The organism is Pseudoalteromonas sp. McH1-42, assembly GCF_022347845.1.
Lineage (GTDB): Bacteria > Pseudomonadota > Gammaproteobacteria > Enterobacterales > Alteromonadaceae > Pseudoalteromonas > Pseudoalteromonas rubra_D.
Map to the genome: position 1 here is coordinate 1 of NZ_JAKRFU010000008.1, position 230,686 is coordinate 230,686.

The window sequence follows — 230,686 nt, forward strand, 5'->3', positions numbered from 1 at the left end:
TTTCTTATTTAGAACAACTAAATAGCAAAATTTTTGCCTTGTTATCGACCCTATTTTCTCGCCTCAAAATAGACCACTTAATTAAGCAAATTGGTATTAAACAGAAATTCCCAATTATTTGGGGTCTCATAATCCATCATCACCTGTAACTCACTCCCTGAGAAATTATATTTCACCCGCGTTATTACCCAGTCACCGTTAACGACTGTCCTGGCTCCTGTAATGTTATTAACTATCCATCGTACAGGGCATTGTCAAACTGTCCATGGACGTGTCTCGCTGCAATCAGTGTATGAGCTGCGAGCTGGTTTTTCAGCACTGCCGAACCTTGTTACTCACCGGGCAGCATAAAGTAGCTGGGTTCAGCGTTTAAGATCCGGCCTATTAGACTAAGGTCGCAGAATATGTTGTTTGTATGATTTTTGTTCGCTCTGTTACTCTGGGAGGGCAGGTCATCAACTCTTTAAACGTCGGTGCGGCCTGCGTTTACCGACAAATACAACATGGAAAAGGTAATGAAATATAAAAACTTATTAATGGCGCTGCCATTGCTTGGTGCAATGGAAGTCGCGCTTGCGGTGGACTGTAGTAACTTAACTGACTGGCAGGCTCAGAGTGTCTATACCAAAGGGGATTCAGTCACTTATCAGTCTGTGAGTTACACCGCAAAGTGGTGGACTCAGAATCAAAACCCCGCAAATAACTCTACGACTTATGCTGTATGGAATAAGGATGGTAATTGCGATGCAACTGAGCCGGTACCGTCAGTAACGGTCACCTCACCAAGCAATAACGCGAGCATTATTATAGGGACGCCTATCGATTTGACTGCATCTGTTTCTCATCCACAGAATGTTGCGATTGAGCGGGCTGAATTCTTTATCGATGGTACGCTGATTGCGACAGATAATACCGCGCCGTATTCTGTGCCCTGGCAAGCACAAGGGCTAGGCAGTCATCAGTTACAGGTATTTGCAGTCGATGCCGCAGGCGGTAGAGGGGAATCCAGCGCTGTAAACTTTACAGTCGCTGCCGATGATTTCCCGCCGGGTGATCCTAATTTTAAAATTGTCGGCTACTTCCCAAGCTGGCAGGGGGCTGTCAGTGATATCCAGTTTGATAAACTGACGCATATCAATTACTCATTCTTGTTACCTAACGCAGATGGCACACTTCAGCCACTTGAAAATTTGAGTAAAATGACAGCGCTGGTAAATTCTGCGCATGCAAACAATGTAAAAGTTGGTATTGCTATAGGTGGCTGGAATGGTGGCGATGACAGCGCATTTGAAACATTTGCTGCGTCGGCACAAGGTCGCACGACGTTTGTACGTGAAGTAATGGCCTTCGTAGAGCTACACAACCTGGATGGTGTAGATATGGATTGGGAATATCCAGATCCTGGTACCTCGGCGAATAACTACGCATTGTTGATGAAGGAACTGAGCGTAGAGTTGCGTGCTCGTGGTAAGTTCCTGACCGCTGCGGTTGTTGCGTTAGGCTATACAGGCGGTGGTGTTTTGGAGTCTGTATTCCAGGATATCGATTTTCTGAACCTGATGGCTTACGATGCGAACAATGGCAATCATGCGTCTATGCAGTATGCCAAAGACTCTATAGCATACTGGCAGAGTCGCGGTCTGAGTAAGGAAAAAACTGTATTAGGTGTGCCTTTTTATGCGCGTCCAACCTGGAAGGCATATCGGACTTTGGTCCAGGAAAACCCTGCTAATGCCTGCCGGGATACGGATGGCAGCAGTTATTATAATGGTATTCCAACTATCCGTGCCAAAACAGAATACGCAAAGCTTAATGCCGGCGGTATCATGAACTGGGAATTGTCACATGACAGCAAGGGACCGGCTTCATTGTTAACCGCAAAGTGGGAAGTCGCAAAGGGTCTGGCACCCAGCTACACCTGTCCGTAATACATCGATAAGTACGGAGTTCAGCAGCTAACCTAGTTGCTGAACTCACCTTCGATTAATAAAACCGTTTCAAAGTGTCCATATCTGGCAGCAAAGGCAGGCTTATCAGTTTGCTTTGCCAGAGCTGAATGACCTCGGATATGTCCTCGTAATGAGGGAGCAATAAATAGCTACCCAGCAGCACTACACCTATCTGAAGTACAGAGGCCAGCGGCGCACTGGTCGCAACGGGTTTGAGTGCACTGCCAAATGAGGCTTTCAATTCATTATTGTTGATGTCTACTGCGTAGCATTCATCGAGGATTAAATGGGTTAGCATGCCTAATACAACCATCACACCACACAACAGCGCAAAAGGCAGCCCTTTACCCAAATACAAAGGAATATTAACTGTGATGATGGCAAACATCAGCACAGACAACAGCGAATGGCTTGCGCCGCGGTGAATGGTATAGCTCTCAAATATAGGCTTCAGACCATACATGATGAGTAGATAGACGCCCAGCCCGGACAACCAGATGCTGAGCAGAGAATGAAACTCGATGGCCAGTGGCAGTCCAATGGCTGCACACAGTGCAAATATCGAAAACAAACTATTTAACGAGCGTGATTTGTCGGCGTCAAGATCTGGCAGAAGCCCAGCTAGCGCACCTAATATAAATAACAGCAGTATATCACTCATATCGGCAAGGCTGGTTGCCAGTATAACGGATGATGCGGCGGCACTAACTACCACCGCTGCTTTGAAGTGAGTTGCAAAATTGGCCACTAAGTAAACTTCCGGTTGTATGGAGAGTACACCAGCCACAAAATCGACTCTGTGGCTGCTCTATCGAGAGTGATCATAATGGCATTGTTATTGTTTTACTAGCCATAAAACAGGGGCTTACTTATAGTGATTGCCACAGCAGTGTGAACCACGCGATAAACAGAGTGATACTGCCAAGGGCAAAGGCGAGCGTACGCATTTTGAGGTTCTGGCCAAGTATATGCTCATAGCAATGCCAGTAACGTGCAGTAACGAATACTGTGCTGAATACATACCATAGTTGCCCTTGGATCCCCTGAATATGCAGCATCAGTAACAAGCAGATAAACAAAAGGGGTAACTGGAACTGGTTGTCATAACTGTTGGTCAATAATCGGATGCGCTCGGGAAAGCCTTCTTTACTGACAAAGCGGATGTCTGACAGTGTTATTTTGCGCTGATAGACAGCGCGGATCCGCAGACTGGCAGTTATAAACCACAATAGAGTATAAAGAGACACTAAAAAGAATATTGGGATGTGGATCCACATTGGGTTGTTCCTTCTGTAAATGAGATTGGCTTTACTTTATCTAATCAGGTGGCTAAGTTACTGTGTCAATATTGACGAAATTTGGGTTGAAAGTGACATGCGGATCGTACTTGTGTGCCCGCCGAAAGTGTTTGCCAGTGCACTGACTGGGGTGATCGACATATTAAACGTAGCTAATCAAGTTCTGGGGCGGTCTTTTTTTAGCTGGAAGATCGCTGCGCTAACCAGTGAACTTGAGGTTGTCAGTAGTCAGGGGCTGAAGATTCAATGCGACAGTACTTTGGCGGATTTACAAGATTATGATGCCATGATCTGGGTAGGCGCACAGTACAGTGGTCACAGTGCTTTATGGCAACAGTGTATGCAGGTTAAGGAGGCATTAAGAGGGCTTAATGATGTACACCGTCATTGTCGTTTTCACCTTGCTGGATGCTGCGGTGTTGCTTATCTGGCAAGTACGGGTTTACTCGATAAGCATCAGATCACGGCCAGTTGGTGGTTGGCTCCATTTTTTGCTAAGTATTTTCCTCATATTGACTTTAAATCCGATGAAATTGTTTTTCGCAGTAATGACGTTTATACCGCCGGCGCAGCACACAGCTATTTACATCTGATCCTCACGTTTATCAGCGATAGAGTAGGCAAAGAAGTGGCTGAGCAAATTGCTTCATGGCTGGCAATTCCACAAAAGTTTTCCAATCAAAATCAGTTTATTCGACTTAGTGTGTTACAGGACCATTCAGATAAGCAGGTCAAAGCGGTACAAAGGCTCATTGATGAAAATCTGCAGGATTCACTGACATTAAAACGATTGGCAGAGTCGGTATATATGTCTGAGCGAACTTTGATCCGGCGTTTTAAGCAGCATGTAGGGCTAACGCCTATAGATTATGTTCGATTAGTGCGGTTGGAGAAATCCAGATATTTACTTGCGAGTTCTGAACTGTCACAAGAGCAAATAGCCTATCAGGTTGGTTATCAGGATCCGCAAGCATTGGCGAGACAATTTAAAAAGCACTTTCAAATGAGTATGAAGGCCTTTAGAGAATGATAGTAATTTAGTATATGTTTTTTCTAAATGCTCTGTTATAAAAGTATTAAGTGCTATTGTGGACACTGCAATTATGAATGCTCACCTCTATCTTGCGGCGTTTTGCCTGACAACCCTTGTTGCCTGTGGTGGCGGCTCGTCAGACAGCAGCCCAACTTCAAATAATACCTCATCAAACACAACAACAGATACTCAAACTCCCCAGCAGGCTGGCGGAGATACTGAACAACCTACTCAGGAGCAGGGAGATAGCTCGCAAGGCGAGGGGAGCAATAATGCTTCTGAAGGAACTGATGAAACGCCGGAGCAGCAAAACACCCCGCCCGAGGTGATTGTCGATATCGCTCAGCCTGAGGTGATTAAAGGTGAGCCATTAACTCTGTCTGCCAACGTCGCAGACCCTGAAGATACTTCATTTAGTTATCTCTGGAAACAGTTGAGTGGGCCAGAAATTGAATTGGGTGATGTGACTGGTCCAACGCTGGTTATCACTTTACCAGAGACCTACCAGGCCGTTGGTGATACTTATCAATTTTCAGTCACGGTGACGGATCCACAGGGCGCAGAAACAACCTCTGAGATCGATGTTTATGCCAGTAATGCGATGTCAGATATTCAGGCTGCAGTGCTCTTACATCAGGGGACAATGGGGCCAACGCTGGAAGAGGTGAATGCAGCTACTGGCATGAGTGAAGAGCAATGGCTGGATGCGCAAATGGCATTACCGGCTACGTATCACTCTGCACTACTTGAAAACTATCCTGACAGAGATACGCCTTATCAGATAAATCGTATTGATGCCTGGTGGAAAGCCACATTGAATGCAGATGATCAACTGAGACAACGTGTGGCTTTTGCATTGAGCGAAATTCTGGTGGTCTCGGATGCAAACAATGCATTAAAAGGTGAACCGGAAGGCATGCTTGCCTACTACGATCTGTTGATTGAGCATGCGTTTGGCAACTACCGGGCACTGCTTGAAGCTGTGACTTTATCGCCTGTGATGGGGACCTACCTCAGCCATCTTGGTAATGAGAAGGCAGATCCTGAACGTAATATCCGACCTGATGAAAATTACGCACGAGAGGTCATGCAATTGTTTACCATCGGGCTGGATTTGCTCAATCTGGATGGTAGCATCATGCGTGATGACAACGGCCAAAGTATCCCGACCTATTCTCAGCAGGAAATCACCGGGTTTGCACGTGTTTTCACGGGCTGGACGTTTGCATTCTCGGCTCGCTGGAATCGCCCAAGTCGTAATTTTAGTCTGCCTATGCAAGCATTTCCTGACTATCACTCAGAGCTAGAAAAGACACTACTGAATGGAGAAGTGATCCCGGTCGGTGTTGGGCCAGAAGACTCTATGCAGCTCGCTTTGGATAATTTATTTAATCATAGCAATGTTGCTCCCTTTATCTCCAAGCAGCTTATTCAGCGATTGATCACCTCAAACCCTACTGCTCAATATGTAGAACGCGTTGCTATGGTATTTAATGACAATGGGAGCGGTGTGCGGGGAGACCTCAGTGCTGTGATCCGTGCCATTTACCTTGATGATGAGGCGCGACGGTATGGATCTGTTCTGGCGCATCAGGGAAAAATAAAAGAGCCACTGCTTAAAGGGGTTCAGATGTGGCGTACACTGGATGCACACAGTGAGGAAGGTAACTACTTCACCTGGAACCTGGATGACAGGTTTGGTCAGGGCCCTATGCTATCACCTTCGGTATTTAACTTTTTCAGGCCAGATCACCAACCAGCGGAATTGAGTGAGCAAGGGTTATTTGCGCCTGAACTACAGATAGCGAATGATGCAGCAATGATTGGCACGTTAAACCAACACTACAGCGACTTGGTCTGGCGCATGGCTGAGCGCCACGATACGCTCAATCCATCGGCAATTTATTTGTATGGCCATAGTGATATCGCATTGCTAGAAGCCAGCGGCCTCAACGCGTTGCTCGACAGATATAATGTGCTGTACTTTGCAGGCAATATGTCACAAGCAAGCCGGGAAGCGTTTGTAGAGCTCGACGCGTACTTTGAGAATAAAAGTGCAGCGGACAGAGTTGGGCAGCTTTTGTTTATGGTGTCATTATCACCCGAATTTAACGTGCAGTATTAGGAGGCCGGCAAGATGAACAAGAGCAGAAGAGACTTTCTATCCCTGTGCCTGAAAGGAGGCATGTCGGCTGCAGCATTAACCAGTTTGCAGCTTCAGGCGCTGTCGGGCAGCATAGAGCAACGTAACTTTTCAGACTATAAAGCTCTGGTATGCGTGTACCTGTATGGCGGCAACGACTCCATGAATATGCTTGTTCCGCTGACGGGCGATCATCGTAGCTGGTACGAAGCAAGCCGGCAGAACCTCGCTGTGCAGGATGCGCTGTCACTGACAACTGCCAGCGAGTTTGAAGGTGGCGTTGGCCTGCATCCTGCGATGTCTTCATTACAGCCATATTTTGACCAGCAGACTTTGGCCTTTGTGGGCGGGGTAGGGACTTTAATCGCACCGACGTCCCTAGCTCAGTATCAGGCCAGGAGCGTACCATTACCGCAGCATCTGTTTTCGCATAATGATCAACAGGCAACCTGGATGCACGGCCAGGAAAAGCAAACGCTGAATACCGGCTGGGGTGCCAGGTTACTAGAGCGGTTAGATCAGGGCACGGTATTTGGCAGTAATATTACCGTAGATGGGGCAAACCCATGGCAAACTGGCATGAATACCAGTGCATTTGCATTGAGTAAAAGTGGTATAAGTAAAATTAACGCCCTGAGCGGTTATGAGCCGCGAGTAGAGCATGTAAGGCGCGTCATGCAAACCTTGTTTAACCAGACGTCTCATCCGCTGGCATCGGCGTATGGCAGCCGGTTAAATGGTTCTATCGAACATACTCTATACATGAACACTTTGCTGGAAGAAGCGCCTGTACTGGCTACTGAATTTGGCGAATCGAGTCTATCCGCGCAATTGGCAGCGGTCGCGAAAACCATCAGTATCCAGTCTCAGCTGGGTGCTAAACGACAAATCTTCTTTGTCTCTATGGGCGGATTCGATACGCATGATGAGCAGGAGTCTGCCCACCCGGCATTGCTGGGCGTGCTTGCACAAAGTTTAGTGGAATTCCAAAGTGCGATGGCTGAGCTTGAGCTGACAGAGCAGGTCAGTACATTTACCATGTCTGATTTTGGTCGTACATTAACCTCTAACGGAGATGGCACCGACCATGGCTGGGCAGGTAATCAGTTGATACTTGGTGGTGCGGTCAATGGCGGTGATGTGCATGGCGCTATGATGCCGCAGCAGCTCGATGGATCAAATGATGTTGGAGGCGGACGCCTGATCCCGGCATTCGGCAACGAACAGTATTTCGCACCGTTGGCACGTTGGTTTGGTCTTGCAGACAGCGAAATGACAGAGTTATTTCCGAATCTTAGTAATTTTGATGCGCAGGCACTTTCCTTGTTCAAAGTATAGTTGTGTAGTTTTGCTTCTGCGTCAGTCATGTTAGATTACTTCGTGAAATATCACGAGGTAATCTATGTCTTCTGTAATCGCACAATTCTTAAACGATCCCCGTCTGCTGCTTAATGCAGTCGGCGAGGGGATATACGGGTTTGATCTATCAGGTAATGCCGTGTTTATTAACCCGGCTGCAGAAAGAATGACTGGCTGGTCTGCCGACGATTTACTGGGCAAGAAAATTCATCAATACCACCATCATAGTTACGCAGATGGCACCCCTTATCCAGCGGATCACTGCCAAATTTATCGAACTATGTTTGACGGCAAAACCCGGCATGTCACAGATGAAGTGTTTTGGCGCAAAGATGGCAGCTGTTTTGCTGTGGAGTACACGTCGACACCCGTATATAAGGATGGCCAGGTTATCGGTGCTGTCGCGATATTTCGCGATATATCAAAACAAGTTGAGGCAGAGCGGGCGTTGAGAGACGCGCTCGAGCAAGTTCAGACGCTTTCTGAGCAACTCAAAGAGGAAAACAGCTATCTGCTGGCAGAGATTAATGAAGACTGGCAGGATTCCGGGTTGGTGGGCCAGAGTCATATTTTTCAGACTATGCTTGAGCAAATAAAGCTGGTTAGCCAGACCGATAGCACCGTACTGATCCTGGGTGAGAATGGCACCGGAAAAGAACTGGTTGCGAGGAATCTACATCGTCTGAGCTTAAGAAGTGCTCAGCCTTTTGTACGTGTTAACTGTGCTGCTTTTTCCCCCAGCTTGCTGGAGTCTGAACTGTTTGGCCATGAAAAAGGGGCGTTTACAGGAGCGAATGAAAGACGCAAGGGGCGTTTTGAACTGGCGCATCAGGGCACATTATTCCTCGATGAAATTGGCGAGTTGCCACTCGAAGCACAGAGTAAGCTACTGAGGGTGCTGCAGGAACAGGAGTTTGAACGTGTCGGGGGGAGCAAAACCATTTCAGTAGATATTCGTGTGATTGCCGCGACCAACCGAGATCTGTGGCAAATGGTAGAAAAAGGGGAGTTTAGAATGGACTTATACTACCGCCTCAATGTCTTTCCTATTAAAGTACCGGCGCTTAAAGAGCGGCTTGAAGACATTCCTTTATTATGTGCCAATATGTTATCGCGACTTAATGCTCGTTTGGGTAAGCAATTACGTGGTATCGCTAAATCTTCACTGGTAAAGCTTCAGGCTTACGACTGGCCCGGTAATATTCGTGAACTGCAAAATATTCTTGAACGTGAAGCCATATTAGCCACAGGCAGAACACTGCGGCTGACCCAGGCATTGGCTGCGACTATAGGAGAAGCGGCCGTATCTCAGGATCTATCTCTTGAACATGCCCAGCGGGAACACATACTCTCAGTCTTAGAACTTTGTCAATGGCGGGTGGCTGGCGAGCAGGGCGCAGCAGCATTACTGGGTATGCCAGAAAGCACTCTGCGATCAAAAATGAAGAAGCTAAATATTCAAAGAGAACGCGATATATAACGGGTGTTCGCGATATTTCACGAGTCTATGTTTTTCGCGAATATTAAAGTTTTTATAAAACAGCAAGTTAAAAACTTTCAGTTTGGTCTGAAACTTGCAAATTGTATTGGTGTGTTTCACTGATAATAAGCAAGTATTATGAAGTTCGATATTAAAGAAGAAGATATGATCATCAAGCCCTATAAGCAGGATGGGCCGATTTATATCCGCGAACAAAAGGGGCCTTTCCAGCAGATCCGTCGCTATCTGGGTTGGTTCCTGATGTTGGTTTTCATTGCCATTCCCTGGATCCCATACAAAGGCCAGCAGGCTGTATTACTGGATGTGGCTTCTCAGCAGTTTCGTATTTTTGGCGTTACTTTACTACCGCATGATTTCATGATCCTGGCCTGGGTATTTATGGCTGGTGCATTTGGCTTATTTTTTGTAACTAACTGGCTGGGCCGGGTATGGTGTGGTTACACTTGCCCACAAACGATTTGGATGCTGATGTTCACCTGGGTTGAACATCGGATCGAAGGGACTCGAAACCAAAGAATTAAGTTGGATAAAAGCAGCTGGGACGGCAAAAAAGTATCTAAAAAACTGGCAAAACACGCAGTATGGCTGCTGATCTCTGTCTTTACGGCCACTTCTTTTATGGCCTATTTTGTGCCAGCCAAAGCACTGTATACCGATATGTTTACACTGCAATGGTCTGGTCTTGTGAGCTTCTGGGTGTTTTTATTCGCATTTTGTACCTACGGGAATGCAGGCTTTTTGCGCGAGAAAATGTGCAACGTGGCTTGTCCATATTCACGCTTTCAATCAGTCATGTTCGATAAAGATACCTTAGTTGTATCATACGATAGTGCGCGCGGCGAAAATCGAGGCCCCAGAAAACGCAAAGCAGATCACAAAGCGATGGGATTAGGCGATTGTGTAGACTGTAATCTATGTGTTGAAGTGTGTCCGGCGGGCATTGATATCAGAAATGGTCTGCAATACGAGTGTATTAACTGTGGACTGTGTATTGATGCTTGTGATGAGACTATGAATAAGTTTGGCTATGAAACCGGGCTTATCAAGTACACCAGTGAAAATACACTATCGGGTAAAAAGACGAATCCGTTCAGGCTAAAGCTGGTGGGATATGCGGCCCTGTTCGCTATGATTGTGGTCACTATGGTGGTCTGGGCAATGAATCGTACGCCTATAGAAGCTTCAGTGATCCGCGACAGAAACGCGTTGTACCGTGTGAATTATGAGGGGCTGGTGGAAAATCCATATACCTTGAGTATCATCAATAAAACCCAGCAGACCTTGCATTATCAGGTTGGGATCAGTGGGATAGAACATGCCAGCTTATCAGCGCCTGATTCGATCAAGATAGAGGCGGGACAAATGCTTCTGGTTCCAGTGACGGTAACGGCGGATGGCTATGATTTAAGCCGCACAGCAACACCATTGAAGTTTGTGGTGACGGCCCAGGAGGATGCAAACATCACGATAGAAAAAGAAAGCTACTTCTATAAAAACCGCTAAAGACAGGTTAGTTTCGGTCTTCTCCGATGTGCACCTCATTATTGAGTTGAGCTGTTTCATTAATGAGGTGCCTATTGAGCTTACTTTTCAAGTGAGCTGGTAGCCACTTTAACATTATGCGTTTGTATTCCTCTGTTTTGACCAGGTTAACTAATGTCTGATCGAACAGGGCAACTGCTTTTTTGCCCAGGTCGTTATTAGTACAACCGATATAGCCTTTAGCAATGAGTGGCACGCCGATTAAGGCGATTTGTGTCAGGTTATCAGCGCCGAGGCGTTTACTCAGGTAGTAATGTTCACTCGGATAGCCCAGGACTAAGTCCACTCGCTTTTTCACCAGCATGTTTGTCAGGCTTTGCAGCGTATCCCAACCCGGCCGAATAACAACCTGGTCGCGTGGCAACCGCTCAATAAGTTTATCGAGCTTTTCCCCATATGAGCGACTTTGCGCAATACCCAGAGTGAGGTCATGTTTGAGCATCAGGTTTACCAAAGAAACAGGTTGTCTCACATCTAGCTCAAGTTTCTGTATGGTCTCTTTTCGCAGCGCAAGCCCGGGCGAAAGACCCACGGTTGAGTGGTGCTTTGTATAAGTGATGTATTTTTGTCTGCTGGCGGTTTTATAAAGCGACACCATACAGTAACCGCTGCGGCTGTGGCTCAATTCATGAATGGCGCGACTGGCTGGAAAGCTATGATGATAATAGTCAAGTTTATTTAACTGAGTATGTAATAACGAAATGACCTGTTCATCTCGACCTTCGCCTTCATCCCTGTCTGCATAGATGTAGTAAGGTGGAAAGTCTAAGGTGATCCAGGATATTGCATGATTCTCGATACGAGCGTAACAAACTGAGGTAATACACGTTAACAACAGCAAAAAGAACTTCACGCATTTCTCCGAATATGTCATCCGAATAGTGAGTTTAGCAGAGGTCATAAAAAAGCGGAGTAAAAGGCGGTTCGGGCCGGATATTTCATGGAATTGGCTGAGTGAGATATTTGCGTTTTAATTATTTTTACAAATGGTAATGGTTTGCTACATTTTAGAGGGTTCCAACTCAGTTTGCACCGCTTGATGAACATGGATAGACAAACTTAGTTACGCTGCAATTGGTGCACTTTTCAGTTAAGATGGGGGGTTAGCGTAACGATTAATATAATAACTAAATTGGAAATAAGAGAAGACAATCATGGTTACGCTTATCGTCAGTGATATATTCGGTCATAGCGACTATCTCGAGGACTTTGCACAAAACCTGGACGGTGATTGCAAAGTGAGTTCTCCCTACGGGGATCGGCAGGGAAAAGGACACCTGCCAGAAAACCAGGTTTATCAGAGTTTTATCAATGAAGTTGGGCACGATGCGTATATGCGCAAAGTATTGGACGACATCCTGGCCTTTCAACCGGATCTGATCATTGCTTTCAGTGCTGGGGCTGTTGCTGCATGGCGGGCTTTGTCTGCAATTGCATTAAAGAGCTCTGTTAAGCTGATTGCATTTTACCCGGGGCAGATAAGAAATTATTTGCATCTCAACCCAGGCTGTCGGGTTGACGTCTTTTTTCCCTATCAGGAAAACCATTTTGACATAGTACCAGTCATGGAAATTCTGCAGCAACAGCCTAATGTTGAGTGCTTCCGTACCCGTTATGAGCATGGTTTCATGAACAGACTGTCTGCGCACTATGACAGTGATGCTTACGGCCACTATCTGGCCAGATGCCAGGGAGAAGTGGCGCAGCTGGCAAAGATTAAATTTAACTATCGACGCATTAAAGATGAACTAGACTTAGTGTCATCTTAATCATTGTGGGCACTTAACACCCCCGGTTATCGGTCATGGAAGTACAGCTTTAGGTTGTGATGTGGTGGTTGCTGATAGCGCATGGGAGCAGTGGTAGCAAGCTTGTTTGTTATCGCTGTGTTTCTGTCGCCGCATACTACTACCGCAATAGAAGGAGTTTTCTATGTCTGAAAAACTGACTATCCCTTATCGCCATTTTTTGGGTAATCCCATTGCTAAACCACCTTGCAGAATGCTTAATGCAATGATGTACGGATTTTTTTTAAAAGGGAAAATTGAGAAAATACAGGCGTTTTTCGATGCTACGTTGAACTCCGTACCTAATGAGATTAATACCTACAAGGCCATATCTTCGCATTGTCTGCTGACATTTACTGATATCGAAAATATTGCCTCTAAGGTTCCGCCATTTAGTAATTATGGCTACATGCAGGAAACCGATATCATTATCTGGGTGCCAGTTGCTGAAGTGTGCAAAAACACCAACCGTATGACTCACCTTTATTGGTATCCCGCGTTTATCACTGTGAATAACATCAATGCACTGATCAATGGCCGTGAAACCTGGGGATACAACAAGTACTTATGTCGTTATGAAATGCCCAGTGACCGGCGGCATGCGGATCATTTTTCTCTGAGTCTTGAGACCTTTCAGCCTTACGACCCGAATAAAAAAATGGCCTGGTACGAGTTATTGTCCATAGACCGGGTGGCGGATGATGATACCTGGTTTGAGGAAGCCGTAGAAATCAGCAAGGAAGTCGCCGAGCTACTCCATGAAACTGCCAGCGAAATTGATATTAGTAGCGAATTTATCAAACAACTACTGACAGGGTTTACAAACCCTATGTTAGATCAAATCTTCTTCAAACAATTTCCGGATGGCTATGCCACTAACAGCGTTTACAGCGCCGTAGTGCATTCCCCTTCAGAAGTGAAAAAGCTCCATAAACTGGGTTTTTTAAAAGACGAATATAAAGTCACCATTAATCAGGTTGATGCTTTTCCCCTGGAAGATATGTTTGGGATAGCCGTGGGCGAACAGTTCGCAAAGCTACCTTATTATCTTTGTATGGACTTTGATCAAGACGGGGCACATGAAATTGTCAGAGCAGAGTTGGGGTAGGGTGTCATTATGAGTAAAGAAAAAATCGTAATTTTGGGTGGTGGTGTATCGGCTATGACTGCCGCTGTTTATCTGACAGAAAAAGAAAATTGGCAGGAAAACTATGAGATCACAGTCTATCAGTTAGGTTGGCGCCTTGGTGGGAAAGGCGCCAGTGGGCGCAACCCAGATGCACATGAACGTATTGAGGAACACGGCCTTCATGTATGGTTTGGATCATATGTTAACTCATTCCGGGCGATCGAAACCGTTTACAATAATTTGGATCGACCCAGCTCTGTGCCTATTGCAACATGGCAGCAGGCGTTAAAACCTCATAGCTTTGTGGTTTTACAGGAGTTCATTGACAATGAATGGGAAACCTGGCCGGTTGATTTTCCTTTGGTGCCTGGTAATCCGGCGGACGGTACTCTGGATCTGCATTTTTGGCAACTGATCCAGATGACCATTGCCTGGTTACACAAATGGATAGATGGCTTAGAAGATGAAGTGGAAGCTGCTCATCGGGAGATTCGTCTGCAAACGCGTAAACGCCGGGACCGGGGGTTGTTGCAGCACCTTGCCAGCGAAATTACGTCGGCATTTGATAGTCTGGAAGATAAAGTTTCTGACTTTTTTGATAGTGCACACGATGAGGCCAAAGAGATCTGGTCGACTCCCCGGTTACTGATCACGCAACTGCACGAATTATTGAATTTGCGTGCAGCGGATAAAAACCTCTCAAACAGTCGTGACCGCCTGGTTACCTGGTATATAGTTCGCAAGCTTAAACGCTGGCTTAGAGCTGAAGCGCGAGATTTGTTGGATGATCATCCGGGTATCAGGCGCTTATACATCTGTGCTGATCTTGCTATTGCGATGTTGATTGGCCTGCTCCGTGACCATGTCCATTCAGATGGTTTTGAAGCAATCAATAAATATGACTTTAAGGCATGGTTGAAACGCAATGGTGCTGATGAAGAGTATGTTGTTGAATCAGCGCCGGTGAGAGGGTTTTATGATCTCGTGTTTGGGTATGTTGATGGTGATTTTGATAATGGTAATGTAGAAGCGGGCGTTGCGTCACTGGCTATGCTTAGATTGATGCTGTGCTATCGCGGTGGCGTAATGTGGAAAATGCAGGCTGGCATGGGCGATATTATTTTTTCACCCATTTATGAATTGCTGGCTAAACGCGGCGTTCAGTTCGAGTATTTCCATCAGGTTGACGAGCTGATCCCGGCATTGCACGGTAGTGAGCATGTGGTTGATGAGATCACAATGACACAGCAAGTAAAGCTCAAAAATGGGCAGTATGATCCGTTTGTCGACGTTAAAGGATTACCATGCTGGCCAGATAGACCGAATTATGACCAGATAGATGATGCTCAGGCTGCGTTATTACAGCAGCATAATGTCAATTTAGAATCTTTCTGGAGTAACTGGCCGGCAATTTATGAAGCTGAGTTTGGTACGCCATTGCCGACATTGTCGCTTAAGCGTGGCAGGGACTTTGATAAAGTGATCTTTGGTATTTCTGTCGGTGGTCTGGAGCATGTATGCCCACAACTGCTGGCTCTGGATCAAAAGCTGAGTTTACAAAGTAGTGAAGTCAAAACAGTGGCAACTCAAGCATTTCAGGTTTGGCTCAATCAAACAGATGAACAACTCGGGTTCAATTATACGCCACCCAGTGAAGAGCGTCCTATCCTCAGCGGGTTTTCGCAACCTTTTGATACCTGGGCTGCTATGTCGAATTTATTACCGCATGAAGATTGGCCTGCTAACGGACCAAAGAACATCGCCTATTTTTGCAGTGCGTTTGGTTGTGCTGAGTATCCACCCAGTAACCACCATAGTTTTCCTTCAGACCAAAAAGCCAAAGTAAAAGTAAATGCCATTAACAAGTTAGCGACAGAAATGAAACCGCTTTGGCCCAATGCCTATAATGCAGCGGGTCAGTACAATTGGAATACACTCTATGACGACAGCATCGCGCAAGGCGAAGAGCGATTTGACAGCCAATACTGGCGGGTCAACGTTGATCCTAGCGAGCGATATGTCTTATCTGTAGTAGATAGTAGCCAATACAGGCTCCCAACAGATGGCACTATTTTTAATAATCTTTACCTGACAGGAGATTGGATCAGCACGGGTGTGAACGCCGGGTGTGTTGAAGCTGCGGTGATGGCAGGTATGCAAACCTCTCGTGCAATTTGTGGGTTGCCTGAAAGTATCAGTGGTGAGGATGGCTTTAAACCGGACTGAGCCCTGAATAGCTGACTGTTCAGGGAGCCAAGTTAGCTAACTATAGAGATAATATACAAAAGACCTCCGATTTTGTTGGAGGTCTTTGCATTTCGACTATACTCAAACAAGCACAAGCGTGAAGCAGAAAAAGAGCACGGATATGTTTAAACTCTCAGCGATATCAATTTCAATAATTACAGTTTTTTTCTCTCCCGTTAGTGTTTTTGCAAACAATGATAGTATCGAAGTCATCGAAGTTTATGCGCAAAAACGTAAGCAAACTCTAGAGGAAGTGAGCATTTCAATAGCAACCCTGAAAGGCGATAATATCACCAGTCAGGGGATTAAAGACATCAGTGAAGTGGGCGGCTATGTTGCCAACTTTAAAATCAGTCAAAATGCTGCCGAGGGCACACCACCGGCACTAAACATTCGCGGCGTAGGGTTAATAGACTATAACACCGCAAATACGTCGCCGATCGCAATGTATATTGATGGCAGACCGGTTGGCTCTGCCAACAATCAGATCGCCAACTTGTTCGATGTTGAGCAAATTGAAGTACTGAAAGGTCCACAAGGCACTTTGTTTGGACGTAACAGTACTGGCGGTGCATTGCTTGTCAGAACTAAGCGCCCGGATGATGGTAACTATGGCTTTATTAAGGCGGGTGCTGGCACCGATGAATGGCGTCGGGTGCAAGGGGCATACAATGCAAAAGTTAACGAGTTAAGCGCGTTACGATTCTCTTTTAATCACACTGATTACGAATACACAAGCTATAACTTGTTTGACGCATCTCCAGAAGCTGGTCTCAAGCAGCAAGATGCCAGGCTCAGCTACTTAGCTGAATGGGACGAATTTACACTTTATGCGAAGCTTGAATATGGCCACTGGGATGGGATTGTGCAGCCAGTGGGCAATATTGGTATCTTTAAAGACCCAGCTAATGGGGTGCGATGTTCACCGGCAGAAGCTGGTGGTCCTGGGTGCTTTGACATGTTTGGCTTCAATGATGGCAGCGATGATTATTGGGCTGTCAGCGTAAATAATGACTCTCCACATTTGTCTATTTATAGAGGCTGGACGGTACAAGGTGATTGGCAAATCTCGGACAGTCAGCAGCTGACCTACATAAATGGTTTTAATCGCCTGGACAGGCGCCACGCATTTAACTGCGATGGCAGCCCCGCGAGGCTATGTGAAGGAGAACTAGGCCTGAAAAATGAGATGCTTTCAAACGAATTGCGATACAGTCAAACCAATGACAGAGATCATCTTACACTTGGCTTATTTCACATAGAAGAACGTATCTATCAGGACAATTTCAATGATATTCTGCGAGATTATCGTGGCTTGTTAAGCACCGATCTAACTAATACATTCTTTTATGACAATGAAATTATCGTAAAGTCTGTAGCCGCGTTTGCGCAGTATGAGTGGCAGCTTAACGACGCACATCGTATTACTGTCGGACTTCGTTACAGCGATGAAACCGTTGAGTATGATTCAGTTTCCCGGCTAAACACTGTTGCAGATATTACGCAGCTAGATGGAGTGACCATTCCTTACTATCGTGTGAATGGTGAAGTGAAAGATGATGGCTTGTCTGGGCGCTTAGCCTGGAATTATCAATACTCTGATCCTCTCATGTTCTACTATAGTTTTGCCAACGGTACCAAAAGCGGTGGATATAATGGCGGGTTGCTTGCAACTGAAGAGCAGGCAAAGTTAGCCGATTATGGCCCTGAGGAACTCTATGCACACGAAATCGGGGCGAAATATAACAATGCGGATAATTTATCGGTCAATGGTGCTGTGTTCTTTTACGATTACAGCGATCAACAAGTGTTTATGAACCAAGCTTCTACTGTCCCTGGCGCACCCCCGCTTCAGTTGCTTGAAAACGTCGGTAGCTCGACAATATACGGTGCTGAGTTGGCTATTCAATATAAGCTGAACGATGCCCTTAAGTTTAGAAGTGCAGCTGGCTATGTGCCAGAGGCAAACTTCGACGAGTTCATTGATCCGGTGGGCAATGTATTGACAGACAATCGGTTACCGTTTACCCCAGAGTGGAACATCAATGGCGATGTTACTCATACCATGTCATTTTTGCAAGGAGAGCTGGTTTCAACAATTGGGTTTGATTATCAATCCGAGTACTACTTCGATCAAAACCAAAATGCTTACGCAATGCAGTCAGGGTATACTCTATGGCGTGGGAGCGTGCACTATGAACGAGGTGACTGGCGCTTTGGTGTATGGGGAAAGAACTTGTTTGATAAAGAATACAGTCACTTAAAGTTTGATTTAAGTGCTTTTCTTGGCATGTTGGAAGACTTTAAAGGAGAGGGGAGACGCCTTGGGGTGGATATTTCGTATCGGTTTTAGCCAGGCATTGACCCTGAGCTGCTATAGTTTAGGTCTCAAATGGGTAGTGTAAGACTATTATGCGCGGCATTGCTGTGCCTGTTTACTTTTTTTGCAAACGCGAGCGTGTATGTCTTTGACGGCACGCAGCGAGGGCAAAATTTACATGACAAAGGAATGGTGCTGTCGGCTCAAAATGGTGCGCGGTTTCCGGATAACTTTGCTCAAGTAGAACAGTGGGCAAGCATACAACCGGAGCAGACTAAACGTGCGCTGTTCTCTGGTCGATACTGGCTGGTTACAGAAATAGAAAATCACTCTAAGTACCAGGACCTGGTGCTTTATCCGTATAATACTGTGCTGTCTAATGTCGAGACGCGTATTTACTCACAGTCTGGTGTGGAACGGTTTTTTACTGGTGGTATGCATGCCAATGAGTATCCCTTTCACTACGGTAATAAAATCCACCTTTTACCTAACCAACGGTATTTTGTTGTTACCTTATTTGAGAGTGACTACTTTTACACACCAATCAAACTAGAGCTTATTCCGGTCAAAGAGTTTGAACGACAGGTGACAATTGATAATTTACTCATGTCACTTTGCTTTAGTGTGGGTATTGTACTTGGCTTGTATAACCTGCTGATTTATATCGGCTCTAAAGATATGACTCACTTATACTATGCCATGTTTGCTGCAACCTGGGTGTTTGCCTGGAGTCACTTCTTTCATATTTCCGATCAGCTTTTTGGTTTTTATTCTGCCCATTTACACTGGCTGGGTTTTGCGCTGACGCCGATTACCAATGTGCTTTTTTACAATCAACTCCTCAAGCTGAAAGAGACGCATCCATCTTTGTCTACAGCCTCGCTCTGGGTAGGTGCAATCGGTGCGATCGGTACACCCTTTTGTATCTTGTTCCCGGGTTTTGGTTTTCTCTGGGCAACCCTGGCCACGGGATCGGCATTGTGTATGGGGCTATACGTGGGCGTGTTGCGCTTGATGGAAGGCTTCAAGCCTGCGCGTTATTTTGTTCTGGCCTATGTGTGCATGGCCATTCCTAACATGGTCGGCAATGTGACTAACCTTGGATTATTGCCTCCCATTGCGGTTAATTTATATTTAATCGGCCTGATTGGCACTGCACTAGATGCCTTACTGCTAGCTTTTGCCGTTGCCGACAAATATCGTCTGACCAACGAGCAAAACATTGAGCTGAATAAAAACCTTGAAGCTAAGGTGCTCAAGCGGACTTATGAATTAGAGCAACTGGCTTCTGAATTACGGGATGCCAGCGAAGCTAAAAGTCGATTCCTGGCAAACATGAGTCATGAAATTCGCACTCCTATGACGTCGATAATTGGCTATGCCGATGGCATTATGCTCGGTGATATCAAGCCGCATGAGCGTAATCATGCTATTTCGGTGATTTTGCAAAATTCCCGTCATGTTCTTGGCCTGATTAACGATATTCTTGATATGTCTAAAATCGAAGCAAATCGGCTGGAAGTAGAGCTCATAGAAGCGAATCTGTTTCAGTCGATTGCTCATGTTGAGTCTTTGCTGGGTAAGCAGATCAGAGATAAAGGGTTGGAGTTCGAACTGAATTACCATTTCCCTTTGCCTGATTACATTGTGATTGACCCGACACGCTTGCGACAAATACTGCTCAATCTGACCTCTAATGCGCTTAAGTTTACTTCGGTTGGTAAAATTTCCATTGATGTTAATTGCACGCAGGATACCTTATCAATCAAAGTGCAGGATACCGGGATCGGGATGACGACGGCAGAACAGAAGGAGCTATTTAACGCGTTTCATCAAGCTGACTCGTCTACGACCAGAAAATACGGTGGTACCGGCCTTGGGCTAAATATCTCAAAAAGTCTGGCTCAGAAACTCGACGGAGACATTGAAGTTGAAAGTGAAGTTGGTTCGGGCACCGCTTTCACTTTGTCTGTGGGCTTATACACTACGCAACGCACTAAATGGCTCAACACCTTTTCGGAAATTCATCAAACTCAGGAACCTGGTGCAGAGCCGGAGGGTTATGAATCTGAATCATTAAAAGGTGAAGTACTGTTGGCTGAAGATCACGTTGATAATTGTCGTTTAATAACGCGTATTCTGGAGCGAATGGGGCTTAATGTGACAGCGGTAGAGAATGGGCAGCTAGCTGTGCAAGCAGTATTGGACGGAGAGTTTGACTTGATCCTGATGGATATTCAAATGCCCGTGATGGATGGTGAGCAGGCATTTAACTTCATTCAGGCTACGGGCAGCACGGCTCCAGTCATTGCTTTAACGGCAAACACTATGAGTCATGAGGTAGAGCGATATCTGAAACTTGGCTTTACAGATCATCTTGCTAAGCCAATAGACAGAGCAGAGTTCGCCAGAAAAGTAAGCCACTACCTGAATATTACCGTTGAAGAAGACCTGGCTTTACCCGATGAAGAGTTTTCAATATTAAAAGCACAGTATATAGCTGGTCTGCATGAGCAGCTGGTGCAGTTACAAAACCAGCTCAAATACCATGACTTTGAAGGGTTGTCACGCTCCATACATGCGCTGAAAGGCACGTCAGCAATGTTCGACTGCCATGACATTTATCAAACCGCATCTAAGATAGACGTGTTACTTAAAGAAAAAGAATATGACAAGGTCAACGTACCAATGGCGGAGCTTCTGGAGTTGATGCATATCGCAATTCAGCAGTCTGAATGTCATCAGGCTATCTGAGGGGGCTCTGGTTGTTGTGCTTTTATTTCGGGTTTTGAGCTATTTTAAATGTAATAAGTTGTTCGGCTTTTGTTATTTAGCGATCACCATTTTTTGTTTTGGAAAAAGCAATAAAGTGTAATGTAATCACTACACTAGTCTTATTTATGTAATCTAAATGAGAATACATGCCTTTACCAGTTTTGTGTAAAAGTAGAAACATCAAAGCTTTAGCGATAAAGTGCTCAACATATTTTCACACTTCAGGGTGGTGTATTTTTGAGCTGCTGGTCTTTTTGGCTTACCTTTAAAGCGGGTTAGACAACAAGGTATGCAACTATGAAAACACCTATTCCATATATTTTACTGGCTTTATTAGCGGGCTGTTCTTCATCAGATAACGATGAGCAGAGCAACACAAATGCTCAGGAGCAGCAACAGCAGGCTCCTGCTAATGACGACACGGACAACAACACTGATAACTCTGATAATGATGACTCTGGCAGTGAAGATTCAGATCCGGGTGATAACGGCACGGATGATAGTGATGACTCGAGTGAACCCGATGAATCGCGCGGCATCTATTTTCCCACTGACGTCATGGCCTCTTCTCCTTTTAGTGATAGCAGTGAAGAAGTTGAGCGTGGCTTTGGCAATCGGCCAGCGGTAGAGTACGGCCCGTCCGTACCTACATATTTGTGGTCTACGCAGCGGATCGGGCGGATACTCAATGGCACAGTTCCTTTGTTGGACGTATTTAGAGTTCAGTCATTTTATCGCAACAGTACGAATGCGGACTGTTTTGGGCCTCAGGTGGCCTACACAGGTCATCCAGATGCGACTGATCCGGCCTCTGCCTCTGGCACCTTACCTGGTGGTGATTTAGGGTTGTGGTCAGAGAGCGACAGCAATGGTAATGCCTGTGCTGTTGCGCAAACTAATGCGTTGTTAAGTGGGATCAGAGATCAGTCAAGAATGAGTCTGATGACCTTGGCCAGCATGGTTTCAGCAGCACTGGATTCAGGTATGAGTTTGCCCACAGATGGCAGTAGTATTGATGTGACCGGCGAAATGAATGCTAAAGGTGTTGCAGGTGTGACTTTCTCCGCTGCTGCCATAACCCGCTCGGGGAGTGAGTGGCTATATACAATTTCTCTGACATATACAGTCAGTGGGTCAGATTATGACATTTCGTTATCTATGGCACATACGCCCGGAGTAGATCTGTTGAATTATTCTGGTCATCTTACTTACCAGGTGGAAGGTGAGCAGGGCGTCAGCGGCATAGAATTTCCTGGCGGTAATTGTAGTCAAAATGAACGCACCAGAACGGGGTCACTGGCTTATGAGCGTTCTGGAGATAATATGTCCCTGCAAGCCAGGGTTGCCACCTTGTGTGGTCACAGTAATAGCGGCATGTTCAATAGTGACAGCCAGGTTGATGTGAATAACAAGTACCACAGTGTCGATAATCCTGATGGATGGAGTGAGAACTTTTCAATATTTGGCGCTAATTTTGACCTTACAACATTGGCAGGACAATATGCCTATGTCTGGCAGGCTGGTGTGAACGACAGCCACAGCCGAATTTTCAATATCGGGTTTAATTCCCCGAGTCTCGACAATGGCGAAGCGCATTTTGGTTATGGGTCGAAAATTGAAGACACTGATGGGCTTATCCAAGGTTTCATCTGTAACTGGGCGGGTCCTGGTAATGATCACAGTATGCAGGCATTCTCGCAGCGACAGTTCTTTGAGTACGATAGTGCAACAGCGACCTATGACGGGACTGGTAGTAAAGCAAATATTGAATACGCGCCTACAGCGTCGTGTAGCTATGACGGCACTGGTAGCTTCGTATTCGATATAGATGCCAGTGGCGTATTGGGTGATATCGCTCTGGAAGATGGCTCACTGGTGTTCAGCCAGGATTTATGGGCACCCACTGATCCGAGTAAAACAGTAGCGGAGTCCATCATCGACCGGGGGTTATCTGTACCAACAGTGCCTTACACCTGGCCCATTGATGAATAAATACAGTGCTATCGGGCCCTCATCAGAGGGTCCGTAATCCTCTTATTCATCGTAGGCTTGCGATGGATCAAACTCTCTCCCGTCATCGACCAATGTCTAGTGTTGTCTTTATTTCAGTAATTCTATGTTTAATAGCGTACTCGTCGTTAACCGGGTGTTAGCGAATTGGCGAAATATCAAGCTACCTTTACCCGGCCCAACAGGAAATCATTATGACAACAACAGCATATCAGGCCTATCAACAGGCGTATGAGCAATTTGAGCAAGATCCTGAAGCATTCTGGTTACATAAGGCTGGCCGCCTCAACTGGCATACCACACCCAAAAAAGGCGTAAGTTATGACCATGAGTCATTGAGTCACTGGTTTGAGGATGGTCAACTCAACACCTGCTATTTGGCCCTGGATCAACAGATAAATGAGGGAAGAGCTGAACAAGTTGCACTCATTTATGATTCTCCGGTGACAGAGCAAAAAGAGTGTTACACCTATGCGGAATTGCTGGAGAGCGTTAGTTATTTTGCAGGCGCGCTGAGTGAACTTGGTGTTGTTGCCGGGGATCGAGTGGTCATCTATATGCCGATGATCCCGCAAGCGGTAATAGCCATGCTGGCATGTGCGCGACTCGGGGCTATTCATTCAGTCGTATTTGGTGGCTTTGCGCCTAAAGAGCTGGCTGTGCGTATTGACGATGCAAAGCCCAAGCTGGTGCTGAGTGCGTCTTGTGGTGTTGAGGTAGGCCGAGTTATTGAATACAAGCCAATGCTGGATGAAGCTTTAGCGTTGGCAACGCATGAAGTTGAGCATACGGTTGTATGGCAGCGTCCTCAATATCGCGCATCGATGCTGACTCCCCGGGATATTGACTGGTGTGAACTGGTCGCTGCCGCAACTCAGGTTGATGCTGTGCCATTACCTGCTACTCATCCGCTCTATATTTTATACACCTCTGGTACAACGGGTGTGCCAAAAGGGGTCGTGCGTGAGCAAGGGGGGCATGCTGTAGCATTACACTATAGTATGGAAACTGTGTATGATATGAAACCCGGCCAGGTATTCTGGGCCGCGTCTGATATTGGCTGGGTTGTTGGCCATTCTTACATCGTTTACGCGCCACTGCTGTTTGGCTGTACTACTTTATTGTATGAAGGAAAGCCAGTCAGAACCCCGGACGCAGGCGCATTTTGGCGGGTTGTCGAGGAGTATCAGGTAAATGCGTTGTTCAGTGCTCCGACTGCTTTTCGTGCCATTAAAAAAGAAGACCCGGAAGGTAAGTTGTTTGCTCAGTACAATACCCGTTCACTGCAAACCTTATTTCTCGCTGGTGAGCGTTTGGACCCCGCTACCTATGACTGGTTGCAGTCGGTGACAAGGCTTCCTGTTATTGACCATTGGTGGCAAACTGAAACTGGCTGGCCAATTGCCGCCAACCCCATGGGTTTATCACCTTTGCCGACCAAAGCGGGTAGTGCATCCGTGCCTACGCCGGGTTATCAATTGACTGTCCTGGATGCGAATGGTGAACCTTGTGCGGCCAATGAGCAGGGGCTCATTGCACTCAAAACACCGCTGCCACCAGGTTGCCTGAGCAGTATCTGGCAAAATAGCACTCGCTTTAAGCAGGGGTATCTGTCGGAATTTCCCGGTTATTATCTCTCAGGAGATGGTGGGTATCTGGATGAAGAAGGGTACGTATTTATTATGGGGCGCACGGATGATGTGATTAATGTTGCAGGCCATCGTTTATCAACCGGGGAGATGGAGGAAGTGGTTGCAGCACATGACGCTGTTGCTGAGTGCGCTGTATTTGCGGCCAAAGATGAGCTAAAGGGACAGGTGCCGGTGGCCATGGTGGTACTCAAAGATGGTAGTCAGCTTACTCTGGCGCAATTGCGTGAAGAACTGGTGCAGTCTATACGCGGCAGAATTGGTGCAATAGCGTGCCTGAAACAAATCCTGGTTGTAGAACGTTTACCTAAAACACGTTCTGGTAAGATACTGCGCAAGAATTTACGTCAGCTGGTGGATGGCGAAGCGATGACAGTACCGTCAACTATTGACGATCCTGCCACGCTTGATGAAATCAGTACCCTGTGGAAGGCTTCGCAGCAATAACCTGCTGTATGTTCTACTAGATACACTTAGCCGGTTTTGGTAAACCGGCTATTTTAGTTGCTTGCTTTGCCGGGCCTTTAGGGAAAAGTTTGTATAAATAAATACTCTTGCCTTTGTCTTCCCCTAACTTCTGACCAATGGCCTTAACCAACATGCGAATAGCCGGGCTGGTGTTATATTCTTCATAAAAGTCGCGAACAAAGTTGACAACTTCCCAGTGGGCATCCGTCAGTGTTATATTCTCTTGCTCCGCCAGCAGCGGTGCCAGTTCTTTCTGCCAGTCCTGATGATTCAGCAGATAGCCTTCTTTGTCTGTTTCGATCTGTTTATCTTGAAAAACGAGCATAGTTACCACGTAATTGTTTTATGACATTGCTCAACCAGCGTGATCCACTGCTGGTCGTCGAGCGGTTCGATGTTATCCAGTGCGCTGATACCTCGGGCCTGTGCACAGACACTGAGCATACAGGTATGATTTGCACTTAATGCTCGCCATGCAAGTTGATCATAACAGGCATCTCGAGTGAGCAGTAATACGTCTTGCTCACCGAGCAAGGAGGCATTGAATGTTGCTTTGTAGTAGCTCACTGGCTTGGAAAAAATATGTAATGTGGGGAGGCTCATAAACTTACTACCTTGTCTTGCTGCTGAAGGAGTGCTTGCTGTGCATCCAGGGTCAGGAGTTGCGCATCAATGTTTAAGTCGTCAGTAGTCAAGTCAAACTGGCTCATAGCCTCGGCACACACGTAGATTTGTTCAACGTCATAAATTTCTAGTGTTTTTAGCTGCTTAAAGTAATTTTTCATACCCAGATGAGACGCATTATTGCCTGCCTTTAGCGCAAGTACCGCTGGGCCTTTGAATAGCCAGGACACATTTTGATCCAGTGCGGCAAAAATCAATGCCATATCTAACCCTTCCCGGATATTAGCGCCATCAAAGGGAGCAGTGTGATTGATCACAAGAATGTTTTCGCTCATTTGAACTGCACCCATTTATCTGCTTTGGTTGCCAGCATGGCAAACTCTGCCAATCCGGCAACTTCAAATGGGCCACAGTGCGAGGTGTCTAGGCCATATTTTTCTGCAGCTGTGACACACAGTTTGAGTGCAATGCCTGCATCATTCAGCGATTGCCATAGGTGAGTTGGCTGAAGTTCATCACTGGCAAGGCGAAAATGTTGGCTGGCAAACAAAACGGCCTGTTGGTAAAGGAAGATACAGTCGATCTGGTGATCTTGTGCCTGTAAAGCATTAGCAAACCGCACCAGTTGTTGTAACGCATCATGATCGCTGACGTTGCTGTGAAGGGAAAGTACGTATTGACTCAAAAGTTACTCATAAAAAAAGCCCCGAATGGGGCTTATTTTAGCAAACTGAGCGTATTAGTCATCACTTGAACCAAGTAGGGCCAGGATAGACGTGAACAGGTTGTAGATGCTTAGGTACAGACTTACTGTTGCCAGGATGTAGTTTGTTTCACCACCGTTTACGATGCGGCTTGTGTCATACAAGATGAAACCAGACATCAGTAATACAACAGCGGCGTTAATCGCGATAAAGGCGATTGAGCTGCCGATGAACAGGTTAACCAGGCTAGAAACAATTACTACCAGCATACCTACAACAAGGAAACCGCCCATAAAGGAGAAGTCTTTCTTTGTTGTTAGTGCGTATGCAGACAGGCCAAAAAATACTAAAGCAGTTGAACCCAGGGCCTGAGCAATCAGTAAACTGCCATTTGGCATTGCTGCATAGTGGTTAAGCAGAGGGCCCAGACCAAAGCCCATGAGGCCAGTGAATAGGAAAACCAGACCAATCGCTGAGCTCGAGTTCGCTTTTTTCTGGATCACGAACAGTAGACCGAATGCAATTAAAGAACAGACAAGACCGGTGAAGCGCGGTAGTGCCATAGTCATAGAGATGGCAGCAGTAATCGCACTAAATGCCAGTGTCATTGCCAGTAGGAAGTAGGTGTTTTTAAGCACCTTGTTAGTTTCGACCGTCGACATAGCCACTTTTTGGCCAGTGTACGAATGATTGAACGCCATTTTCAGCTCCTTATTAGAAACATTATGTTCCGAAAATTATTCTAGGCCAAGATTACCAAGAGTTAAATCGCTCGGCAAACCTTTCTGGTTTAGTAGACCCTAAAACTATGTTAAAAGTTCTCTAACTCCCGATTTTTGACCATAAAACCTCCCAATGAGTCCGATGTTTGTACAAATGAAGTGAATTTTAACCAATTAAACAAAAAAGCGAAAAAAAAGCTTCACAAGGGGGCCGGGATTCTCTAATATTCGCCCCGCTGCGGAGAGATGGCTGAGTGGTTGAAAGCACCGGTCTTGAAAACCGGCATACGTTAATAGCGTATCTAGGGTTCAAATCCCTATCTCTCCGCCACCTAATTTTACGCAAGTTTGCCTCTGATAATTCACAGGTGAATCGCGACAATCTGATTTGGAGAGATGGCTGAGTGGTTGAAAGCACCGGTCTTGAAAACCGGCATACGTTAATAGCGTATCTAGGGTTCAAATCCCTATCTCTCCGCCATATTAAGGCCGCAAGTTTATCACTTGTGGCCTTTTTTCTTAGCATCACCCAAAGCATGTCTTAACCAGAGAGCCGCAATGCCCTTTTTACATAGCGTTTTGCCCGGTGTGTGCAGGCATTGATTGCATCAGACGCTTTGCTTGCCACTTCGTTTGCCTCCACAGCCTGATAGCCCTTCAAGCCAACGCGTATAGTACATTGAAATTGTTGCTGGGTTTGCGTCTGGTTTTCATCCGCTAAAAGGAACACTTCAACTTTGTCTATTTGACCTGCATAGCGGCCAAGCATCAGCCTTACCTGCGCATCTACGTAATTATCTTCGGCCTCTGTCGTGTCACTATGGGATGAAAACACATCTACCCACATATTTTGCTCTCGTTGGTTAGTATTGTTGTAAATAAATTCGGTACATGTCCGAATGTCGCCTTCACATGATCGTTTTACCTCTGCTACCGTATCAATCGAAAAGAATTAAATGAAATCGTTTGTTCTATATACTACAGTTCGGATTATTCGAAGTGTTATCGAGTTGGAGAAAGCACTATGCAGGATGTTATTAACTACAAACACTTAAAATACTTCTGGGCGGTGGCGCATGAAGGCAGCATCGCTAAGGCCAGCGCAAAGCTGAACATAACCCCACAAACCATCAGTGGTCAGTTGTCCTTGCTGGAAGAGCGGGTTGGCAACGAGCTTTTGCAAAAAGAGGGGCGAGGCCTGCGGTTAACCGACACGGGCAGAGTCGTACTACGATACGCAGATGAAATATTTGAACTTGGCAACGAGTTGAGTGACGTTCTGAAGGGCAACAATGCGGTGGGGCCCGCCGAGTTCATTGTTGGGGCGTCGAGTGTATTACCCAAAACCATAGTACACAAAATTATCAAACCAGCTATGCATATAGAGCAGGAAATTAGACTGACCAGCCTGGAAGGGCCGGTAGACAGCATGCTTGCCGATCTAGCCGTTCATAAAGTGGATTTGGTGCTAAGTGATGTGCCCGTGACAGGGGCGTTTAGTGTCAAAGCCTATAACCATTTATTGGGGGAAAGCGGTATTATGTTTTTGGCGGCACCGGCATTGGCCCGGCAATATGAGAAGAACTTTCCAGCATCGCTTAACAGCGCGCCTTTATTGTTGCCAACACAACAACATGAAATTCGCAAAGAGTTTGATTTTTGGCTGAGTGACCAGAATATTCACCCTAAGATCGTAGCGCAGTTTGATGACAGTGCACTGATGAAGTCGTTTGGTCAGTCAGGTCTGGGGCTGTTTTTTATGCCCAGCACGATTGCTGACGATGTGTGTGAGGCATTTCACGTGCGCCCGGTGGGTGAACTAACGCAGGTTAAGCAAAAATTCTATGCAATATCAGCGGAACGTAAGATCCGACATCCAGCAATTGCAGCCATTTTTAACTCGGCAAAATCGGCGCTATTCCGATAAATTACGCTTGCACAGTGCAAGAAGATCACTTTTTTGGCCGACTTAAAGTTCGCTTTTTTCGATATTTTAAAGTCAATAATTCGAGTTTTACATATCATTGCGGCACCCTAGTATGGTTTTAGTACAACTAGTTCCCGAGGTGTTTTATGCAAGATCTGAAAGACTGGCACAGTCAACACTCAGAAGAAGTACTCAAGCAGTTCGAGGCCGACCCGGAGCAAGGCCTATCTTTGCAAAAGGTTGACAGGCAACAGGCCGAGTTTGGGCTTAATGCCATTACTAAACATGATGGAGACGGACCAATCAAACGGTTTGTCTTGCAGTTTCATCAGCCTTTGGTCTATATCCTGCTCTCGGCAGTGGTGGTTACGCTGGCGCTTCAGGAGTGGGTTGATGCCATCGTTATTTTTGCAGTAGTACTGCTCAACGCCATTATCGGCTTCGTGCAGGAATCCAAAGCAATCAATGCTATCAATGCTTTGTCTGGCAGTATCAAATCTACCGCTACCGTGATCCGGGATGGGGTGAAAATGACCATTCCTGCCCAACAACTCGTGCCCGGCGACATCGTCCTGCTGCAAGCTGGCGATAAAGTGACTGCGGACATGCGTCTTATCAAGGTCAGAGACTTACAGGTCGATGAGTCGGCGCTGACTGGGGAGTCAGTCCCTGTTGAAAAGAACCTTGAGGTGCTTGCCAAAGAAGCCTTGCTGGGAGACAGGCAAAATATGGCGTTTTCTTCGACTTTGGTTGTATACGGCACGGGAGTTGGTGTCGTGACGGAAACAGGCGATAACACTGAAATTGGTAAAATCTCCGAGCTGATTGCTACCACGCCAACACTGGATACGCCACTAACCAAGCGCATCAAACAATTCAGTCATGTATTGCTGTACGCAATCGTTGGTCTCGCGGCCATTACTTTACTGATAGGCTACTTGCATGGTCAGCCATTGCTAGAATCATTTATGGCGGCAGTTGCTCTGGCTGTAGGCGCAATTCCTGAAGGGCTACCTGCGGCTGTGACTATTATGCTGGCCATTGGCGTCTCTCGCATGGCTAAACGTAAAGCCGTTATCCGTAATTTGCCAGCGGTTGAAACGCTGGGGAGCACCACGATCATCTGCTCCGATAAGACTGGAACCTTGACTAAAAATGAAATGATGGTGGAGCGCATTTACAGTGGTGGAAAGCTGTATAGCGTATCTGGGAATGGCTATGATCCGGAGGGCGTTATTGGGAGTAGTGATGCGCAACCGCTTGTCACCGAGCCGAAAAATGAGCCTGCCTTATCTGCCACACTCAGAGCCGGCGCGTTGTGTAATGATGCGCAGTTAATGGCGCCGGACCAGGACAATTCACAGTGGCGGATCAGTGGCGACCCAACAGAGGCGGCATTATTGGTGTCAGCTCATAAGGCGAGTATGTCACTAGGCAGTCTCAACGCAAAACGCATCGATTGCATTCCATTTCAATCTGAATATCAGTATATGGCGACACTGGACGAAGTTGACAGTGTCCAAATGATCCACATGAAAGGCTCCATTGAGAGTATCTTGCCCAAATGCCAGTTTATGTTAAATGACCTGGGCGAGGAAATTGGGCTTGATTTGGACGCCATTGAGCAAGAAGCTGAACGACTGGCTGCAAAAGGTTTACGTGTTCTGGCATTTGCCAGTAAAACATCACTTGATGCACAAACCTCTCTGAGCCACGAAGATGTTGCGCAGGGTCTGGTTTTTCTCGGGTTACAGGCAATGATTGACCCGCCTCGCCCAGAGGCCATAGAGGCCGTTGCCGCCTGTCACCGAGCCGGGATCCGGGTCAAGATGATCACTGGCGATCATGCGTTAACTGCCACCAGTATCGCCAAGCAACTAGGCATTATACAGCCACAAGGTGCGGGTAAAACCGTCACTGGCTATCAGTTAGGTGATTTGTCTGAGCATGAGTTTAGTGACATTGCCAGTAATAATGATGTGTTTGCCCGGGTTAGCCCGGAAAACAAGCTACAGCTGGTGAAATCGCTACAAGCGGAAGGTCATGTCGTGGCGATGACGGGCGATGGAGTTAATGATGCCCCGGCGCTCAGACGAGCTGATATCGGCGTTGCTATGGCATTAAACGGCACGGAAGTGGCAAGGGACGCATCCGATATGATGCTGACTGATGACAACTTTGCTACCGTGCGGGCGGCGGTTGAGGAAGGTCGCGGTGTATTCGACAACCTCAAGAAATTTATTGTCTGGACGCTTCCCACCAATGGTGGTGAAGGATTAGTGATCCTGCTGGCAGTGCTGTTGGGCGTTTCATTACCCTTATTACCGGTACATATCTTATGGGTTAATATGACGACAGCCATCTTACTTGGTCTGATGCTGGCTTTTGAGCCTCGCGAAAAAGGCATTATGGAGCGCCCGCCTTATGATCCGAATGCCCCCATTATAGATAGAATATTAATGTGGCGAATTTTGTTGGTGTCTTCTTTGCTATGTATCACTGCATTCGGTTTATATGAACTCGAGTTGATGTGGGGTGCAACAGAAGCGCAAGCGAGAACAGTTGCAGTCGCTATGTTTGTGGTGGGCGAAGCATTCTATCTGTTTAACTGTCGCTCTCTGGACCGCTCGGTGTTTTCTGTCGGTTTGTTCTCAAACCGTTGGATCTGGATAGGTATCGCGCTCATGATGGCGCTACAGTTATTGTTTACCTATCAACCTCTGATGAATGACTGGTTCCAGAGTGCGCCTATCTCACTGGAAGCCTGGCTACGAGTTATCGCCTGTGGCTGGTTCATCTCTCTGATTGTTGGGGTTGAGAAGCATTTGCGTAGCAAAAGCACAGATGCACAGGCGACCTCGGATCCAAACACTAACAGAGTGAGTGAATCGGTATGAACTCAAAGACGCATTCTTACAATTCAGACAAACGGACCTTGCTTATCCGGGCATTGATCTTCAGCGCACTGTGGTTATTACTCACTAAAGGGGCATGGTCCTCTTGGGTAATAGGTATTGTCGTTGTCCCTGTGTCTGTCTGGATGAGCATGCGTCTTTTTAATGATACGTCACGCAATACTGCAAGGAGCAATGGAAAAGTTGTAACAGGGCAGTTCCATTATGTTCGCCTGCTGCGTTTATTGCCGTATTTTCTACTTAACTCCTTGAAAGGAGGAATACAAACCGCGCGCCTGGCATTTGCACGTCGCGTATCCATGCAACCGGGTACTGTACTGTATCCACTGCGTTTGCCACCGGGTCATGCACAGCTGTGGTTTATTCACCTTATCAGCTTACTGCCAGGCACATTGAGTGCACAGCTCAGAGGAGACTCTTTGTTAGTGCACATGTTAGAGGTCACCGAGGGCAATTATAAGGATGTGATTGACTGTGAGCAAAAAATCGCCTACTTGTTTGATTTAGAAATAGATAAACAAGCTGTGCCAGTTATGAAGGAGCAAAAATGAGTGAGTATTTAAACTGGATGGTGACCGTTCTAACCCTGGTTCTATTAGGTGGGCTTTGGCGGCTCTGGCTGGGGCCTTCTAAACTGACTCGGATACTTTCTTTGCAGCTGTTTGGCACGGTGGGAGTGGCCATTTTGGCTCTGCTGGCCGTTGTCTACCAGCAAAGTGCTTTGTTTAATGTTGCGTTGGTTTTGGCTTTGCTGGCGCCGACTGCGACTGTCATTCTGGTAAAAATGGGGGATACCAAATCATGACCTTGATTGACTGGTATAGCGCGTTGATGGTGGCACTGGGTGTATTTTTCTTTATTGCCGGGTGTGTTGGTCTGTGGCGCTTCCCTGACGAGTTATCAAAGCTGCATGCGCTGACCAAGGCCGATAATTTAGGGTTGGGGTTTGTTGTACTGGGCGTGATCCCTCAGGTTGCAGAGATTGCCGATGCCATTCAGTTGCTGGTGATCTGGGTTGCCGTGATGTTGGCCGGCGCGGTGTCTTGCTATCTGCTAGCCAGCCAAACGCAGTCTCAGCAACTGGAGCAGTCAGGCGTGGATGAGCACCAAACAGGAGGAAACAAATGACAAGTGGTGAGCTGATTATTGATCTTCTATTGGGCTGTGGCGCCGTGGTGACAGCAGTACTGTGTCTCACTGCGAAAGACTTATTCCAGGCCATTTTGCTGTTTATCAGTATGGGCTTGTTGGTTACTTTAGCCTGGGTACGATTGGGCGCGTGGGATGTCGCAATCGCAGAGGCGGCGATCGGCGCTGGGTTGACTGGAGCTTTACTCATAGCAACACGCAGACAGCTCAATCAATAGCATGGATTTGAATAATCACAGGGGGAGCTATGTTTAATGACATTACGCTGGCACGTAACGCGGAGCAGCAAGCAGGACTATCTGGTGGCGTTTTGTTTGTTGTTGGGTTAGTGGTTGGTTTAGTTTGCCTGTTTCTTGTCTTTGCGCTGATTGACGCTCCGGTGGCAGAGCAGCCGCTTGTTGCTTTGGTCGCCTCTAACCTGGAGCAAAGCGGCGTTCAGAACCCGGTTACGGCGGTGTTACTTAACTTTCGCAGTTATGACACCTTACTTGAAGTCGCTGTGTTGTTGATTGTCGCTCTGGCGGTGATGCCAGCAAGTGAAAAACAAAGTAACCAAGCCTTTGTTACGGTATCAAAACCTGCACAGCGCAGCTTGGTGTTAGAAGCATTTTTGCGCTGGTTGTTGCCTGCAATCGTAGTTACTTCCGGATATTTACTCTGGACTGGGGCTGCTTTGCCTGGCGGAGCGTTTCAGGCCGGCGCGCTGCTGGCTGGGGCTGGCATTTTATTATTACTGGCCGGGCATCACAGCTTTAACTTTAATGCACAGATAGCGCGTGCGTTGTTAGTGGTCGGCTTGGCGGTATTTTTATTGGTTGGTGCTGCTGTAATGGTATCGACTGGCACGGCACTGGCCTATCCGATTGCCTGGGCTGGCACTTTGATTCTGATAATTGAAGTGGCGGCGACGTTAACCATAGCCGCTATTTTGGTTTCGCTGTTCTGCGCACTTCATGTTGCGCCTCAGCAAAAGACGGCTCGGTAAAGGGGGATCGTCCATGACACAAGCGCTGGCCTATAGTGTATTTGGTATTATTTTGTTCGGCATTGGTTTGTTTGGCGTGTTAGCGATTGCGCATGTCGTTAAAAAAATCCTGGCGATCAACATTTGTGGTGTGGGGGTTTTTATGGTGTTTATCGCTAATGCCTCATCCGGCGCATCGCCTGACTTTGTGCCTCATGCAATGGTTTTGACTGGGATAGTAGTGGCCGTTGCAGGCACGGCGTTAGCTTTGTCTTTGGTATGCCGGATCAATGCTCTTGAAAAGCACGAGGATGATGCCTGATGCCCTTATTTGATATGTCCACGTTACTCCCTTTGCTGGTGGCTATTCCCCTGGCCGGTGCGATTGTCTCTGTGTTACTGAGCACGAAATATGTTCAAGTGCTAACCGGACTACTGACAGCAACAAGCTTGTTGCTGGTAATGGGGCTTATCTTAGGTGGGCTATCGTTCAATGGTACAGGGGAGACAATTGCTGTCAGATATTCGCTTGCTGGCTGGGCAGCACCTTTGGGTATTGCGTTGAGCCTCGATGGGTTTTCAGCACTGCTCATCACGTTGACGGTCTTCTTGGTCGCGGTACTGACCTTGTATTCAGCTTTTTACTTTGCAGCCTCGCCTGCTCGCGAGCGTTTTTGGCCTTTGTGGTGGCTGCTGGTGGCCGGGATCATCGCATTATTTTTATCTGCCGATATTTTTAATATTTATGTCACGCTTGAGATCATCGGGCTGGCGGCTGTTGCGCTGGTCGCGCTAAGTGGTAATAAGGCTGGCCTGACCGCGGCATTGCGATACCTGTTAGTGGGGTTGTTGGGATCACTTTGTTACTTGCTGGCTGTTGCTTTGTTATATCATGCTTATGGCACGCTGGACTTTTCGCAGCTTGCAGAGCGGGTTGAGTCTAATCCTTTAAGCTGGGCTGCACTTACATTGATTACAGTCGGGTTGGTGCTAAAAACAGCCCTGGTTCCATTACACTTTTGGTTGCCCCATGCTCATGGCAGCGCGCCGGCACCAATCAGTGCGATATTATCAGCGCTGGTTGTTAAAGCGTCGTTTTACTTGCTGGTACGATTCTGGATGGAGATCCTTACGCCTGCCGTGACCAATGATGCGTTGATGTTGTTGGGTGTGTTAGGGGGAATGGCTATTGTCTGGGGGTGTGTACAAGCGCTCAGAGCAAAACGTCTTAAACTGATGGTGGCGTATTCGACCGTTGCACAAATTGGTTATCTATTTTTGTTGTTCCCGCTTTTGATGAGTACGGATGGGGTTTCGGCATCGCAATTGGCTATACAGCATCAAAGTGCACTCGCTGCAGTATCATATTTTATTGTCGCGCATGCCTGCGCGAAAGCTGCAATGTTTATCGCCGCCGGCAATATCATCCATTCACTGGGTCATGACGACATTGCCAGGTTACAGGGCATGGCGAAATATATGCCTTTGAGCTTGTTTACTTTTGCAATAGCAGGGGGCAGTTTGATTGGCTTGCCTCCCAGTGCCGGGTTTATCGCCAAATGGTTGTTATTGAATGTCGCCATAGATACTCAGCAATGGTGGTGGGTTTTGATTATTCTGGCCGGGGGCCTGATGGCGGCACTGGCTATTTTCAGAGTGCTGGACCTGGCATTTATTAAACCTGAACAGGCGTGCGAGCAAAGTACCCCGGACAATTGGCAGAAAGTGCCCGTTGCTATGCCGATTAGTGGTCTGGCTTTGGCACTTTGTACCATGGCACTAGGATTCAATGCAGACCTAATAATTGATTTGGTTGCGATAGGAGGCGGCGAATGATGTGGCAAAGCACACTGCCTTTACTGATATTGTTGAGCGCACTGGTATCTGGTGTTGCGATATTTTTTGTCAGTGACACCAAGCCAAAGCTGAGGAAAACGTTAAACTTTCTAGGGGCTTTTAGTTGTGTCGCGTTGATACTTGTGATGATCTCTGGCGTTTATCAGGGGCAGGTGTTTGAAACGCGTTTGCCATTATTGCCTAACATGGACTTGGTACTTCATGCGGATGCTTTATCTTTATTATTTGTCGCTTTATCTGGGTTTTTATGGCTGCTGACCACGATTTACGCAATTGGATATCTCGAGCAATCACCTAACCGCAGTCGCTTTTTTGGATTTTTTAGCTTGTGTGTGTTTGCGACCATTGGCGTTGCGCTTGCGGGTAACCTAATAACGTTTCTGATTTTCTATGAATTACTCACGCTAACAACCTATCCGTTGGTGGTACACAAAGGGAACAAAGCATCGCTTGCAGCAGGGCGTAAATATCTCATTTACACTATGCTTGGCGGCGCTAGCTTATTGGCCGGGGTAGTGTGGTTAAAAGCCCTGGCTGGATCACTGGATTTTACCGCGACCGGTCTACTGGCTTCTATGCCACATCTCGATCCACTCCATCTCAAAGTCATATTCGCCCTGATCATCTTAGGGTTAGGTGTAAAAGCGGCATTGGTGCCCTTACATGGCTGGCTGCCTGCTGCAATGGCTGCGCCTGCGCCAGTCAGCGCGTTGTTGCATGCGGTCGCGGTTGTTAAAGCGGGCGCATTCGGTATAGTACGGGTCGTATATGATGTTTACGGTGTTGAGTTTGCTCAGGAGCTGGGGTTAACTATCATACTCGCTGTGATGGCTTCGATCACCATAGTGTATGGCTCTGCCCGAGCTGTATTTCAGGATGACCTGAAACGCAGACTCGCTTATTCGACCGTTAGTCAGGTTTCCTATATTGCCCTGGGCACCGCGATTGCCGGGCCGATTGCGACGATCGGCGGTATTGCACATCTGGTTCACCAGGGATTAATGAAAATCACCATGTTTTTCTGTGCCGGTAGTATCGCCGAAACGCTGGGCGTGACTAAAGTCAGTCAGATGAACGGTGCGGGTAAGCGTATGCCACTGACTATGCTCGCTTTTAGTCTTGCGGTGCTGGGGATGATAGGGATCCCACCTGCAGCGGGCTTTATCTCAAAATGGTACCTCGGGACTGGTGCACTGGAAGCTGGCTTTTATTGGGTGCTTGGGGTGCTTATTATCAGTAGCCTGCTTAACGCCATTTATTTTCTGCCTATTCTGTATGCCGCCTGGTTTAAACCGCAACAGGGAGCATGGCCAAAAGAGCAACCGCGTGGGCGATTTGAAACACACTGGATGCTCATGTTGCCACCCATAGTCACGTCGATACTGGCACTGAGCGCAGGCCTTTTCGCGGATGCCCAGTTCAGCCCGCTTAATTGGGTTAAACTGATAGCTGCACGGGAATACGGTAGTGAATTTGTGTCGATCCTGACAGTAAGTTCGCAACAAATCCCCTGGATGTGGTTGGCCATTGGGGCACCTGCACTTTGCGCATTATTATTGGTGCGCAAGCGGATGCACAGGGCGGCACATTGGTTCTTGCCTTTGTCAGCTGGTGTTGCGCTGGTTGCCTACATGATGTCGGCACAAGGCACAAATGCCACTCCCTGGCTGTTTTTTGGCAGCATCATGACATTGAATGAGACTACCTCAACCTTTTTCTTACTGGCTGGTTGTTTATGGCTGCTGGCGGCGGTCTTCGCGGTTAATTTTGCAAAAACTGACAAGCGCAAGGTGCGCTTTTGTTTGTTTTTTCTGTTAGCTATGTGCGGTAACTTCGGGCTTATTTTGGCTGAGGATATCTCTGGCTTTATTAGCTTTTTCACCCTTATGAGCCTGGCCTCTTATGGTCTGGTTGTGCACTTTGATACTGAGGAGGCCCATCAGGCTGGTAAGTCATACATGCAATGGGCGGTGCTTGGAGAGTTATTGCTGTTTACTGCACTGGCGGGCTTAGCGTTTGGTTCAATTGACCCTTCTTCTGCGAGCAATCCCGAGCAGGCTTACCCCGCCTGGGCAATTGGGTTTTTACTGGCGGGATTTGGCGTAAAGGCAGGCTTGTTTGGTCTGCACGTTTGGCTGCCTATGGCACACCCCGTTGCCCCGGTTGCTGCCAGCGCACTATTAAGTGGGGTTATGGTCAAGGCAGGTTTGCTAGGATGGTTGAAGTTTATTCCATTTGGTGAGGTTGCGTTCGCTACTTTTGGCTCGTTGCTTGTTGTACTGGGTTTATTTGCTGCATTTTTTGGTGTGCTGGTTGGGGTGACTCAGGACAACCCCAAAGCTTTACTGGCGTATTCGACAATGAGTCAGATGGGGATACTGATTGCGGCAGTTGGTGTGGGATTGAAGTATCCCGACGTATGGACACTCCTGTTGCCAGCCATAGTGCTATACGCAGTGCATCATGGCCTTGCAAAAGCGGCGCTGTTCCTGTTTGCCGGCATGAATAATAGCCTGGCATGGCAGAAGTATAGTTGGCTATGTTGGTTAGCAGTAATCATTCCGGCGGCTGCGCTGGCTGGGCTTCCACTAACCAGTGGCGCGGTCGCTAAGGTCGCTTTGAAGGATATCGTAGAGCAAGATCTCCTGATGGGAACCGTTTTACCGCTTACTGCAATCGGCACGACCTGGCTGATGATGCGCTTTTTAGCCTTGGTTGGACAGAAGGCTTCAAAAACAGCAGCTGGACAAGCCGATAGACTCCAGTTGGGGGCATTTGGTGCCTTGCTGATACTGGTCCTCGTGCTCAGTTACTTGTTACCCCAATCGGAAGGCGCATGGTCTGGTCAGCTAACTGTGACGGTTTTTTGGGGTGGCATCTGGCCAGTGTTACTTGGTTTTGGTTTGTATATGGCGACGCGTGCGTTCATAAACAATATGGGGGCGTTACCTGCTGGCGATATTAATGTGGCCTACCAGGAAGCGGGTAGCCTGGTACGTCTCGGTGCTGACACCACGGCACAAGGCTTATCGCTGCTTAAAGATGAGCTAAAGCAGACATCCTGGCAGCTTCCCCAGCATGTTGTGCAGCGTAAAATCCGCTTGGTCAGCCTGGCGTTGGCGATATTGCGGTCTATGATGACACCTGGTGTGCTGTTTGCGTTGCTACTGTGTTCGGTGCTGTGGGCTTTGGCAGCCGGTGGATAGCTCTATACGACCAAAGTTGACTTGTGATACAGGTGATTCACGATAACACTGAACATCTCTGTGCAGACTGATAAAGGTGAAAGAGATGATAAAAAGGCAGGTAGCTAAGGCCGTGGGGTACTCGTTGTTGTCACCACTTATCGTTGGCATTGTGCTGGGTGGCTACTATGCGTTGCTAAGTGGTCAAAGTAAAATTTTGTTTCAAGTACTGATGACAGCTGTTGCTAATGCGCACATCGTCGGTCTGTCTATGGCGATTTTTGTGTTGCCGGCTTATATGGCTTTGCTACGCTATAACAAGGTAAGTTATTCAGCAGTATTAACAGCAGGTATGTTGGGTGGTGCCGTATTCAGCTTCTTATTTGTTGCAAGTTCAGGCATGGTTTTTATCATCAATGCGGTGATGGCTGGACTGGGCGGCGGGTTGTTTTTGTTCAGTTTACGCCGCAACGCGCAAAGGGCTTGATGGCTTTTTGTACAGCTCGGTGGTGTTTTACACTAATTTAATAGTTTTTCTGTCTAAAAGGTTTCATTTAGCTGCCCGAAAGAGTACCTTTACTTCTTATGTAAATTTGTTGAATGACCGCAATGCAGAAGAAAAAGTTCTACGATACCCTCAGCCTACAAGCTCAGGCCCTGATTGGTGATGAGCACAACTACATCGCCAATATGGCAAACCTCAGCGCCTTATTATTTACCTCAATGGAAGACATTAATTGGGCGGGCTTCTACCTCTTAGATGGTACCGATGAACTCGTACTGGGTCCTTTTCAGGGGAACCCTGCCTGTATTCGTATCCCATTAGGAAAAGGCGTGTGTGGTACAGCAGCGGCTGAGTTAACGACTCAGCTTGTTGAGGACGTACATAGCTTTGATGGTCATATTGCTTGTGACGCTGCTTCAAATTCTGAAATTGTAATCCCTGTGATGAGAAACGGTGAACTGTTTGCTGTTTTGGATATTGATAGCCCGAGTTTGGCAAGATTTGACGATGAAGATAAAATGGGCCTGGAAGCACTGGTAAAATGCTTTGAAGGTACCCTGTAAATGAAAGAACTACTTAACGTTCAGGATTACCTGTTTTCCACCTTCGATGTCGGAGATTGGGAAGGAGAAGAAGAACGTGTTGCAGAGACGTTAAATGAGCTTATCCACGTAGCCTGGGAGCAACTGCCTGACGATCTGCCCTGCGAGAAAATTGATTTAATTATAAATGGAATATGGGAGCATCTGCGCGGCGACTTGGCACTTGTCGAAGCCGAGTATGATGAACTCATTGACTGGGTTACACATTACATTCAGTCATCTCTTGATGATAATATTGAACTATAGGTTTAGACATGGAAACCACAAACAAGCTAAAAGATATCAAAGAGGTTCTCGACTTTTTATATGCCGAGTTTCCTCAGTGTTTTAAACAAAAAGACGGTATTAAACCGCTTAAAGTCGGTATCTTTAAAGATATCGCTGCCAGAATTGAAGGATCTGAAAAAGTCAGTAAGACTCAGGTCCGTCAGGCGCTGCGCAAATACACTTCTTCGTGGCGCTATCTAGAAGCCGTGATTAACAACGAATTTCGTGTTGATCTGGACGGCAACGACGCCGAGAAAGTTGAGCAGGAACATGTAGAGCATGCTCAAAAAGCACTTGAAGAGTCACGTGCTAAAATGGCTAAACGTAAGAAGCCTCAACGTCCAAGACAAGATGGCCGTGGTGAGCGCCGTCGCGATGGTGACACAAAATCTTACAAATCTCGCGGTGAGAACAAGCACCGTCACGGCAATAAAAACGCTAAAGTTAATGCTAAACCAGAGCAACAGCAACGTCGTAGCTCAGGTAAAGTTGAACCTCTTCCGGCAAATGAGGTCAAGGTAAATAATAAGGTTAAAGTAAAGTTGGGACAGGCCTTAGTTAATGCAACCATCACTGAAGTAAACAAAGACGAAGTTCATGTTGAATTAGTGACAGGGATGCAAGTTAAAACAAAAGCAGAAAGCCTGTTTATTCTTTAAGGAGTTGTGTATGAGTAATAAGTTACCTTTAATTGGTGCAATCGCACTGTTTGTATCTGGCGTGTGTTCAGCTGCAACACAGACCGTAACGGAAAAAGACATTCCCGTACTGGAGCCTGAAATCCAGCATGCGACGGCAACCAAAAGGGTAACCAGTAAATTTACTCGTGAACACTATAAGCGCTTTAAACTGGACGATGCGCTGTCTGAGCAGATCTTTGATCGCTATATTGAAAACTTAGATTACAACAAATCTTTGTTTCTTCAGTCAGACATCGACAAGTTTGCAGGCTACAGAAAGCAATTTGATGATGCACTTAAAAAAGGCAAGCTCGATTTTGCCTTCGAGATGTTCAATGCCAGTATGCAGCGTCGCTACGAGCGCTTTACCTATGCTATTTCTCTGTTAGATACAGAAATGAAGTTTGATAAGCCAGACGAGTTTGTATTTGACAGAGAAGAGATGCAATTTGCCAACACCCAGGCCGAGTTAGATGAATATTGGCGTCAACGTGTTAAGTCTGATGCTTTGAGACTAAAATTAACGGGTAAAGACTGGGCTGGTATTAAAGAGATCCTAACCAAGCGTTATAAAAATACCATTAAACGTTTGGTACAAACTAATAATGAAGATGCCTTTCAGATTGTGATGAATGCGTTCGCACGCAGCATAGAGGCACACACTTCTTACTTGTCTCCGCGTCGTGCAGAGCAGTTCAAAATGGATATGGAGCTTGAACTGGAAGGTATTGGTGCCGTGCTGGGGTATGATGAAGACTACACGATTATACGTAGTTTAGTGCCGGGTGGCCCTGCAGACAAAACTGAAAAAATTAAGCCGGACGATCGCATCGTTGGTGTGGCTCAGGATGGCGAAGAGTTTGTTGACGTGATTGGCTGGCGCCTGGACGATGTGGTTGATCTGATCAAAGGCCCCAAAGGTACTAAAGTAAGATTGCAGTACCTTAAAGGCAGTGACACGCATGGTACGCCTAAGGTTGTGGAAATCGTACGGGATAAAATCCGCTTGGAAGACAGAGCTGCTAAGTCTGAAGTTTTCGAAGCGAATTATTCAGACCTCACCAGTAAAGTGGGCGTGATTGAAATACCAAGCTTCTACAATAACTTATCAAAAGATGTTAAAAGAGAGCTCGATAAGCTCAAAGCGCAAAATGTGGATGGTATTATCGTTGACCTAAGACAAAATGGCGGTGGTTCACTGTATGAAGCCACACAGCTTTCGGGTTTATTCATCGATAAAGGTCCGATTGTTCAAATTCACACAGCATATAACCGTGTTGAAGCTCAAAAAGACAGTGATGGTGTTACTTATTATGATGGCCCTCTAACCGTATTGGTAGACCGTTATAGTGCGTCGGCATCCGAAATATTTGCAGCAGCGATGCAGGATTATGGTCGCGCAGTAGTCATTGGTGAGCAGACTTTTGGTAAAGGCACCGTACAGCAGCACCGTGGGTTAAGAAAGACTTATGACCTGTTCGACAATGCGCTTGGCAGCATTACTTACACCATAGCTAAGTTTTATCGTATTGATGGTGGCAGTACACAAAATAAAGGGGTGATCCCGGATATTTTGCTGCCTTCAGCGGTTGAACCTGCCGAGTGGGGCGAAAGCCAGGAAGATAATGCATTACCGTGGGATAGCATTGTCAGAGCCAAGTATCGACAATTGGATGATTTGAGTCCAACCATCAAGTATTTAAATGAGCGCCACGGGATCCGTATTGCAAAAGAGCCTGAGTTTGCTTATGTATACGACGATATAGCGCGATATAAAGCACAGAAGGACGACATTGCTATTTCTCTTGTTGAAGCTGAGCGCACAAAAGAACGTGAAGAGCGTGATGAGCGTGCACTTAAGCGTACCAATGAACGTCTGAAGCGTCTGGGACAAGAGCCTGTGAAAGACTTGGATGATGTACCAGAGATCATTGCTGAGCTGGACCCGTACCTGGAGGAGGCTGCTCTGATCACGCAAGACCTGATCAATTACGGTCGCCTGGCAAAAAACAATACGGCTGACTAAACACGGTTTAACAAAAAAGACGTACAGAAGGCTAAGCTATGAAAAGGCGCATTGAGCGCCTTTTTTCGTTACCAGTGCGTGGGAAATTTGTTATTATTGCCAGCTGCAATATTAAAAATAGTCGGGCAGGAACTTGCCTGGCGCTGTCTTGGGCGCAGATTCAGGAGTTGTGCTTAACGTTGAACTGACCCGGCAGAGATAATAATAAAGCACTCCATTAAGTGCGAAGGAGTATTCTGGTTTGAGACAACAAAAACAAGCATCCTATCTGGATGCCTTTATTCCTATTGTGGTATTGGTAAGCCTGTTAGGTGCAGCTGTATACCTCTACGGTGATAATTCTTCTTCAGGGCCAAACCAGATAGCCCTGCTATTTGCTACCTTTACAGCTGCGTTGATCGGGCTTAAAAATGGCTTTACCTGGAAGACGCTTGAAGAAGCGATGATCAAAGGGATCACCATCTCTTTGGGGGCAATCCTCATTCTGCTGATGGTAGGTGCTTTGATCGGAACCTGGTTGCTTTCCGGCACAGTGCCCACCTTAATCTACTATGGTTTACAGATTATCCACCCTTCGTGGTTTTACGCGGCTGGGTGTTTAATTTGTGGCATCGTGGCTATGAGTATTGGCAGTTCCTGGACAACAGCTGCAACAATAGGTGTTGCCCTGCTGGGGGTTGCTAATGGCTTGGGACTGGATCCTGTTGTGACTGCCGGGGCTGTTATATCAGGCGCATACTTCGGAGACAAGTTGTCTCCGCTGTCAGAAACGACGAATTTGGCGCCAGCGGTTGCGGGGAGTGATTTATTCGAGCACATTCAGCACATGCTATGGACAACAGTCCCAAGCTTTGTCATCGCCTTAATCATATTTATCTTTATGGGATTCAATGCTGATGTGTCCAGCGAATCGAGCAAGATTGATGAAATTGCCTCGATCCTGCAAAGTAATTTTAATATCAGCATAGTTAACCTCGTGCCTCTGATTATTCTTTTGGGCCTCGCCATCAAAAAGATGCCAGCTTTTCCTGCTATTTCTATTGGTGCCGTTGTTGGTGCGATATGGGCATTGTTGTTCCAGGGAGATTTGATAGCGAGCCAGGTAAATCCGGATGAAGGCGTGTTGGTCAGTCATTTCAAACTGGTTTGGGCCACATTCTTTGATGGTTTTAGTCTCGAAACGGGTAATGCCAAGATGGATGACCTGCTCAGTGGCGGCGGGATGTCGAGTATGTTGACGACGACCTGGTTGGTTATGACGGCGCTAATGTTTGGTGCAATCATGGAAAAAACCGGATTGCTTGAGCTGTTTGTCAAGAGCATTCTGAAAGTGGCTAAGAGTACAGGTTCACTCATTGCCTCTACGGTTGCTACTTGTTTTGGTACTAACCTGGTTGCGGCTGATCAATACATTGCCATTGTGGTGCCTGGTCGTATGTTCAAAGAAGAGTATACGAAACGGGGCCTGAGAAGTGTTAACTTATCCAGAACACTGGAAGACGGGGGGACGATAACAAGCCCCTTGATCCCATGGAATACGTGTGGTGCGTATATGCAAAGTGTGCTGTTGATAAATCCACTTGATTATGCGGTTTACGCTTTCTTTAACCTAATCAATCCATTCCTGGCAATTGTGTACGCATACCTGGGCATTAAGATTTTAAAAATTAAGCCTAAAGCGATGCAGCAAGGTGCAACAGCACCAGACGCCTAGCTTATTAAAGCCTAAAAAAAGAAAGAAAAGCGCCTCATTGAATTTGAGGCGTTTTTGCTCGTCTCACAGTCATAAATCCCTTTGCCCTTAGCGCGGGCCGTTCTACAATAAAGATATTGATTTGTACTCATTTTTTCACTGTGCTCAGTTGTCTCCGTGACGCAAGCACATGTAATTTGATAATAGGAATTGTCATGACCTCAAAACCTCAGGCCAAATACCTGCATGATTATCAGCCTCCCACACATGACGTTGAGAATCTCGCCTTATGCTTCGAATTAGATGCCCAGAATACCAAAGTGACGGCTCGCTTTACGTTGTCGTCACTGGATGGCGCAACGTCCGTGATGCTGGATGGTATCGAGCTGACACTTCAGTCTGTGAAAGTGGATGGACAAAGCCACTCAGATTACAAGCTACATGAGACTGGCCTGGAACTATTTGGGCTGGGCGAGCGCGCTGAAATCGAAATCGTAAATACGATTTCGCCAGCTACGAACACCTCTCTAGAAGGATTGTATTTGTCAGATGGCGCTTATTGCACGCAGTGTGAGGCTGAAGGATTTCGAAAAATTACGTATTTCCTGGACAGACCCGATGTGCTAACGACTTATCAGGTCAAGATCATCGGACCCAGGGAAATGCCACATTTACTGTCTAATGGTAATAAGGTCGACAGTGGGGAGCTGGCGGATGGTCGTCACTACGTGAGTTGGGAAGACCCCTTTAAGAAGCCGTCCTATTTATTTGCACTTGTTGCCGGCGACTTTGATGTTCTGACAGATACATTCGAAACACGCTCGGGTCGCCAGGTAGACCTGCAGTTATTTGTAGATAAGGGCAATCTGAGTAAAGCGCCGCATGCCATGGCGTCATTGAAAAAGGCCATGGCATGGGATGAAGAAAGGTTTGATCTCGAATACGACCTGGATATCTATATGATTGTAGCGGTGGATTTTTTCAATATGGGAGCAATGGAGAACAAGGGACTTAATGTGTTCAACAGTGCCTGCGTGTTAGCCAATCAGGAAACGGCCACTGATAGAGATTTTCATGTCATTGAGTCCATCGTCGGCCATGAATACTTCCACAACTGGACAGGCAACAGGGTAACTTGCCGCGACTGGTTCCAGTTGAGCCTTAAAGAAGGACTGACTGTATTTCGTGATCAGGAGTTCAGCAGTGATCTGGGTTCGCGTGCATTAAACCGGATAGATGCAGTGAATACAGTTCGCACCCATCAGTTTGCTGAAGATGCTGGGCCTATGGCGCATCCAATTCGCCCACAACAAGTTATCGAAATGAATAATTTCTATACGGTGACTGTATACAACAAAGGCGCAGAAGTGATCCGCATGATGCACACCATCCTGGGGGAAGCTGGTTTTCAGAAGGGGATGAAGCTCTATTTTGAGCGTCATGACGGCCAGGCGGTAACCTGTGATGACTTTGTTGCAGCGATGAGTGATGCCAATAGCAAAGATCTAAACCAGTTTAAACTTTGGTATAACCAGGTTGGTACGCCCAAAATTAGCGCGCGTACGAGCTTTGATTCGCAACAGGGCGAGTTTACGCTACATCTGGCCCAAAGCCATGCAGAGCATGATCCGGTAGAGGCTCCTTTGCATATTCCGGTTGCAGTTGAGCTATTGGACGAGCAGGGAGAAGTGATAGCCATCCCTGAGTCGATTGCAAAACAAGGTAAAGTAATAGAGCTTACCGAAAAGCAGCAGAGCTATGTCTTTTCGGGATTAGAGGGTGAGCCGGTTGTTGTATTACTTGAAGGGTTCTCAGCGCCTTGTTTATTGAATTATGATTATCAGCAACATCAGCTGCTTCACATTGCCAAGTATGCCAGCAGTGATTACGCACGCTGGGAAGCCATTCAGCAGCTTTATAAAGCCGAGATTAAGTCACTGGTAAATACTCAGATGTTTGATGAATATCAGCTACCAGAAAGCTTAATTCAGGCATTACGTATGTTGCTTGATGATCTTAGTGGAGACTTGTCAATCCTCGCTGAGCTATTCACTGTGCCTGGCTTTGACGCCCTGAATGCTGACTATACACCAGTTCCGGTTGAGCAGCTGACGCAAGCTATTTCGACTATTGAGTGCCAGATAGCGACTCAGTTGAAATCAGTTTGGCGTGATGTGTATGCACAACTACAGGATGACGGAAGCCTTGAGGCAAAGGCAGTTGCTATTCGCACCATGAAGAATAAATGCTTGTTTTACCTCGCACAGGTGTCAGACCCTCAAATCCAGGGCTGGATCCAGGCACAAAGTGAGAGTCATAACATGACGTTGAAACTGGGGGCGCTTAGAGCGGCTGTCAACGCTGACCATGTACTGACTCAGTTATTACTGGATGACTTTGACAAACAATGGCAGTCAGATTTGCTGGTAATGGACAAATGGTTTGCATTGCAAGCGAGCCGGAGTGACGACAATTGCATCGACAACATTTTGTCCCTGTACAACCATCCGTGTTTCGATAAAGCCAATCCAAATCGCGTTCGTGCTTTGATTGGCGCTTTCACGCGGGGTAACCCCAGGCACTTCCATCGCAAAGATGGTCGTGGATATGCGTTACTTGGTGACTTAATCGCTGAGCTAAACCAGGTCAATCCGCAAAATGCGTCCAGAATAATTACGCCTTTGCTGTCCTTCAAGCGTTTTGATGACACCAGACAAGGGCTAATGAAAGCTCAGTTGGAAAAACTGGCTCGACTACCTGAACTGAGCGATGATCTGTATGAAAAAATTGACAAAGCACTGAACTAAAAGTGCTTTTAGTCGAAATATGTAAAGGTTTGTATCCACATTATGCATGAGTATTACTTTTACATGGATTTAAGCCATGAACAATGTATGGCGTATTACCACGGACACGTTGAGTATATACAAGTCGTAGAGGATGGGGGAAAGCGGATCCGCTTTCCTGCCCATCATATCAGGCGACACGTATCAACATTAGGCGTTCGAGGTCGCTTTCGTTTGTTGCTTGATGAAAATAACCGCTTTGTAGCGCTGGAAAAAGTAGCTTGATGACAATTATGCGACGAGACATAAAGTATTTTTGTTAAATCGGTTTGTTTTAAACTTAAATTACGTGTTATAACTACTCTGGTAGGACGTCTTACCATGAGTGAAATACGCTCCAATGAGATAAAAATGCACCGATCAGACGCGTATTATTTGTAATTTAAAGCTATCGCTTCTATCGTTACGACAACAAAAAACAATAACTTGATAAGAATTACCCGCCAAAGGGGGGAGAAATAATGATAAAAACATCGCGCTTTGTGAAGAACAAGATCATGCTGGGCCTAAGCGCTGCATGTCTTGGTGTCGCTGGCACTGCTGCGCAAGCCGCCACGTTCCAAGTTGGTGATTTTGATGTGACCTTTGATTCTACGTTTTCTTACGGTCAGAGTATTCGTGTAGAAGACCGTGACTTTGATCACATTGGTAAGAGTAATCACCCGCGTTATAACTGGACCGGTTATAATGCCTCATTAGGCAACACCATCTATTCGTCTTCTCAGATCTGGTCACAACAGGGTGCATACTCTAACAACGGTGACGCTGGTAACTTGAACTTCGATTCGGGCGACACGTTCTCTCAGTTGCTCAAGGGCACCCATGAACTTGGCATCAGTAAAGATAACTACGGTTTCTTCTCTCGTTTCATGTATTTCTACGATTTTGCGATGGAAGATGGTGATTTTGCATACAGCAACCCGGTATCTGGACAGAAAGTCGATCCTTGCGCAGACGACGACACTAAAGAGCAGGTTTGCTCCGATGTTCGTTTACTTGATGCCTTCGTTTGGGCAGATTTTGATATCAATAACGGTAAAAACCCGTTATCAGTCAGATTGGGTCGCCAGGTAGTCAACTGGGGTGAAAGTACCCTGATCAGCCACGGTATTAATGTAAACCCGGTTGATATCGACCGTCTTAAAGCACCTGGTGCAGAGCTAAAAGAAGCGTTCATTCCGGTCGGCATGTTCTGGGCCTCTCTAGGCCTGACGGATAACGTAACGCTGGAAGCTTTTTATCAGTATGAATGGCATGAAACACGCCTTCCTGCGACAGGAAGTTATTTCTCTACTAATGATTTTGCGTCAGAAAATGGTTACAACCAGAATATTCAGCTCGGCTTCACAGCCAACCCGGATATTGATCTGGCACATCTGACTGAAGCACTGAATAACCTCCATACAAACTGGATGGGCGCGTTAGCTGCTCAAGGCCTGGACGTTACAGATCCAAATGTACTGCAAAGCGAAGCAGCTATTTCGCAGCTTACTTCTATGTATCTGGCATATCCAACCAAAGTTGCACTGAAAGGCAAAGGTCTGAATGGCAAGAGAGAGCCACAGGATGGTGGTCAGTTTGGTATTCGTCTGGGTATGTTTGCCCCAGAACTTAACGATACTGAGTTTGCGTTATACTACATTAATTACCATGCTCGTCGCCCACTGATCTCAGGTAAGGCGTCGAACTTTACCAGCGATGCCATTGCTGCCGACTTGAATTACATTCAGAACAACACGCTGAATGATGAGAATTTCACTAACCTTAATGCATTTACGCAAGGTTTGATTGAATACCCAGAAGACATTAAGTTGTACGGTTTGAGTTTCAACACCGCAATTGGTGAAACCGCATTCTCGGGTGAGTTTGCTTATCGCCAAGACGAGCCTCTACAGATTGACGATGTAGAGTTGCTTTATGCGGGTATGTTGGAACAGCTCGCTCTTGCAGGCATTCGCACAGACGTCGCTGGTTTGTCTCAGTTGAGTAAAGGTGACGATGTCGCTTATGTAGAGCCAGGCGCAATTGCACAGGGTTATGTGTTGAAAGACACGATGCAGCTGCAATTCACTGCAACGCACTTATTCGGCCCATCGCTGGGTGCAGATAGCTGGGCGTTGGTTGGTGAAGTAGGTGGCGTCACGATTAAAGACATGCCGAGTTATGACGAGCTACGTTTAAACGTTGCGGGTACTGGCCGAAGCGGAACGATTGAAGGTATTAACGGTCAAAGCTACGATCTGTTGCATATGGCTATCTCAAATGGTCCTGAAGTAAACCCATTCCCAACCGCCTCTGCATGGGGTTATCGCTTAATTGCTAAAGGTGAATACAATAACTTGTTTGCTGGCGTTAACATGTCACCTCGCATCGTGTTTTCTCATGACGTCAATGGTATAACACCGGATCCAATGTTCCTGTTCGTAGAAGATCGTAAGTCGGTTGGTTTGACTCTGAACTTTAACTATCAAAATGCCTGGTCATTTGACTTTGGTTATAACGCATTCTGGGGTGGTGGCAAGACCAACACATTCTCAGATCGTGATTTCGTTTCATTTAATATCAAGTATTCAATCTAAGGGCTTTCAATATGTTTAGAAAACCTACTATGCTTGCTGCAACAATTATAACAATGATGGCAGCACCGGGTGCATTTGCAAAAATGACCCCTGAAGAAATTGCGCGTTTAGGCGCGGATCTGACTCCAATTGGTGCAGAAAAAGCAGGCAATGCCGATGGTAGTATTCCAGCCTGGACCGGTGGGATCACTAAGCCGCCTGCGGGTTATAAAGTGGGCATGCACCATCCTGATCCTTTTGCAGATGATAAAATCTTGTTCACTATTGATAAAACCAATCTGGATAAGCATAAAGATAAGCTGAGCCCGGGACAGGTTGCTTTGTTCAATACCTACCCAGACACGTTCAAAATGCATGTTTACCCAACTCGTCGTAGTGCTGCATATCCACAGTTTGTTTATGATGCAACTAAAAAGTACGCTGCAACAGCGCAGTTGATTGAAGATGGTAATGGGATTAAAGACACAGCAATTGGTATTCCTTTTCCTATCCCTAAAGACGGTTTAGAAGCTATCTGGAATCACCTGCTACGCTATCGTGGTTTGTCAATCGCGCGTTATGGTGGCCAGGCGATGCCAACTGCATCAGGCTCTTACAACATCATCGGTTTTGATGAGCAGCTGTTAGTAAAATATTCAGATCCTGATGCGACACCTGCTGAGTTAAAAGAGTCTAATGTTCTGTTTAAGTTCAAGCAGAAGGTAACTGAGCCTGCGCGTTTGGCAGGAACCGCACTACTGGTACATGAAACAATGGACCAAATCCTGACTCCTCGTCAGGCGTGGACTTATAACACTGGTCAGCGTCGTGTACGCCGTGCGCCAAACGTTGCTTATGACGCACCAGGAACTGCATCGGACAGCCTGCGTACTACTGATGACTTTGATATGTTCAACGGGTCGCCGAACCGTTATAACTGGACTTTGAAAGGTAAGCAGGAGCTTTACATCCCGTACAATAGCTACAAATTGCACAGTGATAAACTGAAGTACGACGATATTCTGATGGCCGGTCACGTTAATCCTGAACATGTACGCTACGAGAAACATCGTGTTTGGGTAGTTGAAGCAAATCTGAAAGAAGGCACGCGCCACATTTATAAGAAACGTGTTTTCTACATTGATGAGGATAGCTGGCAGATCCACGTTGCAGATTTGTATGATAACCGCGATCAAATGTATCGCGTAGCTATGGCCCATGGCCTGAACTACTATGATGTGCCTACTCATTGGAGTACGCTGGATGTTTACCATGATCTGAACTCTCGCCGTTACTTGGCTATTGGTCTCGACAACGAAGAGAAAATGTACGACTTCAGCCAGTCATTCCAGGACAATGAGTTCACACAAAGCGCTTTACGTCGCGAGGGCAGACGATAAGCACAGCTGCCGGTTAATTCCGGCACAGTACTACTTCTCAGGGACTGTGTTGGCAGTCCCTGAATTTGCACTTCCTATTCTCTCTCACACTAATTATCGAGTACTCATCATGATTAAGAAGTTAGTCGCAACCACGATTGCAGTGATGGCAATGCAAAGTGATGCAGTAGCCGCAGCTTCTGATGCATTAATGGTGGCACATCCTCAGCGTACACTATTAACAGATATCAGTTATACCGGTGCGCAGCTGGTAGCAGTTGGCAAGCATGGCACCATAGTGACCAGCAAAGATGGTAAAACCTGGCAGCAGGCTCAAGTGCCGGTGCAAAGTTTACTGACATCAGTGACGTTTGCCAGCGAAAAAAAAGGTTGGGCGTGTGGTCATGACGCAACCATTTTACACACAGAAGATGGCGGGCAGAGTTGGCTAATTCAGCAACATTTGCCAGATATCGAAAAACCGTGTCTGGATATTACTTTTGCCAATGAGCAAATTGGCTATGCTGTTGGTGCTTACGGCATGATGTATGAAACGACAGATGGCGGAAAAAACTGGACTAAGCGTTTTATCGATGCTTTTGTCCACCCCGATGATGTGACCTATCTGGCGGAGCTAAAAGCAGATGATCCGGCGGCTTATGAAGATGAAACCGCATTTATCCTGCCGCATTTCAACACTTTGCTGATTGATGGCTCACAGTATTTATTAGCCGGCGAGATGGGCTTATTCGCTGTCAGTGATGATGCCGGGAAAAACTGGCGTAAGTTACCTGAGTTCTATGCAGGTTCTCTTTTCACTATTAGCAAAACAGCAGATGGCCGGGTAGTCACAGCCGGGTTACGTGGAAACGCATTTGTCTCTGACGCCGCGTTATCTCAGTTTCAGCGTCTGGCATTCAACAAAACTGCTACCATTAATCAGGTATTGACGGTTGATGATCAACAATACTTGTTTGCGAACAGTGGCGTTATTCACACACGTACCGAAACAGGTCTGTCTAGTGAGCAGTTGAAAAATGGTAAATCTATTATGGCCGGCGTTATGTTCGATGGACAATTGGTGCTGGCAACGGAAAACGGGATCCAGATAGTAGAGGTTAAACACTAATGCAGTCATTGTTAAACCAACTTGTTTACGTTGTTTTCAGACATCGTGTTGCGATGATTATACTCTTCATCATAGCAACTCTGTTCTTAGGCTATCGCGCAACACAGATCCAGCTTGATGCATCTTTCAATAAAAATATTCCGCTAAATCATGAGTATATGAAGGTATACCTGAAACATGAAAAACAGTTTGGCGGTGCGAACAGCATTTTGATATCCGTCTGTGATGCAGATGGAGATATTTTTAATCCAGAATTCTTTACTCAGTTAAAAGCAGTACATGATCAGCTTTATTTTATTCCTGGCGTGAATCGCCCGCTGGTTAACTCTATTTTTGCGCCCAGCGCCCGCTTTGTTGAGGTTGTAGAGGACGGTTTTGCGGGTGGTCCTATTATTCCTGCTAACTTTTCTGCCGACGAGGCAGGTCTGGCTGTGGTTAAGCAAAACATCGAAAAAGCCAAAGTTGTGGGCCGCATGGTCGCCAGCGATTATTCTTGTGCGATGGTCACAGCGCAACTAATGGAAATTGATCCTCAAACGCAGGAAAAGCTCGATACGTTGGCATTTGCGAAGAAACTGGAAAGTGAAATTCGCGAGCCACTTAGCACGGATAAAGTATCTATCCATATCATTGGCTTTGCGAAAATGGCGGGTGATATTGCAGATGGAGCAAAAGGGGTAGTTCTGTTCTTCGCAGTTGCGATTCTGTTCACGTTTGTGATGGTTTGGTTATTCTGTAAGAGTTTCAAACTGACTTTATTGCCTATTATGTGCTCCTTGATTGCCGTGGTGTGGCAAATGGGCCTACTTACTGTTCTGGGTTTTGGGTTAGATCCTATGTCTATTCTGGTGCCATTCCTGGTCTTTGCAATTGGCGTGAGTCATGGTGTGCAGATGATCAATGCGATCGGCAAAAAGGTGGCTGAAGGCGTTAGTAGCAAAGTGGCGGCTGAGGCGAGTTTCAAGGCGCTGTTAATCCCCGGTGGTATTGCCTTGCTGTCAGACACCGTAGGCTTCTTAACGTTACTAGCTATCGACATTGGCATTATTCGTGAGCTGGCAATCACCGCAAGTTTGGGTGTGGCCGTGATTATTTTCACTAACCTGATCCTGCTGCCAGTGTTGGCGTCTTACTATAACTCGAGCAAAATACATCGTGTTGATGACGGTAACTCGTTCAGTAATAAGCTATTCACCACGATGCGTGAAGCGCTAGTGAAAACTACAGATAAGCGCGTTGCACGGATCATCTTGCTGGTCAGTGCGATTCTATTTGGTCTTGGCTACTGGCAATCTCAGCATATGCAAATAGGTGATTTGCATGCAGGTGCACCCGCGCTTCATGAAGACGCTCGCTACAATCAGGATACTTTCCTGATCTCAGACCGGTATGCCATTTCATCTGATATTCTCAAAGTGTTGGTTGAAGCCTATCCTGCGGCCTGCACAGAGCACGATACAATGGACAGGATTAGTCGTTTTCAGTGGCGCGTTGAGAACTTGCCAGGCGTCCAGTCTGCAGTGTCTCTGAGCTCAGTCGCGCAATCTGTGAATGCCGGTTATAACGAGGGCAATCTCAAGTGGCAAACATTACCGCGTAATGGCGCATCACTGGTTCAGGCTACGTCGCGAGTTGAAACAAGCACAGGTTTGTTAAATGGTGATTGTTCTGTGATGCCTATTATCATCTTCATTGCTGATCACAAAGCCCAAACCATAGATAATGTAGTCACGCAGATAAAAGCGTTTGCACAGGAAGAGGGCACCGATACGGTAAAATTTAAACTAGCTTCTGGCCCCATTGGTGTTATGGCCGCGACCAATGAATCTGTATCTGAAGCACAGTTACCCATGATGATCTACGTATATGGGGCTGTTATCGTTCTGTGCTTGATTAGCTTCAGAAGTGTACGTGCAACCATCGCTGTGGTTTTACCTTTGTATATCGTATCTACTCTGGCACAAGCCTTGATGGTTAAACTCGAAATTGGCTTAACTGTATCAACTTTACCTGTTATCGCCTTAGGTGTGGGTATAGGTGTCGATTACGGTATTTATATTCTCTCTTCTATGATGACGCAGCTTAAGCAAGGCGTGCCACTTGCTTATGCATATCGTAACGCCTTGGCCGAAAGGGGGAGTGCAGTACTCTTTACAGGGATTACTTTGGCAATTGGTGTCAGTACCTGGATTTTCTCAGCACTCAAATTCCAGGTGGATATGGGGATATTATTAACCTTTATGTTCCTCGTTAATATGCTGGGCGCCGTTTTATTATTACCTGCAATAGGAACCTTAATCTGGACAGACCAGAAAAAAAAGTGTGAATAAAAGTGCTTATAAATGGCCGGTTTCGGCCATTTATATCTATATTTAGTGAATATCTGACCAACCAGCTGAAAAGGCTATAATGTTTTCGTCGAAAAGGCTTTTTATTAGCGCCAGAAAGGTTAAAATTCACATGACTCCACGCTAATAAATGGCTGTACAAATAATCTACCGTTCAAAGGTGGTATAGATTAAGGAACACATAATGACACAAAATGAAGGTCCAGCGTCAGTTATCCTGGATAACGTCACCAAGCTGATCCACAAAAAAGTTCATGCCGAAAACGTGTCGCTCGTTGAAACTTTTGCCAAAGCCTTGTACAGCAATATGTCTAAAGAGGACTTGGCACATCGTAACGACAGCGACTTATACGGAGCCGCATTGAGTCTTTGGAATTCTCTGGAAAAGAATGCCAATGACGATGCGGTTATTCGCGTTTTTAACCCTGAAGTAGCCAAAGATGGTTGGCAATCCTCTCACACGATCGTTGAGATCATCGCGAAAGACATGCCGTTCCTGGTTGACTCGGTACGCATGGCACTTAGCCGCAAAAATATCGTGTCTCACTTACTGTTACACAGCCCGCTTAAAGTAAAGCGCGATGGTGACAATAAGATTACGGCGCTTTCAAACTTAAAAACCGAGCAGGAATCCTCATCGACAAAAACTGTTTTCTTCATTGAGATTGATCGTCAGACTGACGCAAAAGCAATGAAAGAGTTCACCGAAGAACTGGAATCAGTGTTGAAAGATGTGTCTGTAGCTGTAGAAGACTGGAAGCCTATCCGAGATAAATTGGTTGCGGTCAGTAAAGAGATACCGACGCGTCACCATGACTGCTCACAGGCAGAAGTCAATGAAGCAGTTGAGTTCCTTGAATGGTTATCTTCAGATAACTTCACCTTTATGGGCTACCGTCAGTACGACCTAGTGCCTGTTCAGGGTGATCATGAACTGCGCGCAGTGCCAGACACCAGCCTGGGTTTGATGAAAAACTCGAGCCATGACGGCGGCCGCTTACTGTCTGAGCTACCAGAAGTCGCACGTAAAGAAGCTCGCAGCAAAAATCTACTGATTTTAACTAAGACCAATTCACTGTCTCGTGTTCATCGTCCAGCCTATATTGATTATGTGGGTATCAAGCGCTTTGATGAGCAGGGCAACGTTATTGGTGAAGACCGTTTCATCGGTTTATTCTCATCGAGCTTCTACAATAACAGCGCTGCAGATGTGCCAGTTCTTAAGAGTAAGATCCAGCGCATTATGGAGCAGTGTGACTTTGCACAAGGGACACACGCGTATAAAGCTGTGCTTAACTTGCTGGAAACTTATCCGCGTGATGAGTTGGTGCAGGCGCGCGAAGTCGAGCTATTGGAAGTAGCAACTGGCGTATTGCAAATTCAGGAACGCGACATGTGTCGTTTGTTCGTTCGCCGTGATGTATACGGGCGTTTCTTTTCATGCATGGTCTATGTACCGCGTGAGCGCTATAACACGGCACTACGTCGTGAAACTCAAAAACTGTTGGCAGATGCATTTAAGTCCAATGAAAAAGTTGAGTTTACGACCTTTTTCTCAGAGTCCACACTGGCGAGAACGCATTACATCGTACGTGTGGCAGATAACAGTATTAAGTACAACGTGAAAGACATTGAAAACAACCTGGCAGAAGCCGCTCGCACTTGGGAAGACAAACTACAATCAGCACTGCTTGGTAGCAATGGCGAAACCCGCGGTAATGAGCTAAACCGTAAATATGCCAACGCGTTTCCACACTCATACAAAGATCAAGTGTTACCAAGTGCCGCTGTGGTCGATATTGAGAAGCTGGAGCAGCTAAGCGATGAGAAAAAGCTGGAAATGCTTTTCTATCGTCCGCAGGAAGAATCGAACAGCGAAATCGTTCGTTTGAGCTTGTTCCACAAAGACGTACCAATTCACCTGTCTGACGTTATGCCAATGTTGGAAAACTTTGGTCTTCGCGTGATTGGTGAAACGCCCTATGCGATCAAGAGTAGCGACGGTCAGGTAAACTGGATCATGGATTTCTCCATGATGATCGACTCAAAAGGGATTGCAGACTTTGATAAAGTGTCAGCCCGTTTCCGTGCTGCACTGACTAACGTTTGGAATAACCGTCTTGAGAGCGATGGTTTCAATCGCATGGTTCTGCTGGGTGGCATGACCGGACGTGAAGCGTCAATTCTGCGTGCGTATGCTAAGTATATGCGTCAGATTGGTGTGACATTCTCGCAGTCATACATCGAAAATACCTTTGAGCATTACCCGCACATTGCAGCACAAATTGTTGAGCTGTTTGTGAAGAAGTTCTCACCAGCGAAAAAAGCGGCTGAGAAGACGCTTGAGAAACTGATCGAGAAAATTTACCTGGAGCTCGAAAACGTTGCTAACCTGGATGATGACCGCATCATTCGCATGTATGTTGACATGATCAACGCCACGTTGCGTACCAACTTCTATCAAAAAGAAGCGGACGATAGCAACAAATCTTATATTTCATTCAAGATCAACCCGCATGCGATCCCTGAGATGCCTCTGCCGCTGCCTGCGTATGAAATCTTCGTTTATTCACCTCGTGTAGAAGGTGTACATTTACGCGGTGGTAAAGTAGCACGTGGTGGTTTGCGTTGGTCAGATCGTCGTGAAGACTTCCGTACTGAGGTACTGGGTCTGGTTAAAGCGCAACAGGTTAAAAATACGGTAATCGTTCCTGTCGGCTCAAAAGGTGGTTTTGTTTGTAAGCAACTGCCAAACGATCGTGAAGGCTTCTTTAAAGAAGGTCAGGAATGCTACAAGATGTTCATCCGTGGCCTGTTAGACATCACAGATAACATCATTCATGGCGACATCATTCCACCGGTTGACGTAGTTCGTCATGACGAAGATGACCCATATCTGGTTGTTGCAGCCGATAAAGGAACAGCCACATTCTCTGATATTGCCAACGGTATTGCTGAAGAGTATAACTTCTGGCTAGGCGACGCATTCGCTTCTGGTGGTTCAATTGGTTATGACCACAAGAAAATGGGTATCACTGCGAAAGGTGCGTGGGAGTCGGTTAAGCGTCATTTCCGAGAAATGGACATTGACTGTCAGACAACTGATTTTACAGCGGTTGGTATCGGCGACATGGGTGGTGACGTATTTGGTAATGGTATGTTGCTGTCTAAGCACATTCGCCTGCAGGCAGCCTTTAACCACATGCACATCTTTATCGACCCGAACCCGGATGCGGCATCGTCTTATGTAGAACGTGATCGTTTATTCAACTTACCTCGTTCAAGCTGGGAAGACTACAACAAAGAGCTTATCTCTGAAGGTGGTGGTGTATTCTCTCGTGCAGCTAAGTCAATAACATTGACCGCTGAGATGAAGAAAATGATTGGCACTAAAAAAGCCAGCATGACACCAAATGAGCTGATTAAAGCGCTACTTAAAATGCCAGCTGACCTTTTATGGAACGGTGGTATCGGTACTTACATTAAAGCTAAGTCTGAATCCAATGCAGATGTAGGTGACCGTGCTAATGACGGTTTGCGTATCGATGGTTCTGAACTGGGTGCGAAAATCTTCGGTGAAGGTGGTAACCTGGGGGCAACTCAGCTGGGTCGTATCGAGTTTGCTGAGAAGGGCGGACGCATTAACACCGACTTTATCGATAACGTTGGTGGTGTGGCGTGTTCGGATAACGAAGTAAACATTAAGATCTTGTTGAATGGCCTTGTTGCTGAAGGTGACTTGACTAAGAAACAGCGTGATGAACTTCTGTATGCCATGACTGATGAAGTATCTGAGCTGGTACTGGCAGATTGTTACCGTCAAACACATACGCTGTCTATCACTAAGTCGAAAGGCCCAGCAACACTGAAAGAGAAAATTCGCTTTATCCATGCATTGGAAAAAGACGGTAAGCTTGACCGTACGATAGAGTTTTTGCCTACTGATGAAGAACTCGCAGAGCGTGCTGCGGCAGGGTCAGATCTGACTCGTCCAGAGCTGTCTGTGTTAGTCTCTTACTCTAAAATGGTGTTGAAGGAGTCTCTGGTTGTTGATGAGATCTCAGAGAATCCATACTATCGTCAGCTGTTAGTAAATTCATTCCCAATCCCACTGCGTGAGCGTTTTAACGCGGCAATGGATAACCACCCACTGCGTAAAGAGATTATTGCAACTAAACTTGCGAATAATATCGTTAACGACATGGGTCTGAACTTCATGATCCGTATGCACGAAGAAACTGGTGCAACGGAAGCCGAAATTGCGCTGTGTTACTCAATTGCCAGTGAAATTTTCGAAATGAAAGAGACCTGGCAGTCAATTGCAGCATTGGATAACCATATTCCATCAGCAGTACAGACTGAAATGTTGTATCAGTTGCGTCGTACAGTACGTCGCACGACACGTTGGTTCCTGCGTCACCGTAACAAAGGTATGACGATTGAAGAAACCATCGCATTCTTTGCGCCGACCTTTGCTGATCTGAGCAATAACCTGAACAACTACATGGTTGAAGATGAAAGTGCACGTTTGACAGAAAAAGCCGAAGCGCTTGTCGCACAAGGTGTACCAGAGCAAATTGCTATGCGTATCGTTTCTCTGTCTAGTCTGTTCTCTGTAATGGATCTGGCTGAAGTAGCAGCAAACGCCGGTCGCGCGATTGACGTGGTGTCAAACACCTACTTCAAACTGGGTGCGAATATGGGTCTGCACTGGTTCCTGGATCAGATCACTGCACAACCTGTCGCTAACCACTGGCAGGCTCTGGCGCGTGCATCTTACCGTGAAGAGCTGGACTGGCAGCAACGTGCTTTGTCTGAAGTTGTATTGAACAGCTTTGAGGGAGACGACCATGATGTTGATTCACTGATCAATCAGTGGATGGAAAATCAGTCTACCTTGTTGCTACGCTGGCAACAGATGCTGGCTGAGTTCAAGACCTCACAAAGCCATGACTTTGCGAAGTTCTCAGTGGCATTGCGTGAGCTGATGTTGTTGAGTCACAACTGTGACACTTCCAAATAGAAAATAACCCGTTAAAATACCCCGGCATTGCTGGGGTATTTTTTTATCTCAGATTTGAAATTGATACTGAATTGGTTCATTAGATGAGCCACTTTGAGGCAAGAAAACCCTGTCGATAATCTGGCAATAATTTAGCTGTTTAGTGTACAAAACAAGAGGTTTTTAACACAGTTAGCGGCAGGTTTTATTCTTTAAATTGGTTATGCATTAATGCTGATTGGTGTCATACGTTACTAGGAACTTAAGGAGTCTCCATGTTTTATGATTTAGCGCGTCGCTATATGTTCAGTAAAGATGCCGAGTGGGCTCATGATTTCGCACTCGGAAATTTACGCCGCTTCGCGAATACCCCATTAAGTATGGCCTGGTCACAGTCACTTCCAAAGAAACCGGTTAATTTCCTTGGCCTGGAATTTGACAACCCGGTTGGGTTAGCTGCGGGACTCGATAAAAATGCAGAATGCATTGATGCATTCAGCCAGATGGGATTTGGCTTTATTGAGGTGGGAACGGTCACACCAAGACCTCAGGCAGGTAACGAAAAACCGCGGATCTTCAGGTTGCCTGAAGCGAACGCAATTATTAACCGGATGGGCTTCAATAATAAAGGGGTCGACAACCTGGTTAACAATGTAAAAGCAGCGCGTTATAACGGGATCCTGGGTATCAACATCGGTAAAAATAAAGATACGCCGAACGAGCAGGGCAAAGATGACTACATTCACTGTATGCGCAAAGTGTTTGAGCATGCATCTTATATTACCGTTAATATATCGTCACCCAATACACCGGGTTTGCGCGACCTGCAATATGGCGAAGCATTGGATGACTTGCTGCAAAGTTTAAAGAACGAGCAAATCGACCTCATCGAGAAGCATAAAAAGTCAGTACCAATGCTGGTAAAAATCGCACCCGATGTTGACGCTGTACAGTTGCAGCAAATTGCCGAGTCATTAGTTAACAACCGTATTGATGGTGTTATTGCAACTAATACAACCTTATCAAGAGAAGCGGTTAAAGGGTTAGAGCACGCTGAAGAAGCCGGTGGCTTATCGGGTCGTCCGGTACGTGAAAAATCCACACAAGTTGTTAGTGAATTGAAACGAATGACTGAAGGTAAACTGCCTATTATTGGTGTTGGCGGGATCGACAGCGCCGCAGCGGCAAAAGAAAAGCTCAATGCAGGCGCAGATTTAGTGCAGGTTTACACTGGCTTTATCTATGAAGGACCTCAGTTGATCAAAAAGATCCTCACTGAGATCTAACTAGCTGTTTTATAAGCTTATGAAATGGTTTGTAATTATTTTGAAATATACAGACGAACTCTTGAGCTAATGTGAAAAACGATCTTTTCCTTGTGGAAAAGATCGTTTTTTCCTTATAAAGATCATTCATATAGCACGATGATCTAAAACAATTTGTTATTACAAAAATTTTTACACAGTGATAATTCGCGATATACTTCTTTACAGGCATACGCACATAACACATTGATATTGGGAGGTCCATTTTGCAAGCATCCAAAGAGTGGCGTTGGATTAGATGTAGCCACAGAAACAGACTGCTTGTTGACTTGGGCGAGGACCTTCAGTTATGTACGCCATTTCGCTTGAGGCAGTTAACCGAAGATTCCCTTCATAGCGTCGATTTGAGTGTCGACGAAGCCGCTTTTTATCGTAATGTGTATGATTATTTGCTTGGTTTTAAGGTCTGGTCTGAACCTCAGTGTTGTCAGATAGCGCTTAATGCCACAGCAGCAAAATTCCATCTACTTCCCGTTCAGGCCAAAAGTTGGTTTTTCAAATGTTACAACGGGGGCCAACCCTTGTGCGAAGCTGTAGTTACTCTCCAATCAAGATGCCAGTCAGGTGAATTCCTGATAGTCGATCATAACCAGGAAACCAGCATGTGTATCAACCTGACTCAGGGTTTTATGCTGGATGAGAACATCGAGTTGGAGCAGTTTCAGGCCATCAAGGTACTGAATGACAGAGTGCACCCTCTGATCCAGGCACATAAGTTGACCCAAACAGCCTGACAGGGCAGCTTCTCATTTTTATCATGCGCCAACGCGTACAGCCACTCTGATATCCCAGTCTGTCACTTGCTGTGTTATACTCGCTGCAATTGAAATTATTGAGTATTTACATTGCAGTTTATCGCCTTAACGTCCATTGGAATTGAAAACCTGTTGCTTGAAGAACTTCAGTCTCAGGGACTTGAAGTCGTCAAGCAAAGCGTTGGTTCGGTCCGCTTCACTGCGGATAGCCTGGCTGTTCAAAAATTCTGTATGACAACGCGTTTTGCCACGCGTGTCATGATGCTGATTGATGAACATGAAGACATCAACAATAAAGATGATTTGTACAAGTTTGCGCGTTTTCAGGGCTGGCAGGAGTGGTTTGGTCCAAAGCAAACGTTTGCGGTTGAATTCAATGGCACTAACCGGGAACTGAAGAACACTCAGTTTTCCGGTCTAGTCATCAAAGATGCCATTGTGGATTATTTTCAGGATCTGTACGAGCAACGTCCGTCTGTTGATAAACAAGAAGCCAATGTGCGCGTTATCGCCAAGCTCAATAAACAGAAAATTGCATTGTATATCGATTATTCAGGCCCGCGCTTGTCTGACAGAGGGTACCGAACCAAGCAAGGTCGGGCACCGATCCGGGAAAACCTGGCTGCGGCTCTCGTAAAACGAAGTGGCTGGCTGAGTGATACCTCTAAGCCATTATTTGACCCGTGTTGTGGTTCCGGTACTTTATTGATTGAGGCGGCCAGTATGGCCCTGAATGTCCCAGCTAATCTGAATAAAGATTTTGCCTTCAAACGTTTGCCTGGTTTTCGTGATGCCAAATTTAAAGAACTTAAAGCTGAATTGAAGCAGGCACAGCTGGATAAACCTTTATGGATCATAGGTCAGGACATTGATGCGCAGGTGCTCGATACAGCCAGAGGAAATGCTAAACGTGCCGGGCTTGAGCAATATATTCGCTTTAACGACGGAGATGCCAGTCAGCTGACTTGTGTCGCTAAGCGTCCAGGCACGTTATTAAGTAACTTGCCTTATGGTGAGCGTCTGGGTTCTATGGCTGAGCTGATTAACCTGTATCGGGGGATGGGCGAGCGCTTTAAAAAGCACTATAAAGATTGGTCATTGGCATTACTTGGCACAGATGAAGCGTTGTTTAAAACACTTAAGTTGTCGTCTAAAAAGCGCTACAAATTTAAAAATGGTCCACTCGACGTGTCCCTCTATTTGTATGATATGGATGAACGTCAGGTAGCGCAAAATGAACAAGTAGGGGCACTGCATTTTGAGCAGTCTCGAGCCTTCGCAAACCGGGTTAAAAAGAACAAGCAAGCTTTGAAAAGCTGGCTCAAGAAAGAGCAAGTCGAGGCCTACCGTGTCTATGATGCCGATATTCCAGAATATAATGTTGCAGTCGATGTCTATGGTGACAGTGCCGTCGTATTTGAGTACGCAGCACCTAAAGAAATTGATGAACTGGTTGCCAATAAGCGTCTTCAAGACGTGATCACGCTTACCGCCGAAACCTTGGATATTGACCCTTCTAACATTGCGGTTAAAGTCCGTAAAAAGCAAAAAGGTCAGGAACAATATAATGCACTCAGTAAGCAAAACCGAGTGCAAGTCGTTGAAGAGTTTGGTGCTAAATTCAAAGTAAACTTGTTTGATTATCTGGACACCGGGCTGTTTTTAGATCATCGTCTGGCAAGACGATATATTCAGCAAAATGCTAAGAACAAGCGTGTTCTTAACTTGTTTGCTTATACAGGGAGCGCTTCGGTTCATGCGGCACTTGGTGGTGCAAAAGCGGTGACGACAGTGGACATGTCTAAGACTTATCTGAAGTGGGCAGAAGAAAACTTTGCCTTAAATGAGCTGCGTAATCCTCGGTTTAGGTTTGAACAGGCAGACTGTCTGAAATGGCTTGAGCATGCGCAAGGTCAATATGATCTTATCTTTCTTGACCCGCCAACTTTCTCGAATTCAAAGCGGATGAAAGAGGTTTTTGATGTCCAGCGCGATCATATTCAGTTGCTTGAGTGGGTCAAAAAAATTCTCAGTCCTGGCGGTACCTTGTTATTCTCCAATAACAAACGGGGTTTTAAAATGGATGAAGTGGGTTTGATGGGGCTCGGCCTGAAAGCCGAAAATGTGTCAGATCAGACCTTGTCGCCGGATTTTAAGCGTAACAAGCAAATTCATAATAGTTGGTTGATCACTCATGGCTAAGCTCACTCTGTTTTATACCGATGGCTGTCACCTGTGCGAGCAAGCCTATGAATTGGTGTTACGTTGTGTTGCCAGCGATGCAGTGCAGCATCAGGACATTGTGGAAGATCCGCAACTGATGGCTGAATACCAGACGTCTATTCCCGTACTTAAGTCAACAGATAGCGCCAGAACTCTGTTTTGGCCCTTCACAGAACAAGATATAAAAGAGTTGTTAAAGTAAGATGGATTTAATCAGAATTGCACGGGCCCAACTGGCTTTTGGCACTCATCCCCTGTTAGATCAGGCAGATGCAGTCATTGAAGCAGGAGAACGGGTCTGTATTGTCGGGCGCAACGGTGCCGGTAAGTCAACCCTACTCAAAGTTCTGGATGGCCAGGTCCACTTGGACGATGGTGAAATCAACCAGGTCTCGGGACTTAAAGTGTCTCGCCTTGAACAGGATCCGCCAAAAGGAGCGCAGGGCAGTGTATTCGATTATGTGGCTGGGGGTCTTCCCAATATTGCCCAGCTGTTGATTGATTATCACAATGTCAGCGAAGCGTTGCAAACTGATCACTCTAGTAGCTTATTGAGCCGTCTCGAACGTTTGTCCGCAGATATTGAAGCCCAGGATGCATGGCGTTTCGAAAGTCGTATCAAGCTGGTGCTGACGCAGTTGCAACTGACCGCTAATATGAAACTCGAAAAGTTATCAGGCGGTTGGCTACGCAAAGTGGCTCTGGCTAAGGCTTTGGTGAGTGATCCAGATCTGTTATTGCTTGATGAACCAACCAACCACCTCGACATGAGTAGTGTTGAGTGGCTTGAGCAGTTTTTAAAAGAATTCAAAGGCGGCATTGTTTTTATTTCGCACGACCGGGCATTTATTCGCGGTGTTGCAACGCGGATACTCGACTTAGATCGTGGAAAGCTGGTCTCTTATCCGGGCGATTATGCCAAATATCTTGAGCAAAAGGCGCACGACCTCAAAGTAGAGGAAGCACAAAATGCCTTGTTCGATAAAAAGCTAGCGGAAGAAGAGACCTGGATCCGTCAAGGGATAAAAGCACGACGTACACGCAACGAGGGACGAGTCAGAGCTCTAAAAGCACTGCGGGTTGAACGTAAGCAGCGTGTTGAACAAGTTGGTAAGACCGACTTTAACATTGAATCGGCGGAGCGTTCAGGGAAACTGGTCTTTGAGGCGCAACACATTGGTCATGCTTTTAAAGATAAGCGCATTGTTGATGAATTCTCGACCCTGGTTATGCGTGGTGATCGGGTTGGCTTAATTGGTCCAAACGGGGTCGGTAAAACGACGTTACTGAAAATTTTATTTGGTGATATCTCTCCCGATAAAGGTAAGGTGAAGCAAGGCGTCAACCTTGAAGTGGCCTATTTTGACCAGTACCGGGAAAAACTGGATGAGGAAAAAACGGTTCAGGACAATGTCGCCGAAGGGAAACAAGAAGTACAAATGGGTGGTCGTAGCCGGCATGTACTGGGTTATCTGCAAGACTTCTTGTTTCCTCCTGCACGCGCTCGTACCCCGGTTAAGGCGTTATCGGGGGGAGAAAAGAACCGCCTGTTGCTGGCTAAGTTGTTTCTAAAACCTTCGAATGTTCTGGTACTGGATGAGCCGACCAATGATTTGGATATTGAAACACTTGAGTTACTTGAAGAGATCATCAATCAGTATCAGGGGACTATCCTGATTGTCAGCCACGACAGGGAGTTTATCGATAATACCTGTAACAGTGTTTGGGCATTTGAAGGTAATGGCAAGGTGACTGAGATCGTAGGTGGCTTTAGTGATTTTGAAGCGTACCGATCGCAGCAGGAGGCACAGAAAAAAGCGCTGGAAAAACTCGACAAAGAGAAACAACAAGCAAGCGATAACAAAAAACCTGCCAATAAAAACAAATCAGGCAAATTAAGCTACAAATTAAAGCTTGAACTGGAAGCATTGCCGGGTAAAGTAGAGGCTCTGGAAAACGAGCTGGAAGAGCAGCAAAACCTGGTGAATTCGCCGGAGTTTTTTAAGCAAGATCCTGAAACGACCCAAACCGCGTTGAACCAATTGGCTGACCTTGAGTCCAAGCTTGAAGCCGCGTTTGAGCGTTGGGAAGAATTAGAAGCATTACAGAATCAGTAGTAAGGATTGAAATGAAATATTCACTTATGGCCGCCAGCATTATTTTCGGCCTATCTGGTCAAGCGATTGCCGCGACCTACAAACTCACTGAATTACCAACCAGCGACATTGGCAAAATGCACTATGTCACGGATGTCAATGAAAGCGGTGACGCCATTGGCCGCGTGACAGGTTTATTTAATTTGCCAGTCGACATTAGCTATATAGACTTTCAAGACAACTCGATCACTAGCTATTACGACTCATACAAAAGAATTTTGGAAAACAGAGATGAGACTATTTCGTTCACTCTGGATGATATAGAAAATGGCGATGCGCTTTCAACAGACGCTGAAGCACATAACTTTATGCTGGGTTACTTATCATCTGGTACACAAAGTGCCAGTGCTGAATTCCAAAAAATCAGTTCAGTCGCCGGGCTCGAATTCACAGGTACCAGTGTTAACCTGGTTGATATATTCGATATAGAGTCGCCCGACTATGCGGGTCTGACACGTTCCGTCAGTAATTCGATGACCGCTGTAGCGGCTGATGGCACTGTGGTTGGCTGGGGCTCTGCGCCTTTTAAAAAGATTACTTTCACGCCAGAGGGTGAAAGCGAGGCAAAAACCTATTTTGTTCGCGACTGGCATGCACGCGCAATAGTAATATCTCCGGGTGGTAAGCGAGTAACTTTAGAGCCTGAATTCACTGAATATGGTGGCTACAGTATCGCGACAGATATTACACTGACCGATGAGGGAAATTATCTGGTGGTCGGTCAGGCATCAGTAGGTTTGCCTGAAAACAGCCAAACTACGATCACTGACAATTGTGATGATAAAGACGAGCCTGAAGCGGTTTGTATCTGGCGTCAGGGGCGGGGGGTCTATGATCTGCGCGCTTACCAATGGACGCTGGATAAAGACTTCAATGTCATTGAAGCAAAAAACCTGGGTATTGGTTTGGAGCGCAAGGACGATGAAGACAATCCATTCTACAGTTCGGCGTATGCTATTAACAAAGCGGGTATTGCTGTAGGTAAGTCCAGAGTCAGGATCGACGATAGCCTTAAGGCTTTTGAAGAGCCAGGCTATTATCAGGATGGTCAGTTTTTCACTTTACGAGAGCATGATGACTTTTATCAGACAGGGTATGCTCTGGATATCAATGACAACAATGTGATTGCGGGATACGTAGGCAGACAAAACCAGGGCACCTTATTTGAAGTGAATGGGTTTTACTACGACATGAATGATAAAGAGTTGGTAGAGATCCCCAGTTATTTCAGTGGCTCAGACACATTCGTCAGAGACATTAACAACGCTGGTTATATGGTTGGTGAAGGCGAAACTGAGAAAAACGTTTCTAACTCTCGTAGTGAAGCATTCATGTATAAGATCGGTGACGAAAAGCTGACTAATATCAATGATCTACTACCTTGTAAGAGTGACGATTTCCCATACACTGTATCTGAAGCAATCCGTATAACGGATGACAATACGATATATGCTGTTGCAACCAAAACGGTGACAAAGCTGGACTCGTTTGGGAACCCAGACAAGGACTCTGATGGCAACGAAGCATCAGAATCAGTTGTGGTGCCAGTGGTTCTGACTAAAACGGGTAGCACAGAGATCAGTGAATGTGTCGCGCCGGAAACAGAGACGTACGAGCGCCAGTCTGCTTCTCTGAGCTGGTTGTCTTTACTTGCACTTCCTCTGCTGTGGGTACGTCGCAGACGCCAGAAATAATCTATCCGAGGCATACATTAGTATGCCTCGCGTCTTCTTTGGTCACAGCTGCTTCTGGATATTCCCCGCCCGGATACTGCTTTGACGGTCTTTTTTGCTTAAAAAAGCGCTCATCATAGGTCATGCAGATTTAACCTGGCTGACACAGTCTCTTTCCTTCACCTTAATTGGACCTGCTTACCCAGGCTTATCGAACAGATGACTACGCCTGTCTGACTCGATACTTTTGTGACTTCTTGCACTTATACCAATTTCACTTAATACCTGTTCAATTTGAAGGAGCAAATATGACGCTAACGGCGTTATAAATTTCTCATTTAGAACCTTTAACCTTAGACATAGATTCACAAAATTCCTGCCTCGCCTATATGGATTTAGGTGCCTTAGCAATAGCAGGAGCGGTATTATCGACTATATTTTCTCGCCTTAAAATAGTGCACTTAATTAAGAAAATTAGAATTATGCGTAGGCTTTGAACAATGTTTATTCTTTGATAACACCTTATTTTTGTAAATATTTCGTATTGAACTATGCAGTAAACACTGCATTAACTCATCATAAAGTGCTTAGCGATAACAATTTGGCCATCCTTACGGCTGTTCTTACCAGTGCTGATTGTAAATGTATTGATACATTGTGGAACCTTCCAAATACCTTGGCATTCATAAATATGCAACAAATAAATAATCTTATTAGTTATCATATATATAGTGATAATTTGTATTGATGTTGATGTGTTTCAAACAATAAAAATGTACTAGATTATTATTGTTGTCTAGTCACTTGTTATGTTTTTTTGTCTCGATAAACTTCATCCGCCTGCATCTGGGATAGAGATGTAATGAAGTTCTATTGATGTCAGGTAAAAAATAAAAACAAGTGAGGATGCATTTATGCAACTAGTTAACATAAAAAAGCCAGCTGTTAAACTCAGCGCAATAGCGCTGGCATTAATGGCACACCACGCGAGTGCGGCGGTGGATTGTAGTGGGATACCTCAGTGGCAGGCCGGACAGGTATATACATCTGGCCAGCAAGTGCAACAAGATAACATAGCTTACCGGGCAAATTGGTGGAACCGTTCATCACCTAAACTTCGCTCTGGCCAATGGCAGGAGTGGCGCAAACTGGGAGAGTGTCTGGGAGATGAGCAACCTAATCAATCACCTGTGATTGACATGGAACTGCCTGGCAGTGATATGACAGTAAAAGAAGGCGAAAAGCTTCAGTTCGTTTTCAGTGCACATGACAGTGATGGCATCGTCAGACAGGTTTCTGTGTATCACAATGATGCTTTGGTTAAAGTACTGGACGAGGCTCCATACGTGCTCAACTGGAAGGCACGTGTCGGGGATCACGTTTTCCATGCTGTTGCAATTGATGACGATGGCGCAAAGTCAGTATCGGCAAAGCGCACTGTTAAAGTAGCAGCATTACCGCCGGAAGAAAAAAATACCGCACCTGTCTCACGCCTCACAGCTGAATTGCCCAGCGAACTCGAGGTGGGTAACCTGGTCCGACTTACACTGCGAGCTCATGATAAAGAAAATGACCGCTTAACTCAGGTACTCACGTTAAATGGTCAAGAGATCATGCGTACTGAGCTTGCACAAGCGCATTACGAATGGTCAGCCACATCGGCCGGGCGTCATGAGTTTACTTTGCAGGCAACGGACGAGCATGGCCTGGTGTCGGAAGCAATAACGCGTACTTTTACTGTGAAAGCGTCAGGTGATGATCAAGCCAGTCAGTTGGACTGTTTACCTGCCGGACTATATCGCACACCTGGCGTAACCAGTGCTTACTGTGATGTATATGATAGCGAAGGCCGAGAGAAAATGGGGGCTGATCATCCACGGCGCGTGATTGGGTACTTTACCAGCTGGCGGCATGGTAAAAATAATCAGCCAAGCTATCTGGTCAATGACATCCCCTGGGACAAGATCACCCATATTAACTATGCTTTTGCCCATGTAAACAGTCAGAACGAACTGAGTATTGGTGACCCTAAAGCTGAAGGCAACGCTGCGACCAATATGACCTGGCCGGGCGAGGCGGGTGCTGAAATGGACCCAAGTCTGCCTTATACCGGACATTTCAACTTGTTAAACCGCTACAAAAAGCAGTATCCACACGTCAAAACAATGATTTCTGTGGGTGGCTGGGCTGAAACAGGCGGTTACTTCGATGAAACCGGGACGCGCGTTAACAGTGGCGGGTTTTACACTATGACCACCCATGCCGATGGCAGTGTGAATCATGATGGGATACAAGCGTTTGTTGCCAGCTCTGTGGCGTTCTTACGCCAGTACGGGTTTGATGGTCTGGACATTGACTACGAATATCCGTCGTCAATGAAAGATTCGGGTCACCCTGAAGATTTTGACATCAGCAACCAGCGCCGTGCTGGCCTGAATAAGTCTTATCAGGTGCTGATGAAGTCTTTGCGTGAAGCGCTGGATAAAGCGGGTGAGCAGGATGGTAAGCACTACATGCTGACCATAGCCTCTCCTTCTTCAGGTTACCTGTTAAGAGGCATGGAAACTTTTCAGACTGCACAATACCTGGATTTTGTGAACATCATGAGTTACGACCTGCACGGTGCCTGGAATGACCATGTTGGCCACAACGCGCCTTTGTATGATACCGGTAAAGACACTGAACTGAAAACCTGGAATGTATATGGTACCAAAGAGTTTGGTGGAATTGGCTATCTCAACACAGACTGGGCCGTGAATTATTTCAGAGGTGCATTGCCTGCCGGGCGGATCAACATTGGTATTCCTTATTACACCCGTGGATTTAAGGACGTGCGTGGTGGTGAAAATGGTCTTTGGGGTCGTGCGCCATTGCCTGATCAAAACGCCTGTCCGAAAGGAACAGGGATTGGTGAGAAGAACAAATGTGGTAATGGTGCCATTGGCATCGACAACCTGTGGCATGACATAGAAAATGGCCAGGAAGTCGCTGCCGGGTCGAACCCCTTGTGGCACGCAAAAAATCTGCAACATGGTATTAATCCGAGTTATCTGAGTGACTATGGTCTGACACCTGCTACAGATCCGGATGATGTGCTGCGAGGCGACTATGTGCGGCATTACGATGACATCGCTGTCGCCCCCTGGTTGTACAATGCACAGAAGAAAGTCTTCCTGTCGATGGAAGATACTGAATCCATGCAGACCAAGCTTAATTATGTGCTTGAAAAAGGCCTGGGTGGCGTGATGTTCTGGGAGCTGGCCGGCGACTTTGACTATCATGCAGATAAAGGTGAGTACTTCATGGGCTCGACTATGACCAGTCTCGCCTACAACACCTTCAATCAAAATGGCACAGACTACGCGACAGTGCAGGGTGATGCAGAATTTGTTGTGCCTGAGTCAGCGGTTGATATCCGTTTTAACGCCAAAGATTTCCCGGTTGGCGATCAGAATTACCCAATCAGACCTACATTCCAGTTTACCAACCACTCGGAGCTGGACCTGAGCGGGGCGACAATCAGCTTTAATGTGCCAGTCTCAACCTCTGCGATCTTCAAGTCTAACTGGAATGCCCGTAAAAAACTGGGCATGAAAGTAGAGCATGATGCCAGCAATGCACGCGGTAACAACATTGGAGGCTTTGACAACGCATTCCATCGCTTCTCAATTACCCTGAAAAACGAGTGGGGCGGTCAGCTGGAGTCGTTTAAACCAGGCGAGACCGTGAATGCTCAGGTTATGTACTACATGCCGATCACAGGGCCGGTTAATTTTGTCATTGAAAAAGGTGGCAAACAATACGCCTTCAGTAGCGAATATCCTCAGTTGCCTGTAGCGAAAAAATCGGATGACACTTCCGGTGGTAACCCACCATCCGGCACGCTTTGCGAGGGGGTTGAACTGAGTAATATCAATCATTACCCACAGTGGCCGCGTACCAACTGGGCCGGCACACCGAGCCATGCGCTCGGTGGCGATATGCTGATCCACAACGGTTACGTCTACAAAGCCAAGTGGTGGACCAATGCCACGCCGTCCAATGGTGGCGCCTGGCAGCAGGTTTGTTCGCTGTAATCCTCAATAAATAGCGGTGGCATACTTGCCACCGCAGGAGATAACCCTATGAAATATAATAAAACCCTATCGGCTCTCGCCGTGGGGATGAGCTTGGCTGCTGCCAATCAGGCATTCGCACATGGTTATATGGACTTTCCTAAGGCCCGTCAGGCGATTTGTCAGGAGCAGGGCGGATTCTGGTGGCCAAAAGATGGTTCCAAGATCCCCAATACTGCCTGCCGTGCCGCATTTTTGAAATCCGGTCATGTACAGTTTATTCAAAAGCATGAATTCGCTGCCAATACGGCAAATTTTAACGATCAAAGTGCGGTTGAGGCGAATATTCCTGATGGCACTTTGTGTCATGCCGGCGATAAAAACAAAGCGGGCATGGGTTTACCCTCAAAAGACTGGCAGACAACCCCAGTAACGGTCGACAGTAAGGGACAAGTTAAAATTCGTTATCGGGCTACAACGCCACACAATCCCAGTTTTTGGCAGTTTTATCTGACCAAGCCGGGTGTTGATTTTAAAAACAAAGCACTTAGCTGGGCTGATCTTGAACTGGTGCAAAGCCATGGCAATATCGACTTTTTTATGGCACCCGATGGCAAACGTTACTATGAAATGAAAGTTGCCATTCCCGAGCGCTTTTCGGGGGATGCGATCCTTTACAGCCGCTGGCAGCGGGACGATATAGTCGGAGAAGGTTTTTACAACTGTAGTGACATTACCATTGTCAGGGGATCAGAACCTCAGCCACCGCAAAGCTGGCATAGCGCCGGGTACTATCTGCGTCAGGGCCAGCAAGCGCATGTTGGCGATACCGTTTGGATGCGAGTATTTGACACCAATGGTAAAGAGTTGATCCAGGAAAAGCTCACTATTACTGAGGCTCATCACAACAACTGGCCTGCATATTTTGCGACTCAGCTCAATGAGGCGTTTGCTTCACTGCTGCGTATCGGCGTACAGGATGAGCATGGCAACATTCAGTTTGATGAAACCAGCCTGGCGAGTAATCAGGTTTTTGTCACTGATCAGACGCATAGCTTCAACCTCAGTATTGTGGCTAAACCTGCGAATACACCCCCTACGGTACACACCCCAGCAATACTGACCGTACAGGAAGGGCAAAGCGCTCATTTGCATGTGCATGCTTTCGATGATCAGCAAAGCACACTGCATTTTGACTGGCTGCTACCGGCTCAGATCAGTTACTCCGGCACTGGCTCGACTATCACAGTCAAGGCTCCACAGGTTGATAAAGACACGCAGTTCAGTGGCAGGGTTACCGTCTCTGACGGGCAGCTAAGCACCTCTGTCAATGTGGTCATTGCCGTGACTAACCAGGACAACACACCAACACCACCCGATAGTGACGCCTGGCAGGCGGATAAGGTTTACACCGGCGGAGACATTGTCAGTTTTAACGGTAGCCAATACCGCGCCAAGTGGTGGGTTCGCGGACAGCGGCCAGACAGCAGCCATGCCTGGGAGCGGATCGCGTCACCCTCTGAGCCGCAAGACCAATGGCAAGCCTCGGTCGCATACGCGGGTGGTGCAGTGGTGCGCTATCAGGGGGAACGCTATCAGGCTCGTTGGTGGACCCGAGGTCAGCAACCTGGCAAGCACAGTGTGTGGAAAAAACTATAACAATTTGTGAGGAAAAAACATGTTTAATTATTTGATCAGTGCGGCTGCGGTCGCGTCAGCTTTATCTGTAGCGACAGCTGTCGCTGCGCCATCAACCCCGAGCATTAACTGGAAACCGCAAAATTACTCGTTTGTTGATGTAAACATATACGGCAGAGGCTCCTATAAACAGCTGATCCAGGCCAAAGAAGTAGTTGATATCGCCATCGAATGGAATGCCTGGTCGGGCAAAGGGGGTGACAGCTACAAAGTGTATTTTGATGACAAGGTGGTTAATGAAGGGCAGCTGGCGAAAGGCACCACCAGCGGGGTGATCCGTTTCCCTTATCATAAATCAGGCCGTCATGAATTGCGCATCGCACTGTGTGATGCGTCGGGCTGCGCTACCTCTGCCAGTAAGCCGATAGTGATCGCAGATACTGATGGTGGGCACCTGGAGCCGCTTAAGCTAAACGTTAACCCAAATAACAAGCAATATGACACCGACCCCAATACCGTGGTGGGTGCCTATTTTGTTGAGTGGGGTATATACGGTCGTAACTTTGATGTGACTCAGATCCCGGCGGATAATCTGACTCACCTTCTGTATGGTTTTATTCCTATTTGTGGACCGAATGACTCGCTGGCAGAAATTGAAAATGGCAATAGTTTGCGCGCGTTAAAGCTGGCCTGTGGCAGCTCTGAAGATTATGAAGTGGTGATCCACGACCCCTGGGCTGCAGTACAAAAGGCCTTGCCAGGGATCAGCAGTAAAGATCCAATCCGCGGTACTTATGCACAATTAATGGCGCTTAAACAGCGTAACCCGGACCTGAAGATCTTACCTTCGGTAGGTGGCTGGACTTTATCCGATCCTTTCTTTGACTTTACGGACAAAGCGAATCGCGACACCTTTGTCAGGTCAATGCGCGAGTTCCTGACTACCTGGAAATTCTATGATGGTGTGGATATAGACTGGGAATTCCCGGGCGGTGATGGTGCCCACCCAGACCTAGGTGCAAGCACGGATGGTGAAACCTATGTGTTGTTGATGAAAGAGCTCCGGGTGATGTTGGATGAGCTGGAAGCCCAGACAGGTCGTGACTATGAACTGACATCAGCCATTGGTACCGGTTGGGACAAAATCGAAGATGTTGATTATCGCGATGCTGCGCAGTACATGGATTACATCTTTGCCATGACCTATGACTTTTACGGTGGCTGGAACAATGAAACAGGCCATCAGACGGGCATTTACTGTGGTTCACACCTGAGTTCAGATGAATGTCAGGGTACCGGTATAGATGAGCAAGGAGAGGTAAGAAAAGGCCCCGCTTATACTTTAGACAATGCAATTCAGTTATTACTTAAGCAAGGTGTCCCCAGTGAAAAACTGGTGGTTGGTGCCGCTATGTACGGACGTGGCTGGGAAGGTGTTTATCCGAAAAATGCTCAAATTGCCGACAACCCGATGACCGCGCCGGCCAATGGTAAGTTGCGTGGCAGTACGTCACAGGGCGTCTGGGAGGCCGGTGTTATTGACTATAAAGGGCTCAAAGCACACATGATAGGCAGTGATGAGCTAGGTATTAATGGCTTTGAAGTGGGTTATGACACCACAGCCGAAGCTGCCTATGTATGGAATCGTCAGACCGGAAAACTGGTTACCTATGATAGTCCGCGTTCCGTCAGAGCCAAGGGACAATATGTCCGTGAACATAACCTGGGCGGCTTGTTTGCCTGGGAAATTGATGCCGATAACGGTGATATTCTCAATGCGATGCACGAAGGGCTTGCCGGGAAAGTCACAGAGCCGGTGCCAGTGAACAAAGCACCAGTCGTCACTATGCCGACAAACCTGACATTGGCGGCGGGTGATGTCTATATCCTGACTGTCGATGCGCGTGATCCGGAAGGTAAAGCACTGACTTATCGCTGGTCTGGTGATGCTCAACTGAATCTGCAAAGTGAGCATGACAGCGTTATCGTAACGGCGCCGAATGTCACTCAGGACGGGGTGTTTACGGTTACTTTGCAGGTTTCTGATGGGGTAAACCAGGTGCAGCGACAGGTCAAAGTGCTGGTAAAAGCGCCTGTGGTTGAAAATAAAGCGCCCGTCGTTGGTGACATAGAGAGTATTAGCCTGGATGAAAAGTCCAGCAAAACGCTGACTGTAAGTGCTACTGATCCGGAAGGTAAAGCACTGAGTTATCGTTGGAATGTGCCTGGTCATGCAATCAGTGGCCAGGGCGCATCTGTCACCCTGACCGCCTCTGAAGTGGATAAAACACAGGCTGTGACTGGTACTGTGACCGTCAGCGATGGTGTCCATGAAGTACAGCGTCAGTTTAACGTCACGGTGAAAAACTTGGTTGAAACGCCCGATCCGACACCTGGCGATGGCAAAACCACCTGGGATGCCAACACAGTGTATGTAGGCGGTGACAAGGTGTTTTACAAAGGCGTTGAATATCGTGCTCGGTGGTGGACACGAGGAGCAACACCTTCCAACGGGGGAGTGTGGCAGGAAATCATTCCAGACGACGGCAAAGTGCGAGCCTGGCGTAGTGACCTAGTTTATACCGGCGGAGACAAAGTAACACACGCTGGAGAAACCTGGCAGGCACGCTGGTGGACCCGAGGTCAGGCGCCCGGCAGTAACGGTGTTTGGCGCAAGCTATAAATTAACTCGCTGTTACGGATAATCCTTATTAGCGCAAGGATGCGTTTCCAACTGATAAATAAAAACAACGAACAATAAGAGTATAATCATGTACAAATTATCACCCGTAGCGTCTTTTTTTGCCGCGATGAGCGTGTTTGGTGCTACAGCCAGTACAGCACCAGTGAGTATCCATAGCAATCAGCAACTTGAGTCGCAGCTCATTGAGCAGTTGCAGCAATCTACGCGTTTTTTCCAATCTCGTCAGGCGGGCACGCAGCCAGACCTTGAATTTAAAATCCACAGCCGCAGCGAAGATGGCAAACACCTTCGTCGTAGCCAGTATTATCAGGGGGTCCGCGTACACGGTGGAGAAATTGTCACACACCATGATGCACAAAACCTGTTTAGTGTGTGGTTTTCACCTGAGGGGAATATCACTGGAGTCAGTGGCTCAGTGGTACCGGCTCCTAAGTTGGATTCAATTGTTGCGTCAATTGATGAAGAAAAAGCGCTGAGTAGCGCAAAGGCCAGTATCCCGGACCTGTTACTCACGCATGATGAGCAGGTTGAACTGGTGGTTTATCCTTACCAGAATGGCTTCAGATTGGCATACATGGTCACTTTTTTTGCTGAGACTGAGCAAGCCCCCAGCAGACCGGAGTTTTTCATTGACGCACACAGTGCTGAAATCCTGAGTCATGTAGAGACGCTCACGCACGGCAAAATTGGCACGGGCCCCGGCGGCAATGAGAAAATCGGCCGCCACTATTACGGAGAAGATAAGCCCAAGTTTTATGCGACAGAGCGTGACGATGGACGCTGTGCGCTGGCGCATGATGACATTCGTGTGATCGATATGGAGCATGACATCAGCAATACCGAGACTTTCGTGTTTGATTGTCATGAGAACCAGCATAAGTCAGTCAATGGTGCCTATTCTCCCCTTAATGATGCGATGTATTATGGTAAAGCGACACTGGAGATGTTTGATGACTGGTACAGCAGCCGTGCATTGGAAGGCGATCTGGTGATGCGGGTGCACTACCGGGAAAATTATCTCAACGCGTTCTGGAATGGCAAAGAGGTGACGTTTGGTGATGGCAACTTGTCTCGTTATGGCGTATATCCTTTCACATCACTGGGCGTGGTCGCCCATGAAATTGCCCATGGTGTGACTTCGCAAAACTCAAAGCTGGTGTACAGCAGTATGTCAGGTGGGGTGAACGAGGCGTTTTCAGATATGACGTCGGAGGCATTGGAGTGCTTTTTGAATCAAGACGCCGATGGCAATTGTGAAGTGGATTGGTTAATTGGTGCCAGCATTTTCAAAAACCGCACAGCGCTGCGTTATATGGATGATCCAACCAAAGACGGCAAGTCTATTGGTCATGCGGATGATTATACCATAGGGCTCGATGTTCACTACAGTTCAGGGGTATTCAACAAAGCTTTTTATCTGCTGTCTACCACACCAGGCTGGGGCGTAAAAAAAGCCTATGAGGTGATGTTGCATGCAAATAAACACTACTGGGTGTACAACGGTAATTTTGAATCGCTGGCTTGCGGTGTAACGGATGCGGCCGAAGAGCTGGGTTACAATATCGAGGATGTTGGCACGGCATTTAAACAGGTTGGCGTGTTTGCCTGCACAGAAAATAAAGCACCTGAAATCACCATTACGAACCCAGATGAGGGTAGCCGATTTAAGATTAACTCAGCGCTGACTTTCAGTGCTGATGCGAAAGATGACTATGGCGAGGTTGCTAAAGTGACCTTTATGGTGGACGGTGAGCAATATCAGACATTAACCGAAGCGCCTTTTGAGGTACGTTGGCAAAGCGACCAATCCGGTACCTATCAACTGAGTGCGGTAGTGGAAGACAATGAAGGCTTGCGCGTGACCTCTGAGCCTGTGCGGTTTACGTTAATCGACCCGAATCAATGTCAGACACCCCAATGGCGAGAAAGTCAGGTCTATGTTCAGGGTAATAAAGCGGCCTTTGACGGCTATGAATATACTGCTAAATGGTGGAACCGGGGTCAAAGCCCTGCGCATAACTCTGGCTCCTGGGGAGTATGGCAGCGCGGCGTTGAGTGTGGCCTGACTCAGGAACAGCCTAATCAGGCACCTGAACTGACTTTCTTGTCACCAGCAAATAATCTCGAAGTGTCGGAAGGTAGCCGGGTAGAGGTAGCATTAAACGCGACCGACCAGGATGGTGAAGTTAAAGAAGTGCTGATCAGTGTGAATGGCCAGCTACTGACAAAGCTTAGCCGAACACCTTATGCGTTTAATTTTAACGCTCAGCAAGCTGGCGAATACACCTTGAGTGCAGTAGCAGTGGATGATGACGGCGCGCGCTCTGATGTTGTGACGCGTTTTATCAAAGTGACACCTAGCCAGGATGAGGTACATGCGCCTGAGGTGGTATTAACCAGCCCTAAAAACGGTAGTCAGTTTGCCCCTGAGCAGCCGATTACGCTCCTGGTTCATGCGTCGGATAAAGATGGTGATTTGGCTCAGGTCCGATACTTCATTAACGGCAAACAAGTTGCTAACAGCAATCTAGAGCCTTTCAGTGCGTCGACGACTTTGAGCGAGGCAGGGACCTACGAGCTGTATGCCGTGGCCAGCGATAAGAGCGGTTTGCAGACACGTTCAGCCACCCATCAAATTCACATCAAAGAGAAGGCTCCAGGCTGCCGGACTGGTGGCTGGTCTGCTGGCACTGTATATACCGCTGGCAACCAGGTGAGCTATAACGGCAAACTGTACCAGGCAAAATGGTGGACACGTAATCAGGTCCCCGCGGAATATTCAAGTCGTTGGGCAGTGTGGAAAGTAATAGGGGAGTGTAAGTAATCAAGTTAAGGGCCTGAGTTTCTACTGTTTCAGGCCCACTTTATCTGTTGCTGCATAGACAGTAGGTAACATTAAATAACACGCAATTCGTTGTCACTATTATTTATCCAGATAAAATGCCATTTGGAATTTGTTTAAGGAAACGTAATAGTGAAGACACGCGCATTCGTAACACTTATGCTTACAGCTATTTTGGTTGGCTGTGGTTCAGGTAATGGTGAGACTACGCCTGATATAACAGGGCCTGTAACGCCACCGAAACCGAGTGTAAAAAGCACTAAGATAGTCACTCAGGGATTTGAAGTGAGCATTTATAATCGACTTGCAGAGCAAGATGCAGATGCTCCTGAGTACAATCTAGATACTCCTTATCAGATGAATGAGCCTGTCACATATCGGGATGTTGTATTTCACCTTAACACGCAAACAGAGTCGGTCAAATTGACATCCCTTGATAGATTTAAACCTTTTCAATTGATTTCTAAGGCTTATGCTCTGTCGCTTATGCCCCCTCAGACAGAAGAAAACATTGTGTCAATTGACATCACTTCGGCAATGGATTTTAGTCAGGAACATCCTTCTGGGAGCAAATTGAATGCGTTGTTTTCGGTGACTTATGATGACGCACTCAACAAATACTATTCTTATAAAAACGACACGAAAACATTTTTCACGGTTGATGAATTCTTACAGTATGGTCGCGATGGTGAGCCCTTGAACGCAGGCTTTAATCGCAATCTGGTGTTGAATACGGGGCCTGAGTATCCAGGAAACATGAGTTTTTACATTTCGATAGAATTGGATAATGGGAAAGTTTTCTCGTTAGAGACTGAGGAGATCGCCTTTAAGGTCCCGGACGAATAATGTAGGCATATGCGTCATTTGATCCTTACGAATGCCATGCCTCTGATTTGTCAGAGTTTGTCCTTCGCTATATTTGATGAATAACCATGTTAGGGTATCTATCATGCAACGCTGAGGGCAGGCGTAGTATGAAGATTGTTTATGTAAGCGTTTATCTAAGGGGGGGCAACTTAATACAGGAGTTGCTGCGTAAAAGCCGGTTTATCCGAACCGGCTTAATACTGATTTACAAGTATTGTCAAAGCGTCTAAAACTGTTGTACCACTTTCACAGCATCAGTCACCGAATCGGAAGAGACAAAGCCAATTGTATCTGGGTTCGCTGAGACCATTTTGATGACTTCTGCGTCATTAGAAACTTCCTTGGGTGGTGTGCCTTTACCAGTAAAGATGAGTTTAGACCAATATGCTTTGAGCTGAGCAGAAGACTTATTGAGCGCCTTGCTGTTAAACTCGTCAGTGATCGGATTACCGGGTTCCTGTGATACCGGGATTGCTTTATTCCCATTAGAAAAAGACTTCTCTTTGCCAGTAAAAATACGGTTTATCGTTGAGGTATCAAAGCTACTGCCGTTGCTAGGGTGAACAATCACGGATACGCCAGCATAAGCGTTAAAAGCTGACGACAATAGCACTGCGTATATTAAATTTCTCATGTTATTTCCCCTAAAAAACCAAATCAACACCGAAAGTGAGTGATTCACTGTCGCCAGCTACTGCCAGTGCAGTCGAGTCATCTTCGACTTTGTCGTATTGTACTTTGAATGCTGCTGAAGGATGGAAATCCCATCTCACCCCGACGGCACGAGTATCATGTTTTTCCGGGTCGTCTCCATCTTTTTGTTCAAAATTGGAATACATAATGTATGGGGTGATAGTGTCAAAGCGATAGCCAGCACTGATCATGTAGGTATCTAAATCACCATCAAGGTCCAGTCGGTTAAACTCAGATAAGATAAAGACATTGCCAAAGTCTGCGTTGGCGGCGAGACCATAAAACTTGCCATCCCGGCTGTCTTTGCCGTTCCAAAGCTCAGGTTCACCATTACGAAAACGCTTGTTGGTATAGCGCATGTGGGTGACTCGCAACTCGAGCCAGTCATAGCTGAGTTGTACCACACCGCCCAAAATATCTTCCCAAATCTCCCGGGTAGGGGTTTGGAAGAAGAATTCAGACAATAGTTTATTTTCTGTGTCGTCCTCACGTCCTGTGTACACGTTGGCAGAAATACCCCAATCTCCGATTGCACCGCTGTACAGCAGGTTGGCACCTTCATAATTAAATATCTGCCAGGTATAGTTGTCGGCAGGGGCCCTCATCCACACATACGCATACCCGACATCATAAAAATCAGAGTAGTAAAACAAAGGTAAACGCTTCTTACCGACCTGAAATGTCCAGTTGTCGTTTATTTCGTATGAGGCATAAGCCCATTCAAATTCTGCGTCATAATCATTGGCACCTCTGGCGACAATTTGACCTGTGACGCTCAAGCCTTCACCCAGATCGCTGCTGATCTGCAAACCGATCAGGGATTCTGGAGAAAAGGATAAGTCCTCTTTATAAGCGCTCACAATCGGATAGTCAGCCAAAAAAGTAGGTTCCAGGCCGAACTGAGGGACACCCGAACCACTTAACACCTGACCACCGGTCATACTGGCGAACCCAGATATGTTAACTTCGGCATGAAGTGTGGTTGATGCTAACGCTGTGACCAAGAGAGTATATTTTAGTTTCATGGATAGCTCCGCTAAACTCGTGTTGTTGGCACTGCTAAGTATAGTTATATACTCGAAAAAGAAAGGTTTTTTGCATAAATTGTGAGCAATTTTGTGGGCTTTGTGGGGGGAGGTAAGAAGCTTTGGACACATGCCTTCGACCGGGCCACAGAGCCCGGGAAAGACACAATTTGGCGCACCAAATCTAGAGTTTGAACTGACTGGTCGCTGAGACTAACCGGTCAGAAGCCTGATGCAGTCTGTGAGAGACATCATCCAGGTCAGTGAAGGACGCGTTAACTTGCTTTTGTCCTTCATTCATCTTTTCAATCGTATCGGCAACCTGGGCTGCAACAGAACTCTGTTGTTCTGTAGCAGACGCAATTTGGTTGTTCATTAGTGTAATGTTAGCAATTTTACTTTGGATCTCTTCTAATGCCTGTCCGGCTTTTAGCGCTCTGGATTCATTGCTGCTTGCCTGCTCATCGGCCTGGCTCATCATTTTCACGCTACGTTCAGCAGCATTTTGCAGTGAGTCGAGCATTGTGCGTATTTCTGTCGTGGCATCCCCTGTGCGCGAGGCCAGTGTACGCACTTCATCGGCAACCACAGCAAAGCCCCGGCCTTGTTCACCTGCTCGGGCAGCTTCGATTGCTGCATTGAGCGCAAGCAAATTGGTTTGCTCTGCGATTGAACTAATTACATCCAAAATCGATGAGACATTGCCGGTGCCTTTTGCAAGATCATTGACCGCCTCGGCTGCTTCACCAATCTGCTGGTTCAGCTCTTTCGAATTAGCTATGGTATCGGTTACCGCTGAAAGGCCATTATGTGCCTCTTGCTCGGTTTCATGTGCAGCGGTGTTCGCCGCAGATGCAGAGTCGCTTATGCTGTCGATGGACTGAATAAGTTCATTAATCGACTGTTGTGTTTGCGCCGCCTGGGCTGATTGCTGATCTGTCACTCTTCTTACTTTTTCAGTGCTGTGTACCAACTTTTCTGAGGTATCCAGGAGTGGTTGAGAGACAGACATAACACCATTGATAGCAGTAGTCAGTGTGTCCATAAATTTATTGAAATTAAGCGCCGTGCGACCGAGTTCATCGTCACCCAGTACTTCAATGCGCTGATTCAAATCACCGTGTCCATCTGCCAGTTCACTTAATGAGCTACGTAGTTCATTGGCTGTGAAACTGATATTGCGAGCAACGGACAGTGCCACAATCACAAGCAGAATCGTCAATACCACGCCTGACTGTATCGACAGCCACAGTCCGTCATTGCCACTTTCGTATGCCTTTCTTATGGTACTTTGAAATAATTCGTCGACGCTTTTTTGATAGGCCGTCAGGCCGTTTTCTGCTTTTTCAAACAGGTCTGATTTTTGTTTCGCAAGCGTAGGAAGTGTACTGAAATCAATGGTGTCATTGATCATACCTTGTGCGAGCCGTTCAGACAGTGTTTTGTATTCGGCAATGACTTCGAGCTGGTTTTTTATCAGTGTACTGTTTTCAACATCTAATACGCGCAGCTCATCGAGGTTTGCCTTCAGATCTTGCACTGTTTGCAAGGCCTGATTCATAACGTCGTTGTCAGCAAACGAGACCGCCTGACTGAACAGCTCATCTGCCCGGCGGATGAGAACGCTGTTGATTGTGGACAGTTGAACTGTTTTGTAAATTTGCCGTTCTAGCAGTACGAGCTCTTTTTGAGTGTTCTGGAAGGCAAAGAAATTAATGAGCAGGTTAGCAGTGAACACGGAGACAGACAGAGCAACAATCAAACTTATTTTGTAAAACAGTGGTAGGTTTTTAAACCAATGCATAACCGAGTTCCCCAGTATTAAAACACCAAACTATCACTTCAATGATCGCCTGTACCTGCACAGGCGTGATGCTAGTCCAACACAGTAACAAGTCTTAGTCATAAACGCTCAATTTGCCAATTGTTTGTAAAAATTAAATAAAAAAGGGAAGGCTTTGCGTTCTTTCCTTCGTCGGAGCCCTGTATTGAGCATTATTTACTGGACAACATTTTAGGCATCGCACCCGAGCCTTACGGCTTTCAATCAGTCGCGATGTGACCGTAGAACTTTCTGGTGTATACATTATAAGCTGTTGAAATATGGCTGATTTGATTCATTTCAATTCTACTTGGCAAGGTGTTCGAGGTCGTTATCTTTCGGAAAAAACGGTAAAACGGATAGCCGTTGCGTTTATGTATTCCCAGATTGGCCTGTAAATCTTACGCTAACGACACATTGAGCTGGCAATTGGAGCCGGTATTACCTGCATCAGGGAAATAAAATTTCCCCGCTAGCAAAAGGATTAACTTGCGCTAGGGTTAAAAGGCGTTATGTAACTCTGCGCGCACAGATAAGACTAACGGGTAGGACAAATTATGAACTGTAATCATGCTATGAAATGGGTAATTGGAGGCGCTTTGGTGACGAGCAGTTTCGCCAGCTACGCCGATGTCGTATTTAATGGGTTTGCTTCACTCAGAGCCACTGCCGCCGACAGTGATGGGGGCACCTCGCCATTTGAGACACTAGAGGGTGATGGCGATATCTCGTTTTCTGATGAATCTCTGTTTGCTCTTCAGGCACGAGCAGATCTGGGCGATGGCCTTAGTGCAACTGTTCAGCTGCTCGCCGAAGGAAAGGGGGATTTCGATGCTGAGGCAAGGTGGGCGTACGTAAGCTATGAAATCAATCCGCAACATACTATCAGCATGGGGCGCTTTGCCAATCCTAGTTTTTACCAATCTGAATACCAAAATGTTGGCTATACACACAATTTTGGCCGTTTACCCAAAGCGGTCTACATCGGATTTGACTTTACCACAATAGAAGGAGTGTCTTTAGACAGCAACTTTGTGTTTGGCGACTATGCACTATCGACCAAAGTACTTTACGGAAGCTGGCGTGGTACCACCTTCCTTGCTGCTACTCAGCAGGATGAATCTTTTGGCTTTAAAGATGAACTGTCCGTAAGGCTAGAATTATCCAAAGACTGGTGGACTGTGTACGGTGGCTTTTTCATCGTAGAAATCGAAGGTGGTACGGTTGATACCAATGCGATCCTTGGAGGAGCTCAGGGAGCAATCGAACTGGCTAAGTCTCAGGGAGCAACAGAGCAACAGGTTCAGGCGTTTAAAGATGCGGTTGTTTGGGATGGCAAAAATGGCCTGTATGGTTACACCGGGTTTCATATAGATTACGACCGCATCATTCTGGATGTGGAATATGCCGACTATGGAGTTGAAGACTCAAGTGATGGATTTAATCAGGTCTGGTATACCGCAATTGGTTATCGTGTAGTCGATAATGTTATCGTCACAGTACATCACGAAAGGTTTTTACAAGATAACAAAGATCTGGATTTCCTCAATGGAGTAGATCAGCCAACCCTGAGAGCGACTGGGGTCGCGATTCGAAACAATCTGGCTATGCGAGAGTTTGATGGTGTCGGCTTGTCTGTCAGATACGATTTCCATCCTAATGCGGCATTGAAGTTTCAGTACGTGAGCGGTGAAGATTCCCGGCCTACAGTCGGAGACTATTCGATTTGGACTGCGGGCGTAGACTTGGTCTTTTGAGGGGAAAACAATGAAAGCGATTATATTTACGGGCTTGATCGGCCTGTCTTCTTCATGCTGGGCTGTTGATGTTGTTGTTCACCCCTCAAATACGGCTACGTTAGACAAAAACCAGATAGAGCAAATATTCTTAGGTAAGTTAAAAACCTTTAATGGTGCCGGTAAAGCCGTGCCAGTCAGTCAGTCTGATACAAGCGCTGCCAGTGAAGAGTTCTACAGCAAAGTGATCGGTCGCAGTGCCAGCCAGTTAAAAGCCTACTGGTCTAAGCTCCTGTTTACCGGTAAAGGGCAACCGCCAAAAAAACTGGCCAATGATCAGGAAGTATTGGAAATGGTGAGCTCAGACGCCAGTATTATCGGTTATGTCACCAGTGGCAGTGCGGATGACAGTGTCAGGGTCATCGCCTCTTTTTAACGTAAAAGATCATGAAACTGATCAACCACGTTTGAGTACAGGAAGCTTTGTTCCAGCAAAGCTTCCATCAGGCCCTCTTTTTGTGCTTTTATGATTGCAGCTTCCAGCTCTGACTTATAAGGCAGGCAGGCACTTTGGTTAGACAGCACTAAGTAAACTGGCTTGATATGCACGGGCTCTGGTAGCATTGCGAGTGGTAAAGCCTGGGCGTTATAGAGGTTCAGCCAGCTACTGATGGCCTGCCACTGAGGTGCAATAAAATAGTCGATACGCTTCATTGATAACATTTTCAATGCTTTTTCAACGCTGTCAGCGGTAGTTAGGGTAAGCTGAGTCAGGTCAAAGCCTGTGTGACTTTGAGTCGCTGATTTTTCACCGCGCAAGGTAGCGCCTCTGAGGGGGATAAGCTCTGTCATGTTAGTAAGTGATATTTCCTCACGTCGATAGAACACACTGTGCGCTGAGGTGGTTAAAGCAGGCTCCAGGTAGGTAAACCACTCACGCGGATAGTCAGTACTTTGCAGCCCAACCAGCATATCAATGTGGCCGTCTTTGGCCCATTGTATCGCCCTCAGCCAGGGCATGGGTTTAGTGATTTCAACTTGCGTGTGTGCAGGTAAAACCTGTCGCACAAAGTCAAATCCAATGCCACGCAACTTGTCTTCATGTATAGCGTAACTAATTGGCGGGGCGTCCGGACTACCTCCCATGCGCATTAAGGTACACATTGCAAAGTTCGGAGCACTCACAAAAAAGCAAAACAAAAAGGTTGTTAAATTCGCATTATTCCACACAACTTTGCCAGATAAACGTGTTTACTTGCTGGTATAAGTTATAGCTCAGTTTCGGTGCTTTTTCTTGATGTTCTGGGCCGCATAAGGTGATTGATGCCTAGCACAAAATGGTTATCAAGTTGAAAGTGACTGTCATAGGTTATCTGGAGCTATAAGAAGTGACCGGACGGCAAAACAATACCGTTGAATTATACTGGTATACTCAATAACAGAAATGAGCTTTCTTAACGTCTGAAGCAAGGGAAACAGGTGATTATATGTCTGAAAACACCGCTGATTTAAAATATCTGGTGTGCTTTTTTTTGTGCCTGACATTCAGTGTGGCGTCTGTCGCTCAAGCGTCTTTATCGGCTGAGATCTTGGCAGAAAAGATTGCAAATGCAGAAGGGGATGAAAAAGTAGAAGCAATCATAGATTATGTTGAGCAACACTTTCATTTTCATACTGCTCAGTCTCTTGCTTACGGCCAGGCTGGCCTTTCACTGCTGGCGGATAATCCCAATGATGATCAGAGTGCCCGATTACTGAGTCATCTGGCCCGTGCCCACATATCGAAGCGTGAACTTAGCCAGGCTAAAAAGTTGGCAGATCGCGCGAATATATTGGCAGTACAAAGCCGGAACGATGCTAATCAGATATTGGCTAAACTGGTCTCCGCAGATGTTGCAACGCGGCAGCAAAATGTTGCGGCAGCTGAAGCTGACCTTGTAATCGCCATGCAGTTAGCAACGAAAATAGGCCATGACAGGTATCTCGCTCGAGCCCGCCAGTTGTCAGGTATGCTTAATATCTGGCTAATGCGTTTTGACGACGCCTTAGCTGATTTTCTTCGTAGCCTGAATTTGTATCGCAAATTACAGGATAGCTACAGGGCATCTTCAATACACCAAAGTCTGGCCTCTTTGTACAGAAGGATGAATCTTTACGAGAAGGTGTTGTTTCACCAGAACAAGGCTATCCAGATAGCGTTACAGCTCCAAGATGACAGAAAGCTGGGAATTTATTACAGCAATATGGGTACCTATCTCGAAGAGATTAGTGATTATAACAGTGCCATTGAATCGTACCTTAAATCTCTGGAGTACAGGAAAGTGCTGGATTATAAAATGGGCATGATCCACACCTACAACCGCCTCGGCTCTGTGTATCGGTTAGTGGGGGACTATGGCAACGCTGAAAGCAGTCTGATGGAAGCTTTGAATCTGAAACAAGCGATCAATCGTTTTGACACAAACATTTCGACCGATCTGGATCTGGGGCGTTTGTATATAGACACTGGTGAATTGAAAAAAGCCGAAGCGTATCTCAATAAAAGCCTGCCATTGTATCTGGGCTCACCCTGGGAAGATCGCATTGCTGAGATTTATCAGGCGTTTGCGCAATTGTCGTTGAAGCGGGGAGCTACCCAGCAAGCAATCGATGAGTATCTCAGAGCCATTGAGATTGCCACTGAACATCAAAGAGATGCCCGAGTGATGCAATATCAGCGTGAACTCGCGCAAGTCTACGAACAGGCTGGGCAACCTGAACAGTCCGTTTATTATCTGAATGCCTATTTAGTGAATCAAAGTAAATGGGAAAACAGGAATAATCAATATCGGCTCAGCGCATTAAGTGTCGAATTCGATGTGGAAGAAAAAGAGCGTGAAATTGCTGAACTGGTGCAAGAAAATCGCATTAAAGACTTACAGATAGAAAAACAGGCATTTCAAAAGGGGGTTGTTTTTATCGCGTTGGTGCTGGTATTTGGCACTGTGTTTTTCTTGTATTTCTGGTACAGCAAGAATAAACAGTTGAAAATCGAGCAACTGGCGTTAAAGCAGGTGAGTGGTGCTAAAGAGCGACTTAGTCTGGCTCTATGGGGAAGTGGTGATGAGCTGTGGGACTGGGATTTGGCAGCGGGCGTGATTACTAGAGATAACCAACAGAGTAAATTGCAACTGCCTGCTGCCGAGATTGGCTCAGATCTGAGTGTCATAAAAGCATCCGTGCACCCTGAAGACTATCCTAAATTAGAGCAAGCGTTTAATAAGCACCTGGATGGAGAAACAGAATTCTATGAAGTGAGCTATCGCGTAAAAACCACTCAGGGGGACTGGCTTTGGGTATTAGATCGGGGAAAAGTGACAACCCGGCATGAGAGTGGAGCGGCCGTCAGAGCGTGCGGTACAATCAAGGATATCTCAGCACTTAAGCGCACGGAGCTTGCTCTGGCTGAACTTAATAGATCCCTTGAAGAGCGTGTCGAGGAGCGAACCGAACGCTTAAAACAATCCCGGGATGAGCTGGCCAACACACTGGAAACGCTGACCAGGACTCAGTCGACGCTAGTAGAGGCACAAAAAATGGCCTCGCTGGGGCGTTTGGTCAGTGGTGTTTCTCATGAGCTCAATACGCCTTTGGGCACCACGGTCACAGCCTGCTCTGTGCTGACCCAGGCGCTGTCTGGATTTAAGGACAAACTGGCGCAAAGTAAACTGACCTTAAGTGACACACAGGCGTTTGTTGACGTGTCCGAGTCTAGTGCACAGCTTATAGAGAGTAACACGGCGCGGGCGGCACAATTAGTGAAGCGATTTAAGCAGGCATCTGCCCACGAATACACCAGCAATCATGACCGTGTTGAGTTAAAGGCATTCCTTGATGCCTTTGTTGCGTGCCATGTTAGCAAATCAGTAAGCCTCAATGTTGACTGTCCCGCGTCTGTTACTGTGCGCTTTAATAAACAGGCGCTGGAACGGGTGTTAGAAGACTTACTTATGAATGCGATACAGCATGGGTTTGATTCATCTTATGGGGACGTTTGGATCACATTAATATATGATGAAGCGCAGATTAAACTGAGTTTTAAAGATGCAGGGAAAGGCATCTCAGACGATACACTGGCACACATTTTCGAACCATTTCACACCACCGCCCGGCACCAGGGTAATGTAGGGCTGGGTCTTTATATGGTGTTTAATTTGGTCACTTTTGTATTGAACGGAGAAATTAAATGTATCTCGGGCCCTGATAAGGGTTGTCTGTTTGAAATGATTTTTCCGGCAGAAATGACTTAGTCCGGGTTGCGACAAGGTCAGGCAATGTAACCTTATTTTGTGGCAGATTTAAGCACACAGCGATTGACACACACGGATAAAATAGGTCACTGTGTTTGCACCTAAATTATATACGGAAAGGAAATCAGCATGACAGACCTTTTGGCTCCATACCAGTTGAGTATTTTAGTGCTTGGGTTATCAGGCGCTTTGTTTTTAGTTCAATTGGCGGTCGTAGATATTATCGCAATTAAACAAAAGCACCCGCCGGGTGTGGCGGTGGCGCAGGATCCGGATGATTTTTTGTTTCGCTGCAATCGTGTGTTCGCCAACAGTAATGAAACTGTGGGGATCCTGATATTAGTGGTCATGTTTGCGATGCTATCAGGGGCTAACCCCAGTTGGTTAAATGGACTGGCTGTGGTGTATTTGGCCTCCAGAGTTGGCCATATGGCTTGTTACTACCTCGGTAAAAAATTGATGCGCAGTGTTTCTTTCGGCATATGTTATGTCAGTTTGTTAGGCATATTTGGTATAGGGTTATCTGCCTGGATATGATGAATCAGGCAGCAAACTTCAGGTTATGGCGCGAATAATGATCCCGGGGTCTGTGATCCCTTCTTTTTTCAGCGCCTCCTGAATGTTTTTGATGATGTCGAAATATTGCTCCTGCAACTGCATCAGATACTGGCTTTTCATTTCAGTGAGCTGCTGTGTTGCTTCATCGGGCGTACGCTCAGCTTGCAACTCCATCAGCTCCTCTTTAAGTAACGTGATTTCTTCTTTAATCTCCTCCAGGCGCTCGAGCATACGTTGAATGTATGCCGGCACATCCTCATATTTTTCTTCATCTTCTTTGGCTTTTTCCCCGGACAACACATGCTTGTCTTCATTAGACAAGGTGATACCCTGAGCTTTCTCAGCTTTCTCAGCTTTCTCAGCTTTCTCAGCTTTCTCAGCTTTCTCAGCTTTCTCAGCTGTGTCAGTAGCCGCGGCAGCTGCCTGCTCTTCGCTGGTCTTTTCTCCGGCTGGCTCTTTTGCAGGCGCTGGTGGCTTAGTTTTAAATGCGGAAATATCCGTGGTGGCCTGATGGATGATAAATGTCATTGCACGTTCCTTGGGTCATTCATGCGCGAAATATACACCGAATAATACTTTTATCTTATTCTGTATCGGCAGGGATAGTGACACCTTTAGGAAAAAAGTAACTATAAATGCGATGACTTGCGGTACCTTAGCCGTGCTATTGATGGCACTAACGCCAGGAGAATGAGCAGGTAACCACCTGAGAGTGGCATAATGATCACGATTATCAGGCCGAGGGTGAATAAAGCCGGGCAAAGCAGCTCTGGCAAAGGCACATCGTGTTTCTGCATGTGTTTCAGGACAAAACCCAACAGAATAAATAAGGATCCGCAGACCAAAAACCAAACGATGGCTTCGCGATCGAATAACATCATGTTTTGTTTCACTGTACTGGCAAACCAGCCATCCTGATGCATTGCAATGAGCACCTCCCAGCCCATCAATAAACCAACCAGGTTATGTAGCAGGCCGATGGCAATCAGGCCATAACTCATAAAGTAGGAGTGTTTCATAATAGTTCCTTCAGTTGCGTTTTTGCCTGTTGTGAACTCAGTGCCAGACAGTCCTGAACGGACAGGCGAGGGTAGAGCTGCTGGAGCCCGAGAAAGCTGGCATAGCTGGTTGTTGCCAGGTGTTCTGCGCGCGTTTGGTCCAAGCCTAGCTCGAGGTAGCAGGTTTTAAGATAGTGCTGGCGCTGCGTGTCAATGGTACTCAAATGGTGCTGTATGCTGGCATCTTTCAGTGCCCAGGCGCGAATATGCAATTCGGCTTCAATGTCTGTGGCTGCGATGGCCTCATCAAGACGTTCCAGTCTGGTCAGTGGGCAGGGCTGCGTATCGGCAATGGCGATCAGACGTGTTGTAGCCTGTTCATACCAGTACGTCATGAGTGCGTCTACGAATGCCTGGCGATTTTTAAAATGATGATAAAAAGAGCCTTTGGTCACTTTTTTACGGGCGCATAGTCGGTCTATTGTCAGCGCATCAGGGCCACTGCTGATCAGCGTTTTTAAGGCAAATGCCAGCCAGCCTTGTCTTGCATCACTCATAATCTGCCCGCCTTCTTGGCACTCTGGATAACACTGCGAGCAACGACATAATGAAAGGGTAAGATGGCATTGAGGTAAATGCGCCCCGTTAGGGTCTTTGGGTTGACCAAAGTGGATACAATCACGGAGCTTTGCTGTTTTTTTACACTGAGATAAAAGACCATGTGGCGATCTTCCGAGTAACTGATGATTTCCTCCGGGTATTTCTCACAAACGTTCAGAAAACCTGCCTGATCGCCTACTGCAAGCTCATCACTGACGGGGGTCATGGTCTCTTGTCCTGTAGAAAAGCCAAATACTGCGACCAGCTTGTTTCTGAGTCGCATCAGCTGTGTGACCCAGCCGGGCATTGTATTAAAGATCCGGTATTGCAGCTGACTGGGAGTCAGGGAGGGGGTGTCGAGCGCAATTTGCAATGCATCACGAAAATGGTGTGGGCCTGCTTTCGCCTGAAGACGATCGGGCTCAGGGGTCAGGCTAATGATATGACTGAACATAAAACAACTCCTTCTTGTAATGAATGAACATACCATACAGTATGGTATTTTTTGTGGCAATATTCTTTGTCCGTTTTTTATCCAGGAATACTCAGAAGGCGTATTTAAAAAGTGAAGTGAGCAATACCAATTTGCTTAATTAAGTGATCTATTTTGAGGCGGGAAAATAGGGTCGATAACAAGGCAGAAATTTTGCTATTTAGTTGTTCTAAATGAGAAATTTTTAACGCTGTTAGCGCCCTATTTGCTCCTTCAAATAGACTAGGTATTAAGTGAAATTGGTATCAGCCGGGCCTGAACAGAGGGCCCGGTCAAACAGTGTGGCTTAAAACGTCCAGGCAAGGTGGATCTGGGGGACTGATTCGTCGGTGTCAGTGCCCAGTTTATTTTGCCAGTATTGCCATTCAAGACCGAGCATGAGCTGGTTTTCAGGCATCTCCAGCGCGTGACCCAGATCCCAGCGTAAAATAGGTTGTGCCAGCAGCCAGTTCTTCACGTCACCACCGACTTCATTATCACGGCCCGTGAGGTATTCAACGTGACCGGTGAATTCAAACTTGTGGTCGCCCAAAGAGAATGGATAGCTCCAGGCCACATCCAGTATGTAACTGTTGGTTTCTTTCGGTGCGCCACCGGCTTTAACGCCGCGGCTGTCATCGATGTAGGCAGTTAAAGTGGTCGCGAAGAAATTAAACCCTTCGAGGTTCCAGGACAGCTTTACGCCTGGCAGGTATTTCATGACTTTGGCATCACCGGCGGCGTTAAAGCCCATCACAATGCCAACGTCTTGTAATGGTGAGTCATTAAACTTCAGGCCCGCCAGTTTCCCCAGGCTAAAAGTCGAATACCATTCGCCGTAAAAGTCGCCATCCTGATGACCATCATCTAAGTCATCTGTACTGTAATCGATAAAGAAAAAGTTATCGCCGTAGCGGTAGCCCGAGGCATGTTGCAGGGAGTAGATAGTTTGATTTGCTTTTTGCTGACTAAACGGGTTTTTGAACTCGCCATGGTTAATGTGTAATTGCGTGTTACTCCAGTCCGCGGCAGTGACCGATGTTGTTGTGAGCGTAAATCCCAGTGTGAGCGCAGTAAAAATAGGTGTTTTCATTGTTTCTCATGTTTGTGGGGTTATAAACAGCTGAATTATATACGCAAAATACTACAGAAAAGGAATAAAAAACTTATATTTTATTAATGCGGGGGAATTAATGGCATCCGCTTGGATGCCATTGAAGTATCAGTCTTTATGACGACGAATACAAATCACAGCGACCGCTGTAAATGCCAGAATAAAGCAGTAAAAAGACGAGGTAGACACTTCCCACGGGCTGATCTTAAAGGTTGCACCCAGTAACAGCGCTTGTGCGCCATAGGGTAGGGAGCCTTGCATCACACAGGCAAAAATATCCAGCAGGCTGGCTGAACGTTTGCCTGAGATCTTTCCATCATCGGCCAGCTTTTTAGCAACGGGCCCAGCAACAATGATACTAACAGTGTTGTTCGCAATACACAGGTTGCTGGTCAATACGAGCGCTGCAATGCCCAGTTGATCAGCCACTTTTCTGTGCCATTTGGCGATGAGCGCAGTGATTGCCTGGATCTTATGTGCCAGATAATCCAGTCCACCATTAACGCGAATAAATTCAGACAAACCGCCAATGAACATAGAAAGCAGGAAAATCTCTTGCATGTCACTGAAGCCTTTATACACGTCTTTGACAAAGGCTGCGCCCTGGTAATCACCGGTGAATCCCATCAGGGCGGCGAAAATAATGCCACTAAAGAGCACCACAAAAACGTTAATACCCACCACAGCCAGCACCAGAATAAATGCATAAGGTAACACCAGCAGCCAGTCAAAAGGCTTGGTTTCAACGGCTTGTGGCTCAGGTGTCAGGAACACTAATAAGGCAACGGTGAGTGCAGCAGCGGGCAGAGCAATTTTCAGGTTTTCCCTGAATTTGTCTTTCATTTCACAGCCCTGAGTACGGGTTGCCGCTATGGTGGTGTCAGAAATAATTGATAAGTTATCTCCAAACATCGCGCCTGAGACTATGGTACCGGCCATCAGAGCCGGATCGATCCCGGTTTTGACGGAGACAGCGTAAGCAATAGGGCCGATGGCACCTATGGTACCCATGGACGTGCCCATGGCGGTTGAAACCACGGCCGCAATTAAAAACAGCCCGGGTAATAGCAGACTGGGTGGGATCAGCGATAAACCGGCATTGACCACTGCGTCAACGCCCCCTGTGGCACTGGCCACCGACGAAAAGGCGCCGGCAAGCAAGTAGATTAAACACATGGTGATGATATTGCTGTGCCCGGCACCTTTGATAAAGGTTTCAACGCTCTGGTTGATGGTGCCTTTGTTGATCCAAAACGCGATCACTATGGCAGGTAAAATGGCTACCGGTGCAGGTAACTGATAGAAAGCATAATCGACCCCCTGTGATTGCAGGTACAGACCCGCGCCCAGGAATAGGCCAACAAAGGTTAAAAGAGGTAGCAAAGAAAGCTTTGCTTGTGTGTGATTTAAGTTTGGCTGCATAGCACTCCCCAAAAACTAACCACAGCCAACGGATCCATTATTAGCTGCATTTAAACTACGTCGCCCGCAATAATTGAAATCGGCGAGGGCGGAAGTTTATATGGTTAGACGTCCAAAGTCCATGGTGTTTCGTTATTATGTTTATCTTCCCGGTAACGGAGTGTGCGCTGAGCACATCGACATGATTTACAGCGGTTGAAACGCCTTTTTGGTAAAGCCAGTCTTACTCGAAGTATTAATCAGGCCTGCTTCACAGCGGTCCATGACGGGATAGATTAGTATTATTGTCAACTGACTATGACACAGAGATCGGGTAAACTCTAGGCCACAAAATCAATCATCCAACTAAAAAGCTGGGTGACTGGGCTTATCTCTCTTGCGCTGAAAATCGGGAAAATACGTTTCCGTACCACTGAACAGGGTGGAAAATCTAATACAAAGGAAAACCGCAATATGACGAAAATCGGTATTTTTGGCGCCAATGGCCGCATGGGTCTGGCGCTGATTGAAGCAGTCCAACAGTCTCAACATTGCCAGTTAGGTGGCGCGTTTGTCAGAGCATCATCGCCACATCTGGCTCAGCCCATTGCTAATTTACAGCCGCAAGCGCCAGCCGGGTCAACTTTTGGCGCTGAGCAACACCTAGGCGATGAGCTGGATGTACTGATCGACTTTACACTACCAGAAGGCATGCTCGGCCACCTGCAACAAGCTGTCGCGAACAACATACCAATGGTGATTGGCACAACCGGCCTGAGCCCGCAGCAAATGCAGGAGCTGGAATCCGCCTCACAGTCTATTCCGATCGTCTTTGCACGTAATTTTAGTGTGGGTGTCACCCTGATGCTGGACCTGGTACAGACCGCTGCGGCAAAGCTTGCAGATGAAATGGACATCGAAATTTTTGAAGCCCACCACCGTAACAAAGTAGACGCGCCTTCGGGCACTGCACTGGCGATTGGTGAAGCCATTGCTGAGGCAAAAGGCTGGGATCATGAGCAGGTTGCACGCTATGACCGAAGTCAGGTACATGAGGCAAAAAGTCAACAAGAAATTGGCTATTCAGTGCTCAGAGCTGGCGATATAGTTGGTGAACATACAGCTTACTTTGCCACCATGGGAGAAAGGCTGGAATTAACACACAAAGCAACTTCAAGATTAACCTTTGCATCAGGTGCTGTAAGGGCTGCACAGTGGTTAAAAGGTAAGCCAAACGGACTTTATTCCATGCAAGATGTGCTTGGATTGAAGAAGTAAGCTTACTATTTTAGCGTGTTCGTTATAAAAAGTCGCTAAAAACCTTATTTTTTTATTTTTTACGTGAATTATTAGACGAATCTAAGAATGTGCTGTAGACTATAACGAATTTGCCAAAATTTTAATAACTGCGTGTTACCAAGCGCTTTGTAGACGGGAAGATAAGCGCTGGCTTGCTCCCGTTTTTTACTATCTAGGAGGTTAACTTGACTAAATCCGCTCTCTTAGTCCTTGAAGACGGCACTGTGTTTCGCGGTACTGCCATCGGCGCTGACGGCCTGTCCGTTGGTGAGGTAGTATTCAATACGTCTATGACGGGATATCAAGAAATTTTGACGGATCCTTCTTATGCAGAACAGATTGTGACGCTGACTTATCCACACATCGGGAATACCGGTACTAATAGTGAGGATGAAGAAGCAGATAAAATCTGGGCTAAGGGTCTGGTAATTCGGGATTTGCCATTGCTTGCAAGTAATTTCCGTAACGAGCAATCGTTAAGTGACTACTTAAAAGCACGCAATATCCTTGGGATTGCCGATATAGATACGCGTAAGCTGACGCGTATCTTGCGTGATAAGGGCGCTCAAAATGGCTGCATCATCGCGGGCGATGAGATTGATGAGCAGCAGGCACTGGAAGCGGCAAAAGCGTTCCCAGGCCTTAAAGGGATGGATTTAGCGAAAGTCGTTACAACAGAACAGACTTATGAGTGGCGTGAAGGGAGCTGGACTTTAGGTCAGGGCTTCCAGACTCTGAGTTCTGACGAAGAAAAATTCCATGTTGTAGCGTATGATTTTGGTGTGAAAAAGAACATTCTTCGTATGTTGGTTGACCGTGGCTGTAAACTGACAGTAGTACCTGCAGAAACCTCCGCTGCAGAAGTGCTGGCGATGAATCCAGACGGTATTTTCCTGTCAAATGGCCCTGGTGACCCTGAGCCATGTACTTATGCAATCGGTGCGATTAAAGCCTTCTTAGAAACTGATACGCCTATCTTTGGCATTTGTTTGGGCCATCAGTTACTGGCGCTGGCATCAGGTGCACAAACGGTGAAAATGAAATTCGGTCACCATGGCGGTAACCACCCGGTGAAAGACCTGGAGCGTGACGTGGTAATGATCACAGCACAGAACCATGGTTTCGCAGCGGACGAGGCCACTTTGCCAGATAACCTGCGTGCAACGCATAAATCGTTGTTCGACGGTACCTTGCAGGGTATCCATCGTACTGACAAGCCGGCTTTCAGCTTCCAGGGTCACCCTGAAGCAAGCCCGGGTCCGCACGATGCAGCACCGCTGTTCGACCACTTCATTGAATTAATGCAAGCACGTAAAGCCTAATTAGAACCGGAGTAACAATGCCAAAACGTACCGACTTAAACAGCATACTGATCCTGGGCGCAGGCCCAATCGTCATCGGCCAAGCCTGTGAGTTTGACTACTCTGGTGCTCAGGCGTGTAAAGCGCTGAGAGAAGAGGGCTACCGGGTTATTCTGGTTAACTCAAACCCGGCAACCATCATGACTGACCCGGAAATGGCAGATGCGACTTACATCGAGCCAATTCACTGGGAAGTGGTTGAGAAAATCATTGAAAAAGAAAAGCCAGATGCGGTACTACCGACTATGGGTGGCCAGACTGCGCTGAACTGTGCGCTTGACCTGGACAAGCATGGTGTACTGGCTAAGCACGGTGTTGAGCTGATCGGTGCAACTGCAGATGCCATCGACAAAGCTGAGAACCGCGAGCGCTTCGACGTTGCGATGAAAAACATTGGCCTTGAGTGTCCTCGTGCCGAGATTGCACACTCAATGGATGAAGCGCACGACGTACTGTCGCGCATTGGCTTCCCGTGTATCATTCGTCCTTCTTTCACCATGGGTGGTACCGGTGGTGGTGTTGCTTACAACATGGAAGAGTTTGACGAAATCTGTACCCGTGGTCTTGATTTGTCTCCGACCAACGAGCTGTTGATCGACGAGAGCTTGCTGGGCTGGAAAGAATACGAAATGGAAGTGGTGCGTGACAAAAACGACAACTGTATCATTGTGTGTTCTATCGAGAACTTCGACCCAATGGGTGTTCATACTGGTGACTCAATCACAGTTGCACCCGCACAAACTCTGACTGACAAAGAATATCAGATCATGCGTAACGCCTCGATGGCGGTACTGCGTGAGATTGGTGTAGAAACGGGTGGTTCAAACGTTCAGTTCGGTGTTAACCCGGACGATGGCCGTATGGTTATCATTGAAATGAACCCGCGTGTATCACGTTCATCAGCACTGGCGTCTAAAGCAACTGGTTTCCCGATCGCTAAGATTGCAGCAAAGCTGGCTGTGGGTTATACCCTGGACGAGCTACAAAATGACATCACAGGCGGTGCAACTCCTGCGTCATTCGAACCGTCAATCGATTACGTTGTGACTAAGATCCCACGCTTTAACTTCGAGAAGTTTGCCGGCGCTAACGACCGTCTGACTACACAGATGAAGTCAGTGGGTGAGGTGATGGCCATTGGTCGTAACCAGCAAGAATCACTACAAAAAGCACTTCGTGGTCTGGAGGTGGGCGCAACAGGTCTTAACCCAATCGTTGCACTGGACGACCCGAAAGCGAAAGAAACCATCATTCGTGAACTACGTGAGCCAGGCGCAGAGCGTATCTGGTACATCGCCGATGCAATGCGTCACGGTATGAGCGTAGAAGAAGTGTTCGAGCTGACCAAAGTTGACCGCTGGTACCTGGTTCAGATTGAAGACATTCTGAAAGACGAAGCAACCATCGCTGAAGTGGGCATGGCCGGCCTGAACAAAGACTTCCTGCGTCGCCTCAAGCGTAAAGGTTTCTCAGATCCACGCATCGCAGAGATTGCGGGTGTGTCTGAAAAAGAAATTCGCAAGAAGCGTCACCAGCTGGATATCCTGCCGGTTTATAAGCGCGTTGATACTTGTGCAGCAGAATTCAGCTCAGACACGGCTTACATGTACTCATCTTATGATGAAGAGTGTGAAGCAGCACCGTCTGACAAAGACAAAATCATGGTGATCGGTGGTGGTCCTAACCGTATCGGTCAGGGCATCGAGTTCGATTACTGTTGTGTACACGCTGCGTTGGCAATGCGTGAAGATGGCTACGAGACCATCATGGTTAACTGTAACCCGGAAACGGTTTCAACTGACTACGATACGTCAGATCGTCTATTCTTCGAGCCAATCACATTGGAAGATGTGCTTGAAATCGTTCGCGTTGAAAAGCCAAAAGGTGTGATTGTTCAGTACGGTGGTCAAACACCACTGAAACTGGCGCGTGACCTTGAAGCGAATGGAGTGCCTGTAATTGGTACTTCTCCTGACGCAATCGACCGCGCGGAAGACCGTGAGCGCTTCCAACAGCTGGTTGAGCGTCTTGACCTGCTTCAGCCTGAAAACGCAACGGTAACGTCACTGGAAGAAGCGATTGCTAAATCTCAGGAAATCGGCTTCCCACTGGTTGTACGTCCTTCTTATGTACTGGGTGGCCGTGCGATGGAAATCGTGTATGACGAAGATGACCTGCGTCGTTATATGACCGAAGCGGTATCTGTGTCTAACGAAGCACCAGTATTGCTGGACCGTTTCCTGGATGACGCCATTGAAGTAGACGTTGACGCGATCTGTGACGGTGAGAACGTCATCATTGGCGGTATCATGGAGCACATTGAGCAAGCCGGTGTTCATTCTGGTGACTCTGCTTGTTCATTGCCTGCGCACTCTCTGTCTCAGGAAATCCAGGACGTAATGCGCAAGCAAGTGCGTGACATGGCACTTGAGCTGGGCGTGGTTGGTCTGATGAATACTCAGTTCGCAGTCAAAGACGGTCAGGTTTACCTGATTGAAGTGAACCCACGTGCTGCGCGTACTGTCCCGTTTGTTTCTAAAGCTACGGGTGTTGCGCTGGCAAAAGTGGCAGCACGTTGTATGGTTGGCCAATCTTTGGAAAGCCAGGGTGTAACTAAAGAAGTAATCCCACCTTACTACAGCGTAAAAGAAGTGGTACTGCCATTTGCTAAGTTCCAGGGGGTTGACCCAATGCGTGGCCCAGAGATGCGTTCAACGGGTGAAGTGATGGGTGTTGGTGAAAACTTCGCCGAAGCCTTCGCAAAAGCACAATTAGGTGCATCAAACGCTTTACCACGTGGTGGTCGCGCGCTACTATCTGTTCGCAATGGTGACAAGGCACGTGTTGTTGAGTTGGCTAAGACCATGAAAGCCATTGGCTTTGAGCTGGATGCAACCAAAGGTACAGCACAAGCTCTGGAAGACGCCGGCATCGAAGTACGTCGCGTAAACAAGGTATTCGAAGGTCGTCCGCACATTCTTGACCGCATCAAGAATGGTGAGTACAGCTACATTGTTAATACCACAGAAGGCCGTCAGGCTATCGAAGATTCGAAGGTGTTACGTCGTGGTGCACTTCAGCATAAGACTAACTACACCACTACGCTCAATGCAGCGTTTGCAAACTGTACAGCTAATGAGGCTGATGACAGAAGTTCTGTAAACTCTGTTCAGGAGCTACACCAGCGTTTGAACTAAGAAGAACAAGGCCAGAGCGTAAGCTCTGGCAATGAGTGAGATACTATGCAATCAATTCCGATGACAGTACGAGGCGAAGAAATGCTTCGTGAAGAACTGAACCACTTAAAGAAAGTCGTCCGTCCAAAGATCGTTGCCGATATCGCGGAAGCCCGTGAACATGGCGATCTGAAAGAGAATGCGGAATACCATGCTGCACGTGAGCAGCAGGGATTCTGTGAAGGCCGCATCCAGGAAATTGAAGCCAAGCTGTCAACATCACAGGTCATTGATGTCACTAAAATGGCAAACAATGGCAAAGTGATCTTTGGCAGCACGGTGACCATAGTCAATGTTGATACGGACGAGGAAGTGACCTACAAAATCGTAGGTGATGATGAGGCAGATATTAAAAATAATCTGATCTCAGTTAACTCGCCAATTGCACGTGGTCTGATTGGAAAAGAACTGGATGATTCAGTGAGCATTCAAACTCCAAACGGTAGCGTTGAATACGACATCATCGAAGTTGAATATGTCTAGATTTGTCTAACCTATAGCACCAAAAACCCGACCCAGTGTCGGGTTTTTTATTACCCACTCCTTAACCTTGTGCCAGATCAAAGAGCCACAAAAGCAGCGCGTTATGATGAGTTTAACAAAGGAGAACATCATGACTGCTGACCAATTAAATAGTTTTCTCAAAACCAAACAAAACGAACTGAGTCAACGGATAGCCGCCATTGAAGCCGATTTCAGAAAGGGCCGGTCGGCCAACTTCGCAGAGCAAAATACAGAGCGTGAAAACGACGATGTACTGGATGAAATTCACCAGGAAGCGAAGCAAGAGCTGGTGATGGTGAATCAGGCGATACTGCGTATAGAGCAGGGGGCTTATGGCTTGTGTCAGCATTGTGAAGAACAAATCAACCCGGAGCGTTTAAACGCTCTGCCTTACACAACGACTTGTATTAAATGCGCAAAATAGAAAGGACCGTATTATGACAATTGAAAAACATGATCTGCACCACGAGTTTCCTGAATACAAAGATGAGATCCACCACCTGAAGATGAACGACGCACACTTCGCGCGTTTGTTTAAAGAGTATCATGAGTGCGACCACGAGGTACATCGTATAGAAACCGGCGCAGAAAACACCTCTGACGCTTACCTGGAAACACTGAAAAAGCAACGTCTGCACTTAAAAGACCAGCTGTTCTCTATTATTAAGAAAGCGCAGACTGTTGCTTAAGATGAGTAATTCTTAACTTGAACTGTCAGATTTGGCTGATAAGGCTTAATCTGACGGTTTTTTGTGTTAGAAGCGGGGGTTTAGTTATTACTTGTTTGTGGCCTATCATGAGTTAATGCACTGCGCTAAGGGTGGCTTTGAGCGAAGAACGGACGTTGGTAGCGAGCAAAGCTATGTAAGTTTTGTTACAAAGTGCCTGATTTCGTCCTATAACATTATTACTCGCCGGTTTGGGGTAAGGTGATAAAGTGGAATTTAACGCCATTCTATCTTTTTGTTTACATTGGCAGTTGTTAGTGGAATTATGAAAGTATGTAATATGAGCCGCTTTGGTGTGTTATGAACTACTAAAGGGGGCAGAATAAGTTGTTAAGTTTCGTTTTAACTCAGCAACAACTCATAACCGAAGGATGATAATGAGTAGGACAGCAGAAAGCACAATAAAAGGTTTTTTATATCAATTCCAAAAGACAATAAAATCAATTCTTGAATCTTCGTATGAAGATACGGTCACAGTAGAAGGGATTGTTGAAGATGTAGATCTTGTGCATGCAGATGGCAGTACCACTGCTATACAGTGTAAATATCATGAATCAGTAGAAGCCTTTTCTCTCAGCCTTATCTATAAGCCAATACTCCAAATGGCAGAAAACTATGCCGCAAATCCTAATGCAGATATAACCTATAAGCTATTTGTACATGTGCAAAATCAGAGTAGTAGTTCTAGGAGTGTAACTGAAGCAGAGCTTAACGCCGCCTTAGCTTCTACTAACGTAAAACTGCAACCAATAATTAATAGAATACCGAACAATTTGGATAAAGTTGGTTTTTTAACAAAATTGACTCTTGAATTTGGTGAGTCAATTGATGACTTGGCGCTCAGTATTAAAGCGCTACTATCAGATATTGAAATTGATAACTCGGATGTGGAAAGTATTTTATACCCCAATTCGATAAATCATATTGCAAGGCTTTCATGTGGTGATACACCTGAATCTAGACAGATAAACCGAGCAGATTTTGAACGTTTTTTGTCAAATTCAAATAGTACTGCCATCTCAAAATGGACATTAGCGCTAAATACAAAAAAACAACTCTTAACATCTAAGAGAAGGCAACTTTCACAATATCTATCCCAAAACTCTCGAGAAAGATGTTTTTATCTATCAAAAGACCAGCTTGTTGATTTTTGTGATGGAATTGTTGTTTTTATAAGTAATTTTCTTGCTAAGTATCATACTAAGGCATTGCACCTTAAAACCCCCATATTTGTTCTTGATTGTAACTCAGATGAGCTAAGTGAAATTCAATATCGATTATATGTTAAAGGAATCAAGGCGTGTACTGGTTATATCGGTTCAACTTTTGAAGTACAAGAGTTTTTTCGAGAGCCTATTAAGAATAATTCTCGAAGTTTAGTAAACGAACGTGAGTTTCAAATTCGAATTTTATCTTATGAAGCGCAGCCTGAAGCTGTTAATTATAGGAAGTGTGATGACTTGTTTTTTGTTTGCAAAAACAAACCTTCAGAGATTGATTGTATTGACATCGAAATGTCAGAAATAGGTGTGCCTAACTTTAGTGAGTTGGAATTTGTATTAAGTATAAGGAATGATTATGAGTAGAGTTGGAAGCGTAATGGTTAGCTCACCATCTCAAATAACTGTGCAAATAGATTCGTTAGAAGTTTTTGAATCAAATAAGTCTGATCTTCAAGTAGGAAAATATATAAAAATTGAAGATGGAAATCATAATTTCGCAATTGCTATCGTGAAAAACATAGCAGGAAAAAATGATGATGAAAATTGGGAATTTGCAATTGATGCGACCCCTATAGGTGCTTTAATAGCTAATGGAAGTGAACTTGAATTTAAAAAAGGAACCCCTGTTTTGCCAGTTCCTACAGAGCCAGTCTATATTATGGATTCTTCCACTCTAGATGTCCTTTTTTCAAATGATGGCGCTTTTAATTTTAATATAGGTACTCTATCTAATAATGTGGCTGTGGATTTCAATTTACATGGAAATCGTTTTTTTAGTAAACATATCGGGATAGTAGGCTCCACTGGATCTGGAAAATCATGCGCTGTTTCTAGAGTTCTGCAAAATGTTGTAGGTATAACCCAAGATGGATATACATTACATGATCAACAGAATAATTCACATATTGTTATTTTTGATTTGCACTCAGAATATGCAGCTGCATTTAGCATTGATGGTGAAAGAGACTTTACTTTAAATAATTTAACTGTTGATGGATTGCAATTGCCATATTGGTTAATGAACTCCGAAGAGTTAGAAAGTATGTTTATTGAAAGTAGTGAAAGTAACTCTCATAATCAAATGGCAATTTTCAAACGAGCAGTAATCGCAAACAAGAAAAAACATAACCCCTCACTTGTAGATGCAACTTATGATACTCCATGTTACTTTTCAATTAACGAAGTAGTAAACTTTATCTCTAATATTGATAGAGAAGTAATTGGTAGAAAAGAAGGTGAAGGTAAGCCAAAACTCCTTGATGGAACTCTAGTTGAAAATCAAGAAGAATCATACTTTGAATCAAGACTTACATTTGTTGCAAGTTCATCGGCGGCTGCAACCAAGGCAACCAATGGCCCATTTTATGGCGAATTTAATCGCTTTATATCTAGATTAGAAACTAGACTTTCCGACGATAGGTTAAGGTTTCTTTTAAAACCTACAAAACCAGATGGTGAAAGGTTTGACACTAGTGATTTTAACTTGTTATTAAAACAATTCATTGGGTATTCTAACAAGTCTAATGTTACCATTTTCGATCTTAGCGGTGTACCGTTTGAAGTATTAAGTGTGACTATTAGTTTATTGTCACGAATAATTTTTGACTTCTCCTTTCATAATTCAAAGCTTAAACATGCTGAAGGTGAAGAAAATGATGTGCCGATTCTTTTGGTATGTGAAGAAGCACATAATTACGTGCCAGCCACAGACTCTTCAATGTATAGGGCTTCAAGAAAGTCTATTGAGAGAATAGCAAAAGAAGGGAGAAAATATGGGTTAAGCTTAATGGTTGTAAGTCAAAGACCCTCTGAAGTTTCACCTACAATATTTTCTCAATGTAGTAATTTCATAGCACTTCGCTTAACAAACAAAGCAGATCAAAACTATATCAAAGGGCTTTTACCTGAAAATACTAGTTCTGCTTCAGAAATGCTCCCTAGTTTAGGGCAAGGTGAAGCGCTTGTAGTTGGTGACGCGGCTATTATGCCGAGTCTAGTACAATTACCCAAGCCTATACCTGAACCTAAGTCTGCTAGCGTAGATGTCCACACGGTTTGGTGCGAAAGTTGGAGTGAAGCAAGTTTTGAAAACGTTATAAAACGCTGGCGTAAAGAAAGAGATTGGCAAACAGAGACACCCACCTAAAATTGGCGTGCGGAATGTACGTCGTCTACCTTTAGGTAATGCTCAATGGATTGAGAATGACAAAGTATGCCAACTGCAAGGAAGAAGCAGGTCAGCTTATCAGACACTAAGTACTACAACTGCACGGCGACAAACAGACGACAAACAGAGACACCCACCTGAAACTGGCGTACGGAACGGACAAACAGAGACACCCACCCGAAATTGACGTGCGGAATGTACGTCGTCTACCTTTAGACAAAACTCAATGGATTGAGGATGACAAAGTATGCCGACTGCAAGGAATAAGCAGGTCAGCTTATCAGATACTAAGTATTACCACTGCATATCCCGGTGAGACAAACAGAGACACCCACTTGAAACTGGCGTACGGAATGTACGCCGTCTACCTTTAGACAATACTCAATGGATTGAGGATGATAAATTATGCCAACTGCAAGGAATAAGCAGGTCAGCTTATCAGATACTAAGTATTATCACTGCATATCCCGGTGTGTTCGCCGGGCATTTCTGTGCGGCAAAGACCGCGTCACGGGCAAGTCTTATGAACATCGGCGAGACTGGGTTGAGGAAAAATTGCTGACCCTTGCGAAGGTGTTTTGCATTGATGTGTGTGGCTACGCGGTGATGAGCAATCATACGCATATTGTGTTGTATGTGGACGATAAGAAAGCACTAAGGTTATCAGATAAAGCGATAGTGCTTCGCTGGCATAAACTGTTTAAAGGCAACTGGCTGACGCACAAGTTCATTAATGGTGATGAGCTTAGCGAGTCAGAGCATAATATGCTTGATGCAGACATCAGTGAATTTAGAATACGTCTTGCGAGCATCAGCTGGTTTATGCGGGTGCTTAATGAAGACATTGCCCGCAGGGCCAATAAAGAAGATGGTTGCACAGGCCGGTTTTGGGAAGGGCGATTCAAGTCACAGGCTTTGTTGGATGAAGCGGCATTGGCAGCGTGCCTGGCTTATGTTGACCTGAACCCAGTCAGAGCCAAAATGGCAGATACACCGGAAACGTCAGATTACACCAGCATTAAAAAGCGTATTGAGCATGCACAACAAGGCAAGCAACCCAAAAGCCTACTGCGTTTTGCGGGCAATCCAAGAAAGCACATGCCTAAAGGACTGCCGTTTGAGCTGACCTATTACATACAGCTAGTTGAATTAACAGGTCGATGTATGCGTGCAGATAAGCGGGGTTATATCGGCGATAGCCAGCCATTGCTGACACGATTGCAAATAGAGCCAGACAACTGGCTCAAGCTTACTGCGCAATTTACGAAGGTCTTTCATGGCGCGGTAGGGCGGAAGCAAGCAATGACGGATTACTGTGAGCATCTTCATAAAAGGCGACGCGCGAACTTGACTCAGTGCGAACGGTTGCTGGGTTAACACCTTTCATTAAATACCACCTCGATTTATCCAAGCTCAGGTTTGGGTACGGTCTCGTATTGTCCGAATCTGATTACTCTTCAGGATTTCGTGCTTAAACTTACGACTTTCACTAATCAGAGCTTATAGAAAGCGCAGCATTTGATAGTCTTGCATTTCTTTATTGAACCTGCCCACAATGGGTCCGTGAATTTAATGGTGGGTGTCACTTATAATTTTTCTTTCCCGTGAGTACCATTTCGATTTATCTAAGTTGAGGCTTGGATGCGCATTCGTATTGTCCGAATCTGATTATTCTTCAGGAGTTCGTGCTTAAACTTAGGACTTTCACTACTCAGAGCTTATAGAAAGCGTAGCATTTGATAATCTTGCATTTCTTTATTGAACCTGCCCCAATTGGTCTGTGAATTTACCGGTGGGTGTCACTTAAAAATCACTTAAAAAAATTGCATGTCTAGAGAGCGAAATAAAAAGAAAGTAAAAAGAAGAGACGAAGCTATTCGTCTACAGGTAATCGCTGCTCTCTAAATGATGAATGGGAGCAACGAACTATTCAGGGGATAGCAAATGAACTTCACATTTCGCCTGAACAAAGTAAGAGCGAACGTCCGTCGTTCGCCCGCCCACCTACATACTTTGAAACGATTTGTCATACTCATCTGGACCCACCTTTGCTACACTTCCTGAATCGTCGTCATCGCATATTGGAAGTTTTATGTTTTCTCTAATCAAAGGGTTATTGTTTAAGTCTCTGAAGCACCAGGCGGGCCGAAAAGTGGCTGATGCTGTTGTTGAAAAATGTGTTCAGCAGGGCATGGAGTATATGCGTGGGCGAGGTGGCGCAGCGCCGCAAAAGGCCAGCGAGCTGGACGGATTGATTGTCGGGCTCAATAACCTTACGGCCAGGCGATTGCCTGATGGTCAATACCCGATCAGATTAGAGCATCAAACCCTGATAGTCACCATTGAGAACCATGGGATTGTGTCTATTACTGAGTTACATACCGATTAGTTAAGATCAGGCAGAGCTTTGATTTATTCTAAGTTAAGCACAGAAACGGATTGTAATACTCCTGTCTGAACGCTTTGTAAGTAATTGAAAATGTTTAAAAAGCATTAACCATCTACGAAAGTCGTTAGCTTGAGTCGGCTGTAGGCTTAGTAAAAGGCTTACTTTTTCTCACCTGTGTTTAAGGTTGCGAGCTATACAAGCTGAGGAGCAGATTCTTGACATCGTGTCCCACTTCGTACCTGGCGCGCAAAGAGACTTTGGGTGTCTTCTCTGAGTTGCTTCTGAGTTGCTCTCTTCTCTGAGTTGTCAAATTGAGTGCCACTTTACTTGCCAATTCTGCCAAACCATATGGGTAATACCAGGGCCTCTCAGAAAGCACCGATGTTTATCGGGCACTGTTGAGTTGACCCAATCTACACGCCCGTAACGTGAGCAGCATGCGTTGATACTTCACTCATATTGCTGCAATCGCGAAACTTTCTCAATCTGGCATGCCATCTTCGGCCTGTTTAACAGCCAGCCTTACGGCAACGTACCAGACATTCTGGCTCTACCTGTTGCACTTCATTCTGAGTATTGGTTAACAAGAGGCGGTTAAATAGCCGTCTGTGGTGCAGCCTTTGTTGATGAATTTGCTACTAATTTTTTTCTCTTTTGTCTGTTTTATGAGCAAGCTCGAGGAGTTAAACATTTTTATTCTTTTCATAAAACCGATAACTTTCTGACTTAAATGAATAAATTATGCTTAAAAGGAAATGCTAGGTGGTATATTCAATAAAATTATATAAATTATATTGTATACACTGTGTGCGTAGTGTTAATAATATGTCACCTCTTCTGGGGTTTGGATACACATTTTAAAAAGGTTAAATTATGAAAATAAAAGCAATACTCGCTGCGCTTCCCTTGCTCTGTGCAAGTGTGGAAGCCGCACAACAACACGTTGAACGACACTTTAAACCACTGAGTGTGGCCGATCTGCAATTAGCACATGGCGATGAGGGTCATAATCACGCGGCACAGGACAACGCGCCAACAGCAGCACGTGACACTGCGCTGCATTCACATTTGCCCGTGATGATGCAGATGGCGTCTGAGCAGGTTGATCTTGCCAGTGGCTGTGACTTAACCGCATTTGCTAACGCGAGTGCATCGACAATCGTGGCACAGATCACGGGGCAGGGTGCAACCTGCGTTAATGATCTATTCAGTGCGCCCTCGGCAACTCAGGTGGCGACCTTTACGTCGGCCAAAATGCTGGCTGCGGCGCAGCAAGCGACGACCCTGTCAGGTAGCTATAGTGGCACCGGCAGCAGCGAGCTGGAAGCGCTGTTTTTGTTTATTCGCGCGGGTTTTTATGTCGAGTTTTACAATGACTCAGTGAGCTTTGATCCCACAGTGCAGAGCACGGTTCGAAGTGCCCTCGATGCCTTTGTGAATAACCGTCATTTCTATGACAACAATGATGCGCACGGAGAGGTGCTGAGTGAAGTCATGACGACGATGGACTCTGCCGAGCTGCAGCACGTCTATCTGCCTGTGGTCAAAGCCTGGTTATCTCGCTGGAGTGAAAGCTATGCAACCAGCTGGCATATGCGTGGTGCGGTGAATGGGATCTTCACCATTTTATTCCGGGGCCAGTGGAACAGTGATTTCGTTACGCTGGTTGGTAAAGATACCGAACTGGTTAGCTTACTGGCTAATTTCACCAAACAAAGCTGGATGGTGGGTTCGGACGCAGAATTCTTGATAATCAATGCGGGCAGAGAACTTGCCAGACTTAAAAACTATCAGGGTACGCCTATTCAGAGCTCGGTTGATACGGCCCTCAAAGCGCTATTTTCTACTTATCAGAGCTATGGCTATGGTGACGGGATCTGGCTTGGTGCCGCTGATGTTGCGACCTACTACGCGGATTGTAATGATTTTGGGATCTGTGGGTTTAAAGAGGAGTTGACCAACAAGGCCTTGTCACAGACCTATCAGTGCAGCAGCACAATCCGTATTCGATCTCAAGATATGACCCAGGCACAACATCTGTCAGCATGTGACACTATGGCAGCGGAAGAGACTCGCTTCCATACCATGCTCGAAACTAATCAAACACCAGTTGCTGATGACAACAATACAATGCTGCAGGTCAACATTTTCAACAGCAGCAGTGACTATAAAAAGTATGCAGGACCAATTTTTGGTATTGGCACAGATAACGGCGGTATGTATCTGGAAGGCGATCCGAGTGTGGTTGGCAACCAGGCAAACTTCATTGCCTATGAAGCGAGCTATGCCAAGGCTGATCACTATGTCTGGAATCTGGAGCACGAATACGTGCATTACCTGGATGGCCGTTTTGACTTGTATGGTGACTTTAACGCGCCGACTGAGGCAATTGTGTGGTGGAGCGAAGGGGTTGCAGAGTATGTGGCAAACCTGAACGACAATCAGCGCGCCATAGATACGATTAAAGACGGCAGCACCTATCAGTTAGGCGAAGTATTTGAAACCACTTATGATGGTTTTGACCAGGATCGTATCTATCGCTGGGGTTATCTGGCGGTACGCTTCATGATTGAAACACATAAAGATGAAGTCAATGCAATGCTGGGGGAGACGCGGGTTGGCAACTGGAGCGCCTATAAAACGCGTATGAATAAGTGGGCCGCACAGTACAGCAACGAGTTTACTCAGTGGACCCAGCAACTGGCTGGGGACACTAATCAGGCACCAACAGCCGTGATCAATGGGCCTTACCAGGGCACTGCTGGTTCATCGGTCAGCTTCAGCAGTCAGGGCAGTTCAGACCCTGAAGGTCAAAGCCTGAGCTATCTGTGGCAGTTTGGCGATGGCGCGCAGAGCACCCAGGCCAGCCCCACACATACTTACGGGGATGCCGGAAATTACACGGTGACATTGAAAGTAACCGACAGTGAGGGATTGGCACATCAAGTAACCACTCAGGCCGTGATTGACGCAGATCAGGGGATCACTGAGCTGCAAAATGGTCAGGCAGTGCGAGTTACAGGCGCTCAGGACGAACTGAAGTACTTTAAAATCCAATTGCCGGCCGGGGCGACTGATCTGACGGTCAGCACTGGTAGTGGCACGGGTGACGTTGATTTATACTTGCGCCATGGTCAGCAACCCACGCTGGACACCTACGATTGTCGCCCTTATGTTGGCGGTAACGCTGAGCGATGCGATGTTGCGACACCACAGGCCGGAGAGTATTACATTATGCTCAGAGGTTATAACGCCTACGCGGATGTGAACTTGGTTGCCAGCTATACAGCACCGGTTGCGGGTTTGCCGGATACTTGCGTGGATCAGGGCAGTGTCTCTGGTGGCCGACTATCCGCTGATCAGGCGGTTTGCTTAAGTGATCAGGAGCCTATGTGGTTTAGCCTTGAGAATGTGAGTGGTCAACAGAGCATTCGCATTGAAACCGCGCATGGCAATGGTGATTTGACGCTGGAGTACAGTAACCAGGGCTGGCCTGACGGGAGCAATGTCGACGCCCGCTCTGAGCGTGCAGGCAATGGTGAATGTATCAATCTCAGCGGGCAAAGCCAGTACTGGGGGTATTTGAAGGTGAGCGGTGCACCAAGTGGTGCCACTATCCAGGTTACTTATAACGATGGCTGGTGTAACTAAGGTTAAGACTATTTAACAAACGTGCTTGAAGGTTGGAGAGACAGGCTCTAGATTTAAAGGGTCTTCTCCAGCCTTTTGTGGCAGCTATTTGTGAAATTAAACCTGTTAATTAATGGCCTTATCTTACTTTTACTCAGTGTACTATTGCCGTCGCACGCAGCGGAGCGGCTGAACATCTATGTCTACCACAATAAACCGCCTTACATCATGAATCAGGCTGAGCAGCGTGGCCTGTATTTTGACTTTGTAGCCTTACTCAATGTATCTCAGTCTCATACACGTTATAAGCTGGTATACCTGCCACGCAGGCGTATTGAACGGGACCTTAACGAGCAAACCCTCGATGGTGCTGTTTTGGGGGTTCACCCTGTTTGGTTTAAAGACCCCGACAAATCACGTTATTTGTGGAGTACAGCCCTGATGTATGACACCGATGAGTTCGTCTCTTGTGCTGAAAACCCCTTTGAATACGATGGCGTAGCTTCTATGGCCAACAAAAAGTTTGGTGGCATTTTAGGCTATCATTATTTTCGCACGGTTAAGCCGGTAAAAGCGGGGGCACTGGAGCGAGTTGATGCAAACAGTGAAGAAGGTCTGCTGGAGCTGGCGCTGAGAGAGCGTGTTGATTTTGCGATTGTCAGCCGTTCAACACTAAACTACTTTATCAAAAAAAATCGCTGGCAGGAGCACTTCCATCTGTCCAAACAACCTCATGAAACTTACTACCGGGCAATGCTTTTACCGAAACAACTTCAGCCTCAGTACGACAGGTTATCAGCCATACTCAGCGATGAAGAATTTCGCAGCAAGCTGACTCAATTATTAAGCCGATATCAGATAGATGCAGGTCCGGGCTGAGTCTTGCGTGTTTATATCGGGCCCAGTCTTTGAACCCGAATTTATCAATCAATGACTGTCGCTAAGAAAGAGCAGCTTTACCAGCTTCCCGTATTTTCCATGCTTAGCCAGGGCTCTTGTGGTGGCAGTGGCTCGCCTTGTTGCAACAATTCAATGGAGATACCATCGGGGGATTTGATAAAAGCCATGTGCCCGCATCTGGGAGGGCGATTAATAGTAACGCCCGCCGCCTGAAGCTTTTCGCACAGCGCGTAAATATCTTCTACGGCAAAGGCTAAATGCCCGAAGTTACGCCCGCCAGTGTATTGTTCAGTATCCCAGTTGTAAGTCAGCTCAATGGTGGGAGAAAAGTGCGTTTTAGCGTCTTCCAGTTGGCTTGGTGCAGCCAGATAAACCAGTGTAAAACGGCCTTTTTCGCTGTCTTTACGTTTTACTTCCACCAAACCCAGTAGATCACAATAAAAGTTTAATGATGCGTCGAGGTTCTCGACCCGAACCATAGTATGCAGGTATTTCATAAATTTGCCCCTTTAAAGTCAGGACTGAAAGATAAGGGCATATCGAGAAAAATCAAGGAGAGCAGGGGGATTGCTCTCCTGATTGCGTCAGACTATCAATACTCTGCGGTCAATGTGACATCGCTGAAGCCTTTATAGGCTTTCACAGAAATATGCCATGTGCCGGTTTGAGGTTGAGTTTGTGTGCACGTTTCGGCATTGCCATCTTTGTAAGGGCGGCAATCGTAACTAGATGAGGTTGGCCGGGCGCCATAACGAACATACAGATCGGCATCACCGCTGCCGCCGGAGGTACTGACGGTGAGCTTAGTGGCACTGGCTGGCACATCAAAGGTTTTATGGATCCAGTTGCCTGTTGTCGCATTTAACCCAGTCCAGACTTGTTTATTACCATCTCCCGGTGGGGTGCCCAGATCATATTGGCCGACTATGGATACACCGGAAAACGCCTGATAACCTCGGACCACGATATAATAAGTGCCTGCTTGTGCCGGGTTGATACTGCAACTTTCATTATTACCATCTTTGTAGGGGCGGCAATCATAGGTTGAAGTAGTGGGTTTTTGATCAAAGCGTACGTAGAGATCGGCATCGCCACTGCCACCGCTCATGGTAAAGCGCAGATTGCTTGCTCCTTGTGGTACAAGCATGGTAAAGACCTTTTCACTGTCAGCAGCGCCTGACAGGTTACCGACAGGCTGGCCGTTTTGCAGCTCATTGCCAGGGTCAACCGGGCCACTGTCTCTGTCGATGATCGACAGCGAATTGGCGGCACGCTTGAGTGTCATGGTTTCTCCAAGCTCACTAGCATACCACCAACTGATATTGGCAGGCAGCGCCAGCGCGTCGGCAGCACGTTGTTCGCGTGTGAGCGTATCAGCGCCAGCTGTAAATTGGGCAGTTTGTACTTTCAGGGTGTCGGGTGCCACACTCAGTACTTTAAATTGTTGAATGCTGGCTAAATCAATCGTCCAGCTTTTAGGATCGTTGGCAGAGCGTGCCGGGGCACCCCAGCTGCCTTCACCCACATACACAGTACCGCCTGTGGTGGTTTTGGTAAATCCGGATCCTGAAGGCTGCAAAGCTTCGGTCAGCTTGTTGATGTGTGTATCGGATTCCACTACCAGGTTCATACCATGCTGATAAAACAAATCAGCCCACCAGGTATGCAAAATAGTATTGTCTGATTTACCAGAGTAATGGGGATACATGGGTTTATGATATTGAGCAATACGCCACTTGGTGCTACCGCCATTACTTTGCAAGTCTTGTTTCAGCCAGTTGTTCATGGCCGTCGCATAGGCAGACCAGCCGCTGTCTTTGTATTGGCTGTTTAGGGTGTAAACACGCAGGAGGTTAGCAATATTAAAGGCACCATAGCTGTCTTTATTGGTGCAGGCTCCATCTTTGTCAAAGTCTACGCCGAATACCTGACAAAGCGTTTTAAAGTTGTCACCTTCGTGGTTACCAAATGTGGCAACAAACGGGTAAATTCGTTTGTAGTTTTGTCCGTCTATCACGTCGTTTGAAAATGTCAGTTGCCAGTCTTTGAGGTACTCTCGCATTTCCTGAGCAGAATTGGCATTGGTATAGTCACCACCATGCATGATAAACAAGGGGCGGATCTTTGCGACCAGTTCGTTGCCTTCACGTCGAGTCGTCCAGCCTGTGCGGGTGTCTCCGCCAGCGATGGCGACAAACCCTGTGCTAGTTTGAGGGGCGGTCTTAAACCATAAGCGCTGGCCACATCCGGTGCTGTCGCATACGCGATAGTAAATAGCAGTATTGGCACTCAGCCCGGTTAACGTCACAAACTCGCTTTGCAGGCTCCCATCAAAAACACTCGTGGCTGTCGGTTGCACTGTGGTCCAACTTTGCTCATTCGTCGTTGTGCCATATTTAATGTAATGGTTACTGCCGCCAGTAGGGGTATACCCCACAGTGGCCTGATGACTGGGGTTAGTGTCCCAGATCAGACGGTGATAATCACTGGCGCTGTGGGCAGTGGTGGCATATAAAGCAACCGTGGTGAGGCCCGCTAAAAGCACTCTCATAGACTCGTTTCCTGTTGTTGGTTAATGGGTCACGCCTTTGAGGCGTGTAGATCTAAACTCTGTGGGTAAGTCGGCCACCAGTAGCACAAACGCTGCGTTACGGTAGGGAAGTGGGTACTGCTCCCCGGTATGAAAGTTGACCGCGGTCGCACCTTGTTTAAAGCGTTGATAATGGCCTGAAAGAGGCTGTGAATGGTCTGCGCTCCAGTAATCACCATGCTTCATATGAGGGAAAAAGTCCTGAGCGATATGCACATGTCCCGGGCGGGCCGGGTTCTGCAGCAGGCTGCTTAATTCACCACTGGTAGGCAGGCGCCAATGTGTCAGGCCACACAAGGCTGTCTGCCTTGCTCTGTTGATCAGATCCTGGGTGTCACATCGCGACGATTCGAAATAGCAATCTCCCAGGTTCGCTTCGCCTCTGGCCTGACTTTGTATGCTCTCGTCAGATGAGGTGTACCAGGAGTAGGTCCAGTAGCCATCATGAATGTTTTCACTGTCGGTCTTAACCTCCCATATCAGGTCTCGCTGGGTATCTAACACACAGGACCAGGGGCCCTGCCAGGGAGATAATGGGTTACCTGCTCGATCCAGTTTAACAAACCTTGGATGAGGCTGGACGACCGGACTCAAAGGTTCTATCCACAACAATGAGATAACAATGACAGCGGTCGCCAATGACATTAGTAGACGTGTGATCATAGCGGGTACCTTAAGATGGCTGGACGAATGTGGCGGGTGTGTGCCACCTGAGCATGGTCAAAAGCCGAAAACCACATGCAAGTACCACTTTCAAGTGGCACATCATGTATAGAGCCGGTGTTATGCTTTCGCACTAATTCAAGGGTCCAGATACCACTGTCCCAGCTACCTCGTGCTCTGACATCGGCTCGGTCTCCCTCGAACCGGTTAGAGCGGTACAGAATAGATGAGAGCTTGCTTCCGGGTAAAAACATATCCTTTTTTTCGTGATAGGGCGTGCTGCCAAACCAAGGTAAGACGTTCAGATGCACATTGCCTTTGTGTGGTAACCGTTTTGGGATAACGGTCCCTGGTGTGTACCACTGCCAGTTCATCACATAAGCGCCACTTTCTTTGCCATCAGGCTGATACCCGGCGGTATAGCGGCGTTGCCCTTGCTGCACCAGGGCCGGTGGACCAAAAAAATTATCATCGGCTTGATACATGTCATTGGTTCTCACCGCTTTCCAGTGCCATAAATCCCGTATTTCACCATCCATACTGGCGTGGAAACCTTTGCCGTGCCAATTAGGTGGCTTGCTATCTAGGGGCCGGTGGCCCAGATAGGTGGTATTGTCAGCTCCGCCAGAACACGAGCGGGAAAGCATCACAGCCAGTTTGTCCTCGTAGAAAGTACGCTCATCAAACTGGTAAAAGCCATTTTGTTGGATTTTCCAGCCAGCCTTGGTTTTTAATAAAGGTAGGTGGTTGGTGCTCATGCTGGGATCGGTCCAACGTATCAGGAAATAGCTTTCATACTGATTCGCCAGTGCCTGCACGCGAATGGTGCTGCGGCCGCCGTTAAAGTTAGCGCCGCCATGGGTTTCTATGGTGTAAACAGGTGCCCTTAACCAGTGTGCTTCATCACCGTGCCCATCTATGTCAATGAACTCACTTGGACTCAGCGACGCGACTTCAAGTGTGTCTGCCGAATAGCGAATACCGGCATACAACAGAAGACCTAGTGTGCATACAGAGGTCAGGATAAACGCACCTTGTTTTTCAACACGAGAGGGGAGGAGCGCAAATAAAACGCGCTTGCCATACTGAATGAAGTAAATCCAGCCATGGATGAGCAGATAAAGTAGTAACAACCAGACACTATAGAAGTGTAGCGGCTGCATCTGCGCAACATATATACCGGCCCAGAGAAACCAGCCCGAACACAGCAGGCTTGATATAATCAGGTACCCCAGACGGTTAACCCATAGGTGGTATTGGTTTGGGTTGCTGCGGTAGGGGCGCCACAGTGAAAGCAACAAATAACTTATCGCCAGTACACTCAGGATACTGGCACTGGCTATATGCCATGGGTATAAATCGCCGTCGGGCAGCAGTGGACTAATGACCATCAGCCAGTCTTGTGTTAACAAAGAAAACCTTAAGCCAGTAAGCAGGCTGCAAACCACCAGTAAGATTACTAAGGCATGAAGAAGGACAAAAGTGACTCTACGCATCGTAATTTTTGTTATCTGTATGTTTAAATAGTGTAAACATAAAGGGTTGCAGTTTTATGTCAAGCACTAACTCATGCGTAAATCCATGTGATCACCAAAGAATGATTCTCAAAGCAATCTGATAAAACCTCGACTAAACTAAATAAGTGCCCGACGCAAGGTGAAAAAGTGAGAACCGGATGAATGAGTTTTTGTCAGAGACGACGGAAGAAGCCCTCGACAGCGGAGAAGTGATTGACAGCATGACAGACATAGTGGCCTGCTTAAATACGAGTGATTCAATCCAACGGTTTTTGTTGGACATACACTGTATTTTGCAAAAGGTGACCTATGCGGATAATTTTTATGTTGTGCTATATCGGGAAGATGGCAGTCTGACTTTCCCTTATTTTCATGATGTAAAGGATGACATTGACCCAGAAGATTTAGAAGCATTGTCTCTGGATGAAATCGCACACTCATTAACAGCCTATGCTTTGCAGTCGCAAAATGTGTGCAACTATACCACTGAGCAATTGAATGAAATGGTGGCAGAAGGGCGGTTAAATATCATCGGCACAGTGCCAAAGCAATGGCTTTGTTTTCCCCTGGTCAATCGCAACAACTTTATGGGCGCATTTATCATACAATCTTATCGTCGTGAGGATGAATACTCAGGTGTGATTGTCGATGTGCTGTTTACGATTAGCCATGTGATCTCCTCAGCCCTGGATGCGTTCAATAACCAACAAGCTTTAGTTGAAGCCAATACGGTTTTGCAAAACTATCAGGGTGAACTAGAAATCAAAGTAGCGGAACGCACCCAAGAGCTCGAATCGAGCTTGTCTGAGTTGCAAAAAGAAATAAGTATTCGGGAGGCATTGCAACAGCGGTTGGAGCATGAAGCGCTACACGATACACTAACAGGCCTGACGAACCGAAAGTTTCTATTCCGGGAGCTGAATAATCTCGCAGAGCGGTCAAAGCGTGGTTCGGTTATCGTACATATTTTGTATCTGGACTTAGACGACTTTAAACCCATCAATGATAACTATGGCCATCACAGTGGTGATATTGTGTTGCAGGAAGTTGCCAAGAGAATAAAGGGAGAGCTACGTGTTTACGATGTGCTGTGTCGCCTTGGAGGGGACGAGTTTGTCGTGGTTCTGTCTGACCCACTTGAAAAATCAGTGCTGATGCAGATCTGTTCACGCCTTATTGCTTGTATCTCTTCCCCTATTCAACTGGAAGGCGGTGAAAAGGTACAGTGTGGGTGTAGTATCGGTGTTGCCAATAATAATGGGGTGTTCAGTGCTGAAGCTCTGCTAAAGTGTGCTGACAGTGCCCTCTATTCATCGAAAGAGCTGGGCAAAAACCAGGCATACTTTTATGAACAAGCGTCGGTTTGACGATAAATCCCGCAACCTGATATCTGCTAATTAAATTCTCTCTACTCTGGCTTTTGCTTTGCAGCGTCGATTGCATTAGGATCGGGTTTTCTCCTTAACTTTTTGGTTGTTATGGCACTGAGATTCTTTTTACTGGGTTTGTTTGGCTGGTGTATGGCTGCAAGCGCGGTTGAGGTAACAGACCTATACGAAGCTACCTTACAGGTGGACAACAAAACGCGTGCAAAGCGCGTTGTAGCCAGTCAGCAAGCGCTGGACCGTGTGATCCAAAAGTTGACAGGCCGCACGGAGCATTTAAATCACCCACTCATTCGGCAAAGTAAGAAACGTATTTCCGATTATATGCTCAAATATGAGTATATCGAGTCTGCGGATGGTGATATCAAAATACGCGTAAGGTTTGAGGCAGACAAAGTCGAACAGCTGGTTAGAGACAGCAATTTACCCTTATGGGGCAACCGTCGTCCCATGATTGCAATCTGGTTGGTGATTGAAGATAACTTGCGACGAGAATTTGTCACCCAGGAAAGTTATCCCCAACTGGAACGGTTAATTTATGACACTGCGGCAGAATGGGGTATCCCCGTCGTTGTACCTTTGATGGACTTGACCGATCGCGCGCAGGTCGGCATTGCTGAAGTGTGGGGAAATTTTTCGGAGCCGGTTGAAGCCGCCTCGATGCGTTATAACGCAGAACGGGTCATAACCGGCCGTTTGTTTAAACAACCGAATAGCAGCAGTTGGCAACTCGATTGGCGCTACACAGATACGGATCAGTTTGAATCGACTCAACAAGTGGGTGACAAGCAGCAATTACTTATTGCTATGATTAATGATATGTCAACGGCACTGGCCGCAGAATATGTGATAGACCCCAATCGTTCGTATGCGACCAGCAGCACCGTATTGACCGTGGATAAGCTGACCTCATTCAGTAAAATAGAACTGGCCAGAAGGCAGTTGCTGAGCATTAGCACCGTACAGGACGTAGATGTTATTTATCGCCAGGGGGATCTGGTCAAATTTGAAGTTGAACATGGTTCATCGGTGGTTGATCTGCAAAAATCACTCAAATTAGAACGCGCATTTAGCGTTTATGTTGACCCTCGTGCGTTTTATCAGGTTGCCAGTGCAAATAACCTGAGATATAGCTGGGTAGGGCAATAATATGATGCAGCCAATGCAAATGGCGTTGCCCGTTACTTTACCTGATGATGAAACTTTCAGTGCCTATTTCGGTGGTGAGGAGTCACTTGAAGTGACGCATCTGAAAAGCGCGCTTGAATCGGGCCAGCAGGATTTCCAGTTCACTTATTTGTGTGGCCTGGGCGACTCAGGTAAATCGCATTTACTTTATGCCACTTGTATCCATGCGCAAGAGCAGGGCCTGTCGACCATACTGTTGTCGCTCAGAGAGGTGATTAACTTTGGTCCGGCGGTGCTCGATGGCCTGGAAACTCTGGATGTTGTGTGTATTGATGATGTGCATTTGGTAGCAGGTGATGAGCCCTGGGAAAAAGCCCTGTTTAACTTCTTTAACCGCTTTAACGAACCTGGAAAGTGTCTGGTTGTGACCGCAGATCTGCTGCCGAACATGCTCAATTTGAGTTTGCCGGATCTGGAATCACGATTTACCTGGGGGACCACCTTTCAGATCCGCTCAATGAGCGATGACGATAAAGCCGAAGCGCTGGTAAAACGCGCAAAAATGCGGGGCCTTGAACTCAGTGATGAATGCGCGCGATTTTTACTGACCCGGCTTAGCCGCGATATGCGTGCTTTGCTGGATGTGCTTGATAAACTGGATCATGCTTCAATGGCAGCCCAGCGAAAATTAACTATCCCATTCATTAAGACAACTTTGAATTTGTGAGTCTCACTTGTGGGATTTTTGACCGTCGGCGTCACAAATTCCACAAGAAACGCTAAACCAGCCCAAAATCAACCAACAACCAGCAAATTGTCCATGAAAAGCCCCAAATTTGGGCTAGAATCTGCCCCGTTGTTTCAGTTATTATAATCGATTCAATGAAAGGCAAATGACCTCAACAAGATCAGGTATAGAATGAACTTAGAGAATATTTTAGCGCAAGCGCTAGACGCCGTTGCTAACGCGAGCGAAGTTGCGCAACTTGAGGAAGTCAGAGTTAATTACCTTGGTAAAAAAGGTGAGATCACTGGACTACTAAAAACCCTGGGTAAACTGGCACCAGAAGAACGTAAAGAAGCAGGCCAGGTGATTAACCAGGCAAAAAATCAGGTTCAGACTGCGATCAATGAAAAGCGCGAAGCGCTGGAGCAGGCTGCTCTTGCTCAAAAACTAGCGGCGGAAACTATTGATGTAACACTGCCTGGCCGTACGGCACCGCAGGGCGGTTTACACCCGGTAACGCGGACCATCGAGCGTATTGAGCAGTTTTTTGGAGAGCTAGGCTTTGCGGTTAAGTCAGGCCCGGAAGTAGAAGATGATTTCCATAACTTTGATGCGCTGAATATTCCAGAGCACCATCCGGCTCGTGCTGATCATGACACCTTTTACTTTAACCCTAAGCTGGTTTTGAGAACGCAAACCAGTGGTGTTCAGATCCGTACTATGGAAGCTGAGCAGCCGCCTCTGCGTATTATTTCTCCGGGTCGAGTGTATCGTAACGATTACGATCAGACACACACGCCGATGTTCCACCAGGTTGAAGGCCTGATGGTAGACACCGACGTGAGCTTCACTGAATTGAAAGGTATTTTGCACGACTTTTTACGTAACTTTTTCGAAGAAGACATGGAGATCCGCTTCCGTCCTTCGTACTTCCCGTTCACTGAGCCGTCAGCGGAAGTGGATGTGAAAGGTAAAAATGGTAAGTGGTTAGAAGTGTTAGGCTGCGGAATGGTGCATCCGAACGTATTGCGCTCTGTGGGCATTGACCCTGAGAAGTACACTGGATTTGCATTTGGTATGGGCGTAGAACGTCTGACCATGCTGCGCTACGGCGTAAACGACTTACGTGCTTTCTTCGAAAACGATTTAAAATTCCTAAACCAATTCAGATAAGAGCGATACAACAATGAAATTTAGTGAAAAGTGGTTAAGAGAATGGGTTAATCCTGCGATTGATACCGAGGCTCTATCTGAACAGCTTTCAATGGCCGGTCTGGAAGTCGACGGTGTCGACCCGGTTGCAGGTGACTTTGATGGCGTGGTTATCGGTGAAGTTGTTGAGTGTGGTCAGCACCCGGATGCAGACAAGCTACGTGTAACCAAAGTAAACGTGGGCGAAGACGAGCTGCTGGACATCGTCTGTGGTGCAGCAAACTGCCGTGCGGGCTTGAAAGTAGCTGTGGCTAAAGTCGGTGCAGTTTTGCCGGGCGGCTTTAAGATCAAAAAAGCAAAATTACGCGGCCAGCCTTCACACGGCATGCTGTGTGCGTTTGAAGAGCTGGGCATGGCTGAAAGCTCAGATGGTATTTTAGAGCTACCAGCTGACGCACAAATTGGTCAAAACATCCGCGAATACTTTAACCTTGACGATGTCACCATCGACGTTGACCTGACTGCAAACCGCAGTGATTGTCTGGGTATTAAAGGCCTTGCGCGCGAAGTCGGCGTATTAAATGGTATTGATGTCAATGAGCTGGCTATTCCGGCCGTTGAACCTACTATTGATGACAAGATTGAGATTGAACTGGTGAACAGCCAGGCCTGTCCTCGTTACCTTGGCCGTGTAGTGAAAGGCATCAACCTGGATGCAATCACACCACTTTGGATGGTTGAAAAGTTGCGTCGCTCTGGCATTCGCTCAATCGATCCGGTTGTTGATATTACTAACTACGTATTACTTGAGCTGGGTCACCCTATGCATGCGTTTGACTTAAGTGCCATTGAAGGTGGTATCAAAGTACGTAGTGCTGCTGAAAACGAAGAGCTGGTATTGCTTGATGGCAACACAGCGAAACTTAAGCCAAGCACATTAGTGATTGCAGATCACAACAAAGCGCTGGCGATGGCGGGTATTTTCGGTGGCGAAAACTCAGGGGTAAAAGAAGGCACCACGGATATTTTACTAGAAAGTGCATTCTTTAATCCGCTGGCGATTGCTGGTCAGGCGCGTAGCTATGGTCTGCATACAGATGCGTCACACCGTTATGAGCGCGGTGTGGATTATCAACTACAGCGTGATGCAATGGAGCGAGCAACGGCCTTGCTACTTGAAATCGCTGGCGGCCAGGCAGGTCCGGTTGTAGAAGCTGTGTCTGAAGCTGATTTGCCTGAGGCAAAATCTGTGACACTGCGCCGTGCACGTCTGGATCGTGTCATTGGCTACCATATTGCTGATGAAAAAGTGACTGATATCCTAACGCGCCTTGGTCTGGATGTGGCGTTTGCCAATGATAGCTGGACTGCAGTCGTACCAAGTTATCGTTTCGACATTAGTATTGAAGAAGATCTGATTGAAGAAGTTGCACGTGTATTTGGGTATAACAATATTCCAAATGTAGCACCGACTGCGGCATTAAAGATGACCGATCACCAGGAAGCGCGTTTGCCGGTTTCTCGCCTGCGTAACGAACTGGTTGCACGTGGCTATCAGGAAGCGATTACCTACAGCTTTGTTGATCCTAAGAAACAGCAACTGCTGCACCCTGAAAGCGATGCTCTGGTACTGCCACATCCTATTTCGGTGGAAATGTCTGCGATGCGCGTAAGCCTGATGCCGGGGTTACTTAATGCCGTAGCCTACAACCAAAACCGCCAGCAGGCTCGCATCCGTTTGTTTGAACACGGCCTGAAGTTTGTTAAAGACGAAGCAGCAGAAAACGGCGTTCGTCAAACGCCGGTGATTGGTGGTGTGGTATATGGCAACACGCACAATGAACATTGGGGCATTGAAAGCCGTAAGACCGATTTCTTTGACGTGAAAGGTGATGTAGAGGCGTTGCTGGCTCTATGCAATGACAAAGCGCGTTTTAGCTTCAAAGCACAACCAAGCGATGGTTTGCACCCGGGTCAATCTGCTGCCATTTATGCCAATGGTGAGAAAGTAGGTTATATCGGTGCGGTTCATCCGCAGCTGCAAAAATCACTGGATCTTAATGAAACTGCGTACGTTTTTGAAGTTGAAACAGCAGCGATCGCTGAGCGTAAGCTTCCAGAAGCCGTTAGTATCTCGAAATTCCCGTCAAATCGCCGTGATATTGCTATTTTAGTTGCAGATGATGTAAAAATAGGCGATATTTTAGAAAGCATTGAGAAAGTTGGCGGAAATCAATTAGTTGACCTAAACTTATTCGATGTGTATAAGGGCAAAGGTATTGAGCCTGGTTATAAGAGTTTAGCCATTGCTCTAACACTGCAAGCCGTTGATAGAACGCTCGAAGAGAAAGACATCAACGACACTGTAGAAATCGTGGTGGCCGAATTGGCCAAACAATTTAATGCATCGTTGAGGGACTAGATATGGCGCTTACTAAAGCCGACATAGCTGAACACCTATTTGAGAAATTGGGGATAAATAAAAAGGATGCCAAAGACTTAGTTGAAGCGTTTTTTGAAGAAATCCGCTCAGCGCTGGAAAGTGGAGAGCAGGTAAAGCTGTCCGGTTTTGGTAATTTCGACCTGCGTGATAAAAAAGAGCGTCCTGGTCGTAACCCTAAAACTGGTGAAGACATTCCCATCTCGGCACGCCGTGTTGTAACTTTTAGACCTGGTCAGAAGTTAAAAACACGTGTTGAAGTGGGAACCAGCAAAAACCTGTGATCACGCAGACGTCTTTGGGTTAGTTCGCAGGCATCTTCTGCTGCGTTACCTTCAGCTAGATATCTGTATGATAATTAAGAAACCCCGGCATCAACCGGGGTTTCTTGTCATAAAAATTTAATTTACCTGTTTTACCATCTGGCCTTTGTATTTGTTTGGAGTGCGAAGTTGATCCAGGGTAATCACTCCTTGACTAATCGTATAAAAAATATCAGTGTTGCGTGGTTGATAAGCTCTCTGCTATTTGGCTCGCTGGCGATTTTTGTCTACGTGCAACAGAAAGAAGCCGCAAAGCAATCTGTTCAGGCCGCCTCCGAATTGATCCGACAGGAACTTGATTCGCAGCTTCATAATATTGACGTCTTTTTAAAACATGCAGAGCGCCTCGATGAAACCTGCGATGCTCATACGATCTCTTTAATGCGAGAGCAGGTGTTTGTTAATCCGGCATTGAGTGAGATTGGCATCGTTGATGAGTATGGCCGTTTACTGTGTAACTCGTTTGGTCGTCTGACGCCCCCGGTACAAACCACAGAGCCGATAAAACAACCCGGCTTGAGGTATCATGGCCCAATCATTACAGACTTTTTGCAAGTTCCTGCGTTTGTTCTGGCGCGCACACGCAATGATGGTTTTGAGGTCAATGCCTTACTACCAACCAGCTGGCTGAGTGACACGTTAGATATTACCCGGCATAAAAACCTGGCTTTCATTGCGTTGCTTGATGGGAAGTCCGGCGTGCCCATCTTTTTACGTGGCAAATACACTTTACCTTTGGGTGAGACGATATTTCCCATGACCGATGTGCTGGAGTTTGAAGGACACTTTGATGATGGCACTCAAAAATATATTTTTGCACGCCCGCTTGCTGCTTTGCCGCAACTGACCATCATGGTGGCCAGCGATGCAAAGCGACTCTCTGCCATTCAACCTGTGTGGTTGCTAGCCCTGTTACTTTTATATTGTGGCTCTTTGGTGGGACTCACCATGTTGCTCAACCACTATGATAGTCGTGTATTGAGTAGCCGGGCACTATTGCTTGGGGCTATCAGTAAACAAGAGCTTTTTAATGTCTATCAGCCTCTGGTAGATGCAACGACCCGGGAAGTTGTTGGGGTTGAAGTGTTGATCCGCTGGCAACATCCAGTTGAGGGCGAGCTTAGTCCGGCTTATTTTATTCCTGAAGCAGAGCGGGATGGCAGTATTCTTGATCTGTCTATTTATCAAATAGAAAGAGCACTGACTGAATTGCGTGCGATTTTAAAAAGTAAACCGAACTTTAAAGTGTCGTTTAACGTAAATGGATATCTGTTGACCTGCGCAGACTATCTTGAAGTTTTACACAAAGCGAGCCAGGTTATTCCTAAGCTCACCATAGAGCTGACTGAGCGGGATGTTTTATCTCAGGCACAAATACATTCTGTGCTTCAGTCATTGGTAAACTCAGGGGTCGAGATCGCGATAGATGACTTCGGTACGGGTTACAGTGGTTTGCATTACCTGCAGAGTTTTCCCATTGATCTGCTGAAGATTGATCAAACCTTTGTTGCCTCTATTGGGATGGATAATCTGCAATCCCCCGTACTAAATGCGATGATAGAGATGGCAGCTAAGCTTAATAAAAAGTTGATTGCAGAAGGCGTAGAAACGGCGCATCAGGCAGAGTATTTATCCCGTCAGGGCGTGTGTGTGCATCAGGGCTGGTACTATTATAAAGCGATGCCTATTCAGAAGCTTAAAGAGGTTTGTTAAGTCGCGTTTTATAACAGCCTGTAAATAGAGAAAGCCCCGGTTCCGGGGCTTTTAGGTCAAGGGGTTAAAGTGAAGCAAAGAAGCAGCCAAATCCGGGCAGGGATAGCTGATCTTGTTCATAGTGACCGGTATGGTGAACCAACTCCAGGTGCTCCGTATGGTGAGAGATTTCCAGTGCAAGCTGCGCTGGTTGCTCACTGAGGTTGAACGCGCAGAGCATCGTTTTCCCCTGGTAATGTCGATGAAACGCTAATATTGGCTCTGGACTGTCTATAAACTCGATATCACCAACCTGTAACTCAGGCATGGTGCTACGCCATGCCATAAATGCCTGGTAGCGAGCCAAAATAGAATCGTCAGTGTCAGTTTGCTGAGAAACCGCTTGTGACTGGTGGGCCGGTGATACTGGCAACCAGGGTTTTCCTTCGCTGAAGCCTGCATGCTGTTGCTCGGTATGCCATGGCATTGGCGTACGACAGCCATCGCGCCCTTTAAAGTTAGGCCAGAACGTAATGCCGTAAGGATCCTGCAAATCTTCAAATGCAACATCGGCTTCACCCAGGCCCAGTTCTTCGCCCTGGTACATACACACACTGCCACGTAATGACCCCAACAGCGCAGTGAGCATGCTGGCCTGGCGTGCATCAACCGTTTTACCGTCTTTAGACCAGCGGCTTGCAACACGTTCTACGTCGTGGTTACTGAATGCCCAGCATGGCCAGCCTTCCGTCATGACTGCTTCAAGACGAGATACGGTTTCACGAATATAGCTTGCACTATAGTCTTTGGTCAGTAACTCAAAGCTGTAACCCATGTGCAATTTATCACCGCCGGAGGTATATTCAGCCATGGTTTGAAGAGAATCCTCGGATGAAATCTCTCCCAGGCTTACCGTACCTGGGTAGCGGTCGAGCAGGGCGCGGATCTCAGCCATAAACGCGAGGTTTTCCGGCTGGGTATTGTTGTAATAATGATATTGAAAAGCATAAGGGTTGTCTTCGCTAAAGCCACGACCCTGACGCAATTCCTTCGGTTTAGCGGGGTTGTCACGCAATTGTTGATCATGGAAGCAAAAGTTAATGGCATCCAGACGGAAACCATCAACGCCTTTTTTCAGCCAAAATTCGACATTATCCAAAACCGCCTGACGTACTTCTGGGTTATGGAAGTTCAAATCTGGTTGCTCTGTCAGAAAGTTATGGAGATAGTACTGACAACGGCGAGAATCCCATTGCCATGCAACACCACCAAAGATAGATAGCCAATTGTTTGGTGGGCTGCCATCAGGCTTCGCATCTGCCCAAACATACCAGTCAGCTTTAGCGTTTGTTTGGCTGGCACGGCTTTCACTGAACCAAGCGTGCTCATCTGAAGTGTGGCTAAGTACCTGATCGATAATAATCTTAATATTACGTTGATGCGCTTTGTCAATTAGTTCATCAAAGTCATTTAGGGTGCCAAACATTGGGTCAATATCTCGGTAGTCGCTGATATCATAGCCAAAGTCTTTCATAGGAGACTTGAAAAATGGCGAGATCCAGATGGCATCTACGCCGAGTGACTTAATGTAATCGAGCTTGCTAATGATCCCCTGAAGATCGCCAATTCCATCATTATTGGTATCACAAAAGCTGCGCGGGTATACCTGATAAATAACCGCGCCTTTCCACCATTCATTATGAGCCATGCACTTTCTCCTGCGCCGTGCAGCCAGGTTGCCGTATCTATTTTCTGCCTTTTGGGTCATCTCGCAACTCTGTGTATTGAGGGGCTTAATAACTGTAGTCAAATCAGACGAGGTGAGGTCAGATTATGATGTAAGCAGGGTACGACAACACTAAATATTAACAATGGCGAAGAGCATACGACATGCGTTGATATGAGTAAAAAGCCTGCATACGTATGCAGCATAATTAGTTGTCATTGAATTAATATAAAAGCAGGATTTCAAACTTGTTGGGGCTCTTTACCAATATGTGTTTCTACCTGACATTACCTTCTATCATCTATGTTACAGTTGGATTAATTGGTAATACCAATTGTCAGCTTGGGTGTGTGGTAGAAAATTACGGCAAATTTAATGGCGCTATCCTTTGCAGATATTTGATTTTCGTTAAAACTTAGTAAATTCAGATAAGGCGCAAAACGGGTTATTCGCTGTCAGATTGTTGCGATAACATTTATAAAGGTAACAGGGGGTTAGGGGCATTCGGGGTGAATGTTCTGTGAACAAAATGAAATGGGGGTTGCATTGAATACGTATGCATAAAGTTGTTTGGACGTTGAGCACAGCGCTACTATTGCCGCTGACAACAAAATTACCGCCTTTATAAATCGTTGTAGCGCTGCACGGTTCACCGTGTGACGGAAAAATAAACAACTAGGCGTCATAAAAATGGTTAATTGGGATAAAACACTATGTCTATGTTCAAACCAAGCATGCTAACAGTTGCGCTTATGGCCGCTGGCGTTAGCCACTTTTCGGTCGTTGCAGAAGAAGAGAAAGCAGCAAAGAAAGAGGATGTTGAAGTTATCGAGGTACGTGGTATCTCTCGTAGTATCATCGCGTCAATCGATAAAAAGCGTTACAGCGACACAGTAGCAGAAGTCGTTGATGCTGGTGATCTGGCATCTTTGCCCGATGTTTCCATTGCAGACTCTTTGAGCCGTTTGCCAGGTGTGACGGCGGTACGCGCAAGTGGTCAGTCATCTCAGCTGAATATTCGTGGTATGAACGGCGACTTTATTCAGACAACACTTAATGGCCGTGAACAAGCAAGCACCAGCGGTTATACTGCGGGTAGCCGCTGGATTTCGTTTGACCAGTATCCATCAGAGCTAATCAATCAGGCTGCTGTATACAAGTCGCCAAAAGCCTCTTTGGTAGAAGGGGGTGTTGCTGCAACGGTTGAACTGAAAACAGTGAACCCACTTGAAGCGAAAGAGCAACATAACTTCAATTCTTCAGTGCGTTATTCCTATAATGATGCTGCATCAGATGTGGGTGCAGATTCAAGTGGTGAGCGCATCAGTTTCTCTTATCAGGGCAAATTCCTGGACGAAACTTTGGGTTTTGGTATTGGCGCGGCGTTCTTAAACCAGCCAAATAATGCCATTGATGTATCAGCACATGCACCGAAGCGCTCGCAAGACTTTGATGGTGATGGTACAGAAGAGCGTTCTGTAAATGGCTATCAGGTTCGCTCTGCAAAAGGGTCAGACGAGCGCCTAGGTCTTATGAGTACTTTGGTTTATCAACCTACAGATGCATTAAAAGTCCAGTTTGACTACTTCCGTTCTGAGTTTGAATCAGAAGACCGCAAAAGTGGTTTGAATATCGAGGGGTTCGAGAAGAATTTAGGTTCACTTTATACGCTTAACAACGCGGTAGTAAAAGATGGCTTCTTAGTTGCTGGTGATGTTGTGATCACTGATCCCAATGGCCCTTGGGTTGAAATGCGTTCTGAAGACCAATCTACCGATTCTACCACAGACAGCTTTGGTCTGGATTTGGAATATGTTACGGATAAGTGGGAACTTAGGCTGGACTTTGCACACAGTGAAGGTGAAAAAACGCGCCGCGATGTCATTGCATCTATGCACGCCTACGAATTTGGAAATGCAGTTGTAGATGGCACTTTGGTTGAAACGTGGCAGGAGATGCGTAACCAAACCTTTTCTTTTGTACAGCAAGAGAAAAATTCGCCGTTATTGACTCTGGGAAATAGTTATACAGACTTGTCTAACATGCGCCTGGGTGACTGGGAGCAGTTTCCACACAAATATACAGATGAACTGGACAGCTTTAAAGTAGATTTTAAATACCATGTTGAGGCTGGGTTTATTTCGTCTATTGAAGTTGGTGCTCGTTGGTCAGACCGAGAGTTTACAGACCAGCGTTCAACGTTCCGCTGGGGCGCGCGTGAAGGTCAGAATGGTTATAAACTGCCTGATGGCACGATCGTTACTAATAAAGGGTGCGAATTTAACCACCAAAATCATACCTGTATGCCGCACTCTCTTGATGGGTTCGTCACAGTGGAGCATACCAGAGGGTTCAACTATCTTGAGCTAGACCTGATGGGCATCGCGGACGCGGTATTTGGTCCGGGCAATTATGGTGCACAGCAAACCTGGGAACATAACTGGACACTAATCGAAAGTGGTGCGGTTAAGGAAGAAGTGTTAGCTGGTTATGTTATGGCTAACATAGATACTGAAATTGGAGATATTCCTGTCACAGGTAACTTCGGTGTTCGTGTTGTTAGAACAGATACTAAATCAATCGGGATTCAGCAGATCCAAGGTGATGAAGTAGGTGATACTATCGTTGATGATAATGGTGTGGCACGAACAGATTATCGTCACGTTGAGTATGGACCAGAATACACAGATACATTGCCTTCTTTAAACCTTAACTTCCGTGTTACTGACGAAGATCAGATACGCTTCGCGGCAGCAAAAGTGATGGGTCGTCCACCTGTGTATCAATTACGTGGTGGTGCTGGTTCTTGGGCTGATACCGCCAATGACGGTGAAAGTCCACGTTATAACGTTTGGTCAAAAGGTAATCCGAACCTGGACCCGTTCCGTGCAACTCAGTTTGACTTGTCATATGAGCGATATTTCGAAGATGGTGGTGCGTTTGTAGCGGCTATTTTCTGGAAAGACATTGAGTCTTTGATTGAAAGTATTACCTATCAGGAAGGTGAGGTTGATTGGGGAACAATTGGTCTTGAAGTCCCAGAAGGTTTTGTTGCTGGTCAGTACCAGACAACTCAGAACAATGATCAGGGTGGCTATATTCGAGGCGTAGAGCTGGCTTACACCACTATGTTTGACAATCTGCCTGGTATTTTCTCTGGTTTAGGTTTCAATGCTAACTACTCATACACTGAGAGTGAAACAACAGTTGATGGCGGTGGTAACTTCCCGGATCAACAATTACCTATGCCTGGTTTGTCTAAAAATGTCTGGAGTGCGACGATTTTCTGGAATATCGACGCATTTACGACACACCTGAACGTACGTTATCGTGATGAATATGTGTATGAAGGTGCGTCACCTGGTGGTTCATCTCTGGCGTGGGCGGATGAATATACAGTAGTTGATTGGCAGGGCACTTATGATTTTGATAATGGCTTGCAGGCCGTGCTTCAAATCAATAACTTGACCGATGAGCCAAACACCACTAACTATGGTACGGCATTGGCAACCGGCGAGTACAAAGAGTTTGGTCGTCAGTACTTCTTAGGGTTTAACTATAGCTTCTAAGCACCGAGCGTGATCTGATATAAAGCCACCATACTTCTGGTGGCTTTGTTTTATGAGGTGAAAATGATGAATAAAAAGAGAATCGTGATTTTAGGCGGTGGTACTGCAGGCTGGATGGCAGCTAACCTGATGGCCAAAAGCTGGCAGGGTCAGCCGATTGAGATTGCCCTGATCGAGTCACCGGATATTGGAATAATTGGCGTGGGCGAAGGCTCTACTCCCCAGTTCAAGGGGTTTATGGACTTTATGGGGATCAGTGAAGCGCAGTGGATGCCAGCGTGTAACGCGACTTATAAAAATGGCATTCGTTTTATTGACTGGTCAACCCGGCCCGGCTTTAGCAGTTACTTTCATCCTTTTCCTTCACAGCCCGACGATTATTCAGCGCCAGCTTTTTTTCACAACAGCTTTGTTCGAAGAAAAGCGATTGATGTAGCAGGCCACCCAGACCCATTTTTCCTTACTACCTATCTGGCCGAGCAGGCTAAAGCGCCAATCGCTGCGCATCATTTTCCGTTTGAAATTAACTATGGCTATCATTTTGATGCCGGTAAACTTGGGCTCTTTCTGGCTCAAACAGCCCGCGATTTGGGCGTTGAGCACATTCAGGCCAGTGTCAGCGATGTGCGTAAACATACAAATGGTGACATTGCGGCGTTGGTGTGTGAGCAGGGAACGGAAATTTCAGGCGATGTATTTATCGACTGCTCGGGTTTTCGCAGTTTGTTAATGCAGCAGCATCTGGAAGTGGGCTTTGAGTCTTTTGCCAACAACTTGTTTAACGACGCCGCTGTGGTGTTGCCAACAGAACAGGGTGATGTGATTTCTTCTGAAACTCAGTCCATTGCCAGAAAATTTGGCTGGAGCTGGCATATCCCGCTGACCAATCGCGTTGGTAACGGCTATGTTTACAGCCGACGCTATTGCAATCCAGATAAAGCTGAGACCGAATTACGTACTGCACTGGGTTTGCTGGACAGTGACGTTGAAGCCCGCCACTTGACTATGAAAGTGGGGCAGGTCAAAAAGCACTGGCACAAAAACTGCCTCGCCATCGGGCTGTCGCAAGGGTTTATTGAACCTCTGGAAGCGACTGCACTTCATATTGTTCAGGAAACCGTACAAAGCTTTATTGAATGCTATCAGGACGGTGAGTTCACCGATAAATTCAAAACCAGACACAACCAGTCACTCGATGCACGATATCAGGCGATCAGAGATTACATTGTGGCACATTATCGTGTAAATAGTAGAACCGATACACAATACTGGCGCGCCAATGCGAACAACAATCAGCTCTCGCGTTCTTTGTATGACGTATTACAAACCTGGGTGTCGGGCAAAAACTTATCGGATGAATTACATCGTCAGGACATCGATAAATATTACCCCTCCGTCAGTTGGCACTGTTTACTCGCTGGTTACGGCATCTATCCTGAGCAGTCTCAATTGATCGCTGGCAATGAGGCGGCAAACAAGTACGACTTATCACAGATCCAGGATTACATTGCTCGCTGTGGATTAAATTTTGATGATCACCGTGCGCAACTTGAGCGAATGGCACAGATGCGATAAATCGACGGTCTTTGCCCTTGAGCAGAGTTTACATTCGAACACTTAGATCGTTGAACATGACGTGCGGATGAATACCCACTCTGAATACGTATGCAAGCGGTTCACCCTTGATTACCAAGTCAGTAGACTCATTGAAAATACTAAAAATGACAACATTATGATGACAATAAAACCGTTGGTGGTCGCGCTTGGGGTGATCACCGGCTCTGTGGTACTGAGCGCTTGTAACAGTATCAATGACAACAAGACTTCATTAGAGACAGTTAGCAACGCCGCAGCAGCGACACAACAGACAGAGGCAAAGCCCGTCGTTTATCAGGTATTTACCCGCCTGTTCGGTAACACCAATAACAACAATGTTCCCTGGGGTACGAAGGCGCAAAATGGGGTTGGAAAATTTGCCGATTTTACGCCTAAAGCGTTGGCTGAAATCAAAGCCATGGGCGTCAGCCACGTCTGGTATACTGGCGTATTGCATCATGCTTTAGTCGGTGACTATACCAAATATGGGATATCAGTGGACGACCCGGATGTAGTCAAAGGTCGCGCAGGATCTCCTTATGCCGTTAAAGACTATTACAACGTTAATCCGGATCTGGCCGTTGACCCAGCCAACAGACTGGCAGAATTCGAAGCCCTGATTGACCGCACCCACGAAGCGGGTATGAAAGTGGTGATTGACATAGTCCCTAATCATGTCGCTCGTAATTATCAATCGCTCAGCGCGCCACAAGGCGTAAGCGACTTCGGTGCGAACGATGACACGTCAAAGACCTATGCCCGTGATAACAACTTTTACTACGTAACTGGTCAGGATTTTCGTGTCCCGAGCTCAGATGATTATCAGGTGCTCGGGGGCGAGCGACACCCACTTGCCGATGGTGAGTTCGTTGAAAGCCCGGCCAAATGGACCGGCAATGGAGCACGCAAAGCGCAGCCTCATATTCATGACTGGTATGAAACCGTTAAGGTTAATTACGGTGTAAAACCCGATGGCAGCTATGATTTTGCAACCTTGCCTGCACACTATGCCACGCTTGATTACCGTGCCCACTATGCATTCTGGCAGGATAAAAAACTCCCAGACAGCTGGTACAAGTTCCGCGACATCACCTATTACTGGCTTGATAAGGGCGTAGATGGCTTCCGTTATGATATGGCCGAAATGGTGCCCGTTGAGTTCTGGAGTTTCCTCAATGCTTCAATCAAGATGAAAAACCCCGACGCCTTCTTGCTTGCTGAAGTATACAATCCAACGCTTTATCGCGCTTATATCGCGCAGGGCAAAATGGATTATCTGTACGACAAAGTGGGTTTTTATGATTCACTGAAAGCCCTGATGCAAGGCAAAGGTACTGCCCAGGCAGTACTGGATGTCCATGCTAGCGTAGAAGATATCGCACCGCACATGTTGCACTTTTTGGAAAACCATGATGAGCAACGTATTGCCAGCCCGGAGTTTGCAGGCGATGCCAATAAAGGTAAGCCGGCTATGGTGATCAGCCATTTGATCAGTAAGGCGCCAACACTGCTGTACTTTGGCCAGAGTGTTGGTGAAGACGGATCAGAAATGGCCGGATTTGGCAAACCCAGTCGCACCAGCATCTTTGACTACATTGGCGTTCCTGCTCATCAGGCCTGGATGAATCATGGCAAGTTTGATGGTGCTTTACTGAGCGAAGAGCAAAAGGCGCTGCGTGCCTATTATCAGAAATTGATGAACATGGCCTCATTCAGTGCGATTGCACAGGGAGATTTAGTGTCTACGACGGTGACAAAAGCAAACGGACAACCGGCGACCAAAGTTATGGGGTTTGCGCGTCAAAGCGAATCTCAGCGTCTGGTTGTGGTAAGTAACTTCGATGCAAGCCACCCGCAAAGTGTCTCGGTAACTTTACCTGAGGGTTGGCAAGGTAAAGCGGTTGACAGACTTGAGCAACATGGACAGGTGTCGCTCAGCAATAATCAGCTGACAGTTATCCTGGCCCCCCTGGCCAGTGCGGTCTTTGAACTAGAGAATTAATATGCAAAAACAAAAACCACAACTCAGTTTCTGGCAGATCTGGAACATGTGCTTTGGCTTTCTGGGGATCCAGTTTGGCTTTGCACTGCAAAACGGTAATGTCAGCCGGATCTTCCAAACGCTGGGCGCTAAAGTCGATGATATTCCCATTCTCTGGGTTGCAGCACCACTCACGGGCTTGATTGTTCAGCCAATCATTGGTTACTGGAGTGATCGCACCTGGGGCAAGCTGGGCCGCAGAAGACCCTTCTTCCTGTACGGCGCCATTTTGACGACTTTGTCGCTATTCTTTATGCCCAATTCCCCCACGCTCTGGATAGCAGCAGGCATGCTGTGGATCATGGATGCGTCTATCAACGTCACCATGGAGCCATTCAGGGCGCTGGTAGGCGACAACCTCAATGAAAAACAACGTGCCAATGGCTACGCCATGCAGAGTTTCTTTATTGGTATTGGTGCTGTTGTGGCATCGGCTTTGCCCTGGATGATGACCAACTGGTTTGGGATCAGCAATACCGCAGAGCCGGGTCAGATCCCAGAATCTGTGAAGTATGCTTTCTATTTCGGTGGTGTGGTGTTATTTCTGGCGGTAGGCTGGACTATCCTTAAAACAAAGGAGTACACGCCACAGCAGTTGGCGGAGTTTGCCGGTGAAGCGGTTGAAACGCAAGCTAAGCAAAGCTATCAGGCGATCAACTATGCACGCGCAGCACTTATTTCCGGCGTGATTGGTGGGGGGATCCTGGCAGCTGTGATTGGGCTGCAGCTGGAAAAAGAGCTGTATTTGCTGAGCGGACTGTTTTTATCCTTTACGTTGGTCCTGCTAATTGCTGGTTACCTTCAGCAGCGTGGTAGCACCTCAGGTGGCTTTTATAACGTTATCTACGATGTCTTTACTATGCCGGGCACCATGCGCCAGTTGGCAGTCGTGCAATTCTTTAGCTGGTTTGCCTTGTTTGCTATGTGGATCTATACCACCTCGGCAGTCACCAGTTTTCACTACGGTACAACCGAGGTAACCAGCAAAGCCTATAACGATGGGGCCGACTGGGTGGGTGTACTGTTTGCCGCCTATAACGGTTTTGCCGCACTGGCTGCTGTGTGTATCCCTGTAATGGTGAATCGCTTGGGCATGCGTGGCGCACACTGTATCAACCTGCTGTTGGGGGCAGGTGCGCTATTAAGCTTTAAAATGATAGCCGATCCGAGCCTGCTTTGGCTGCCCATGATTGGGATTGGCTTTGCGTGGGCGTCTATTTTGTCGTTGCCTTACGCCATGCTGAGTAACTCATTGCCAGCGCATAAAATGGGCGTATTTATGGGGATATTTAATTTCTTCATCGTGATCCCGCAGTTGATGGCGGCCAGCGTACTTGGCCTGATCCTGAGAAACCTATTTGATAATCAACCGATTTTTGCATTAGTGGTTGGTGGTGTGTCGTTCCTGCTTGCAGCAGTTGCTGTAATGCGGGTGAAAATCGAACAACAATAACACCACCGCAAGGAGACTTTATGAAAAAACTTTCTAGTTTAACTCTGGCATTGGTTGCCGCCGGACTTGTTGGTTGCGGTAGCGCGAATAACGCGGTTGAGTCACAGCAAGCCGCGCCGGGCGCACCGGGTGATAAGCCATACTGGGCCTATTCAGGCAAAACCGGGATTGGTACCTCTTATGAGGCCTACAAGCAAGGGCAGTATTCTGATGAGGCAAGTACAGAAACCGTTTCAAAAGTGTGGTTTTCGATTGCAAAAGGCATGATCACAGAAACCATGTTTGGCCTGATCCACCAGGCTCAGATCAAAGACATGCAGTTTATTGTCACCGGCCCGGATTTTACGGTAACGGAGCAAGACGCACTGGATGTCAGTATTGATTACCTGGACAAAGACGCACAAGGCCGTCCGCTGTCTTTAGCATACAAAGTGATCAGCAAAGACAAGCAAGGCCGTTTTACGCTTGAAAAACACATATTCACCGACCCTGACGGGCAAACCTTGTTCGTTCGCGCGAAAGTGGAAACTGAACTGGATGATGTGAAATTGTTCGTTAACGTAAACCCGTATGTGAATAACAACGGCCTGAACGATTTTGCGAAAGTCACTGAGCAGGGCCTAGTTGCCTGGGAAGGAGATAATTACCTGACACTGCAAAGCAAAACGGGCTTTAAACAAGCGAGCGTGGGCTTTACTGGTCAAAGCGATGGTCTTGCCGAGCTTAAAGCAAGCCAGTCAATGGCACAGCGCTACACCAGTACAGGTGCGCAAAGCGGTAATGTAAATTGGCTAGCTGAGTTGGGTGACGTGGATCAGCAGGCGACATTCGACCTGGCACTGAGTTTTGGCAAATCGCAAAACGCGAGTTTCCAGGAAGGCGCTCAGTCATTGGAGCGTGGTTATCAGCAAGTACTGGCCCACTACAACGGTGAAGGCGACGCGATTGGCTGGCGCGATTACCTGAGTAGCCTTGAGCCTATGCAGATGCTCAGCGGTTATACGGCCGATCAGGGCAAACTACTCTACACCAGTGCTTTGGTGTTAAAGGCGCAGGAAGATAAAACTCACGCAGGCGCCTTGATCGCCTCTTTATCTAATCCCTGGGGTGATACAGTAGCTGCTGAGCAAGGTCATACCGGTTATAAAGCGGTATGGGTGCGCGATTTCTATCAGGTAGCGATGGCATTTTTAGCCATGGGTGATCCACAAACGGCATTGACCGCGTTTGAGTATCTGGAAAAAGTGCAAGTTACTGATAAGACGCCTGGCAATCAGGGTGACACGGGCTGGTTCTTACAGAAAACCCATGTTGACGGTGAGCTGGAGTGGGTAGGCGTGCAGTTGGACCAAACTGCTATGCCGATTATGCTGGCATGGAAACTCTGGCAGGCTGGCGTACTGAGTGATGAGAAGCTTGCTTACTGGTACAAGCGTATGTTGCAACCCGCAGCTGAGTTCTTAGTCGATGGCGGATTGGCAAAAATCCTCTGGAACGACACTCAGATCACACCTCCGGCAACACAACAGGAGCGTTGGGAAGAGCAGGACGGTTACTCACCGTCGACTACTGCGGCTATTATTGCCGGCCTGGTCGCTGCCAGTGACATTGCGAAACTGGCCGGAGATAAAGCCGGTAGTGTGCGTTATATGGCAACAGCCAAGCGTTACGACAGCGAAGTGGAATCGACTATGTTCACCACTGAGGGTAACCTGCCTTCGAAGCAAAGCGATGGGAAATATTTCTTCCGCATTGGCAAAGACGCCAACCCGAATACGGATACTAAGCTGAGCGACAACAATGGCCGTGCGGGTATGGATAAAAAGCAGATCATTGATGGCGGGTTCCTGGAGCTTGTGCGCTATGGCGTAAGAGCTGCAGATGCCAGCAGCATTACCAATACCTTGCCAGAGTATGAAGATGAAAATCTGCCTGAGAATCTGCGCGTAAAATATAGCTTTAACTTTGCCGGAGACCCGAATAGCTATCCGGGCTACCGCCGTTATGGTAACGATGGTTACGGTGAAGATGAAATACGCGGCACGAACTATGCTGAGCAGGGTCAGAACACGGCCGGTCAGCGTGGTCGGGTATGGCCTTTCTTTACCGGTGAACGAGGCCACTACGAGATTGCGGCAGCCAGCCAGGCTAATGCATTGAATGACACAGCGGTACAACGTATCAAGTACACTTACATCAAAGGCATGGAACATTTTGCCAACGAAGGCCTGATGCTCCCCGAGCAGGTTTGGGATGGGGTTGGTGTAAACCCATTTGGCTACACGTTGGGCGAAGGGACTAACTCTGCGACCCCGCTGGCATGGACACATGCAGAATATGTGAAGTTGGTTCGCTCTTTGGCAGACAAGCAAGTCTGGGATCATTATCCGATCGTAGAGCAGGCGCTTAAGTAATCGTACTGCAATACTGATAAAGCGCGGCGTTCCATAAAGGACGCCGCGTTTTTTATTGCGCCTGTGTATTTTTAGTAGCGGATGGGACGGTTGACTTGGTTTTGTCAAAAATATTGTCTAACCTGATAGAGCAAAAAGACGTCGGTAACGCGCCAGTTGTTTTAGTGCGTGAAATAAGGAACATTTATAAGGAGAAGGGATCATGTTAGAAATTTACTTATCTGTTTTTAAAAATTATTTTGAATTCAAGGGGCGGGCAAGACGCAAAGAGTACTGGGTGTTTATATTGTGCTCTATCTTAGTCTCTGTGGTACTTGGTCTGGTTGACGTTACGCTGGGTCTGTATTCGGAAGAAGCTGGTCTCGGGCTCTTGAGCGGTCTTTACGCATTGGCCATCATTATCCCCAGTATTGCCTTGAGCGTTCGTCGGCTCCACGATACCGGGCGCAGTGGGTGGTGGGTACTGCTTTCATTAATCCCGCTTATCGGCCCCATTGTGTTGATCGTGTTTTATGTCATGGACAGTAAACCGGGCGAGAACGAGTATGGTCCTAACCCGAAAGAGCAATTGCATCATACGGTTGCGTAGTGCAGTAATCTGGGTGAACTAACGTTCACCCAGGATCTCAAATTCATCACCGTGCAGGCGGGCTTTACCGTCTTGTTCAACGACCCAATGTTCAGCATGAATTTTGCCAAAGGCTTTGTTCATCGTCCAGTTGGCACTCAGTAAGTAGCCTGTTTCTGGGTGCTTTTCCCAAACTACATCGGTATAGATGACATCGCAGAAACCCTGCTCGATGATACCGTGCCAGAAAGTTTCTATGTCCTCTCGAGAGTTAAACTCGCCAATTGGCCGCGCCAGCATAGTGCAGGTTGTCGAGTATTGCTCAGCACAACCACGCGCATCTCCACTATTAAATGCATTTTGCCATGCAGCGATACCTGCTTTGCAAAGGTCAAGTTCTTGTTGTGGTGTCATTAGATGATTCCGCATATTTTGTTTTCAGTAAGGTCAGTGTAGAGGTTTTAATTGAAATGAAAAACAGTGATAATAAAAAACACTGTTTAGTTAAATTACACAATAAAAATGCGCCAACTTGGAAAGATGTCGTTGTTTGCTCATGTCGTGGACGTCGGTTCGGTATCCGGTGCGGCAGATAAACTCGGTTTATCAAAATCTGTGGTCAGCCAGCATTTAAAAACGCTTGAGCAAGACCTCGGGGTCGTGCTTATCAAGCGGACAACCCGTCGGCAGTTTCTAACTGAGCCTGGCAAACGTTTTTATGAGTCCTGCAAGGCACTCAATCAGATTGCAGCAGATGCCTGGGACAATGTTCAGGCTCAACAAAGTGAGCCGGAGGGGCAGGTTCATATCACTGCACCTAATGCGCTGGTAGAAACATTGCTCGCACCTGTTATATCCAAGTTGATGCGGCAATATCCTGGCGTCATTGTTAAGTTAACCTGTGAAGACCAGCATCTGGATTTAATGGCAAACAATATTGATATCGCTATACGTATTGGTGCTTCAAAAGATAGTACGTTCAGACAAAAACGTTTGGGGGTATTTCGTGACGTGTTGTGCGGACATCCGCGTTTTAAAACGGTATCACTGGAGCAAACGCCCTATGTAGCAAACGCCTGGGAAGGAGAATCGATCTCCCATCAGTTTGTCTCAGGTAATGGAGAGTCTATGATGTTCAGGCCTAAAGTGAGTTGTATCACGAACGCATTTCATAGCACTGTCTCTTTGATCAGTAGCGGGGCGGGAATAGGTCTGATCCCGAGTTTCTATTTACACAATGAACTGCCCGACGTAACCGCATTGTTGCCAGATGAAAGTTTGCCTGAAAACCCGGTGTATTTACTTACCCCCTTTTCTAAACATGTTCCCATGGCCGTAAAAGTGTGTGTAGATGCACTAAGTGTGCATATTCAGGAGCAGTTATTAATACACCGCGGGTGAATTGATTAACGGTAGTTTTCATCTCTGAGCCCATACTTTTCAGCAATACTTGCCAGGCGGCCGTCCAGCTGTAGTCTGAGGACACCGAGGTCGAGTGCTAAAGTTAATTGTTCGCTATTTTCCAGGCGCGGAGAAAAGGCGATATAAGCTGGCTCCAGTGGGCTGACTGAACCAACAGATTTGATTTTGTCACTGATCCCGAGCTGTTTGGCCTGATACCAGACAACAGGGCCTGCATCGACATAAGCGTCTATTCGTTTACTGGTTAATAATCTGAGGCTGCGTGCCACGACACCATCACCTGTTATCAGCGTAATATATTTATTGGGAGAACTACGATGTGATTTGATGTATGCATTCAGCAAATGGCCATAGTCGTATCCCTGCACAGCGCCGAGGCGAATTTTATTCAACGAGTGTTGGTTTTTGTATATCCATGTACTGTCGGCCAGGGTAAATAAAGTGTTTGGGCTGAGTCTCAGTATGGGCACTTTTGGAAAGAGAAAATCTGGTGCATCGTCTTTGAACGCACCCACAATGGCATGTATTTTTCCTTCTCTGGCCTGATGAATGGCCCTGAGCCAGGGCATTTCAATATAACGAACTTCATACCCCGAGATGGCGAGCGCCTCTGTGGCCACATCTATCATGAATCCCTTATTTTTGTCTGAGTCGCGACAATTGACCGGGCACCAGTTGTCTCCTGCGATCAGCACTAGCTTGTCGTTACTTGAAAATACATCAATCGAGAACACAGATAGGCAAAAAAGTATAATGCGTAGCATATCGGGGTAAATTGGTGGCGATATTGGGAGTCTAGTCAATAAACAGCAGTCCGGCAATGTCATGAATCATGGCGTGGTTTATCTGAGCTTTCAGTTGAAATCTCAGTACCCACTTATTGGGGGAGCTTTGCGTGCTCTATGGAAAGGCTAAGTAGGATTTTTTACTTTAACAGGTGTTGGCATGAGCATAAGAAGGCTGGGAGGGTGATGGGCTTATTTTGAATTGATTTCTGCAACTATATGATTTTACTGTTTATATCTCGGTATGAAGATAAAGTCATTGAGAAGTCATGGGTAAATCAGGTGTTATGATAAGAAATTAACTAGCTTAACCACCTGTAGATAACAGGAGGGTTAACATGACCAAATATACATTCGCTACACACTTTATTGCTGCCGCCATATTAGGCAGCGTGAGCTGCATTGCTACGGCAAACTGTACCAAACCAGCAGAAGCGACCGCAGCAGAGCTGCAAGGCGGCTATCGGGATGTTTCTGAACTCAGTCAGGCTTTTATTGATATATCACCTGAACGCAGGGACGACGGAGTTAATGTTGGTACCTTAAATACCAAAATTCGCAAAGACATGCTGGTGAAGCTTGCCAAAGAGATAGAAAATAACACTCATGGGCATTTCGACAGCTTACTGATTGCACATAAGGGGCAGTTGGTTTTCGAGTCTTATTTTTCTCGTGGCCGTATCAACTTGCCACATTATCAGGCATCTGCGACTAAGGTATACACTGGCCTGGCGCTTGGTCGGGCGATCCAGCTGGGTTATCTGAGCATGGCCGATTTAGACAAGCCTTTGGTGAGTTTTTTAAAGGATCTGGATCATAGCAAACTTACCAGGGGGAGCGATAAAATTACACTTAATATGGCACTCACCATGCGTTCCGGGATCCGACTTAATGACAGTCAAAAAGAGGCGTTAGAAAAAATCTCCAAACAGCTTAAAGGGCAGCGGCATGCACAGGCATTGTTAGAACGCAGTGCGCCAATCGGTGCTGACTCACTGACATTCAAATATCAGGATGACCCTATGCTGGTGATGCATGTGATCGATGCTGTGGTACCGGGCTCTGCTGAAGCTTTTATTAAAAAAGAACTACTTGATAAACTTGATATCAATGCGTATCACTGGCAAACCGCCGATAATGGTCTGCCTGAAGCTGGCTGGCGGGTCAATATGACGTCACGGGATATGGTTAAATGGGGGACTTTGGCACAAAACAAAGGCGTGTGGCAGGGTGAGCAGCTCATTCCTAAGGAATACATTGCGAGGGCCGTCAGCCCGCAGCTCTATACGGGCGATGATGACATGTTTGGTGGTGGCAAAGATGTGTCAAAACAAGGCTATGGCTACTACTGGTGGAACGCTGAGTTGAAAAATGGTGACAGACAGTTTTACAGTGCATCGGCTCAGGGGGGCGGGGGCCAATATATCATTTTAATTGAAGAGCTTGACCTTGTTGTGGTCGTGACTGCCAGTCGCAGAGAAAACAGCACACTGCAGTTAATGGCCGAGCGAGTAATCCCGGCCTTTATCTAGCCGTTTAGCAACTAACAGTGCAGACAATGTCCACCGACGCGGCGTTGTCTGTTGAAGTGGCTCAATAACCGCTGTAAAGTCCGCAACTGCTCTTTGTTCAATAGTCACATAAGGTTGAAATAATGAAAGTGCTGGTAACGGGCTCAGCAGGCAGAGTTGGACGCGCCATCTACATCAAACTGATGGCGCACCATCAGGTAGTTGGGTTTGATAAAACACCTTGTTCAACAGCCGATTTTGTCGGGGATATCAGAGACAGCCAGTTGCTTAATCAGGCGCTGCATGGCGTAGAAGTCATCATACATACTGCGGCTTTACACGCACCACATGTAGGGCGTGTTGATGACTGTGCGTTTCATAGCATCAATGTAGATGCGACAGAGCAGTTGGCATTAGCCGGTATAGATGCAGGTGTAAAACACTTTGTGTTTACCAGCACTACCGCACTGTATGGCTATGCATCGACTCCTGAGGGAGTGGCGGGTTGGGTTACAGAGAACACTCAGCCGCAACCTAAATCGATTTATCACCACAGTAAAATACTGGCAGAGCAAAAATTAGCTGAGATAGCTAAGCGCTTTGATTTACCTGTAACTGTGCTTCAAATGTCCCGGTGTTTCCCCGAGCCTGCAGATTTGATGGCCGTTTACAGGTTGACACGCGGAATTGATGCCAGGGATGTGGCCAGCGCGCACCTTTGTGCTGTAGAAAGACGCTTGCCAGGCTTTCAACGCTTTATTGTGTCTGGCGAAACGCCTTTTAGCCCCGCTGACTGCAAACGCTTATACCTAAATGCCGCTGAGATGATTTCTGAAAGATGCCCTGGGCTGCTTTCGGCATTTGAACAACGCGACTGGGCTTTACCCGATTCATTGGACAGAGTATATGACTCATCCGCTGCGGCGCAGCATCTTGGCTGGCGATCAGAGCATGGGTTTGAGCAGGTTCTGGAGATGTTAGATGCAGAATTTGCCGAGGTATTGCCTGCTATAAATCAATACAGAGATACTCGGGCCCAATAAACACATTTGCTGTCAATTGTTGCTCAATATTTGTTCTTCCTTGCCGATATCAAACTACATGGATGGGAGCGGAGGAGCTATGAAAATTGAAAATGCACAAGTCAATATCAGTAACAAGCATGAGGGTCAGAGTCATGTTTATGAAAAGCGTACAGAGATCACTGAGTTGCCCAGGCCTGAGAACGTCTATTCGGCACAGCTGGGTAATGGTGAGCAAGGGGTGGCGGGCGAGGTGGCTGATGTAGACAATACAGCCACTGATCTGGATATGCAAACCAGTGCCAGAATGTACATCTTGAAGTTACTGGTAGAAAAACTCGCGGGCAGTGACGTACAGTGGTATGACGCTGTGGTCGGAAAAGACATCTCGCATGCCGAGATGTCACAGATTATGTCTTCGTCAGAGCAAGCACCCGCCACAGAAGTAATCGTAGAGCGGTTATCGCACGAGAGTCAGGCCAACGCCTTTAAGGCAGATGGACAAATTCAGCTGGAAAATGGCCAGACAATTAGTTTTGCCTTTAAATCCGTATTTGCCCAATCCCATACCAGCTATGAGCGAACCATCGAGAATGTTGATATGAAGGACCCGTTGATCATCAGCTTTACCAATCGCGCTGTTGAACTGGATACTGAACGTATGGACTTTGATATTGATGCAGATGGCAATAAAGACAATTTTGCTCAGCTGAAGAAGGGATACGGCTATCTGGCATTGGATCTCAACCAGAACAATCAGATAGATGATGGTAAAGAGCTGTTTGGCGCGCTCAGTGGTAATGGATTTGCCGATCTGACTCAGTATGACGATGATGGTAATGGCTTCATTGATGAAAATGACGATATTTTTGATAGCCTTAAAGTCTGGGTCAAAAACAAAGAGCAGGACGAGTTAATGTCACTCCAGGACGCCAATATAGGCGCAATTGCACTACACAATGCTGATACGCCTCTGAATATCAGAACGGATGGGGCGTTACAAGGCGCGATCCGTAAGTCCGGTTTTTATCTCGATGAAAATGGCAAACCTGGCCTGGTTCAGCAGGTTGATTATGTGGTGTAGGAGTCGAGTTTTATACCAGCACGATCAATAAGTTCACTAATTCTGGTGGCGCGTGTATGATAAAGGAACGGCCTTGTAGGGGAAATGACAAGGCCGTTTGTTGTGCACTGAAGGAGCGACCTATGGACTCTTTATCATTCAAAGATTTTTTAAAACCGAGGCCTGCACCTACGGGCATAGATGTGCTGTGTAAGCTTCAGCATTTTGCGATCATTACGTATGCTGTTGATGCTAGCAAGTTTGCTGGTCTATTTCCGGCGCGCTTCAAGCTTGATACCGTGATGATAGATGGCGCGGAAAAGGGGTTAGTGTCTGTCGTGCCTTTTATCGATGTTGACTTTACTTCGGCTGTTTATCCTTTCCCTAAGTACACAATGGGGCAAACCAACTATCGTATCTATATCATAGACAAGGAAACTGGAGAGCGGTGTGTTTGGTTTCTTGGTACCACACTTGATTCGTGGACGCGCATTGTGCCTAGTATGCTCTGGAAGCTTCCCTGGTATAGTGGCAAAGTGGTTTTTGATTGTGATTATGACCAATCACAGGGGGTATACCGTCGTTATAAGATGCATACCACGGCACACTGGGCACCGGCCAGCGTTGAATTGATGCAGCAAAAAGATGTGCCTATTGAGTTACCCGGCTTTCCTGATACAGAAACAGGGCTTGTTTACCTGACCCATCCTTTAACTGGTTTTTACTACCGGCGTGATGGTCGTCTGGGCACTTACAGCGTATGGCACAAAGAACTCAGGGTTTGTTCTGCGATTTTGAAATCCGCGAGCTTTGGTTTACTCTCTCGTCTGGGCCTGGTCTCTGACGCGGAGCAGCAAAAGCCACACAGTGTATTAGTGGAACCAGTCAACGAGTTTACGATTTACCTGCCTCCAAAAGTACTGAAAGCCAGCCCGGAGCACGCTTGATCTGCAACAGGGTTGCGTTGGGTAATACACCAAAGTGAGAAAACAATGCAATTTATCTATGTAATGGACCCTATGTGTGGCTGGTGCTACGGATTTCAACCTGAATTAGAGCGGTTTTTAACTCCTTATCCCGATGCACAGGTGAGCTGGGTAATGGGGGGACTGGCACCAGATACGACGCAGCCCATGGCGCAGAGCTTAAAAGATACGATTGCTTCATATTGGGTTGAAATAGAGCGCAGAACATCGGTTACTTTTAATCATGACTTTTGGCATCTTAACACCCCTGTGCGTGCAACCTATCAGGCTTGTCGAGCGGTCATTGCTGCACAAAGCCTGAGAGAGCAAGGTTTACAAGAGCATGGCGCAATGGACATGGCCAAGGCCATTCAGGCAGCCTATTATCAGCAAGCTAAAAACCCTTCGTTAGATGCCACTCTGGTTGGGTGTGCAACGGCCATTGGTCTGGACGGCGTGCAGTTTGAATCGGTATTGCACGCTGCTGAAACTGAAGCACAATTTCAGCAGCATTTAGATTTAGCACGACAGCTTCAGGTAACAGGCTTTCCGGCACTGTTTTACATTAATGAAAATGGGTACGCTTATCCGTTAACTCTGGGGTTTTGCTTCGCTGAAGAGTTGGAGCAGCGATTGAAGACCTACACCAAGTCATAAAGTTCAAATACAAGCTGGTTTATCGAAGGCTGGCTGCTTTTCAGGCGAGTGCTTGCTGGAGTTTTTGCAAGTAAAGCACGCTATCCATGGTATTGCCAAAGAAGATCTATGCTATGGAGTTACGAGCATTTTTCACATGTTCAGATAAAAATTTGTGGGTACAGGTTTTACATTAGTTTACACGGAGTATTGTACTAAACCTGATACATTGTCCTTAGGTATTAAAGAGCTTAAGGGCAAAACCATGAAAATAAGCCAAACTATTTTACAATCTTTATTTGTTGTAAGTGCGATGGTCGCTGATGTTAGTGCCGCAGAGCCAATCCAAATCAGTGATACATTATGGTTGGGTCAAAAACCGCCAGGCACTCAGCCAAAGCAGTTTGCCCCTGATCTGGTATCTCTTGAAGGTCGATATGAGTTTGGGGTGTCGTTTTCTCCGGATCTGAGAGAAATGTACTTTACCGCTTTAGATGTGGTTGAGGGAGCAGATACCTACCCACAGATTTACCATACAAAGCTGGCAGGAGGACGCTGGACAAAACCTGAAAAAGCGAATTTCACCCAGGGCAAAATGGCTTATGAGTTGGTCCCCTATGTGAGTTTGAATGAAGACAGAGTGTACTTTACCGCGCGTGAAGCCAATGCAAAAGACTCTGGCATCTGGTACGTATCTCGAAATAAAAGCAGCCAAGAAGCTAAAAGGTGGGAGTTGTCACTGAATACTGGCCGCCTGTCTGACTTTAACCAGGCGAGAAATGGCGATTTGATCTTTACCAACATGAAACAACGAAAGATGTATATTGCCGAAAATAATGCCGGGCATATCTCGCCACCCAGGCCAATGGATATCGCGTTTGGGATCCATGGCTTTATGTCACCAGATAATGATTACTTGCTGGTAAATGCAAGACACAGAAAGGATGCCAGCAGAAAAGACAGCGATCTATTTGTGTATTTCAGAAAGGAAAACGGCGGGTGGTCTGAACCCGTAAATTTGGGCACCCTTATTAATACACCCCATTCCGAAACCGTACCGCGTGTCACACCAGATGGCAAATACCTCTTTTTTGGTCGATATAATGAGCCTGGCGGTATTTCAAACATTTATTGGGTCAGCACGAGTGTGATAGATAAACTAAAAACGACCTATTTCGAAGGGCTACATTCTGAACGGTTGTGATCATAACACAAGGCGTTGATTTTAAATTCGCCTAGAGTGCTTTGCCGGATCAGGTGGATCGACCTAACCTGCAATTATGATCGTTTGAATTATTGGATTATATGTTCAAAAAGCGCCTTGCGAATTCGATGGTGTCAGAAGGCCGTTTTAGAGAAAGCCAAATCAGTTAAAGCTGCTAATGGCTTTCTTGTACATTGTGTGAGGGTTGGTAAGGCACTGATATTCATTGTGCCTTAGCCAAAAACAGCCAAACCCGTTAGCCTGTCTTGCTAGTTGTCACAATGTGTGTCCGGCAGCGTGATATCGACCCATACCAGACGGTGGTCAGAAGAGGATGCTCTGTCGGCTACAAGCTCTGCGCCAGCCTGGTTCTTTGTAGGCCAAAATACACCACTGTCACTGACGGTCAGGTTGGCAGACGGTAACACATAGTCTGCGCGCATGCCCCAGTGTGCAGTATGTGAGGCAGCATGTTTGTTATCCGGTTTATTGAGTCGTCCACCTTCAGAGGTAGGAGCCGGGTAATGATTCACACGCGGATGTTTCAGTAACTGATCAATCGCACCAGGGTATGCGTCGCCATCGACAGAGCTGGCATTTAAATCACCTAAAATGACAAATGACTGAGCGGCAAATCCACCGCGTTGACCCATATCGTCGTATATGTAGGCGTTACCGGTTGAGCTAATGTAATCCTTCCACAGCCTGAGCTCATCGTGATTACGCTTACCGTTTCTGTCCTCGGGTCCGTCAAAAACGGGGGGCGTTGGGTGACTGGCTAATACGTTGATCTGCTGATTGCAAACTTGTACCGGAATATCCCAATGCGACTTGGATGACAAGCGCATGGCCGAGACCTCTTCTTTTGAGTACCAGCTGCTGCCATCCGCCTGCGTTGGCATCAGATTGTTTGGCATATCTTTCCACAGAAAGTGTTGAAAAGTTCTGATCTGATCCTGCTGAATGGGATACCTGGATAACAACACCATGGCATATTGGCCAGGGTATTTGCCAAAGCCATAATGTGTCAGACGGGCATTTTTGTCACCAGCAAACGGCGTCTCTACGCCCGTGTTGACCGGTGCCAGATACACGTAGGGATATTTAATTGGATCAAAACCGTTCTGAGATACTTCAAGATAATCACGCTGGAACAGGTGAATGCCTTGCTGGGGATCTGCAATGTAGTCGAACTCGTTTAGCAGAATAATATCAGGTCGGGTACGTTGGATGATCTCAGCGATATTGTTGATTTGACTAAAGTCCCCACTTTTCAACGCTAGGGTTAATGCATTATCCGATGGCGTTGTGTGGTTTGTCATATCGTAATTGGTTGCTTCCATACTGACGTTAAAGGTCGCTACTCGTAGCGTTTGATTATCTTCCGACATTTTTTCAGAGGCCGTATTGGTTGATGTGCTCTGACAGCCTGTGCTCAAAATAGCCGTTGCTAGCACGACAGGTAAAAAATTTGCTTTCATTGTTTGCCTGATCAAATTAAAACTGGCTTAACTATAGCGTTTTTTGACAACAAGATGTGTTAATATTTCGTTGGATGTTTGATTCTAAGTCTAGGTTATATAAGGAGCTTGCCTGCATGGGTCGTCGATATGGTATCGCTTTATTGTTGTTTGCTGCGCTGAGCGCCTGGCTGGTTGCTGGTGCGCATTTATCCTGTATCTATTTCGGTCCACAATGCTATTCCGCGCAAATGGCACCGCCTTTTGTTGTAGAGTCGGCGCAGGCAGGCACTATGCTGGCGCCTTTAGCCACCATCGCGGCGTCTGCAATTTTTATTGTGCTGGGCTGCTATGCTTTTTCTGCAACCGGACTCATGCGGCGATTACCCTTGCTTAATGTCGGGATATATAGCATTGCGCTGGTATGCATTATTCGTGGTTTATTGCCAATTCAGTTGTTTGTTCGTCACCCTGAAAAAATCAGCAATGCAGTATTGTGGGTTGGTGTTGCCTGGTTGCTTGTCGGATTGTGTTACTTGCTGGGCTATCGGGCGGTAAAAAAACACCGCGCAGACTAGCTTTTGTTTACTCCGGGCCGGTACAAAGATCAGGGCACTGAATAGTGCCCTGTATGAGGTAATGAATACTCAGAGTCTGGCTTTCGCCACCATGGCTTCTATGTGTTTTATTGCAATCCAGGGGTCTGACTCATCAAACAGGTGTGAGGCGTATTTCATTGTTACCGCTTCGGTGTTTTGATTCAGCGTAGCCAGTTTCTTTTGTGCGTCATTCCAGGTTTGCGTGTAAACGTCTATATCCGGGTAGCTCATTTTGGTTTGCCTGATTGTGACGTGCGGGATACCACGAGAAAGCACGGTAACAGGCAAGTCTGCTTTTATTTTATAGAGCGCAGAGTGGCTGGAGGCTTCTTCAAAATCTTCGAATGAATTATGTTCGCGCTCCCAGTTAATAATCATCTTCATTGTGTCCCAGCCAGGTTTTGACATCTGTGCTTTCATCGCGTCGTACCAGGATTCATGGGCTGTGTCTATCAGAACCATGCCGTGCACTTGATCCGGATATTTGCTTGCATAGGCACGCGCGACAAATCCGCCGAAAGAATGAGGCACCAGTACTAGCGACTCGACCTTCAGGTGTTCGATAAGTCCGGCCAGTTCATCACGCAGTTCGGCTATAGTCCTGACTTTGGGGTTGTCATATTGGCTTTCGCCATAGCCTGCACGGTCGTAAAAACACAGCCGGTAGCCTCTGGGGTTGGCGTTGTGGTAGGTATTTTTATAAGTTGTGTGTGCATCCAAGCCCATACCGGATACCAACAGGGCGGTGACTTTGCCTTCGCCCTGGCACGCATAGGCTATTTTCTTCCCGGCAATCTCTGTATAGTGGTATTCGTGTTGGTGCTGGGCGGCATGGCCCGAAAATGTTGCGCCTACAAGCGCGGCGACGGCGAGTTTGTTCATAGTGCAAGTTCCTGTTGTTGATTATTATTTAGTCCACTAGTAAATAGCATAACGCAGAATTTATTGAACTTTCAATAAATAATGAAAGCTCGTTGTTGAACTTTTTCTCTGCGCATTCCGTAAGACAAGGCATGCTAATAATCCGACAGGGCTGCGCGTGAAAAGAACGCTTTACTGGTTTACTCAAGACCTCAGGCTGGATGATAATCTGGCACTCGATTTTGCCACTCAAAACAGTGATCGCATTCTGTTTGTGTATGTGATAAACCCAAGGTATCGCATACAGACTAACTATCATTGCAAGTTGCTCGGTGACAGGCAGGCAACATTCATTGCTGATTCACTGTTAACACTCAGCAGCCAACTACAAAGCTGCGGTCATAGTTTGTTGGTTGTTGAAGGTGAACCACATCAGGTTTTGCCACACCTGGTAGCGAAACACGAGATAGATCAGGTGATTTGCGCCGAACAGGTAGGGCTTTATGAACGCAAATCCGTGCAAAAAATGCGCAGCGAGTTGGGGTCTGTCCCGTTGCACAGCTTCTGGCAGCATACTTTGTTTGAACACACCCAGATACAAACTGTAAGTCGCGATTTAGGTAACTTTACTCAGTTCAGAAAACGCGTAGAAAAAGCGCCTCTGTCGGTAGTAACATCGTGTCGCTTCGACCCATCGCGATTACCTGCCCCCCTTATCACAGCAAGCAGTGCCAACGAGCAGGGCATATTGCATCAGTGGCACGCACAGCGCCAGGATCGGTTGACTGAAACCAGAGTGCCACTGGACTTTCCCGCCGGGGAGGAAGCCGCGCAAGCTCATCTTAGGGATTACTTCGACAGTGGTGTGGCCCGCAGATACAAAGAAACCCGCAACGCGCTGGATGGCTGGCTCAACTCAACCAAAATGAGTCCCTATCTGGCGTTAGGTAATCTGTCGCCGCGCCAGGTTTGGTGGGCGACAGAAGCATTTGAAAAACAGGTTGTAGCGAACGAGTCGACCTATTGGATCAAGTTTGAACTGCTGTGGCGTGAATATTTCCAGTGGCTTTGCCTAAAGCTTGGGCCGCAACTTTTTCGATTTCAGGGGCTGGCCAAATCTAAACCCCTAACCACTTTTATGCCTGAACGTTATACGCGCTGGTGTCAGGGCAATACGTCTGCGCCTTTGGTGAATGCACTGATGAATCAGCTTAATGAAACGGGATACATGTCAAACCGGGGCAGGCAAATTGCTGCGAGTTACTTTGTGAATGAACTGGGGCTGGACTGGCGTTATGGTGCTGCCTACTTCCAGCAGCAGTTGCTCGATCATGATGTCGCTTCAAACTGGGGCAATTGGCAGTATATAGCTGGGGTGGGTGTCGACCCGCGTGGTGGGCGCCATTTTAATATTGAAAAACAGGTTCAATTGTATGACGAGCAGGGTCTGTTCGTGCAAAAGTGGCGCGGTGAGCAGGGCGTTTCATCTGTGGATAGTGTGGATGCAGCAGACTGGCCCACATTTGCTGAGGAAGACGTATGAGTGTGGCGGTCGTCTGGCTCAAGCGTGATTTAAGGTTATCCGATCACGCGCCTTTGTGTCAGGCCATTCAAAGCGGTCATCCCGTACTACTCTTATATTGCTTTGAACCCATGTTACTGGACGACCCGCATTATTCGGCTCGCCATTGGCAGTTTGTTTTGCAGTCTTTACAGGACATCAATGGGCGGGTTCCGCACGGGTCTTTATGGGTATCGGACAAACCAGCATTAAACGCTTTACAGCAGGTCCACGAGACCTACCAAATCGCCGGACTGTACTCTCATCAGGAAATCGGTCTGGCGAACACGTTTGAACGGGACAAGGCAGTCGCAACCTGGTGCGCGGCGATGGAGATTAACTGGGTTGAGTCTCGTTGTGGCGCAGTATTAAGAGGGCTTAGACAGCGGCAAAATTGGGATAAGCGATGGCAAAAAACTATGCGTGAACGCTGTGCTGATCCTGATTTGTCACAAGTAAATTGGTTTTCACCAGACACGAGATGTGCACAACTGAGCGATATTCAACAACGCTTTTATGCACCGCCGGGAACTTTTCAGCCAGGTGGTGAAACTCAGGCACACCGTATTTTAGCCGAGTTCTACCAGGGACGAGGTAAAGGGTATGCCTATAGTTTATCCAGCCCGTTACTCAGCCAGCAGGCGTGTTCGCGTATGTCTGCTTATCTGGCCTGGGGCAATATCAGTTTGCGTCAGGTGTACCAGAGTGTGCTAGCTCACTGGCAAATGGTGGGTTGGCGTCGCACTCTGGTGGCCTTTTCTTCCAGGCTGCACTGGCATTGTCATTTCATTCAGAAGTTCGAAAGCGAATGTGATATGGAGTTTCGGCACATTAATCGGGGTTATGATCTCTTGCCTCGCTGCACCGGGGAGGAAGCCCAACAAAGGCTGGTTGCCTGGGAAACGGGGAACACTGGTATTCCTATGGTGGACGCTTGTATGCGGTGCCTGATCGCCACGGGTTACATCAACTTCCGTATGCGCGCTATGCTGGTGAGCTTCTTATGCCATCACCTAGAACTTGACTGGCGTTTGGGTGTTGCGCATCTTGCCCGGGTCTTTTTAGATTTCGAACCGGGTATTCACTACAGCCAGTTTCAGATGCAGGCAGGTGTGACAGGCATTAACACCATTCGCATTTATAGTCCGGTTAAGCAGGGCGAAGAAAAAGACCCGCAAGGAGAGTTCGTCAAAACCTGGTTACCGGCACTCAAAGATGTGCCAGCTCCTTTGGTTCATAAACCCTGGGAGCTGTCGCCGATGGAGCAGCTAATGTATGGCGTGGTGCTTGGTGAGGATTATCCTGAACCCATTGTCGACTTAAAGCTAAGCTATAAAGCTGCGCAGGAGTTACTGTGGCAATGGCGCAAAAGGCCTCAAGTGAAAAAAGAAGCCCAGCGGATACTGAAACGACACGTACGTCCGAGCTAAGGTATGAAGAAATCCCGGTTACCAGAAAAAACCTGCCCGGTTTGCCTGCGTCCTTTTTCCTGGCGCAAAAAATGGCAACGAGACTGGCCCAATGTGAAATATTGCTCCAAACGGTGTGCGGGCAACAGGCAAAAAAACAGAGAAACACATGAGTAAACAACTTAGATTGATCCTGGGCGATCAGCTTAATGCAGGTCATAGCTGGTATACAGAAAAGTCCGATGAGGTACTTTATGTTATTGCCGAACTGCATCAGGAGACCAATTACACTCGGCACCATATCCAGAAAATATGCGCGTTTTTTGCTGCAATGAAAGCATTCGCACAGGCACTTGAGTCGGCTGGGCACCATGTATTACATCTGACACTGGATGATACGCGGGACTTTGCATCGCTACCTGAGCTGCTGACCCACCTGTTCAGGGAACACAACATAGGTCACTTTGCCTATCAGTTGCCGGATGAATATCGGTTACGCACTCAGTTGGCACAGTTTAGTGACACGCTGTCAGTTACTTCGAGTGTCTATGATACTGAACATTTCTATCTGGCTAATGAGCAGCTTAGCAGTTACTTTAAGCCCGATAAACGGCATCGGCTGGAGCATTTCTACCGCAAGATGCGCGGTGAGTTTAATGTGCTTATGGTTGATGGAGAACCGCTTGGCGGACAATGGAATTTCGATAGTGACAACCGCAACAAGCTAAAAGCGGCCGATCTTGCTGAGATACCTGAGCCGCTGGTGTTTGCTAACGATGTTGGTGATATTTTGGCGCGGCTCAAGCGGCATCAGGTTAAAACCATGGGGCAGGCAGATGAGCATCTGCTGTGGCCCGTTAACCGTGTGCAGGCGAAGTCGTTACTGACGTTTTTCTGCCAGCATTGTTTACCGTCATTCGGGCGCTTTCAGGATGCCATGACAGGCAAACTGATTGAGCTGGGTGAAGATCGGGGCTGGAGTTTGTATCATTCTCGCTTATCATTTGCCATTAACGCCAAAATTCTCAGCCCTAAAGTGGTGGTAGATGCAGCGATTGCGGCATTTGAGCAGTCTCAGGGTGCCATCAGCCTGGCACAAATAGAGGGATTTGTGCGCCAGATCATAGGCTGGCGCGAGTTTGTCAGGGGCATTTATTGGGCCAATATGCCAAAGTATGCTGAGCTCAATCATTTGCAGGCCACACGCAGCTTGCCTGCCTGGTTCTGGACGGGCGAGACCAAAATGCGCTGTCTCAGTCACGCTATCACACAATCTCTGACCTTTGCTTATGCCCATCATATTCAACGCTTGATGGTCACCGGCAACTTCTGTCTGGTGGCTGGCATAGACCCAGATCAGGTGGACGCCTGGTACCTGGGGATTTACATCGACGCCATAGAGTGGGTGGAAATGCCAAACACCCGGGGTATGAGCCAGTTTGCCGATGGGGGCATTGTTGGCTCCAAGGCTTACGCAGCCAGCGGAAACTACATTAAAAAAATGAGTGACTACTGCGGCGACTGTGCTTACAAAGTGACTGAAACGGTTTCTGAGTCAGCTTGTCCGCTTAACGCCTTGTATTGGCATTTTATGCAGCAGCACCATACGCAATTCGCCAGTAACCCGCGTACAAAAATGGTGTACAGCAACTGGCTGAAAAAGTCTGATGAAGATAAGCAGGCCGTGCTCACACGCGCTCGATACTTGCTCGACCATATCGAACAGCTTTAATACTGACGTCAAAACAAACGTAACAGCACACAGAAACAGCTAAAAATGAGGAATTTATACAGATGATCAAACAGCTCAGCCGGGAAGACATAGCCAATATGCAAGAGCGGGAAAGGGCACGACTGATAAACAGCTTGTCTGGATTTAAAAGTGCCAATCTGGTCGGTACCCAGGATACACAAGGTAACCCTAATCTGGCAATCGTCAGCTCGGTCTTTCATATCGGTGCAAATCCGCCGCTGATAGGCATGATCATCCGCCCTGATACAGTGCCCAGAGATACACTGAGCAATCTCCGGGCCACTGGTCATTACACGCTAAACCATGTTAATTCGACTATCTGGCAGCAAGCCCACCAAACCTCGGCGCGCTACGCCCCGGGCGTGTCTGAGTTTTCAGAGGTCGGACTGGACATGCAGCAGGTTGATGGCATCACAGCGCCTTATGTGGCACAAAGTCAGTTGAAATTTGCTCTGGCATTACGAGAAGTACAGAAACTGGAGATCAATGGCACTATCTTAGTGATCGGAGAGATCATTGATATTCAACTGCCGCAAGATAGCATTAAAGCGGATGGCTACATCGACATTGAGTCTTTGAATACCGTGGCCATTTCCGGACTGGATAGTTATCATGAAACACGAAGGCTTGGCCGACTGAGCTACGCCAAGCCTGAGCACCCACCCAGACAACTCAATCTGGATGGGGAGCAAATCACTGAGCGTGAATAAGGATTTTAAGATCAAAGAGGCACTGACATTAAAAAAGATGGCACATGGGATGGCCGTTGCTCTGGTTGTGTCATTCAAATGTGTGGCACTGGCCGGGCCAAAGATAGCGGTAACCGATACCCAAGAGGCTGGTGTTTATATTGTGTCAGTGTCCGGCTCTGAAGACGACACCACTTCGTTGTTGGCGCGCTGGCACAATAAAGCACTCGCCCTGTGTAAAGGCGGACGTTACCGGGTTGAACCCAACGGTCAGCCTGTGGTGCGTGAAAAGCGATGCAGTGATGCCGTGATATCGAGACCTGATGGATTGCACTGTCTTGAAGTTGATGCCAGCGTATTTGGCAAAGTAGTATGTGATAGGCCCCGCCTACAGTTTCGCGCTAAAGGCAGGGCCCGACAATTATTTGGCTTGAAGTCTTACTGCCAGGTGCGCTATTTCTCTGAGGACACTCTGACGATTCATTTCCATGAAAATCCAAAGTTTGGTGGCGATCTGTACAAGCAATCCGGCGATAAACCATACAGCCCAGAATACCTGATCCATGACTGCGGTGGCGATATAAAACCGATAGCCGCTGTACACAAAGCCGATGGTGATCAGCAGGGCGCTGATTGAAGCCAGGATCACCCAGAAACGGGTATTGCCCTGATACACGTTACCCAGCATAGTGAATAGGCCTTTTTCGTGAGCAAGAATGGGATCTATCTGATTTTGTTCTTGCTGTAATGCTTTACTTATTTCTTTGTCTAAATTCATGCTGTTTGCTCCTCGTTAACCATGGCACGCAATTGTGCCCGTGCGCGGTTTAATCTTGATTTAACGGTGCCCTGAGGGACATCCAATATATTGGCAATGTCTCTGAGTGACATTTGCTCTAAGTAAAATAAGTACACACAGTGGCGCTCTTCATCGGCCAGCCGGTTTATCAGCGTCAGGATACTCAGCGAGGTATCCAGATCCGGTGTCTCGAATGCCTGCGTCGGATGGGTCTCTTCGAAACGATGTTCTGCCTGTTTAAGATCGACAAAGCGACGGTAAATGGCGCGGAACACCCAGGCACGAAATGCACTGGGCTCTTTGAGCTGATTGAGCTTTTTGGCGATGTTAGTCCAGACATCCTGGCAGATATCATCGGCACTGGCACTTTGGCCACTGAGCTTCATCGCAAACCGCCAGCTTGGCTGATAAAACGCTTCGCATAAGGTTTCGAACGCACGCCGGTTACCCTGTTGGGCAGACAATACCAGTAATGCGGCCTTTGATGGTTCCATGCTATTCCTTTGGGCTTTTCTTACAAGACGGCGCAGCATGTAAAAAGGTTCACGCGCAGCAAATTATTTTTCCCAATAGGGGATTTCACCAAAGTAGCTCACCAGGTAATCGATAAAAACGCGCACTTTGGGCGCTAATAATCGGGAGCTGGGGTACACCAGCCAGATAGCAGTATTAGATTCGAGCGGATAGTCAGGCAATACCTCAACAAGTTGACCCGAACGCAATGCTTTATAGGCACTCCAGCGGGAATTAATGGTGATCCCGAGCCCCAGTTGACAGGCCTCTCTGACGGCGTCTCCGTTATCAGCACGTAGCTGACCTTGCACTTTAATGGTTTGATGACCTTGAGGCGTCTGAAAGGACCAATGTTCCAACCCGGCCAGGGTAATACAGGCATGTTCCAACAGATCTCTTGGGTGTTCCGGATGCCCATTTTTGGCAAGATAATCCGGTGAGGCGCAGAGTAATCGGGTGTCTGTGGTCAGTTTTTTGGCAACCAGCGTAGAGTCTTTGAGTGCGCTATTTCGTATTGCGAGATCAAAGCCGCCCTCGACCAAATCGGAAATGGTGTCGGATAGCTTCAGGTCGAGTTTAATTTCCGGATACCGGGCAAAAAAGCCGGGCAGGGCCGGCAAGATATGCATTCTGCCAAAGGATGCTGGCATGGTTAACCTCAGCGTTCCACTAGGCTTTGTACTGCCGGCGCCAATGGCGGCTCGCGCGGCCTCGACCCCATTCAACACATCTTCGGCATGGGGCAAAAACGCCAGCCCTTCTTCGGTTAAAGACACTTTGCGTGTTGTGCGATGTAGCAGTCTGACCCCGAGGTCGGTTTCGAGCTTACTAATATGGCTGCTTGCGACAGCGGCTGACAACCCCAGATCCAAGCCTGCCTGGCTAATGTTACAGGTGGCAGCGATGCGCACAAACAACTTGAGATGCTCAATGTTCATTATTAACAAAATGTATAAAGTGATTATTAAATTCAGTCTATTATCAATAAATAAAAAGGCAAGTATAGTTTTAGTCATCAATACAGGAGAGCATAATTATGAAAGCAATGGTGTTAAATCAATACGGTGAAGAGGCGGTGTTTACCTTAACGGAGGTAGTTAAACCTCAAGTGACGGCAGGTCACGTTCTGGTGCAAGTAGCGGCAAGCAGCGTCAACACGGTTGATACGATGATCCGTACCATGGGCGAAGCCTTACCTTTGTCACCAGCCTTACCAGCCGTACTCGGGATGGACTTTGCGGGTACCGTGGTTGAAGTTGGAGAGGGTGTAACGGACTTTGCCGTAGGAGACGAAGTCTACGGGTGTGCCGGTGGTCTGGCTGACTTACAAGGCGCACTGGCGGAATTTATGTTGGCCGATGCCCGACTCATTGCGCGTAAACCCGGTAATCTGAGCATGCGAGAAGCGGCTGCTTTGCCTTTAGTAGGGATCACGGCTTATGAAGGGCTGCAACGGGCCGGGATAGGGGCTGGCCAGCAAGTGCTGGTACATGGCGGCTCTGGCGGTGTTGGACACGTTGCTGTGCAACTAGCTAAGCACTTTGGTGCACGAGTATACTCGACCGGTGGCGGCGATGCCCAACTTGAGCTGATCAGTCGCCTGGGCGCGGTACCGATTAACTATAAAACCGAACAAGTTGCAGACTATGTGACTACCCATACCGAGGGCAGAGGATTCGATGTGGTCTTTGACTCAGTAGGCGGCGCCAATATGGCCAACTCGTTCGAAGCCGCAGCATTGAACGGTCATGTCGCCTCAACTGTGGCTATGGTGGATCTTGACTTGTCAGTGGCGCACTTTAAAGGACTGTCTTTGCATGTGGTCTTTATGCTGATCCCTATGCTGCATAACCATAAGCGTGAAGATCATCAGCAGATCCTGAATGCCCTGACAACGATAGTTGAAGCCGGGGCACTGGTACCTGTACTGGATGAACAAGGTTTTGAGTTGTCGCAGGCAGGTCTGGCGCATGCGCGGCTGCAAAGTGGTCAGGCGATGGGCAAAGTGGTGATTGATGTTTAATACGCGTTTAGCGCTTCATTTCTAAATGACCTCAGGGCTGAGTGTGATGTATCGCATTCAGCCTGTACTTAAAACAGTTAATTTAATTGCCCCCACACGATTGTTTTCTTTTTGTCATTTCACGCTCAAATTTTTGTCATATTGATTGAATTACTACTAACTTATAGAAGTTTTGTCTGCTGGCACAGGTTTTGAAGTTATCTTTGAGCTAACGTGCACAGGCATAATAGTAACCTTATGAATATTATTAATTTTTTATTTCATTCTCTTAGTTGAAAACAGAACAAGAATAACCAAACTGGTGCAATGCTCAGCAAAACAAAGGCGCTCTGCACCAAAAGGGGGCAACATGAACTATTACGAAGTAAATTTTGATGGCCTGGTCGGCCCAACACACAATTATGCGGGATTGTCTTATGGCAATGTAGCATCCAAATCCAATGCCAACAAAGTTTCCAACCCTAAACAGGCGGCATTACAGGGGCTCGAAAAAATGTGGCACCTCGTTCAGCTTGGTTTACACCAGGGCGTCATAGCGCCTAATGCTCGTCCGGATCTGCGTACCCTCAGGGTATGTGGGTTTAGTGGTACGGATGCAGAGGTGATCAGCCAGGCCGCAAAAACGCAGCCTCAGTTGCTCAAAGCCTGTTACTCGGCGTCTTCGATGTGGACTGCGAATGCGGCGACGGTATCACCCAGTTGCGATAGCGCGGATGGCAAATTGCATCTTACGCCTGCAAACTTAAACAATAAATTGCACCGGGCTATCGAAGCGCCTCAGACCAGCCAGATTTTAAAAAGTATTTTTAACCACAATGACTATTTCAGCCATCATGACGCATTGCCTCAGCATCCGATGTTTGGAGATGAAGGTGCAGCTAATTATACACGACTGGCTGACAGCTACGGACATCAGGGGCTGGCGTTATTTGTTTACGGTGAAGATGCTCAGACTCAGGTCAAGCCGCAGCTGTTCCCCGCGCGACAGACTCTCCAAGCGTCTGAAGCGGTTGCGCGAAGTCACCAGCTCGACCCACAGAGCACCTTATTTATTCAACAGAATCCTGAAGTGATCGATCAGGGCGTGTTTCATAACGATGTCATAGCCATAGGCAATGAGAATGTTTTTCTGTTTCATGAGCAGGCCTTTTATCAGCAGCAAAAGGTGATTGAACAGATAAACTCGGCATATCGGGGTGACAGGCCACTTCACCTTATTGAGGTAAAAAATGCCGATATCAGCGTTGAAGAAGCGGTAAAAAGCTACATCTTTAACAGCCAGCTGGTCAGCTTACCTTCAGGCGGTATGGCCATCATAGCGCCGGGGGAATGTCAGACTGTGGGGAAAGTTGAGCAATACTTGTCGGCGCTGTGTCAGGCCAGCAACCCGATCAGCGAAGTAATATATATGGATCTCAAGCAAAGTATGCAAAACGGTGGTGGACCGGCGTGCTTGCGATTGAGAGTGACTTTATCGGAGCAGGAACTCAATGCGGTGAATCAGGCATGCTTGCTGGATGAACACACCTATCAGCGCTTAAGAGACTGGATAAACAAACATTACCGCGACAGGCTGAGTGAGGCCGACCTGGCTGATCCCAATTTGTTAACTGAGAGTCAGCAGGCGCTGGATGAACTAACGCAGCTGCTGAAGCTGGGCGCCATTTACCCGTTTCAACAAGAATAAGCCCAAGGGCGCTAGTCCAACGCAATGATGGGGGCTTCATTAAATACGTCGGTATTGAGCGGATGCATAACCAGAGTGATCTGAAAATCAGGTTGCTCGCTGTGCTGCGCAAAGTCCTGCTCTGCTATGTGGGCGTATTTGCTGACGCTATCTTGTAATTCCTGCCACATTTTATCCCTTAGTTTGGGCGGCATCTTCATTGGCTTAATTAAAACATGATGCTCTGGTGTACTGGTCGGGGCCATAACAGCATCGAGTGTTTGTGTCATGTGTTTACAGACAGACTGCTTTATTACGAGACTGTCTGGGGCAAACCCCAATGGCGGGCGTACTAAAAATTTGAATTGGTTATTGGGGTGTAATGTCAAAAGCTCAATATCCTCAAGCGCCCGTAAATATCGGTAACTGGAAAGCACGCTCAAATTAAACTCGGTGGCAATATGCTCTACTGTTTGCTGGTGATAAAACAGCCGGGAAAAATAGCTTAACAAATGTGGATGTTTTGCAAAGGCCTGATCCTGGCGCGCCGTAAAGTAGGTGTGTGCAGGTGTATCTTTTACACTCTTATCCAGTAGTTCCGCGGCGTCCAAGTCGCATAGTTCTGCCAGTGTTAACAGCCGGTTCAGGCTGATGTCATCCTGGTTCAGCATTCTCTTAACGGTATTTTCTGACACGTCAAACAACCCGGCAACGTCCAGGTAGGTTAACTCCCTGGCTTTTAGTTGTGATTTAATTTTATCAAGACAGCGCCTCACGACGTGCTTGTTCAGCTCCTTGGTCATTCATGTTACTCCGGGGTAATAAGCATCAAGGTATCACAATATAAAAATTTAAGTATCAAAATATGGTTCTTTATAACTTGTTATTGTTGAACCATTGTGCCGACTAGCATGGATGGCTAGAGTGTCAGCCAGGCAGTAAGCAGTTTATTGAATATCAGGCAAAGGAGTAAAGAGTATGGCCAAAGAGTTAGCATCAAGCCGACACAAGGCATTTGCATTTACCTGGCTGATCCCCATGGTGATGGCTGTATGCGTAACTATCGGTGTGCAGCTGCTCTGTCAATGGGCCTGGCAGTTCCGTTTGTCGGTTACAGCCAAGTTAGGCTTGTACTTTTTTGTTCATTTTGCCAGTGCCTGGCTAATCAAAAGGTATATTACGACTCAGTTTGGTGAAGAGTGTGAGCGACACCCTGGAATGAACTGGCCTCGTCCAGGCATTCACCGATACCTTGGTCGTTATGGTATGGTGTTGACGGCGCTTCCCTCTATGGCGCTGACGCTTTTGAATCCTATACTGTTATTTCAACAGGTTAAACTGCTTGTTTGTCAGCTGTCGGTTGGAAAAAGAGTATCGACACGGGCAACAGACATTGCCGGATATAAAAATAAGGTGGGGTATCGTTTGCCGTTTGAAGGTCGCTGGCTGGTTTACAACGGCGGCAACTCACCTGCAACCTCTCACTCCTGGGACGTGCTCTCGCAAAGATATGCACTGGACTTTGTGATGGTCGATCACACTTATTCACGTCATAAAGATAACGGCCTTAATGTGCGGGATTATTATTGCTTTAACCAGCCAATTGTTGCGGCAGCAGCGGGGGAAGTGATTTCGGTGTTTGATAGAGTCGCTCAGGCGCCACTGCCAGGGTTTGGGTTAATAGACTTTCTTTGTTGTCACTTTGCTGGCAATCATGTTGTGATCAGGCATGCACCCGGTGAATATGGTTTTTATGCCCACCTGAAAAAAGGGTCAATTTCGGTCAAACCCGGTGACCGTGTTGGCCAAGGGGAGCTACTGGGTGTATGTGGTTTTAACGGTTTTACCAGTGAGCCCCATTTACACTTTCACCTCCAGGATCGTCCAGAAATTTATGAGGCAATGGGGTTACCTGTTAAGTTCACAGGGGTTGAGTGTGAAGGCGTGCGTTCTGACGCTGTACACCTTAGCCGTGGCATGCAGGTGATCCAGAGAAGCTAACTGGTCTGCACACTTTTCAATTAAGTGCTTGCTTTAGTGTTGGGGTCAAAGGTTTAATGGGGCGATAACAGATACTAATCACGTCACCATTTTTAGGGAGTATAAAATGCCGGCCTATACAATTAGTTGCGATCCTAACCGACTCAACTTTGATCTCATTCACGATTTTATTTCAGATTCCTACTGGGCGAAGGAAATCCCCCGCGAAGTGATGAAACAGGCCATTGAGCATTCCTTGTGTTTTGGTGTCTATACCGATACGGCAGAGCAGGTAGGGTTTGCCCGAATGATCACGGATAAGGCAACGTTTGCGTATTTGGCGGATGTATTTATCGTGGAGGCACATCGCGGTAAAGGGCTGAGTAAGCAGCTGGTCGAAGCCATAATGCAACACCCGGACCTTCAGGGCTTACGCAGAGTCATGCTGGCGACCAAGGATGCGCATGGTTTATATGCACAATTTGGTTTCGAGACGCCGGAAGACCCAAGTATTTTGATGCAGATCTGTCGCCCTGATATTTATCAGGTTTGTCAAAAGTAAGAGCAGCGGGCAGCTCTGTTAGTATACTTGAGCTGCCCTGTATTCAGTAGGTGAACACTACTTCCAGTTTGACTTATCCCAGTTAGTTTTATCCCAATTTGCGCCGATTGTTATGGTTGCTTTGCCCTCGTCCGGGTCATCCCCATCTTCCACAGTTTCATCAGCATCATTGTTATCATCACCCTGAGGTGTTTCATCAGGTTTGGTCGTGGTGTTATCTGAGCTAGGAGGCTTTTGTGTAACTTGTTGACTTTCATCAGAGCCAGAGCCCCCACATGACGCAACCAAACTTACAACGACCACGATGAATAATAGGTTGTAGTTCATATCATTCCTTATAGCGTTATGTTTCCGGTAACATTTGAACCTGCATAGTTAAGCGACGTCTGATAAAGCTCATTGTCTTTGACAACAATATTAGCTGCTTGTGAGGTGTCTACCTCTAATACCGTATTTGCTTTAATAAACTGGTTGTCTTTAATAACAATAATGTTGTGTGGTGAGCTGTTCTCACCACTGATAAAAATATGTCTGGGCGAAGATGAACTGGCATCAAAGACATTACCAGATAGCAGGTTGTAACGATAACCGCTTATACCGAGATTAAAATGAATGTACTCGTTTTTCCCATTTTGCATATCATCGAAAATGTTATTAGCAATGATATTTCGTCGATTGCCAACCTCAATCCAGGAATCGTCGAGGACATTGTTGAGTAGTCTACCACTTAGGTATATATCAGAGTCGTCGATTCTGCTTGACAATACAGCTTGAATTAAATGTTCTGTTGAGCCGATAACCGAGTCTTTGATGTCACTTGACTCGATGTTCTCTACGCGTGTTAACTGTGAGTTTCTTATATCGGAGTTAGTGATGTGCTCAATTGATGTCACTGTGTTTTGGGCTACGTCCTCTAATAACGAATGATCTAACTTAATGCCACTGGAGAATGTAATATCACCACGGAAGGTACATCTTATACAGGTTATATTTGAGCCCTCCAGCTTGAGATTAGAAAAAGACGCACCAATAATGACGCTGTCAGTGCCTATTTCCAACGTCGGTAACTGAGATTCAGTTTCACTCACCGGACTTCCCGTAAAGCTGCCCCCCAAAAATATGCCGTTATCAACTTTGAGCGTTTTATCGTAAGTCGCTTCAATGGTTAGATTACCTTCAATGATAGCAAAGCGTTCATCTATTGACTGGCTTTGATACATTGCATGGTTATCTGAGGTGACAATGAGGGGCGTGCTCGCGCTTTCTAAAGTAGACAGTCTCTGTGTTAAGTCAGCGAAGTCTTCATTACCCGGTCCATTGGCTACGACAGCTTTCAATGCTTCAAGTTGCTCACTGAACGAGGACTGAGTATTGGCCAATTCATTTACACTACCGGCAGTGGAGTCAATGCGCGCTTTCACTTCTACCGTTTCGCTCTCTACAGCAATTAATTTGTTGTGGGTTGTTAATTGCGTAGCTGATAGCTCGTTCACATTACCCATATTGATATTTAGTTGGTTTGCTATTTCTTCGAAGTTCTCGTTAACTTCTGATGCGAGCGCAGGCGTGTTAGCCTCAAATCTATGTGTAACTTCAAATTCAGGTGTTTCAGACGCACCAGCAGTATATATAGCGCTAGTGATCGCCATAACTAATAGCTTCATTTTTTTCATATGTATTCCTTGCTAACTAACAATATCAGAATTGAACGACTGAACAGCTTACTCAAAGCGAATTCTCATTGAAAACTGTACCTATATGTGTATTTTATGTCAATTTAAAGTTACTGCGTTGTTTTTTGTTTGTCCTGTCCGTTGCGGTTGAATCGTCAATCTGCGTAGGAATATATGTTCATTTTGTTCGCAATTTACTTAAGTAGTGACTTGGTATGTTTGGCCCGCATGGAGAAAAGCGCAATCTGGGACACTTTTTTTCCGCCCTGATTTGTCAAACTGACTGTCAGTTTTGTAGTACTTGCGGAGCCCGTTGTGAAACTCCTGAATAAAATTTCTTTTGCTGCGATTATTCGCACCAACCCAGTTAAGATCCTTGTTACCTGGACTATGGTGATCTTAGAAAACATTCTTTTGATCTTACTTCCTTTGTTTATTGGCTATGCCATCGATGGAGTGCTTGACCAGTCACTGGCTCCTTTGTTCTGGTTTGCTTTAGTGCTGGTGGCATTGGTAGTAATTAGTGTGATCCGTCGCTTCTATGATACCCGTGTATTTGGCGATATTCGGGTCAAACTGGCCGAAATGTTGGCGTTTAAATTTCGTGCTGCGCCGGTATCGGTCAAAGACGCCAGGTTAACCATGTCACGTGAATTAGTTGATTTTCTGGAAAACGATTTACCAGGCGTTTTCACGGCGGTGATACAGCTTATCGCCACTGTGGTTATTCTGGTTTCTTTTCATCTTTATTTAGCGTACAGCGTGATACTTGCCGCAGGGTTAATGTGTCTCATCTACGCTATGTTTCATGATCGCTTTAGCGTTTTGAATAGCAAGCTCAACGATCAGCTTGAACAGCAAGTCTGGGTATTGAGTCACCGACCGCTTGGTGCGATCAGTGCGCATTTTGAGCGACTTAAACGATGTGAAATCCGTTTGTCAGACACTGAAGCCTGGGTTTATGGCTTGATTTTTCTAGTGTTGTTTGCGGCTGTACTGAGTAATTTATGGATGGTGCAACTGCTCCCCGATATCAGTGTTGGCCAGGTATTTTCTATTGTGACTTATTCTCTTGAATTCGTAGATACAGCAATCATGCTGCCTGTCACACTGCAAACCCTATCAAGGCTGAGCGAGATCAGCCAACGCCTTAATCAGCCAGTTGGCTCAATAACCCATACGGAGGTGACCCATGACGCTTAAAGAGCGTTTCCCGGCAATTGCGGCTGCGAGTACACTAACGCTGGCCTTGCTAGCCGTTGTATTCATGACATCAGAAGAACCCAATTCACACAATCAGAAAGTACACTTGCCCGTCGTATCTGTACTTGAGATAGAGCGCTCTGCAGAAACTCCCAGTTTAACAGTGCAGGCAAGTTCTCAGGCGCGCTGGCCACTGCAACTAAGAGCAACGAGCCGTGCTCGTGTGGATTATCTGGATCTTGAAATCGAACCAGGTCAGTTAGTGCAAAAGGGCGAGGTACTGGCACGGCTGGACACCCATTTACTTGAGTCGCAATTATATGATGCGCAGAGCACACTCAAACAGGCAGAGCTTAATTTACAGCGACACTTACATGAACAGTCGGTTGCTAAGACGATGCGAACTGCTGCAAGCAGCAGCGCATTTGCCACAATGGAACCCCACATTGCCGCAGCCAGAGCTGAGCTAAAACGTGCGCAACACAGCGTGCACAGCGCGCAGCGACTGCTCGACGATGCTGTTATTGTGGCGCCTTATGATGGGTTGATTACGCAGCGCCTGGTTAGTCCGGGAGAGTGGGTCGAAGCTGGACAGGGTTTGTTTGAACTGGTGGCCAGTGATAGCCTGGATGTTCACGTGCCTTTGTCGCAGCGAGACTGGAACAGGGTCATGGACAACCTCGAAGATGGTCGTATAACCGTGCGTGGCTATACCGGGGATACGTGGCCGGCATCTGTTCGTTATCTGTCTCCGCTTATCAATGAAACAACGCGTCAGCGCACACTGGTGCTGTCTATATCGAATCCTTACCTACAAATGATTCAGCTAAGGCCTAATCAACAGGTGACCGTGCGTTTTGAGCTAAAAGCTCAAGACGGTTTATATGAATTGCCACTGAGTGCAGTCGATCCCGATGGCGCAATTTGGGTTGTGACAGAGCAGCAAACGTTACGACGAGTAACGGTGACTACTTTGGAAGTCAGAGCAGACACTATGATTGTATCGCTTAACGAAGAGCTGCCAGATGCCTTTCAGTTGGTTCGCTATACATTGCCCTCCATGGTGGCAGGTAAACGTGTTGAGCCATATAGCGAGACGGTTCGGATAGCTGACAAACTGGAGGCGCTATGAGCTGGCTAAGTAAGTGGTTTATTAATAACCCGGTGGCGGCCAATTTGCTAATGGCAATGGTTATCGCGGGCGGCCTGCTGGCATTTGGTCAGCTCAGGGTGGAGTCATTTCCACAGATTGCGCCGTCCAGTATTAGTATTCAGGTCGTTTATCCGGGTGGTACTGCCAGGCAAATTGATGAGAGCATTACACAGCGTGTTGAAGAGTCAGTCAGTGCTATTGCAGGCATCAAACAAATTACCAGTCAGTCACAGGCAGGGTTATCAACTGTGACGATACGTAAGAAGCCTGATGCAGATTATGACAAGTTGCTGGAAGACATTCGTAATCAGGTGAATACCATCAGTCATTTTCCTGCTCAGGCAGAAAAGCCCATAGTAACACGCGATGAATTTACCAATCTTGCTGCGTTTGTCATTGTCTCTGCCCCACGTAGTGATGATGCATTGCAGCAGGTAGCAAGGCAAGTAGAGCTGGCACTAAAAAAGCATCCGGATATTTCCAGCGTCAGCAACTGGGGCGCACGCGAGCCAAGGTTATTTATCGAGCCTGAACCTGATACTTTGTTTCGGTATGGCATGACGATAGAACAGCTTGCCAGTACGATAACACAGACGTCACTTGAAACACGTAGTGGACAACTTAAACATGAGGGAAGCCGCATTACCCTGCGTGGTGATGGCTATATCAGTGCGCTGAGCGAATTGAGAAAGTTGCCAGTGATCAACGGCCCTTCTGGTGAGGTTACCCTGGGTGAAATTGCCACTGTGCGCCGTGGCTATGAGCAAAGCGATGCTATCGTGCGTAACAATGGTATGCCAGGTATCGCGTTGATGGTCAGCACCAGTCAGAGCGACAACTTACTGGATGTGAGCGAGGCGATAAGTGACACCCTTGTTGAAATTAAACCTCTGCTTGCAGAGGATATCACCATCACCACCATGGCTGATATGGCACCCTACATAGAAGAGCAGTTACAACGCCTTGGCAACAGTGCCTGGCAGGGACTGTTAATCGTCATCCTGTTGCTGGGCATATTTTTAAATCTGAGGCTGGCTTTCTGGGTCGCGGCCGGTATACCGGTCGCTATTTGTGGCACCTTGTATGGTATGCAGTTGCTTGATTACAGTCTGAATGACATCACTTTGTTTGGCTTTATTCTGGTACTGGGCATTTTGGTGGATGATGCCGTTGTGGTCGGTGAAGCGATTGATGAGCATCAAAGTTGTAACTCAAATTATAAACAGGCCGCATACACAGGTGTTGAGTCCGTCACTGTAGCAACCGTATTTGGTGTGCTTACAAGTATTGCGGCATTTTCACCTATGCTTTGGATCAACAATGATCTGGCAAAGCTGTTTGCCGGCTTTTCAGCGGTTGTGATTCTGGCACTGTGTTTTTCATTGGTTGAAAGTAAATTTATTCTGCCATCTCACCTGGCCGCAATGTCTCGTCAGGGAACCCGCAGTGGACTCATAGCAAGCTTCCAAAACAAGGCGCGCGCGGCACTGAGTCACTTCATACATTATATCTATAAACCCGCATTGCGCCTCAGCCTGAAACACAAAAGGTCAACCCTGGTGGTTTTTCTGTCCGCTTTTATATTGGCTTATGGTTTATGGCTTGGTGGTGCAATACGCAGTACATTATTTCCGGAAATTCCGGGTCGTTATGTGACCGCCAAAGTAACACTGGAAGAGGGAGCGCCTCTGGGTTTACAGGTCCGGGCGCTAAGTCAGCTTGAACTGAGCGCACAGGCAGCAAGTCAGGCACTACAAGCCGAGTATGGTATGAGCACAAGCCCGATGAAGAATATCCTAGCCTGGTCCAACGGTTATGGTGACCTTGAGGTCACTGCTGAGCTGTCATCGGAAGCGTTAAATGCGCTACCAGCAAACACATTAACTAATACCTGGCGCAAGCAAGCCGGTATAATAGAGGGCAGTTATGCGCAGCATTTCAGTGCTGCTGAGCCACCAGCGGGCGGGACTTTTTTGGCTATTTCATCGCCTGATGGACGTTTAGCTAAGCAGATCAGTGATCAACTCCGTGAGACCTTAACCACATTGCCTGGCGTAAAAGATACCCGGGATGATTATCAGGCTGCACAACGGCAAATTCGGGTCAGGCTGAATGCGTTTGGTCGTAAGCTGGGATTGACGCAAGCACAGATAGCTGAACTGGTAGCTAATGCCTTGGGAGAGCGCGAAGTACATCGGTTACTTTATCAGTCACAGGAGTTAAAAGTTGTACTGCGTTTCCCACAGCATGCAGTGCGAACTGAACATGAGCTACTGGATATGCACGTAATGCTTGATGATGGTCAGAGTGTTGCACTAGGAGATGTTGCTGAACTGAATTATCAGCATGAGCCTCAGATGTTGCAGCGTCGTGATCGTGAGCGGGTGATCAATCTATACTGGTCTCAGGATCGAGGTGTGGGATCGCCGGAGCAAACGCTGGATCTGTTGCAAAGTGACATTGATAAACTTGCCAGCCAGTTTCCACAAGTGACCATTAAGCCAGCGGGCGAATATGAAGAAATAGAAGAGGTCAATAAAGGGTTTAAGGCTGCCCTTATACTGACTTTACTACTCATTTACGTGTTGCTGGCGATCCCGCTGAAGTCCTATTGGCAACCCTTAATTATTATGGCTGTGATTCCGTTCGGGTTTGCCGGTGCTATTTTTGGCCACGCTATCATGGAACTGCCGGTCAGCTTACTGTCTATGTTTGGCATGATGGCTATGACAGGTATTGTGGTGAATGATGCTTTGGTACTGATAACGCGTTTTAACACTGAATACCGTCAAGGTATTGCGCCAACCCAGGCATTGCTCAACGCTGGCACCGGTCGTTTTCGGGCGATTTTTCTGACCACGATAACTACCGTGTGTGGCTTGTTACCTTTGTTATTTGGCACGTCTGAGCAGGTACAGTACTTAAAACCTGCTGCGGTATCTTTGGTGTTCGGAGAACTATTTGCCACTTTGATCACCTTATTTTTAATCCCTGTGTTGTTAGGCATGTTTCATCGCAAGCCTTCGCCTGCGGTGCAATCTGCACAGGAGGCGCACACGCTAAGTTGACTTGGGGCACGGCCTGGGCGATAGTGATCGCCCCGGAAAAACCTGTGAGCCTGTATGTCAGCAGACAAAGATCCCGCGTTTAATCTGGTGCCAGAAATTGCTTTGCTGGCGCCGCTACCTGAGCATATGCGAAAACGATTTGAGCAGGCATTATTGTTGATGCATGAGAAGTTAGAAGAGGGCTTGAGCTGGCAGAAAATAGCCCAAAAGAGTGCCATTTCATCTTTCCATTTTCATCGCCAGTTTAGCAAACTATTCAACGAAACACCTGGCCGATACCTGAGTCGGATCCGGCTGCAATATGCGGTTTACTATTTGCTCTATCACGAAACGCTGTCTATTACTGACATTGCGCAGCTGTGTGGGTTTGCTTCGTCGCAGGCATTGGCTAAAGCGCTTAAGCGCGAGCTGGGGACTACAGCAAAAGCAATCCGCCTGATGGCACAGCAGGCAACGCCCCAACAAACTAAGGTTTTGATGGATAAACTGGCACATCCGGGAGATTCAGAGTCGTTGGAAAAGCAGTTGGCAGAAGCGCTGCCATGTACGCTCGAGTACTTTGAAACGCGTTACGTCAAAGCTGTTCCCAGTGATACCTCTGACTGGGATCAGATCCTGGATCATTATGGGGAGCAGTCAGTTGGCTTGCTAGGTATTACAAAGACGACCGAGCTGGAGAAAAGCTGGTCGGCCATAGAGACTCAGATTGCAAAATCAGTCGGCCCAAATGAACCCCATGGTGCGTTGATTAAAAGCGGCCACTATTTTTGTTGCCGGGCTTACCTCTTGTCGGATGTAGCCTATAGTCAGGTACTTCATACTTTGTTTGAAAAAGCAGAGCAGGCAGGATATAAGATTGATCCCGAGGGTCATTTTATCGAGTGGATCGAGGGGGTGGATCTGGAGCAATATGGTGGGATCACGATGCAGTTTCAGATCCCCGTTATCACTTAGTTAGATAGTGCAGGAGCAGAAAATGGTGCGTTTATTTGTCTATGGAACGTTAGCACCCGGCCGTCCAAACGAACATATTCTCGCAGGGCTTAACGGCCAGTGGCAACCTGGTTTTGTCAACGGCCATTTGCAAAATCAGGGTTGGGGAGCTGAGTTAGGTTATCCAGGCCTGACTTTAGACACGAGCGCTGAAGAAGTATCAGGTTTGGTGTTTAGCTCACCTGAGCTTGATAGTCACTGGCAGAGGCTCGATGAGTTTGAAGGCGAGCACTATAAACGCGTAATAGCGCAAGTGCGGCTAGACGATGGTGAAACAATACCCGCTTATGTTTATACGTTAGCTTAATGAGCGGGTAGCTAAATCTGATCAGACAAACGTGTCAATAATTGACACTTTTCGAAAATTCAGTCTACGTTTAATTAACCGCAGTTTAATGCCTGTGTGATTCAGACACAGAACATTATGCTTGCGAGCGCGTGCTTTCACCTTTGCTCAGAGGTTAATTGATGATCCAGTCACTCTTCTCTAATAAGTCGGATAACACTCAGGCTATCCTAGATCAGGCTATTGACGCCGTGATCAGTATCAACACCAAAAATAATGTTACGTACATGAACGAAGCCGCAGAAAAGCTGTTTGGCTATAGTAAAACGGAGGTGATTGGGAAAAACGTGAAAATGCTTGTCCCGCGCGAATTTTCGACCAATCACGATCAGTACGTCAATGCCAATCGCAATGGCGGCCCGGACAAAATTGTTGGCACGGCTCGTGACATTCAAATAGAAACTCGCAGTGGTGACAAGAAGTGGTGTAGCCTGTCTTTATCTAAAGTACGTCAGTCTGACGGTATTCATTACACTGCCTTTATTAAAGACATTACGGTGCAAAAAGAGGCTCAGGAGCGCATTGATCAGACGCTTGAGCAGTGTATTGATGCCGTAGTTTCGATTGACCACAACAATATAGTGACTTTTTTTAACCCGGCAGCGGAGCGCTTGTGGGGTTATCAGCGTGATGAAGTCATTGGCCACAATGTGAAAATGTTGGTGCCCAGAGCGATACAGGGAAACCACGACGAAATGGTTAATCGCAATCGCCGCACCGGTGAAGATAAAATCGTTGGTACTTCCCGGGATGTTGAGATTGAACGTAGCGATGGTCAGGTGCTTTGGGCTAATTTGTCTTTATCCAAAGTCAACGTGGCTGGCAAAATTGCCTACACGGCGTTTGTGAAGGATATCACCGAAGAAAAAGCGCAGCGTGATCAGATAGCGTTGCTTTCTTTGGTTGCGAATGAAACCGATAACTCGGTGATCATAACCGATGCAAACGGATTAATTGAATATGTGAACCCCGGCTTTACTAAGCTGTCTGGCTACGACCAACACGAGGTTCTGGGTAAGAAACCTGGCCATGTTTTACAGGGCAAACATACCTCACCCGATACCAAGAAGCGTATCAAAAAGAATCTGGAACAACGCACCCCGTTTTATGAAGAGATCCTGAATTACACCAAAGAGGGTGAACCTTATTGGATCAGCCTGGCCATTAACCCAGTCTTTGATGAACAGGGCAACTTGGTACGCTTTGTCTCAATTCAGGCGAATGTTGACAGCACTAAACGCGTTGCATTAGAAAATGATGTGCGCCTGAAAGCAATTGGTGAGGCAAATATTGTACTGGAGTTTGATCCACAGGGAGAGCTGACGTTGATCAATCCTATGGGGCTCAGTGCATTGGGCGCCACGGATCAGCGAGCAGTACAACAACAGCTCAAAACGTTGTCAAGCTACCTTAGTGATGAACAATGGCAGTCGATACGCACTGGCCAGTTTGTGAAAACACAGCTAGCATTGCCTACCGGCTTAAGCGAAGTGCAAATAGACGCTGCTATTTCCCCGGTGTTAGATGAAGATGGCAAGCTTAATAAAATTCTGCTCTATGGTACCGATGTTTCAGAGCGCAACGCGGTCCTGACAGAAACCCACCATGCGATGGCACAGGTGTTGTCTAAGATCAGTACCATCATTAATACCATCAACAGCATCTCAGATCAGACTAACTTACTGGCACTGAATGCAGCGATTGAATCAGCCCGGGCCGGTGATGCAGGCAGAGGCTTTGCCGTGGTTGCTGATGAAGTAAGAAGTCTTGCCATGCGAACCACAGAGTCAGCGGGAGAGATTGGTGGCCTGATTGACGAAACACGTCAGCATGTTGATCAACTGAGTAGTTATATCCAGGCCAAGTGAGCCAGGTGATTTAGGTTATTGTGAGCCAATAACGGGCTGAAAAGGTATTTTTAGTCAGAGGTAAGTAGCATACCTGCATCGATGTACGCATCGCTTTCTCGATGCGTCGAGAACTTTCTTTACTGGGAGATTCATCCTAAAGATTTTATTTGTCGTATAAATGCTTATACAGCCGGGTCACTTTTTACAGAGTTGGATAAACATGCAGGCTCTTTACTCCTTTACTTTGGTTTTATTCTTGTTGTTCCCTATGAAGATAGCGAGTCAGGGGGCATCATCTTTTCAATTGGGAAATCTCAGGGTCGTGACTGAAGAGCTGCCGCCTTACCAGATGTCCGGTAAAAATGGCCAAATTGAAGGAGTTGCAGCCGAAAAAGTAAATAGAGTACTAGCTACCTTAGAAATCACATCGAACATTGAAGTAATGCCCTGGGCGAGGGCTTATAAAACTGCGCTCAATGAGCCTGGCACGCTCATTTTCTCAATCGTACGTACGCCAGCCAGAGAGAATCTTTTTCACTGGTTGGGTGTGCTGATGAGCACTAAAACTTACCTTATTTCATTACGAGAGCGAACCGATATTGAAGTCGAGACGTTGTCGGATCTCCTAGACTACAAAGTAGGGGTTAAACGTGACGATGTTGTTTATCAGTTTCTGGCTAGCAAGAATATGTTAGACACTATAGTCGTTTTACCTGAGACCTTTGTGACTGTGAAAATGTTGCTGCGGGGCAGGGCCGACATAATTGCAGCGTCTCCGATACACCTTGACTACATGTGTGAGCAAATTGGATGTACACGAGATGATTTTAATTTTTTGTTCGAACTGGATGAACTTAGTAATGACTTTTATCTTGCCGCCAATAAGTTAACTCCTCCTGACATTATTCTCTTGTTAAAGCAAAAGCTTTCTGAATTAGAGTGAGTAATAAGGTCAGGGCAATAAATAAAAGTCACGTTACACTTCTCATCCACTCGCCAATTCACGTTATTTTTGGTTGCCCGCTATTCGGTCACTGCATTCGGGAAAATTATGGTGATGTGCTTTTCAGAAAAGGACCTTCGGTATTGCGAGCGCTACACCAATTGAGTGAAGAGTCTGTTCATCTAATAAGCCTCTTGCACACAACCATTGATGCGTAATGGGTACCAAGTGAGGTTACAAATTAAGGATCATGTTGCTGCACTGGTACAATGTAGTGAATAAACATGAGGTATCGATATCAATGCGTTCAGATCTTAAATATGACGCTTACATTAAATATTTCCGCATTTGATATTTGTGATTGCTTTTTGAACAAAATAGCAACACACTGATTGTTACCAATATTGGTGCAATCATGTAAAGGAGAATAACAATGACATTGGTACTCAACAAGAAGAAGGTAAAAAACCTGTCTGAGCAGGCGGCCCTGGCAAACGGGAAAACACGTCAGATCGGTGGCGGAATATCTGCCATGGGATGTGGCCCTATCTCAGATCCAAACTACTCTTGCCCTGTCTCTATTAACGGCTACTCTTGCTAATTAAGGGCAACTCTAAGGGGTAGGTCTTATGGCCTGGCCCTTTACTGATCACACTAACTTAAATTGATCTCATTCCACAAGAACCCGATCAGATTGTTTCACTTTATTATCCTTGAAGGTTTTGCCAGAGATACGTTATCGCTGATAAAGCGAACATAGCTTTTGTGCAATTCCATCGCTTCTTATCTGTTTTGCTTCGCACGAATCATTTTGAGACTGAGTTTGCTTTTATGTGGGATGCATCTCATTGTTAAATGTAAATGGACTCCTTTAAGCAACCCAGAGAACGAGTCCCTTGCCATAACATAAATTGGAGAGGTCTAAGTGAGATTAAACAATTCCAGCCTTCACTATTACATAATGAAGCACATAATAGACAAGGGAAATGCTCCTAAAGTTGCTGAGATGGCAGGAGTCTTTAAAGTTGCTACAGATGAGATGATCACTGCGCTGAAAGCACTTCAGGATTATCATGGGGTTGTGTTGCATCCCGAATCTTCAGAGGTATGGGTAATGCACCCGTTCTCATGCGCACCAACAAACTTCTGGATCGAGTCTGATGGTGGCAGTTGGTGGGGAAATTGTGCCTGGTGTGCACTCGGTGCTGCGGCTTTGCTTGACCAGGATTTGACGATCACAACTAATTTAGGTGCAGAATCCAGGCAAGTCACGATTGAAATCAGGGCTGGCAAAGTGATGAATGAGAACTTATTCATCCATTTTCCGATTCCTATGATTAAAGCCTGGGACAATGTTATTTATACATGCAGTACCATGCTTATGTTTGAGTCTGAGTCCGACATTGAGAGCTGGTGTGAGCGTCACTGCATGGAAAAGGGCGACGTACAACCAATCAACAAGGTGTGGGAATTTTCTAAAGTTTGGTATGGAAACCACTTAAGTCCCAACTGGATGAAGTGGTCTGTCGATGAAGCAAAAGAGATCTTTGCACGGTTCAACCTGGTCAATCTGGTTTGGGATATGCCGTCAAACAACAGTCGGTTCTGAGGAGCGTAGGGTTGTGGCGGGGGATGCACTCACAGGGTTTACAAATCTATGAGAAACTAGACATGTAAACGTGACAACAGTTTTGAATATTGGAAGTGTACCGAGTAAATGTTTAGTTCCTCTTCATTGATGATGGCGCATTAACTCTAATATTCGAAGGTCTCTCTTGCCAAAGTTCGATAAGGCTTTCAGAAAAAATACAATAACTCTGTCGATCTGCTTAGCTTTAATCTGGTAACAGCATTAATGAACATGTACTAGGCATGAATAAATGTCGGGGAAGTACACCAATTTTGTAGTGAGAACCATGTATTTGTGGTGTCGGGTAATTGATTGTAAGTAACTGTAACTTATTCTTTTTTAATTCGTTATAAGTGCTAATATTCGCTTGCTTTCGGATGGCAACTCAACAATTAAATACTAGAAAGGAAAATCAGTATGAAAAACAAACTAAAACAATTAATAAAGTTAACATCACTTATTGCATGCAGCTCTGCAGCCACGGTCTATGCACAGGACAGCACACTTATGTCTTGCTATTGGCAAGTAGAGAAACAAAACGAAGTCGGTACTTGGGAAAACCAGGTATGTGCAAACCCAGTAGATGCAAATTTACCGGATGTATTAGTCGCTAACAGAGTAAATATTCCTAGCTACGGCATTTGCAGCATAAATTGGCTAGATGGGTATCGGACTGAGCTTAAAGGCACAGTGAAAGTTGAAGGAAATAGGGCCAATTGTGGAGGACACGCTGTATCTTTTGAGCCAGCGCCAGATACACGCATCGTCGATGGGCTGGAGGAAAAGCGCCTGGATTGTCGCTGGAATAATGAGAGCGGTAACGCTCATAAACTGATGTGTGATGATATTGAAGGGCGCACATTAAATATGCCCATTGCGACTAAAAACCAAGCTGCCGGATCTTCAGCGTGTATCATGGGCTTTAACGACTTTGCACTCAACTATTTCGCTGGTGGAGTTGCTGTTGTCGATAATATGCCCACTCAGAACGCCTGTGACGTTGGTCCTGTTTACTTTAGAGCTTACCCTGCCAAGCGTATGGTAGACGGATTTGAAGAAACCTTATTGCAATGCACGTGGCGAGATGCAGACGCTGGTGCTCGCATTAAGTCTTGTTCTAACGTGGGTGCATCAAATAAAGAAGTGACTGTTGCGATTGAAGTAAACGGCAAACAGCATTCTTTAATTGATGCGGTAAATAATCAATTATCAGAAGGGGAAATTGTCGAAGACAACACCCTTAACCCAATTTATCCGGCACTTTACTTTAGAAAATATTAAAGCGAAATGAATGGTGTGACTCGAATAGCCAAAGATATCGTTCTTGAGACTGAAATCGGGTTGTTTTAGTCACTCGACAATAAGCTTACTTAAGAGCCCGGAGCTTTATCTGGGCTCAACATCCATATAACCCCTCCGAACACGCGTTCTGGAATGCCACTTTTAACACACTTTATACGAGCTGGATGTATTGCACTGTAGATTGCATTTTCCTTAAATAATAATGTACTGCGGTCTTCCCTTTGCTGGTTTAATTTTCCCAGCTCGTCCGGTCAGTAGCGATGAAAGTTACATTAGCAAGATTGCATAAAAATCATGCTTTTCAAGAGTGGTTCGCTTCCATGCATTTAGTTTTTCTTGCGTTGATTTTCTGAGAACTTCATTTAAAAACAATAGGGTGGGAAGCCGTGATAAAAATAGAATGATTTAAATGTGCAATGTTATATAATAACACTTATGTTGTGTGTTAAATGTACGAAATATATTTATATGACAGTGGTAAGGCAGTTATGTGACTGCTGAGAACGATTTAAAAAACGAGTGCCTGATGATGATGCATACTCTCTTAAGAACAACCCTTGTTACATCTGTAATATTTGCGACTTCCTGTGCTAATCACACCGAGTCTGATCCCAAAACGACAAAAACCGCAGCACCTAAAAATATCATTTTAATGATATCTGATGGTAACGGATTCAATGGCTGGCTGGCCGCTGACTATTATCAAGGCCTGGCTGGTAAGCAAACTTATCAGGTGACGCGCCCGGATGGCACTGCGCCATTGGTTTTTGGGCTTGCTCACAATGCGCTCAACCTGATTGATGCGCAGGGATTGCCATTACCAAAGGGGACAGACGTTGCTAATGCCGCAGGGGCTGTTGCGCAGGGGTATGACCCGACAACTCGCTGGACGCGTTTTGAAAATGCCATGATCAATGATTATACCGCCTCCGGTAGCTATACCTCCTATACTGATAGTGCTGCCGCTGGTACAGCCCTGATGAGTGGCCGAAAAACTTCGGTTGGCCGCATCAATATGGACTGGAGCAACAGCGAGCGATTCGAAACCATAGCTCAACTCGCCATGAATGAGGGCCTGTCCGCGGGTACGGTAACGTCCGTGATGATATCTCATGCGACACCCGCTGCGGCGATAGCGCACAATAGCTCTCGCAATAACTACGCAGATATCTTTAATGAAATGCTGGCATCAGATCTGTCTGTTATTATGGGCGCTGGTCACCCGTTGTATGGTGCGAGTGGGGATATCAAAGCACTTGCTGATGATAATGATTATAAATATGTTGGTGGGGAGCAAACATATACGTCACTTACTAATCAAAATGGTCGCGAGAGTAAGTCTTATATCGATTCGCTCGCCGATTTTAAAGCGCTTGCTCAGGGTAAAAATGTCCCTCAACGCGTGATTGGTATTGCTCAGTCGGGCTCTACATTGCAGGCTGGAAGAGAAGCGTTACCTGGCGACGACACGCCCTCGGGTATGGCATTCAATACCAATGTGCCAGATCTGGCGACTATGAGTTTGGGGGCGTTGAATGTACTCGATCAGGACCCGGATGGCTTCTTCGTTATGATTGAAGGCGGCGCAGTAGACTGGATGGGCCACGCCAACAATATGCCAAGGTTTATAGAAGAACAGATTGACTTCAATAAGGCGGTCGATGCCGTTATTAGCTGGGTAGAAACAAACTCAAGCTGGGATGAAACACTGCTGATTATCACTTCAGATCATGAGTGCGGCGGGATCTGGGGAGAAGGGACCTGGACAAATAGTGCGGGTGGCTATGTAGCACAAGACAGAAGTAAAGCATCACTGGAAACCGCACGTTTTCACCCTGAAGAAGATACGTTTAATGCGTTTCTCGCTGTTCAGAATCGCGGAAAAGGCAATATTCCTGGATATCAGTGGGCTTCACGTAATCACACCAATGAATTGGTACCTTTATGGGCGATAGGCGCTGGCAGTCAGCGTTTTAATGAGTTTACTCGCACAGATTTAAAAGCAGCGGAACTGTGGGGTGAGCACTATAAGTGGGACGGTAACTACGTTGATAACACAGTTGTGTTTGAAGTGATGGAAGCTGCGCTACTACGCAAGCCATAATTTATATTATAGTTTCAAAGAAAAAGCCGACACCTGTCGGCCTCTTATTTGAAACAACGACTCAATTAGGTGTCACTATTAATGTATCAATCAAAGAGTGACACACATTATAAAATGACGTACGGTTGTTTTGATTAAGGCTCATAAAGTAATTCAAGTCTTGTTATTGGCCTTTCTGTTTAATAGATATGAATTTCAACAATCATTATGACAAAAATAATTTTATCTTCTTTTTTACTATTGCCTTTACTTTCTTATTCAAAAGACGGAGTCGTGGATTATTTAGAAGGCCACTGGGAGTGTGTTACCAAGACTGAAATCGGTGAGGGCTCGATTATGGAGTACCGAACAAATGATCATTACTCAGTAGAACAATCAACTGCCAAGTCCAAGGTTACTTATAAAATATATGATAAATCACAACCGAATGTGGCGTCTGTTATTTATATCGAAACTTCAGCCCGCTTTGAGATAAATGGAGATGTTGTGAAGAGTTTTGCCTACAAAAAGCACTTGTCGAGACTGGAAAAAGATGAGTTGGGCATATTTACACCACAATCAGTGGCGTCTTTCGTAAACCACAGCCCAAATAGTGTTTATTATGGAAAGATCATAAAAATTGACGAGAACCAATTCAAAATCTTCGACCTGTCTAATGAAGCGCTCGTGGTTCCATGCACTCGTGTTATTCCACATTAGCAATAGCGCATGCGCAAAGCCGGTTTTTGCATTGTAGAAGTAGCAACTGAATACAAATTGTCCTGTTTGAGTTATTATACCAATTTCACTTAATACCTGGTCTATTTGAAGGAGCAAATAGGACGCTAACGGCGTTAAAAACTTCTTATTTAGAACAACTAAATAGCAAAATTTTAAAGGCCAATTTAAGTAATGACTCATCAGGCACAAAAAAAGCCGACAATAGTCGGCCTTTTTTTTAAAACAGCAATTTATTAGTTACCGTTTTCATCCGCGTAGTTTTTACACGCTTCTTCATCGTTACACTCACCGTACAAATACAGTGAGTGGTTGGTCAGTTTAATGCCGTTTTCTTTAGCAATTTCTTCCTGACGTCGTTCGATTAGTTCGTCTTCAAACTCGATTACCTTACCACACTTGAGGCAAACCAGGTGGTCATGGTGTGTACTGCCTGACAATTCAAATACAGACTTACCACCTTCAAAGTGGTGACGGGTCACAATGCCAGCGTCATCAAACTGGTTTAACACTCGGTAAACGGTGGCCAGGCCAATTTCTTCGCCTTTGTCCAGTAGGATTTTGTATACGTCTTCGGCACTGATATGCTGGTTATCAGGACACTGCAAGATCTCTAAGATCTTAATGCGTGGCAGGGTAACCTTTAAACCCGCTTTTTTTAGCTCTAAGTTGTGATCAGTCATTAATCTGTCTCAATTTGTCTAATTTCAGTTACTACATAAGTCTAGCACGACACAGACTTAAAAATAGTGCGCTTGGGATACTTACCCCGGGTTAACGTGGAATTAGTCTTCCAGCTCGCTTAGGCACATTTCTTCATATACCTGAGCAGACCACTTCTTAACGCGCTCTTCAGTCAACTCTGGCTGACGGTCTTCATCAATGCCCAGGCCAACAAAGTGGCTATCGTCTACAAGACCTTTTGATGCTTCAAAGTCGTAGCCCTCAGTAGACCAGTTACCAATAACGATTGCACCGCGCTCAGTCACAATGTCGTTTACCATACCCATTGCATCTAAGAAGTACTCGGCATAGTCTTCCTGGTCACCACAGCCAAAGATAGCTACTAGCTTACCTTCAAAGTTTATCTCTTCCAGCTCAGGGAAAAAATCATCCCAGTCACACTGAGCTTCACCGTAGTACCAAGTAGGGATACCAAAAAGAAGTAAATCGAATTCTTCGATATCTGCTTTGCTACTCTTGGCAATGTCTTTCACATCGACTAATTTTTTGCCCAATTCTTTTTGGATCATTTTTGCAACGTGTTCGGTGTTACCCGTGTCACTGCCGAAAAAAATACCTACGCTTGCCATTAACTACTTACCTTTTATCTATTAATCGCTAATTTTTCTTGCAAAATGGTTTCTATCAGCGCGCTACGACTGATGTTTTGCTCTTCCGCCATATCGCTTAATGCCTGATATAACTCAGAGGAAATCTTAAACTCAACGCGCTTTAACCCTCTTGCCCTGTCTCTTTTAATCTGATTGCGCTTGTTGATCTTTAGCTGCATCTCTCTGGGGAGAGGATTTGTCTTAGGCCGACCAGGGCGCTTTTCATTTTCAAACAAGTCGATAGTGGTTCTATCTAATTCAGACTTGGCCATTAACCAACACCCGCACCTTGCCAAAATACCTGTATCAGGCCCTTGGCGATAAAGCCTGAGCACCCTAAAAATAGCACTAACCAGACTATGTATCGACCAAACTTGGGCACGTCCCCTTTCTTTAGGACGTCCTGAATGGCCATACCTATAAAAAAGAATATCCCGGCGAGAGCAAAGTAAAGACCAAGGGTTTCAAACTCATTTATAAATTCGTTGATCATCTTTGCACTACTCAAAATATAAACGGCGGCTACTATACCATACCTATAACCGATAAATTAAGTTTGCAGCGAAAAAACTGCGGTAATTATTGAATAAAATCAATAATTGAACGATTGACGGCCTGCGGTTTTTCTGCGTGCAGCCAATGCCCAGCACCTTGGATGATTTTTGCTCTGGCGTTGCTAAAAGACTGCATAATGGCGTCTCTGTGCTGGGCCTCAATATAATCTGAGTTGTTTCCTTTCAGGAACAGCGTATCACACAAACAAGAATGAGTTGCATTAATATTTGAAATAATCTTAGTGTAATTAGCTTCTATGACGCTGAGGTTAAAACGCCACTCAAGTTGATCTTGATCGTTTTTAGCCAGGCTCTTAAGCAGAAATCCACGTACACCTTGCTCTTCTATGTAGTTTTGCATAATCGTATCGGCTTCACTGCGACTCGTAACGTCAGCCGATGCAACTGCATTTAAGGCACGAATAATGGTGTCATGGCGAGGGTGGTAATCCACCGGGGCGATGTCAAGGACAACCAATTTTTTGATTTTACTTTCGTCAAGCATGGCAACTTGCATTGCTACTTTGCCACCCATGGAATGACCGACCAGATGTGCTTGATTAATTTTCAGGTGTTCAAGCAAGGCAATGACGTCTTGAGCCATACTGGTGTAATCCATCACGTCGCTCTTAAACGACTGGCCATGATTGCGCAAGTCCAGGTTAATTACAGTAAATGATTCACTTAGTGCGCGGGCTATAATATTTAGGTTCTCCAGCGAGCCAAACAGGCCGTGAAGTAACATAACAGGCTCGGCACTGCCTAGTGGCTGTCCCGATAATTTGTAGTTAAGCAACATAATACCTCCGGATACGGCGCATAGTTTGCCAGTGTTGAAAGCAAAATCATAGCCGTAGAGGAATAAGTTAAATTTAGATATAATCCCGTGGAGATGCAGTAGATGTATAAAATGACAGGACAAGCATGAAAAAAATAGAAATAGATGACGAGCTATATCAGTACATTGCCAGTAACACGCAAAGTATTGGTGAAAGCGCTTCCCAGATCCTGCGTCGTTTATTAAACCTGAACTCAGTAGCACAGCCGGCCGAGGAGCCCGTACAAGCAGCAGAACCCGCTGCGCAACCAGAAGTTGAGCCGCAGCAGACCGTGGTTTCAAATGAAACTTCAGGTAACGTATTTGATATTCTCAATAAAGAAGAGCTGGCTATGCAAAAAGGCGTAGTAGGGCGCTTCTTGTTTATTCTGGCGGCGTTTCATCGTAGCCACAAAGCAGATTTCCACAAAGTGTTGGAGATCAAAGGGCGAGATCGCATTTATTTTTCGACCAGCAAAGCTGCGCTGCTCGAAAGCGGTAGTAGTACAAACCCGAAAAACATCGCGGACAGTCAGTATTGGGTCATGACAAACTCAAACACGACACGCAAGAAAATGATGTTGCATGAAGTTGCGCTCATACTTGGTTATTCGGCGCAACATGCAGAAACTATCCGAGACTACCTATAAGGAAATGTGATGGCAAATCACCCCAATGCAGGCAAACCAGCACCATTAAGTCAGCTGGCGAATATTCCCAAACTGGTATCGGCTTACTATTTGAATGAGCCTGATCTTGAGCAAAATCCGGAGCAGTGCGTTGCTTTTGGTACGTCAGGTCACAGAGGCTGTTCGTACAATGTGAAATTCAATGAATCTCACATTCTGGCCATTACCCAGGCTATCTGTGATTACAGAAAAGCGAACAACATTTTTGGTCCGTTATTTTTGGGCAAAGATACCCATGCTTTATCGGAAGCAGCGTTTAACTCTGCCATTGAAGTGCTGGTTGCCAATGAAGTCCACGTAGTGACTCAGGAAAACGACGATTTCACGCCAACCCCTGTGATCAGTCATGCCATTGTATGCCATAACCAGACGCATCCGCATGAACTAGCCGATGGCATTGTCGTGACACCATCACATAATCCACCTGAAGATGGTGGCTTTAAGTATAATCCACCTAATGGTGGTCCAGCCGACACAGATGTAACTAAGTGGATAGAAGATCGCGCCAACCAGTTACTGACTGAAGATTTAGTTGAAGTGGAACTGTTTCCGTTTGCTAAAGCCAGCCGGTCAGGTTTTGTAAAATACGTCGATTTGATCACACCTTATGTTGAAGACCTGGCAAATATTGTTGATTTGGATGCTATCGCCAAAGCGGGTGTGCGCATTGGTGTTGATCCTTTAGGCGGTTCTGGCATTAATTTCTGGCCGGTCATTGCCGAACAGTATGGACTGGACCTAACCGTTGTCAACGAGCAGGTTGACCCGCGTTTTGCTTTTATGCCGTTGGACAAAGATGGAAAAATCCGTATGGATTGCTCCTCGCCATTTGCAATGGCTAACTTGGTAGACATCAAAGACGACTATGACATTGGCATTGGTAATGATCCGGATTATGACCGCCATGGCATCGTCACGAAAGACGGGTTGATGAACCCAAATCATTTCCTGGCGGTATCTATTGATTACTTACTTAAGCACCGAGACTGGCGTAGTGATATTAAAATCGGTAAGACGTTGGTATCTAGCGCAATGATCGACAAAGTGGTCAAAGGCAACCAGCGTGAAGTATACGAGGTGCCGGTTGGCTTTAAGTGGTTTGTCGAAGGCCTGAGTGAGCAGTGGTTGGCATTTGGTGGTGAAGAAAGTGCTGGTGCCTCTTTCTTGCGGTTGAATGGTGAAGTCTGGAACACGGATAAAGACGGTTTTATTCTTGGCCTGTTGGCTGCGGAAATCCTGGCTGTTACAGGTAAAACGCCGTCTCAATATTATCGTGAACTTGAAGCGCAGTACGGCGCACCGGTTTATAAACGCATTGATGCACCAGCCACGCCTGAGCAAAAAGCCAGATTGAAAGCACTTAGCCCGCAAGACGTTACGGCAAGCACGCTCGCAGGTGATGCGATTACAGATATTTTAACTGACGCGCCGGGCAACGGCGCGGCCATTGGCGGGTTGAAAGTTGTCACTGAATCGGGTTGGTTCGCTGCACGCCCTTCAGGAACAGAAGACATTTATAAAATCTACCTTGAGTCGTTTAAAGGCGAAGCGCACCTCGCAGAGCTGGAACAGGCGGCCAAGGCATTGGTGGATGGCGTGATCTGCTAATTAAAATTATAGACAAGGCCATACATAAGTGATGGCCTTTTTTATACCTACTATCTTAGTTGTGGAAGTATGGCTTCCCGGCTACTCTCATTTCTCTCACAAAAGGTGATGTTCGTATGTACCTTGATACGTTAAAACAAACTGGAGACTTCCTGACTTTAACTCGTAATAATGAGTTTTCCCTTGCCGCTGAGCAATTTACGCTAAGCAACGGCACTTTGGTTGAAGTAAAAGATACCGGCGTGATCCAGTTCACACCTGCCACTTATGGCGATAAAGACATTGTTCTGTCCAGTGCAGTCCATGGTAACGAAACTGCCCCAATCGAAATATGCGATGCGTTTATTCAGGATGTCATTCTGGAGCGAATTGAACTGGCTCATCGTGTTTTGTTTATATTTGGTAACCCAAAATCCATCAATATTGCTGAACGTTTTGTCGATGAAAACCTCAATCGCCTGTTTAATGGTGCCCACGAGAACCGCACAGATAACCCGGAGCAGATCCGTGCTTCGAAACTCGAAAGCTATGTAAGTGACTTTTTCACCAGCGTGCCAGAAGGGCGCTATCGCTGTCACTATGACCTGCATACCGCGATTCGTGGTTCAAAAAATGAAAAGTTCGCCGTTTATCCATTCTTGCATGGAAAACCCTGGAAGAAATCACAGCTTCAATTCATGTTGGCCTGTGGCGTCAATACCATATTAATGATGCGCTCAGCAGCCACGACATTCAGTTATTTTTCGTCATTTCAATTCGGTGCTGATGCCTTTACTGTGGAACTGGGACAGGTCAAGCCTTTTGGACAAAATGACATGTCACGCTTTAGTGCAGTAAAACAAACCTTGAAAGCATTAATTAGTCAAGAAAGTGTTGAATATGATGAATTCAATGCAGAAGACTTCGAGTTATTCCAGGTCCACCGCACGATTAACAGAACTTGCGATGCGTTTTCATTCCCATTCCCTGATTCTGCGGTAAATTTCACCGGTTTTGCTAAGGGGGAGTTGCTTGCGACAGATGGTGATACGGATTATTTTGCAGAGGTTGAGGGTGAAGCAATCATTTTCCCGAATGCTAAAGTTGCGTTGGGTCAACGTGCATTATTAACAGTTGTGCCGCTCGAAGTCGACGAAAACTTTGTATAACCCTATGTAAATAAAGCGCTTATTAAAGCGTATCAAAAACTTTCCAGATCAAAATGTGCAAATTAACGGTTATTCATCTAGGATTAGTTGAATAACCGTTTACGTTAACGTAAAGTGGCAAAAGCTTTAATTTAATTAATTTGCATTTACCGCACTAATTATTCAAATCTCTAATCGCGGATCCGGCCCATTTTAAGCGGCTTTGGCGTTGCAAATTAGTTATGACAACAAGAGAAGGTAGGTTATGACTAACCCCAATAACATATCGTTGAATATCAGCCATGCGCTCGAATTTATCGATGGCCATGCGCTTAACATCCCGACGCTGAAGATACTCAGCGAAGACGGTGACATTTTAGATGGCGCCACTGCACCTGACTTAGATAAAGAGACGGCGCTGCGAATTTACTCAACCATGCGCTTTATCCGCTTGTTAGATGAACGTATGCAGGCGGCACAGCGTCAGGGCCGGATTAGCTTCTACATGCAATGTTTAGGAGAAGAGGCCGCGATTACGGCCAGTGCGGCTGCGCTTAAGCAAAAAGATATGATTATGGCGCAGTATCGAGAGCAAGCCGCGCTACATTATCGTGGATTCTCACTTGAGCAGTTTATGAACCAGCTTTTCTCGAACGAAAAAGATTTGGGTAAAGGCCGTCAGATGCCGGTTCACTATGGCTCAAACGAATTACATTACCTGACCATTTCATCGCCACTTGGCACACAGATCCCACAAGCGACGGGCTATGCCTATGGTCAAAAGCTTAAGCACATTGATGCACAAAGTGGTGAGCTCAGCAGCGAGATTGACAATGTAACCATCTGTTACTTCGGTGAGGGCGCCGCATCTGAAGGCGACTTCCATGCTGGTTTAAACATGGCCGCAGTGCACAAAGCGCCTGTGCTATTTTTCGCGCGTAACAATGGTTATGCTATCTCGACCCCAGCTGACGAGCAGTTTAAAGGCGATGGTATTGCGTCTCGTGGTGTCGGTTATGGCATTAAAACCATTCGTGTTGATGGTGCAGACACTCTGGCAGTGTATGCTGCTACACAAAAGGCCCGGGAAATCGCGGTGACTACCGGCGAACCCGTTCTGATTGAATCTATTGCTTACCGTCTCGGTGCGCACTCTACATCTGATGATCCTTCTGGTTATCGTACAAAAGATGAAGAAGCCGAATTCAAGTCAAATTGTCCGGTGGCGCGTTTCAAGGCCTGGTTGCTGAAACAAGGCTGGTTGAACGAAGAAGAAGATGAAGCACAAAAAGACAAGATCCGTGAAGAGATCCTGGCTGCTCTGAAAGTCGCTGAGAAAATACAAAAACCTGCGCTGGAAGAATTGGTTTCAGACGTTTACGATACGCCAATTCCGGCACTACAAAAACAATACGAAGAATTAAAAGAACATATTAAACAGCATCCGGACGCGTATCCAATTACGGCTGGGAGGATCAAATAATGGCTAAAATGAACATGCTACACGCCATTAACTCGGCGCTAGACATTACCATGGCAGAGCACCCGCAGGCGTGTATTTTTGGTGAAGACGTGGGTTATTTTGGTGGCGTATTCCGTGCTACTTCCGGCTTACAAGAAAAATACGGTAAACATCGTGTGTTTAATACGCCGCTGACAGAGCAGGGTATTTTGGGTTTTGCGAATGGCCTTGCTGCGTTTGGCGCACCTGCACTCGCTGAAATCCAATTCGCTGATTATATCTTCCCTGCATTCGACCAGATAGTGAACGAGTCTGCAAAATTCCGCTATCGTTCAGGTAATGAGTTTAATGTGGGTAACTTGACTATTCGTACACCTTACGGCGGTGGTATTGCGGGTGGTTTGTATCACTCACAATCACCTGAGGCTTATTTTGCTCATACACCAGGCCTGAAACTGGTCGTGCCGCGTAACCCATATCAGGCAAAAGGCCTGCTGCGCGCCTGTATCAAAGATGATAATCCAGTGATTTTCTTTGAACCTAAGCGTCTGTACCGCGCCTCAACAGGTGAAGTGCCTGAGGGCGATTACACCATCGAAATTGGTAAAGCTGAAGTGGTCAAAGAAGGTAAAGATGTGACCGTACTAGCCTGGGGTGCCCAGATGGAAATCATTGAGCAAGCAGCTGCTAAGGCTGAAGAAGCCGGGATCAGCTGTGAGATCATTGATCTGCGTTCCATTTTGCCGTGGGACGCTGAAACCATTGCGAAGTCTGTGACTAAAACTGGTCGTCTAGTTATCAGCCATGAAGCGCCGATCACAAATGGATTTGGCGCTGAGATTGCAGCCACGATCCAAAAAGAGTGTTTCTTGCACCTGGAATCGCCCATTGAGCGTGTTTGTGGTCTGGATACGCCTTATCCACTGGCACTGGAAAAAGAGTATGTACCGGATGCACTTAAAGTATTCGCTGCAATTAAGAAGTCAGTAGAGTTTTAAGGGACGGGTCATGTCTAAAGAATTTATTTTACCTGATATTGGCGAAGGGATCGTCGAATGTGAACTGGTCGAGTGGCTAGTTAATGTCGGTGATGAAGTGAAAGAAGATCAGCCAATTTGTGATGTGATGACAGATAAGGCGCTGGTTCAGATCCCAGCCGTGCATGATGGTGTGATCACCCAGTTACATTATGCTAAGGGTGATATTGCGAAAGTGCATGAGCCACTGTTTGCTATGGATGTTGCTGGCGAAGCGCCTGCACCTGTTAGTAGTGTGAGTGACGGTGATTCTGTGGCCCCGACATCAGCAGCGCATTTAGAAGACTTTATATTGCCAGACATTGGTGAAGGAATTGTTGAGTGCGAGATCGTAGAGTGGTTGGTCTCAGAAGGCGACGAGATTAAAGAAGATCAGGCTGTTTGTGATGTAATGACAGATAAAGCGCTGGTGCAAATTCCGGCTAAGTATGATGGTGTCGTTGAAAAACTATATTATCAGAAAGGCGATATTGCTCAGGTTCACAGCCCACTATTTCAGATGCGCCTCGGTGCTGACCATAGCCCGAAACAAGATGAACTGGCCGTGCATAAACCACAACCAGTGAAAGAGAGTAAAGCACCATCTGCACAGCCTTCCGCGCCAGCGAAAGTGAATGGCAAAGCGGTCGCATCTCCAGCAGTCAGACGCCGCGCCCGTGAAATGGACATCGATATTACCCTGGTACCTGGCTCAGGCAAAAATGGTCGAGTGTTCAAAGAAGACCTGGAACGTTTTGCGCAAGGCGGTAATACGTCTGTTGCTCAGGCAACACCGGCTCAAGTTGAACCTTCAGCGACTGCACCGGTTAGTGAAGGAACAACCCGGGTTGAGGCTATCCGAGGTATGAAAGCCGCGATGGCTAAGCAAATGGTCGCGTCTGTTTCTACCATTCCACACTTTACCTACAGTGACGAAATTGATCTGACAGAGCTGATTGCACTGCGCAAGTCTCTTAAAGAGCAGTATGCAAAGCAAGGTATAAAGCTGACAATGATGCCATTCTTTATCAAAGCTCTGTCTCTCGCAATTAAAGAGTTTCCAATCCTTAATTCGCAGGTCAATGATGAGTGTACAGAGATCACTTATTTTGATGATCACAATATAGGTATGGCTGTTGATAGTAAGCTTGGCTTGCTAGTTCCTAACATTAAGCAATGTCAGAATAAGTCAATTGTGGATGTAGCTGAAGCAGTAACGCAGTTAACAGATGCAGCGCGCGAAGGGCGAGTATCACCAAATGATCTCAAAGGGGGTACGATTTCAATTTCGAATATCGGTGCAATTGGTGGTACGACAGCGACCCCAATCATTAATAAACCCGAAGTTGCTATCGTGGCGTTAGGTAAATTACAACACCTGCCTCGCTTTGATGCACAGGGTAATGTGCTCTCACGCTCGATTATGCAAGTCAGCTGGTCTGGTGACCACCGCGTAATTGATGGCGGAACCATTGCAAGATTTAACAATTTGTGGAAGTCTTACTTAGAGGAGCCGGCTAAAATGATGATGGCCATGCGCTAATCGTCGATTTTGCTAGTTTCTTACTTGTTGTAAAGGGCCTTTACGGCCCTTTTTTAATGGCTTCTCGTGTAAAAAATTAAAAAATGTACTCACTATAGCTACACGAATTTCGTTTGATCCTTGCTACCACCTCACTCGTATTGACTGACAGATTTAACTGTTTGGCCTTATTTTATGATCCAAAGCGTGCAAATGGCACTTTTTCCATTACCTGTATTCCTGCTACCTGGTGGTGTAACCCGGTTACGGATTTTTGAGCAAAAATACTTGCGTATGGTCAAAGAAGCTGGCGATGACCGTCATTTTGCTATCGGTTTGTATAAGTCTGCTACTGAATATCAAACTGCGCCATGGGCAAGTTGGGTCGAAATCATTGATTTTGGCTCAGCAGAAGATGATATTCTGACGATAGACGTAAGATCTAAAGGATTATTGGACATTGATGAGGTTTGGATGGAGTCCGACGGATTGCGCCAGGCATGTTTTACTACAAGAGCGCATTGGGCGACGACTGAACTGCTGCCCAGGTATCAGCATATTAGCGACGAACTGGCTCGTATCTTTAATCAGAACCCCGAATTGGCTGCACTTTACCCTGAGCCCAGATTTGAGGATGCAGCCTGGGTGGCGGGACGATTTCTGGAAGTCTTACCTTTTTCTCCAGAGCATAAAGAGGGATTTTGTGAACCAGACACTCTACCTCAGGCGCTAAAATTCCTCGATACCATTTTAACAGGACAAGATGACTGATAAATTCGCTGACTTAGTGATCTAACTTCTTTGGTCTGGCGTACGATAGGTCGAGAAGCAATAAAACCGTTTTTATACTTCCATTATCTATGGATGTGAGCTAATGATAGAAAAGAGCCGACAGCAAAGTACCGAAACGCCACAGGGGTCAGTTATGAAAGACGTTGCTGCTACACAAACATCGGAGCAACGTTTGCTCAGCGCTGAGCAACAGGCGCAGTTGTGCGATTGGATGGATCGTATTGCAAACCAAAGGGACAGAAAGGCGTTTGCCTGTTTATTCAAGTGGTTTGCACCTAAAGTATTGCATTTGGGTCGTCAACGTTTTGGTGATGCAAGCCAGGCGCAGGAGCTTTTGCAGGAAAGCATGGCAAACGTGTGGCGAAAAGCACATTTGTTTAATTCTGAAAAGGGCGCTGTAACCACGTGGATATACACTTTGGTTCGTAACCAGTCTTTCGATATGCTGAGAAAGATGCAAACCAACCGCGAAGACAATCTGAGTGAAGACATTTGGCAGCAACACAGCAACGAGCGTGATGACAGTGCCGAGTTTTCTGACCACCTCCTCGATAGACAGCTTGTTGAGTACGTAGAAAAGCTGCCTGAAGAACAAAAAAATGTCGTTAAGGGCATTTACTTCCAGGAACTGAGTCAGGAAGAGCTGGCAAATCAACTGGGGATACCTTTGGGCACAGTTAAGTCTCGGCTCAGGTTGGCATTAGGTAAATTAAAGGCACACATGGGGGAGCATCATGATTAAATACCACCCATCCGAACAAATCCTGCAATCTTATGTTCAGGGAGAACTGTGTGCTTCGTTGAGCGTAGCCGTGAGTATGCACATAGATATGTGCCCGCAGTGTCAGAGGTTGGCACATCAGTTTGAAACAAGCTGTGCCCACAGTTTTATTGGTGAAGAATTTGAGCCGCAGAGTGAAGACAACTGGGATGACCTCATCGCGCAGATCACTGAGGATACTCTGGTTGATGAAAGGCCATCACCTGCACCCCTTGAGATTGAGGTGAAAGGCGAGCAATTCGTACTGCCTTCCAGCTTACATAACGTCGGCCTCAGTGGGTGGCTGAAACTGGGTAAGCTGTCCCGTTCGAGGCTGAATCTGGGCGATGGCAAATTACACGCAAGCCTTTTGCACATTGAAAAGGGCGGGAGTGTTCCTCAGCACACACATAAAGGATTTGAGCTAACATTGCTCCTGTCCGGTGAGTTTAAAGATGAAATGGACAGCTATGTTCCCGGGGATTTTATTATGCTTGATGGTGAGCACGAGCATTCGCCTGTCGCCACTGAATCGTGTTTGTGTTTTACTTTAGCTGACGATGCATTGCACTTCAGCCAGGGCTTGAGCCAGTTATTCAATCCCATTGGTAAGTTGATTTACTAACCCAGAATTAAGTCTGACTTAATTCCTCCTTCGACTTGAGCACAAAGCCAGCCTTTGTGCTTTTTTCGTTTCTAGGGTACTGATTTCAGGCGCTTTATCAAAAAACCTGCTAATGTACTAACTAGAGCGTCTATATACAGTGAACAGCTGCTACTTACCTTTGTGTCAGTCTGTGAAATGATGACAGGGATTTGGGGCAAATTGATCTTTTGCCAGTCCAAACACGTATTACAGAGCATAGTAACAGAAAGGACAAAGTAATGACCGAACAACCAGACTGGCTCGACAACTTTGTAAGGATTTATAATAAGCTGGATAGAGAAACCTTACATTTATTGGACGAGATCTATCATCCTGAGATTCAGTTCAGCGACCCGCTCCATGGGATCAATGGGCTAACCAATCTAAGCACATATTTCAGCGATATGTACAGTAATGTGATCAGCTGCCAGTTTGATATTCATCACAGTTTGTCGCAGGGCGATCAGGCCGCTTTGTACTGGACTATGCGCTATCGTCACAATCGCCTTGGCAAAGGCCAGGAAATAAGCGTTGAAGGTCACTCTTACCTTAAAGTTCAGGACGGTAAAGTAATAATGCATCGGGATTACTTTGATGCAGGTAGTTTGCTCTATGAACACATTCCACTAATGGGAATGGGGATACGTTGGTTAAAAGGCCGCGTATCTGGCGAGCAAAGTGGTGCTGTGGCGAACAAGGGAGCGCAGGCATGCCCGAAGTTTTAATCACTGGCGCAAGTTCCGGAATAGGACTGGCTCTTGCCAGGCGTTATCTTGAAGCCGGATATAAAGTTCACGTCTGTGGCCGTAGCAAAGACAAACTCGAATCTGTGTTACCTGAGTCAGAATATATCCGTCACTGGTGTTTCGATGTAAGTGATAAAGCAGCGATATTTGACCTAGCTGAACGTTTGCCGCCTTTAGACGGCATCATTCTCAATGCCGGAGGCTGTGAGTACATAAACGATGCACGTCACTTTGACTCTGAATTGTTTGAACGCATTATCAGCGTCAATCTAATTTCAGTAGGGTATTGCCTAGAGGCCTGGCTTAGCAAACTGTCTCGAGGTGCGTTTTTAGTGTTTGTCAGCTCATCAGCCAGCTACTTGCCATTACCTCGGGCAGAAGCTTATGGTGCGTCGAAAGCTGGCCTAACTTACCTGGCTAAAACTCTGGATGTAGATTTGTTGGGCAGTGGCATTCAGATAAGCGTTGTTCACCCAGGTTTTGTGGATACGCCCCTGACGCAAAAGAATGATTTTCCGATGCCTTGTCAAATTACCAGTGAACAGGCTGCTGAACGCATTTTTAGGGGTGTGGAGAACAAGCAGTTTGATATTCACTTTCCACGCAGGTTTACCTATCTGCTCAAATTCTTTGGCTGGTTGCCACATATCGTCTGGCGCCGCCTTGCCTCAAAATGGATAAAAAGATGAAAAAAATAGCCGTCATTGGCAGTGGCGTTTCAGGTATGGTCTGTGCGAGATTGCTCAGTACCAGGCACGAAGTACACTTGTTTGAAAAAAGAGATCGCCTTGGGGGGCACACCGCAACAAAAGAAGTAGAGTATCAGGGGCAAACCTATCAGGTTGATACTGGCTTTATAGTGTATAACGACAGAACTTATCCAAACTTCATCAAACTGATGGACAAGCTTGGGATCCAGGGGAAACCGACGGAAATGAGTTTCAGTGTTCATAACAAGGACTCCGGCCTAGAGTACAATGGTCACGACCTAAATACCTTGTTCGCACAAAGACGTAACCTCTTCCGACCTCGATTCTGGCGTCTCATTCGGGAGATTGTGCGTTTTAATACATCAGCAAAACAGCGCTATGCCGACGACAATTTTTCTAGTCAGGAAACGCTAGGCACTTTTCTTGAAGCGAACAACTTCAGCGAATTTTTTGCAGAGCATTACATTTTGCCGATGGGCGCAGCTATCTGGTCTACTAGTCTACAGAAAATGAAAGAGTTTGAATTGAAGTTTTTTGTGCGATTCTTCTATCATCACGGTTTGCTGAATATCAGTGACAGGCCGCAATGGTATGTGATCCCTGGCGGCTCGAAACAATACATTGCCCCACTATTAAGAGGTCTTGAAGGCAATATTCATCTCAGTGCCGCTATATCCAAAGTCACGCGTGAAAATGGCCGTGTGCAGCTTCACTTTGCAGACGATGTCCGTGAATTCGATGAAGTGGTATTTGCGTGTCATAGTGATCAGGCGCTTAGTTTACTTGGCGACCCGAGTTCCGATGAAACGAGCGTGCTTTCAGCAATTCCCTATGCTCAAAATAGTGTGATACTGCATACAGACACGCAATTATTGCCAAAACGCCGCCTTGCCTGGGCTGCCTGGAATTACTTGCTCGATAATAACGAATCTCGGCCAGCGGCGGTTACCTACAATATGAATATATTGCAGGGCATTCAAGCACCCTGCACATTCTGTGTCACCCTGAACCAGGAAATTGAGCAGGACAAGGTACTCGGCCACTATCAATATGCGCATCCTGTATTTAATACACAAAGTATGGCAGCGCAGCTACGTCGAAAGGAAATTTGCGGGAAGACACAAACGCATTTTGCCGGTGCCTATTGGTACAACGGCTTTCACGAAGATGGTGTACGCAGCGCCGTCGATGTGGCTGCAAGATTCGGTATTAGTCTGGACGATTTGTAATGAGTGATAATGCGACGCAGACCTCACCTTTATATGTTGGTCAGGTAAGACATCGACGCTTTGCACCTGTATATCATGGTTTTTCGTATCGCTTGTATATGCTTTGTCTGGATGTTGAAAGCGACGCTTTCACTCAAGCCGGTCAGGGTTTAATTGGCCCACAATGGTATCGGCCAATTCGCTTTTGCCAAAAAGACTACCTCAAAGGTGATCGCGGAACATTACAACAACGTATAAAAAACAAAGTCATAGAGCTTGGTGGACAGTGGCCCGGCGGACGTATCAAAGCGCTGGTTCAGGGACGTTGTCTGGGTTTGTACTTTAGTCCACTCAACGTTTACTTCTGCTACGATGAGCAGGGAAACTGCAATCTGATGCTGGCCGAGGTGAGCAACACACCATGGAATCAGCGACACTACTATCTGGTGGATATTAGCGAGTCGCAAAGAACAGATAAGGCATTTCATGTGTCACCCTTTATGTCACTGGATATGCAATATCTGTGGCGCGTTAAGGCGCCTCCTGAACATGGCCCCGGGCAGCTGTTGTTACATATAGAAAATCATGCCACGGCAGACCACGACTATAAACAACAGGGGACTTTGGTGAACGATAAACTCTTTGACGCCACTATGGCGCTCAAGTCAAAGCCGCTCTCGTTGAGAAACTTGCTTGGTCTTGGGTTGTGTGTGCCCTCTATGACATTGAAGATATGCCTGGCAATTTACTGGCAGGCCTTAAAACTTTGGGTGAAGCGTGTGCCGTTCATACCGCACCCCGAAACTCACTCTAACTGTAATAAAGCGAAGTGATACATGGAACAAAATAGCCAAACCATCCCCAAGCCTGCCACGGCATCATGGTGGCATAGTTTAATGATCAATAAAGCCAGAGGATTTATCTTTAAGCTGTTGGAAAATCTGGAGCATGATCGTCTCGAAATCATCGAAGGAAGTGAGAAGGTTGTGTTAGGCGCGATGCAGCCCAGGATCTATGCCACTATATTTGTGTCCGATCCTAGCTTTTATCTGGACGTATTGAAAGGCGGTGGGATTGGCGCCGCCGAAGCATTTATCGATGGCAAATGGGGAAGTTCCGAGTTAACAAAGGTCATACGCATCTTTGCTTGTGCTCAGTCACAACTGGACGAGCTGGAAGGCAAGATGTCCTGGTTGACTTCACTCAAAAACCGCGTTTTTCATTTTGGCAACCGTAACAGTGAATCCGGCTCAAAACAGAATATACTGGCACATTATGACCTGAGTAATGATTTATATCAGTCGTTTCTTGATCCTACTATGATGTATTCCAGCGCGGTCTTTGACACGCTCGACCAGCCACTTGAGCAAGCACAAAATAATAAACTCAAGATCATATGCGATAAACTTGAGCTGAGTGAGCGGGATCACCTGTTAGAGATTGGTACAGGGTGGGGCGCATTGGCATTATTTGCAGCTCAAAATTACGGTTGTAAAGTGACTACCACGACGATCTCAGATGCTCAGCATGAGTTTACAGCGCAGCGAATTAAATCAGCTGGTTTAGAGGGCCAAATCACTTTGTTAAAACAGGATTATCGGTTGTTGGAAGGCAAGTACGATAAGCTGGTGTCTATCGAAATGATAGAAGCGGTGGGACACAGTTACATGGCTGGTTTTTTTGCAAAGTGTAGCAGCTTGCTGAAGGATAATGGCCTGATGCTATTACAGGCCATCACCATCGCAGATAAACGCTATGACCACTACAGAAACAATGTGGACTTTATTCAACGCTACATATTTCCCGGTGGCTGTTTGCCATCCATAGCGGTGATGTCTGATCATCTCGCCACTCAAACAGACATGGTTGTGCGTGACATAGACGACATCGGCCTGCATTACGCACAAACACTCAAGCGTTGGCGTGAGCAATTTGAGCAGAATTGGCAACAGATCCGTACTTTTGGTTTTGATGAGCGATTCCGACGTCTGTGGCTGTTTTATCTACAGTACTGTGAAGGTGCTTTCTTAGAACGTGTTATAAGCACGCATCACCTGGTAGCTCGTAAGCCACGACATATTGGGGTGAATGATGCGCAATTTTTGGCTGATTAATCTCATAATCTTTCAATCTGTGTGGTGGTTGTGCGCCTTATTCACAGGTCAGGCTGTGCCTTTGGTTGGGCTTTTGTTTTTACTGCATTTTGCCCTTTCACCAAGCAGAAAAGCTGACGCCCGGAGCTTGTTGATTTTACCGCTTGGGTTGATTGTCGACCAATCGCTCTCACTTTTGGGGGTAATAAGTTTTGCGGACGGCTATCAATTACTACCTCTGTGGCTTGTTCTACTTTGGGGTCATTTTACGCTGACGCTTAACCATAGTCTGAGTTGGATGAGTCGCTATCATTTTGGCATACAGGGTGCGCTTGGTGCGGTATTTGGCGCACTAAGTTATATCGGTGGGATAAAGCTCGGTGCTCTGAACAGTGCACTCTCACTGACAAATGTGTTTTTAATTTTTGCTGTTGTTTGGGCCGTCATTTTACCTTTGGTAGTGCACCTCAACGGTCGAATGGGACAGCGCCTGGGAGTACAACATGTTTAAAGAATTGTGCAAAACGCTAGTCGCGTTAGCGATGTTTTCAGTACCTTTAGTCGCGCCATTACAGGCAAGTGCCTCGACGGCAACACAATTGTCTACGTTAGAACTACGAGGTACGGCCGATTTACGCTATCTGTTTTGGGATGTCTATTCAGCAGCACTGTATACCGGTGGAGAAGCATATCAGGCAGACCAGTTTCCACAGGTGTTGAGTTTAACTTACAAACGCGACATAGAAGCACAGGAGCTGGTTGATGCCACGCGAGAACAGTGGCAAAAGCAAAAACTGGAACTGGACAACGCTGAGCAGTGGCTGAGACAACTAGTACAACTCTGGCCTGACATACAAAAGGGCAACCAACTTATTCTGGTGGTCGACCGTGACAAGCAAAGCCGCTTTTATTTTCGTCCTGACCCGGGGGCAGAGGTTAAAAGTGCTTTGTCAGAAGGTGAGCTGAAAACGTCTGCGCGTTTTCTCGGCGCGATTAATGACCAAGCCTTTGGTCCTGCGTTCTTGGCCATATGGCTATCAGAAAAAACCACAGAACCAAAGCTGAGAGAGCAGCTCATTGGAAAAAGGTAAAACAAGATGAAAGTATATTTGGCGTTGCTGCTGATTTTTACACTCAGTGGCTGTACCAGCAAAACTATTGCTGACTATAGCGAAACAAAGCCGGACCTGGCACTGGAGCAGTTTTTTAGTGGAGAGTTGACCGCATATGGTATTGTCCTTGACCGAAGCGGCAATCTCACACGACGTTTTGAAGCCGATCTGATAGGCACCTGGGAGGGCAACAAAGGCGAGTTAAAAGAATGGTTTCGATTTGACGACGGAGAAAAGTCAACCAGAATCTGGCAACTGGAAAAAACGGCCGATAATCTTTATAAAGGCACCGCAGGGGACGTCATTGGCGTGGCGCAGGGTGAAACAGCAGGTTCAGCGTTGTACTGGCGCTACCAATTGGAGATCCAATACCAGGGCTCCCCATTGGAAGTTACTCTGGACGACTGGATGTATCTTGTGAATGAAAAGCGCTTGTTTAACCGCACTGAGATTATAAAATGGGGCTTCAAAGTCGGCGAGGTTATTCTAATCATAGAAAAACATGACAGTTGAAGACATTTGTCGTGTTCACAAACAAAGGCCTGTAAATCAGGCCTTTATTGTTATCAGCGTATGAGTGAAACCTAGCGGGTTCCCTTCCAAATTTATGCTTACCAGTCCCTTACATCGTGAAAACGTGCTTTTTATCTACGGCTTTAATAGCGTCATGATTGCTTTGTGGCTTGTTTGTTAGCTGATGGAATGCAGTACATTGCGTGTGACTCCAAAAACGAAATCAAGGGCATCGTTTTGGATTGAGGCTGGTGCAAGTGCCGTGAAATAATAAAAGCCCGTCTAATTCAGACGGGCTTTTACATCAATGCGATTGAAATAGATTAAAACGCACTCGTATCCTGGAACAGGCCTACTTTTAGATCTTTCGCTTCGTATATAACGCGGCCGTCAACTTCTACTGTGCCGTCTGCAAGACCCATAAACAGTTTACGCTTGATAACGCGTTTCATGTCTACGCGATATGTTACTTTTTTAGCTGTTGGTAGGATCTGGCCTGTAAACTTAACTTCACCTACACCCAAAGCACGGCCAAGGCCCGGTCCACTAGACCAGCCAAGGAAGAAGCCAACGATCTGCCACATGGCATCCAGACCTAAACAACCAGGCATTACCGGGTCGCCACGGAAATGGCAGTCAAAAAACCATAGATCAGGGTTAATATCTAGCTCAGCGACGATCTGACCTTTGCCAAACTCGCCACCATCTTCATTAATCTCGATGATACGATCCATCATGAGCATGTTATCGATTGGCAGACGACAGTTGTTCTCGCCAAACATTTTGCCTTCAGCACATAGGATCAGTTCTTCTTTTGTATAGCTATTTTTTGGTTCCATAATCATCAGTCTTAGTCTTAAATTGTCGCTACTTTAGCTTACACTTGTACGCTAAACAACTCTGAACAGTTAAAATTTGCCTGCTCTATGAGCGCTTTACCCGTCAGATGATGTATTTTCATTCACCCAACTTTACCGGGCTGCCTGTTTTTCAATCACGTGGTCATTCGTTGTGCATCAGCTAGTGTGGGTTTTATAGTATAACGCCGTAATTATGGCTTACTTTACACTGGGATACTCAAAAATGAATGAAAATCATTCAAAGAATGGCCTCGATTAGAATATTTCTTTGTTTCAGGACCTTTCAAGGCGATTTTTGCTTTAAAAATCTTTATAATTGAGACAGTCATTTTTAATGTTAGCGGAAGTTTATGATCCTTTTTGTAGATGCCTTGACGGTAATTGATTTTTCTTACTTGTGTGGTAAACGAGGCGCGGTAGGCGAGAGCTGGATTGTGGATATGACACTGCATGGCCAGTTAAATGAAGAGTCTATGGTATTGGACTTTGCCAAAGTAAAGAAGCAGATCAAGGCCATTATAGATGACACGATTGATCATAAGTTGGCTATTCCCAGCCAGCTTTCATGCAATTATGAATCACAAGGCGGTAGGGTGAGTTTTGACGGTTTGTTTGGCGGGCATCACCTTGCAATGAGTGCACCTGACGAAGCTGTTTGCATCGTAGAAGGCGCGCAAATCAATGAAGCCAGTGTTATTGCTTTTCTTAAACAACAGATTTTGCCAAAAATGCCAGACAACGTGAAAGACTTGGAGATTGAACTGCGTCCTGAGCCGAGCCGTAGTTTCTATTACCACTACAGTCACGGTTTGAAAAAACACGATGGAAATTGCCAGCGTATCATTCATGGCCACCGTTCTGATATTGGCATTTACCTTGATGATATCAGCATGCCGCGCCTACAAAAAGAGTGGGCAGAGCGTTGGCAGGATATCTACCTGGGCAGTCAGGAAGATCTTATCGATGTGAGTGACTTGCAATACATTAAACCACATGATGATGATTATGCATTTGCCTACACAGCTTCTCAGGGCTATTTTGAATTAGCTATCAGTAAGGCTCGGTGTGATCTGATCCCCTGTGACAGTACAGTGGAGTGTTTAGCCGACTATCTTGCCAGAGAGATCAAGGCTCAGTATCCTGACAGAAAAGTTAAAGTTAAGGCGTTTGAAGGAGTCGGAAAAGGAGCAATCGCTTATGCCTGATTGGCTGATTAGAGCGAAAAAGACCGGCATTATACTGGCCGGCTTGTTAGTGAATATAAGTACGGGTCATACTATTGAACTAAAAGGCTCACTGACCCAGGGTGGTATGGTGATTGCTGAGTTGGCCGGCGTAAAATCTGCCAGACTTAACGACAAAGAGTTAGCTATCTCACCTGATGGAAAATTTGTTTTTGGCTTTGGCCGGGATGCTGATACAGAGCATACCCTAAGCTGGGTAGACCAAAGCGGAAAAGTACACTCCAAAAACTTGATGATCACCACGCGTGACTATGATATTGACCGTATTACCGGTGTAGAGAAAAAGTATGTATCGCCGCCAAAGGAAGTGTTGGCTCGGATCCGCAAAGAAGGTGCGCAAGTTAGTGCCGCTAGAGGTAAACTAAGCACCTTATCTTATTTCGATGACCCGGTTTATAGGCCAGCAAAAGGCAGAATATCGGGAGTCTACGGCAGCCAACGTTATTTTAATGGTCAACCCAGAAGGCCTCACTTTGGGTTGGATATTGCTAATAAAACGGGCACGCCAGTACTTGCGCCCGTAGCAGGGAAAGTTGTATTTGCTAACCCGGATCTCTACTACAGTGGTGGTACGCTGATCCTTGACCATGGATATGGCATTACCTCTACCTATATACATCTCAACAAACTCCATGTCGAAGTCGGGCAAATAGTTGAGCTGGGCGACCATATTGCCGATATAGGTGCCACTGGCAGGGTAACTGGCCCACACTTGGATTGGCGTTTTAATTGGTTTAATGAACGTTTAGATCCTCAACTTCTTATGATTGATAAACTCGCAACAAAAAGCAGTAAAGAATGACACAAACAGATAAAGACGCAGTAATTGCACAAAGAATTAAAGACTCGCAAACCTCAGTAACCAAAACTGTTTTTCCAGGTCGGACGAACCACCACAATACACTGTTTGGTGGTGATGCACTGGCATGGATGGATGAGGTTGCTTTCATCGCAGCGACGCGTTTTTGCCGCAAACCTCTGGTTACCATTTCATCAGACAGGGTCGACTTTAAAGAAGCAATTCCGGCCGGTACATTTGCAGAATTGGTTGCTAATGTAGTACATGTAGGTAATACCAGCTTGAAAGTCGAAGTTCATATCTATCTAGAAACCATGCATAAAGACGACAAGCACCTAGCGATCTCGGGTAGCTTTACGTTTGTTGCTGTCGATGACAACCATAGACCAACACCTGTGGTATGTGATCAGATGCTAAATGGGTTTAGCTAATCAATTTCAAAATTTTTAAATAGTAACAACTAACAGGAGTTTTTGACTCCTTTATTTTAAATAGAACACATCATACTTATCTATAGTTAATAAGTATCTTTTCATGAGAGAGGGTGTTTAAATAAATTCTCCAGAAAAGAGAACCTTCAACTTTACTTTTTAGATCTTGATTCCAAACATCTTTCACAGGTTTTATGAGAGAATAGACTTAAGGAGATAGTCGGGACAACTGATTGGTTTAAATTAACAAATAGCCAAGTGCAGTAAAGCATATTATCCAGAAGGGAGTTATGGAACACCGTATTTCAACACATCTACACCTCACTCCGTTAGATACTGAACATGCAGGCACACTGTTTAATGCAGTTGAAGCGAGTCGTGAAAGCTTACAAAAATACTTGCCGTGGGTGAAAAAGCTAACAGAGATCCGAGATGCGGAAACTTATATTGCAGAGCGGATTCAGTTATTAAACGCAGAATATTTTGCCATTATGAAACGGGGTCATTTTATCGGGGTATTTGCGATTAAACCAGCTAACTCCCAGAGTACTTGTGAAATAGGCTATTGGCTCATTGATAAGGCAAGGGGTAAAGCGGTAATCAGTCGGATATTAGGTGTAATCTTGCCTTATCTTAAAAACGTTCGACAAGTACATTATGTAGAATTTCACTGCCTGGAAAATAACAAGGCGAGTATCAAAATAGCAAAACGTGCAGGAGCCTCACTTATCGAATGTTATTCGAGTAAATCTGAGTTCAATGCAGCACCACGTTTGATGTGCCTTTATCGGACTTACTTGCAGAATTGTAAACCTTCTTGCTGAAGTTATATAAGTTTTCATTTTTCTCGGGTACAATCTCGTCCCTTAAAAGAGACTAACCCATAATTACGGGTTGCTCCTAACCTGCAAAGCAGTGCCACATAACTGTTTTGCAATTATTAAAACTAAATAATAAGAGTTTAGGATAATTCATGATAAAAAAAATATTACTATCTTTGAGCTGTGCCCTTGCAATTAGCAGTTTTGGCGCGCAGGCCAGTGGAAAATGGCATACTTCAAAACTTCATACTGTATATCCAACGTCTCAAGGCGGCTTTGTACTGACTTTTAAAACTAATGCGCCAGATTGCTCTCAAACAGTTAACTCGGCACATAAATATCACTATGTTGAAGTAAATAAACATAGTATGACTATGGAAGGAGCAAATAAGATCTATTCACTTGCTCTGATGGCTGCAGCGTCTAATAAAAGCATGAGTTTTTTCTATGATAGCACAAGCGACAAGTGTTATATCAACAGAGCCTATGTGCAGTTTTAATTGAAACTATGATCAAAAAAGTCGACCTTAGGTCGACTTTTTTCGGTTCTAAAGCACCATTGCAGCTATCCAGCCAAAGATTAACAGGGGAATGTTGAAATGAATAAATGTAGGCACTACTGAATCCCAAATATGATCATGTTGACCATCTGCATTCAAACCCGAAGTTGGGCCCAAAGTAGAATCAGAAGCTGGTGACCCTGCGTCTCCTAATGCACCAGCCGTACCAACGAGCGCAACCGTAGCCATTGCTGAAAACCCGACTTCCATAGATAAAGGAACGAACAGAGTCGCTATGATTGGCACAGTCGAAAAAGAACTACCGATGCCCATGGTAATCAACAAGCCTACCAGCAAGATCATAGCTGCTGCCAGCGGTTTATTCTCTCCAACAAACTCAGCACAGGCACTTACCAGACTAGCTACATCACCAGTTTCTTTCATAACAGAAGCAAAACCTTGTGCCGAGATCATAATAAAACCAATCATGGCCATCATGGCCACACCTTTACTGAAGACGTCTGAGCTTTGATCCCATTTAACAATTCCGAACAGGCTGAACATCATCACTCCAACAAGGCCACCCAATATCATTGAGCCACTGACGTTTTGCGCAAGAAGTGAACAAATAATCGCAAGGGTGCCTGCCACTATGACTTTACGTTTTTCAGCATCATTCAGCCGAGGTTTGTCAGTCAGCTCGTTTGCCTGAGACGACTCGTTGTAACTATAGTTGCGCTTTTTCCGGTAACTCACAAACACAGCAACAATCAGACCTGCCAGCATACCCAAAGCTGGAATAACCATTGCGTAAGGTACTTGTGTATTGACAATCTCAAGGCCGTTATCAACCAGGTTTTTATGCAAAATGGAGTATAAATAAATACCTCCGAAACCATATGGCAAGACCATGTAAGATGTTGCTAAACCGAAAGTTAAAATACATGCAATAGCACGGCGATCGATATTTAGCTGATTGAATATCACCAACAATGGAGGTATAAGAATTGGAATAAATGCAATGTGTACGGGAATGAGGTTTTGTGAGGCAACCGAGCAGCCCAAAATAATGACCATAATGAGCATGCTTAGCAACTGGCTTGAGTTTTGCTGATTACCATGAACCAGAGACAGTAATTTATCTGCCAGGATTTGGGTTAAGCCGGACTTAGATATCGCGACTGCAAAAGCGCCTAACATCGCATAGCTGAGCGCAATCTCTGCACCACCAGATAACCCGGAGTTAAATGCATTCAGCGTATCAGATAGACCTAAACCCGCACTTAAACCCGCAACCATAGCACTAATTGTCATTGCGACAATCACGTTCACTCTAAATAGTGTCAGGCCGAGCATCAGCAAAACACCAATAATAACAGCATTCATAATGTTATTTTTTCGCCTTTTTTATTATTAAACGGCCAAGCGCTTTCATCCTTGTAGCCTCTGCTTTGGTTAATTGCGCTTGGGAAAATCTTGATTTTATAAAATATTGGTTAAATTCTTCCAGCTCCCGAGACAAACCAGGATACTGTGATTTCAAAGTCAAAAGCGCCTGTGAGGGCGTCAATTTGTGTAACTCTTTTCCTGCTAATTTGCAAATAGCATGATGAAGCCTGACTGCCTCAGGCAATTTAACCAATTGCTTGCGTTGCAGGTACCAAAACCGAGCAACAAACATGGCTATTAGCAATAAAAATACACTAAGCGCTGGTAATACCCTGTGATACTGCCCAAATAAATCTCGCAATAATCTGGACTGTTTTTGATGATCAAAGTTTAGTACCCAACGAGTCCATTGATAATCAAGTTGTTCAATCTGAAGTCTGACCCAATTTACCAAAGCCAGATTGGAATAAGTCATCAAACTCAGTCCAAGATTGTCCTTAAATTCATCTTCCAGCTCTGTTAATTCAGATAAAGACCCGATCAGCCTGTCCGGCGCTACCCAAGCGGTGGGATCCAGACGATACCAACCTTGCTGAGGAACATAATACTCAACCCAGGCATGCGCGTCGTATTGATAAACACTGTAATATCCGCGCTCTTCATTATATTCTCCGCCAAGATACCCTGAAACAAGTCGGGCAGGGATGCCAGCTGCGCGTAACATAAAGGCAGCACTAGCAGCATAATGACCACAAAATCCTTCACGCGTCTCAGTTAAGAAGGTGTCAATACTATCTCGGTCACTTATCCTTGCGGGCTTAAGTGAGTAACGAAATCTATGTTCGATAAAATACTGTTTCATCTGCTCTATAAAGTCCGCAGTATTGTCAGTCGCGTTATCCCATCGTATTGCCATTGCCGTGGCCAGCGGATTGATTTCTTCAGGTAAAGCGGTATTGAGTCGGTACTGCCAGTTGACCATACCTGCCCCTGTAACATGAATAGGCGTCACCTGATATTCCATACTACTACTCAGGTGGTTTTGCATAAACAAAGTACCAAAGTGATTGGTATTCACACCCCGTGTAACTGACTTAGCCTGACCAAGGTTGTATAACCAGGTTTTTCCCGATGGCCTTGCGATGATTGTATAGCTTTCACCGACCGCACGATATGGTGCTTGCAAGGGAACGTCATGATGTGCTGAAATCCGCCAACGTTTACCGTCAAACTTGTCATGGACTAAGGTCCGCCAGTAAAAAGGCGGTTTCATCTGAGCGTTGTCAGGAAGAATTGCCCTGAATACCAATTCGTCTGAGCGAGATAACTCTGATATTTCAAACGGGTCTATGTCCTCAGAGAGCCCTGTTTGCGTTTTCTTCGCGCCGGGGAGCTGCCAAAACGGAGAAACTTTCGGCAGAAGCACAATCATGATTGCGGCCAGAGGGAGTGCTAATAACAGGTGCTTTGTCGCTTGTCTGATTGCGCTGCGTAATTCAATTTCATGTTCAATCCAGAGCATTTGCGCCAGATTGATCACCAGAAGTGCAAGCACGAATAGTAAAGACAGAACATTCTGAGAGAAGATAAAAAAGCAAGGATAAACAAAAAAGTTGAGCAGCTGCACTGACATGGCTTGTTTTTTTGTTTTTGCCTGAATGGTTTTTAGTGCACATGCCCCTAATAATAATGAAACGAACATTTCCACCAGATTAGAAAAACCGATTGCGACAAATACCACCAGAATAATGGTAAAAGCCAATAGATTTATCATCTTTTCGGATGGCCCTTTAACCAAGTTCTTGTAAATAGCGAGCTTAAACAGCACTATTAGCAACATGGCACAGGTAAACACCAGGCCAAAACTGTTGAAAAGCAAGGTACTGACTAAACCATAGAGCAGTGTTGTCATTAAGGTTTGGGAGCTTATGAGTTTGTCAGAAGTCACTCAATGCCTCCAGACACTTTTCCCTATGTTTATCTCCCCGATCAGCGTTTACCTGTGTGGCATTGTTCAACCGCAGGGCAAAAATATCGCCTTGTTTATCAGCCTCAAGCACCTGATAACACAGCTTCGACAGACGATTTTCCTTGTTGCCATCATGAGCTGCATAATCAAAAGTATGCTGAGAATAATAGCTATCGCCACTGTATTGCTTCACCAAAAGCTGCTGACTCTTAGCAAAATGTCGCCAGGAAATGCGGCTTTTACTGATTCCAGGCCTAAAGCGCTCTAAGCCATCGAAGTTCTCATGACTTTGGGTGCTTTGATGCACGTATTGCCCTTGCCCGGACGTCTCTTCCTGTTCACTATATGTAAATTGGCATGGCAGTGGAGCAGGGTAGACACAAAATGTCTTGTCTGCATTTAAATAAGTCCAGACACGTACTAGCCCAAAAGGATAGCAACTCGATAGTTTGAGCCTACCGAGCTGGTAGCGCCCTCGTAATTCTGGGTGTAAAAACAAAGACACTACTTGATTACCTTGCTCATGATTACCACTACAATCACTAAAGTCGAAGTCCTGGCTGGTAATATCCAGTGAGTAGCAGTCATGTGGTGTATTGAGCTTTATCAATACTTCTACCGGTTTAGAAGCATAGTTGTTCTTAATATCCAGTAACTGAATTGTCAGACCATGCAAATTAAGGTAGCCGTATATCAATGCCAAAACCAAAATAAGCAGCATGACATAAGCGACCCCAAGGATCAGGTTATTCTGGTAGTTACTACCTAAAATAAAGTTCAGGATCACCATACACAAAAAAAATGCGCCCTGTTTGGAAGGAACAATATAGATATTATGGTGTGAGAGGGTAAGCTGCGCAGCACTATGCTTGCGCTTGATCATGTCAGTCAACCAGGACTGCAACCAGTCACTGCCCATGATTACAATACAACCGCCACGTTATCAAAGATCCCTTTTACTACATCTTCTAGTTCGTTGGCGGAAATGTTCAGGCGATGCCCTGCAACGGCTGAAAACACGGCTTGTACATCATCAGGTAATGCGTAGTCACGCCCTTGAGTGAGTGCATAAGCACGTGTTGCAAGGCCTAATGCAATGCTCGCTCGTGGTGACAGGGGATCACTAAACTGGCCACTATAGCGCGTAAAATTCACCAGGTTAATGATATATTGTACTATCGAATCTGACAGATTAACGGTGACAACGGCCTGCTGCAGGGCCGCCAGCGCAGTTAAATCTAATACGCATGACAGCTCGCTCAGGGATTGCCTTTGCAGATTATTGCCCAATATCAGGCTTTTCTCAGCATGCTCATCTGGGTAGCCCAGACTTATCCTCAGGAAAAAACGGTCTAGCTGGGACTCAGGCAAAGGATGTGTGCCTGACTGATGCAAGGGGTTTTGCGTGGCAATGACAAAAAATGGTTCCGGCAAAGGGTGAGTCTTACCATCTACTGTCACCTGACGCTCTTCCATTGCCTCTAGCAAAGCGCTTTGCGTCTTGGGGCTGGCACGATTGATTTCGTCTGCCAGTAATACCTGACTAAAAATAGGCCCGGGGTGAAAGTCGAAACTCTGTTGCTGGGTATTAAAAACACTTGAACCGGTAATATCGGCGGGTAAAAGATCACTGGTGAATTGAACACGCTGATAACTCAACCCAAGTACATTGGCAAGGCCATGGGATAGGGTGGTTTTACCCATTCCGGGTAAATCTTCGATGAGCAGGTGCCCTTTACATAACAAACAAACAACAGCCAACCGGATCTGTTCTTCTTTGCCTAATATCAGCTCTGATAGCTGATCAATTATTGCTTCGGTGGTTTTATTCATGCAATCATTTCAAGTCTTTTCATTACTGAATCAACTTTTTTCGCGTTAAAAGGCTTAGCAATAAAACCTTTCGCACCCAATTCCCAGGTATTTTGCACATTTTCCAGGCTGTTATGCCCTGAACACATAATGACATGAACATTGGGGTAATTTTCATTGATGTACTCAAGGATTTGTGTGCCATCGGTATCGGGTAACTCTATATCCAGGAAAATAACATTAGGGGATTTTTCTGCCATCAATGGCATTGCAGATTTAAAGTCCTCTGATTCATAGACTTCTTCAAAACCCAGGTTTTCAAGAATATCTATCAGGTAACTGCGTACATCCTCAACGTCATCGATGATCAAAATTGGTTCTAGGGGTCTGACAAGTTCCATATTGTATTTACTTCTTTTGAACGACAAGGCTAATACTAAGACAAGCGCAATGTGAGCTCAATGGCAATTTATAAATTAACTGTAAATTCATCATAGCGATGAGCAGCGAGTAAATAGAAGTTACATAGAAGCACAGTGGACAGGCATAAGGCTAAATCATCAATTGTTTTATCAAAGTCCGAGAGTCATTATCTGAGCCCATCATAATTATCACAAGCTCGAGGCCAACGTTGCTGACTCTGTAGGTTGATGTCAGGTTTTGCCGAATAAGAGAACTTGAAAAGATTGCCATGCTATAAACTGAAAATGTCCGATACCGTCTAGTATAGGACATTACTATATTTATTAAGCAATCTGAAGAGCGCTTGTGACTAGCACAATTAACATCCTATAATTTATATTATGTTAAATAAGGTATTTATATCAACTCCTTCGAATGTGGACTAAGCTTAAATCAGTTTTACTATGAGCTTTCAGCAATGCTAATTGCCTTGTTTCTGTTATACAGTTTGATTACTAGCTACGCCTTTGCCTTTGATACAAACGGTAACCAGATCAGTGTAACCTATCGTGATTATAAAGGTACTCATATTGTTACGGGCCGAAAAATCGGTGACCATTCATTTCATTACAATATGAATGCCTCCAAGCAGATCCAGGTGACGACCCTGGAGTGGCAACCCTACATTGGTCAGAGCTTATGTAAGCAAGGCTGGGTTATGCAAGCTGTAATTGCTTTATTGCACAGTCAGAATTATGGTGCAACGGTTACCTTCTACCCCTGGGCACGCGCCGTAGCCTATGCGGAGAATGGCAAAGTAGATGTGCTTGTCCCAGAATACTATATCGAGCCGGAGGCACCATCGGATACTTTTCCAGGCACGCGGCGTTTGGATCATCTCGCGCTCACTGATCCATTTGGCTGGGGTCCCATTGCGCTTTATAAACGAAAGAACTACAACACTGACCACTTTACAAGCCTTGTAGCACTGACAGATGAACGAATTGGTGTTGTCCGGGGCTATCAGAATACCCCCGAGTTTGACCGTTTAATGGATGCTGGTAAATTTGACGTTATTGAGGCAGTTGATGACGCCCACAATATCAGGCTGCTAATGGCTGGGCGCGTGAACCTAATTATCGGAGACCCGGAAGTCATTAAGATGGAGCTCGAAGCATTGTCTCAAGAGCATAGCAATTCATCTCAGATGCAAAACTTAGTCATGGTTGAGCCCATATTACAAATGAACGGGCTGTTCTTTGCGGTCTCCAAGCGTAATAAACACGGAAAAACGCTACTGTATGAGCTTAACCAGGCTATCGCTGAGTTTAAACAACATGGCGTCCTGGATGAGATAAAATACAATACAGCCAAAAGCTGTAAATAGCATTTATGTTCAGTTTCGATATAAGAAACACTAAAGCGCCCTGCTGTTCGTGCCTAATTTATTGACTCATTGTTCTTACGTGTCGTTAGCATACTCTATGTGTCAAAAAAAGGAGCAGAGTTGTCGCCCCTTTTATATTGCGCATTCAATTTAACATAACAGGAATTACCTGTTTTTAGGTCGCTATAACCTATTAATGCAATGCAGCGGTAAATGGAATGCTTTCGCAGATCTCGGATTCGGCAATCAGTATTTCTTCGAGACGAGCATCGATGATGGCCTTGTCAAAATATTCGTAACCAAGCTCAACAAACAGATTTTTATGCTTTTCCTCTGACTTAGCAATGGTCACGTAAAAGTCTTTTTCTTTGCCTTCAGGTAAGGCTTCTGCAACCAGAGAGAAACGCTCATGCCCCCTCGCCTCTATTACCGCAGCAACTAGCAGACGATCAATTAGAAACTCATCTGAACCCTGGCGAAATAAGGCTCGCATTTTTTTAATGTAAGGGTCGGCTTTGTCATTGCCTAACGTCACGCTGCGATCGGTCAATAACTTCAGAACCTGCTTAAAATGAATCATCTCTTCAATCGCAAGATCTGCCATCGCCTTTACCAGCTTTATTCGATCCGGATAATGACTCAACATTGACATCGCCATGCCCGAGGCTTTTTTCTCTGCGGCTGCGTGATCTTGCAAAAAAGTATCAAACTCAGCCATAACTTTATGGGTCCATTCAAATGGAGTATGGAATTTTAATTCAAACATATATTACTTGTTCAGTTACCTGTTTCGGGCATTTTACCCAAGTAGGGCATCGTATTACAACGCTGCCCTGAGCTAACTTTGATACACAAAGCTAGTATCGGACATTATTTTAATCCACTATATAGTTGAGCTGTACAAAATACTATCTCTGTCTGCTTTGCCGTTTCTGGTTGACTCAATTTTTAGTGGATGAACAATTTGCTTCCAGGCAGTCACTTTACCGTGCTGATTAAGGTTCGGCATGCGAATATTGGTATTAGTGTGCACTCCGAGAAAGCCCGAGAGTTGTTGTAAGCTATCCGGCTGGGAAACATCTAATATTAAATGCTCTATCTGCTTCGCCTCTAGAAAGCTCAGTAATTCGTAGCGATGCTGATGATAAATATCAATAAGATACTTATCACATGAGATATTTTCAGCACTTAAGTTCTTAAAGGTATCAAAATAACAACGCTTAAGTGTGTCATTGAACCCCCCTTGCTGGGTCTCTAATCTGGGTAGCATACGGGTAAGCAATTGCCTGACAGAAGGTATCCAGCACGTCATTGCTCTTTCAAGATAAACAAAGCGGCTGTCTGGGTATCGAACTGCGAGCTTTTTATAGTCGTTAAAGACGGGGGTATCTGCTATGACCTGCGCCTGATTTAGCGCATCACGGGTGTAGGCTGTATGTGCTGTTTTAAACCCAAGTTCGAGAAATGCAGCACAAACGCTGGTAGTGCCAGTTCTTGGCAAACCGGCAATAAAGACTTTTTTCATTAAACAAAATAACAATAGAGATTAATAATTGACAGTGCCAGCAGTGACAGAAAACTCAGTGCCATACTAATTACGCGCATCTTAAGCTTCACCTTGTTAAGCGCAATCGAGTGTAAAACCCGGCTAACTAAATAGGTGCCGCCTGTGACGTACAACCAAATTGCCTGCCCTCCCTGAAATTCCAGAGCAAATAACAAGATTAATAGTAATGGCGTATATTCCATGAAGTTGCCATGTGCACGGATCGCACGCTCTAGTTCAGGGTGACCGCCATCCCCGAGAGAAACTTGGTTCTTATGACGTAACCCTATGATATCAAAACTGAGTTTGATATAAAAAAGTGTAAATAATGCAGCAAAAAATCCTGTTATCATGACGCAGACCTACTTGTAAGTATTATAAGTAGGTCCAGTATAGGGAGTTTATTCAATAAAATATACCGCATATACCTCAGCAGATAACGTCGTATCACCGGTATTGTAAGCCTGGCTGACATCCATAGACTCAGCGGCCATCATTTTACCTCGGGCGTAAGGTTGTACCGGCACATTCATCGGTGAAAATGACACAGAATACAAACGGCCCAGATCAACATCAAAGTCATCGGCCAGCTCTCTGGCTGCGGCCTTGGCCTCTTCAATAGCTGATTTCTTAAGCTTTTTCATATATTCGGCTTTATCTTCAACAACAAATTCTGTGTTATTGAACTGGTTGATGCCGCTGTCCACAAAAGCCTGAAGCAGGTTGGGATATTCAGCGAGATCTTTAAGCTTAACAGTCAGGCTGCGATTGACTCTAAAACCTTCGAATTCTTCTTCATTAGATTTGCGGTTGTAGCGTGTTTGACGATGAACATTGAGTTGTTGCGCATGGATATCCTTACTCTTAATACCGAAGTCTTTCGCTATCTGGATAGCCTTTGCCATGATTTGGTCAACATTTGACTTGGCGTCAGGCAACGACTTATGTTTTTCTGTTATCGCGACGCGAATGATGGCGGCATCAGGCTGCACTTCCATAGACGACATCCCTTTAACATACAAATGTGGGCCTTCTGGTAAACTGCCTGCGTTTGCACAGGCACTGATTGCGAATGCTGCGGCGGCTAAAAGTGAGCGCATGAACGCCTCCTTACTTTGATTCAACAAAATGTGTGGTTTATAAAACCACATGCTTTGCGCCAATTAAAGCACAAGTTTGTTAATCAATGCTGAATGTTATACGCTTTGTGTAAAGAGCGCAGAATAAAGGGTTCTTCCTGCGCAAAAAACAAGCCGGTGTGGGCTGAAATAATCGCTTGCTGTAAGTCTGGTCTTTCCAGCGCGGATTGTAAAAAGTCGACAGCGCGCTTACCCTCATTCGATTTCGCACAAGCGATATAACCAAAAATGGTCAGGCCAGCTTCTTCAATTGCATGAAAACTATAGCCGTTAAGAGCCTGAGCCGATGGGTGTTCATTAATAAATACAGAACTATATTCAATAATGCCATCCAGCTTGCCCTGACTTAACATAGTTCTCAGTCGAAAAGCACTTTGATTTCCTTGCGATAACCAAAAGGCCCGTCGGTTATCTAAAATAAAATTGTCGATATCCAGACCATAAGAGCGCCCCTCTGAGACACCTATATTAAGCCCCATTCTGACAATGGTGCCCAGTGACACTGTATCTGGAATGTTCGGTTGATCTTTTAGTATCAATCGGTTGGCAGGAAAAGACATCAGCGGATAAGGCGTAAACAATGCCATGGCTTCCCTTTCTGGCGTTTTTACTTTGTTATACAAACAGGCTTTAGGGTTACGCACCAACTCACGCCACTCTCTTTTTCGGCTGGCCGGCATGAAAGTCAGAATTAATTTACCCTCGAGTGTTTCTTCGAGTTTAAGCAAAAGCTGTGTAGCCAAATCGGCTGGGGCTTTATTTGAATCAGGGGAATAATCAGACACAATGTCTATGTGAATAGGCTCACTGCGTAACCCGAGAGAAAAAAACAACAGTGCTATCATGAAGGCATAGCGCATTTAGTTCACCTACATCGAACATCAATGCAAAGCCGGTTTTGCTGGGATCCTACTACAGAGCAAAATGGGGTCGGATTGCACAGACTTTCTATCAGTGCTCCATGCACAGCCCAACGCTATCTTTATAGCGCTTCATACTGATAATAAGTGTGGCGCAAAATTAGTAAATGCGCCACACCCTTTATTTTACTGGCTTAGACACTGCAACGTTTGTAGTTACGGTACTCAGGTAACCAGTAATTTTTCTCGATTGCGGCCCAGATAAGGTCTTCCGGCATTTCCAGCGCCACGCCCTCTTCCATTGCTTTTTTAGCCACAGCAAAAGCAATGCGTTTGCTCAATGGTTCGATCTCAACAAGTGAAGGGAGCAGACTGCCCTTACCTGTATTAGCCCAAGGAGAAGACTCAGCCAGCATCTCACTGGCAATCATCAGCATAGATTCTGTGATGCGTGATGCTTTTGCAGCCAAAACACCCAAACCAATACCTGGGAAAATATAGCTGTTGTTACACTGTGGGATAGTGAATGTTTCACCATTAAACTCTACTGGCTCGAACGGACTACCAGTCGCCACTATCGCCTGGCCTTGGGTCCATTCAATCACGTCTTTTGGATGGGCTTCTACCTGACGAGACGGATTGCTCAGTGGGAAAATAATAGGACGTTCACACCCTGTGTGCATTGCCTTAATCACCTGTTCGGTGAACAACCCTGGCTGACCGGATACACCGATCAAAATGTCAGGTTGCGCACAATGCATAACATCCAGCAAAGAGGCATATTCGCCACTGAAGTTCCATGCCTCAAGTGCTGATTTCGACTGAACCAAAGCTGCCTGGAAGTCACGTAACCCTTCCATGCCTTCCGTTAGCAGGCCATAACGGTCAACCATAAATATTTGACTACGTGCTTGTTCATCAGAAATACCTTCCGACACCATTTGCGCAATGATTTGCTCTGCAATCCCACAACCAGCAGAGCCGGCACCGACAAAAACGACTTTTTGTTCAGACAGCTTAGTGCCTTTAACACGGCAAGCAGCTAACAATGACCCAACGGTAACAGAGGCTGTTCCTTGAATATCGTCGTTAAAACAACAGATCTCATCACGGTAGCGGCTCAGTAAAGGCATTGCATTCGGTTGAGCAAAATCTTCGAACTGAAGCAAAACATTGGGCCAACGGCGTTTTACAGCTTTGATAAACAAATCGAGGAATTCGTCGTATTCTTCTTGAGAAATACGTTTATGGCGCGCTCCCATGTACATCGGGTCATTAAGTAGCTTTTCGTTATTTGTACCTACATCAAGCATGACTGGCAAAGTGTAAGCCGGGCTAATCCCACCACAAACGGTATAGAGCGCAAGCTTACCGATCGGGATCCCCATTCCACCAATCCCCTGATCTCCCAGGCCCAGAATGCGCTCACCGTCAGTTACAACTATGACTTTTACCTTATTTTTAGTTGCGTTGCGCAGGATATCATCGATTTGGTGTCGCTCTTCGTACGAAATAAATAACCCTCGAGAGCTACGATAAATGTCTGAAAACTTTTCACAAGCATCCCCTACAGTCGGGGTGTAAATGATGGGCATCATTTCTTCAAGGTGATCACGGACCAAACGGTAATATAAGGTTTCGTTGTTATCCTGGATGGCGCGCAGATAAATGTGCTTGTTAAGGTTGTCGCTGAAACTAGAAAACTGCTGGTAACAACGTTCGACCTGCTCTTCAATGGTTTCGAAGCGTGGCGGCACGAGACCTGTGAGGTTAAAGTTTTCTCGTTCGCGCTGACTAAATGCACTGCCCTTATTTAATAGCGGAGTTTCTAAAAGCGTTGGGCCAGAGTATGGAATGTAGAGATAATTGGGATCGGATTGTTTAGTCATATTTACAAGCTGTGACTCGTTAATTTAAGTACAAGGAATTATTATTGCGCAAATGCATTAAAATTCAATGAATTTTAAGCATGTCAGACCAATAAAAAACGGCTCTGATTAAACATGGTCAATGCGTAAACAGAGCCGTACATTATACGATAAATCCCAAATAATCGCCAAGGTTACTCGCTGGATTCTCCCATAGCCGCCCCTTCTCTGCGAGGATCAGCTCCCCCGATTAATTGATCATCAGTGACTTCTATGGCGTGAATACCAGAATTAAGGTCTCTGACGCGCACAACGTGTCCTTTTTCCTCTAAAATTGGCTTCAACTTTGTTACGTTAGTGCCTTTCTCAAGTGTTGTGTATCGGTTGCGATTGGTTACCCGGGGTAAGTCAATCGCCTGTTGCGCAGACAATCCCCAATCGAGTACGCCAATCACCGTTTGAGCGACGTAATTTATAATTCGACTGCCACCTGGAGAACCAACAACCAGTTTGAGCGAGCCATCTTTATTAAACACCATGACAGGCGACATCGAACTGCGTGGCCGTTTATTCGCTTCTACCCGATTAGCAACCCATAATTCTCCTACTTTCGGTGATAAAGAAAAATCTGTTAGTTGATTATTCAGCAGATAACCATTCACCATAACAGTTGAACCAAAAGCCATCTCAATCGATGAGGTCATGGAAACGGCATTCCCTTGAGCGTCAACGATGGACAAATGTGTGGTTGATGGCAGTTCGTAACTGTCATCCTGAGCATAAGCCAACGAGCCCATACTAGGATCGCCAATTGGGAAATCGTTATTGTCTTTGTCACCAATTAACGAGGCGCGTTGCTTAAGATAAGCTGGGTTTAACAAGCCTTGTGTTGGCACCTCAACAAAGTCAGGGTCTGCGATATAGTAGTTTCGGTCGACAAACGCCAATCGAGAGGCTTGTGTAAACAGATGAATGGCCTCCGGGTCGTTCGGTTTATACTGACTTAGCTTCTTACCCTCCAATAGCTTTAGGATCTGTAAAACAGCAATGCCACCGCTGCTGGGCGGTGCCATCGAACACACCCGGTAGCTGTGGTAGCTAGTACAAATCGGGGCTCGCTCCTTGCTGTGATAGTTTTTTAGATCCGTCAACGACAAGGTGCCCGGGGCAATTTCTGCTTTTTGCACAGCACGTACTATGTCATCGGCATTTTTACCTTCGTAGAAGCCTTTGAGGCCAAATTCAGCCACCTCCCGGTACAACTTTGCCAACTGGGGGTTACGTAACACAGTGCCTGCTTCAAGTGGTTTACCGTCAGGATAAAAATACTCTTTGGCGGGAGACAATTTAGTTAGCCCCGGGTTTAGTTCCTTCTTTAATAGCATGTGCAACCGAGGTGATACCTTAAAGCCATTTTCAGCCAACGCGATTGCCGGCTTGAACAAGTGACGCCACTTAAGTTTGCCATACTTGTCATGTGCTTGTTTTAAAGCATGCAAAATACCTGGGGTACCAACAGAGCGGCCACCCACAACGGCTTCAATCCATCGCACAGGTTTGCCTTCTTTGTCTAAGAATAGCGATGGGTTTGCCCCTTTCGGTGCCGTTTCTCGACCATCAAAAGTTGTCAGGTATTCATTTTCTTTATCATAGTGAAGAATAAATGCACCACCGCCGATACCCGAAGATTGAGGTTCTACCAACGTCAATACCAGCTGAGCTGCAATGGCGGCATCAATAGCACTACCACCTTGTTGCAACATTAACTGCCCTGCTTTACTGGCATGCGCATTGGCTGCAACAACCATATACTTTTTGGCGATTTTTTCTTTTTTAAGCTGCAGTCCAGTCGCAGCCTCGGGTTCTCTGACTTCTCTGGTGTTATTGTCTAATGCTGAACAAGTGAATGGCAATACGGCGCCAAGCGCCAGAGCGGCTAGTGATAGGCGATGTTTCATAGAGTCTGGAAATTCTTCTGATAGATGATTGGCATCATAAAAGTAAACAGGCACAATATGCAAAAAAATTCTAAGAAATATTATGTTTGATCTGCCATTAGCGCCCCGTTACGTCTTACCGCCAGCGATTTTGATTGCCTTTTGTACATTACTTATGTTGCCACCCGTTCAGGAGTTATTACTGTTTAACCGTGAGCTGATCGGCCAAGGTGAGTTGTGGCGGATCTGGACCAGTCAGTATGTTCACACCAATTGGATGCACTGGCTGCTGAATGTCATTGGTATCGTGTTTATCTGGGTATTACATGCAGAATACCGCACGCCCAAAACTTATATGATACATCTACTGTTACTCGGTCTTTGGACTGGAATTGGTATTTGGCTATTTTGTCCGGATATTCGTATTTATACTGGGCTAAGCGGACTGCTTCATGGTGTGATCGTCTGGGGAGCGATAAAAGACATCAAAATCGGTGAAAGAACTGGTATTCTGTTATTTTTAGGTATTCTAGGTAAGCTTGCCTGGGAGCAGTACGCCGGGCCCAGCGCTGAAGTAGGAGAGCTCATTTCGTCACGCGTTGCCATTGAGTCACACCTGATTGGTGCTGTTGGTGGTATGGCGCTGGCTTTGCCTTTGCTATGGCAAAAAAAATAACATGATTGTGGCGCAGCTCGAATAAACTGCGCCACGCATTAATTATAAGTTTTCTTTAAACAACTTATAGATACGACGATATTCGTCCAGCCAGCTCGAAGGCTGCACAAAGCCATGCGGTTCTACCGGATAAATTGCCGTTTCATAGTTTTCTTTCTCCAGTTCAATCAATCTTTGTACCAACCGAACGACATCCTGGAAAAACACATTGTCATCAATCATGGGAGCATTGATCAACATAGGCTTGTTGAGGCCTTCAGCAAAGTAAATTGGTGAGCTACGGCGATAAGCAATAGGATCATCCACCGGACGATTCAGAATATTAGACGTGTAAGGGTCATTATAGTAAGCCCAATCTGTGACCGGTCTAAGCGCTGCCCCAGCCTGGAATAATTCAGGCTGAGTGAACAAAGCCATAAAGGTCATAAATCCACCATACGATCCGCCATAGGTGCCGACTGCGCCCTTATCAACATTGACGTTCTCAACCATCCAGTTTACGCCATCAGCCAAATCTTCGATTTCTGGCTTACCCATATGACGATAGATAGCCGTACGCCAGTCTCGTCCGTACCCCTTTGATGCCCGGTAGTCCATGTCCATTACCACATACCCTTCGCTTGCAAGTAAAGAGTGAAACATAAACTCGCGGAAGTACACTGACCAGCCGAGGTGAGAGTTTTGCAAATACCCAGCGCCATGGTTGAAAATCACTGCTTTACGGGTATTGCCTTGTTCTCCTTCCTGATAATCAGCAGGATAGTAAACTTTCGCATAAATAGGTTGGTCGGTATGGCTAGATGGTACCGCAACGACTTTAGGTGCAATGAGTTTTTTACTTAAAAACGCCTCAGAGACTGTATTAGTAATTTGCTTTATTTCACTTCCAGGTTGAGCATCTGCAATAAACAACTCTGGAGGCATGACAATTTTTGAATGCGTCAACAAGAGTTTGCTCTCATCCGGACTCAATACATAATCTGTCATACCATCGAGATTGGTTAATGTTTCCAACTCACCAGATTGCAAATTTACACGGTATATTTCGTAAATACCTGGGTGCTTTTTATTCGCTTTAAAATAGATAGCAGCGTTGTTTTTAGTTAGCGTCAACTCTGAAACTTCGAACTTTCCTGATGTTAATTGGGTCGCTTTTCCATTTAGAGGCTTGGTGTACAAATGGCTGTAACCTGACTCTTCAGACAGATAGTACAGCGTGTTTTTGTTATTGAGCCAGCCAAAATCATTGTGTGTATAGTTCACCCAGGCTTCATCATACAAGCGATGCTGAGAGACAAGTTTATTGTTGCTAAAGTCAACCGTAGCAATCCAACGGTCTTTGTTGTCCCAGGACTCTAGCATCAATGCAACTTCATTTCCCTGCGTATTCCATTGAATGGCTGATTGATCCCAACCCCAATCGAGCATCAATGAGATATGACGTGGGGCTTTTTTACTGCTATAGGTTTTACCTTGTGCCTCAGCGTTTTCTCTCCTGACCTGTGCTAACACATCTTCATCAAAACCAGGTAATGTCTCGTACCCCAGTGATTGTTGCTGTTTAGTGTTTAGGTCAATATATACCAGTGTGTGTTCGACCGGTTTGTTGTCTGCGACACGACTACGAGCCTTAACCGGGTCGATATTACCATCCTGTGTCACATAGTTTGGCATGATATCCTGAGCACTTCGTTCGGGGATGTCTTTGGTAATGGCTACAATGAGTTTGTCACCTGCCGGAGACAAGCTGCTTTCTACGATGCGCTGGTCTTTGCCCAGGTAAAAGAGATTGTTATCTAAGGTGCTATTTTGATCTACTAACGCTTTTTTGCGGCTCTGTGCGTCTTTGGCATTCTTATGCTGTAGTGCCACGTAGCCGATCAATTGATGCTGCTCTTGTGCGATATAACTGGCTGGCTCAGTGACGCCCGGCGGCGCATCCTCGACTATCAATTTAGCCAGCTCTGTTGTCAGGCCAGTGGTAAGATCAATCGCATAAAACGTATTGTCCGCAAGATACGCTAGTTGCCCTGAGGTCAAAAACTGAAGTCGCTCGGCTTTTTGGCTTGTTCTGGTTAACTGTGTTACCTGGTTGCTGCTGATATCTTTAACGAACACATTTCCTGCAAATACATACGCCTGAAGCTCACCGTCATGAGAATAAACAGCATTTTCCGAACCTACCTGATGTTTGTCAGATAAGGCAACCTGTTCAATTCCCTGTCCATCATACTTAAACGTGTCTCTTAGTTTGCTCCCTGATTGTTTTTGTTTAAACAAAACAGATTGGCTATCTGCACTCCAAAAACCGTCTTCAGGCTTTCTGCCGAGCCAATCTGGGTCTGCCATTGCCTGTTCAAGGGTAATTACATCAGAGCCTGTTGTTTCGGCAGTCGTAGCTACAGCTGCTGGAGGCGTATTTTGGGAAGCTTGATTGTTATTACTGTTTTGTGTGACCTGACAACCAGCCAAAAATAAAGCGGATGCCACGGCGAGAGAAGTAAGAGATTGTTTCATTTTATGAATTATCTAAATTTGCAATTGAAGCCTAATTTAAGCAAATGAAACCGGATAATTCGAACAATTTTAGATAAACAACCAGACAGAGCGTTTATTGCAAAAAAAAGGCCAGTAAAGCTACTGGCCAAATACTCTCTGCGCTCACATAGTCGTTGATGGACAACGAGTATGAAATGAGGCCTATCCACGCCTCATAAAAGTAGACCTGCGAGTGATAGAATAAGTTCCAAAAAAATTCATTTTTTTTATTTTTTTTGTAATACCTTGTTCTGCTGTGCGAATCGAACCATGTATTGATTCAATGAAGAGACCAGTTGCCTTTTACAGTGTAACCAGACCATCCAAAATCAATAACAACATAACGCCACTGACGATAAACCAAAGTACAGATGCCATAACAAAAGGACGCCAGCCACTTTGGCGTAACATTGCCATCGAAACACCGCTGCCTATCAGAAATAAGCTCGCAACCAATACTGACTTGGCACCACTATAAAGTACAGACCACACAGGCTGGTAATCTGGCAGCCAGGTGTTAATCATAGCCGCAGCAACAAAGCCGATGATGAACAAAGGAATACTGGCTTTTTCAGAAGAGCGCCAGAACACACCTGCCATAGCAGCATACGGCACAATCCACATCGCCCGGGTAAGTTTAATCGTAGTTGCCATCGTCAGAGCAACAGGCCCATACACCGAGGCCGCAGCAACAACACTGCTGGTGTCATGAATCGCCAGCGCACTCCATAAAGCAAACTGACTCTCCGAGAGCGAAAAATAATGTCCGAGCCAAGGAAAAACAAGCAAGCCAAGCGCATTCAAAGCGAAAATTACACTGAGTGAAATAGCGATTTCGTCCTGTCTGGCCTTGATCACCGGCGCCATTGCCGCAATCGCACTGCCACCACAAATTGCTGTGCCAAATGAGATCAAAGTCCCCGTGTTGCGATTAAGGCGAAACACTTGGGTGAGAATTTCACCCAGGCCTATCGTTGCCGTGATACTGACGATGGTTAACACCAGGGAGCTGCGCCCAACGGCCAGTACTTCTTCGATATTGACGTTAAAACCCAATCCAATAACGGCCAGTTTTAATAACCATTTTGATGCGTTGTTGGAAAAATCCGGTAAGGGGTTACCTAATACAAGTGCAAATCCAAGACCGATGAACAGTGCTGAAGACGCGCTGGCAAAAGGTGATAACGCGAATAAGAATGCTAATAAAAATAAAGCTTTATGGAAGCCTGGTCGTTCTAACAAAATATGTACGCTCGCACGCAGTCACCAGATGAAACTGCGTCGGGTAATCATAAACCCCGACGCGATTATGCCCTAGTTGAGAATTAGAGCATGGCTAGTCTCGGCTATACCAGGATAAGCCGCTTCAGGGAGTATCTCAGCCAGATCAGCAAGCCGCTCACCCAACTCGTGTAAGCTGTTCGCTGACACGTTAATATGCCCCATTTTTCTTCCGGGTTTGGCCGTTTTACCATACCAATGGCTGGTCACACCGAGCGTCTGCAATACGTTAGTTGGAATGTTTTCCTGTCCCAATACATTGATCATGGCAGTAGGCCTGATAAGACTGGTATCACCAATGGGCAATCCAGCGATAGCGCGAATATGGTTTTCAAATTGGCTAACGTGACACCCTTGTTGTGTCCAGTGACCTGAATTGTGTACACGTGGTGCAATTTCATTAACCAATAACGTGCCATCAACATCAAAAAACTCAATTGCCAGCACGCCAACATAATCAAGTTCGCTGGCTACCGCTGAGAATGCCGATTCAGCCTGAGCTTGAATTGCAGACTTCTCTTTTCCTGCGATAGATAATGTTAGCACGCCATTAGTGTGCTGATTTTCTGTCAACGGATAGATACGACATTGGCCATTACGATCTCGCACACCAATAATTGACACTTCACGGTCGAATGGGATCATTTGCTCTGCAATAATGGCATGAGGAACCGCTTCGGTACCGGCAGCCAAAAACTCAGACATTTCCTGCCAGATAGCCTCAATTTCATCGTCATGCTTCACGCGCCATTGACCCTTGCCGTCATAGCCGGCCTGGCATGTTTTAACGACAAGCGGCTTACCCAGTTTTTCAACTGCTGTCAGAAAATGTGCTTTTTCGGTGATCAATGCATATGGAGCACAGGCCACCTGCGCTTTTTCTAGCAAGGCTTTTTCTTTAGCCCGATCACCACCGGTCAAAATGGCTTCAGCTCCTGGATAAAACTTACCCGTTTGCTGACATACCGCTAAAACGTCCGCCGGAATATGTTCAAACTCTGCGGTAATAGCATCGACGTCCGCTATCGCTTGGTCAAGTGTTGCACTGTGCGCTTCAAACGTTACCGGGTTAATGATTTGCTGACTGGAAACATCGTATGCAGAAACCTGAATATCTAAGTGAGTGGCAGACAAGCTCATCATACGAGCTAACTGGCCTGCACCTAAAACTAATACTTTCATTACTACTCTGCTGGGTTAGGGTTAGCCAGAATGGTTTCAGTTTGTGCCTTACGGAACGCTTCTACCTTGTCGAAAATCTCCGGTTGTTGACAACCCAATATCTGCGCAGCGAGCAAGCCAGCATTTGCCGCGCCAGCATCACCTATAGCAAGCGTGCCAACAGCTACGCCTTTAGGCATTTGGCAGATAGACAGCAATGAATCAACACCATTAAGCGTTTTAGATTTCACAGGCACACCTAGTACTGGCAGGCTGGTAAATGCGGCAGCCATTCCAGGCAAATGTGCAGCTCCACCGGCGCCAGCAATAATAACTTTAATGCCTCGATCTGCCGCTGAGGAAGCATAGTCAGCTAACAACTGTGGTGTACGGTGCGCAGAAACAACTTTTGTTTCGTATTCAATACCGAACTTATCCAGCATATCTGCTGCATGTTGCATTGTAGGCCAATCGGACTTGGAGCCCATAATGATGCCAACCGTCATAATTATTCCTCAGTTTAAATTGAACGATTTAGACGCAGTTTTTTGGGGTATGCGCCAACTTCAGGCGTATTATACCCAAGTGGCGCAGCAAAGCGAATCGACATTTCCATACTAAATAGATTTGCCAGGCTAACCCTCTCGCACTTCAATTTTAGGTTGTCCAGCTCGCGCTTCGCGCCAATGGTAGATAAATCCGTCAGGACCTAAAATTAAAAATAATAAAGCTAATCCACCAGGCACCAGCACAGCTTTGAGCACTGGGCCAAGTACATAGCTGTAAAACACGATAAACGGGATAAACAAAACATAACCAATAATCCGCTGCAACATAAAACCTCCTTCACAATTATTGAGCGCGCTCACATTTTTAATTGAGCGCGCTCAATTGTCAATATGTAACGGTCTGACTGTGCTGCTGTCTCACAATATGAAACAGCTCTGTCGTGCCAAAATGAATCAGTTCAAAACTTCTGAAGTAACGTCTAAGGTGCTGATTAATATCTGGTAGTTTATGTATGGGTGGCCAATTTTCATGGTATAATGACGAAAAAAATGGTGTCGAACTGCAATGAAGAAAAGTGAAAAAACAAAACAGCAAATCCTGGATGAAAGCTGGCAACTGTTTATTGCACATGGCTATCAGGAGACCTCCACCCGTCAAATAGCCAAAGCTGCGGGTATTGCCGTGGGAACTGTTTTTAGCCACTTCCCGAGTAAAGTGGATATTCTGAAAACAGCAATGCATCAGCGTATCGATGTAGTTATCGAAAATGCCATCAACACGGATCAACATCACTCTGCCAGGCTGAAGTTACGCCACTATGCCAGCCACCTGTTCGCTTTTTATTTGCAGCATCGTGAATTCAGTCAGGCACTACTTACTGATTTGCTTTGGCATCAAGCCTACTTTGCCGATCAGATATCGGCCTTTAAGGCGCTCCTTTTTGCGGAGCAAGAGTACGATGAAATAAAAGCGACAGTCATGATGGACTGTTACTTTATGACACTGATCCAGGGTTTGTCTGACCCTGCTTCTTGTGAAGATAGTATGCTAAGGATTCTTACTAATAAGCTGACTTTGCTTTATTGAATTTTATGTATGATGTGTTCTTAATATAGGATATATTAAAGGCAGAGCAAACCATGCCCTGCCTTTATCAGTTAACTGTGTTTCACTGTCAGTTTAGGCGCATTAGCACTACTTTTTGGCAGATACCAGATACTACCGGGCTCATTATTTGCGGCTCTGCGTTCAACATATTCAGACATATACCAAAATACACTCCCAAACAAAAATGCAATGCACTCTACCATCAAAGTGCCCAGATCATTTGGCGTCCAAAGATTCAACGCAGGTACAATTTCAGCGAGTACTGAAGTTATGGGTATCAAAACACACAGAAGAGCCAAACCTTTCAGACCGTTAATCGCCGTTTTGGCAGGACCATAAACAAAGGCACTTACCAGCACACATGCAAAACATGCATAATAAACAAACATATAGGCCTGATTAATATTCACCGGAGCCAGTGTCAGCCACTTGTTGCTAGCAAATACGGCCGCAATACCAATTATAGCTCCCAGGCTCACGCCTAGGGTAAGTGCTCCCATAACACGATAAGAGCGTCGCTGTACCGTGCCCTTTTGACGTCTTTTCTCTAACCAGAGAATATTGCCTGAGTAGAATAAACAGGCGCCTGCCAATCCCATGAAAAAATACGCCCAACGTACGAGGTCACCACCATAGCTACCAAAATGCAAACCAAAGAAACTTGATACAAGCCTTGCCCAGATAGTTTGCTGTGAGTTCGCAACGCTGGAAGACACCACGTTAAGTGTATAAGGATTAATAAAGATAAAGTCGTGTAATGCCCCTCTGGCTATTTCTGCTTCATTAACCACATCAATCGTCGCAAAAGCGGTTGGCTTATTAAGATTGTTAAGTTTTATCTGTACGACCCGATAACCAGGAGCATGAGATTCTGCTGCTGCAATCAACTCGCTCACCTTAGGTAGGTCAGCGATGTTACGCTCAATTTGTGAGGGGGCATTGCGAGGAAAAAGAGGCTTATCGCCATACAATTGAGCAAGTCCACCGTACAGCACATCATGAAATGCAAACACGCACACCGTAAACGCAATCACAACATGAAAAGGTAAACTCGCAATACCCAGCAAATTATGACCATCCAGCCAGAATCGCTTTCGCTCTCCCTGGTTTCGAACGGCCAGGAATCGTTTTACCAGAGTAGGCAATAGAAAGATGACGCCCGACACCAGTGCCAGGAAGTACAAACCCGCAGCAACCCCCATTACGAAGACGCCTGCCTGAGTATGGCCAATCTCCCCCCCGATGCCGGCAGTTCGATGCAACATATCCAGTAGTGCAGATAAAGTATTAACGGGCACCAGTTCAGTGATCAGCTGGTTATTCTCATCCAAGGTACCATGCCAGCGAATATCATCCAGCCGCAATCCCCGTGTCGACCCCTGCTCATACCAGCTCACTGGCGACAGAGCCTCATCAAAATGCAGACTCACACTGTTGCTCGCTTTTGGGTGTGTTTGTAAAACCGTATCCAATAGCACATCGTAACGTTCAGGCTCGATTGCAGTCATCTGGTGTTTTGTTGGCGTCGCCCAGCGGTCAATCTCGGGCGCAAACATCACCAAAGCGCCAGCAAAGAAGCCGATAAACAGCAGTAAACTAGAAGTGATCCCCGTCCAGGTGTGTAAACTCTGATAGGCTCTCAGAATATCCGCTCTTACCTTCATGACACTCCCCTTAATATCGCTAATACGGCAAAGCACGCGGCACTGACTGACAACAGGCAAAACCAAGCCCGAGCACCACTTCTAAACATGTAAGTAAAACTCAGGGCCAGCAACCAAATAGGTACACTCAGCCACATGTTAAACTGAGTTCTCCACAGTAACTCTGTATCGCTAATGGAAGACGCCAGCCCAGACGGACCAAACCAGGCAAACAGTCCAACAATGGAGAAACTTAATAATCCGCCACCAATGATTCCGGCAAGCGTTTTACTCAACCAATCAGGCTGTATCGGTGTATAGTTTTTCATTATTTATCTCTCACCATCAAAACCAAAAACGGGATAAGCATAAGTGACAGCATAATTACCATTAAAGAGATAAACAGGCTTACAGATAAACTCATACCGCTATAAAAACCAATCAATGCGGCTGAAAATAAAAAGTAAGCCAGAATACGCCAGCGACTGCTAATCTGTTTTTTTAACCAGCGCTGATTCTTGTTGCTAAGATAAATAACTGAGGCCCCTGCGATGAGCGCAAAGACCAATATAGAAGTAAGCACTTTTCACTCCCTGTCATAACGTGAAGACCATCCTGTCCATTATACACAAACGGTATTGATAATCACTACCATTTACTTTATTGATAAATTCAATTGTGACCGCTTATTTTTTTAAAGTTAATTTGGGCCAACGTGTTTTCAACAAATGATAACTGCGGCCGAGTATGACCAAACTAACAGCGCCAGTTAACACTGGAAATAGCAAAAATGCCCAGCCCTGTCCGCTCAGCATAATAAATAACGGGTTTGCACCAGCTGGCGGATGCACGGTTTTAGTTAGGACCATAAGCGCTACAGCCAGGCCTGTTGCCAAACCCAAAGTAAACGGATTGACAGGTAAACAGAAGACAAATACAACCCCGATCAAGGCAGTCAGACTATGCCCGGAAATCACATTACGCGCCTTAGCAAGCGGGCTGTCAGGCACAGCAAAAATAAGCACACAAGAAGCGCCAAAAGCAGCCATCAGAAGCCAATACCCCTGGTCATTACGCCCGAGCAATGCGAGCACCATAATAGCCAACATAGAACCTAATCCAGCTGATAAAGATACAGTCCAATTGAGCACACTCTCCTCCTTAATTTAAGTAGACAAATCGTTCTACACCACCAATGTAGACAAGTTTGTCTACCCATGTCAAGATAGGCTCAAACGTAAGGAGGCACGATATGTCAGACAAGCGAGCGTTATTACTCAACAGCGCATTAGAGTTGTTTTACCAAAAAGGCACAAGTTCGGTTGGGATCAACGAGATCATTACCTATAGCGGGATTGCAAAAAAAACCCTCTATCATCACTTCAGTTCAAAAGACGATTTGATCCTTGCAGCTTTAGCACTTCGCGATCAGAAATATTTGCAGTGGCTCGAAGCAAAACTGACTGATGCCCAAAATAATGAAGAGCTGGTGAAGCAACTTTTCTACGCGCTCAATGACTGGTTTAATGATCGTGTTGCTGAACTTGGCGGCTTCCGGGGTTGCTTTTTTATTAATACAGCCAGTGAGTCTGTAACACTAGACCGGCAAATTCAGGACCGCTGTGCCAGTCATAAAGTTGCCGTCAGACAGCTCATCACTAATAGCCTACCCCAACCTAACGATCGGCTCGTCGACGCGCTGTGTTTACTAAAAGAAGGTGCCACGGTATCTGCGTTTGTACAAGGTGATAAACAAGCCGCTTTGCGCTGCATAGATATCGCTCTGGCATATGACACACAAGCGCCTTTTCCGGTGTAATGCCGTGAAATTTAACCAGACAACTCGTTAATCTATAATTGCGTAAGTCCCTTTGTATTCAATGACGGCCTGAACAGTGCAGCAAGAAAAATACCTAAAACAGGGTGCCCTGACACTTTGTGCATCCGTTATTATCGGTTTTTTGGCTGATTATACCTTTAATCTAAGCTTGAGCCGCACGCTAAGCGCACACGAATATGGCGATTATAAAGTTGCTTATGCCTATGCCACTATCTGCGGTGTTTTGGTTCTGCTTGGCGGTGATCGCGTCGCCCCTAAGTTCTTAGCTAACCCACTGGCCAAAAAAGCATCGAGTGAAGTGGGTGGGTTCGTCATCTTCTTCTGCAAAATTGCTGCCTGTATTTCTGTACTGCTCTTTTTATTCGCCTATTTGAGTGGCTATCTTCATTTAGGGAGTTGGTCGCCAGATGAACATCATGCGCTACTTTGGATTTCGGCGGCAATTCCCCTTATAGCGGCAGGTGCAATATTGAGTCGCGTGCTACAAAGCGCAAAGTTACTGACCTACGCCAACTTGCCATGGCGCATCGTGCTGCCCCTCGGGAAAACACTGGCAATCTTGGTATTAGCCTCTTTGTTAAACCAAGTTCGGCTTTGGCAGGTAATCGTTGCTGGCATTGCCATCTTGGCGCTTATCACGACATGGCAGCTATTCATCCTCTATCGAAAAAACCTCATTACATTGACCCACACTGTGCCAATTCGCAACCAGTCACAACTTTTGACAACCTCTATCCCAATGATGCTGGCCATGTTGGTTACCATTGCCATATCCCAGCTAGACTTATATATGCTTGAATTATTGGCACTGGAGCATGAAGTTGGACATTATGCGGGTGCTGTTACGACTTCGCATATGATCCCAGTTGCACAAGTGAGTGTGATCGCGCTTTTCGTCCCCCTATTGGGTCAAGCCTTGGAAAAAGGTGAAGAAAACGCCGAACGCGTGTTATGGCAAGGTCAAAAGGTTATGTTTGTCATTATTTTAGTACTAACTATTGGACTATTGATATCAGGCGCACATTTATTGCAGCTATTCGGGAGAGATTTTTTTACCGCCCATGACGCATTAAAATATCTAATTTTGGGATCATGCTTTTGGGCGATGACAGCGTTTATTTCAACCTGGCTAC

Annotated in this window: 193 protein-coding genes and 2 tRNA genes (1 of these 195 cut by a window edge); 134 read left to right on the forward strand and 61 right to left on the reverse strand. The window is 46.2% G+C overall.

What is annotated here, in order from left to right; all coding sequences use genetic code 11:
* The first annotated feature begins 515 nt into the window (after positions 1-515).
* Complete coding sequence (locus MHN31_RS07710; protein WP_125559208.1) at positions 516-1,928, forward strand: glycosyl hydrolase family 18 protein; 1,413 nt, start codon at positions 516-518, stop codon at positions 1,926-1,928.
* A gap of 55 nt (positions 1,929-1,983) precedes the next feature.
* Here the strand turns inward: MHN31_RS07710 and MHN31_RS07715 are convergent, their stop codons facing one another.
* Both MHN31_RS07715 and MHN31_RS07720 read right to left on the reverse strand, forming a co-directional pair.
* Complete coding sequence (locus MHN31_RS07715; RefSeq protein WP_171044993.1) at positions 1,984-2,697, reverse strand: metal-dependent hydrolase; 714 nt, start codon at positions 2,695-2,697, stop codon at positions 1,984-1,986.
* A gap of 121 nt (positions 2,698-2,818) precedes the next feature.
* The gene (locus MHN31_RS07720; RefSeq protein WP_125559212.1) at positions 2,819-3,226 is read right to left on the reverse strand and encodes an MAPEG family protein; all 408 of its coding nucleotides are present in this window, start codon (positions 3,224-3,226) and stop codon (positions 2,819-2,821) included.
* A 97-nt stretch (positions 3,227-3,323) separates the two neighbouring features.
* On the opposite strand from MHN31_RS07720, the gene MHN31_RS07725 reads away from it, so the two are divergent.
* The 5 genes from MHN31_RS07725 (at position 3,324) to ccoG (ending at position 10,786) form a co-directional block, all read left to right on the forward strand.
* Complete coding sequence (locus MHN31_RS07725) at positions 3,324-4,277, forward strand: helix-turn-helix domain-containing protein (protein ID WP_125559214.1); 954 nt, start codon at positions 3,324-3,326, stop codon at positions 4,275-4,277.
* A gap of 73 nt (positions 4,278-4,350) precedes the next feature.
* On the forward strand, positions 4,351-6,405 hold the full coding sequence (locus MHN31_RS07730; RefSeq protein WP_239444099.1) for a DUF1800 domain-containing protein: 2,055 nt from the start codon (positions 4,351-4,353) through the stop codon (positions 6,403-6,405).
* 12 nt (positions 6,406-6,417) lie between these two features.
* The gene (locus tag MHN31_RS07735; protein WP_239443965.1) at positions 6,418-7,761 is read left to right on the forward strand and encodes a DUF1501 domain-containing protein; all 1,344 of its coding nucleotides are present in this window, start codon (positions 6,418-6,420) and stop codon (positions 7,759-7,761) included.
* Between the two features lie 64 nt (positions 7,762-7,825).
* Positions 7,826-9,262 carry a sigma 54-interacting transcriptional regulator gene (locus MHN31_RS07740; RefSeq protein WP_239443966.1) on the forward strand — a complete coding sequence of 479 codons (1,437 nt, stop codon included), beginning with the start codon at positions 7,826-7,828 and terminating at the stop codon, positions 9,260-9,262.
* 138 nt (positions 9,263-9,400) lie between these two features.
* Positions 9,401-10,786 carry a cytochrome c oxidase accessory protein CcoG gene (gene ccoG, locus MHN31_RS07745; protein WP_239443967.1) on the forward strand — a complete coding sequence of 462 codons (1,386 nt, stop codon included), beginning with the start codon at positions 9,401-9,403 and terminating at the stop codon, positions 10,784-10,786.
* Between the two features lie 7 nt (positions 10,787-10,793).
* Here ccoG and MHN31_RS07750 read toward each other — a convergent pair whose 3' ends face one another.
* Positions 10,794-11,678 (reverse strand): transporter substrate-binding domain-containing protein, encoded by an 885-nt coding sequence (locus MHN31_RS07750; protein WP_239443968.1) that lies wholly within the window; start codon positions 11,676-11,678, stop codon positions 10,794-10,796.
* 301 nt (positions 11,679-11,979) lie between these two features.
* Here MHN31_RS07750 and MHN31_RS07755 point away from each other — a divergent pair, with 301 nt between their 5' ends.
* From MHN31_RS07755 to MHN31_RS07785, 7 genes are all read left to right on the forward strand, one after another.
* Entirely contained in the window at positions 11,980-12,594 is a 615-nt protein-coding gene (locus tag MHN31_RS07755) for a hypothetical protein (RefSeq protein ID WP_125559224.1), read from the forward strand.
* Between the two features lie 163 nt (positions 12,595-12,757).
* A complete protein-coding gene (locus tag MHN31_RS07760; protein WP_125559226.1) occupies positions 12,758-13,720 on the forward strand; it encodes an acetoacetate decarboxylase in 963 nt (320 codons plus the stop codon).
* A 9-nt stretch (positions 13,721-13,729) separates the two neighbouring features.
* Complete coding sequence (locus MHN31_RS07765) at positions 13,730-15,967, forward strand: NAD(P)-binding protein (protein WP_239443969.1); 2,238 nt, start codon at positions 13,730-13,732, stop codon at positions 15,965-15,967.
* 142 nt (positions 15,968-16,109) lie between these two features.
* Positions 16,110-18,341 carry a TonB-dependent receptor gene (locus tag MHN31_RS07770; RefSeq protein WP_239443970.1) on the forward strand — a complete coding sequence of 744 codons (2,232 nt, stop codon included), beginning with the start codon at positions 16,110-16,112 and terminating at the stop codon, positions 18,339-18,341.
* Between the two features lie 39 nt (positions 18,342-18,380).
* A complete protein-coding gene (locus MHN31_RS07775) occupies positions 18,381-21,062 on the forward strand; it encodes an ATP-binding protein (RefSeq protein WP_239443971.1) in 2,682 nt (893 codons plus the stop codon).
* Positions 21,063-21,380: 318 nt separating this feature from the next.
* The gene (locus tag MHN31_RS07780) at positions 21,381-23,075 is read left to right on the forward strand and encodes a hypothetical protein (protein WP_239443972.1); all 1,695 of its coding nucleotides are present in this window, start codon (positions 21,381-21,383) and stop codon (positions 23,073-23,075) included.
* A 173-nt stretch (positions 23,076-23,248) separates the two neighbouring features.
* The gene (locus MHN31_RS07785) at positions 23,249-25,189 is read left to right on the forward strand and encodes a propionyl-CoA synthetase (protein WP_343224688.1); all 1,941 of its coding nucleotides are present in this window, start codon (positions 23,249-23,251) and stop codon (positions 25,187-25,189) included.
* Between the two features lie 16 nt (positions 25,190-25,205).
* Here the strand turns inward: MHN31_RS07785 and MHN31_RS07790 are convergent, their stop codons facing one another.
* Genes MHN31_RS07790 through MHN31_RS07810 form a run of 5 tightly spaced genes read right to left on the reverse strand, consistent with a single transcriptional unit; the run spans position 25,206 to position 27,239 of the window.
* Positions 25,206-25,535, reverse strand: coding sequence for a TusE/DsrC/DsvC family sulfur relay protein (locus MHN31_RS07790; protein ID WP_125559238.1), 330 nt, complete (start codon positions 25,533-25,535; stop codon positions 25,206-25,208).
* Positions 25,536-25,537: 2 nt separating this feature from the next.
* Positions 25,538-25,813 (reverse strand): hypothetical protein, encoded by a 276-nt coding sequence (locus MHN31_RS07795; RefSeq protein WP_138536624.1) that lies wholly within the window; start codon positions 25,811-25,813, stop codon positions 25,538-25,540.
* Positions 25,810-26,169, reverse strand: a complete 360-nt coding sequence (gene tusC / locus MHN31_RS07800) for a sulfurtransferase complex subunit TusC (protein WP_138536626.1) — start codon at positions 26,167-26,169, stop codon at positions 25,810-25,812. The genes MHN31_RS07795 and tusC overlap by 4 nt, the downstream gene beginning before the upstream one ends.
* Positions 26,166-26,519: a DsrE family protein gene (locus MHN31_RS07805; RefSeq protein ID WP_125559244.1), complete on the reverse strand. Its 354-nt coding sequence runs from the start codon at positions 26,517-26,519 to the stop codon at positions 26,166-26,168. Before MHN31_RS07805 ends, tusC begins: the two co-directional genes overlap by 4 nt.
* Positions 26,520-26,573: 54 nt before the next feature.
* The gene (locus MHN31_RS07810; protein ID WP_125559246.1) at positions 26,574-27,239 is read right to left on the reverse strand and encodes a Bax inhibitor-1/YccA family protein; all 666 of its coding nucleotides are present in this window, start codon (positions 27,237-27,239) and stop codon (positions 26,574-26,576) included.
* 261 nt (positions 27,240-27,500) lie between these two features.
* Between MHN31_RS07810 and MHN31_RS07815 the strand changes: the two genes are divergently transcribed.
* Both MHN31_RS07815 and MHN31_RS07820 read left to right on the forward strand, forming a co-directional pair.
* Positions 27,501-27,591 (forward strand) — tRNA-Ser (locus tag MHN31_RS07815).
* A gap of 59 nt (positions 27,592-27,650) precedes the next feature.
* Positions 27,651-27,741: transfer RNA gene (locus MHN31_RS07820), tRNA-Ser, on the forward strand.
* Between the two features lie 60 nt (positions 27,742-27,801).
* Here MHN31_RS07820 and MHN31_RS07825 read toward each other — a convergent pair.
* The gene (locus tag MHN31_RS07825; RefSeq protein WP_239443974.1) at positions 27,802-28,107 is read right to left on the reverse strand and encodes an HPF/RaiA family ribosome-associated protein; all 306 of its coding nucleotides are present in this window, start codon (positions 28,105-28,107) and stop codon (positions 27,802-27,804) included.
* Between the two features lie 177 nt (positions 28,108-28,284).
* On the opposite strand from MHN31_RS07825, the gene nhaR reads away from it, so the two are divergent.
* The 34 genes from nhaR to MHN31_RS07995 all read left to right on the forward strand — a co-directional run bounded on the left by nhaR (position 28,285) and on the right by MHN31_RS07995 (position 80,509).
* Positions 28,285-29,187 carry a transcriptional activator NhaR gene (gene nhaR, locus MHN31_RS07830; RefSeq protein ID WP_239443975.1) on the forward strand — a complete coding sequence of 301 codons (903 nt, stop codon included), beginning with the start codon at positions 28,285-28,287 and terminating at the stop codon, positions 29,185-29,187.
* Between the two features lie 146 nt (positions 29,188-29,333).
* Positions 29,334-32,084 (forward strand): cation-transporting P-type ATPase, encoded by a 2,751-nt coding sequence (locus MHN31_RS07835; protein ID WP_239443976.1) that lies wholly within the window; start codon positions 29,334-29,336, stop codon positions 32,082-32,084.
* Entirely contained in the window at positions 32,081-32,653 is a 573-nt protein-coding gene (locus MHN31_RS07840) for a Na+/H+ antiporter subunit E (protein WP_239443977.1), read from the forward strand. The genes MHN31_RS07835 and MHN31_RS07840 overlap by 4 nt, the downstream gene beginning before the upstream one ends.
* Complete coding sequence (locus MHN31_RS07845) at positions 32,650-32,907, forward strand: MrpF/PhaF family protein (RefSeq protein WP_010386030.1); 258 nt, start codon at positions 32,650-32,652, stop codon at positions 32,905-32,907. Before MHN31_RS07840 ends, MHN31_RS07845 begins: the two co-directional genes overlap by 4 nt.
* A complete protein-coding gene (locus tag MHN31_RS07850) occupies positions 32,904-33,230 on the forward strand; it encodes a monovalent cation/H(+) antiporter subunit G (RefSeq protein WP_239443978.1) in 327 nt (108 codons plus the stop codon). The genes MHN31_RS07845 and MHN31_RS07850 overlap by 4 nt, the downstream gene beginning before the upstream one ends.
* Complete coding sequence (locus tag MHN31_RS07855; RefSeq protein ID WP_239443979.1) at positions 33,227-33,469, forward strand: DUF4040 domain-containing protein; 243 nt, start codon at positions 33,227-33,229, stop codon at positions 33,467-33,469. Before MHN31_RS07850 ends, MHN31_RS07855 begins: the two co-directional genes overlap by 4 nt.
* Positions 33,470-33,498: 29 nt before the next feature.
* Positions 33,499-34,236, forward strand: coding sequence for a hydrogen gas-evolving membrane-bound hydrogenase subunit E (gene mbhE, locus MHN31_RS07860; RefSeq protein ID WP_239443980.1), 738 nt, complete (start codon positions 33,499-33,501; stop codon positions 34,234-34,236).
* A gap of 13 nt (positions 34,237-34,249) precedes the next feature.
* Positions 34,250-34,537, forward strand: a complete 288-nt coding sequence (locus MHN31_RS07865) for an NADH-quinone oxidoreductase subunit K (RefSeq protein ID WP_194868289.1) — start codon at positions 34,250-34,252, stop codon at positions 34,535-34,537.
* Positions 34,537-36,051, forward strand: a complete 1,515-nt coding sequence (locus MHN31_RS07870; RefSeq protein WP_239443981.1) for a proton-conducting transporter membrane subunit — start codon at positions 34,537-34,539, stop codon at positions 36,049-36,051. The genes MHN31_RS07865 and MHN31_RS07870 overlap by 1 nt, the downstream gene beginning before the upstream one ends.
* A complete protein-coding gene (locus tag MHN31_RS07875) occupies positions 36,048-39,278 on the forward strand; it encodes a proton-conducting transporter membrane subunit (RefSeq protein ID WP_239443982.1) in 3,231 nt (1,076 codons plus the stop codon). Before MHN31_RS07870 ends, MHN31_RS07875 begins: the two co-directional genes overlap by 4 nt.
* A gap of 88 nt (positions 39,279-39,366) precedes the next feature.
* Entirely contained in the window at positions 39,367-39,744 is a 378-nt protein-coding gene (locus tag MHN31_RS07880; protein ID WP_125559774.1) for a hypothetical protein, read from the forward strand.
* A 122-nt stretch (positions 39,745-39,866) separates the two neighbouring features.
* Positions 39,867-40,325, forward strand: coding sequence for a GAF domain-containing protein (locus MHN31_RS07885; protein ID WP_040644932.1), 459 nt, complete (start codon positions 39,867-39,869; stop codon positions 40,323-40,325).
* Positions 40,326-40,610 (forward strand): hypothetical protein, encoded by a 285-nt coding sequence (locus MHN31_RS07890; RefSeq protein ID WP_125559269.1) that lies wholly within the window; start codon positions 40,326-40,328, stop codon positions 40,608-40,610. It abuts the gene before it with no gap.
* 8 nt (positions 40,611-40,618) lie between these two features.
* The gene (proQ, locus tag MHN31_RS07895) at positions 40,619-41,290 is read left to right on the forward strand and encodes an RNA chaperone ProQ (protein WP_010386041.1); all 672 of its coding nucleotides are present in this window, start codon (positions 40,619-40,621) and stop codon (positions 41,288-41,290) included.
* Between the two features lie 10 nt (positions 41,291-41,300).
* On the forward strand, positions 41,301-43,337 hold the full coding sequence (gene prc / locus MHN31_RS07900) for a carboxy terminal-processing peptidase (RefSeq protein WP_125559271.1): 2,037 nt from the start codon (positions 41,301-41,303) through the stop codon (positions 43,335-43,337).
* A gap of 241 nt (positions 43,338-43,578) precedes the next feature.
* Complete coding sequence (gene nhaC, locus MHN31_RS07905; protein ID WP_138536650.1) at positions 43,579-45,051, forward strand: Na+/H+ antiporter NhaC; 1,473 nt, start codon at positions 43,579-43,581, stop codon at positions 45,049-45,051.
* Positions 45,052-45,245: 194 nt separating this feature from the next.
* Positions 45,246-47,837, forward strand: coding sequence for an aminopeptidase N (gene pepN, locus MHN31_RS07910; protein WP_239443983.1), 2,592 nt, complete (start codon positions 45,246-45,248; stop codon positions 47,835-47,837).
* A 42-nt stretch (positions 47,838-47,879) separates the two neighbouring features.
* Positions 47,880-48,101, forward strand: a complete 222-nt coding sequence (locus MHN31_RS07915) for a DUF2835 domain-containing protein (protein WP_125559277.1) — start codon at positions 47,880-47,882, stop codon at positions 48,099-48,101.
* Between the two features lie 236 nt (positions 48,102-48,337).
* A complete protein-coding gene (locus MHN31_RS07920) occupies positions 48,338-50,455 on the forward strand; it encodes a DUF1302 domain-containing protein (protein WP_125559279.1) in 2,118 nt (705 codons plus the stop codon).
* An 11-nt stretch (positions 50,456-50,466) separates the two neighbouring features.
* A complete protein-coding gene (locus MHN31_RS07925) occupies positions 50,467-51,834 on the forward strand; it encodes a DUF1329 domain-containing protein (protein WP_125559282.1) in 1,368 nt (455 codons plus the stop codon).
* A gap of 109 nt (positions 51,835-51,943) precedes the next feature.
* Entirely contained in the window at positions 51,944-52,942 is a 999-nt protein-coding gene (locus MHN31_RS07930) for a YCF48-related protein (protein ID WP_138536656.1), read from the forward strand.
* Positions 52,942-55,272 carry an MMPL family transporter gene (locus tag MHN31_RS07935; protein WP_239443984.1) on the forward strand — a complete coding sequence of 777 codons (2,331 nt, stop codon included), beginning with the start codon at positions 52,942-52,944 and terminating at the stop codon, positions 55,270-55,272. Before MHN31_RS07930 ends, MHN31_RS07935 begins: the two co-directional genes overlap by 1 nt.
* Before the next feature lie 202 nt (positions 55,273-55,474).
* A complete protein-coding gene (locus tag MHN31_RS07940) occupies positions 55,475-60,313 on the forward strand; it encodes an NAD-glutamate dehydrogenase (protein ID WP_125559291.1) in 4,839 nt (1,612 codons plus the stop codon).
* Positions 60,314-60,567: 254 nt separating this feature from the next.
* A complete protein-coding gene (pyrD, locus tag MHN31_RS07945) occupies positions 60,568-61,578 on the forward strand; it encodes a quinone-dependent dihydroorotate dehydrogenase (RefSeq protein WP_125559293.1) in 1,011 nt (336 codons plus the stop codon).
* Between the two features lie 242 nt (positions 61,579-61,820).
* Positions 61,821-62,351: a cell division protein ZapC domain-containing protein gene (locus tag MHN31_RS07950; RefSeq protein ID WP_125559295.1), complete on the forward strand. Its 531-nt coding sequence runs from the start codon at positions 61,821-61,823 to the stop codon at positions 62,349-62,351.
* A 111-nt stretch (positions 62,352-62,462) separates the two neighbouring features.
* Positions 62,463-64,574 (forward strand): bifunctional 23S rRNA (guanine(2069)-N(7))-methyltransferase RlmK/23S rRNA (guanine(2445)-N(2))-methyltransferase RlmL, encoded by a 2,112-nt coding sequence (gene rlmKL, locus MHN31_RS07955; RefSeq protein ID WP_125559297.1) that lies wholly within the window; start codon positions 62,463-62,465, stop codon positions 64,572-64,574.
* Complete coding sequence (locus MHN31_RS07960; RefSeq protein ID WP_010386060.1) at positions 64,567-64,797, forward strand: glutaredoxin family protein; 231 nt, start codon at positions 64,567-64,569, stop codon at positions 64,795-64,797. Before rlmKL ends, MHN31_RS07960 begins: the two co-directional genes overlap by 8 nt.
* Before the next feature lies 1 nt (position 64,798).
* Complete coding sequence (locus MHN31_RS07965) at positions 64,799-66,712, forward strand: ABC transporter ATP-binding protein (protein ID WP_125559299.1); 1,914 nt, start codon at positions 64,799-64,801, stop codon at positions 66,710-66,712.
* 11 nt (positions 66,713-66,723) lie between these two features.
* Positions 66,724-68,445: a DUF3466 family protein gene (locus MHN31_RS07970; protein WP_125559301.1), complete on the forward strand. Its 1,722-nt coding sequence runs from the start codon at positions 66,724-66,726 to the stop codon at positions 68,443-68,445.
* A gap of 893 nt (positions 68,446-69,338) precedes the next feature.
* Complete coding sequence (locus MHN31_RS07975; protein WP_239443985.1) at positions 69,339-72,500, forward strand: glycosyl hydrolase family 18 protein; 3,162 nt, start codon at positions 69,339-69,341, stop codon at positions 72,498-72,500.
* A gap of 48 nt (positions 72,501-72,548) precedes the next feature.
* Positions 72,549-74,138: a lytic polysaccharide monooxygenase gene (locus MHN31_RS07980; protein ID WP_239443986.1), complete on the forward strand. Its 1,590-nt coding sequence runs from the start codon at positions 72,549-72,551 to the stop codon at positions 74,136-74,138.
* Between the two features lie 19 nt (positions 74,139-74,157).
* Positions 74,158-76,800, forward strand: a complete 2,643-nt coding sequence (locus MHN31_RS07985; protein WP_239443987.1) for a glycosyl hydrolase family 18 protein — start codon at positions 74,158-74,160, stop codon at positions 76,798-76,800.
* Between the two features lie 88 nt (positions 76,801-76,888).
* On the forward strand, positions 76,889-79,645 hold the full coding sequence (locus MHN31_RS07990) for an Ig-like domain-containing protein (RefSeq protein WP_239443988.1): 2,757 nt from the start codon (positions 76,889-76,891) through the stop codon (positions 79,643-79,645).
* A gap of 150 nt (positions 79,646-79,795) precedes the next feature.
* Entirely contained in the window at positions 79,796-80,509 is a 714-nt protein-coding gene (locus MHN31_RS07995) for a DUF5034 domain-containing protein (protein ID WP_239443989.1), read from the forward strand.
* 247 nt (positions 80,510-80,756) lie between these two features.
* On the opposite strand, the gene MHN31_RS08000 is transcribed toward MHN31_RS07995, so the two are convergent.
* The 3 genes from MHN31_RS08000 to MHN31_RS08010 form a co-directional block, all read right to left on the reverse strand.
* A complete protein-coding gene (locus tag MHN31_RS08000) occupies positions 80,757-81,164 on the reverse strand; it encodes a phosphate ABC transporter substrate-binding protein (protein WP_010386095.1) in 408 nt (135 codons plus the stop codon).
* A 10-nt stretch (positions 81,165-81,174) separates the two neighbouring features.
* Complete coding sequence (locus tag MHN31_RS08005) at positions 81,175-82,248, reverse strand: porin (RefSeq protein ID WP_125559315.1); 1,074 nt, start codon at positions 82,246-82,248, stop codon at positions 81,175-81,177.
* Positions 82,249-82,432: 184 nt separating this feature from the next.
* On the reverse strand, positions 82,433-84,052 hold the full coding sequence (locus MHN31_RS08010) for a methyl-accepting chemotaxis protein (protein ID WP_010386097.1): 1,620 nt from the start codon (positions 84,050-84,052) through the stop codon (positions 82,433-82,435).
* Between the two features lie 575 nt (positions 84,053-84,627).
* Here MHN31_RS08010 and MHN31_RS08015 point away from each other — a divergent pair.
* Together MHN31_RS08015 and MHN31_RS08020 are read left to right on the forward strand one after the other, a co-directional pair.
* The gene (locus MHN31_RS08015; protein ID WP_125559320.1) at positions 84,628-85,827 is read left to right on the forward strand and encodes a hypothetical protein; all 1,200 of its coding nucleotides are present in this window, start codon (positions 84,628-84,630) and stop codon (positions 85,825-85,827) included.
* Between the two features lie 10 nt (positions 85,828-85,837).
* The gene (locus MHN31_RS08020; RefSeq protein ID WP_239443990.1) at positions 85,838-86,242 is read left to right on the forward strand and encodes a phosphate ABC transporter substrate-binding protein; all 405 of its coding nucleotides are present in this window, start codon (positions 85,838-85,840) and stop codon (positions 86,240-86,242) included.
* On the opposite strand, the gene MHN31_RS08025 is transcribed toward MHN31_RS08020, so the two are convergent.
* On the reverse strand, positions 86,239-86,958 hold the full coding sequence (locus MHN31_RS08025; protein WP_239443991.1) for a transporter substrate-binding domain-containing protein: 720 nt from the start codon (positions 86,956-86,958) through the stop codon (positions 86,239-86,241). The two genes, MHN31_RS08020 and MHN31_RS08025, sit on opposite strands and share 4 nt — an antisense overlap.
* Positions 86,959-87,293: 335 nt before the next feature.
* Between MHN31_RS08025 and MHN31_RS08030 the strand changes: the two genes are divergently transcribed.
* Together MHN31_RS08030 and MHN31_RS08035 are read left to right on the forward strand one after the other, a co-directional pair.
* Complete coding sequence (locus MHN31_RS08030) at positions 87,294-90,095, forward strand: tetratricopeptide repeat protein (RefSeq protein WP_239443992.1); 2,802 nt, start codon at positions 87,294-87,296, stop codon at positions 90,093-90,095.
* A 129-nt stretch (positions 90,096-90,224) separates the two neighbouring features.
* Positions 90,225-90,632 carry an MAPEG family protein gene (locus MHN31_RS08035; RefSeq protein WP_239443993.1) on the forward strand — a complete coding sequence of 136 codons (408 nt, stop codon included), beginning with the start codon at positions 90,225-90,227 and terminating at the stop codon, positions 90,630-90,632.
* Between the two features lie 18 nt (positions 90,633-90,650).
* On the opposite strand, the gene MHN31_RS08040 is transcribed toward MHN31_RS08035, so the two are convergent.
* From MHN31_RS08040 to MHN31_RS08065, 6 genes are all read right to left on the reverse strand, one after another.
* On the reverse strand, positions 90,651-91,181 hold the full coding sequence (locus tag MHN31_RS08040) for a hypothetical protein (protein ID WP_239443994.1): 531 nt from the start codon (positions 91,179-91,181) through the stop codon (positions 90,651-90,653).
* A 101-nt stretch (positions 91,182-91,282) separates the two neighbouring features.
* On the reverse strand, positions 91,283-91,672 hold the full coding sequence (locus MHN31_RS08045; RefSeq protein WP_239443995.1) for a DUF6463 family protein: 390 nt from the start codon (positions 91,670-91,672) through the stop codon (positions 91,283-91,285).
* The gene (locus MHN31_RS08050; protein WP_239443996.1) at positions 91,669-92,208 is read right to left on the reverse strand and encodes a TetR/AcrR family transcriptional regulator; all 540 of its coding nucleotides are present in this window, start codon (positions 92,206-92,208) and stop codon (positions 91,669-91,671) included. Before MHN31_RS08050 ends, MHN31_RS08045 begins: the two co-directional genes overlap by 4 nt.
* A complete protein-coding gene (locus MHN31_RS08055) occupies positions 92,205-92,705 on the reverse strand; it encodes a DUF2867 domain-containing protein (protein ID WP_239443997.1) in 501 nt (166 codons plus the stop codon). Before MHN31_RS08055 ends, MHN31_RS08050 begins: the two co-directional genes overlap by 4 nt.
* A 325-nt stretch (positions 92,706-93,030) precedes the next feature.
* Positions 93,031-93,816, reverse strand: a complete 786-nt coding sequence (locus tag MHN31_RS08060; protein WP_239443998.1) for a nucleoside-binding protein — start codon at positions 93,814-93,816, stop codon at positions 93,031-93,033.
* Between the two features lie 129 nt (positions 93,817-93,945).
* Positions 93,946-95,259: a Na+/H+ antiporter NhaC family protein gene (locus MHN31_RS08065; RefSeq protein WP_010386110.1), complete on the reverse strand. Its 1,314-nt coding sequence runs from the start codon at positions 95,257-95,259 to the stop codon at positions 93,946-93,948.
* Positions 95,260-95,712: 453 nt separating this feature from the next.
* On the opposite strand from MHN31_RS08065, the gene dapB reads away from it, so the two are divergent.
* The 12 genes from dapB to MHN31_RS08125 all read left to right on the forward strand — a co-directional run bounded on the left by dapB (position 95,713) and on the right by MHN31_RS08125 (position 112,654).
* Entirely contained in the window at positions 95,713-96,516 is an 804-nt protein-coding gene (gene dapB, locus MHN31_RS08070) for a 4-hydroxy-tetrahydrodipicolinate reductase (protein ID WP_239443999.1), read from the forward strand.
* A gap of 206 nt (positions 96,517-96,722) precedes the next feature.
* Positions 96,723-97,859 (forward strand): glutamine-hydrolyzing carbamoyl-phosphate synthase small subunit, encoded by a 1,137-nt coding sequence (gene carA, locus MHN31_RS08075; protein WP_239444000.1) that lies wholly within the window; start codon positions 96,723-96,725, stop codon positions 97,857-97,859.
* Between the two features lie 17 nt (positions 97,860-97,876).
* Positions 97,877-101,095, forward strand: a complete 3,219-nt coding sequence (carB, locus tag MHN31_RS08080) for a carbamoyl-phosphate synthase large subunit (protein ID WP_010386113.1) — start codon at positions 97,877-97,879, stop codon at positions 101,093-101,095.
* A 45-nt stretch (positions 101,096-101,140) separates the two neighbouring features.
* Positions 101,141-101,617, forward strand: a complete 477-nt coding sequence (greA, locus tag MHN31_RS08085; RefSeq protein WP_010386114.1) for a transcription elongation factor GreA — start codon at positions 101,141-101,143, stop codon at positions 101,615-101,617.
* A 130-nt stretch (positions 101,618-101,747) separates the two neighbouring features.
* Positions 101,748-102,062: a TraR/DksA C4-type zinc finger protein gene (locus tag MHN31_RS08090; RefSeq protein WP_049863424.1), complete on the forward strand. Its 315-nt coding sequence runs from the start codon at positions 101,748-101,750 to the stop codon at positions 102,060-102,062.
* A gap of 13 nt (positions 102,063-102,075) precedes the next feature.
* Positions 102,076-102,327: a YdcH family protein gene (locus tag MHN31_RS08095; RefSeq protein WP_010386117.1), complete on the forward strand. Its 252-nt coding sequence runs from the start codon at positions 102,076-102,078 to the stop codon at positions 102,325-102,327.
* A 416-nt stretch (positions 102,328-102,743) separates the two neighbouring features.
* Positions 102,744-103,952: a hypothetical protein gene (locus MHN31_RS08100; protein ID WP_239444001.1), complete on the forward strand. Its 1,209-nt coding sequence runs from the start codon at positions 102,744-102,746 to the stop codon at positions 103,950-103,952.
* The gene (locus tag MHN31_RS08105; RefSeq protein ID WP_239444002.1) at positions 103,945-105,735 is read left to right on the forward strand and encodes an ATP-binding protein; all 1,791 of its coding nucleotides are present in this window, start codon (positions 103,945-103,947) and stop codon (positions 105,733-105,735) included. The genes MHN31_RS08100 and MHN31_RS08105 overlap by 8 nt, the downstream gene beginning before the upstream one ends.
* Before the next feature lie 426 nt (positions 105,736-106,161).
* Positions 106,162-107,133 (forward strand): transposase, encoded by a 972-nt coding sequence (locus tag MHN31_RS08110; RefSeq protein WP_239444003.1) that lies wholly within the window; start codon positions 106,162-106,164, stop codon positions 107,131-107,133.
* Positions 107,134-107,848: 715 nt separating this feature from the next.
* Complete coding sequence (locus tag MHN31_RS08115; protein ID WP_125559357.1) at positions 107,849-108,145, forward strand: hypothetical protein; 297 nt, start codon at positions 107,849-107,851, stop codon at positions 108,143-108,145.
* Positions 108,146-109,018: 873 nt separating this feature from the next.
* Positions 109,019-111,796, forward strand: a complete 2,778-nt coding sequence (locus MHN31_RS08120; protein WP_239444004.1) for a collagenase — start codon at positions 109,019-109,021, stop codon at positions 111,794-111,796.
* A gap of 90 nt (positions 111,797-111,886) precedes the next feature.
* Positions 111,887-112,654 carry a transporter substrate-binding domain-containing protein gene (locus tag MHN31_RS08125; protein WP_239444005.1) on the forward strand — a complete coding sequence of 256 codons (768 nt, stop codon included), beginning with the start codon at positions 111,887-111,889 and terminating at the stop codon, positions 112,652-112,654.
* A gap of 77 nt (positions 112,655-112,731) precedes the next feature.
* On the opposite strand, the gene gloA is transcribed toward MHN31_RS08125, so the two are convergent.
* From gloA to MHN31_RS08145, 4 genes are all read right to left on the reverse strand, one after another.
* The gene (gene gloA / locus MHN31_RS08130; protein WP_125559364.1) at positions 112,732-113,172 is read right to left on the reverse strand and encodes a lactoylglutathione lyase; all 441 of its coding nucleotides are present in this window, start codon (positions 113,170-113,172) and stop codon (positions 112,732-112,734) included.
* Positions 113,173-113,267: 95 nt separating this feature from the next.
* Complete coding sequence (locus MHN31_RS08135) at positions 113,268-115,226, reverse strand: pre-peptidase C-terminal domain-containing protein (protein WP_239444006.1); 1,959 nt, start codon at positions 115,224-115,226, stop codon at positions 113,268-113,270.
* Between the two features lie 21 nt (positions 115,227-115,247).
* The gene (locus MHN31_RS08140; RefSeq protein ID WP_239444007.1) at positions 115,248-115,928 is read right to left on the reverse strand and encodes a DUF1566 domain-containing protein; all 681 of its coding nucleotides are present in this window, start codon (positions 115,926-115,928) and stop codon (positions 115,248-115,250) included.
* A complete protein-coding gene (locus MHN31_RS08145; RefSeq protein ID WP_239444008.1) occupies positions 115,925-117,340 on the reverse strand; it encodes an ethylbenzene dehydrogenase-related protein in 1,416 nt (471 codons plus the stop codon). Before MHN31_RS08145 ends, MHN31_RS08140 begins: the two co-directional genes overlap by 4 nt.
* 263 nt (positions 117,341-117,603) lie before the next feature.
* Between MHN31_RS08145 and MHN31_RS08150 the strand changes: the two genes are divergently transcribed.
* The 7 genes from MHN31_RS08150 (at position 117,604) to MHN31_RS08180 (ending at position 126,313) form a co-directional block, all read left to right on the forward strand.
* Entirely contained in the window at positions 117,604-118,812 is a 1,209-nt protein-coding gene (locus MHN31_RS08150) for a GGDEF domain-containing protein (protein ID WP_239444009.1), read from the forward strand.
* A gap of 111 nt (positions 118,813-118,923) precedes the next feature.
* Complete coding sequence (locus tag MHN31_RS08155; RefSeq protein WP_010384802.1) at positions 118,924-119,979, forward strand: DUF2066 domain-containing protein; 1,056 nt, start codon at positions 118,924-118,926, stop codon at positions 119,977-119,979.
* Between the two features lies 1 nt (position 119,980).
* Positions 119,981-120,685, forward strand: coding sequence for a DnaA inactivator Hda (hda, locus tag MHN31_RS08160; protein WP_125559376.1), 705 nt, complete (start codon positions 119,981-119,983; stop codon positions 120,683-120,685).
* 192 nt (positions 120,686-120,877) lie between these two features.
* Entirely contained in the window at positions 120,878-121,858 is a 981-nt protein-coding gene (gene pheS / locus MHN31_RS08165) for a phenylalanine--tRNA ligase subunit alpha (protein WP_010384799.1), read from the forward strand.
* Between the two features lie 13 nt (positions 121,859-121,871).
* Positions 121,872-124,259 (forward strand): phenylalanine--tRNA ligase subunit beta, encoded by a 2,388-nt coding sequence (gene pheT, locus MHN31_RS08170; RefSeq protein WP_239444010.1) that lies wholly within the window; start codon positions 121,872-121,874, stop codon positions 124,257-124,259.
* A gap of 2 nt (positions 124,260-124,261) precedes the next feature.
* Complete coding sequence (gene ihfA, locus MHN31_RS08175) at positions 124,262-124,561, forward strand: integration host factor subunit alpha (protein ID WP_010384797.1); 300 nt, start codon at positions 124,262-124,264, stop codon at positions 124,559-124,561.
* A gap of 189 nt (positions 124,562-124,750) precedes the next feature.
* The gene (locus MHN31_RS08180; protein ID WP_239444011.1) at positions 124,751-126,313 is read left to right on the forward strand and encodes an EAL domain-containing protein; all 1,563 of its coding nucleotides are present in this window, start codon (positions 124,751-124,753) and stop codon (positions 126,311-126,313) included.
* A gap of 64 nt (positions 126,314-126,377) precedes the next feature.
* Here the strand turns inward: MHN31_RS08180 and MHN31_RS08185 are convergent, their stop codons facing one another.
* Positions 126,378-128,000 (reverse strand): alpha-glucosidase family protein, encoded by a 1,623-nt coding sequence (locus tag MHN31_RS08185; protein ID WP_239444012.1) that lies wholly within the window; start codon positions 127,998-128,000, stop codon positions 126,378-126,380.
* A gap of 731 nt (positions 128,001-128,731) precedes the next feature.
* Here MHN31_RS08185 and MHN31_RS08190 point away from each other — a divergent pair.
* The 6 genes from MHN31_RS08190 (at position 128,732) to MHN31_RS08215 (ending at position 139,680) form a co-directional block, all read left to right on the forward strand.
* A complete protein-coding gene (locus MHN31_RS08190; protein ID WP_138538301.1) occupies positions 128,732-131,587 on the forward strand; it encodes a TonB-dependent receptor in 2,856 nt (951 codons plus the stop codon).
* A 66-nt stretch (positions 131,588-131,653) separates the two neighbouring features.
* The gene (locus tag MHN31_RS08195; protein ID WP_239444013.1) at positions 131,654-133,162 is read left to right on the forward strand and encodes a tryptophan halogenase family protein; all 1,509 of its coding nucleotides are present in this window, start codon (positions 131,654-131,656) and stop codon (positions 133,160-133,162) included.
* 157 nt (positions 133,163-133,319) lie between these two features.
* Complete coding sequence (locus MHN31_RS08200; RefSeq protein WP_239444014.1) at positions 133,320-135,185, forward strand: alpha-amylase family glycosyl hydrolase; 1,866 nt, start codon at positions 133,320-133,322, stop codon at positions 135,183-135,185.
* Position 135,186: 1 nt separating this feature from the next.
* Positions 135,187-136,677, forward strand: coding sequence for an MFS transporter (locus tag MHN31_RS08205; protein WP_125559392.1), 1,491 nt, complete (start codon positions 135,187-135,189; stop codon positions 136,675-136,677).
* 20 nt (positions 136,678-136,697) lie between these two features.
* Entirely contained in the window at positions 136,698-139,091 is a 2,394-nt protein-coding gene (locus MHN31_RS08210; RefSeq protein WP_239444015.1) for a glycoside hydrolase family 15 protein, read from the forward strand.
* Positions 139,092-139,293: 202 nt separating this feature from the next.
* Positions 139,294-139,680 carry a DUF805 domain-containing protein gene (locus tag MHN31_RS08215; RefSeq protein ID WP_125559397.1) on the forward strand — a complete coding sequence of 129 codons (387 nt, stop codon included), beginning with the start codon at positions 139,294-139,296 and terminating at the stop codon, positions 139,678-139,680.
* An 18-nt stretch (positions 139,681-139,698) separates the two neighbouring features.
* On the opposite strand, the gene MHN31_RS08220 is transcribed toward MHN31_RS08215, so the two are convergent.
* Entirely contained in the window at positions 139,699-140,073 is a 375-nt protein-coding gene (locus MHN31_RS08220) for an isochorismatase (protein ID WP_239444016.1), read from the reverse strand.
* A 108-nt stretch (positions 140,074-140,181) separates the two neighbouring features.
* Here MHN31_RS08220 and MHN31_RS08225 point away from each other — a divergent pair, with 108 nt between their 5' ends.
* On the forward strand, positions 140,182-141,060 hold the full coding sequence (locus MHN31_RS08225; RefSeq protein ID WP_239444017.1) for a LysR family transcriptional regulator: 879 nt from the start codon (positions 140,182-140,184) through the stop codon (positions 141,058-141,060).
* Positions 141,061-141,065: 5 nt separating this feature from the next.
* On the opposite strand, the gene MHN31_RS08230 is transcribed toward MHN31_RS08225, so the two are convergent.
* Positions 141,066-141,776 (reverse strand): transporter substrate-binding domain-containing protein, encoded by a 711-nt coding sequence (locus MHN31_RS08230; RefSeq protein ID WP_239444018.1) that lies wholly within the window; start codon positions 141,774-141,776, stop codon positions 141,066-141,068.
* 428 nt (positions 141,777-142,204) lie between these two features.
* On the opposite strand from MHN31_RS08230, the gene MHN31_RS08235 reads away from it, so the two are divergent.
* The 6 genes from MHN31_RS08235 (at position 142,205) to MHN31_RS08260 (ending at position 148,267) form a co-directional block, all read left to right on the forward strand.
* Entirely contained in the window at positions 142,205-143,398 is a 1,194-nt protein-coding gene (locus MHN31_RS08235; protein ID WP_239444019.1) for a serine hydrolase, read from the forward strand.
* A 122-nt stretch (positions 143,399-143,520) separates the two neighbouring features.
* Positions 143,521-144,420, forward strand: a complete 900-nt coding sequence (locus MHN31_RS08240) for an NAD(P)-dependent oxidoreductase (protein WP_125559408.1) — start codon at positions 143,521-143,523, stop codon at positions 144,418-144,420.
* Between the two features lie 79 nt (positions 144,421-144,499).
* The gene (locus tag MHN31_RS08245) at positions 144,500-145,483 is read left to right on the forward strand and encodes a hypothetical protein (protein WP_239444020.1); all 984 of its coding nucleotides are present in this window, start codon (positions 144,500-144,502) and stop codon (positions 145,481-145,483) included.
* Between the two features lie 122 nt (positions 145,484-145,605).
* The gene (locus tag MHN31_RS08250; RefSeq protein ID WP_239444021.1) at positions 145,606-146,409 is read left to right on the forward strand and encodes a DUF2071 domain-containing protein; all 804 of its coding nucleotides are present in this window, start codon (positions 145,606-145,608) and stop codon (positions 146,407-146,409) included.
* 45 nt (positions 146,410-146,454) lie between these two features.
* Positions 146,455-147,084 (forward strand): DsbA family protein, encoded by a 630-nt coding sequence (locus tag MHN31_RS08255; RefSeq protein WP_194867313.1) that lies wholly within the window; start codon positions 146,455-146,457, stop codon positions 147,082-147,084.
* Between the two features lie 244 nt (positions 147,085-147,328).
* A complete protein-coding gene (locus MHN31_RS08260) occupies positions 147,329-148,267 on the forward strand; it encodes a hypothetical protein (RefSeq protein ID WP_239444022.1) in 939 nt (312 codons plus the stop codon).
* 269 nt (positions 148,268-148,536) lie between these two features.
* Here the strand turns inward: MHN31_RS08260 and MHN31_RS08265 are convergent, their stop codons facing one another.
* Positions 148,537-149,748: an endonuclease/exonuclease/phosphatase family protein gene (locus MHN31_RS08265; protein ID WP_239444023.1), complete on the reverse strand. Its 1,212-nt coding sequence runs from the start codon at positions 149,746-149,748 to the stop codon at positions 148,537-148,539.
* A gap of 116 nt (positions 149,749-149,864) precedes the next feature.
* Here MHN31_RS08265 and MHN31_RS08270 point away from each other — a divergent pair, with 116 nt between their 5' ends.
* Positions 149,865-150,305, forward strand: coding sequence for a hypothetical protein (locus MHN31_RS08270; RefSeq protein WP_239444024.1), 441 nt, complete (start codon positions 149,865-149,867; stop codon positions 150,303-150,305).
* Positions 150,306-150,374: 69 nt separating this feature from the next.
* On the opposite strand, the gene MHN31_RS08275 is transcribed toward MHN31_RS08270, so the two are convergent.
* The gene (locus MHN31_RS08275; RefSeq protein ID WP_239444025.1) at positions 150,375-151,208 is read right to left on the reverse strand and encodes an alpha/beta hydrolase; all 834 of its coding nucleotides are present in this window, start codon (positions 151,206-151,208) and stop codon (positions 150,375-150,377) included.
* Positions 151,209-151,365: 157 nt separating this feature from the next.
* Between MHN31_RS08275 and MHN31_RS08280 the strand changes: the two genes are divergently transcribed.
* The 5 genes from MHN31_RS08280 to MHN31_RS08300 all read left to right on the forward strand — a co-directional run bounded on the left by MHN31_RS08280 (position 151,366) and on the right by MHN31_RS08300 (position 156,620).
* Positions 151,366-152,730 (forward strand): DASH family cryptochrome, encoded by a 1,365-nt coding sequence (locus MHN31_RS08280; protein WP_239444026.1) that lies wholly within the window; start codon positions 151,366-151,368, stop codon positions 152,728-152,730.
* Positions 152,727-154,178, forward strand: coding sequence for a deoxyribodipyrimidine photo-lyase (locus tag MHN31_RS08285; RefSeq protein ID WP_239444027.1), 1,452 nt, complete (start codon positions 152,727-152,729; stop codon positions 154,176-154,178). The genes MHN31_RS08280 and MHN31_RS08285 overlap by 4 nt, the downstream gene beginning before the upstream one ends.
* A 3-nt stretch (positions 154,179-154,181) precedes the next feature.
* The gene (locus MHN31_RS08290; RefSeq protein WP_082225421.1) at positions 154,182-154,334 is read left to right on the forward strand and encodes a DUF2256 domain-containing protein; all 153 of its coding nucleotides are present in this window, start codon (positions 154,182-154,184) and stop codon (positions 154,332-154,334) included.
* Positions 154,327-155,889, forward strand: coding sequence for a cryptochrome/photolyase family protein (locus MHN31_RS08295; RefSeq protein ID WP_239444028.1), 1,563 nt, complete (start codon positions 154,327-154,329; stop codon positions 155,887-155,889). The genes MHN31_RS08290 and MHN31_RS08295 overlap by 8 nt, the downstream gene beginning before the upstream one ends.
* A gap of 62 nt (positions 155,890-155,951) precedes the next feature.
* The gene (locus tag MHN31_RS08300) at positions 155,952-156,620 is read left to right on the forward strand and encodes a flavin reductase family protein (RefSeq protein ID WP_239444029.1); all 669 of its coding nucleotides are present in this window, start codon (positions 155,952-155,954) and stop codon (positions 156,618-156,620) included.
* Between the two features lie 400 nt (positions 156,621-157,020).
* On the opposite strand, the gene MHN31_RS24385 is transcribed toward MHN31_RS08300, so the two are convergent.
* The 3 genes from MHN31_RS24385 to MHN31_RS08315 form a co-directional block, all read right to left on the reverse strand.
* Positions 157,021-157,377 carry a DUF6768 family protein gene (locus tag MHN31_RS24385; RefSeq protein WP_343224681.1) on the reverse strand — a complete coding sequence of 119 codons (357 nt, stop codon included), beginning with the start codon at positions 157,375-157,377 and terminating at the stop codon, positions 157,021-157,023.
* Positions 157,374-157,892: an RNA polymerase sigma factor gene (locus tag MHN31_RS08310; protein WP_239444031.1), complete on the reverse strand. Its 519-nt coding sequence runs from the start codon at positions 157,890-157,892 to the stop codon at positions 157,374-157,376. The genes MHN31_RS24385 and MHN31_RS08310 overlap by 4 nt, the downstream gene beginning before the upstream one ends.
* Positions 157,893-157,955: 63 nt before the next feature.
* Positions 157,956-158,849, reverse strand: coding sequence for a LysR family transcriptional regulator (locus tag MHN31_RS08315; protein ID WP_239444032.1), 894 nt, complete (start codon positions 158,847-158,849; stop codon positions 157,956-157,958).
* 98 nt (positions 158,850-158,947) lie between these two features.
* On the opposite strand from MHN31_RS08315, the gene MHN31_RS08320 reads away from it, so the two are divergent.
* Both MHN31_RS08320 and astB read left to right on the forward strand, forming a co-directional pair.
* Positions 158,948-159,934: a zinc-dependent alcohol dehydrogenase family protein gene (locus tag MHN31_RS08320; protein ID WP_239444033.1), complete on the forward strand. Its 987-nt coding sequence runs from the start codon at positions 158,948-158,950 to the stop codon at positions 159,932-159,934.
* A 349-nt stretch (positions 159,935-160,283) separates the two neighbouring features.
* Positions 160,284-161,621 carry an N-succinylarginine dihydrolase gene (astB, locus tag MHN31_RS08325; RefSeq protein ID WP_239444034.1) on the forward strand — a complete coding sequence of 446 codons (1,338 nt, stop codon included), beginning with the start codon at positions 160,284-160,286 and terminating at the stop codon, positions 161,619-161,621.
* An 11-nt stretch (positions 161,622-161,632) separates the two neighbouring features.
* On the opposite strand, the gene MHN31_RS08330 is transcribed toward astB, so the two are convergent.
* Positions 161,633-162,403: a helix-turn-helix transcriptional regulator gene (locus MHN31_RS08330; protein ID WP_239444035.1), complete on the reverse strand. Its 771-nt coding sequence runs from the start codon at positions 162,401-162,403 to the stop codon at positions 161,633-161,635.
* Positions 162,404-162,578: 175 nt separating this feature from the next.
* Here MHN31_RS08330 and MHN31_RS08335 point away from each other — a divergent pair, with 175 nt between their 5' ends.
* Together MHN31_RS08335 and MHN31_RS08340 are read left to right on the forward strand one after the other, a co-directional pair.
* Positions 162,579-163,601, forward strand: coding sequence for a M23 family metallopeptidase (locus tag MHN31_RS08335; RefSeq protein ID WP_239444036.1), 1,023 nt, complete (start codon positions 162,579-162,581; stop codon positions 163,599-163,601).
* A 106-nt stretch (positions 163,602-163,707) separates the two neighbouring features.
* Positions 163,708-164,142: a GNAT family N-acetyltransferase gene (locus MHN31_RS08340; RefSeq protein ID WP_239444037.1), complete on the forward strand. Its 435-nt coding sequence runs from the start codon at positions 163,708-163,710 to the stop codon at positions 164,140-164,142.
* A gap of 57 nt (positions 164,143-164,199) precedes the next feature.
* Here the strand turns inward: MHN31_RS08340 and MHN31_RS08345 are convergent, their stop codons facing one another.
* Positions 164,200-164,469 (reverse strand): hypothetical protein, encoded by a 270-nt coding sequence (locus tag MHN31_RS08345; protein ID WP_125559448.1) that lies wholly within the window; start codon positions 164,467-164,469, stop codon positions 164,200-164,202.
* An 8-nt stretch (positions 164,470-164,477) separates the two neighbouring features.
* Entirely contained in the window at positions 164,478-165,815 is a 1,338-nt protein-coding gene (locus MHN31_RS08350; protein ID WP_239444038.1) for a hypothetical protein, read from the reverse strand.
* Positions 165,816-166,130: 315 nt separating this feature from the next.
* Here MHN31_RS08350 and MHN31_RS08355 point away from each other — a divergent pair, with 315 nt between their 5' ends.
* The 12 genes from MHN31_RS08355 to MHN31_RS08410 all read left to right on the forward strand — a co-directional run bounded on the left by MHN31_RS08355 (position 166,131) and on the right by MHN31_RS08410 (position 181,106).
* Complete coding sequence (locus MHN31_RS08355) at positions 166,131-167,018, forward strand: ABC transporter six-transmembrane domain-containing protein (RefSeq protein ID WP_125559452.1); 888 nt, start codon at positions 166,131-166,133, stop codon at positions 167,016-167,018.
* Positions 167,008-168,150 carry an efflux RND transporter periplasmic adaptor subunit gene (locus tag MHN31_RS08360; protein WP_239444039.1) on the forward strand — a complete coding sequence of 381 codons (1,143 nt, stop codon included), beginning with the start codon at positions 167,008-167,010 and terminating at the stop codon, positions 168,148-168,150. The genes MHN31_RS08355 and MHN31_RS08360 overlap by 11 nt, the downstream gene beginning before the upstream one ends.
* Positions 168,147-171,239 (forward strand): efflux RND transporter permease subunit, encoded by a 3,093-nt coding sequence (locus MHN31_RS08365; RefSeq protein WP_239444040.1) that lies wholly within the window; start codon positions 168,147-168,149, stop codon positions 171,237-171,239. Before MHN31_RS08360 ends, MHN31_RS08365 begins: the two co-directional genes overlap by 4 nt.
* 54 nt (positions 171,240-171,293) lie before the next feature.
* Positions 171,294-172,193 carry an AraC family transcriptional regulator gene (locus MHN31_RS08370; protein WP_239444041.1) on the forward strand — a complete coding sequence of 300 codons (900 nt, stop codon included), beginning with the start codon at positions 171,294-171,296 and terminating at the stop codon, positions 172,191-172,193.
* A 22-nt stretch (positions 172,194-172,215) separates the two neighbouring features.
* Complete coding sequence (locus MHN31_RS08375) at positions 172,216-172,539, forward strand: gamma-glutamylcyclotransferase family protein (protein ID WP_239444042.1); 324 nt, start codon at positions 172,216-172,218, stop codon at positions 172,537-172,539.
* Between the two features lie 161 nt (positions 172,540-172,700).
* Positions 172,701-174,446, forward strand: coding sequence for a PAS domain S-box protein (locus tag MHN31_RS08380; RefSeq protein WP_239444043.1), 1,746 nt, complete (start codon positions 172,701-172,703; stop codon positions 174,444-174,446).
* A 202-nt stretch (positions 174,447-174,648) separates the two neighbouring features.
* Entirely contained in the window at positions 174,649-175,371 is a 723-nt protein-coding gene (locus MHN31_RS08385) for a transporter substrate-binding domain-containing protein (protein WP_239444044.1), read from the forward strand.
* Positions 175,372-175,804: 433 nt separating this feature from the next.
* Entirely contained in the window at positions 175,805-175,972 is a 168-nt protein-coding gene (locus MHN31_RS08390; RefSeq protein WP_155946354.1) for a hypothetical protein, read from the forward strand.
* Between the two features lie 405 nt (positions 175,973-176,377).
* Positions 176,378-176,980, forward strand: coding sequence for an alkylmercury lyase family protein (locus MHN31_RS08395; RefSeq protein WP_239444045.1), 603 nt, complete (start codon positions 176,378-176,380; stop codon positions 176,978-176,980).
* Between the two features lie 438 nt (positions 176,981-177,418).
* Positions 177,419-178,282, forward strand: coding sequence for a hypothetical protein (locus tag MHN31_RS08400; RefSeq protein ID WP_239444046.1), 864 nt, complete (start codon positions 177,419-177,421; stop codon positions 178,280-178,282).
* A 547-nt stretch (positions 178,283-178,829) separates the two neighbouring features.
* Entirely contained in the window at positions 178,830-180,407 is a 1,578-nt protein-coding gene (locus tag MHN31_RS08405) for an alkaline phosphatase (RefSeq protein WP_239444047.1), read from the forward strand.
* A 207-nt stretch (positions 180,408-180,614) separates the two neighbouring features.
* Positions 180,615-181,106: a hypothetical protein gene (locus tag MHN31_RS08410; protein ID WP_239444048.1), complete on the forward strand. Its 492-nt coding sequence runs from the start codon at positions 180,615-180,617 to the stop codon at positions 181,104-181,106.
* Positions 181,107-181,360: 254 nt separating this feature from the next.
* Here the strand turns inward: MHN31_RS08410 and fur are convergent, their stop codons facing one another.
* The 5 genes from fur to MHN31_RS08435 all read right to left on the reverse strand — a co-directional run bounded on the left by fur (position 181,361) and on the right by MHN31_RS08435 (position 183,811).
* Positions 181,361-181,807, reverse strand: a complete 447-nt coding sequence (gene fur, locus MHN31_RS08415; RefSeq protein ID WP_049866190.1) for a ferric iron uptake transcriptional regulator — start codon at positions 181,805-181,807, stop codon at positions 181,361-181,363.
* Between the two features lie 102 nt (positions 181,808-181,909).
* On the reverse strand, positions 181,910-182,437 hold the full coding sequence (fldA, locus tag MHN31_RS08420) for a flavodoxin FldA (RefSeq protein ID WP_125559473.1): 528 nt from the start codon (positions 182,435-182,437) through the stop codon (positions 181,910-181,912).
* A 14-nt stretch (positions 182,438-182,451) separates the two neighbouring features.
* Positions 182,452-182,730, reverse strand: a complete 279-nt coding sequence (gene ybfE / locus MHN31_RS08425; protein ID WP_010384731.1) for a LexA regulated protein — start codon at positions 182,728-182,730, stop codon at positions 182,452-182,454.
* Entirely contained in the window at positions 182,730-182,951 is a 222-nt protein-coding gene (locus tag MHN31_RS08430) for a DUF2788 domain-containing protein (RefSeq protein ID WP_125559476.1), read from the reverse strand. Before MHN31_RS08430 ends, ybfE begins: the two co-directional genes overlap by 1 nt.
* Before the next feature lie 86 nt (positions 182,952-183,037).
* A complete protein-coding gene (locus tag MHN31_RS08435; protein WP_239444049.1) occupies positions 183,038-183,811 on the reverse strand; it encodes an alpha/beta fold hydrolase in 774 nt (257 codons plus the stop codon).
* A gap of 125 nt (positions 183,812-183,936) precedes the next feature.
* Here MHN31_RS08435 and seqA point away from each other — a divergent pair, with 125 nt between their 5' ends.
* The 17 genes from seqA to MHN31_RS08520 all read left to right on the forward strand — a co-directional run bounded on the left by seqA (position 183,937) and on the right by MHN31_RS08520 (position 199,833).
* Positions 183,937-184,479 (forward strand): replication initiation negative regulator SeqA, encoded by a 543-nt coding sequence (gene seqA / locus MHN31_RS08440; protein WP_125559479.1) that lies wholly within the window; start codon positions 183,937-183,939, stop codon positions 184,477-184,479.
* 9 nt (positions 184,480-184,488) lie between these two features.
* The gene (gene pgm, locus MHN31_RS08445; RefSeq protein ID WP_125559481.1) at positions 184,489-186,126 is read left to right on the forward strand and encodes a phosphoglucomutase (alpha-D-glucose-1,6-bisphosphate-dependent); all 1,638 of its coding nucleotides are present in this window, start codon (positions 184,489-184,491) and stop codon (positions 186,124-186,126) included.
* A 116-nt stretch (positions 186,127-186,242) separates the two neighbouring features.
* Entirely contained in the window at positions 186,243-187,274 is a 1,032-nt protein-coding gene (astE, locus tag MHN31_RS08450; RefSeq protein WP_125559483.1) for a succinylglutamate desuccinylase, read from the forward strand.
* A gap of 244 nt (positions 187,275-187,518) precedes the next feature.
* Entirely contained in the window at positions 187,519-188,736 is a 1,218-nt protein-coding gene (locus tag MHN31_RS08455) for a thiamine pyrophosphate-dependent dehydrogenase E1 component subunit alpha (protein WP_239444050.1), read from the forward strand.
* The gene (locus tag MHN31_RS08460) at positions 188,736-189,713 is read left to right on the forward strand and encodes a transketolase C-terminal domain-containing protein (protein WP_010384723.1); all 978 of its coding nucleotides are present in this window, start codon (positions 188,736-188,738) and stop codon (positions 189,711-189,713) included. Before MHN31_RS08455 ends, MHN31_RS08460 begins: the two co-directional genes overlap by 1 nt.
* A 10-nt stretch (positions 189,714-189,723) precedes the next feature.
* Positions 189,724-191,274 carry a dihydrolipoyllysine-residue acetyltransferase gene (locus MHN31_RS08465; RefSeq protein ID WP_239444051.1) on the forward strand — a complete coding sequence of 517 codons (1,551 nt, stop codon included), beginning with the start codon at positions 189,724-189,726 and terminating at the stop codon, positions 191,272-191,274.
* A 192-nt stretch (positions 191,275-191,466) separates the two neighbouring features.
* A complete protein-coding gene (locus MHN31_RS08470) occupies positions 191,467-192,024 on the forward strand; it encodes a hypothetical protein (protein ID WP_125559489.1) in 558 nt (185 codons plus the stop codon).
* Between the two features lie 103 nt (positions 192,025-192,127).
* Entirely contained in the window at positions 192,128-192,787 is a 660-nt protein-coding gene (locus MHN31_RS08475) for a sigma-70 family RNA polymerase sigma factor (protein WP_010384719.1), read from the forward strand.
* Complete coding sequence (locus tag MHN31_RS08480; RefSeq protein WP_239444052.1) at positions 192,780-193,430, forward strand: ChrR family anti-sigma-E factor; 651 nt, start codon at positions 192,780-192,782, stop codon at positions 193,428-193,430. The genes MHN31_RS08475 and MHN31_RS08480 overlap by 8 nt, the downstream gene beginning before the upstream one ends.
* Positions 193,431-193,690: 260 nt before the next feature.
* Entirely contained in the window at positions 193,691-194,176 is a 486-nt protein-coding gene (locus MHN31_RS08485; protein WP_194867284.1) for a nuclear transport factor 2 family protein, read from the forward strand.
* The gene (locus tag MHN31_RS08490) at positions 194,161-194,886 is read left to right on the forward strand and encodes an SDR family NAD(P)-dependent oxidoreductase (RefSeq protein ID WP_239444053.1); all 726 of its coding nucleotides are present in this window, start codon (positions 194,161-194,163) and stop codon (positions 194,884-194,886) included. Before MHN31_RS08485 ends, MHN31_RS08490 begins: the two co-directional genes overlap by 16 nt.
* Entirely contained in the window at positions 194,883-196,136 is a 1,254-nt protein-coding gene (locus tag MHN31_RS08495) for an FAD-dependent oxidoreductase (protein ID WP_239444054.1), read from the forward strand. The genes MHN31_RS08490 and MHN31_RS08495 overlap by 4 nt, the downstream gene beginning before the upstream one ends.
* Positions 196,136-196,948: a DUF1365 domain-containing protein gene (locus MHN31_RS08500; RefSeq protein ID WP_125559501.1), complete on the forward strand. Its 813-nt coding sequence runs from the start codon at positions 196,136-196,138 to the stop codon at positions 196,946-196,948. Before MHN31_RS08495 ends, MHN31_RS08500 begins: the two co-directional genes overlap by 1 nt.
* A 3-nt stretch (positions 196,949-196,951) precedes the next feature.
* Positions 196,952-198,229, forward strand: a complete 1,278-nt coding sequence (locus MHN31_RS08505; protein ID WP_239444055.1) for a cyclopropane-fatty-acyl-phospholipid synthase family protein — start codon at positions 196,952-196,954, stop codon at positions 198,227-198,229.
* Positions 198,207-198,719, forward strand: coding sequence for a DUF2878 domain-containing protein (locus MHN31_RS08510; RefSeq protein ID WP_239444100.1), 513 nt, complete (start codon positions 198,207-198,209; stop codon positions 198,717-198,719). The genes MHN31_RS08505 and MHN31_RS08510 overlap by 23 nt, the downstream gene beginning before the upstream one ends.
* On the forward strand, positions 198,712-199,299 hold the full coding sequence (locus MHN31_RS08515) for a chalcone isomerase family protein (protein WP_125559507.1): 588 nt from the start codon (positions 198,712-198,714) through the stop codon (positions 199,297-199,299). Before MHN31_RS08510 ends, MHN31_RS08515 begins: the two co-directional genes overlap by 8 nt.
* Positions 199,300-199,305: 6 nt before the next feature.
* On the forward strand, positions 199,306-199,833 hold the full coding sequence (locus MHN31_RS08520) for a DUF3833 domain-containing protein (protein ID WP_125559509.1): 528 nt from the start codon (positions 199,306-199,308) through the stop codon (positions 199,831-199,833).
* Positions 199,834-200,156: 323 nt separating this feature from the next.
* Here the strand turns inward: MHN31_RS08520 and fabA are convergent, their stop codons facing one another.
* The gene (gene fabA, locus MHN31_RS08525) at positions 200,157-200,672 is read right to left on the reverse strand and encodes a bifunctional 3-hydroxydecanoyl-ACP dehydratase/trans-2-decenoyl-ACP isomerase (protein WP_239444056.1); all 516 of its coding nucleotides are present in this window, start codon (positions 200,670-200,672) and stop codon (positions 200,157-200,159) included.
* Positions 200,673-201,043: 371 nt separating this feature from the next.
* Between fabA and MHN31_RS08530 the strand changes: the two genes are divergently transcribed.
* The 5 genes from MHN31_RS08530 (at position 201,044) to MHN31_RS08550 (ending at position 204,488) form a co-directional block, all read left to right on the forward strand.
* Positions 201,044-201,898: a 6-carboxytetrahydropterin synthase gene (locus MHN31_RS08530; protein WP_239444057.1), complete on the forward strand. Its 855-nt coding sequence runs from the start codon at positions 201,044-201,046 to the stop codon at positions 201,896-201,898.
* On the forward strand, positions 201,891-202,739 hold the full coding sequence (locus tag MHN31_RS08535) for a M23 family metallopeptidase (RefSeq protein WP_125559513.1): 849 nt from the start codon (positions 201,891-201,893) through the stop codon (positions 202,737-202,739). The genes MHN31_RS08530 and MHN31_RS08535 overlap by 8 nt, the downstream gene beginning before the upstream one ends.
* Complete coding sequence (locus MHN31_RS08540; protein WP_046004424.1) at positions 202,736-203,167, forward strand: acyl-CoA thioesterase; 432 nt, start codon at positions 202,736-202,738, stop codon at positions 203,165-203,167. The genes MHN31_RS08535 and MHN31_RS08540 overlap by 4 nt, the downstream gene beginning before the upstream one ends.
* 290 nt (positions 203,168-203,457) lie before the next feature.
* Positions 203,458-203,991: a GNAT family N-acetyltransferase gene (locus MHN31_RS08545; protein WP_239444058.1), complete on the forward strand. Its 534-nt coding sequence runs from the start codon at positions 203,458-203,460 to the stop codon at positions 203,989-203,991.
* A gap of 149 nt (positions 203,992-204,140) precedes the next feature.
* Entirely contained in the window at positions 204,141-204,488 is a 348-nt protein-coding gene (locus tag MHN31_RS08550; protein WP_125559517.1) for a response regulator receiver protein, read from the forward strand.
* A gap of 48 nt (positions 204,489-204,536) precedes the next feature.
* On the opposite strand, the gene MHN31_RS08555 is transcribed toward MHN31_RS08550, so the two are convergent.
* From MHN31_RS08555 to MHN31_RS08575, 5 genes are read right to left on the reverse strand one after another with little or no spacing between them, the layout of a single operon-like run.
* Positions 204,537-205,874 (reverse strand): Na+/H+ antiporter family protein, encoded by a 1,338-nt coding sequence (locus MHN31_RS08555; RefSeq protein ID WP_125559519.1) that lies wholly within the window; start codon positions 205,872-205,874, stop codon positions 204,537-204,539.
* Between the two features lie 4 nt (positions 205,875-205,878).
* A complete protein-coding gene (locus MHN31_RS08560; RefSeq protein WP_239444059.1) occupies positions 205,879-207,789 on the reverse strand; it encodes a transglutaminaseTgpA domain-containing protein in 1,911 nt (636 codons plus the stop codon).
* Positions 207,790-207,814: 25 nt separating this feature from the next.
* On the reverse strand, positions 207,815-208,729 hold the full coding sequence (locus MHN31_RS08565; RefSeq protein WP_239444060.1) for a DUF58 domain-containing protein: 915 nt from the start codon (positions 208,727-208,729) through the stop codon (positions 207,815-207,817).
* Between the two features lie 38 nt (positions 208,730-208,767).
* Positions 208,768-209,679: an AAA family ATPase gene (locus MHN31_RS08570; RefSeq protein ID WP_239444061.1), complete on the reverse strand. Its 912-nt coding sequence runs from the start codon at positions 209,677-209,679 to the stop codon at positions 208,768-208,770.
* Complete coding sequence (locus MHN31_RS08575) at positions 209,676-210,059, reverse strand: response regulator (protein WP_010384695.1); 384 nt, start codon at positions 210,057-210,059, stop codon at positions 209,676-209,678. The genes MHN31_RS08570 and MHN31_RS08575 overlap by 4 nt, the downstream gene beginning before the upstream one ends.
* A 479-nt stretch (positions 210,060-210,538) precedes the next feature.
* Here MHN31_RS08575 and MHN31_RS08580 point away from each other — a divergent pair, with 479 nt between their 5' ends.
* Positions 210,539-211,447: a transporter substrate-binding domain-containing protein gene (locus tag MHN31_RS08580; RefSeq protein WP_239444062.1), complete on the forward strand. Its 909-nt coding sequence runs from the start codon at positions 210,539-210,541 to the stop codon at positions 211,445-211,447.
* A 193-nt stretch (positions 211,448-211,640) separates the two neighbouring features.
* Here MHN31_RS08580 and MHN31_RS08585 read toward each other — a convergent pair whose 3' ends face one another.
* The 7 genes from MHN31_RS08585 to ggt form a co-directional block, all read right to left on the reverse strand.
* A complete protein-coding gene (locus MHN31_RS08585) occupies positions 211,641-212,213 on the reverse strand; it encodes a tRNA-(ms[2]io[6]A)-hydroxylase (protein WP_125559529.1) in 573 nt (190 codons plus the stop codon).
* A gap of 117 nt (positions 212,214-212,330) precedes the next feature.
* Complete coding sequence (locus tag MHN31_RS08590) at positions 212,331-212,972, reverse strand: sulfotransferase (RefSeq protein WP_239444063.1); 642 nt, start codon at positions 212,970-212,972, stop codon at positions 212,331-212,333.
* Positions 212,972-213,346 (reverse strand): MAPEG family protein, encoded by a 375-nt coding sequence (locus tag MHN31_RS08595; protein ID WP_239444064.1) that lies wholly within the window; start codon positions 213,344-213,346, stop codon positions 212,972-212,974. Before MHN31_RS08595 ends, MHN31_RS08590 begins: the two co-directional genes overlap by 1 nt.
* 48 nt (positions 213,347-213,394) lie before the next feature.
* A complete protein-coding gene (locus tag MHN31_RS08600) occupies positions 213,395-214,093 on the reverse strand; it encodes an SIMPL domain-containing protein (RefSeq protein ID WP_194867269.1) in 699 nt (232 codons plus the stop codon).
* Positions 214,094-214,176: 83 nt separating this feature from the next.
* Positions 214,177-214,992, reverse strand: coding sequence for an ABC transporter substrate-binding protein (locus MHN31_RS08605; protein WP_125559537.1), 816 nt, complete (start codon positions 214,990-214,992; stop codon positions 214,177-214,179).
* A 194-nt stretch (positions 214,993-215,186) separates the two neighbouring features.
* Complete coding sequence (locus tag MHN31_RS08610) at positions 215,187-216,881, reverse strand: NAD-dependent malic enzyme (protein ID WP_125559539.1); 1,695 nt, start codon at positions 216,879-216,881, stop codon at positions 215,187-215,189.
* Positions 216,882-217,054: 173 nt separating this feature from the next.
* A complete protein-coding gene (gene ggt / locus MHN31_RS08615; protein ID WP_194867268.1) occupies positions 217,055-218,818 on the reverse strand; it encodes a gamma-glutamyltransferase in 1,764 nt (587 codons plus the stop codon).
* 82 nt (positions 218,819-218,900) lie between these two features.
* On the opposite strand from ggt, the gene rrtA reads away from it, so the two are divergent.
* A complete protein-coding gene (gene rrtA / locus MHN31_RS08620) occupies positions 218,901-219,473 on the forward strand; it encodes a rhombosortase (protein WP_239444065.1) in 573 nt (190 codons plus the stop codon).
* 42 nt (positions 219,474-219,515) lie between these two features.
* On the opposite strand, the gene MHN31_RS08625 is transcribed toward rrtA, so the two are convergent.
* The 5 genes from MHN31_RS08625 to MHN31_RS08645 form a co-directional block, all read right to left on the reverse strand.
* On the reverse strand, positions 219,516-221,990 hold the full coding sequence (locus MHN31_RS08625; RefSeq protein WP_239444066.1) for a prolyl oligopeptidase family serine peptidase: 2,475 nt from the start codon (positions 221,988-221,990) through the stop codon (positions 219,516-219,518).
* A gap of 324 nt (positions 221,991-222,314) precedes the next feature.
* Entirely contained in the window at positions 222,315-223,256 is a 942-nt protein-coding gene (locus MHN31_RS08630; protein ID WP_239444101.1) for a putative sulfate exporter family transporter, read from the reverse strand.
* Between the two features lie 69 nt (positions 223,257-223,325).
* On the reverse strand, positions 223,326-224,474 hold the full coding sequence (locus MHN31_RS08635; protein ID WP_138538236.1) for a 5-(carboxyamino)imidazole ribonucleotide synthase: 1,149 nt from the start codon (positions 224,472-224,474) through the stop codon (positions 223,326-223,328).
* Between the two features lie 2 nt (positions 224,475-224,476).
* Complete coding sequence (gene purE, locus MHN31_RS08640) at positions 224,477-224,959, reverse strand: 5-(carboxyamino)imidazole ribonucleotide mutase (RefSeq protein ID WP_125559551.1); 483 nt, start codon at positions 224,957-224,959, stop codon at positions 224,477-224,479.
* A 129-nt stretch (positions 224,960-225,088) separates the two neighbouring features.
* A complete protein-coding gene (locus MHN31_RS08645) occupies positions 225,089-225,289 on the reverse strand; it encodes a hypothetical protein (protein ID WP_125559553.1) in 201 nt (66 codons plus the stop codon).
* A gap of 238 nt (positions 225,290-225,527) precedes the next feature.
* On the opposite strand from MHN31_RS08645, the gene MHN31_RS08650 reads away from it, so the two are divergent.
* Positions 225,528-226,049 (forward strand): TetR/AcrR family transcriptional regulator, encoded by a 522-nt coding sequence (locus tag MHN31_RS08650; RefSeq protein ID WP_239444067.1) that lies wholly within the window; start codon positions 225,528-225,530, stop codon positions 226,047-226,049.
* Between the two features lie 71 nt (positions 226,050-226,120).
* Here the strand turns inward: MHN31_RS08650 and MHN31_RS08655 are convergent, their stop codons facing one another.
* The 4 genes from MHN31_RS08655 to MHN31_RS08670 form a co-directional block, all read right to left on the reverse strand.
* Positions 226,121-227,734 carry a PepSY-associated TM helix domain-containing protein gene (locus tag MHN31_RS08655; protein WP_239444068.1) on the reverse strand — a complete coding sequence of 538 codons (1,614 nt, stop codon included), beginning with the start codon at positions 227,732-227,734 and terminating at the stop codon, positions 226,121-226,123.
* Positions 227,731-228,042 carry a hypothetical protein gene (locus tag MHN31_RS08660; RefSeq protein ID WP_239444069.1) on the reverse strand — a complete coding sequence of 104 codons (312 nt, stop codon included), beginning with the start codon at positions 228,040-228,042 and terminating at the stop codon, positions 227,731-227,733. The genes MHN31_RS08655 and MHN31_RS08660 overlap by 4 nt, the downstream gene beginning before the upstream one ends.
* Positions 228,042-228,296, reverse strand: coding sequence for a hypothetical protein (locus tag MHN31_RS08665; protein WP_239444070.1), 255 nt, complete (start codon positions 228,294-228,296; stop codon positions 228,042-228,044). The genes MHN31_RS08660 and MHN31_RS08665 overlap by 1 nt, the downstream gene beginning before the upstream one ends.
* A gap of 103 nt (positions 228,297-228,399) precedes the next feature.
* Positions 228,400-228,864 (reverse strand): HPP family protein, encoded by a 465-nt coding sequence (locus tag MHN31_RS08670; protein ID WP_343224685.1) that lies wholly within the window; start codon positions 228,862-228,864, stop codon positions 228,400-228,402.
* 101 nt (positions 228,865-228,965) lie between these two features.
* Here MHN31_RS08670 and MHN31_RS08675 point away from each other — a divergent pair, with 101 nt between their 5' ends.
* Positions 228,966-229,532, forward strand: coding sequence for a TetR/AcrR family transcriptional regulator (locus MHN31_RS08675; RefSeq protein ID WP_125559563.1), 567 nt, complete (start codon positions 228,966-228,968; stop codon positions 229,530-229,532).
* A gap of 76 nt (positions 229,533-229,608) precedes the next feature.
* A protein-coding gene (locus MHN31_RS08680) for an oligosaccharide flippase family protein (protein ID WP_125559565.1) crosses the window boundary here: on the forward strand, positions 229,609-230,686 show its 5' portion. 230 nt of this gene lie beyond the right edge of the window; only the first 1,078 of its 1,308 coding nucleotides appear in the window; the start codon lies at positions 229,609-229,611; the stop codon falls past the right edge of the window.

What these genes read in the sequence shown, in the direction of transcription:
- MHN31_RS07710 (WP_125559208.1), top strand. Translation starts at nt 516, where the DNA reads ATGAAATATAAAAACTTATTAATGGCGCTGCCATTGCTTGGTGCAATG.
- MHN31_RS07720 (WP_125559212.1), bottom strand. Translation starts at nt 3,226, where the DNA reads ATGTGGATCCACATCCCAATATTCTTTTTAGTGTCTCTTTATACTCTA.
- MHN31_RS07725 (WP_125559214.1), top strand. Translation starts at nt 3,324, where the DNA reads ATGCGGATCGTACTTGTGTGCCCGCCGAAAGTGTTTGCCAGTGCACTG.
- MHN31_RS07730 (WP_239444099.1), top strand. Translation starts at nt 4,351, where the DNA reads ATGAATGCTCACCTCTATCTTGCGGCGTTTTGCCTGACAACCCTTGTT.
- MHN31_RS07735 (WP_239443965.1), top strand. Translation starts at nt 6,418, where the DNA reads ATGAACAAGAGCAGAAGAGACTTTCTATCCCTGTGCCTGAAAGGAGGC.
- MHN31_RS07740 (WP_239443966.1), top strand. Translation starts at nt 7,826, where the DNA reads ATGTCTTCTGTAATCGCACAATTCTTAAACGATCCCCGTCTGCTGCTT.
- ccoG (WP_239443967.1), top strand. Translation starts at nt 9,401, where the DNA reads ATGAAGTTCGATATTAAAGAAGAAGATATGATCATCAAGCCCTATAAG.
- MHN31_RS07755 (WP_125559224.1), top strand. Translation starts at nt 11,980, where the DNA reads ATGGTTACGCTTATCGTCAGTGATATATTCGGTCATAGCGACTATCTC.
- MHN31_RS07760 (WP_125559226.1), top strand. Translation starts at nt 12,758, where the DNA reads ATGTCTGAAAAACTGACTATCCCTTATCGCCATTTTTTGGGTAATCCC.
- MHN31_RS07765 (WP_239443969.1), top strand. Translation starts at nt 13,730, where the DNA reads ATGAGTAAAGAAAAAATCGTAATTTTGGGTGGTGGTGTATCGGCTATG.
- MHN31_RS07770 (WP_239443970.1), top strand. Translation starts at nt 16,110, where the DNA reads ATGTTTAAACTCTCAGCGATATCAATTTCAATAATTACAGTTTTTTTC.
- MHN31_RS07775 (WP_239443971.1), top strand. Translation starts at nt 18,381, where the DNA reads ATGGGTAGTGTAAGACTATTATGCGCGGCATTGCTGTGCCTGTTTACT.
- MHN31_RS07780 (WP_239443972.1), top strand. Translation starts at nt 21,381, where the DNA reads ATGAAAACACCTATTCCATATATTTTACTGGCTTTATTAGCGGGCTGT.
- MHN31_RS07790 (WP_125559238.1), bottom strand. Translation starts at nt 25,535, where the DNA reads ATGCTCGTTTTTCAAGATAAACAGATCGAAACAGACAAAGAAGGCTAT.
- MHN31_RS07795 (WP_138536624.1), bottom strand. Translation starts at nt 25,813, where the DNA reads ATGAGCCTCCCCACATTACATATTTTTTCCAAGCCAGTGAGCTACTAC.
- tusC (WP_138536626.1), bottom strand. Translation starts at nt 26,169, where the DNA reads ATGAGCGAAAACATTCTTGTGATCAATCACACTGCTCCCTTTGATGGC.
- MHN31_RS07810 (WP_125559246.1), bottom strand. Translation starts at nt 27,239, where the DNA reads ATGGCGTTCAATCATTCGTACACTGGCCAAAAAGTGGCTATGTCGACG.
- MHN31_RS07825 (WP_239443974.1), bottom strand. Translation starts at nt 28,107, where the DNA reads ATGTGGGTAGATGTGTTTTCATCCCATAGTGACACGACAGAGGCCGAA.
- nhaR (WP_239443975.1), top strand. Translation starts at nt 28,285, where the DNA reads ATGCAGGATGTTATTAACTACAAACACTTAAAATACTTCTGGGCGGTG.
- MHN31_RS07835 (WP_239443976.1), top strand. Translation starts at nt 29,334, where the DNA reads ATGCAAGATCTGAAAGACTGGCACAGTCAACACTCAGAAGAAGTACTC.
- MHN31_RS07840 (WP_239443977.1), top strand. Translation starts at nt 32,081, where the DNA reads ATGAACTCAAAGACGCATTCTTACAATTCAGACAAACGGACCTTGCTT.
- MHN31_RS07845 (WP_010386030.1), top strand. Translation starts at nt 32,650, where the DNA reads ATGAGTGAGTATTTAAACTGGATGGTGACCGTTCTAACCCTGGTTCTA.
- MHN31_RS07850 (WP_239443978.1), top strand. Translation starts at nt 32,904, where the DNA reads ATGACCTTGATTGACTGGTATAGCGCGTTGATGGTGGCACTGGGTGTA.
- MHN31_RS07855 (WP_239443979.1), top strand. Translation starts at nt 33,227, where the DNA reads ATGACAAGTGGTGAGCTGATTATTGATCTTCTATTGGGCTGTGGCGCC.
- mbhE (WP_239443980.1), top strand. Translation starts at nt 33,499, where the DNA reads ATGTTTAATGACATTACGCTGGCACGTAACGCGGAGCAGCAAGCAGGA.
- MHN31_RS07865 (WP_194868289.1), top strand. Translation starts at nt 34,250, where the DNA reads ATGACACAAGCGCTGGCCTATAGTGTATTTGGTATTATTTTGTTCGGC.
- MHN31_RS07870 (WP_239443981.1), top strand. Translation starts at nt 34,537, where the DNA reads ATGCCCTTATTTGATATGTCCACGTTACTCCCTTTGCTGGTGGCTATT.
- MHN31_RS07875 (WP_239443982.1), top strand. Translation starts at nt 36,048, where the DNA reads ATGATGTGGCAAAGCACACTGCCTTTACTGATATTGTTGAGCGCACTG.
- MHN31_RS07885 (WP_040644932.1), top strand. Translation starts at nt 39,867, where the DNA reads ATGCAGAAGAAAAAGTTCTACGATACCCTCAGCCTACAAGCTCAGGCC.
- MHN31_RS07890 (WP_125559269.1), top strand. Translation starts at nt 40,326, where the DNA reads ATGAAAGAACTACTTAACGTTCAGGATTACCTGTTTTCCACCTTCGAT.
- proQ (WP_010386041.1), top strand. Translation starts at nt 40,619, where the DNA reads ATGGAAACCACAAACAAGCTAAAAGATATCAAAGAGGTTCTCGACTTT.
- prc (WP_125559271.1), top strand. Translation starts at nt 41,301, where the DNA reads ATGAGTAATAAGTTACCTTTAATTGGTGCAATCGCACTGTTTGTATCT.
- pepN (WP_239443983.1), top strand. Translation starts at nt 45,246, where the DNA reads ATGACCTCAAAACCTCAGGCCAAATACCTGCATGATTATCAGCCTCCC.
- MHN31_RS07915 (WP_125559277.1), top strand. Translation starts at nt 47,880, where the DNA reads ATGCATGAGTATTACTTTTACATGGATTTAAGCCATGAACAATGTATG.
- MHN31_RS07920 (WP_125559279.1), top strand. Translation starts at nt 48,338, where the DNA reads ATGATAAAAACATCGCGCTTTGTGAAGAACAAGATCATGCTGGGCCTA.
- MHN31_RS07925 (WP_125559282.1), top strand. Translation starts at nt 50,467, where the DNA reads ATGTTTAGAAAACCTACTATGCTTGCTGCAACAATTATAACAATGATG.
- MHN31_RS07930 (WP_138536656.1), top strand. Translation starts at nt 51,944, where the DNA reads ATGATTAAGAAGTTAGTCGCAACCACGATTGCAGTGATGGCAATGCAA.
- MHN31_RS07935 (WP_239443984.1), top strand. Translation starts at nt 52,942, where the DNA reads ATGCAGTCATTGTTAAACCAACTTGTTTACGTTGTTTTCAGACATCGT.
- MHN31_RS07940 (WP_125559291.1), top strand. Translation starts at nt 55,475, where the DNA reads ATGACACAAAATGAAGGTCCAGCGTCAGTTATCCTGGATAACGTCACC.
- pyrD (WP_125559293.1), top strand. Translation starts at nt 60,568, where the DNA reads ATGTTTTATGATTTAGCGCGTCGCTATATGTTCAGTAAAGATGCCGAG.
- MHN31_RS07960 (WP_010386060.1), top strand. Translation starts at nt 64,567, where the DNA reads ATGGCTAAGCTCACTCTGTTTTATACCGATGGCTGTCACCTGTGCGAG.
- MHN31_RS07965 (WP_125559299.1), top strand. Translation starts at nt 64,799, where the DNA reads ATGGATTTAATCAGAATTGCACGGGCCCAACTGGCTTTTGGCACTCAT.
- MHN31_RS07970 (WP_125559301.1), top strand. Translation starts at nt 66,724, where the DNA reads ATGAAATATTCACTTATGGCCGCCAGCATTATTTTCGGCCTATCTGGT.
- MHN31_RS07975 (WP_239443985.1), top strand. Translation starts at nt 69,339, where the DNA reads ATGCAACTAGTTAACATAAAAAAGCCAGCTGTTAAACTCAGCGCAATA.
- MHN31_RS07980 (WP_239443986.1), top strand. Translation starts at nt 72,549, where the DNA reads ATGAAATATAATAAAACCCTATCGGCTCTCGCCGTGGGGATGAGCTTG.
- MHN31_RS07985 (WP_239443987.1), top strand. Translation starts at nt 74,158, where the DNA reads ATGTTTAATTATTTGATCAGTGCGGCTGCGGTCGCGTCAGCTTTATCT.
- MHN31_RS07990 (WP_239443988.1), top strand. Translation starts at nt 76,889, where the DNA reads ATGTACAAATTATCACCCGTAGCGTCTTTTTTTGCCGCGATGAGCGTG.
- MHN31_RS08000 (WP_010386095.1), bottom strand. Translation starts at nt 81,164, where the DNA reads ATGAGAAATTTAATATACGCAGTGCTATTGTCGTCAGCTTTTAACGCT.
- MHN31_RS08005 (WP_125559315.1), bottom strand. Translation starts at nt 82,248, where the DNA reads ATGAAACTAAAATATACTCTCTTGGTCACAGCGTTAGCATCAACCACA.
- MHN31_RS08010 (WP_010386097.1), bottom strand. Translation starts at nt 84,052, where the DNA reads ATGCATTGGTTTAAAAACCTACCACTGTTTTACAAAATAAGTTTGATT.
- MHN31_RS08015 (WP_125559320.1), top strand. Translation starts at nt 84,628, where the DNA reads ATGAACTGTAATCATGCTATGAAATGGGTAATTGGAGGCGCTTTGGTG.
- MHN31_RS08020 (WP_239443990.1), top strand. Translation starts at nt 85,838, where the DNA reads ATGAAAGCGATTATATTTACGGGCTTGATCGGCCTGTCTTCTTCATGC.
- MHN31_RS08025 (WP_239443991.1), bottom strand. Translation starts at nt 86,958, where the DNA reads ATGCGCATGGGAGGTAGTCCGGACGCCCCGCCAATTAGTTACGCTATA.
- MHN31_RS08030 (WP_239443992.1), top strand. Translation starts at nt 87,294, where the DNA reads ATGTCTGAAAACACCGCTGATTTAAAATATCTGGTGTGCTTTTTTTTG.
- MHN31_RS08035 (WP_239443993.1), top strand. Translation starts at nt 90,225, where the DNA reads ATGACAGACCTTTTGGCTCCATACCAGTTGAGTATTTTAGTGCTTGGG.
- MHN31_RS08040 (WP_239443994.1), bottom strand. Translation starts at nt 91,181, where the DNA reads ATGACATTTATCATCCATCAGGCCACCACGGATATTTCCGCATTTAAA.
- MHN31_RS08045 (WP_239443995.1), bottom strand. Translation starts at nt 91,672, where the DNA reads ATGAAACACTCCTACTTTATGAGTTATGGCCTGATTGCCATCGGCCTG.
- MHN31_RS08050 (WP_239443996.1), bottom strand. Translation starts at nt 92,208, where the DNA reads ATGAGTGATGCAAGACAAGGCTGGCTGGCATTTGCCTTAAAAACGCTG.
- MHN31_RS08055 (WP_239443997.1), bottom strand. Translation starts at nt 92,705, where the DNA reads ATGTTCAGTCATATCATTAGCCTGACCCCTGAGCCCGATCGTCTTCAG.
- MHN31_RS08060 (WP_239443998.1), bottom strand. Translation starts at nt 93,816, where the DNA reads ATGAAAACACCTATTTTTACTGCGCTCACACTGGGATTTACGCTCACA.
- MHN31_RS08065 (WP_010386110.1), bottom strand. Translation starts at nt 95,259, where the DNA reads ATGCAGCCAAACTTAAATCACACACAAGCAAAGCTTTCTTTGCTACCT.
- dapB (WP_239443999.1), top strand. Translation starts at nt 95,713, where the DNA reads ATGACGAAAATCGGTATTTTTGGCGCCAATGGCCGCATGGGTCTGGCG.
- carB (WP_010386113.1), top strand. Translation starts at nt 97,877, where the DNA reads ATGCCAAAACGTACCGACTTAAACAGCATACTGATCCTGGGCGCAGGC.
- greA (WP_010386114.1), top strand. Translation starts at nt 101,141, where the DNA reads ATGCAATCAATTCCGATGACAGTACGAGGCGAAGAAATGCTTCGTGAA.
- MHN31_RS08090 (WP_049863424.1), top strand. Translation starts at nt 101,748, where the DNA reads ATGACTGCTGACCAATTAAATAGTTTTCTCAAAACCAAACAAAACGAA.
- MHN31_RS08095 (WP_010386117.1), top strand. Translation starts at nt 102,076, where the DNA reads ATGACAATTGAAAAACATGATCTGCACCACGAGTTTCCTGAATACAAA.
- MHN31_RS08100 (WP_239444001.1), top strand. Translation starts at nt 102,744, where the DNA reads ATGAGTAGGACAGCAGAAAGCACAATAAAAGGTTTTTTATATCAATTC.
- MHN31_RS08105 (WP_239444002.1), top strand. Translation starts at nt 103,945, where the DNA reads ATGAGTAGAGTTGGAAGCGTAATGGTTAGCTCACCATCTCAAATAACT.
- MHN31_RS08110 (WP_239444003.1), top strand. Translation starts at nt 106,162, where the DNA reads ATGCCAACTGCAAGGAATAAGCAGGTCAGCTTATCAGATACTAAGTAT.
- MHN31_RS08115 (WP_125559357.1), top strand. Translation starts at nt 107,849, where the DNA reads ATGTTTTCTCTAATCAAAGGGTTATTGTTTAAGTCTCTGAAGCACCAG.
- MHN31_RS08120 (WP_239444004.1), top strand. Translation starts at nt 109,019, where the DNA reads ATGAAAATAAAAGCAATACTCGCTGCGCTTCCCTTGCTCTGTGCAAGT.
- gloA (WP_125559364.1), bottom strand. Translation starts at nt 113,172, where the DNA reads ATGAAATACCTGCATACTATGGTTCGGGTCGAGAACCTCGACGCATCA.
- MHN31_RS08135 (WP_239444006.1), bottom strand. Translation starts at nt 115,226, where the DNA reads ATGAGAGTGCTTTTAGCGGGCCTCACCACGGTTGCTTTATATGCCACC.
- MHN31_RS08140 (WP_239444007.1), bottom strand. Translation starts at nt 115,928, where the DNA reads ATGATCACACGTCTACTAATGTCATTGGCGACCGCTGTCATTGTTATC.
- MHN31_RS08150 (WP_239444009.1), top strand. Translation starts at nt 117,604, where the DNA reads ATGAATGAGTTTTTGTCAGAGACGACGGAAGAAGCCCTCGACAGCGGA.
- MHN31_RS08155 (WP_010384802.1), top strand. Translation starts at nt 118,924, where the DNA reads ATGGCACTGAGATTCTTTTTACTGGGTTTGTTTGGCTGGTGTATGGCT.
- hda (WP_125559376.1), top strand. Translation starts at nt 119,981, where the DNA reads ATGATGCAGCCAATGCAAATGGCGTTGCCCGTTACTTTACCTGATGAT.
- pheS (WP_010384799.1), top strand. Translation starts at nt 120,878, where the DNA reads ATGAACTTAGAGAATATTTTAGCGCAAGCGCTAGACGCCGTTGCTAAC.
- pheT (WP_239444010.1), top strand. Translation starts at nt 121,872, where the DNA reads ATGAAATTTAGTGAAAAGTGGTTAAGAGAATGGGTTAATCCTGCGATT.
- ihfA (WP_010384797.1), top strand. Translation starts at nt 124,262, where the DNA reads ATGGCGCTTACTAAAGCCGACATAGCTGAACACCTATTTGAGAAATTG.
- MHN31_RS08185 (WP_239444012.1), bottom strand. Translation starts at nt 128,000, where the DNA reads ATGGCTCATAATGAATGGTGGAAAGGCGCGGTTATTTATCAGGTATAC.
- MHN31_RS08190 (WP_138538301.1), top strand. Translation starts at nt 128,732, where the DNA reads ATGTCTATGTTCAAACCAAGCATGCTAACAGTTGCGCTTATGGCCGCT.
- MHN31_RS08195 (WP_239444013.1), top strand. Translation starts at nt 131,654, where the DNA reads ATGAATAAAAAGAGAATCGTGATTTTAGGCGGTGGTACTGCAGGCTGG.
- MHN31_RS08200 (WP_239444014.1), top strand. Translation starts at nt 133,320, where the DNA reads ATGATGACAATAAAACCGTTGGTGGTCGCGCTTGGGGTGATCACCGGC.
- MHN31_RS08205 (WP_125559392.1), top strand. Translation starts at nt 135,187, where the DNA reads ATGCAAAAACAAAAACCACAACTCAGTTTCTGGCAGATCTGGAACATG.
- MHN31_RS08210 (WP_239444015.1), top strand. Translation starts at nt 136,698, where the DNA reads ATGAAAAAACTTTCTAGTTTAACTCTGGCATTGGTTGCCGCCGGACTT.
- MHN31_RS08215 (WP_125559397.1), top strand. Translation starts at nt 139,294, where the DNA reads ATGTTAGAAATTTACTTATCTGTTTTTAAAAATTATTTTGAATTCAAG.
- MHN31_RS08220 (WP_239444016.1), bottom strand. Translation starts at nt 140,073, where the DNA reads ATGACACCACAACAAGAACTTGACCTTTGCAAAGCAGGTATCGCTGCA.
- MHN31_RS08225 (WP_239444017.1), top strand. Translation starts at nt 140,182, where the DNA reads ATGCGCCAACTTGGAAAGATGTCGTTGTTTGCTCATGTCGTGGACGTC.
- MHN31_RS08235 (WP_239444019.1), top strand. Translation starts at nt 142,205, where the DNA reads ATGACCAAATATACATTCGCTACACACTTTATTGCTGCCGCCATATTA.
- MHN31_RS08240 (WP_125559408.1), top strand. Translation starts at nt 143,521, where the DNA reads ATGAAAGTGCTGGTAACGGGCTCAGCAGGCAGAGTTGGACGCGCCATC.
- MHN31_RS08245 (WP_239444020.1), top strand. Translation starts at nt 144,500, where the DNA reads ATGAAAATTGAAAATGCACAAGTCAATATCAGTAACAAGCATGAGGGT.
- MHN31_RS08250 (WP_239444021.1), top strand. Translation starts at nt 145,606, where the DNA reads ATGGACTCTTTATCATTCAAAGATTTTTTAAAACCGAGGCCTGCACCT.
- MHN31_RS08255 (WP_194867313.1), top strand. Translation starts at nt 146,455, where the DNA reads ATGCAATTTATCTATGTAATGGACCCTATGTGTGGCTGGTGCTACGGA.
- MHN31_RS08260 (WP_239444022.1), top strand. Translation starts at nt 147,329, where the DNA reads ATGAAAATAAGCCAAACTATTTTACAATCTTTATTTGTTGTAAGTGCG.
- MHN31_RS08265 (WP_239444023.1), bottom strand. Translation starts at nt 149,748, where the DNA reads ATGAAAGCAAATTTTTTACCTGTCGTGCTAGCAACGGCTATTTTGAGC.
- MHN31_RS08270 (WP_239444024.1), top strand. Translation starts at nt 149,865, where the DNA reads ATGGGTCGTCGATATGGTATCGCTTTATTGTTGTTTGCTGCGCTGAGC.
- MHN31_RS08275 (WP_239444025.1), bottom strand. Translation starts at nt 151,208, where the DNA reads ATGAACAAACTCGCCGTCGCCGCGCTTGTAGGCGCAACATTTTCGGGC.
- MHN31_RS08285 (WP_239444027.1), top strand. Translation starts at nt 152,727, where the DNA reads ATGAGTGTGGCGGTCGTCTGGCTCAAGCGTGATTTAAGGTTATCCGAT.
- MHN31_RS08290 (WP_082225421.1), top strand. Translation starts at nt 154,182, where the DNA reads ATGAAGAAATCCCGGTTACCAGAAAAAACCTGCCCGGTTTGCCTGCGT.
- MHN31_RS08295 (WP_239444028.1), top strand. Translation starts at nt 154,327, where the DNA reads ATGAGTAAACAACTTAGATTGATCCTGGGCGATCAGCTTAATGCAGGT.
- MHN31_RS08300 (WP_239444029.1), top strand. Translation starts at nt 155,952, where the DNA reads ATGATCAAACAGCTCAGCCGGGAAGACATAGCCAATATGCAAGAGCGG.
- MHN31_RS24385 (WP_343224681.1), bottom strand. Translation starts at nt 157,377, where the DNA reads ATGAATTTAGACAAAGAAATAAGTAAAGCATTACAGCAAGAACAAAAT.
- MHN31_RS08310 (WP_239444031.1), bottom strand. Translation starts at nt 157,892, where the DNA reads ATGGAACCATCAAAGGCCGCATTACTGGTATTGTCTGCCCAACAGGGT.
- MHN31_RS08315 (WP_239444032.1), bottom strand. Translation starts at nt 158,849, where the DNA reads ATGAACATTGAGCATCTCAAGTTGTTTGTGCGCATCGCTGCCACCTGT.
- MHN31_RS08320 (WP_239444033.1), top strand. Translation starts at nt 158,948, where the DNA reads ATGAAAGCAATGGTGTTAAATCAATACGGTGAAGAGGCGGTGTTTACC.
- astB (WP_239444034.1), top strand. Translation starts at nt 160,284, where the DNA reads ATGAACTATTACGAAGTAAATTTTGATGGCCTGGTCGGCCCAACACAC.
- MHN31_RS08330 (WP_239444035.1), bottom strand. Translation starts at nt 162,403, where the DNA reads ATGACCAAGGAGCTGAACAAGCACGTCGTGAGGCGCTGTCTTGATAAA.
- MHN31_RS08335 (WP_239444036.1), top strand. Translation starts at nt 162,579, where the DNA reads ATGGCCAAAGAGTTAGCATCAAGCCGACACAAGGCATTTGCATTTACC.
- MHN31_RS08340 (WP_239444037.1), top strand. Translation starts at nt 163,708, where the DNA reads ATGCCGGCCTATACAATTAGTTGCGATCCTAACCGACTCAACTTTGAT.
- MHN31_RS08345 (WP_125559448.1), bottom strand. Translation starts at nt 164,469, where the DNA reads ATGAACTACAACCTATTATTCATCGTGGTCGTTGTAAGTTTGGTTGCG.
- MHN31_RS08350 (WP_239444038.1), bottom strand. Translation starts at nt 165,815, where the DNA reads ATGAAAAAAATGAAGCTATTAGTTATGGCGATCACTAGCGCTATATAT.
- MHN31_RS08360 (WP_239444039.1), top strand. Translation starts at nt 167,008, where the DNA reads ATGACGCTTAAAGAGCGTTTCCCGGCAATTGCGGCTGCGAGTACACTA.
- MHN31_RS08365 (WP_239444040.1), top strand. Translation starts at nt 168,147, where the DNA reads ATGAGCTGGCTAAGTAAGTGGTTTATTAATAACCCGGTGGCGGCCAAT.
- MHN31_RS08370 (WP_239444041.1), top strand. Translation starts at nt 171,294, where the DNA reads ATGTCAGCAGACAAAGATCCCGCGTTTAATCTGGTGCCAGAAATTGCT.
- MHN31_RS08375 (WP_239444042.1), top strand. Translation starts at nt 172,216, where the DNA reads ATGGTGCGTTTATTTGTCTATGGAACGTTAGCACCCGGCCGTCCAAAC.
- MHN31_RS08380 (WP_239444043.1), top strand. Translation starts at nt 172,701, where the DNA reads ATGATCCAGTCACTCTTCTCTAATAAGTCGGATAACACTCAGGCTATC.
- MHN31_RS08385 (WP_239444044.1), top strand. Translation starts at nt 174,649, where the DNA reads ATGCAGGCTCTTTACTCCTTTACTTTGGTTTTATTCTTGTTGTTCCCT.
- MHN31_RS08390 (WP_155946354.1), top strand. Translation starts at nt 175,805, where the DNA reads ATGACATTGGTACTCAACAAGAAGAAGGTAAAAAACCTGTCTGAGCAG.
- MHN31_RS08395 (WP_239444045.1), top strand. Translation starts at nt 176,378, where the DNA reads ATGGCAGGAGTCTTTAAAGTTGCTACAGATGAGATGATCACTGCGCTG.
- MHN31_RS08400 (WP_239444046.1), top strand. Translation starts at nt 177,419, where the DNA reads ATGAAAAACAAACTAAAACAATTAATAAAGTTAACATCACTTATTGCA.
- MHN31_RS08405 (WP_239444047.1), top strand. Translation starts at nt 178,830, where the DNA reads ATGATGATGCATACTCTCTTAAGAACAACCCTTGTTACATCTGTAATA.
- MHN31_RS08410 (WP_239444048.1), top strand. Translation starts at nt 180,615, where the DNA reads ATGACAAAAATAATTTTATCTTCTTTTTTACTATTGCCTTTACTTTCT.
- fur (WP_049866190.1), bottom strand. Translation starts at nt 181,807, where the DNA reads ATGACTGATCACAACTTAGAGCTAAAAAAAGCGGGTTTAAAGGTTACC.
- fldA (WP_125559473.1), bottom strand. Translation starts at nt 182,437, where the DNA reads ATGGCAAGCGTAGGTATTTTTTTCGGCAGTGACACGGGTAACACCGAA.
- ybfE (WP_010384731.1), bottom strand. Translation starts at nt 182,730, where the DNA reads ATGGCCAAGTCTGAATTAGATAGAACCACTATCGACTTGTTTGAAAAT.
- MHN31_RS08430 (WP_125559476.1), bottom strand. Translation starts at nt 182,951, where the DNA reads ATGATCAACGAATTTATAAATGAGTTTGAAACCCTTGGTCTTTACTTT.
- MHN31_RS08435 (WP_239444049.1), bottom strand. Translation starts at nt 183,811, where the DNA reads ATGTTGCTTAACTACAAATTATCGGGACAGCCACTAGGCAGTGCCGAG.
- seqA (WP_125559479.1), top strand. Translation starts at nt 183,937, where the DNA reads ATGAAAAAAATAGAAATAGATGACGAGCTATATCAGTACATTGCCAGT.
- pgm (WP_125559481.1), top strand. Translation starts at nt 184,489, where the DNA reads ATGGCAAATCACCCCAATGCAGGCAAACCAGCACCATTAAGTCAGCTG.
- astE (WP_125559483.1), top strand. Translation starts at nt 186,243, where the DNA reads ATGTACCTTGATACGTTAAAACAAACTGGAGACTTCCTGACTTTAACT.
- MHN31_RS08455 (WP_239444050.1), top strand. Translation starts at nt 187,519, where the DNA reads ATGACTAACCCCAATAACATATCGTTGAATATCAGCCATGCGCTCGAA.
- MHN31_RS08460 (WP_010384723.1), top strand. Translation starts at nt 188,736, where the DNA reads ATGGCTAAAATGAACATGCTACACGCCATTAACTCGGCGCTAGACATT.
- MHN31_RS08465 (WP_239444051.1), top strand. Translation starts at nt 189,724, where the DNA reads ATGTCTAAAGAATTTATTTTACCTGATATTGGCGAAGGGATCGTCGAA.
- MHN31_RS08470 (WP_125559489.1), top strand. Translation starts at nt 191,467, where the DNA reads ATGGCACTTTTTCCATTACCTGTATTCCTGCTACCTGGTGGTGTAACC.
- MHN31_RS08475 (WP_010384719.1), top strand. Translation starts at nt 192,128, where the DNA reads ATGATAGAAAAGAGCCGACAGCAAAGTACCGAAACGCCACAGGGGTCA.
- MHN31_RS08480 (WP_239444052.1), top strand. Translation starts at nt 192,780, where the DNA reads ATGATTAAATACCACCCATCCGAACAAATCCTGCAATCTTATGTTCAG.
- MHN31_RS08485 (WP_194867284.1), top strand. Translation starts at nt 193,691, where the DNA reads ATGACCGAACAACCAGACTGGCTCGACAACTTTGTAAGGATTTATAAT.
- MHN31_RS08490 (WP_239444053.1), top strand. Translation starts at nt 194,161, where the DNA reads ATGCCCGAAGTTTTAATCACTGGCGCAAGTTCCGGAATAGGACTGGCT.
- MHN31_RS08495 (WP_239444054.1), top strand. Translation starts at nt 194,883, where the DNA reads ATGAAAAAAATAGCCGTCATTGGCAGTGGCGTTTCAGGTATGGTCTGT.
- MHN31_RS08500 (WP_125559501.1), top strand. Translation starts at nt 196,136, where the DNA reads ATGAGTGATAATGCGACGCAGACCTCACCTTTATATGTTGGTCAGGTA.
- MHN31_RS08505 (WP_239444055.1), top strand. Translation starts at nt 196,952, where the DNA reads ATGGAACAAAATAGCCAAACCATCCCCAAGCCTGCCACGGCATCATGG.
- MHN31_RS08510 (WP_239444100.1), top strand. Translation starts at nt 198,207, where the DNA reads ATGCGCAATTTTTGGCTGATTAATCTCATAATCTTTCAATCTGTGTGG.
- MHN31_RS08515 (WP_125559507.1), top strand. Translation starts at nt 198,712, where the DNA reads ATGTTTAAAGAATTGTGCAAAACGCTAGTCGCGTTAGCGATGTTTTCA.
- MHN31_RS08520 (WP_125559509.1), top strand. Translation starts at nt 199,306, where the DNA reads ATGAAAGTATATTTGGCGTTGCTGCTGATTTTTACACTCAGTGGCTGT.
- fabA (WP_239444056.1), bottom strand. Translation starts at nt 200,672, where the DNA reads ATGGAACCAAAAAATAGCTATACAAAAGAAGAACTGATCCTATGTGCT.
- MHN31_RS08530 (WP_239444057.1), top strand. Translation starts at nt 201,044, where the DNA reads ATGATCCTTTTTGTAGATGCCTTGACGGTAATTGATTTTTCTTACTTG.
- MHN31_RS08535 (WP_125559513.1), top strand. Translation starts at nt 201,891, where the DNA reads ATGCCTGATTGGCTGATTAGAGCGAAAAAGACCGGCATTATACTGGCC.
- MHN31_RS08540 (WP_046004424.1), top strand. Translation starts at nt 202,736, where the DNA reads ATGACACAAACAGATAAAGACGCAGTAATTGCACAAAGAATTAAAGAC.
- MHN31_RS08545 (WP_239444058.1), top strand. Translation starts at nt 203,458, where the DNA reads ATGGAACACCGTATTTCAACACATCTACACCTCACTCCGTTAGATACT.
- MHN31_RS08550 (WP_125559517.1), top strand. Translation starts at nt 204,141, where the DNA reads ATGATAAAAAAAATATTACTATCTTTGAGCTGTGCCCTTGCAATTAGC.
- MHN31_RS08555 (WP_125559519.1), bottom strand. Translation starts at nt 205,874, where the DNA reads ATGAATGCTGTTATTATTGGTGTTTTGCTGATGCTCGGCCTGACACTA.
- MHN31_RS08560 (WP_239444059.1), bottom strand. Translation starts at nt 207,789, where the DNA reads ATGACAACACTGCTCTATGGTTTAGTCAGTACCTTGCTTTTCAACAGT.
- MHN31_RS08565 (WP_239444060.1), bottom strand. Translation starts at nt 208,729, where the DNA reads ATGATCAAGCGCAAGCATAGTGCTGCGCAGCTTACCCTCTCACACCAT.
- MHN31_RS08570 (WP_239444061.1), bottom strand. Translation starts at nt 209,679, where the DNA reads ATGAATAAAACCACCGAAGCAATAATTGATCAGCTATCAGAGCTGATA.
- MHN31_RS08575 (WP_010384695.1), bottom strand. Translation starts at nt 210,059, where the DNA reads ATGGAACTTGTCAGACCCCTAGAACCAATTTTGATCATCGATGACGTT.
- MHN31_RS08580 (WP_239444062.1), top strand. Translation starts at nt 210,539, where the DNA reads ATGCTAATTGCCTTGTTTCTGTTATACAGTTTGATTACTAGCTACGCC.
- MHN31_RS08585 (WP_125559529.1), bottom strand. Translation starts at nt 212,213, where the DNA reads ATGTTTGAATTAAAATTCCATACTCCATTTGAATGGACCCATAAAGTT.
- MHN31_RS08590 (WP_239444063.1), bottom strand. Translation starts at nt 212,972, where the DNA reads ATGAAAAAAGTCTTTATTGCCGGTTTGCCAAGAACTGGCACTACCAGC.
- MHN31_RS08595 (WP_239444064.1), bottom strand. Translation starts at nt 213,346, where the DNA reads ATGATAACAGGATTTTTTGCTGCATTATTTACACTTTTTTATATCAAA.
- MHN31_RS08600 (WP_194867269.1), bottom strand. Translation starts at nt 214,093, where the DNA reads ATGCGCTCACTTTTAGCCGCCGCAGCATTCGCAATCAGTGCCTGTGCA.
- MHN31_RS08605 (WP_125559537.1), bottom strand. Translation starts at nt 214,992, where the DNA reads ATGCGCTATGCCTTCATGATAGCACTGTTGTTTTTTTCTCTCGGGTTA.
- MHN31_RS08610 (WP_125559539.1), bottom strand. Translation starts at nt 216,881, where the DNA reads ATGACTAAACAATCCGATCCCAATTATCTCTACATTCCATACTCTGGC.
- ggt (WP_194867268.1), bottom strand. Translation starts at nt 218,818, where the DNA reads ATGAAACATCGCCTATCACTAGCCGCTCTGGCGCTTGGCGCCGTATTG.
- rrtA (WP_239444065.1), top strand. Translation starts at nt 218,901, where the DNA reads ATGTTTGATCTGCCATTAGCGCCCCGTTACGTCTTACCGCCAGCGATT.
- MHN31_RS08625 (WP_239444066.1), bottom strand. Translation starts at nt 221,990, where the DNA reads ATGAAACAATCTCTTACTTCTCTCGCCGTGGCATCCGCTTTATTTTTG.
- MHN31_RS08635 (WP_138538236.1), bottom strand. Translation starts at nt 224,474, where the DNA reads ATGAAAGTATTAGTTTTAGGTGCAGGCCAGTTAGCTCGTATGATGAGC.
- purE (WP_125559551.1), bottom strand. Translation starts at nt 224,959, where the DNA reads ATGACGGTTGGCATCATTATGGGCTCCAAGTCCGATTGGCCTACAATG.
- MHN31_RS08645 (WP_125559553.1), bottom strand. Translation starts at nt 225,289, where the DNA reads ATGTTGCAGCGGATTATTGGTTATGTTTTGTTTATCCCGTTTATCGTG.
- MHN31_RS08650 (WP_239444067.1), top strand. Translation starts at nt 225,528, where the DNA reads ATGAAGAAAAGTGAAAAAACAAAACAGCAAATCCTGGATGAAAGCTGG.
- MHN31_RS08655 (WP_239444068.1), bottom strand. Translation starts at nt 227,734, where the DNA reads ATGAAGGTAAGAGCGGATATTCTGAGAGCCTATCAGAGTTTACACACC.
- MHN31_RS08660 (WP_239444069.1), bottom strand. Translation starts at nt 228,042, where the DNA reads ATGAAAAACTATACACCGATACAGCCTGATTGGTTGAGTAAAACGCTT.
- MHN31_RS08675 (WP_125559563.1), top strand. Translation starts at nt 228,966, where the DNA reads ATGTCAGACAAGCGAGCGTTATTACTCAACAGCGCATTAGAGTTGTTT.